Origin of the sequence: Marinobacterium sp. YM272, assembly GCF_050908845.1 — a bacterium.
Taxonomy (GTDB): domain Bacteria; phylum Pseudomonadota; class Gammaproteobacteria; order Pseudomonadales; family Balneatricaceae; genus Marinobacterium_D.
The window spans coordinates 1,732,402-1,963,087 of the sequence record NZ_CP194171.1 but is presented as its reverse complement, the minus strand read 5'-3'; the positions used below and the strand labels follow the sequence as shown (position 1 = coordinate 1,963,087).

The window sequence follows — 230,686 nt, the reverse complement described above, 5'->3', positions numbered from 1 at the left end:
GGCCGCCCCTGATAAAGCTAACTCGTTGATTTTGCTTTCTTAACCGATCGGTCAGTTATGGTCAAAAAAAGGTCACTCGCACCAAAAAAGAGCATGGACATCTTTATGAAACAGTTGTTGCAGAGCCGGGCTGTCCAATAATCAATGACTTAGCGTTTTGGCACCATAGTTGCAAAACACTTATCACTGAATCATTTGTTTCCTCAAAAAAAGGGTCGCTGATCATGAATATGTTAAGAAAATTAAGCCTGGCCTTCGCCGGCTCCCTGCTCATCTCTTTCGGTGCTGTTTCAACCGCCTCCGCCGACAAACTCGACGATATCACTGAAGCCGGTGTCCTGAAGGTTGCCGTACCTCAGGACTTTCCTCCCTTTGGTTCCGTGGGCGCAGACCTGCAGCCCCAGGGTTATGATATCGATATGGCCGGTTACCTGGCCGACGAGCTCGGCGTAAAGCTGGAACTGATACCGGTCACCAGCGCTAACCGTATCCCCTACCTGCAGACCCAGAAAGTGGACTTGGTGATCTCCAGCCTGGGTAAAAACCCTGAGCGTGAAAAAGCGATCGACTTCACCAAGCCCTATGCGCCGTTCTTCCTGGGTGTATTCGGCCTGAACGATATCGAAGTCGGTTCAGCTGCAGACCTGGATGGCAAAACCGTGGGTGTCACCCGTGGCGCCGTTGAAGATATCGAGCTGAGCAAGCTGATTTCTGATGAGGTCAGCATCAAGCGCTTTGAAGATAACAACACCACCCTGTCCGCCTTCCTGTCCGGTCAGGTCGACCTGATCGCCACCGGTAACCTGGTGGTCACCGAGATTGCCAACCGCAGCCCCTCCCGCGTGCCGGAAACCAAGTTCATGCTGAAAAACTCCCCGTGCTACGTGGGCGTCATGAAAGGCGAAACCCGTCTGGCCAGCAAGGTCAACGAACTGATCAGCAAGGCCTACACCGAGGGTGTACTTGAGTCCCTGTCACAGAAGTGGCTGAAAGCTCCCTTCCCCGCTGACCTCGCTTCAATGTAACTCGATTCGCCGGAGCAGCGCTGCTGCTCCACCTTTTTAGACCCCACACTGGACTAAAAAATGGCATATGAACTGAATTTCGGCGCTCTGCTGGAGTACCAGGACGTGCTGCTGGACGGCCTATGGATGACGGTGAAACTCACTGTCGTCTCGACGGTACTGGGTATATTGCTTGGTATCCTTGGCGCGGCAGCCAGACGTCATCGCAACGCGGCACTGCGCCACATATCCAAAGTTTACGTAGAACTGATACGTAACACGCCCTTTATCGTGCAGCTGTTCTTTATCTTCTTTGGTCTGCCCGCCATCGGCATCAAGATGACCGAAGTGGAAGCCGGCATTCTTGCGCTGGTCATTAACCTGGGTGCTTACCTCACGGAGATCATCCGTGCCGGTATCGACGGCACCCCCAAAGGCCAGGTAGAGGCAGCACGTACCCTGGGCCTGAGCAGCCGACAGATTTTTATCCGTATTATTCTGCCGCCGGCTTTCCAACGTGTTTACAGCTCGGTTGTCAGCCAATGCATCATCGTTATGCTGGGCTCGGCGGTAATATCGCAGATTTCGGTGCAGGAGCTGACCTTCGCGGCCAACTTTATTCAGTCGCGTAACTTCCTGAGCTTCGAGTCCTACCTGGTTGCAGCAATGCTTTACCTGATGCTCGCCTTCCTGATGCGCATGATTTTCAACTTTATCGGCGCCCGGGCATTTTCCAGAGAGGAGAAGACAGCATGACCCAATTCACCGACTGGGATATCCTGCGCAACCTGCTCCTCGCGGCCCGCTGGACTATCCTGCTTTCCCTGATCGCATTTGCCGGCGGCTCCATCGTCGGTCTGCTGCTGACCTTTATGCGGATCAGCCGCCGCAAGCCGCTGATCTGGATCACCCGCATCTACATCGAGCTGTTCCAGGGTACGCCGCTTCTGATGCAGCTGTTTATCGCGTTTTTCGGCCTCGGCCTGCTGGGCATTGATGTTTCTGCCTGGACCGCCGCCGCACTGGCACTGACACTGTTCTCCAGCGCCTTCCTGAGCGATATCTGGCGCGGCTGCGTTGAATCCCTGCCCAAAGGGCAATGGGAAGCCGCGCGCTGCCTGGGTCTTAACTACCTGCAGACCATGCGGTACATCATCCTGCCCCAGGCAATGCGCATCGCGATTCCGCCCACCGTTGGTTTTTCGGTTCAGATCGTCAAGGGTACCGCCCTGGCATCGATCATCGGCTTCGTGGAACTGACCAAAGCCGGCACCATGCTCAACAACGCTACCTTCGAGCCGTTCAAGGTGTTCGCCATGGTCGCACTTATCTATTTCCTGCTGTGCTATCCGCTGTCGCGAGCCAGCCAATATCTTGAGGAGAAGCTTAATGTCTCTCGTAAACGTGCGTGACGTTCATAAGTATTTCGGGGATCTGCATGTCCTCAAAGGTATCGATCTTGATATCCAGGCAGGCGAAGTAGTATCGATCATCGGCCGCAGTGGCTCCGGCAAGAGTACCCTGCTGCGCTGCATGAACGGGCTGGAAAGTTACGACCAGGGCGCGATCATCCTTGATGGCATGGAGGTCAGCACCGACGAGTTTCAGGTGCGCAAGCTGAGCCAGAGCGTTGGCATGGTGTTCCAGAGCTTTAACCTGTTTCCCCACCTGACCGTGGGCGAAAACATCATGCTGGCGCCGACACTGATCAAGAAGGTTGGCAAGACAGAGGCCAAAATCCTGGCTGAGGAAGTCCTGGAGAAAGTCGGCCTGGGTGACAAGTTCGGTCAGTATCCGGAAAAGCTTTCCGGTGGCCAGCAGCAGCGCGTTGCCATCGCGCGCTCCCTGGCGATGAAACCCAAGGTGCTGCTCTGCGACGAGATCACCTCGGCGCTCGACCCGGAACTGGTGGGCGATGTCCTCAAGGTCCTGGAACAACTGGCCGCCGAGGGGATGACCCTGATCCTGGTAACCCACGAAATGAACTTTGCCCGCGATGTAGGCGACCGCGTCGTCTTCATGCACCAGGGCAAGGTCCATGAAACCGGCGATGCCAAGACCGTACTGGCCGACCCGCAGACACCGGAACTGCGTCAGTTTATCGGCGCGGTGCTATAACTCGCGCTCTAACCTTGTCCCGATGGCACCCACCTGCTCGACCAGAAAATCGAGCAGCAGCTGGGTGCGGGGCATCAGCAGGTTGCGACTGTTCCAGACCACATAGAGCCGCCGGTTTTCTCCCTCCCAGTCCGGCATAACCCTTACCAGGCGCCCGCTCGCCAGCTGCTCCCGAATCAGCAGATAGGGGCAGTGCATAAAGCCCCCATTGCTCTCCAGGGTGGCAATCGCCACATCCAGATCATTACAGTGAAAATGGGGCTCGATCGGCAGATTGCTGCGGGCACCGGTCAGCCGGTTTTGCAGCACCAGATAGCGCTCCTCCAGCGCCGCAATACAGGGAAACGCCAGCAGCGCCTGCAGCTCCGATTGCCCCTCTAGCGCCAGCGCCACCTCCGGTGTTGCCACAAGCACCGAGGGAAACTCACCGACAAATTTCTGCCGCAACCCGGAATCTGCCTGCTTGCCGAATCTTAGCGCCAGGTCTGCCTGCCGCTCCGCCAGGCTTTCAGCCTGGTTGCTGAGCAACACACTGAGCTGAATGCCCGGATTTTCGGACAGAAAGGTCTGCAGCAGCGGCTGCACTATATGGTGGGTCAGGTTAATCGGCGCGATCAGACGGATACGGCCGCGGTGGCCAAGCGTATCTGTATGCAGACGCCCCACTTCGTTCTGCAGGGATTCAACCTGCACCACCGTCGATTCATACAGCCGCTCCCCGATCGGCGTCAGTGAAATCCCCCGGGCCGAGCGGTTAAGCAGCTGGCAGTTAAAGCGGGCCTCCAGGTTCTGGATGCGTCGGGTCAGAGTAGCAGTAGATAGATCCTCGGCACGGGCAGCAGCGAGAAAGCTTCCCTCCTGCACGACACGGACAAATAGCGACAGGTCATCAAGCATGATTTCATTTTTGAAATTTAAGATCACGAATTTCAGTCTACTCGACATAACTGAAACTCACTACACTCTGTTGCTTATTCCCCGTACTGAAACATTCGTACTGAAGCAAAGGACCAAACCCATGCAGCGCCTAAAGGCCCGTTTACTTCAAAGCGGCATGATGTCGTTCATACTCTGCACTCTGATGACCTGCTGGGTGACCTTTATCAACCTCGGTCTTACCGATGCATTCGTTGGCAACTGGTTGAACGCCTTTTTGCTGGCCTGGCCCATCGCCTACCTGATTGCCTTCCTTGCCGGCCCCTTTGTGGCGAGCCTGACAAATCGACTGCTGGCCGGCTCTCAGCAGAACTGACACCGACCTACGCTAATCAGGGCGTTTCAGGGCGTCGGGTTGGTGCCATCAGCCTCTCGAGACGATCCGCCAGAGCAGACGCCATCCGCCGCCTCCATCCCGGACTTAGTTTATTTGCGAGCACCTCATTTTCATGGCCGAGCGCGGCCAGCACGGCGCTGTAACCGAGCCAGCGAAACGGCTCCGGCTCCCAGTGCCTGAGCCCCTGCGACAGGCTGTCGCTGCGCACCACCCAGGGTGCCCGGGCCGAGTCGCTGTCCCTGCCCAGTATCAGATCCGCCAGCGTACGCCCGCATAGAAAACTCGCACCAACACCCTCGCCACCGTAGCCGCCTGCCAGAGCGATGCCCTGATGCAGATCCCAGTACACGTGGGGCAGAAAACGTCGGGAGACACCCAGATTACCGCCCCAGCCATGAGTAATCCGCGCCGTTTCCAGTTGCGGGAAGAACGACAGCATCAATGACCTGTGTCCGGCCACCTCATCCCGGGAGAGGGTAAAATCCTCGCGCAAACGACCGCCGAACCGATAGCCACCACGAGCCCCGAACACCAGCCGGTCATCCCTGGTACGGTGAAAATAGGTCACCATCCGACTGGCATCACCAACCGCCTGGCCAAGGCCCATACCCAGCTGATCCCAGAGCGCCGGCGATAGCGGCTCGGTGGCGATCTGCAGGCTCTGTACGGCGATCTGGTATTTGCCCAGGGGTGCGCATTGGGCAGCGTAGCCCTCCACGCAGGGCGCAACCACGCGGGCATTAACCCTGTGGCCCGACACCCTCAGCTGCTTTGGCTGCCACTCCTCCACCCTGCTGGACTCGTAGATAGAGACACCGAGCTTTTCCACCACCCGGGCCAGCCCCAGCGCCAGCTTTGCCGGGTGAACAGTGGCGCAGTGCGGCGAATACAGTGCACCGTAGCTACCGGCGATGTTCACCTGCTGTGCGAGCTCATCCGGCTCCAGCCAGCACAGATCGGAGACCTCGTATCCGCGGGCATAGCATTCGGTAAGCTCCGCCCTGAGCCAGGCCTCCTGCTCCGGGTAACGGGCGGCACAGATCAGCATCCCGCCCTTGCGGTAACCGCACTCGATCCCTTCGCGCGCAAACACCTCGGCCGCCTCATCCGGAATGGCATGAATCATTTCCCGATAACGGCGCTGCTCTTCGACAGGCAGTCCTGCCAGCAGCTCATCCTGCCCCGCCAACTCGCCGATCAGCCAGCCACCATTGCGCCCCGAGGCACCAAAGCCCACATGCTCGGCTTCAAAGATTGCGATGTTCAGATCCGGCTGCTGACGCTTCAGATGGTAAGCGGTCCAGAGACCAGTATAGCCGGCACCGATAATGGCGATATCCACATCAACATCGCCAGCCAAAGGTGCGCGCGGTTCAACCTCATCGGCCACCTGTTCCATCCAAAGGCTGATTCGGTCTAAAGACATGACTGATCCTTACATCCAGAAAGTTTGATTCATCGTTGCGCCCTGAGAGCGACGCCATAGGCCTGGTTGCCCCACTGCCTCATCAGCTCGACAGACTCCAGGACCTCGTCCGGCACCTGGTAGTAGGAGAGTGAACAGGGCTTGCCCCGGCGCAGGTAGGTAAAGGGCCCAAGGCCCCGCTCAATAAACGCCTCACGGCTTTGCGCATCCGCCTTGAGGTAGAGAAGGTCATCAAAGACGATGGCAAACATCAGGCCATCGATAAACAGTCCGTAACCGCCGAACATGCGTCGTGCGACCACCGGACCGACCAGCTGCAGCTGATCGACGACCCAGTTAACAAACCCGCTCGCCATCTCGGACAATCAACCCACATTGGCCGACAGCGTCTGGAACTCGTCCAGCGCGAACTGGTCGGTCATGCCACTGATCATATCCTGCAGCAGACGGCAGCGGCAGTAGCGCTCCCAGACCTCCAGCGGCAGGCCCGGCGCGTTTAACAGCTCCGGTGGTTCTGCCAGCAGCGACAGGTAGGCTTTGACATGTTTTTTCGGCAGGCGGTGGAACAGCCTGCTCTCGATCAGCAGGCCGCGACTGCCGCCTTCGCACAGACGCTGAAAATCCTGCATCGGCAGCATCAACAGCGGACGGTAATGCTCCAGCAGACCGGTGATAATACGGAACCCCTGGAGCTCCAGGGTTTCCACCTCGGCTACGGAAAACACCTGCTCTATCGCCACCCGTTTCAAGGTTTCGATGATGGCGTGGCAGGGGGAATTATCCTCAAGCAGCGCCCGGTTCAGACTGCCGTTGTTAATCGCCTCGGCATGATCAAGAAAAACAGTGGCGGCATGCTCCACCAGCGGATGGATCAACCCTACACGCAGATTCACGAAAAACTCGTGCTCCTTGTTGATCTCCTCCTGCTGCCAGCGGCCGAGCGCCGCATTCACCAGGTCGTCGAAACATTTGCCGTTAAAACCCGGCTCATCGGCATCGCCGTAGGGCTCGCGCAGCGCGTTGTACTGGCTTTTCAGCAGCTCAGCCAGACGCTTGCAGTCGAGAATTCCCTTGTCGACACCATCTTCCAGGTCAGCGAGGCAGTAGGCGATATCGTCCGCCGCCTCCATCAGGTAGGTCAGTGGGAAGCGGTGACCGGGCGCCATCTCCAGCGCATGCTGCATGCGGGCAACAAACTCACGCTCGGAAAAATAGTAACCGGGCTTTTTCCGCAGGTAAGCCAGCGGCGCCTCCCTGGACGGCTTCTCCTCGGTGGCGCAGCGGGTATATTTAAAGACACAGGCGGTCTGGGTGTAGGTAAGATTGAGTTTCTGCAGCTGGCTGATCAGGCGGATCGCCTGGGCATTGCCCTCGAAACTGGCAAGCTCCCTGAGCAGCGCTTCTCTGAGCTGTTCCGCCGGTCGATCCAGATCGTGAACAAAGGGCGGCAATAGCGGCAGGACCTGTGCAAACCAGCGCGAGATCGCCGCCTCGCCAAAGTGGCCAAACGGCGGATTACCGATATCGTGCATCAGGCAGGCCATCTCCACCAGGCTTTCCATCGCCCGCTCCAGCCCGTTTAGGCCGAGAATACCGGCACCGCTGCCGAGCTGATCGAAGATGGTACGTACAATGTAACGACCGGTCTGCTGTACCTCCAGCGAGTGGGTCAGCCGGCTACGCACCGCCGCATTGTGTTCCAGCGGAAAGACCTGGGTTTTCTGCTGCAACCGGCGCACAGCGGCCGAGTTGATGATCCGGCCACGGTCGCTCTCCAGTTGCCGCTCCAGGGTGGTTACACCACAGCTCGCAACTCGGTAGCGGTCGCTGTGCTCGTCATGCGGCTGATAGGGGCGCTGAATGGAGAAACGGGACGAAAAATCGGGCATATCCCTGACCTGCTGTCGCTGATGGTTGTCCCAGACTATAACGAGGGCGCACCCGCGATCCAAGCGCCCCGCACGAGCGCCGCTCAGATCAGTGATTTTTCCATTTTCCAGTTGTACAGCTCCACACCAAGGCGCTGTACGCTGCAGGACGCGACAACCCGGAATCCCTGACGCAAAAAGAAAGGTCTGGCCAGATGGGAGGCATGCACCTGCAGTCTGTTCAGCCCCTGATGTCGGGCCTGCTGTTCCAGGCGAGCGTAAAGTGCGCTGGCCACACCAAGCCGCTGGAAGTCACTGTGCACATAGAGCCAGTCGATATAGCCATCGGCCTCCATGGCGGTAAAGCCGACCAGGTTGCCATCGGCTTCTGCCACCTGCACCTGGCGCGTATTCAGGCGCCGTGCCCACTGGGCGTAATCGACCGGCAGTGGCGCCCAGGCATTAATCTCCTGCAGCGAATAATAACGCCCTTCAATGGCATGCACGCTGTTATAGAAGATATCGGTGACGCGCCAGGCGTCTACCGGTCGATAGGGCCGTATGACAATGCTCGGTGCTGTCGCGGGGGTGAGGCATTCTCGAACGTTATTCACTGCGGCGCTTCCTGCTTCTGGTTATTATCCGGTCCCGAAAACAGCGCCGGTTACCGGCGCATTCGCGAACCAAGGGGCCATCCTGACTGCCTGCCGTAGCATTATAGGCTGCCTTTTACCGCCCTGCGCAGCATCAGAGCAGTCAACGACAGCCAGGGCATCGAGCCCCGCGCCAAACTCGGTGACGCCAAGACCCACTCAGCACTTTCGAGATTCTGGGTCGAGCTGATTAGTTCAGGCGCTCAACACCGGACTAAAGAGCACTGACCTGCCCTATTCGGCTAGTCTTAACCTGAGATGGGTTCACAGCAGTGTAGAGAGCGGCAATGCCCGAATCAGATAACAAAATTACCGTTTATTATGATGGTGCCTGTCCCAGGTGCAGACGGGACCGTGAGAACTATGAACGCCTCGACCCCAATGCGGACGACGAGGTGGAGTGGTTTGACATTACCGGTCGCGACGAGAGGCTGAAAGCGCTGGGTATCGACCCGCGCAAAGCACTGACCGAGCTGCACATCCGCACGGCTGATGGCCGCATCCTCTCTGAGCTGGATGCTTATCGCGTGTTGATGGCCCGCATCCCCCGCTACCGATGGCTCGGCTGGTTTATCGGCTTGCCTGTGGTCAGGCCGCTGGCCCGTTATCTTTACCACTGGTCGGTAACCCGGCGCCTCCAGCGGGAGGGGCGCCTGTAAGAGTACAGTTACAATCCGGCGCGTTTTAGACTCAAGCAACCGAGGCCTGTAAGCTGAAGCCCGGCAGGGGACGAACTTTCTGAAAATTCATCGCCCTGCCCTGTGGGGCCTCCCATCATCGGGCCGCCATCCATCATTTCCATGCCATACCCCATCATCGGGCCATAGCCCTGCATAACGGGCAGCGCAGATCCCCCGATCGAAACGCTGCCAATAGACCCGACAACTTTAGTGACACTCACCTGCAACAGACGCTGGTTTAATACGCCTCGCGATGACCAGCACAGAGCCCGGATCCGGTTCTACGCCGGACTCAATGCCTTTCTCCCCGACGGTCGGCGTCAGCCTGAACACACCTCACCAATCGCCTGATCCACCACCGCAATAATACGGTCGATCTGCTCAGACGAGGCAGTGAGTGCCGGGCTGAAGTTGAGGATATTGTTGAAGCCACTCAGGCTGCGATTGGTGCGCCCGATAATGACGCCCAGACTCTTGCAGGCGCCAGCAACGGCGATCGCCACGGACTCGTGCACCGGCTCTTTGGTCTCGCGATCCGCCACCAGTTCGATACCGGCGAACAGCCCCTTACCACGCACATCACCAATGACGCTGTGTTTCTCTTTCAGCGCATTAAACCCGGCCAGTAAACGTTCACCCTGAATGCGCGAGTTCTCGATCAGGTTTTCGCGTTCCATGATCTCGATGTTCGCCAGTGCTGCGGCCGGTCCCGCCAGGCAGCCGCCGAAGGTGGAGATATCCCGGAAGTAACCGAGGTGATCGCCCTCTTCCTCCTGCAACAGCGCAAACACACGCTCGGTGGTCACAGTGCAGGAGATCGCCGCGTAGCCGGAAGCCACCCCCTTCGCCATGGTGACGATATCGGGCTGAATACCGTAGTGCTGGTAGCCGAACCATTGCCCGGTTCGACCCAGGCCGCAGACGACCTCGTCGATGATCAGCAGCACCTCGTACTTGTCGCAGATCTCACGCACCTTCGGCCAGTAACCTTCAGGTGGCAGGATGATCCCGCCGCCAGCGGTAATGGGTTCCAGGATAATGGCCCCGACTGTGTCAGCGCCCTCCCGCAGGATCACCTCCTCGATCGCCTCTGCCGCCTGCACACCGTAGTTATCGCTGTCACCGTACTGGCTACGGTATTCGCAACAGTGAGGAACCTCGATGAAACCGGGTACAAAAGGCCCGAACTGGTCACGTCGTTCCGCCTGCCCGGTGGCACTCAGTGCGGCCAGCGTGGTGCCGTGGTAGTCACGCTCGCGGTAAAGAATCTTGTGCTTTTTGCCGGCAAAATGTTTATGCGCGATCTGGCGGACCATCTTGAACGCCTTCTCGTTGGCTTCCGAGCCCGAGTTTGAATAGTAAACCCGATCCATACCCGGCATCTTGTCCAGCAGTTTTTTGGCAAAGGCCGCCGCCGGCTTGTTGCCCATGGAGCCGGCAAAGAAGTTGAGCTCCGCCAGCTGCTCACGAACCGCATCGGCAATTTCTGTGCGACCATAGCCCACGTTGGTCACCCAGACACCGCCGGCGGACGCATCCAGGTACTCCACCCCTTCGCTGTCCCAGAGGCGCAGCCCCTCGCCGCGTACAAACATCGGCAAGCCGTTACGCGCCGCTGCGCCGGGTGTCAGGTGGTGCCAGACATGATCGCGGTCCAGCGATTTCAGAACATCGATATCGTTCATCTTGGTAGTCATAATTGGTCCTGTCTTGAGTCCTGCCTGCGATGCATCAGGCATGGCGATGTACAGAGAACGGAGACCAGGCCTGACTGACCGGCATGACCTCCAGCTGGTTAATGTTCAGGTGGGACGGCAGCGTCGCAATCCAGTACACGGTCTCCGCGATATCTTCCGGCTGAATCGGATCGGTCCCCTGGTACAGCTGATCATGTGCCGCCTGGTTGCCACCGGTGCGAACCAGCGTGAACTCGCTTTCGGACAAACCGGGCGCCAGATTGGTCACCCGCACACCGGTACCGGAGAGGTCACAGCGCAGGCCGTAGGAGAACTGCTCTACAAACGCCTTGGTGCCGCAGTAAACGTTGCCACCCGGATAGGGCCAGTGACCGGCGATGGAACCCAGGTTGATGATGCTGGCGCCCTTGCCCTGCTCGATCAGGGTTGGCAGCAGCGCATGGGTTACCGTGGTCAGACCGCTGATATTGGTATCGATCATCTGCTTCCATTCGGTCAGGTCGCACTCCTGCGCCGGCGCTGTCCCCAGTGCCAGGCCCGCGTTATTGAGTAACAGACTTACCTGCCGGAACTCCTGCGGAAGCGCGGCGATAGTGCTTTTCACCGCGTCTGCATCGCAGACATCCAGTGTCAGCGTCAGCACCTTGCACAGGGATGAAAGCTCATCGCAAATTGCGTCCAAGCGCTCGGCGCGGCGCCCGGTGAGCACCAGGTTCCAGCCCTCGGCGGCAAATCGACGGGCACAGGCCAGACCAAAGCCGGAAGTGGCGCCGGTGATAAAAGCAGTTTTAGACATTGGAGTTGCTCCTCAAAATAATTTGTACACACCCATACCCAGACCGCTGACCGACAGCAGCGTCAGGATCGGCAGGGCCACAGGGTGAAAAGACTGGGGACGGCGCCGATGAAAAGCCCACTGACCCACCTGGACGCCAAGAATCGTCGGGATAAGCAGTACCAGTACCGGGGCGATCAGGCTGGTATCGAAAACACCACTTATATAAAGCAGTAGCAGGGCAACCAAATCCGTTGCGGCCAGGAAGATCACCATCGACGCGCGCTGCACCGCAGTACTCAGGGGGACAGTCAGCAGGTAGCAGACCACCGGCAGCCCCCCCACTGAAGCGGCCGCGGTAAAGGCACCCGACACACCACCAATAGTCCGTGTCAGCCAGTGGTGTTCGCGGCTGGAGACCTGCGGTCGGCGCATTAACAGCAGCGACATCAGCAAGACGCCGATACTGATGCCTAACTTCAGGTGGGTTTCAGGCACCTGGATCAACAGCGTCAATCCAAGCGGGATGCCGATCAGAGCACCCAGGCTGAACCGGCCGATAAGCCCTTTATCCGCCGCGGGCCAGGCCGCTCCGAGCAGCCCCAGCGTGCCGATCAGATCCAGCAGCAGGATCACAGGGACACTCAGTTGCGGCGGCCATACCAGGTTCAACCCGGTAATTGCGATGGCCGCGAACCCGAAGCCTGTGTAGCCACGCACCAGTGCCGCCAGGCTGACCAGGAGCAGCGCCAGTTCAAGGTGGGGTATACCGGGATTGGAAAGGAAATCAGCCAACGCACATACCATCTGCAATGCGACGACCGGTGTGCCGTCGCGTTGCATTCACGGTAGGGGCTGGCTAGTTACGAGCGATAGATCCAGTTACCGGAGTTTGTGGGTCCAGCAGCCCCATCACTGTGCCAGGAAACGCTCCAGCGTGCGGCTCAGTTGCTCGATACCGGGATCGATCTTATGGCTTGGGATCGCCGAAAAACCCAACCGCATGTAATTGGACGGTGGTTCCTCGCCTAGAAAATGCACCGAACCCGGCTCGATCAGCACCCCGTCCCGGGCTGCCATCCAGGAGAGCGCCTCGGTATCCACGTGGTCAGGCGCCCGCAGCCAGAACGAGGATGCCCCGGCACTGGCCGACACTGTCTTCATCCCCGGCAAATGACGATCGATCGCCGTGCGCATACGTTGCAGCTTGCTGGAGTAGAGCTCGCGGATCTTGCGCAGGTAGGTGTCGTAGTAGCCCTGAGACAGGAACAACGCAGTCTGGCGCTGGTTATTGGTCGCCGGATGACGGTACATCAAACGCCGCAGCGCCCGCATTTCGGCGATCAGACTTTCATCCGCCACCATAAAGCCGATCCTCAACCCGGGGGAGATTGATTTGGACAGGCTGCCCACGTAGATCACGCGGTTGTCCGGGTCCTGGGACTTCAGTGCCGGCACCGGGTTGAGCTGCATATTGATCTCGGCATCGTAGTCGTCCTCGATCAGGATACTGTCGTGTTTACGGGCCAGCGCCATCAGTGCCTGACGCCGGTGCGGTGTTAGCTCGGCACCGGTGGGCACCTGATGGCTGGGTGTCAGGTAGATGTAGTCGCAGCCGTGCAACCGCTGGTCCACCACGATGCCCGCCTCGTCCACCGGCTGCAGGTGCAGCTGGGCATCGAAGGACTTGAAGATATTACGCGCATCGCGAAAGCCGGGGTCCTCCAGACCGACCACAGTGTCCGGGCCCAACAGCAGGTTGGCCAGCAGATAGAGGGAGTTCTGCGTGCCGATGGTGATCAGAATCTCGCTCGGTTCGGCATAAATGCCCCGCTTCGGCAGCAGCCGGGTGCGCACCTGCTCCACCAGGTAGGGATCGTCCGAATCCACGCTGTCGTGGATCCAGTCACGGGAGCCAGGGCCGGTAAGCGTCCTGCGGGCGCAGTCACGCCAGTGTTCGATGGGGAAAAACTCGTGCTGTACCTGGCCGTAGATAAAGGGGTACTCGAACGAGCGCCAGTTATTGGGTTTTACAATGTTGGGTTCTTCACTGGGCCTGCGCTTGAACCTGTGGGTCCAGAGCGCCTTAGCCTCAGGATGATATTGCCCTAAATCGGTGCAAAGCTGTTCCGGTTCGTGGTACGCCGGGGCGATAAAATAACCGCGCCGGCTCTTTGATTCCAGATAGCCTGCATCAACCAGAGCTTCGTAAATTAACACGATAGTATTGCGTGAAACGCCCAGCTGCTCTGCGAGACGCCGGGATGAGGGCAGCGCTTCGTCAACCGGCAGATGGCCCGAGAGGATCTTATCGACCAGGTGCTCACGAATCTGCTCCTGCAATGTGCGCCCGGGCTCAAAATTAATATTCAGATAGTGTTCGTTCATTATTTGCTCGAGGCTGGTACCGCGTTATGCGCCAGAATACAGCAATGCCTGTGCCACGGTTTCAAACTCAATGAGTCCCTCAATAGTCTTGGCACCGCGCAAAAGATACGCTGCAATAATTCCTCAGGCCATACCCCAGCTATACTCGCCATAGAGGTAGATTTATGGCCAAAGGCACCGCGAGAATCCGTTTCTATGCCGAGCTGAACGACTTCCTGCCCCTGCGCAACCAGATGCGTGAACTGCCCTGTCAGTTTGTTGCGCCCACCCCGGTGCGTCACCTGATCGAGTTGTGTGGAGTGCCGCACACCGAGGTTGAGCTTATTCTCGTCGATGGTGCATCCGTCGATCTGGAGTGGCGTATTTATGGTGGAGAACGGATCAGCGTTTATCCCTGCTTTGAGCACCTGGATATCACTCCGCTATTGCGGGTCCGGCCCTGCCCTCTGCGGCAGATCCGTTTTATTGCCGATGCCCATCTGGGCCGGCTGGTGCGGGATCTGCGCATGCTGGGGTTCGATACGCTGTTTAACCCTGACTGGGATGATGCCGAACTGGCGCGCATCAGCGCCGATCAGCACCGCATCCTGCTCACCCGTGACAAGGCACTGCTGATGCGGCGGGCGGTAACGCACGGCTGCTACCTGCGCCATCGCCCTCCCTTCGCCTTGCTGGCCGACCTGATGGATCGGCTGGACCTGTGTCGCCTGATTAACCCGTTCACCCGCTGTATCCGCTGCAATGCGCTGGTCTCACCGACAAGCACTGAGGATGCACAGCCCGACCTGCCCAGGGACCGGGGCGGAATCGAGCCGCCCTTCTACCGCTGCACCGGCTGCCGACAGGTGTACTGGAAAGGCAGCCATTATCGCGCCATGCTGAAAAAAATCGCCCGGCTCTGCCCCGTTTCGACTATCGGAACCGACCCTGACACTGAGGTATAATTCCGCCCCGTTTTATTTCAGCCGGAGCTCTCATGTCTGTATCCCAAGCGATCATCCACCGCCTGACCCGCGAGAGCGGTGACAAGTCCTACAGCCTCAGCGACAAGCCACTGGACCTGACAGACACCGAGAGCCGCCTGCTCAGCGAGATCAAACCGCTGTTTGTGCGCCGCGCCAGCAAGCGCTACGGCTGCTTTTCCAACGAAGCCGATGTGTTCAAGGGACTGGTGGTGAACTGGCTCGGCGATACGCTGAACCTGGTCTCTTTCAGCCAGAAAACCATCGAGTACCTGGCGATCGCACTGGAAGAGCAGGATGTGGAGTCCGACGGCTACTGGCTGTTTGCAGTGGATGAACAGGAAGCTGGCCGCATCCTCTGGCTGGCCCAGCTGCGCCAGCGCGAGGGGATCTTCATCAATGGCGATAACAAGCCGGACGCCTGCGAGTATATCGACTTCAGCAAGCTGGGCTTCTGCGCCACGCTGAACCTGGACCAGGTACACCAGCCCGGCGAGCATAAATTCCTTACCATCAGCTTTGGCTTTGGCGAGCGGCCGATGCAGAAACTGATGATGGACTTCCTCAGTTTCACCGACACCGTGGACACCACCGCAGACACCGAGCGATTCATGTCGCTGGTTGAAGATTACAGCCGCGATATGCCGGAAGACACCGGCAAGCGCTACCAGAAAGAGGTGGCGGAATACTGCATAGAACAGGTCAAAAACGGCGAGGCGGTGAACTACCGCGAACTCTCGGGTGAGATCGAGAGCCAGGCGCCTACGGGCCTGGACCGTTACATCGAAGAGCGCGACCCGGAACTGAAGGAAGCCTTCATTCCGGATCGTTCCAGCCTGAAAAAGTATATCCGTTACAGCGGCCGCAGCCGGGATGTATCGATCAGTTTCAGTAACGAATCCCTGGGCAAGAACATCACCTTCGACCCGAATGCGGGCACCCTCACCCTGAGCGAGCTGCCTGCCGCACTGGTCAAGCAGCTCAAGGGCGAGTAACCGGTTCAGGCGCTCTGACTGGCTGGCTGGTCCTTAAGCCTGGGATATCCGATAGCGATAGACAGCAGCGCCACCAGTCCCAGCAGCCAGCAGTAATAAATATTGCCGATCAGCGCCAGCGGCGAGAGCTTGGCGGTGGACGCCGCCAGCAGCACCTGGGCACCGTAGGGGATCAGCCCCTGCACCACGCAGGAGAAGATATCGATCAGGCTGGCACTACGGCGCGGATCCACATCGTGCCGCTCGGCGATATCTTTTGCCAGGGAACCAGCCAGCAGGATCGCCACGGTGTTGTTGGCGGTGCAGACGTTGGTCACTGCCACGGCGGCACTGATACTCAGCTCACCGCTGCGCTTGCCCGGCTCACCACGCCCGAGACGACTGATGCGGTCGATCGCCCCGGAAACCCAGGCCAGGCCGCCCTGGGATTTCATCATCGCGCCAAGGCCACCGATCAGCAGTGACAGGATCAGGATCTCCTGCATACCGGTGTAACCGGCGTAAATATCCTTGGACCACTGCGCCAGACTGTAGTCCGGCGTCATCGACAGACCGACCCCGCCCGCCAGCAGAATACCGACAAACAGTACCAGCATCACGTTGACACCCAGCACCGCCAGCACCAGCACCAGCACAACAAGGTACGGCAGCACGCGAATCAGATCGTAATCCCCCGGAGCCTCCACGGTGGCGGAACTGCTCTGCAGCCAGAGCCAGACCAGGGTCAGCAGCGCCGCCGGCAGCGCAATCCTGAAGTTCAGTTTGAACTTGTCGCGCATGGCGCAGCCCTGGGTCCGGGTCGCGGCGATGGTGGTATCGGAGATTATCGACAGGTTATCGCCAAACATGGCACCGCCCACCACCGTCGCCACGGTCAGCGGCAGCGACAGTTCAGTGGCTTCCGCGACGCCAACCGCAATCGGCGCGATGGCGGCGATGGTCCCCATGGATGTGCCCATGGAGGTGGCCACAAACGCCGCGATCACGAACAGTCCCGGCAGTACCAGTTGTGGCGGAATCACGCTGAGACCGAAGTTCACCGTGGCATCCACGCCGCCGACCGCCTTGGCCACACTGGCAAAAGCACCGGCGAGCAGGTAGATCAGCACCATGGTGATAATGGTGTTATCGCCCACGCCCTCGATAAAGGTATTGATCCGCTCGTTCAGCGGGCCGCGCGCCAGGAAGACCGCCAGCACGATCGCCGGCAGAATCGCCACCGGTGCGGAGATCTGATAGAAGGCAAACTCAACGCCCTGGGATTGATACCAGAGGCCGCTACCAACGAAAAAAAGCAGGAACAGCGCCAGCGGCGTCAACGCCAGCGGAGAAGGTTTATCCATGATGAGATTGTCACCCTGTATGCTCTGCCCGGCCTGATAAGACCAGGTGAAATAGATAGGTTTTCCGGGATCCACCGGAATTTAGGGTGGTTAATTATACAGTGATCAAAAAATATCACTAATACCTTATCGTAATACTCAGGTTTAGCCCGGTCATATCAGGTAGCCAACAAGACGCCGCCTGGAGGATTGTCTATAATCTGCAGCCACTTCCAAACGCGAAATCCACCCTGGCATCGAGAGACCAAACATGACTGAACGCCTTACGCTGACCCGCCCCGACGACTGGCACCTGCACCTTCGCGATGGTGACGTGCTGCAACATGTAGTACCGGCCACGGCGCGTCAGATGGGTCGGGCGATTGTCATGCCGAACCTCAAGCCGCCGGTCACCGATGCCGAGATGGCGCTGGCCTACCGCGAGCGGATCCTGGCGCAGGTACCTGAGGATGTCGATTTCGAACCGCTGATGACGCTTTACCTGACCGACAACACCACCCCGGAGATGATCGCCGCGGCAGCGGCCACCGGTAAGATCGCTGCGGTTAAACTTTACCCGGCCGGCGCTACCACTAACTCGGCGTCTGGCGTGACCGACCTGGGCAAGCTCGATGCCGTTTGCGATGCACTGGCAGAAGCCAAGATGCCACTGCTGGTTCATGGCGAGGTCACCCACCAGGACGTCGATATCTTCGACCGGGAAAAACGCTTCCTCGATGAGATCCTGACCCCGCTGGCGGTCAAGCACGACAACATGAAGCTGGTGGTGGAACATATCACCACCCGTGACGCTGCAGAGTTCGTCACCAGTCATGGCGATAACGTAGCTGCGACGATCACCGTGCAGCATCTGGCCTACAACCGTAACCACATGCTGGTGGGCGGTATCCGCCCGCACCTGTTCTGCCTGCCGATTCTCAAGCGCAATATCCATCAGGATGCACTCCAGGCGGCAGCGATCAGCGGCAGCCCCAAGTTTTTCCTCGGCACCGACTCCGCTCCTCACGCCAAGGGCGCCAAGGAATCCGCCTGTGGCTGCGCCGGCTGCTACAGCGCTTACGCCGCAATTGAGCTCTACGCGGAAATCTTCGAAGACCTGGGCGCACTGGATAAACTGGAAGGATTCGCCAGCCACTTCGGGGCCGACTTCTACGGACGCGAGCGCAACAGCGACACCATTACGCTGGTGAAATCACCCTGGGAAGTGCCGGCTGAGATGCCGTTCGGCAGCGATATCATCGTACCGCTGCGCGCCGGCGAAACCCTGCGCTGGAAACTGGAAGACTAACAAAGCAGAAATGACGGGCGGCTTATTCGCCGCCCTGTTTGGTTGGGGCGTCCACACTAGTGGAAGTCTCGCCCAGCTTGTGCAGTGCATCCAGCACCTCGGACAGCGGAGTGGACCGTCCGCCGCCCATGTTTTCCTCCTCGGCGACTTCGCTCTCCCGGGCATCAAACTCCCAACACCTGAGCACCTTGATCTTCTCTTCGCGACTCAGGCGCGTATCGTTGAGCAGATCCGCGGGTGTATCGTAGCACTTGGCTGGATCAAGCATCGCCTGTTCGAAGCTCATTGATAACCTCCTCAATCATTGCTGGCAGAGGAACAGGCTCGTCATCAACATCAGAGATGCGAGGCCCAGAGCGCCAAACGGTGGCGCATGGTTTTCTGCGAGACCTGTTCTTCAGGCATCGGCTGAATCACCTTATCGTGTACCAGCAGTCGGTAGATGTATTCGATCTTGAGATCCGCCGAGTCACCCGGTTCAAACTCCACGGCACCGCGTTCCTCGCCGTACTTAACGCCCTCTTCTATCGCCTTGCGCACCAGTTCCTTCTCGTTTTTCAGTTTTTTCATCGCGTCACTCCAAGACTCACACAGACTCTGATGTTCAGGATAGACGCTAACAGCAGCTTCAGTCTTCTACCTCCGCCAAAACCGGCACCAGCTTGTGCTGGCGATAGGCGATAACGAACACCGCGAAACCGGTCAGTGCCGTGGCTGCACCGACAAGACCGGTGCTGCTCCAGCCCAGCCCGGCCGAAACCGCCATGCCGCCCAACCAGGGGCCCAGTGCGTTGGCGACGTTGAAGGCGGAATGATTGGAAGCTGCCGCCAGGGTCTGGGCTTCGGCGGCGACATCCATCAGATGCGTCTGCAACGCCGGGGACAGCGAGACCATGGAGCCCACCGCAAAGGCGGCAAGCAGCATGGTGACGATATTCTGCGTCGCCAGCGGGAACAGCAGCAGAATGCCGGTGCTCCAGAGCAGCAGCCAGCCCACCGCCTTGAACTGAAGCCGATCGAACAGCCAGCCGCCGGCGATGTTACCGGCAATACCACCGGCGCCGAACGCGGCCAGCGCCACCGGTATCCAGGCCTTGGAAACCCCGGTCACTTCGAGCAGCGTCGGCGCCAGGTAGCTGAAGACACAGAACATACCGGCGAAGCCCACCGAGCTGATCGCCAGCGCCAGCCACACCTTGGGCTGGTTAAATGCACGTAACTCGCGCACCGGATTACTGCGCTGTTCACTGCGATTGAGCGGCAGGTAGAGACTTACCAGCAGCACGGTCAGCAGCGCAATTCCCCCCACGAGTCCGAACGCGTAGCGCCAGTCCATCACCTGCCCCAGCCAGGTGGCCAGCGGGTTACCCAGCAGCATGGCGATGGTAAGTCCCATCAACACCCGGCTGACCGCTTTGGCACGCTGGTTAGGCGGTACCAGCGACGCGGCTACCAGGCAGGCAACGCCAAAGTAGGCACCGTGCGGCAGACCGGCCAGAAAACGGTACAGCAGCAGGCTGTGGTAGTCAGGGGCCATGGCGCTGGCGAAATTGCCCAGCGCGAACACAATCATCAGCAGGATCAGCAGGTGGCGCCGGAACAAAAGCGCACCTACCACCGCCAGCAGTGGCGCGCCCACCACCACACCCAGGGCATAGGCGCTGATCACATGTCCTACCTGCTGCTCGGAGATCGCCAGCCCCTCGGCCACATTGGGCATCAGACCCATGATCGCGAACTCTCCGGTGCCGATGCCGAAGCCTCCCATCGCCAGCGCAATTTGAATCAGTAGCACCGCCCGGCTAGAGTAAGCGGGCGAATTATCGGCGCCTTCGATCGGCTTCATCGTCATCTCCTTGGCAACAGAAAAGCCGACCATTATGGTAAAGAATTAGGGTCTCTTAAAGTGATTAAGGCGCACGGATCCTTGATCACCTGACCTCGCAAGGCGTTGAATTCTGCAGAAAACCGGACAAGCAGCGGATTGATCGGTACTATTTGCCCTCGACCACCCACAAACGCAAAACAGAGTTGCTGTTTATGAAACTGAACGACCCCTTTGGTCGCATGGCGCGTCGCCGCGAACGAGAATATGAATCGCTGAAACAGGCACTGCTCAAGGCGGGCATGACCGACGAACAGAAGGCGCGGGAGCTGATCGAGAATCTCGCCAAGCGCAGCAAGACCGGCATGATGGTGCTGATTCCGCTCGTGGTGATCCTTGCGCTCCTGTTCCGCGAATACGCCATTTTCGTCCTGGCATTCGGTGCACTCATCCTGCTCTGGCTGTTCAATACCACTCGCCGTGGCCAGGACTATATCGGCCGCTACATAGAAGACGTATGCAGACAACCCGGTGAGACCCAGGCGGACGACGAGCCTGCGGAACAGGCGCTGGTACAGCAGCATGATCCCCGACAGCAGGACGATAGCGGCCCCGAGCAGCCGCCCAAAGCCTGATTCAGGGCCCTAAGGCCCAGCGGCGGGCGAACAGCCCGCCACACTCCCCGCTCCGCTGTATTGATCCATGTCAACAAAACAACATTTGTCGCACCCGCTCTGAAGCTTTCGCAACATCGGCCCCGGGCCAGCCTTGCGCGCTTTTCCGCACCATCCCGCCACCGCCCGCATAATTTATTGATTTTGATCAATAAAACAGACCGCTCCTAACGGGTGCCATATTGACAGCCAGGCTGGTACGCGACTTGCGATAGAGAAAACAACATGACAGCGCTGCACGACAGGCGAATTCCCCCTCGCCACATCGAACAGAGCGGGGTTGGAGTGGCGGGCTCCACACCCCAGTCATGCCCCGGCGGATGCCGGGACGATCCACCATTGAATAATTAATCAGCAATTAGCGAACAGTCAGGAGTAAAGGTTATGGCCAAGTACTATCTGCACCTTGAAGCCAAGGAAAGCGCGGGCAACCAGATCCATGAATCCCAGTGTTCCCACATGCCGGAGAAGGCGGAGCTGCGCTATATCGGATCCTACTCAAACCCGAAAGCGGCCGAGTACGATGTAAAGATGTTCTACCCCCAGGTTAGTTACTGCCCGGACTGTATCGGGCAGTAATCCGGTTTCGCGCCGCCAGGTTCAGCTTCGACTCTCTTCAGGCCTGGCGGTGCGTCCCTTACTGGGCGCTGACGACGTATTCAAGCACCTCGATCACCTGCTGCGGCGTCTGCGCCCAGGCCATTGCAGCCGCATCCACCTCCTTGAGCGGGTGCACAATATCGGCACCGTGCAGGGTGATATAGGGTTTGCCCAGCGCGGCACAGAAGCCGGCATCAAAGGCGGCGTTCCACTGCTTGTACTTGTCACCAAAGCGGACGATGGCAAGATCGCACTTCTCGATCTGGGTCTTGGTACGCATCGCATTCACCTTGGCGGACTTGTGATCGCGCCAGAAACCGCTGCTCTCTTCACCAAGCACATCACCGGCGGCATCGCTGGCGTCGTGGTTGGTAACGGCTGAGGTAAAGCTGATCGGCAGGTTCTTCGCCTTGCAACCCTCGATAATCTGTTCACGCCAGTCGGTGTGGATTTCGCCCGAAAGATATACGTTCCAGCTCATTGTTCTCTCCTCGTTTGTTATTGCCAGGTCAGGCACTAGAGCGCGCCTTCCTGTTGCAGGTGTTGATGGATCAGCTCCGCCAGACGGCGGTAGCCCTCGGCATTGAAATGAACCTGGTCCGATTTGTAGGCCGGTTCACGCAGCAGATCGGCAACCGCACCATCAAGATAGGCAACGCCATACTGCTCTGCGAGTTCGCCATACAGAGGCGCGGCGCTGGAAAACAGGCTTTTCTGCGGCACCCCGATCAACAGCACATCGACATCCTCGTTCTGCGCCTGCTCGATCATCTGCGCAAGATTCGCCTTGGTACGTGAAAGGTCACGGTTGCGCAGAATATCGTTACCGCCCTCGAACAGGATCAGCAGCGCCGGACGTTCCCGCTCAAGCAGCTGTCCCAGGCGGTGCACGCCTTCGGAAGTTTCCTCACCGGAGATACCGGCGTTGATCACCTCTCGCCCGCTGATATTAGCGAGCACACTGGGGTAGCTTTGTGCTTTGTTCACGCCGTAACCGGCGGTCAGGCTGTCGCCAAACGCGAGAATGCGGGCGTAATCACTTAGCGGGCTGAGCTTGTCATCGCCACACCCCGCCAGCGCAAGAAAAAGCAGCCCCAGTACCAGAGCACGAGCCATCGATAACACGGGCACTCCTGATCACTTATGAATAGATAATTAACTTACGCGCGACACCAGCCAGCGGAACAGGGCAAACTGGGACGGCAGGTAAAACAGATACTCCGGGTGCCACTGCACACCGATGATCGGCTGGCCATCGGTATGCTCCACCGCCTGGGTGATCAGATCCAGATCCCTGCCGACCACTCTGAGCCCTTCGCCGGTGTCCCGGATCGCCTGATGGTGCAGGCTGTTAACGCGCAGGTGCAGTTTACCGCAGAGCCCCGCCAGTACCGACCCTGACGCCACATGCACCTGTTTGGTGGGCAGCAGGCCAGGACGGTTATAGGTCCGCTTGCGCAGCGGGCGAATATCCTGGTGCAGATTGCCACCCAGCACCACGTTGATCAGCTGTGCGCCGCGACAGATACCAAGCAGCGGGATACCGGCGTTCATCGCCCGGTTGATCCACTCGATCTCGAGCTGGTCGCGCTCCGGATCCAGTTTAACCTTGGCATCGATATCACCTTCGTAGTGCTCCGGGCCGATATCGTTGCCACCGCCGATCACCAACGCATCCAGGTGCTGGCCACTGGGCGGATGGCGCACGCTGATCCGCTCAGGGATCGCCCCCGCAAGTCGCAGCGCCAACGCCGAACACCACCAGCTCGGCGCCCAGCGGCGCCCGTTACCCGTTACACCAACCCGTGGTCTTTCAACCATGCGTCGACAAACTCCACCCAGCTTCTACGGTTAACGCCGATTAACGGTATACGTGCATCCAGAAAGGCCTGGCCCAACTCATCCAGCGCTTCTGGCTGGTCTGCCAGTGCTTCCACCACACACCAGAGATTCCATGAGTCCGCCAGCGACCATTCCGGGCGCTCTATCTGGCAGTTGGGGAGCCGGTAGTGGAAGGTGGGACGGGCCTTGACCTTGGCATCGCCCACGGCACGCTGCACCCGCTGTTCATCCAGTTCTGCCAGTAGCGGCAACAGATCCAGGGCGCGGTTGCGGGTTGGGTTGTGCTCAAGATAAGCGGCGAACAGCGCATCCATATCCGGCTGATCCTGCTCGATCAGCTCAACCACGTAGGCTTCGGGATAAAGGCCGATGTAGGGGCTGATCTTGCGGGCTGTGTTGACCTCGTGCGCCTCCACCAGCCACCACTGCAACAGGCTGAACGCCTTGAGATAGGGGTACAGACAGCTGGCATCCAGCGTCGGAATTTCGGGGTTGATATGCACGCCATAAGCGGCGATCAGGGACTCTTCAGTGCCCTGGGCACCGAGCTTGCGCAGAATATCGATCAGCGGATCCAGCCGCTCCAACTGGTCCATCGCCACCGGCGGACAGACTACCTCCACCGGCACCAGAAGACTGGCCGCCTGACTCAGGGGCTTGAGCCACTCTTCCGGCTGCCCACTCTTTTCGCTCTCCGCCGCCTTGCGCTTGAGGAAGGCCCAGTCCAGCTCCACGGTCAACTTACCGATGGAGGGTATTTCAAGCACCAGCTCCGCTTCTGTCTGGTAAACCACTCTGCCGTTCAACTGCTGATTCAGCGCATCGGCTGTTTCATCCAGGGTAACGCCGGAAAACTCCAGCTCAAAACCGACCTGCCGGGTTTCACCATCCTCCCGTTCAAGCCGGGGCGGTTGTCTGTAGGTTGCGTGGCTGCTCATAATTAAACTCCGCAGACTGCCGGATCAGGCAAACTCCTCCGGCTCGTCGGTGTAGATGCAAACGTTCCAGTCTTCGGCCAGTCCATCCTCGGCTTCACAATAACGGCTGAAGAACTCGGCGATTTCCGCACGCTGACAGTGCTGCTCAAAGCTCGCTAAGTCACGCCAGACTTCATGGAACACAATCGGGAAGCTGCTGCCCTCCGCAAACGGACTCTGGATATGGCGGGTGACCCGATACTGCACACAGCCATCCTCGCGCAGCGTGTTGGGCTCCAGCGACTGCAGTACCGCGAACAGCTCTTTCTCCTTGCCCGGGCGCGGCTTGAACTGAGCCGTGCAGTAAACCAATGATGACATCTGAGCTCCCCCTGTGTAATCCATTGAAAGTTAAGCTTTACATAGCCAGAGTGACATTTCACCCCATAGACCTCAGGGGATCACGACTGGCGCTTTCGCATCGTGGTTTCAAGCGCCCCTATGCTCCCGCACCAACGCGCTTACCCTGCCCTGAAGCTCGGGCAGGAGTTCGGTCTCAAACCAGGGGTTACGCCTCAGCCAGAGATTATTACGCGGACTGGGGTGTGGCAGTGCTGCCAGTTCCGGCCAGGTCGCCGGCCAATCCCTCACGCGCTCCGTCAGCGTGCGTTTATCCCGGCCAAAGTGATACTGCTGGGCGTACTGCCCGAGCAGGAGGGTCAACCGGATATCAGGCAGTTGTGCCATCAACCTGTCCCGCCAGGCGGGCGCGCACTCGGGCCTTGGCGGCAGGTCGCCGGACTTTCCGGTACCCGGATAGCAGAACCCCATCGGCAGAATCGCCAGCAAGGTCGGATCGTAGAACTGTGCGCGGCTCAAGCCGAGCCACTCTCTGAGGCGATCGCCACTGGCATCGTCAAACGGCAGGCCGGATTCATGGGCGCGGCGGCCAGGAGCCTGCCCGACGATCAGAATACGGGCGAAGGGTGCTGCCTGAAGTACCGGCCCGGGCTCCAGGGGTAGATGCTCTTCACACAGGCGGCAGGCATCTACCTGCTTAATCAGGTCGTCGAAACTCATAACTAACGGCTCGATCGCGTTGGCAAATCCACACGCATGGCAACACCCGCCAAACAAGGAAATATATTCATGTGAGCAATCCGATAAACCACACCTCCTATAATTTAGCTTGAAGGCCGCCCCTTAACCCGGAAGTGGAGGTAAGTCATGTACAAAATAAAAAAGCACTCAGGCCATCCGGCCTGACAAGCACCCTGCTGATAGCGACCCTGATATCGGCTCCGGCAGCTCTTGCAGAGGGGTGGTTTGACCTCTCGGTTACCGGTGATACCGGTCTGGAGCGATCACTAACAGCGATGAACGAACACCTGCAGCTGCAATATGCCGAAGATGACCGGATGGCCGCACTGGTTGAACCACACCCCTACGACTTCGCCACCGTAGCGGTCGCATCCAGCGATGTACCCTCTATGCCCGATATTTTTCATGACTCGGACAGCCGGGCTTTCGGTCCGCCTGTCTCCGATGGTAGCTCCCTGGAGGCGAACCTCGATCTGTTGAACTACGCGATGGCAACACGCGGCGACGATCTGTTTCTGCAGATAGCGGCAGATGCCTCAGGTAATCAACATACTTTCGCAACCGTTGCGCTCTCGATAGATACAAACAATGCGGTCGAACAATATCAGTATGCGCTACTCGATGGAGGCAAGGATTTTGGAAATACCGTACAGGACGATGCCTCCCTGGAACGCAGCATCACTCAGCTGAACCAGTTCCTGAACGAAACCGACCTGCGTAATCAGATACTTGCCGGCGCCGTTCCCGAAGTCACTGGGGCCAGCATGGACAGGTATCTGGCATCGGCCCACCTGTTGTACTGATTATAAAAACGGATATCCCCCGATCCCGGCGCCTGACAGTGTCGGGATCTTTTTGTCAGGAATCAGACAGCAGTCGCGTCAGCTCGGCAGCGGGAATCTCGCGGCACTGGCTGGCGTTCTGACCCGCCCAGAGTGGAGAGAAGTCGCCTGAGCCCTGCTTTTCAGCAACGCTACGTAAGGGTGTGATTGCTGTGGACGCCAGAGGAAATGCCGGAGCATCGGTGCAGATTGGTCCAAGCTCATGAATCGCCCGGTTAACTATGCCCCGTGCCGGTCTGCCACTGAAGATATTGGTCAGCGCCGTGTGACGGGCAGCCTCACTCTGCAGCGCAGCACGATGGATCGCCGAAATTTTAGTCTCGGGGCAGCAGAGATAGGCGGTACCGAGCTGCACGGCTTGCGCGCCCAGAGACAGAGCCGCCGCAACGCCCTGCGCATCGGCTATACCGCCCGCCGCGATAACCGGGCAGGAAACCGCCTGCACAATCTGCGGCAGCAGTGCGAAGGTACCCACCTGGGTGGTCAGGTCATCACTCAGGAACATGCCGCGATGACCGCCGGCTTCCAGCCCCTGGGCGATGATCGCATCAGCGCCATGCTGTTCAAGCCAGAGCGCCTCCTCCACCGTGGTCGCTGAAGAGAACACCAGCGTACCCCAGCCTTTAATCCGCTCTACCAGCTCAGGCGCAGGCAAACCGAAGTGAAAGCTGATAACCGGCGGACGATAGGGTTCGATGAGATCGGCAAGCTCTGCGCTAAAGGGAGCGCGCCCTGCACCCGTCTGGATCGCCCGGGCGTCGATACCGTATTCGGCGTAGTAGGCGCCCAAACGATCACGCCACGCCTGCTCCCTTGCCTCGTCCGGCTGAGGCTGTTGGTGACAGAAAAAGTTGAGGTTATAGGGTTTATCCGTGCTACCACGAATCTCCTTCAGCTCGGCTGCAAGCGCTTCAGCACTCAGCATAGCGCAGGGCAAGGAGCCGAGGCCCCCCGCATTGGACACCGCGATCGTAAGCATGCTGCCCTGCGCACCGGCCATGGGAGCCTGGATGATCGGTAACTCGATCCCTAAACGCTCGCAAAGCTTCATGATCATTCCTTGTGCAGATCAAAAGTCAGGTAAAAAGTAAGCCGAAAGCCTATCACCCGATCTCGAATGAGGTCACGCCGTAGAGCCTGTCCAACGGTAGCTCCGGCGTATCGCCGGTATACATACGCGCGGTTTCAAACACCGGCTCCATGCCGGCAGCTTGCGCCAGCCCCACCGCTTCAAGGTTGGTATCAGGGAGGTCCAGATAGATCTGTGCCCCAACTGGCACCGTCTGCTGGAGGTCGTTGAATAGCACCTCAGCCAGTTGCGGAGAATCCGCATAAAGCGGTCCTATTTTAAATCCCTCACGACAGGGCCTTATCACGCCATATCCAGCCAAGCGTCCCTGTTTCCGCACACCAAGCGCTGTGGCACCGGGTTGATCGATCCAGCTGGCCAAAAACTCTGGGCGCGCAACAGGGAAAAACGGCTTGTCGTAGTCAAGCAGCTCAGCCAGGTCAGTAACAGACAGAGGAAAACTGGCCGCTGCCGACTCACACTGGGCATGACGAGCCTGACCGGCATAACGCACATTATTCCAGGCAAACCGGAAGCCTGAGCGGGCATAGTTCGACTGCTGGGCAACGACACCGTCCAGCGCAATATTGCAGCCTGCCAGATAATCCATACCGGCCTTCCAGATCTGCATACCCAGCCCACGCCCACGATATTCGGGCTTCACGATATAAAAACCGAGAAACCCGAATTCATCGCTATAGCGCACCCCGGACAGGGTAGCGACTGGCTCCCCGTCCAGAAGCGCCAGCAGGAATCCCTTGGGGTCCGCCGAGAAATAGCAGTCGCCGTCGTGGAGCCCCGGGTTCCATCCCTCCTCGGCCGCCCAGTCCATCATCAGGCCGAGTTCATGCTTTTGCATCGGCCGAATGACCAGGCCGGTGTTCTTCATGCGCGCCTCCCTCAGTGTGCGTTTCGCCCCAACAGCGGATTCACCACGCGCTCGATCACCAGAAAAACCAGACCACCGGCGGCGATACCCAGGGCGGCATTAATCAACGACGGCAGCACGCCGTTCACTATCGCGGCGATTGAAGGTAAGCCGGACGCCGTTTCCTCGATAGTGTGCAACAGCTCATGAGAGCCGGGAATACCGTGAACCAGGATACCGCCGCCCACCAGAAACATGGCCGCGGTACCGATCACCGAAAGCGACTTCATCAGCCAGGGCGCGAGTCTCAGCAGTCCACGGCCAAATGTTGCACCGATACCGCTTTTGCCCTCTGCCGACAAAAACAAGCCGGCATCGTCCAGCTTCACAATCCCCGCAACGAGCGCATACACACCGACGGTCATCGCCAAAGCAATAGAAGACACCACGGCGACCTGCACACCAAAGCTTGCGCTCTGCACCGTCCCCAGGGCGATAACGACAATCTCCGCGGAGAGGATAAAGTCGGTGCGGATCGCACCCTTGATTTTGTTTTTCTCGAAATCGCGCATATCCACGCTATGGTCGGCAATAGCCTTTAGCTCCTTGGCATGGGCAGCTTTGTCCGGCTTGAAGCTGTGCAGCACCTTTTCAAAACCTTCAAAGCAAAGGTAGGCACCACCGATCATCAACAGTGGTGTGATCAGCCAGGGCGCTATCACAGAAATCAGCAGCGCTGCCGGCACCAGGATCAGCTTGTTGATGATGGAACCTTTGAAGACCGACCACACCACCGGCAGTTCTCGGTCCGCCTTGACGCCCGAGACCTGCTCGGCATTCAGCGCCAGGTCATCACCGAGCACACCGGCGGTCTTTTTGGCCGCCACCTTGGACATCAACGCGATATCATCCAGCAGCGTGGCGATATCATCGATCAGCGCGAGCAGACTGGTTCCTGCCAAGAGGTCTCTCCTTCCCTGTAAACGTCATTAAGGCTTATTTGCGCGATACGCACTCTACCGACTCAGCACCGAAGGTAGAATACTGGGCTCGATCCCCCTTACTCCAGAAGCTGATATTCCTCCCCTCGTAACGGGCGCCACTGGCAGATAAAGCGTGATACAGCAGGTGCTGCTCGGTACCGTCACCCAAAATCAGCGCCGGCATCAGTGTTTCGTTATAGAAGTACGCAGTCAGCAGACGCCCATCCTCGCAACTGTAAATGGCCGGCGCCGGGACCATGGTGCTCCCGGTCTTGATCTCCAGTTCGGTGATACGCCGTTCATACGCTTCACGGGCACAGTCGCCGATATTTTCAGACTTCCAGCACTCATCACGACCTTTGATCCAACCCCGCTGCGTCGCTTTCAGCGTTGGGATCTCCTCTTGCGGAAAACTGTCCAGCGCCTTGCGGTACAACTGATCAAGACGACGATCCAGCCCTGCCAACTCTGCATCGCTGCAGATCAGCTCCTGCACGCTACCCTCGGCACGGCCGCAGTCAAAACTCGGTGACACAGCGCTGGCAAATTTGAGGATGGACCCATCGGCCATTGTCGCCAGGTAAAGGTTAGTATCGCGAAGCACATAGGAGCGCACATAACTCAGATCGGTGAGATACCGATTGTCGATACTGCCATCACCGCAATACATTTTGGTCACCGCCACCGGCCCCATGCTGATTCCCGAGGGTGGCGTATGCTCCCAGCTACCGAAACCGCGGTTACAGTCAGCCAGCACCTGTACCTGCCCGTCTTCCTTGAACTCCAGCGTATAGCTGTGGCCTTCACGGGGCGTGTACAGGCTGTCATCCATGGACTGGATCTCCACCAGCGTCCAGGTTTTACCGGTCAGGGCCTCTATACCTGCGCCCTGTCCGTTCCCAACCTGGACCGCGGGTTGAGTGGCGTGATCAGCAGTCTGCGTCGCCGCACAACCGACCAGCAACGCGCCCAGCGCAAGGACAGATAACGGCTGAATCCTTTTCATCATCGCTCTCCGATCAAAGAACTGAATAGCTTGAAACCGGGCTGAATTATGGCTCATTTAGTCGCACCCCGCCTCCCTGGCCAGCTGGTACAGCGCTTGCTATCAACCCTGACAAGCCAGCAAAACTCCACCAACCCGCCACAAATGCGCTCGGTTATTTACCATAGAGAGCGACTTTGTCGGTTTTACGACAGGATAACCGCATGAACAAAATCGGCATTTTTTTCGGCACAGAAACCGGCACCACCCGCCTGATCGCCAAGAAAATCTACAAACTGCTCGGCAGCGAGATCGCCGACAAGCCGCTCAACGTCAACCGCATCACGCCGGAGGATATGCTCAAGTACGACGCCCTGATTCTCGGCACGCCCAGCTATGGCGAAGGCGATATTCCAGGCAAAGGTGTATCCGGCTGCTTCGAACCCAACTGGGGGGAGTTTCTGGCGCAGTTTGGCTCGCCCGATCTCAGCGGCAAGCGCATCGCCATGTTTGGCCTGGGCGCCCAGGAGCGCTACTCCGAGCGCTTCGCCAGCTCGCTGATGGCGCTTTACCAGAGATTCGCCATTCAGGGCGCAACGATGGTCGGCGAGTGGAGTACCGGCGGTTACACCTTTGAGTATTCGGCGGCTGCCATCGTCGACAGGTTCGTTGGCCTGGTGATCGATCAACGCACCCAGGGGATGCTGACCGACGCGCGGCTCGAACAGTGGGTCGAGCAGATCAAGCCGCAGTTGCTGGAAATGCTCGACTCTGCAGCTTAAGTCCAGCTGTCACTGGGAATACATGCGTCTCATCGGTGGCTCGCGCCAATCGAAAAAGCGAACATCCTCAAGGTTATTTGGCCGTGCATCGAACTCGAGTACGGCTCTCAGGCCATCCGTGTAATAAGGATCACCTGTAAGGTTAACCCCAGGCTGACTCATGGTTTTTTTGCCGACGCCTCTCACAAATCCAAGTCGTGATAGCCCCCGCGAAAACAGCATATCCTCGATAAATGCCGTGCGTGTTTCATCAATATCGGAATCGATTTTATGCGTGGTAAAGGTGGGTGTATGGGTCGTAAAGCGCACGCCGATATCGCGACTGATCTGCCCCACCCAGACCTCTTTTCCATTAAAACGAAGATCTGTGAGCCAGAGCCTCAGGTGGTTACGCTGATGGATAGTACCGCGCGCTTTCTGCAGCGCTATATCCTGCTTGCGGCCGTCGTAATAAAGATTGCTGACCGGTGAGTAACGGTAGTGCTTGCCAAACAAAAACGAGTTCACCGTTTTCCAGATAGACTTCAGATAACTGTCTTCAGCGTAATGCCATCCGCGCCTTACAAAGGGTGGAAACAGATGTTTCGAGTCACCGATAAGGACAAGGTTAATCGGGTCTCCGTTGACCCGCCCATCTTCGCTGGTGGTACAACAGGGAAGCTTTCGGAGAGTCTCTCGCAGCTGCGCCTCGTTCAAGTCTCTGATTTCTGACTTCTCAGACTGCTGCTCTATCTGCTTGAGAGAGCGGGCCTTAAGGCCTGTCAGCTCAAAGTAAAAATCGAAAAACAGCGTTTCGTCTTTGCTGATGAGATCCACATCCAGTTCTTTCTCATCCTCATCCAGGTTCACGTAAAAGAAGCCGCTGCGCGTAGTCTGCGGAAAAATCGGATTAAAAAAACTGTGGCGGGTGAAGTAGAGATCAACCTCTTCGTTATATCCGCGCTGCAGCCACCGATGTAAGCTGTAAGCCACCTCGTGCGGTGAGAAGTACTCCGGATCAAGCCCGGACGCAATCATCCAATAAGGGTGCGAGTCATTATTCCGAATGCGGATCCAGACCGGCTGTATCTGCCTGCTGAAAAGATCAACGCCGAACAGACTTTGGCTCTCCTCCCTGCTTAACACGGCCGCTTCAACGGTGACATTGTTTTTTTTCTGAAGCTTCGCACGGTCCCGAAACGAGCTAACGCTGGGGTCTGGAGAAAAACTCGCACACCCTCCCAACGTCAAGGTGAACAGCAGCAGTAAAACAGACATCCACCGCACACAAATGCACCGAGACAACCGGTGAAAAATACTCGTATCGATAACTTGTGCTGCTCGCATTATGAGGCCTCAGAAACACACAAGGATGAAGAAACCGCCACCACATCTTTTAAGGGTAGTCCGCCACTAAGGCAATTAAACCAAAGCAGAGAAACCATCTACTCGGTTACGAAAAATCGGGTTTTGGAAAACTTGCAACGCCAACCACTGAACACGCTGTTTTACCTCAAGATGTCATCAAAACCAGCGAATCTTTAAAATCGGTTCATAAACAACACCTCACGCTGTTCTCCAACCGCTATTATTCTATGGTTGATCTACCTCTGCACGCTGACTTTGGAGCCGTAATATGACGAGACCGGGGCCATTAAGCTCACTAACAGCTTCGCTTTCTCGCCTCATGGTTTTAGCGCTGACCGGTTACCTGCTTAGCAGCTGCGCCATCATTGAAGATACTCCGAAACGTCCCGATCCCGGTTCGCAGCTCAGCGCGCAAAGCGAAGATGGCTCGGTAGAGTCGGACATGGATATGCTGGGTCTGCAGGCACTGGTGATGTCGATGGCTGACGAATATGTTTCATCCGTCTCCGAAGTTGCCTTCCTGCACCTGCGCCCCAAGGCACAAACCAGCAATGAGCGCGTGCTGATCCAGTCATTCATGCGCAACAGCTTTGGCGCCGCCACCGAGATCGCCGCGGGTCGAAACCCAGATATCGCTCTGCTGGATATGCTGGTACTGGTGACTCTGCAGCGCCAAACCTTCGAAAACTACTGGATTCCTAAAATCTGGGGGGAAGATCGCGGTCGCGATGCCCTCGCCCAGCTGAAAAACACGGAACGGGGTCTCTGGCAGCGTTCATCAAGGCTACTGTCCCCAGATCAGCAGGCTACCCTGCGCAGCCTTATCGATGCCTGGCTTGAAGAAAACCCCGACCGCCTTGTCGTTGAATTGATTCGCTTCGATGAGTTTGCTGATGCCCGTGGCATGCCTCAGAAACAACAACGGGATGCCGCCGTGGGTCTGCTGGAAGAGATCAACGATGCCGTATCAGCCATCGACGAAGCCCTGCTCTTTGCAGAGCGCGCCATGTGGTACACGGGCCGGTTAACCTACATCGTCGGAGAACAAGCCGAACTCTCGGCTTACCGTATACTGGCAACGCCGGAAGTTCAGGAAACCCTGGCGCAGTTTGACGAACTGCAACAAACACTCAACGCCTTTCAGGTCACACTGGCGTCCTACCCCGATCACCTCGCCCAGGTTGAGCGTAACCTGTTCGAAAACCTGAGTGCCGAACGCAAGCGTGCTATCGACTATCTATTTGAGAGGATTGCTCAGGAAAGGGCCCAGATATTCACCTCTATCTCTGACAGCAGCGGCCAGGCTAAAGAGATACTGCCCTCCTCCCTGGAGCTGATCAAAGCCTCTGCGGACCTCGCCATGATGACCAATGAGGCCGCGGTCAATATTGATAAATTGATGGCGCGTTTTGACGAGGAGTCGACTGGAACAGCACCTACGGAACAGGAATCTGACTTTTCAACCAGCGCCCTCGAGCTGGTAACGGCATCCAATCAGCTGGCCAGCCAGCTACAGATACTGCTACCACAGTTACAACTGGATCTCGCGACGGCAGAGAGCTTTTCGGAAAACCTGGTGAATCACATGTTCTGGCGACTGGTAGCGTTGATCGTCCTGATCTTCGCGGGCATCGCGGTTTTGCGCCTGCTGCCCAGGCGCAAAACCTGACGGCCTTCAGCCGCCGTTCACCAGTGCTTCAGGAACGCTAAACCGCGCCCCATCATCGAACTCAACGTTGTAGGTGCCGTTGGCGCCCTGGTTGACTGTCCAGGCCGATGAGGTGTCAGTGGATTCAAGAGCACCGTCGATAAACAGCAGGCGGCGGCGTCCATCATTTTCCCAGCCAATATCAACCGTGGCCGTTCCCGGCGGCGACCGACGAACGACACCTGCACTGCAGGTTTGCGCCTCGATATAGGGTGGCTGGCATTGAATCTCGGACTGCGCGTGATATCTAGTGCCCGCCACCAGTGCGTCCTCCGCCGCGGGTAAAGGCTTAAGCGGCTTTCCGGTGATCTGTACCTGCAACGAAAAATCAGTTTTCTCTTCGCGCCGGGCAGCAGCACGCATCAGGTAGACACGCAACGTGTAGACACCATCATCCGGCAGAATAGCGTTAAACGCCTCATCGCCACCGCTGACAAACATCGCGGCGGCAGACGAGCCTGGAGGCAGTACATTGAACTGGTTGGCAAGGTTCGTGCCCTGCATTTGCGCCGTTATACGCTGACCGGCAGCGGCTCTCAGGCGGTAATCCACCGACTCGTACCCGGTCAAAGAACCTTCGATAACCGCCGAATTCGCGCCGGGTGCAAACTGCACCTGTTCAACCCGGGGAGCGTTATCATCGGCCTGCAAAGAGGTTGCGGCCAGCATAAGAATAACCGTCGACAAAGTCGTCCGTTTCATAACGTCTCCCCGCACTCGGGCCTTGTTTATTTGATGATGGCATCCATTACGCGAACATCTTCCTCGGTCAGCGTGCCAGCGGCGGCCTCAAGCCGCAGCTGTGCCAGCAAGGTTTCCACTTTCACCCGGTTCAGATCCCGTTCGGCCGTGAACACCTGGCTCTGCGCGTTCAGCACGTCGATATTCAGCCTGACACCCAGGTCAAAAGCATCCTTGTTGGATACCACCGCATTGCGCGCAGACTCCAGCCCCTGCTCCGATGCCTGAATCTGAGCCAAGCCATTCACCACCCCAAGGTAAGATTGGGACGCCAACAACCCCGCGCTGCGACGCGCATAATCCAGCGCCGACTGGGCACTGACCAGGTTTGAAGACGCCTCGCGTGTGCGGGAAGAAACAGCGCCACCCTGGTAAAGCGGCAGGTTAAACTGCAAAGCAATACGGCTGTCATCGGTGTTCTCACGATCACCGCTGTCGAGGGTCGAGTTGTAGCCGGTTGAAAGCACAAGATCCACAGTGGGGTGATGACCGGCACGCTGTCGCTCCACATCGCGTCGCGCGATCTCCGCGGCAATACTCTGCTGCTGCACCGCGTTATTAGCAGTCATCGCACGCTGCACCCACTGATCCAGGTCCAACGGTTCCGGCGCACTGAGCTGAGCACCGTCTAGGCGACCCTCGCTCTCTGCGGCCCCAACGCCTGTGATAACAGCCAACGCCTGCTGCTGCACCTGCAGCGCGGTTTGTGCCGCAATCAGCTGGGTGGTGGCATTGGCGTAACGCGTTTCAGCATCGTGTACATCGGTTTTGATACCGGTACCGATATCGAACGCCTCACGCGCAATGTTGAGCTGTGAGGCGACCGCCGACTGGTAGCCTTCGGCGGCTTCCACATCCGCACGGGCCTGCAGCACACCAAAATAGGCTTCCGCCAGGCGCAGAATCAGGTTCTGCTCCGCTTCTGCAAAGGCCGCCTCGGCCTGGCTGACCTGGAGCTTGGACTGGTCATACTCAATCCAGTTTTGACGTCGGTAGAGCGGCTGGGTCAGCGATAGCGTCGCGCCATAGCTGCTGTAATCCCAATCAGTGGTGGTATTGGCGTCTTCGTTTTCCTGTTCTTCCCAGTTATAGGTGTAATTGCCGGACAGGGATACCGACGGCAGCAACCCGGAGCGCCCCTGCGGCAGCCTTTCACCAGCCGCCTCAAAATCGGCACGGGCCTGCGCATACTGCGCATCATTGGCCTTCGCCGCCTCGTAGGCCGACATCAGATCGGCGGCCTGCAGAGAGGAAGAAGCCATTGCGATGGTAAGAGCTAGCGCTGTTTTTTTCATAGGTTACTAATTCTCAAATTCCGTGGTGTTGCGGATCATCCTGTTGCGTATCGATATCGGATGAGTCAGCCGGCACAACGCTATCCGGCATCTCATCCACAGCAGGCTCCGGAGCACTGTCCGGCTGCTCGTCAGCAGCAGTGCCGAGATCCATCAGCACCTCCGTCGGAGTAGCATCGTCTCCGCCAGAGGTAAGGCTGTCAGAAGTAACGCCTGCCGCGCTGAGATAGTCATCTACCGCTGAAGTATCGCTAGTAGTGCTGCTTGCGCCCTGGTCTGTGCCACTGGCTGCAAACTGCATGTAATCACTGATCGCTGATTCGGGTTCATCTGAGCTTATTAGTGCAGCCTCTTCAACAAGCGTGCCTGCTGACTCATCGGATGCTGGTGGCGCTGGATTAGCCTGCACGCCCTCATCCGTTCCCTCCACAGTAATCTTGATATCGTGAGTATTGCCGTCAGTATCGGTCACCGTAAAGGTTTCAACAAAGCTTTCACCGGTGTTCAATGCCTGAACTTCTGGTGAATCATTATCAATGCGCGCTTGCCACACGCCTCCAAGCTGGGTCATCAGCAATGAGCCGCCGTGATCGCCAGTGACTGTTTGACCAGCAAAAGAAATAGCTTGGCCATCTGCATCAGTAGACACAACACCCGCAGCACCGAGGAAATGACCGCCATGTTCATCAATAACAGTTTGGTCTTCGACAACCGACTGTGAGGCAACAGTATCATTCGAGCTGACTGACGCAGTCGTTGATGGCGCTACAATATCTAGCGACGCCAGACCTGGCGATACGCCTCCTAGAGGATCCTGTATATCGAAAAACAGCTGTATTTCACCCGTATAGCCACTTTGTGGCGTTATCGTGAAGGTACCATCGCCGTTGTCATTGACCGTAGAATAACCTGCATGGAGGTTATGGACAGTCAGTTCTTCACCGGCTTGCAGGTCAACATCATGAGCATTAGCCAACAATGCCGCTTCACTAATGGTAAACGGCGTGCCACTGGTTTCATCGGGTAAATGTACCGAAGCGCCGGCTATTGGCGCCTGATTGGTGCCCGTAATGGTCACGGTAATCACCTGAGGGGTGCCGTCACTGCTGTGAACAGTAACGCTATCAGTCACCACTTTACCCTCGGGTAATTCCATAGTGCGATCGTAAAGGGTGTACTCCCAGTTACCATCTGGATCAATCTTTAACGACCCCCAACCATTTGAACCTGCGTAAGTTTCTTCTCCTGTGTAAGAGTGAACTGCAAGACGATCGTCAGAATCAATATCATGAACCGTTAGCTTTCCGGATATCGTCGCAAGGGCGTCCTTATCGTCAGTCATGCTGCCGGTTTTATCACCAGTGAACGTGGCCGCGTCATTAACGTTGATGACATCCAATTCCATGACGGATTCAGCAGAATCGAGCTGACCGTCATTAACGGTGAACCCCAAAGAAAGGTGACCTTGAAAATCCTTTGCTGGCTGGAAAACCAGTTGTGGAATATCAGCCGCGTCAATCTGTTGCCCGGCTGTTACAGCCTGACCGTTCAATAACAAAGCACCAGAGGCAGGGAGTTGGGTCAGTGTCACATGGTGTAGTGAATCTGCAGAATCTACATCATGAAATCCGAAATCATCCTGCTTGAAAGTATAAGACGTATCTTCGTTAAACACTGGATTTGACGTTAAACGAATATCAGGCGCGTCTTCTAAAGGATTAACATCAACAGACATCTGAACTGTCAGACTGCCAGTAACGCCTCCTTCATCGGTAGCAACACCCTTTACATCAAGCGTTAAGCTGGTTTCATAGTCTTTTGGCAGTGCCAGCGATAAATTTGGCAGTTCCTGAGGTGTGAGTACCCAAACGCCATCCGCTCTTAGAGTTCCCGCACTCAAAGAACTGCCAACAGGGATACCCGAAATTTCTATACTTTGGCTTTCGTGGGCATCAAAATGCCCACCCAGTTGAATATCCAGGTCGAAGGTAGAATCTTCGTCATTCCTCACTGCATTCACTGTGACCGTAGGCACATCGGCCACAGGCGCCACAGTCACGCTAAGAGTAGAGGTTTGTTCAGCTTCTTGGGTGCCATCTGACGTTTTAGCAACAATTTGAAGGTCTATATCCCCCCGCCAATCCTGAGCCGGTGTCAGTGTTAAACCTGCCAAATCTGCTGGTGCTAATGTCCAGGAGCCATCTGCGTTATGACTACCTGCTGACAGAGTGGCGCCATCAGGTATGCCCATAATCACAATACTTGCCAACTGGTCATCGGCAACTGACGCTTGCACATCAATATCAAGCAATATGGGCGCGTCTTCAGGCGAGGCAAACACGTCGATATCTCGCATTTCCATAACCGTGCCATGCCGATCGATATGCAAGGTTCCAGCTTCACTCGTTAGCCCGCCTGTCGCATCCTCTGACCAGCCACTACCATTACCCGTCCAATCATAAGTAATTTTGATATCGAGCTCCGCAGGCGCATTATCGGCAAATTGGAAAGTAATATCCTGTGCATTCACGAAAGCATCAATATCAAGATTAGGAAAGACCACTGTATCCTGTTTGTCGATGTTCCATAGCCCGCAGTAAACAGGATCACCACTCACTAATTGACCATCAATCAACAAGCCGGTTATGCAGTGATTATCAACCCCGACTGGAACGGTAAAAGCGACTGCATTACCGGGTGTTCCAGGTGCGATGTAAGCCGCATCAAGATACAATAAGTCCAACGGCGTATCCGTGGTGCCAGTCGCGGTTTCGACCAGTGATTGCACCGCAGTCTCAACCTGACGAGTGATGGTCGATACCCCAGTGACCGAAGCGCTAATAATCGCTGCATCAGTGACTGAGCTAATATCGATGACGGCTTGCGCTGTGGTTGCAAGCCTTCCATCACTCACCTGAATGCTGATAGCGACATCATCGCCATGGTAATTGGCTTCAGGCGTAAACTCCCACTCACCGCTGGCAAGCTTGGTAAAGGTGCCATGAGGTGAGGTGATGTCACTGATACTAAGCGTATCCGTTGCATCAGAGTCATGAGCACCCACCTTAGAAAGAAGATCGGCCTCAGTGAAGGTCATGGTTGTATCTTCAGCGGTATTACCCAAATCAACGGCATGAGCACTGTCTGTCGCTGTAACGGTTGGAGCCAAGTCGTTATTAAATATTGTCAGGTCGGCAGAGGCAGGCGTGGTGCCATGCTGCTCGTCCGCTACCTGGTAACTGAAATGGACATTGCCTGTGTACCCCGATTCCGGAGTGTAGGTCCAGGTGCCATCATTGTGGTTAGTGATGCTACCGTGATCGACAGTGACCCCACTAACGCTCAGCGACTCGCTAGCAGTGAGGTCGATGTCGGAAGTGTGTGAAAGTAACTGTGCCTCGGTTATCGTAACCGGTGATTCATCGCCGAGATTCGGTAGATGCACGCTGCCGGATACGGTAGGCGCGTCATTTGTACCGGTCACGGTCACTGTAATCTCATGACTCTTGCCATCGGCGGTCGTTACTGTGAAGGTATCCGGCTGCTGTTCGCCATCTTTCAATGCGCGGGTCGCATCCAACGATGGATCGAGGGTGTAGTGCCACTGGCCCTGTGCATTGACCTCAAAGCTACCGTACTGCCCCTGAACACCTGTCTGCGCCACGAAACTGGTTGTAGATACAAACTGCGGATCATCGGGATCAGTCACCGCCAGTGAGCCCTGCGCCTGACCAGTGGTGTCATCCGCCACTGCGCTGGTGGTGCCGGTGATCTCGGGTAAGTCATCCGCACCGGTAACGGTTACCACTACATCATGGGTCAGACCGTCAGAGGTGGTCACCGTGAAGGTATCGGTTTGTTGTTCGCCTGCTGCCAGTGCGCGGGTAGCCGGGTTGTCTGGATCCAGTGTGTAGGTCCAGTCGCCGTTAATATCGACGCTGAAACTACCAAAGGTTCCAGCCGTACTGCTCTGCACAACAAAATCAGTCGGCGGTACAGCACTATCAGGGTCAGTGACCGCCAGCGTGCCCTGTGCGCTCTGGCTGGTGGCGGTGTCGAGTAGGCTGCTGGTCGTCCCGGAAATTCTTACCAGGTCGTCTGTGCCGGTGACCGTGATAACCGCGGTCTGGTCAACCTGCTCAGCGGTGCCGCCTACTGTTTCAGTAAGCTGGTAGCGAACGTAGACCTTCTGCTCATCACCCGGTGCCAGGTGGTCAAACGCTGAACTGTTGGGATCTACATGCAGTGTATGGCCATCTGCATCCAGGCTCACACCTGCCGGTAGCTGACTGCTAAAGTGCGTGCCGTCAGTGGAATAGAGAACCTGTGCGACATTGATCTGGTCTGCTCCGTCGAGCAGGTCCAGACTGCCAGCAGCACCATTCTCACTGAGCGTCTGGCTGAGACCATCGGTATTAATAATCTCAGTTGTGGCGTGAAGCGCGGTGCCGAACAGATCGGCTGTGCTGGCATTAACCTGCCAGTCGTGATCGCCCACCTGATCTACCCTGGTGTGATCGATGGTTACCGACCACTGGCCGCCGCTGACAGTGCCTTGCAGATCAAAACTGTTTTGTGGATTAAGGCGATCCTCCAGATGCACGGTAATTGGGCTGCCATCTGCAACCCCCACGGCACTGCCGTGTATCGTTACATCACCTGAAGTCGTCTCAAACGCATTGGTCTGCCATTTGTCGCTCTGGCCTGGATGATTCTGCCCATGAACCTGATGTCCACCCCTTGTATCGACGGATACTTCCAGAGAATTGTCAATCGAGTCGATCGATACTGACGAGGCAAACTGGCTGACAGATGAGGTCGCAACCGTGGAGGTGTTACCCGCCTGGTCGGTAAAACTGACTGCCAGTTGCTGGCCCGGTGTTACATCATGTTGGACTACGCCGGTCGAGATGTCCTGCGAGGTTAGCGTGTAGTCCGTACCATCAATGGTTAACGTATCGCCCGCTACCGCATCTGACGGTAACTGGATTTCTGCAGTTAATGTCCCGTTAGCGCTTAGCTCATCAGGAGAGTACTGGTTATCGCTGCCCGCATCGGGCAGATTGACAGCCAGATTGCCAACCTGTGTATCCAGAGTGAACGCAAAGTCAGTTGCGCCTGACACGTTGCCGTGGGCATCGATTTGACGCACCTGGAACTGGTTGTGCCCTTCCTGTGGCGCAAACGTAGGCTCCCAGGTTTGCCCTCCATCGGTAGAGAATTCGAGACGACCACCGACTTCCTCTCCGATGAAATTGAGTGCACCATTACTGGTTAGATGATCCGTTGGATTGCCTGTGTCATCGACCAATTCAACGGTGATTCCTCCAGCCTCTCTTATGTCTACACCATACCGAAGGGTTTCGCTGAACGTGCCACCACCCTGTGCCGGGCTGATGGACGCCTCCAGTTCATTATCTGCTGCAAGCGCTGCTGCGGGTACTTCAACGGCAAATACACCCGATGCATCGACCTGTCCTGTAAAGCTGATGTTATCGACATTAATGGTTACTGTGTCACCATTTTCGAAGTTGCCACTGACCGTGCCGGTTACAGTGACTAATCCTTTGTATTCACTGTGTTCCAGAATGTTGTCCTGCGTAACAGGATCAATATTTATCGATGTTGCTTGCGCATTAGTGTCCACTGACAAGGTCAATGATACATCGCTGGCGAGAGTAACTGCGGCTCCGCTGGAACTTGCCTGTGGCATCGGTTTTGTTGGATCGAGCACCACACCTGCATAACTATTGGCTGACTCTACCTGCCCATCTGGCCCGGTGGTGGTAACGCTCGCATCGACCAGTATGTTGTCCGTATAACTCGCGGGTAATTGTGCGGTTAGACTGGAAAGCGTCCACCCTTGAACCTCAACTGGATGGGTTGGATCAGTGATGGTGACTGAGTGTCCATGACCGTCACTGATGACCGTACCCGCGGGCAGTCCAACCAGAGATTGGGCCGTCACCTGATCATCTGTGTCGGCTGGCGCTCCTGCTGAAAGCTTGATTGACAGCAGTGCGCCCGGGTTGGGCGGCGCGATACTGGTATCCACTTCAACGGTGGACACGTGCACGCTACCTACCGTGTGGTACTGGTAGTTGCCAGTCTGGTCAACAAAACGGCCGTTCTGAACATGGATCACTGTAAGCAGGTCGGAATCACCCTGTAGCAGTGAACCCACCTGTGCCGTCTGCAATTGAGCCGTGTCGACAGCGGTTTTTGCAATACCGACGTTGAAGATTTTGCCGGTAAAGGCATCATTAGCACTGAATCCACCACCGAAGCTGTCCTGATCGTTACCGAGTGCGAATTTTCCGCCATCTTCGATCGTCGCGCCTTGGCCAACTCCCGTCATCTGCTTGACCACCTGGCCATCCACTAATACATCGAGGGTGCCGGCGTTACCATCCCAGGAGAAGGTATATCGATGGTCATGACCATCGTTACGCATCTCAACACCCGTCGCGTACTCCTGGCCACCTACACGGAATGTGAGATCTTTACCCGGCACATCGTTCCAGATGTACATATGGTTGTAGTCGGATGATGTGCCATAGGAGATCAGCGTCGCTCCGTGCCCACCAGATGAGGAAACCTGATCACCGCCCAGAATGGTCATATCGATAGTGATGCCATGCATGGTACCACCTGCATTGACGGTACCTGTATTGACCACACCACTGGCTGAACCGGCGGCAAATTCCATGACCTCCTGCTCGGCCGTTACCGTGACAGAAGGGGTTGGAACATCGGTGACTGAGGTGACATCGATGGTGCCGTGCGCAGTGACGTCAGTATGACCGTCATTGATTGTCAGGCTTACCTGAACATCATCACCGTGATAATTCGCTGCCGGGGTAAAGGTCCAGTCGCCACTGGTCGCATCTTGCGTAAAAGTACCATGCGGGCTGGTGACAGCCGTCACATGCAAGGTATCGCCGGAATCAGCATCACTTGCCCCTACCAGTTGCAGTAGGTCCGCCTCGGTGAAAGTTTTGGAGGTATCTTCACTGGTTGTACCCAGGTCAGCGGCATTTGCTGCGTCATGGGCTGTTACGGTCGGTGCGTCATTTGTTCCCGTAACGGTCACTGTAATATCCTGGGTAACCGTTTCTCCATCAACCGTTGTCGCTGTCACTGTAAATGTATCAGGCTGAGAATGTCCGTCTAAAAGTGCCTGAGTGGCGGGTAAACTGTTATCCAGTGAGTAAGTCCAGTGGCCAGTGGCATCTATACTGAGCTTGCCATAGGTACCCTGCAGGTCTGTCAATGACTGGAAAGTCGGATTGTCACCGAGGTCTGCATCCGTCGCAGTCAGGTCACCAGTGATAGTCGCCGTTGCAGCATCTTCGGTAACCGCACCGGTATGGCTACCGGCAATAACAGGGCTATCTTCACTGCCGGTGACATTAATTGTGATGACGCGTTTGATACTGCTACCGTCGGTGGAGGTAGCTGTAACCTCTATGGTATCTGGTTCTGTCTGGCCAGCATTTAAACCCTGTGTAGCCCGGAGACTGTTGTCAACCTGATAGGTCCAGTGACCATTGGCATCTACAGTTAACGATCCGTAGTTACCTCTGACTGTTTCTGCGGTGAAACTAACCGCATCGGTTGTATCAACGTCACTGATAAGAAGCTTACCGGAAATACTGGCTGTAGAATCTTCTGCCGTATTCCCCACATGGTCACCAGTAATGATCGGGGCATCGTTGGTGCCGGTGATATCGACGTCAATCACGCGGGAAATTTGTTGTCCGTTGGCATCGACCGCGTTAATCGTCGCATGATCAGTTAGCTGCTCCCCACCGGCCAGCGCTTGCACAGCCGGGTCTGCATTGTTAAGGGTGTAATGCCAATGCCCCTGTGCATCAATCGTGAAAGTACCATGAGAGCCTGAATGGGAGGCATCGACTGCCCAACCGGTAACGCCGGTTTGCTTGACACCATTGGCATCAACCACATTAAGCACACCGTCAGCTTCCAATGTGGCATCTTCTACTACCGCAGCACGCAATGTGCCACGTAAAGTGGGATTGCCGGCATCCCCGGTAATGTTGACAACGATATCGGCAACACGGGATTCACCGTGGTTGTCTGTAAGGACAATATAAAAGCGTTCTTGCTGGCTGCCACCTGTGTGAAGCAATGAATTGAGCTGGTCCCGCTCTGGCCCCCCTTTATCGAGCATATATTCCCAGTTACCATTTGGTCTGATGGTAAGCTGACCCACCGCAGTATCAATCTTTGCGGTTCCCGCAGATAAATCCACCTGCTGACCGTTTATCGTTAGCGATAACGTATCGTGAGTGTCAACGTCATTGATCACGACTTGTCCGGTGGTGGACATATGGGTTGTGGCAGTAGTCTGAACAGAACGCTCAGCAGATAAGCCCCCGGTTATTGTTGGAGCATCATTGGTGCCAGCAATATCAAAATCAACCTGAGCCAGTTTATGACTCCCATCGGCCAGCGTGATCGGAATCAGGAAATGATCACTTACTGATTCGCCCTGACCCAACGTTTGCACTTCAGGCGCATTATTGTTCAGTTGATAATGATATTGACCTGAGGCATCGACGATCAGGCTACCAAAATTACCATCCAAGCGGGTTGGTGTATCTACTGTACCTGCGCCGTTTAATTGGAATACCTGCCCAGCGTGAGTAACGGTAATATCTTCCTGAACCTGCCCACTGGAATGCAATGTATCGGGTGACGCGCTTACGATAAGGTGATGTTGGGCTTGCGCCGGTGTACCGGCAGTCGTTTCTACATGGGCTTGAACCAGCAGGTTCTGATCCTGCAAGGCACTTGCATCCGCTGTTGGAATCGTGACGCTCCAAGTGTCACCATGTACGCTTCCTGTATAGGTTTTTCCAGCAATTTCAATGGTAACAGTATTACCGTCGTCGACGTGCGTAACACTACCTGTTATCACCATGGGTGAGCCCTGATCGGTAGAATCAAACACATCATCCTGACTGACAGGGTCAATGGTTATGGTAGGAGTTCCCGTGTCGATGACCAATGGCTGCTCAACACTGCCATTGGTGCCATCCGGGTTTTTGCCCAATAACATGATGTGATGGGTTCCATCACGCAGTGCGGTACCGGTGTAATCGAAAGACCAATGTCCCGTGGCATCCACAGTGGTTGATCCAAGACTAGAAAAAGGCCCGTCCATGATTCTGATGGTATCGCCGGGTGAGCCGCTGCCGGAAAGTACCAGAGTATTATCAGCGGTTATGAAGTCGGTCGCATCTGTTCCTGTGTCGGAAGTAATACCGGTTAGCGCCAGAGGCGGCGGAGGCGTCACATCCAATGCTGCCTGAGCCGTTACGGGGGTGGTACCGTCGGTAACGGTTATTTGTACGGCGGCATTGGTAGCGCTGGCGCCAGCAGCTGGTGTAAATACCCAGTCACCACTGGTTACATCTTTTGCAAACGAACCGACGGTGGGATCAATTGCAACAGTTGAAATGGACAAGTGATCAGCGCTGTCGACGTCGGCAGCGCCGACAAGACGTAATAAATCCGATTCACCAAAGTGCACAGGCTGTCCAAGGTCTGAACTACCCAAATCAGCTGCATTTGCCGCGTTATCGGCAGTGACGGTTGGTGTATCGTTGGTGCCTTCAATAGTGACGCTAAGGGTGTGCTCGGTACCATCCAGTGACCGTACAATAATGCTGTCAGTCAGCGGCTGAGCGCCCTGAGCCAACGACTGAATCGCCTGCTGACTGTTATCGGCAGAGTAGGTCCAGTGCCCTTGGGCATCGAGGGTAAAGGTGCCATAGCTGCCTGCTCCTGCAGCGCCTGTTACCGGTGTGAACGCCGCTTGAGCGTCTACCGAATCATTGACCGTCAGAGCCCCGGAAGTCGTCAGCATGCCGCTGCTATCGACAGACTGATCCTCCTGCAAGTTGCCGCCGGCACCGGTGATGATAGCGTCGGGTGTTGGTACCAGAACGTTCAGTGTGATCGTTCTGCTAACAAATGCCGTACTTGAGCCGTCACTAGTCTCTGCCCGTACCTCAAAGTCTTGCGTGCCCGTGTAAGTCAGCGGTGCGGTAACCTCAACCTGATCAAGCGCCCAGCCGGACACATCCAGCGGTGTGCTGGGATCCGAGACAATAATCTGGTGTATACCATCGCTAATCATAAACCCGGCAGGTAACCCAAGGATTTCCGTCGCGAGTGTTTCCGAGCCATCAACGTCTGTGGCTGCGGCTGAGATATCCAGGTTAAACGTCGCACCACCCTCCAGCGAGACGCTGGACGCATCCTGCACCGAAACCCGGACTGTGGCGGAAGTCTCGTTGACGCCATCCGTTACCGTGTAGGTAAAGCTATCCATCCCGGTGAAATTGGCCGGTGGCGTATAGCTGAATGTACCATCGCCATTGTCGATGACCGCTCCACCGTGGGCAGAGGTGGTGTCGACGGTGGCCAAAGTGACTTCCTGACCTTCCGGGTCGACCGCAGCCGCTACAAGATCGGTGGTCGTCAGCGAGCCGTCGCGGGTATCCATGGTTAGATCTGGACTTTCTGCCACAGGAGCCCAGTCTGAGGGCTGCATCGACAACCTGAAGTCAGTGTGCGCATGATCGGCCGCGACCCCTATGCGGCCATCATTTAAAGGCTCATGAAAATCATGAGAGACTTTCAATACACCACCGGACCATAACTCAGCTACAGAGCCATTAACCCGAAGCTCAACAACATGCTCAACATCCTTGGTCGCCAGGGTCGGCTCATGAAGAAACTCAACCTGTGAAGCCTGGCCGTTTGATACTTGTTCTATTGACCAACCTCCAGCACCGGCTCGAAGCATCACGACTTTGTAATTATTTTCGTCCTGGTAATCGAAAACGATGCCGCCGTTCTGCCAGGTCGAACCTGCCTGGTGCGCATTGACGGATGCTGACAGGACGAAGTTTTCACTGATAGAACCGGCATAGCCCACAAGAGCAACCTGGAAGCTGCCACTATCAGTGGCCTGTAGCTCAGTACCGGTGATCGTCCAGTTGCCCCCTGTGGTCTCCATCTTATGCGGATTACCATCGGTCGCCGAAGTATCAAACCCAAAATCACTGATATCGGCATAATGGATGGTTGCATCCCCCCCCGGCAGATGAACGGTTGCCAGGTGGTGAACAGTATCAATGGACACTTGATCGGCTTTGAAATTTGAGAGATCCAGACGGTTCGTGCCCTGTCCGCCGACGACGGTAAATGCGTCACCCGGTTTCAGATCGGTAAAGCGGAAAATGTCATCACCACTTCCCCCTGTTACCTGGCTTACCTGGTAATAACCGGATGCTTCACCCTGTCCTGGGCTCTGGTAACCGGAGGTAGTTGGATCAAAAACAATCTGCGAGGAGGCGGTGCTGAAGTCTGCACAGGTAATCGTCGAATGAGCCGCCGAGTTCATCGCAGTAACACTGAGGCTGGCCTGGTCGGCAACCGGGGTGACAGCAATAGCGCCGTGAGCCGTGACGTCATCGGTACCATCGGTAACGGTTAACGAGATGGGAACATCCCCACTGAAGTCCCCCGCTGGTGAGAACTTCCACGAACCATCTGTTTGCTGAGTAAAGCGGCCATATTGGGGATCGATAGTCACTGCACTGATAGAAAGAGTATCGCTGGCGTCCACATCCTGGGCGCCAACTAATTGCAGCAGTTCGGTTTCGGTAAATGTTTTGCCTGTATCCTCGTCGACCGAGCCAAAATCAGCCGCCGTCGCAGCGCTATCCGCTGTCAGGGTAGGCACATCATTGGTGCCAGTGATGCTTATGGTGATGGTATATGGGGTTCCATCTACACTGTGCACCACGAAGGGATCGGTGAGCGGCGTATCTCCGGTACCCAGTTGCTGGATATCGGGCTGGTTATTGTTGGCCTCATAATCCCAGTTGCCGTTATCAAAGATGGTCAGGCTTCCGTAACGCCCATGCAGCGTGGTATCGGAACCAAACCCAAGCGGAGCGCGGTGCTCTTCAAATTCAGCTTCACCCGCATCCGGATCCTGGATGGTCAGCGTTCCGGATGCTCTGAGTGCATAGGCACTGCTGCCACTGCCCGTTAAACGATCTTCCTGAACCGTTCCGGTATTGTCGCCAGCTATCACCGCCGCATCCTGCACTGCCGCCAGCGTCATGCTCGTCGACGTGCTGACCACTGCTCCCTGCGGATCCTGCACATCGTAGGTAAAACTGACAGGGCCGTTGTAATTCGCGTCCGGGTGGAAAGTAAAAGTACCATCCCGATTATCCGTAACGGTGCCGTGATCAGCCTGCAGGTTCTGCACGCTTAACTGTGCGGTCTCACCCTGATCGAGATCAGTGGCATTAGCCAGTAACTGCGTCAGGCTCAAAGTGACATCGGTATCTTCGGTTCCCGCCGCGAGCGAGATAGGCTGGGATACAACCGGCGCATCGTTGGTACCAACAACGTTGACCTGTACCGTTTGAGTCTGCGTCTCTCCGCTGTTGGTGGTGACTTCAACGACGAAGGTTTCATGGGCTGAATGCCCATCTGCCAGGGACTGCGTAGCCGCACGGCTGTTATCCAGCTCATAATGCCAATTACCGTCGCTATCGATGGAGAAAGTGCCGTAACGCCCTGAAGTGCCGGCCTGCTCAGTAAAGACAGGGTTATCGCCCGTATCCGCATCGGTCACATGCATTTGACCGGACAGGCTTTGCTCGGCGGCATTATCTTCGGTAGTACTCCCCAGGACAGGAGTGGCTTCGTTTACGTCAACCTGATCACCCGCGACTGAGAGAGTCACAGGATCGGTGGATACGCCTCCGACAACGGTATGAATAGCATGGTCACCATCGGCGAGCTTCGATGTGCCCAGTTGCCAGATGCCTTGACTGTCAGCTGTGGCAGTACCCAGGTGCTGGCTGCCCTCGTAAACTTCGACTTGCTCTCCAGCCGCAGCCCGTCCCGAGATAACAGTGACGCCGATATTGGCATCGACATGCTCTACACGCTTGAAGTAGATGTAGTCGTGCTCAGATGCGTTATGGCCATCACAGACTTTAACCAGTCGCACCACTGAGCCGTCTTCAAATACCGCGATACCGCCATCCCAGTTGTTACGCACCGATGGCGCCACCGCCTGCGAATCCACCTCGGGTACGTTTTGGCCGAACCAGCCGTTACTATCCAGGTAGACATAGCCTGATCCTGCCGCCTGTCGGTAGGCATCGTGAATCGTCGGCAAACTTGTCGGGTCGATACCGTCGAGCTTGTTTTCATCATCGCCGGGCATATATAGCGCCACCAGCTTCTGCCCGACAGATACGCCCTGAACCAGCTCGGAGAACATACTGAGGTCAGTACTACCGGTCACATCGGAGATCTGTGTAGCGCCTTCAACCTGTGCCAGGGGATGACTGTCGATGGCCTGGATCTGGGGTTGGTCATGGGTGCCGGTAACACGGATAACTACATCCTGTGTGGTGCCATCCGGCATCGTGATGTGGAAATTTTCCTCAACGACCTCATTGGCTTTAAGGCCCTGGACACCGGCATCCTGATTGTTGAGGTTATAGATCCAGTGCCCCTGATCTCGCAGGTCCAGCGAGCCGTAGGTTCCCTGCAATACATGGTCACCGAAGTGGGCGGTTTCGACCCTGCCCGAATCGGTGAGTTGCAGGTCACCGGAGATAGTCGTGGCCGTATCTTCAACGGCGCTACCTGTTGTATCTCCCCCCAGCTCGTATTCGGAAGAGCCGGTTACCGTGATCGTTACGGAATGCTCGGTACCATCTGCGGAGGTGACTTTGAACACCTCCTGCCCGGTCTGCCCCTTATCGATCGCATCCGCGCGATCATCCGGTGTATAGGTCCAGTGCCCGTCCGCACTGATGCTGAACGTGCCATACTGGCCGTCGGTATCTGTCTGGGCGGTAAAGTGCGCTTCCCCCGCGTCGACATCGCTAATCGAGAGTGTGCCAGAGATCGCAGTGTCATCATCGGGGGTTGTCGTGCTACTGGTACTGGTGATGACCGGCAGATCGTTGCTGCCCTGAACGGTGACGGTAATAACCTGGGTCGCTGACGCTCCCTGCTCGTCAGTAACGACTACCGTGAAGCGTTCGGTTTCAACCTGCCCTTCGGTCAGCCCCTGGGTAGCCGCGCGGCTGTTATCCAGGGTGTAGGTCCACTGGCCTGTTGCCGGGTCTATGGCGAGTGAGCCATAGATGCCCTGATCAGCGCCCTGGACCGCCCAACCAAGCTGATGGCCAGTATCGATGTCCTGAGCAGTCAGCGTATCGGACACGGTATTACCGGCCTGGTCTTCGTCGATAACGCCACTGGACGTACCCACAATTGTCGGCACATCGTTGGTGCCGATAATATTGACGACCAGCTGGAGAGGCGTGCCGTCGATGCTGCCCACCAGAATGTTTTCAGTCAGCATCTGGCTTTCGGCAAGCGCCTGCACATCCGGATGTTGCGAGTTAATCGTATAAACCCAGTCGCCGGATGCAGTCATCGTGATATGGCCGTGGGCGGTGTCCCGATCGACGGGCACCATTTCCGCTTCGCCAACGTTGGGATCATTAACCACGAGATGGCCAGAGAACCGGTCCAGCCCATCCTCCTTGAGCATCCCGCTGGTCACACCACCGAAGATGGCTGGCGCATTGGAACCCTTGATCCTTACCGCTATATCGTGCTGAGTGCCGTCAGCCGTGCGGACAGTAAACGTATCATCCACGTGCTGCTGACCCTGCAGCGAATTCAAACCGCTTTGATGCGTATCTGCGGTATAGCTCCAGCGCCCATCAGGATCTATAGCCAGGGTGCCATAGCTGCCGTTGATCAGCTGCGGGGTAAAACTGGATTCTCCGGCGTCAATATCGTGAACCATCAACGCCCCATCGATATGTAAACGGCCGCCCTGAGCGCCCTGTACCGTCCCCATGGCATGGTCAACACCACCGACAAGAGGCAGGTCGTTAGTGCCCGTAATCCGGATATGCAGCGGCCCTCTCGCGGACTCGCCATGGCTATCGGTCACGGTAATCGGGACAATCAGGTCCTTCACTTCACCGGCCGCCAAGGACTGATAATCAGGATGGCTGGCATCAAAGGTGTAACTGCCATCAGGGTTAATAGTCAGGCCTGGCTGCTGTATCGGTGTGCTGAAAACGAGGGTATCGCCGTCATCAACATCGGTGGCCAGTAAACGCCCCTGTACAAGGCTATCTTCGGTTGCCCGCTGCATCGGGGTATTGGCCAGTATCGGCGCATCGTCGGTACCGTTAATGGTGATTTCAAGAATCTGTCCGTCGGTGCCGCCATGCCCGTCGCGCACCTCTACAGGTATACGCAGGATCTGATGATCGCCGGGTGCAAGATGGTCATAGGCGAGGTCGGTGGGATCAAAGCTGTAGTGGCCATCCGGGTCGAGAGAAAAGCCAGGGATCGGCTGAGTCAGCGCGAAGGTCAACTGGTCGGTCGTATCAATATCGGTCGCGGTAAGCTGGCCGGTCACCACACCCGCACCCTCTGACACACTGAAGTCCGGCACGGTCACCAGAACCGGCCGGTCATTGGTACCGGTTACACGGATTAATAACTCTTCGCTGTCGGTTGCGCCTTGGCTATCGGTGACGATAACCGGCACTTTCACCTCATGCACTTCGCCTTCGGCCAGTGACTGGTAAGCCGGATTTGAAGGATCAAAGTCGTAGCTGCCGTCCGGATACATGACAAAACCGGGTACATCAACCGCGGTGCTGTACTGAGCGGTATCAACCCGATCCAGATCACTGGACAAGACCCGGCCATGAAGTACTACATCATCTTCGGCCACGTTTTGGGGCGGTGTACCCAGTAATGCGGGGCCATCGTTGGTGCCGACCAACTGGATAACAAGGCTTCCGCTATCAGTCTGTCCCTGGCTGTCGGTGACCTGAACAGGGATGGTAATCAGCTGGCGCTCGCCCTCGGCCAGCGACTGGTAAGCCGCGTGAGACGGATCGAAGGTGTAGTGACCATCGGACTGCAGGGTGAAGCCTGCAACAGGCTGGGTCTGGCTGTAGGCTAGTGTGTCGCCGTTGTCCGCATCGGTGGCCAGCAGCTGACCCTGTACAACCTTGTCACCCTCATGCACAACCAGCCCCGGGACCTGCTGCAGCACCGGCTTATCATCGGTGCCGGTCAGGGTGATCACCAGGTTCTGGGTATCACTGCTGCCGTGCTCATCGGTCACGGTCACCGGTACGGTCAGCGTCTGAACCTCACCGGCGGCCAGCTGCTGATAAACCGCGTTGGACGGATCAAAGCTATAGCTGCCATCGCTTAGCAGGGTCAGCCCCTGCACTGGTGCGTTCAGACTAAAGCTGAGCGACGCACCACTGTCCGGGTCAGAGGCCTGCAACTGACCCTGGTAGACTGCACCGTCTTCATCGACCTGAACGAAAGGCATCTGCCCCATCACCGGCGTGTCGTTGGTACCGGTTAACGTAATAACCAGATCCTGAGTATCGCTCGCACCCTGGCTGTCGGTTACCGTCACGGGGACTTTCAGGGTTAATACCTGGCCTTCATCAAGGTGCTGGTAATCGGGGTGGGACGGATCGAAGGTGTAGTGACCATCCGGCTGCAGGGTGAAGCCTGCAACAGGCTGGGTCTGGCTATAGGCGAGTGTATCGCCGCTGTCCGCATCGGTGGCCAGCAGCTGACCCTGTACAACCTTGTCATCCTCATGCACAACCAGCCCCGGGACCTGCTGCAGCACCGGCTTATCATCGGTGCCGGTCAGGGTGATCACCAGGTTCTGGGTATCACTGCTGCCGTGCTCATCGGTCACGGTCACCGGTACGGTGAGCGTCTGAACCTCACCGGCGGCCAGCTGCTGATAGACCGCGTTGGACGGATCAAAGCTATAGCTGCCATCGCTTAGCAGGGTCAGCCCCTGCACCGGTGCGTTCAGGCTAAAGCTGAGCGACGCGCCACTGTCCGGGTCAGTGGCCTGCAACCGGCCCTGGTATACCGCCTCTCCCTCATCGACCTGAACGAAAGGCATCTGCCCCATCACCGGCGTGTCGTTGGTACCGGTTAACGTGATAACCAGATCCTGAGTGTCGCTTGCTCCCTGGCTGTCGGTTACGGTCACGGGGACCTTCAGGGTTAATACCTGGCCTTCATCCAGGTGCTGGTAATCGGGGTGGGACGGATCGAAGGTGTAATGCCCGGCGTCGTCTATGCTGAAGCCCGCGACTGGGGATGACAGAGAAAAACTGAGCCTGTCCAGCGTATCCACGTCCCCAGCGACCAATGTACCAGTGATGCTGTGGGAATCTTCGCGAACATTAAGCTGTGGCGGCTTGGTCAGGACCGGGGCGTCATTAGTGCCGGTCAATGTGAGAACGAAGTCACGACTGTCCTGAGCACCCAGGCGATCTGTCACGGTAACTGGCAGGGTTAACTGCAGCTGCTGTCCGCTGGCAAGATACTGGTAGTCAGGGTGAGAAGGATCAAACCGATAACTGCCGTCTGCGTTGAAAGTCAGCCCCGCCACAGCATGACCCAGACTGAAGGTCAGCTGATCACCGCTGTCCACATCCTGAGCCTGCACCCTGCCCAGGACAACGCCCGCATCCTCATCGGTACTGAAGGTCGCGGCCTGCAGCTCCGGTGCATCATTAGTACCCTGAATCGCGATTGTGACTGTCTGCTGTACGCCGTTGGCGGTACTGACAGTGAAACGCTCGACCAGCTGCTGACCCGCATTTAACTGCTGAATCGCGGTTTGAGCGTTATCAGCGCTGTAACTCCAGCGACCGGCACCATCGATACTGAATGCGCCATAATGGCCAGGAGTTGCCTGCTGTACGATAAAATGAGCGCCACCGGATTGAGCATCAGCAATATCCAGAGCTCCGGAAGTTTGCAGCTGACCTGCAGAGGCAGCCTGGTCTTCCACCAGTTGTCCGGTAAAGTCACCCTCGATACTAACGCCCCCGCCGGCCGAGCCACTTGCGGCACTGGCGGCCTGCCCTGAAGCCGCCTGTCCCACGCCGCCACTTACTGGGGCTTGCTGTAGCACATCGGCCTTACCAGGATCGATCTGTCGTGCATCAGGCTCATCAACCCTGGCATAGGGCACCCCTTCGGTAAGCGGTGGCGTTTCGGCTGCCGGATGATGGTCGGCGCCTAGACCAGGCTCTGAGCTAGACTGTTCAGACCGGTCTTGAGGCACTGGTGCAGTATCGCCGCGTTGCCCCGCTGGGGATTCCGTGCCACTGCTTCCAACTGAGTTTTCGCTGTGCGCTGCGCTCTGCCCGGCACGGCCAGGTCCCTTGGGGGTTGATTCATCGGGTGTTGCATCGGATGCTTCCCAACCAATGGGTGCCTCTTCCTCGGCGTTTTTCTCGTCATTCAATCGACCAAGCTGCTTTTCCTTAGCTTTCAGGTAAGCCGCTTTTTCCTCATCGGTCATGGACTCAAAGGGTTTATTGTCCATCTCGGGGCACCTCTAAACTCAATTTTTTAAAGTCGGGATCAACGCTCGTGGAACGCAGTATCTGAAGCCAGGAATATCGGCTTCAGCAGATACTGGATCACGCTTTTCCGACCTGTGGCGATATCAGCCTCGCCGGTCATACCCGGCATCAAACGATGGTTAGCGCCACCGACATACGGACTGCTTAGGGCCACCTCGACCTTGTAGTATGGCATGCCGTTCTCCTCCAACTTGGAAGAGGTTGGCGCTACGCGCTGGACCCGTCCTTCAACCGAACCAAAACGCGCGGAATCGAAACTATCAACCTTCACTACTGCCCGCTGTCCCTCTTTGACAAAACCTATATCGCGCGGCATGACCATCACTTCCATCACGACGTCCTGCCCAGTGGGGACAACCTCGGCGACAATCCCACCCGGCGGAATCACCGCGCCCTCAGCTGTCTGCGGTAACGCAGTCACAATACCGTCTACCGGAGCCTCCAGCTGAATGCGCCCTTCGGTTTCTTCCAGCGCACGACGCTCCGCGAGGAGTTCACTGTACTGCTCTGTTATTGCGCTCAATTCATTACTGAGCTGCTCGTTGTAATCCGCGCGCTGACGAGCCATCTCCGCATCAACACCGCCGATAGAGCTGCGCATTCCCTGCGCTCTTGCCGTCGCTTCAGAAAGTCTCTCTTGCAGGGCGGTAAGCTGCTGACGAGCATCACTTAACGCCAGCTGTGTTATAACCCCACGGCGCGCGCCCTCTTCCAACCGTGCCAACCTATCTCGCGCCTCACGAATCTCCTGCGCAATCAGCTGGCGTTCCCGTTCGGCACCCTGAAGCATTGCGCCTTGCTGAGCGCCCTGACTGCTTGTAGCTTCCAGTGCCTTGTCACGAGCAGTGATTTGATCGTGGTAGGTTCTCAGCCCCTGCTCGACCAGCATGGGAAATCGGTCCGAATATCCGCCGAAGTTAGGCAAGCGATTCTCAAGTACGGCCTGCATTCTTTCGCGGTCGATTGCCAGGGCTGCAAGTTTGACATCCGTCTGAGCACGCATCTTGTCAATATCGGTGGTCGCAAAGTCTGCAATCATTTGACCTGCGGTAACTCTGTCACCCTCGTTTACATGCAACGCGATAATGGTGCCACCCGTCTCGCTTTGCAGCACTTGAACATGGCCACCAGGCTGCATCTCGCCTCTTGCCCTGGCCAGTTCGTCTACCTGAGCAACGGAGGCCCAGACGAGCGCGACAACGGTCAGTAAAATGATCCCTGCCAGCGTTCTGCGCAATGTTTTTGACTGCCCACGGTCATCAAGCAGCGAATCGATGTCCACTGCCGGACGAGTATCACCCGCAGTAACCGCGACGATGGCGGGTGCAGATTTAGATGTATTTGTCATGAAGCCAATTCCTCGGATGGGCTGCCTTCCGGCGCGGAAACGGGGCCAAAATGAGCCAGCGCACCATTATCGATAACAGCAATAAAATCGGAGCTTTGAATCAGGTCTGGACGATGTGTCGCAATAATCACGGTGGTCTTGCCATGCAGTTCATCAAGCAGGCGCGTGAAATGTGCATCCAGCACGGGATCGCGGTCCCCTAGCGGGTCGTCAAGCAGCACCAGCGGCGGGTTATCGATAATTGACGCCGCCATACGCACGATGTAGCGCCCTCTGACCGCCGCCTTATCCTGACGCCAGGGCGTGATTCTGATATGCAGCGCCTCATCGGCGGACTCCACGTCAAAGTAGGTCCACCAGGTGGGGCCTGCGACCCGCGCCAGCGCTGCTTTTATCTCCTCATCACTGGCAGTGGGGTGACGCAGCCTCATCGACTGAGGCAGCGAAATGGGAAGCCCCGGCATCATCTGTGGCAGATATCCATGCCAGGCCCGGTAATCGCCCGGGTCGAACTGTCGGTAGTCCCGGTTATCGATCAATACACGACCGTTCTGAGGCATTCTCGCGCCTGCGATAAGTTCCAGCAGCGTAGTTTTACCTGCGCCGTTGGGACCAACAACGGCCAGCCGGGCTCCAGCTTCAAGCTCGAAACTGATGCCAGCCAGTGCCGGTTCACGGTCAGCACTGTAGCGGTAATAAAGACGATCGATCTGCACGGAAGGCTTCAATTCAGCCACTGGCGATATGATCTGCGGGTTGGAAGCCTCACCGGTGCTGAGCAGCAAGCGCTGCAGCTGATGTCCAGCACCCACCAGCTGTTTAACCCGAACGAGGTTGGAGAACATCTGTTGCGCAGGTGTGGTCACCCGCCAGATCAACATCATGGTAGCGATAAGCCCACCGGTGGACATGTCGCCCGCCAGCACCAGCGTGATACCCACCGCCATGGTTCCAAGTACGGTCAGCGTACTGAGCGACTGGGCGAGCGTTCGGGTCAGTGAGTTGATCATCGCATAATCACGATTAGCCACCACCGACTGGGCGACAAGGTCCGCCAGGTAACGATTCCATAGCGCCGAACCGCGCACCCCGCGCAGGGCCCTGAGGCGACTGGTTACCACTGTCGTCATTTCCGTCAATTTCCGGGAAACGCTGCTCGCGCGCCCAGACCGGGCTTCAGTCGCCCGCGCCAAAGGCCAGGAGACCAACGCAAACAGCACCAGTCCGGTCAACGGGACAACTACAATCCAGCCGCCCAGCATTGCAATTACCACCAGGAATATGATGACAAAGGGGTAATCCGCACTGATTACGCCACCCGCGCCACCAAACCACTGCCGCAGCCCTTCCATAGCGCGTAGACGGGTCAGGTTGTTTTCAACGCCAAGGCGTGCAGACAGCTCCAGAGGCAACCCAAGTGTTTTACCCATGGCCACATCACTGATTCGGGAGCCCCCCCACCCGGTCAACCGCGATACCAGGGTGACCCGCGCCAGGCGCAGCGCCCAGGCACCCAGAATCGCGATACCCGCACCTGCGGAAACCGCCCAAAGCGTGGTGGTCGCGCCACTGGGAATAACCGTGTTATAGACAAACATGGTGAACAGAGAGATAACCAGAGTGAGCAGGTTAATCACAAAGCTCACGAACATGATGCCCGATATTTCGCGGCGGGCCGCCAACATCAGCTTCTGGAACCAGCCGCGCTGGGGCGAGTCCAGTGTTTGAAATTCGGCATCTTCCTCTACGTACAGCAGCTGATCGCGGGACTGAGGCTGCAGCCCGGAAAGACTGTTCTCGCCATCGTGCCACCAGTCCTCGCCATCCAGGCGACCAAGGTAAACATAGGCCCCGTTGTCAGACACCAGCACACTGCCCACGGCCAGCGAATCGAGGACGTTGTTTCCATGGCGGGTCCATTCCGACCAGGAACGTGAGCGAACCCGGAAGCCCTGCTCGGTCAACATCCGTGCCACATCACCCGCATCAATCGGCTTTTCCGGATCCGGCAGACTGATCAACAGGGATCGCGGTGCACCGAACCAGTCCAGCGCAACCATCAGCGGAGCGATACACCGTGCCAGCACCGAATTTTCAAGCCTTTGTGTACCCAATGCTTTGTTAATCGCTTCGAGCCGATCAGACTCGCTCGCGTAAACGCTTTGTTCGTGTTTAACGGCCGTACTCATTCCGCTGCCCCCTTGTCACCCAGCACGAGAGAACGTGAGCAGGCTTCGATCAACGTTTCCTTGTATGTGGATACAAGCACCGTGGTATTGCCCTGCAGCGAATTCAGCATGGCCGCCAGCCGCTTGATTCCATCCAGATCCAGGCCGGTGGCTGCATGATCCAACAGGAGAATTTTTGGCTTGCGCAACAACGCACGGATGATGGCGATACGCTGGTAAACCCCTTCATCAAGGTGCTCAGCGGTACCCGGACCGACCTCGGTCAACACACCGTTTTTGAGTTTATCCACGTGGGACTGCAACCCCAGCGCCTCGCTGTAGTTTCTGACTTCAGCGTTGTAACGCGGATCGTAGAGTGTCAGGTTATTCAAGATAGAACCGGGCACCAGCGCCAGATGCCGGGAAACCAACATCACATCATCACGATATTCTCTGCGACCGAACTCGCTGAGTTCCTTGCCATCGATTTTGATCTTGATGCCTGGGTCATCGGTCATACCCGAGATAGCTGTCATCAGGCGGGAGGCGTGGGGCGCATTGAGAGACCTGAGGTGAACCACCTCACCGGCTGCGATGGTGACAGGTGCGTTAAGCAATTCCGGCGCTTCGATAGTGATTTCACCGCGCATCTCCTGCTTTGCTTGCGAATCGGAACTACCACCAAAGGCCGTGTTGAGCGGCAGGTTAGTCAGGTCATCTACCTTTTTCTGCGCCTCACTGATGCGTGCCAGCTGGGACCAATATCCCAGACTCGCCATGGCAGGCCCGATAGAGCGGCCGGCAAGCATGGTGCAGGCGGCAAGCGCACCGGTGGTCAACTGGCCGTTGATAACCTCTATGGCACCGAAGGTAACTATCAGCATCGTCGATAACTGACCGATGCCCGTGGCGTTCTCACGAACCCAACCGAGACGCGTTTCCAGGACGGCACTTTGCTGCACCTGACGCTTATTGAGCCTGCGCCAGAGCGCACCCAGGCTGCGCTCGGAACCCACGGCTTTCAGATAGCCCAGTGCATTGAACAGTGACCAGGCAAAATCATGGCGCTGACGCTCTACCTTTTCAAGCTCGCTGGCAGCGGTCTCTATCCTCGGGTTCCAGAACAACGCGAAGCTTAGGGCCAAGATGAAAAGCGCCAGCGGAATCAGTGCCAGCCAACCGCCGATGTAGGCGATCAGACCGATATAAACAGCGACGAAAGGCAGCTCGTAAAGCGCAGCACCGGCCTGGCCGGACCAGAAATCCCGTACCTGACCTATGGCGCGCAGTGCATCGGAAATCGCGGCTGTACCCCGCTTTTCCACTTCACTGATATCGGCGTGTTGCAATCGATCCAGAGCCGCCATAGTGGTATGTGCCTCGTACCGCGATCCTATACCCACAAAAATTGCCTGACGGCCATAACGCAGCACCGACTCCAACAGGATGGCAATACCAACGCCGATCACCAGGAAAGCAGCGGTACCGTAGGATTGTGATGGAAGAATCCGGTCATAGATCTGAAGCAGCGCAAGGGGAAGCGCCAACGCAAGAATATGCGTGACCAGGGAGACGACAAGGATGTCTGGACGTACCAGCACTTTTTTCCCCGTCGAAGGTGGAGCGTTAACACTAGAAGAAACAGCCATGAATGAACCCAATTCCGGTTTGGACACTTGTAGACGTCATCGTGTTACTCGCGGACCATACGTCTATGGCCCCTCATTTTTTGCCCCTGAGGTTTCAATCTCAGGTTATCTGCTCACTCCTCTTTGAACTGCTCTTACTGAATTACGATGCTCAACCGTGAGCGGATCCAACCAAACGACCATAAGCATCTCCTGATGCAAATATATAACGCATGCAATTTGTCTCCAACCATCGAAGGACAAAAGTAAGGCACTTTTATAAGAAACTCGCTCTACCGATAAAAACTCAGTCAATTCAATCAGCTGGAACATCTAGCGCACACTCCGCCTCTTCCACCAAAGTCTAATGCCGCGAGCGTTGAGCCCCTTTCTAAAGATGCTGTGTGGAAAATACTTTTTGCGTCAATTTTTATATTAACTCCACAAAAGCCGAGAAACCCTTTACCTAAGTACAAAAATAGCCAAAAGCCGAAAAATTATTATGTATTCATTCGGTGACAATTATTCCTTAGACACGATTCTTACTGCCTACCAGATCAGAATGTCAAACATGGGAATTCGCTGCGTTAGCACGAAAAAGGCCAAACCCCGAACAGCGCTCAGACAATAAAAGTGTTATTTTATAACATTACATATTAATTGAGATTTAAGAGATTCAGGATGAACAGCCTCAACATCACTCCAATCCCGCTTCCGGATATCGCCACTTCCACGAGCTCAGGTATCAGCACCCGTCTTGACTGGGTGGGCATGGCCGGCCTGGCCCTGCAGTTCCGTATTCAGGAGAGCCAGCGCGGCGTGCTGTCGATGCAGGGCAAGGCAGACATTCATGTCGATATCGTCCGCCCCGAGGTCAAAGGCATCCATATGTCGCGGCTCTATCTACTGCTGGAACAGCTGGCTGAATCCACTCCTCTTTCGCCTTCAAGCCTCAGCGACTTTCTCTGGCTGCAGCTGGAGACTCATCAGGAGATCAGCCAGGCCGCCGGGGTGTCGATTCAGTTCCCTTACCTGTCGCGTCGTCCGGCTCTGAAAACCGATCATAGCGGCTGGAAGGAGTACCCGGCGGCGATCCACGCCACCTTTCAGGATGATCTTCGGATCGAGCTTGAGCTTGCTATCCCCTACTCCAGCACCTGCCCCTGCTCCGCCTCTTTGTCACGCCAATTACTGGTAGAGGCGCTGGATCATGCCTTTGCCGGACGCGCGCGACTTGGCGTTGATGAGATCCGCCACTGGCTGCTGGAGAATGGCTCCCTGGCCACGCCACACAGCCAGCGTTCCTGGGCGAAGCTTAAGTTGGAACTGTCGGAATCAGCCGAAGCCTTTGAGTTCGAATCGATTATAGAAACGGTGGAACAAGCACTGGGCACCCCGGTGCAGACCGCCGTTAAGCGTGAGGATGAGCAGGCATTCGCCCGCTTGAACGGCGACAACCTGATGTTCTGCGAGGACGCTGCCCGGCGGGTGAGCCAGTGCCTGGCCCAACGGGGCGACCTGCGCGATTTCTGGATACGGATCGAGCATCAGGAAAGCCTGCACGCCCACGATGCTGTGGCGGTGGTCACCGCCGGAGTAGCCGGCGGCTACCAGCCACTGTTACGGCGCTAGTTAATAGCCCTTGGCAGACGAGGTACTGCGACGCGGATCGGCACCGCCATAGAAGACACCGTCCTCGCCGACCATGATCGACTGGATCGCCCCCATGGCGGATTTCTGCACTACGCTATGCCCCATGCCCTCCAGCAGGCGGATGGTATCGGGGCTGATCCCCTGCTCGATACGGATCTCGTCCGGCAACCACTGGTGGTGGATGCGCGGCGCGTTCACCGCCGCCTGAATATTCAGGTTATGGTCGATCACATTCATCAACACCTGCAGTGTGGTGGTAATAATGCGTGAGCCACCGGGACTGCCGGTGACGATATAGTTTTTGCCATCCTTCTTGACGATGGTGGGTGACATGGAGCTGAGCATCCGCTTATTCGGCTCGATCTTGTTTGCCTCGCCGCCGATCAGACCATAGGCGTTGGGGACACCGGGCTTGGCGCTGAAGTCGTCCATCTCGTTATTGAGTAGAAAGCCGGCACCATCGACAACGATGTGGGAGCCGTAGCTGAAGTTGATGGTGTAGGTGTTGGAGACCGCATTGCCATACCTGTCGACGATGGAGAAATGGGTGGTCTCGTTACTCTCGTAGGGTGCCGGGTTGCCGGGTTTGATCTCCACGCTGGGCGTAGCCTGCTCCGGGTCGATCTGCTCGCGTAGGCTGGCGGCGTATTCCTTGGAGGTCAGACCTGTCAGCGGCACATCGACAAAGTCGGTATCTCCCAGGTATTCGGACCGGTCAGCGTAGGCACGCTTCATCGCCTCCGACATCAGGTGAATGGTCTGCGCCGAATTGAGCCCACTATCGGCGATGGGGTAACCCTCAAGAATATTCAGGATCTCGACAATATGCGCACCGCCAGAGCTGGGAGGGCTCATGGAGTAGATATCGTAACCGCGGTAGTTGCCGTGCACCGGCTTGCGGATCGCAGGCTGGTAGTTCTTCAGATCCTCGTGGGTGATCAGGCCGCCGCCGCGCTGCATCTCGGCGACGATCAGATCGGCGGTTTCACCCTCGTAGAAGCCTTGGACACCCTGCTCGGCGATACGCCTCAGAGTGGCTGCCAGATCCTTCTGCACAAAACGTTCGCCGGGCTGGTAAAGACTGCCATCGGCTTTGAAAAACACCTTGCGGCTGGATTCAAACTGCTTCAGCCGTTCCGCCTGGGACTCTATTCCCTGGGCGAAGCGAGGCGGAATGACAAAGCCCTCTTCCGCCAGCTTGATCGCCGGAGCCAGCGCCTGTGCCAGCGTAATGGAGCCGTACTTTTCCAGCGCCAGCGCCAGGCCCGCCACTGTTCCCGGCACGCCCGCTGCCTTGTGGCTGAAGCGGCTACGCTCCTTTACAACTTCGCCGTTTTCATCGAGGTACATATCCCGGCTTGCCGCCGCTGGAGCCTTTTCGCGATAGTCGATCGCGGTCACATCGCCGCGCTCTTCGGAAGAGACCAGCATAAAACCGCCACCGCCGATATTGCCGGAGCGGGGCTGGGTCACCGCCAGCGCAAAGGCTGCCGTCACCGCCGCATCGATGGCGTTACCACCCGCTTCCAGTACCCTTAGCGCCTCATCGGTGGCCAGATAATGACTCGTCACTACCATACCTTTGCGCGCCTCCACCGGCACACTGCGATCGCCTTCCAGTATCGCTTCCGCCGCACCGGCGGTTAGCGTACAACTCCAGACCGCGACCAGACCGGCCGCCGCGATGACCCGTTTTATCGCTATCGACATCATTGTCTCCACCCTCCTTTTCGGCTCAGGCTATCACCTGAGTATCATGACAGTGCACTATCTAAACTAGCAGGTCTCTAAAATAGCCACTCTCTAAAATAGCAGCAGGGGCCACTCTGGGCCCCTGCTTTAGTGTAGAAAGGCTAAGCGCCTGGCCACTACCTGTTACCAAAGTTATTGCTGTTTTGGTTACCCGGTTTGACTGCGACGAGCGTTGTTGCACTGGCCCTGTCGGCCGCTTCGGTTTCGCCATCGAGACGGACTTCTGCAGTCCAGGACACATCCCCGGCTTCTTCAGCAGTCCATTTGGTGGAGAACCTGATTTTTCTTTTGGGCTCCAGCGCCTCGAACGGCTGTTCCATGATGACGACGCCGTTAGCCACGATGGTCGCTGTCCCACTGACAGCGGTTTCGGAGGCTTTAGCGTTGGTAACCGTCATGCTGACTTTACCGCTTTGTCCTACAAAGAGGCTGTCAGGTACCGCGAAGTCACTGACGGAAACCTCAGTGAAGAGCACTGGTTCTTGCGGTTCCACTGCGGTGGTTGAGACATCGTCGGCACCGTTGTAGCTGACTGTTACTGTAGTGCCAACGGCAACGTTGCTGTATTCATCCGGCAGGATTGCCGCGAACGCGCCGCGATCTTCACCGAGTTCATCAAGGAACAGAGTTTGGCTCAACCCGGTACTGGTGCTGATGGTTACTTCGACCTGATCTATTTCCTCTACAGCCCCATTCGCAGCCGCATCGCCGACACGGGCTGTCAGTACGGATCCGATCTCAAACTCAGGTGCCGGAGAGATCATCAACGCTACCGGACCGTTATAACTCAGGTTAGGTGTAGATGCGTTTGCTACATAGCCCGGTACAGTGGCGGATACGGATTCAACCGGAGTGATCCGAAGAGTGAACTGGTCAGAATCAGCGGTGAGCTGACCGACGGTGACGATGTAGTTAAGGCCGACGTTAACCAGGTCATCAATTACGCCCTGGGTGTATAAAAGGTCGTTACTCCAAGCGTCGATGACTGAATCATCAAGAGGGGCAAATCCAGGTTCATCAGGTTCCTCACTGGCCCCTTCCATCCATGTGTATCCGGCTTCGACAGGATTGTAACCAAACCAGGCAACCAGCTCCGCGTCGGTATTCGGATTGCCGTCATCATCAAAGAATATCCCCTGGGGCAACCAGATGTTGGGCAGCCAGGCACCAAACTGGCCATCAGCGCCTCCCCCGTCGGGCACATTGCTATAGTCACTGCCCAACGTTGCACCAGAGTTCAGAGTGTCGGTCTGCCCGGAGAGTTCTGCCAAGCCCTCATACTCGGCAAAGACGAACCCTGCTCGGGTAGTGGCGTCAAAAAAGCCTGCGGGGCGGTCGTGTTTGATGTCTGGAGGGCCAAACAAACCCTCGGAAAAGTTGGCCAGCTGGTCAGGATCCCAGATACTAGTGGGCGCAGACAGGCTAAGGTTTTCGACACCGACACCCCCGTCAGCAGCGGCCGCTATGAAGTTGCTGCCAACACCTGTGCCAACCTGGATCTTGAAGCCGGCCAGGCGGCTGTTCGTCCAGTTATTGATCTTCTGAAATACCTGATAATCACGGGAGCCGATCTCTGGTTCAACGTTAAATACCAGGTCGATACCACCGTTAGCCAATGCGGCTGGCAACATGGCGAGCTTGTAGCGTTTGTGAGTCTGGAAAGGAGAGCTGCAGAGCACCTGCCGGGGGTCGGTGGAATCCAGATAATGCTCTTCCAGGTATGAGGTGGCCATAATGCAGTTTGCCGGTTTGGGCTCTTTAACGCCCCCATCGTCCTGGATCACCTTGATACCCGGAGGTTCTCCGATCGGCCAGTCTTTAGCCAGCACATATCCCATTTCTGTTCCGGTACCATCCTCCCCTACTTCATTGCTGACTGCCCCGAGATAGGTGTAATCCGAATCCGGGCTGAAGTAATACTCACCGCTGATTTCGTCGAACCAGCTGCCATCTCCGTTTAGAACCACATTGATGTTATCCAGGTTGAAGCCGCCAAAACCTTCCGCGACATACTCTGGCGCTGCGGGCGCTACGGCCCCGCTGGGTCCTGAAGTGATGCGATCTGCCAGAGCCATCGGGGCAACGAGCGGACCGGCCACTAAAAGTACCAACACTGAATTGAGTGGAGCAGAGTGTCTGATCCACTGCTGCATTAGAGAGCACATGACAATACCCCTTCCTTATTATTTTTTATATCCAACTAGGGTATAGCCAAGCCCTGCATAACCGGCCAGCAGGTATTCCCGAGCAAAACAGTCTGGCTTAAGCACCCTATTTCACGGGAATTTTGGCGTATTTTCTTCGACTAACATAAACAATATCTAATATAAGTAATTGATATACATTCGTTCTCAGCCAAGACTTTTTTCCGTTCAGGCAAGGCCCACCTGCCGTATCCCCCAAGGACAAAATGAATTTGTTGACCCTTGCCGACAAAGTACCCGCAACGACCACGCACATTAGATGTTACGCATGTTCTTGATGCGTATTTGGAAAATCCTGAACCCCCGGGGTCCTGCCCGGCAGACCCAAGCGAAAAAATTTCACGCAGTTTTTTTCGACGATTTGACACTAAAAGCTCCCTGGCCCGCAGAAATCCGGGGGCACAACGGCCCATCCCGGGATTCAGCTCAACGCCACCGGACGAAACATGCGCCGGTACTCGCTGGGCGCCATACCCGTTGTGCGTTTAAACAGGCGCCGGAAAAAGGACGCGTCTTCGTAGCCTACTTCGGCACTGATTTCATCGATTGCCAGATCAGAGCTTTCCAGCAGATGTTTGGCCGCCTCAACCCGCAGGTTCTGCAGGTACTCGATTAATGAGCAGCCAGTGGCATTCCGGAAACGGCGCTTGAGAGTCCTCTCGGCCACGGCGTTCTGACTGACCAACAGGGCAATCGCACCCTCCTGACGGTAGTGCTCACCAAGCCAGTCTTCTGCCCGGCGTACCACGGCATCGGCATGGGGCTGGCGCCTGACCAGCGGCGCGAACGGCAGCTGGCCTTCGCCATGCCACTTCAGCAGGTAGACCTTGGCAATACGCAGCGCTTCACCGGGATCGGCATAACGGGCGATTATATGCAGCGCCAGGTCATGCCAGGAGGTGGTGCCACCGGCCGTGACGATATGCCCGGCGGGATCCGCAAACACCAGGTTGGGCTCGGGCGTGAACTCCACCTGCGGGTAATCGCGCTGGAACAGCGCCTGATAGCCCCAGTGCGAGGTCGCCCGGCAACCATCCAGCAAGCCGCTCTCGGCCAGCATCAGCGCCCCGGAACAGGCCGAGTAGATGGCACAGCCGCGGCGGTGGCGCTCCCGCAACCAGTTCATGATGTGGGGGTACATTCCCCGGAACGAGGCATCGGGGGCAAACCAGAGCTCGGGCAGGATAATGATATCGGCGCTGGGGGCTTGCCCGATCGAACACTCCGGCGTAACCGGAATCCCGTTACCGCAGCTGAACGGCTGGACTCTGTCCGAGATGACTCGCACGCGAAATGGCCGCCGGGATTCAGCCTGTCCGGTGAGTGTCTGCCACAGGTTTCCAGCCGCACTGAGCACATCGACCATGCCATAAAGTGCCGATCCGGCGGTTTCAGGTACCGCCAGAATCAGAACATCGGTGGTGCTGCTATGCCCTTTTTTCATTTCTCGCCTCGCCCCGGGACAGAAACGAAAGCGGCGCTGACGATAGTTACGCCGACGATGCTTTTGCTGACGATGCCTCTGCTGACGATAGTGGCACGAATGAACCGCTGTTGACCTGAATGCTGCTGATCAGCAGAGACGCCAGGCCCTAATCTGACCCTGCAGTGATTATAGAAACAGCGACGATAAAAAGAGGTACATCATGAACACTATCGACACCCGTAACGGCCTGAACCTGCAGCAGATGACCGATACCGTCAACGCACTGAGTGCTGATCCCGACCTGGCGCAGTTCCGTTTCCGCGCCCGTAACGGCTGGATCAATGGCGGAGAGAACCGTTCCATGATTCAGGGTTTCTACGGCGCGGGAAAAGAGGACCGCTCACGTACCAGGCCCTTCGTATTTACCAACGGTGAGCCACCGGTACTGCTCGGCGACAATGAAGGTGCGAACCCGGTGGAGTTTCTGCTACACGCGCTGGCAGGCTGTGTCACCACCACCACGGTGCTGCATGCAACGGCACGTGGCATCAACATCGAATCGATCGCCACAGAGCTTGAGGGGGATATAGATCTGCAGGGGCTGCTGGATCTGGACCCGGAGGTCTACGCCGGCTATCGCAATATCCGCATCCGCATGGATATCAAGGCGGATTGCAGTGATGCGGAGCTGGATGACCTGCTGGCCTTCGCGCGGGAACACTCACCGGTCTGCAACACGGTCTGCCGCCCGGTGACTGTTATGCTGGAACGCGGCAGTGTCGCCCAGGCGTCCGCCGCCTGATCTGACAGGGCTGGCGGCCGGAGGTCGTCAGCCCGTTGTTAAGGCTAACTCACCAGGCCATTACGCTGATGCCACTGGGCCAGGCTTTCCTCGGGGTACTCTTCAAAACACTGATCGTCCTCGTCAGCATTAACCGGTACCCAGGAGGCCTTGCTTCCCAGCATCAGGTGGGTACGTTGCGGAGGTACCGGCAGCTCGGAATCGATGGCGGAGGCAAAGGGATGGATCAGCTCCGGCCAGCGGCTGTCATAGACCCAGAGTGCGCTGCCGCAGGTCGCACAGAAGTGGCGTTCGCCATTGCTCTTCTCACCGTCGATGCGGGCGTGGTAGATGCTGAGGTTTTCCGAGCCCTCTACTTCCAGCGACTCGGCCAGTGCGCCCAGATTGATGGCAAAACCACCGCCCCCCGCCGTCTTGCGGCAGATCGAGCAGTAGCAAAGATTATAGGGGTAAGGGTGAGGTGACTCGACACTGAAGTGAACGGCACCGCAGTGGCAGGAACCTTTGAGTAGCATGGCGTCTCTCTCTTGTTTTTGGACACCTGTAACTCTAGACGCGAATAACGGCTCCTGCCTCCCGCTTTATGCCATGTCAGAATTTGATGCTGGAAGAATCGATGGTATTGATCGAGGATCGCTCCAGGACTTCATCTTCAGGGCGGGCCATATCCGGCATTTTATTACCCTGCGCCTGAGACTTGGGTTTGGTTGCCTTGGCTGTTTTATTGGCGCGCAGCGAGGCAAGTTCAGCGCGGATCCGCGCGCCCTCTTCCTGGCCCGCCAGCCAGCCTTCACGGTAACGCTCATCCGCTTGGTAGCGCGTGAGGTCCTTGATCAGAGAGGTCGACAGGTCGGTTGCGCCGTTCAATCCACTGTGACGGCCATCATGGAAGCCGATCTCATAGCCATTGGCGCCGGCGCTGTTATCCATCATCAGGCCGTTGGTTACACAGGCCGATAGCGTAAACGGCAGGGTAATTACCAGCACCGTGCGGATAAAGCGACGCAGAAACAGGGACATAGAACCAACACTCCGAGGCAAAACCAACTCTGGATACATAAATGCCCGGCGAACCGGGCATAAGCAATAATTTTGCCATGTTGAAGCGAAGTTTTGTAGTCACCGCGATTAAACCGCCGCGCTGGCGACGATATACAGACAGGTAAACAGCCCGCCGCAGTAGACAATACTGCGCAGGGTGGCCAGATTCGTCAGGTAAAAAACGGCATGCAGCAGGCGGAACACCAGGTAGAGCAGCGCAGGCAGGGTCAGGTCGTCCAGGGGGACGCCCGCGGCGAAAGCGATAAAGACCGAGGTGACGAAGACGATCGCCGCCTCCCAGGCGTTTTGCTGCGCTGCCATGGCCCGGGCGCCGACACCTTCAAGCTGACTTTGCTGAGCTCGCGGATGGTTATTATCGATCTTGCCAAACTGCTTTAGCCGGCAGCGTACTGCCACACCGGCCAGAAATACAGGCGCAATCGCGAGCAGAATAAGGACATAAAGGACAACAGCCATAGTGCACACTCCTTCGGCACAGAGAGGATAAATGTATCCACCTATACGCCGCTGCGTGAGCCTCGGTTCTGCGCTGGCCTCTAAAACCCGGTCTATTCCGGCTTCAACCAGCCCCGCTCCACCGCGTTATCGATCTGCGCCAGCATCCAGTCATGGATCTGCGGGAACTCCTCGGCGATAAAGGCGTGCGCGGCAAGCACCTGGGACCGGCTGATGCCAAGCTCGACCCAGGTGCGGCCTTCGCTTTTTACATTGAGCAGAAAAGGCAGCAGACGATCGACAACTTTAAGCAGCCGGGTTTCGATACTGCGGCCGGTCTCCTGCTCCTCCCAGAGATCGGCAAGCTCGGGAATGCTGTTGCCAGCATGGGCTGTCAGCCGCGCCAGGCAGCGCCGCTCCGCCTGATGGGCGTTGCTGCGCTCCCTGGCGTAAAGAAAGGTATCGCCCGCATCGATCTCACCGAGATCATGCACCAGCGCCAGCTTGATCAGTTTCTCCTCCGACACCTCAAGATTGAAGCGGCGCGAGATCGACCAGCAGGCCAGCGCCAGCTGCCAGGAGTGTTCGGCGGAGTTTTCCCGGCGACCGCCACCACCGATATAGGAGCGCCGCTCAACCCGCTTCAGGGCGTCGATCTCCATCAGGAAATCGGTCAGATCGGTTAAGTCATTCTGTTCATGCCGGCTCATTCATCACCCCTTCAAAGTGGAAGTGGAACACTGTTTTTACAGAGCACAGAGTCTGGACGAAAACTCACGCCTGCTCCAACCCTCCCCCGCTCGATCAATGTGCGCATTTTTGGGCTGAAGGTGATCCGTTTGCAACGGACTTCGTAACTTCCCTCAACAGGACTCAATTACTCTCGAATGGAACCGGACCCGCCCTATGTCCTCACCTGAGTCATCCCCTCCACTGACACAATTGCTTGAACGGACGGCTAACAAAGATCGCCAGGCATTTGCGGCACTCTACACGGCAACCTCGGCGAAACTTTATGCTACCGTCCTGCGTATATTGAAAAATGAGCACTGGAGCGAAGAGGTTCTGCAGGAAGCTTACATCAAGGTCTGGCAGAAGGCGGGCAGTTTCGATGCGAGTATGGCCTCCCCGATTACCTGGATGGCGACCCTGGCGCGTAATACTGCTATCGACCAGCTACGCCGGGCACCTGCCGCGAGCGCAGACGCAGAGGAACCACCGGACCAGTTGCCAGGCTCCTTTCCCGATGGTGTTTCGGCTCTGTCCCAAACCCGTGAGCAGGAGAAGCTGAATCACTGCCTGAGTCTGCTGGAGAGTGGGCGTGCTGACCTGGTTCGCCTGGCTTACCTTGACGGGTATTCCCGCGCCGATCTTGCGGCGCGCTTTGAGCAACCGGTGAATACGATAAAAACCTGGCTGCATCGCGCACTGAAACAGTTAAAGGGGTGCATGAACTGATGACTGACCGCGACGACCTGGACATGCTGGCGGCGGAGTTCGTGCTGGGTACGCTGGAAGCGGATGAGCGTGACACCGTCGTACAACGCCGTCGCCGGGAGCCGGAGTTGGAGCAGCTAATCCAGTACTGGGAGCAGCGTCTGGCTCCACTGGGCAATGAAATCGGCGACATCAAGCCCAGTCCGGATCTGTTTGCCCGGATCGAACAGCGCCTGGATGAACTGGAAGCCGCTCAGCACTGGCCTGGTGAAACCGGCGGCGACCTGACACAGCTGCGTGCGCTGAAAACCAGGGTGCGGCGTTGGCAATGGAGTACCGGCATAGCGACCGCCGCCTCACTGCTTCTCTGTGTTCTGCTGCTGACCCGACCAGACCCCAAGCCTGCACCCGAGTCATTTGTGGCCGTATTCCAGCACGATGACCAGCAGCCCGCCTTTATGCTCAGAGTCGATCTGCAAAACCGCAGTCTGACAGTCAGCCCGGTGACCGCTGAAGCCAAGCCCGGCAAGTCTTACCAGTTATGGATCAAGGCTGATCCCCTGGGCCCAACGCCGCGCTCGGTCGGTGTTCTGAACGCCAATATGGAACTGGAGTCAGCCAGCCTCAGGGAGTATGAACCCGCTCTTTTGAAACAGGCCACGTTCGGTATCAGTGTTGAACCCGAGGGAGGTTCACCCACAGGCCAACCCACGGGACCTGCGATTCACGGTTACCTCTACCCTGCCATCCCCTCTGACAGTAAACAGTCACTTTAACCGGGAAACCACCGATAGCCCCAGACACTCCTGCCGCAACCCGGTGGGAGCCTCCACCGATTCGGCTCAGATTTCAGCGCCATTTTTTAAAGCAGCCTCCGCAACACCCCCACCGACAACACTTTTTAATAGTTTCTGAAACCTTTTCCAGAACGCTGCGTAGCTAAAGACAACCCGAAACAGATCCAGAGCCACTGACCCGGCTCAGGCTGTTAACCGGGTCTCTTGAGACAGGCCTGAACCGCGAAGGTGATGGGCTACCCCAATCGCAAAGGAGCAAAAAGTATGAACAAGCAGATGCTAAACAGCGCAGTGCTGGCCACCACTCTCATCGCAGGTAGTGCGTTTGCGCATGATCACATGAAGCTCGGTGTCTGGGCGGAAGATCAGGACCTGTCGGGCGGAACAGTGACCGCGGAAAAACTGGTTGCAGAGAGTAATGGCTGGCTGGTGGTTCATCGTACCGATGACAGCAACAAACCGGGTCCGGTGGTCGGCCATGCACCGCTCAAAAAGGGCGAGAACGAGCAGGTTGCCGCTATTCTTACCGAAGAGGTTCAACCCGGAGAGAAACTCATGCTGATGCTTCATGGCGAAGCTGGCGGCATGAAAACCGGTATATTCGAATACACCCTGGGCGCCAAGGAGGACGGCCCGGTCAAAGTGGATGGCAAGCTGGTGATGGATATTATCACCGCGCAGTAATCTCCCCGGCAGGGCGGAGCCTGGGGCTTCGCCCACCTATCAGGGTACAAGCACAGCGGCACCACTTAGCCGCCCTTCCCTTAAGTCCGACAACGCCCGATTAGCGTCACTCAGATCATACCGGGTGATACTGGTTTCTATCGAAATCTCTTGCGCCAACGCCATGAATGCCTCGCCATCGGCACGGGTCAGATTGGCAACGGAGCGCACCTGACGCTCCTCCCAGAGAATACTGTAGGGAAAGGCGGGAATATCTGACATATGGATACCGGCGCAGACCACCGTTGCGCCCTTGCGTACCGCTTTCAAGGCCTGGGGTACCAGTGCGCCCACCGGGGCAAAGATGATTGCCGCATCCAGAGGTTGGGGCGGCGGGGTCTCGGAATCGCCGACCCAGTAGGCACCCAAATCACGGGCAAATGCCTGCGCCTGGGTATCACCCGATCGCGTAAAGGCGTAGACCTCTATGCCCCTGGCGATCGCCACCTGGGCAATGATATGAGCGGCGGCTCCGAAGCCATATAGCCCCAGGTGTCTGGCATCGCTGACCATCGCCCAGGAGCGGTAGCCGATCAGCCCCGCGCACAATAGAGGGGCGGCATGCAGATCGTCGTAACCGTCAGGGAGTGAAAACACGTAATGCGCATCGGCGACACAATACTCTGCATAGCCGCCGTGGATCGTGTAGCCGGTAAAGCCCGGTGCGTCGCAAAGGTTTTCCTGCCCGTTGCTGCAATAGGGACAGACGCCGCAGGTATGGCCGAGCCAGGGTATACCGACCCTGTCGCCGATTGAAAAACCGGTTACGCCTTCACCAGGCTGATCGATATAACCAACCACCTCGTGACCCGGTACGATGCCCGCTGGAATATCTTTCAAGTCCCCATCCACCACGTGCAGATCGGTCCGGCAGACGCCACAGGCACTGACCCGAACCCGCACCTGGCCCGGGCCCGGCTCGGGTATCGGAAGCTGTTTTTCCTGTAACGGCTGGCCCGGCGCATCCAGCACCATCGCCCGCATACCTCCTTTGCCCGCTCCCAGGCTGCTATTGACCATGACCGCACCCTCCGTCTTTGCCTGTTACTGTCTCCAGCTTAGTTGCTGCCGGCAGAGCGTGAGTTGCCCGGGCGCAGGCTATTGCCGGATTTGAGCAGAGCGATCAGTGCCGGTTGAAAAAGGCGAGCATGTCCTCCAGCACCGACCGTCGGTTCTGGTAAAACCAGGTCAGGCTGGCCACGATCCCCACATGGTCCATCCCCGGGTAGATCTGTGTCTCCACCCGGCCGCCCCGTTCACGGATCTGCTGCGCCAGCAGATCCAGGTTACGCCGCCAGACCGTGGTATCGGAGTCGCCCCACAACAGCAGCATCGGTGGTTCGTCCCCGTCGATAAAGGTGGTGACCTGCATCTGCGGATAGTTCTCCGGCGGGCCGAACATATCCTTCAGGTCTGCCGCATCGGGCTCAAAATCGTAGGGACCGGCGAGGCCCGCAAAGGCGCGGATCACGCCGTTATCTATCCCTGCCGCCCGGGTATAACGCTCATCCGCTGCCAGCAGCGCGCCTATATGGGCACCTGAGGAGTGCCCGGACAGGTAGATTCTCTGGCGGTCACCACCGTAGTCTTCGATATGCCGGTACACCCAGGCCAGCGCCGCGGCGCCATCCTCAACAAAGGCGGGAAAGCGCACTTTGGGGTATTTGCTGTAGTCCGCGATCACGGTGACATAGCCTTTGCTGGCAAAGGTTTCACCGATGAAGGGATACATCTGTCGCGAACCATCGGTCCAACGACCGCCGTAGAAAAACAGCAGTACCGGCAGGGCCCTATCCGCTTCCAGCTCCGGCACATAGATATCAAGCTTATGGGCATCGCCCCCGCCGTAAGCTATCGCCTTGAAGGTTTGGGTATCACTCAATCTGGCCGGCAGATTGGCGAGCTGAAGACCAGCCTGGGTGCATCCTTCCAGTAGCCCTACCAGCAGCAGAGAGCCAAAGGCCATGAGGTGTTTTTTCATAAAGCGCGTCGTTGTTCCCCCCAGGTAGTGAAAGAGTTGCTGAGCTAGTTGTTGAAATAGCTGCTGGAATAGAGAAACCAGCCTTTCGCGTTCAGGATCTGCCAGTCGCTATCTGCCGGCCTGGGTTCCTACGCAGGCTCCACTCCACCGGACCACAACAGAGGAGCCAGATGAAAGTGTGTAAACAGCGCTTCAGGATGATTTATCAAGCTGGGCGAACAGTTCGGCGCCGGTCAGTTCTGCCGTCCTTTGACTGAAGGCGTAAAAGCCGGGCTTCTCATCGATGAACACCTGGGCATGCAGTGTCCAGCCATCCGCGCTATCGAGCAGCCCAACCGGCAGCGCATAGAATCCACCCTCTTTAAGGCGGTAGAACAGATGGGTACCACACTCCTTACAGAAGCCCCGTTGTGCCCAGTCCGAGGAGTCGAACACCCCGATATGGCTCTCGCCGCTGAACGCCGGCTCACCGTCGCAGGCCACCGCCAGCATCGGACCACCACTCCAGCGGCGGCATATCTCGCAGTGACAGGCATCCACATTATGATTTTTCAGCGTCGCTGTAACACTGACCTTGCCGCACAGGCAGTGTCCGGTCTGTGTATTGTCCCCGGCCATAAGCGTCTCCTCTACTCTAAGTGTCCGTTCCACAAACTGGCTGCTGTTCACAACCAGGTGCGCATGAAACGACCCGTTTCAAGGCACAGAGATATAAAACCACTTCACGTTGAGCAGCATTTTTACAAATTCGACGGGGGCGCTGAGACTGACAAAATGCAGATAAGACTTAACGGCAAACTTCTGCGGTGCAAACGCCATATAGATCTCGCTGATCTCATCGCCCGGCGCCCAGGCCTCAACATCCGCCCGGGCAATGATCTGCCGGCGCCGCTCGGCAGAGAGCACCGCAAGCTGAGTCACATAGGCGAGATACTCCTGCGCCGCGTTGGAAAGCTGGGCATCCGGGCCATTCTGATGAAACAGCGCGTGGGCAATCTCATGGGCCACCAGCCCCCGGTAATGTTCCTCATCCAGGACCTGATCAAACATCCTGGCCTGAGTTATCAGAGCCTGGATCGATTCCACCGACATCAGCCTGATATGCCCTGTGCGCTGGTCAAAACTGCCAAACGCCTTGCTGCCATAATGCTCCAGTGACTGTTCAACCATCTCGATGGTAATCACTGCGTTTGGCTTTACTCCCGCTTTTGCCAGAAAAGCCAGGGCGTCGGCAGAGGCCGTGCAGATAGACTCGGCGTCAAGCTGTGATACTGCCTGTATCTCCACCTGCTGGTCGGGACAGTGGACCACCCGCTGTTCAGCAGAGGCTGTACCTACCAGCAGCATCAGCGACAGAACCAGCAGTGCGGCTCCAGGCAAGGGCATGACGGAACTCCGGAGTTCGAGTTAATCGGCAGGTAATAGAGGTCCAGCCCGCTGCAGTATAGGTCAGCCTCATTGAGCTGAGCTCTGGCGCTCACCTCGCAGTGTTCCAGAGCTGCGGCCTTTCCAGCCAGAACATCGGTGTGGTTTTGAAGAATACGCAGCGTTTCAGTGCCTTATCGGCACAGGTGGGGCGCTGACTGAGGACAGGACAGCAGCGCCCCAGCCAGCCACCCTGTTTCCGTGCGAACTGGAAATGTACTGGCCAGCCCTAGCTGTGCGTTGCGAACCCGAACAGGGCGGCGGCATTCTTCCAGAAATATTTCTCGCGCTGACCCGCGTCGGGAAACTGCTGCTCTGCCAGCGCCAGCATCAGGCCGTAGTCCATGCGTTGGCGTGGTTTCAGGAAAGGCCAGTCGGAGCCCCAGATCAGCCGATCCTCACCGTAGGCCTGCTGAATCGCATCGACATAGGCGCTAGTATCCACATAGGGGAAGGCTTGCCGGGAGAACTTGTCGAAACCGGACACCTTGATCCAGGTGCGCCCGGTATCGGCCAGTGCCAGCACTGCCTGAAATCCCAGGCTATCGATGCCGGCATCCAGATCTGGCCTTCCGCAGTGATCCACCAACAGGCGCGCGCCACTGTCGGTAAACATCTGCGCCAATGGCAACAACTGGTCCCCTTCTACCTGGAACTGGGCGATCATATCCAGTTGCGCCAGGCGGTCGAGCAGCGCCGCAGAATGGCGGAAGTGATCGACACCGTAAAAGGCGATATTGAAAGTCACACCCACTACACCCTGCTGTTTCAGCGCCTGCAACTGCTCCAGGGAACACTGCTGATCGACAACGGCCATCCCCTTGAACCGCCCTTTAGAGCGCTGAATCGCATCCAGCAGCGCCCGGTTATCGTTCTCGCCATAACCGGAATTCGGCCCGACCAATAGTGCCTGGGAAACCCCGTACGCATCGAGCAACTGCAGGAACTGATCCGCCGTGGCTATCTCATGGCCGCTGGGGTGGTAGGAGGCGTTCGGATTATAGGGAAAACCGGCAGGATCAAAGATATGGTTATGGCAGTCGATCTTGCGCTCGCTGAAAACGGACATGCGGCAACCTTCAGAAAAAGGAATCAGCTTACCGAGCGCGTCACTCCACGACCAATTGATTCGGATAAAGTCCTATCCACTTATTGAATAGGAGGTGACATCCATAGCGGGAATAACAAGCGATGAACGAAACCGGAGGTAAGCCGTGATAGAACGGGTGACACCAGAAACCCGGTCAGGGAAACCGGGTCGCCTCGTCTAGCACCTCCTTGTCATACGACACTGACGTCCGGAAGTCTTGGCTTAGCCGGGTGTCATTGGTCTCACGTCGGCCAGAAAGTAGAGCCCCAGCCAGGAGCGAATGTTACGGGTATAGGCAGAGGGAGCCACAATCTTCAGTTTGTCGGTGTCCCTGGCTTTCTTGATAGACAGATCACCCAGCCATACTTCGGTCATCGTACGCAGATCCGTGGTGATATTGACGTCCACATCAACACCGGGGTTGTCGATACACAGGTCTACATCCTGACCATCCACCTTGATCCACCAGTGGTTAAAGCGATTAAGGTCGGTGTAATGGAAATGGATAATCGTTCTGCCTCCGGGCAGCTTTTCCGGATCGATCCGTGACTGGACATTGTTCATCAGCAGCTCGACATCCAGCTCATCGTCAGACATCTGGCCCCGTGCCCAGCGCATGCCCCATTCCGCAACCTGCATGATGATCGGGTAGAGTTCGCGTCCCGCCTCGGTGAGCTGGTATTCGTTGCTGCGCTGATCGGGAACATTACGCCGAATGACAAGGCCGGCATCCTGCAGGGTCTGGAGCCGCTTGTTCAATATCGTCGGGGATATCCTGCTCAAGCCTTTCTGCAACTGACTGAACCGCGTGGCACCGAGCAGCAGCTCCCGCAGGATAAGCAGCGTCCACTTTTCTCCGAGTATTTCCGTGGCCTTGGCGACCGGGCAAAACTGGCCATATTTCAGCATCTGATTACCTCGCCAAGCTGTTACTACAGAATGTGTAGTTGATTGCTACACATTACGCACTATCAGCCATCGCGGCCCCTTCCTAACCTCTACACATAGCCTCAAGCGGGGCTAAACGAAGCCAACTAATTCGTCTTAAGTGTGGAGTTCAGACCATGACTATTCAAGCAGAGCACATTACGGATACTCGGGGCTGCCAAGCGATTGATGTTCTCAAGGCTAAACAGAAGGCAACCTGGGAGGATGGTGACTATGTGCGCTTCGCCAGCTTTATGGAAAAAGGCGCCATCGATATCGTAACCGACTGGCAACTGACGCCGGGGCAGCGCCTTCTTGACGTGGCCTGCGGCACAGGTCAGTCGGCACTGCCGGCCTCCCGGCGAGGCCTCAGAGTCACCGGGGTAGATCTTGCGCAGAACCTGGTCGACTTCGCCAACAGCCGAGCTCGTGCAGAAGGATTGGATGCACGCTTCGATCAGGGGGATGCCGAGGCTCTGCCATACAAGGACGCCGACTATGATGTGGTCGTCAGCATGATCGGCGCCATGTTCGCGCCACGACCGGACCGGGTCAGCAGCGAATTTGGGCGGGTTCTGCGTTCCGGCGGCACGCTTTACATGTGCAACTGGACACCCGATAGCATGCCCGCACAGCTCTTCAAAGCCGTCGCCAAGCGCGTGCCGCCGCCTCCGGGCTCCCTATCCCCCGTACTTTGGGGCGATGAGAACACCGCCACCGAGCGCTTGAGCGAGCACTTCACCGATATTCGACTGCAACGCAAGCTCTACCCGAAATGGCACTACCCCTTCTCAACCAACGATCTGGTGAGGCTGTTCCGAACCACCTTCGGTCCAGTGAAGAAGGCGTTCGACGCGATCGACGGTGACGAACAGCAGACCCTGTTTACGGAACTAAACAACATTTACAGAAATTTCAGCCTGCCGGATGGCAAAGGCGGCATCACGATTCAGGGCGAGTACCTGGAAGTGATCGCTAAAAGACGCTGAAACTAACAATAATAATGAGGTGACCATCATGGCACTCTTACCTAAAAAACTGCGCTTCTGGCTATTCGATAACCTGTCCCTGAAGACCATGCGTTATGTGGGCGCTGTCCCGCGAAGCAAGGCGACCGGACTGGTAGCCGAGGTGTACGACATGATAGACGAAGACTTTTTCATCAACGGCTCTCTCACCAGCCGCTCCAAAGTACCAGAACTGCTGGCAGCGATATGGAGTGGCGGGCGCGAGACCGCGCTGGTGGATGATCGCATCGACCGCACAACAAAAGAGGCGATGACGGCGACGCTGTCGAGTATCAACGACTGCCCCTACTGCGGCGACATGCTGGTGAGTCTGGTACATGCGGGTGGCCGGCATGAGGATGCGGTCCAGATCCTGGATGAAAAGGAGCAGCTGATTATCGATCCGACGTTAAGGGAACGACTGCTGTGGGTCCGGGCTGTTGCCACGCCCGGGGCCGAACCACCAAAAAGCGTACCCTTTACCGAGGAACAGCTACCTGAGGCTATAGGCGCTTTAATGGCGTTGAGCGATATAAATCGCTTCAGCCATATCGTCATGGACGGCTCGCCGGTTAAAGCGCCATTCGGTCTGGAAGCGGTAAAAGCGGCTGCATTGTGGCTTTTCGGCGGCGAGCTGAGAAGCACGCATACCGACCCGCTTAAACCGGGGCGCAGCCTGTATCTGTTACCAATGGCAGAACTGCCAACCGACATGCGCTGGGCCGCATCTCATCCTCGTATCGCCCGCACACTGGCTCAGTGGACCGCCACCGTGGAGCGCCAGGCTCAAAGCGTCGTACCCGAGGCGGCACAGCGCCTGGTGCATTCACAGTTGCAGCGTTGGCAGAATGAGAAAATGCCGATCAGCCGTCAATGGGTTGAGGATGAGACCGAAGGACTGGACGGTGAGGCACGTGACATAGCCCGTTTTGCGCTGCTGATCGCCAAGGCCTCGTACCAGATAGACGACAGGATCGTCGAAGCGGTACTTGGGCCCGAGCGTGATGAACAACGTTTTATCCGCATCCTGGCCTGGTCCACCTTTACGGCAGCGCGTTACTTCGCCAACCATGTTGCCCGTCTCTCACTGAGCCCGTATCAGATTAAGCACGCTGCCTAAACCTGAAAAGCAGATGGTGAATCTGGCCGCCGTCATCTTAACCGGTTGAACATTGAAAAAACGTACATCAGTACCCTGAGTACAAGAAGACCCGCTAACTGATAGCGGGCCTTCTTGCCGGTTACAGGTCAGCAATTGGGAATGCACCCCTTACTACTTCCTCGTCGGCGGCACGGAAACCGCGTGGCGGGATGCGGTTATCTTTCGAGCGGCCATACGCCAGCACGACGTTGCCCACCCCCAATTGATTCAGCTAACGTTCTATCCCGTTATGGATCAAGCCTGGACGGTGGAGCTTTCAATGCTGATACCGACTAGAGCCTCTCCTTGAACTGGCGCACAGCATCAACCACCTGTCTTGCCCCAGACCGAATCGCCGTTACGACAGCCCCCGCTTCATTGGAGTAACCCAGGGCAGCTTGAGCCTCCTGTTGGCTCTGTTCGATCTGAGACACCGCTTTTTCGGTCAAAGCCCTGTTTTGTGCAACAACCTCGATGATCTGTTCAGTCGCGCTACTCGTCCTGAATGCCAGCTGACGAACTTCGTCTGCGACGACGGCAAAACCGCGTCCGTTATCCCCCGCCCGGGCGGCCTCAATGGCCGCGTTCAGCGCCAGCAGATTGGTTTGATCGGCGATGCCACGGATGCTCTGCACCAGCTCTGCCACCTTCGATGATTGTTCACTCAGCTCCAGAATACCGTTGCTGGCCTCTTCCATTTTCGCCGACAAGCGCCCCACTGAGTCGATGGTGGTACTGATAACGTCCATCCCCTTGGAGGCGCCGGCGTCTGTTTGCCTGGATATTTCATAGGCGATATCAGAGGTTTCAGTAATCGCTGCTTCCCTCTCGACCTGCTCCGTGATCACCGACGCCAGCTTTGCCACTTTATAGAGTGTTCCGGCCTCATCGTGGATCGGGTTGTACGTAGCCTCCAGCCAGACTGCATTGCCATAACGATCAAAGCGCTGAAAGCGACCGGAGAAAAACTCCCCTGCTCCCAACCTGTCCCAGAACAGCTGGTAGTCGTCAGATTCTGAATCCGCCTCGGAGCAAAACATTCTGTGGTGTTTGCCGACGACCTGGTCTCGCGAATAGCCCATCGCCTGCAAAAAATTGTCATTCGCGGCAAGCACGATGCCGTCGAGTGAAAACTCGATAATCGCCGACGAGCGGTGCAAGGCAGCCAGCATGTCCTCATTGGCTCTGGAGCGGCTAATCGTGCGGGTGAGCTCAGCGCAATAAGCGAACAGCGTCGATGCGCCGCCATCGCGTCCCTTGACCGGATGGATCAGGGTGCGCAGCCAGACCTCTCCCCCCTGCCGGGTCTGCAGTTGCAGCGCGCCATGCCAGTGGCTGCCTGTGCTTATGGCCTCAAGCAGTCTCACGCTATGCGCTTTCTGCCGCGAATCTTCGACGAGAATTGATTTCAGCTTTAGTGAAGCCAGATCCTGCTGCGAGTAGCCGGTTGCTTCCGTGAACTTTCTATTCGCCGCTATAAATTCCCCGTTCAGGTTCAGACGGAAGCAGACCATTTCAGCTTCCAGGTCAGCCTGAATCTCGCGGTAGATGTTCAGCTCATCGGCTTGAGATTGGAGTTCTTGTCTCAGTTTCTTTCCAGCGAAGATCATTATGTGTGCCCAAATAGTTTTTATATAGCGCTGCCTACTCCCTATAAATTTCCCAGTTTCCCTTACCGAGCATTCAACCGAGTCGACTACGAGGCCGCGCCGTTAACAGATCACAATACGTCGTCTAATTCTGACGCTTTTTTCATTTTTCGATCAGATCAACACCTGCCAAGGCAGATCGTTTAGCAAGAAACATGATGTAATAATTGTTACACTTTCGCGTTTATCTCCCCCATTTGATTTCGAGCGACCAAGGCGTCCTATGGCATCTCCGTCCCTGTTGCAACACAAACCCTTTATGCGCTTCTGGATCGGCCAGATGGCGGCATCCTTTGCCTTTCAGATGCTGCTGGTGGGGATGGGGTGGCAGATTTATAACCTGACCGACAGCGCGTTGAGTCTGGGCCTGGTCGGTCTGGCCCGTTACCTGCCGCAGCTGGTGCTGTCCCTGTACGGCGGCCATGTGGCGGACAACCTGAACCGGCACACAATCACACTGATCAGCCGCAGTCTGATCGCGGTTACCATTGCGGTGCTGGCCCTGACCAGCGTGTTCGAGGTCATTACCCCGGCGATTATCTACGCCTGCTGCGCCGTCATGGGTGCCGCCCGCGCCTTCGAGATGCCGGCCACCCAGGCCATGGTGCCCAAGCTGGTGGGGCCGGAGCTACTGGCCCAGGCGATGACCTGGACCGCCTCCGGCCGCGAGGCAACCACAATCATCGGCCCGGCACTGGGCGGACTGATCTATATCCTGGGCGCCGGCGCGCTCTACGGCACAAGCACCGCCTGCGCCCTGCTCTCGGCGATCATTCTTTTTGGTCTGCACTATGAACATGACCAACGCGAAAAACGCCCAGTCACCCTGGATTCCCTGTTTGGCGGCCTGAAATTCACCTGGAGCAACAAGGTGGTGTTTGGCTCCATATCACTGGACATGTTCGCGGTACTTATCGGCGGTGTGACCGCGCTGCTGCCGATCGTCGCCAGAGACATACTGAACGCCGGCCCGGAAGCGCTCGGCCTGCTGCGCAGCGCACCCGCCGTGGGTGCCGTGGCAATGTCGCTGTGGCTGGCCTGGCGCCCCGTCGAGAGAAAGGTGGGCGTGAAAATGTTCGCCGCGGTGGGCGTATTTGGCGCGATGACGGTTCTGTTTGGGCTATCGGAAACGCTCTGGCTCTCTGTCGCGGCACTGGTCGTTTTGGGTGCGGCCGACATGGTCAGCGTGGTAATCCGTTCCACGCTGGTCCAGCTGGAAACCCCGGACGAGATGCGCGGCCGCGTCAGCGCCGTCAACTCGATCTTTATCAGCACCTCCAACCAGATGGGCGAGTTCCGCGCCGGCGTCGTCGCATCGCTGATCGGCACCGTGCCTGCCATCGTCATCGGCGGCGCAGGCACCCTGGCGGTTACCGCACTGTGGATGCTCTGGTTTCCGCGCCTTACAAAAAGGGACCGGCTTGATGAGCGGGTTGCCGACAGCGCGCTAAAATAGCACTTATTTACATAGCTAGCAGAGGCGCTTTCAGGTAAGCTTCGCCCTCTTCCGAGAGCGCCCCTGCACCGGCTGAAAAGCCCCTTCCAGCTTCTCGTCACACCTTATACAGAGAGTACTTAATGAGTTTTGCCAGTCTCGGCCTGTCCGATCCTATTCTTAAAGCCGTTGCCGAACAGGGCTACGACACTCCATCCCCGATTCAGCAGCAGGCGATTCCCGCCGTGCTGGAAGGTAAGGATGTGATGGCGGCGGCCCAGACCGGCACCGGCAAGACTGCAGGTTTCACCCTGCCGATTCTGGAACGACTGCTCCCGGGCGAGCGCGCCAAGGCGAACCAGGCCCGCGTGCTGATCCTGACCCCGACCCGCGAACTGGCCGCCCAGGTGGGCGAAAGCGTGGCCACCTACGGCAAGTATCTGCAGCTGCGCTCGACCATCGTCTTCGGTGGCGTCAAGATCAACCCGCAGATGATGGCGCTGCGCAAGGGCGCCGATGTACTGATCGCCACGCCGGGCCGCCTGCTCGACCTGTACAAGCAGAACGCCGTGCGCTTCGACAACCTGGAAGTGCTGGTACTGGACGAAGCGGACCGTATGCTCGACATGGGCTTCATTCACGACATCAAACGTATCCTGGCGCTGCTGCCGGCCAAACGTCAGAACCTGCTGTTCTCCGCCACCTTCTCCAGCGAGATCCGCAATCTGGCCAAGGGGCTGGTGCATGATCCGGTCGAAGTCTCCGTCACCCCGCGCAACTCCACCGCCGACACCGTCAAGCAGTGGATCGCACCGGTAGACAAGAAACAGAAATCGCCGCTGCTGATCAAGCTGATCAAGGACAACAGCTGGCACCAGGTGCTGGTGTTCACCCGTACCAAGCATGGTGCCAACAAGCTCAGCACCCAGCTGGAAAAGGCCGGTATCAAGGCTGCTGCGATCCACGGCAACAAGAGCCAGAACGCCCGTACCAAGGCACTGAAAGAGTTCAAGGACAACAGCCTGCAGGTGCTGGTCGCAACCGATATTGCCGCCCGCGGCCTGGATATCGATCAGCTGCCCCAGGTGGTCAACTATGACCTGCCCAACGTGGCCGAGGATTACGTCCACCGTATCGGCCGCACCGGCCGTGCCGGTGCCACCGGCCAGGCGGTCTCTCTGGTCTGTGCCGACGAGCTTGACCAGCTGCGCGCCATCGAGCGACTGACCAGCAAGCTGCTGGAGCGTGAGATCATCGAAGGTTTCGATCCGACCCACGCGCTGCCGGAAACCACGCTCGACAAGCGTCCGCCGCGCCGTCGCCGCCCGAAGAAGCCCAAGACGCAGCACCGCGACGGCCAGCGTTCCGGTGATACCCACCGTGGCCATCAGCCGCGCAGCAAGGGCAACAGCAACACGCCGCGCAGCCCGAAACAGCGTTAATGCACTGACTGATGGCTGGAGCGCCCGCTTCAGCCATCACCCAGCGCGAACCGCGCTAACTGCAATTTCCTTCCTCAGATCCCGCATCTCTGCCTTTCAGCTTCTATCCTGCTAAGCATCAAAGTCTGATCGACGGCTATTCTGTTTGCCGTTCTTGTATTAGTTTATTCTTAACTAATAGCATCAGGGCTTAGCATCAGGGCTTAGCATCAGGACTTAGAAGGGAGGGATAACAGGTGCGCAGGACTCAAGTCGCGGTTATCGGTGCGGGAAGCGCCGGACTCAACGCCTTTCGACAGGCACGTAAACATACCGACTCCGTATTGCTGATCGACCCCGGTCCGCTGGGCACAACCTGCGCCCGGGTCGGCTGTATGCCGAGCAAACTGCTGATCGCCGCCGCCGATGCGGCCTGGAGCGCCCGTCACGCCGATGCCCTGGGGGTGCAGGTTGGCGATATCCGGATCGACGGCCCGGCCGTGATGAAACGGGTACGCGGGATGCGCGATAAGTTTGTCAGCAAGGTGCTTAACGGTATGTCCGGCATCCCCGAAGAGGCCCAGCTCCACCAAAGCGTGCGCTTTATTGCCGATCAGCTGCTCGAAACCGCTGATGGCGAAAAGATCGAAGCAGAACGCGTCGTGATCGCCACCGGTTCACGTCCTGCCATCCCCAGATTTCTCTACAACGCCGACGACCGGCTGCTGGTAAACGATGACCTGTTTGAGCTGACCGACCTGCCGCAGTCAGTGGTGGTGTTTGGCCCTGGCGTTATCGGCCTGGAGCTGGGCCAGGCCCTGCACCGTCTCGGCGTACGCGTGCGCATGTTCGGTGTCGGTGGCGCCATCGGGCCGCTGGGTGATGCGGAGCTTCTGGCCTGCGCCGCCGAGACCTTTGGCGCTGAATACCCGCTGGACGCCGATGCCGAGGCCACAAAGGTCGAGCGCACCGCTGCAGGTGTCTGTGTGACCTTTAGCGATCACCAGGGTCAGCAGCAAACCGAGAACTTCGATTATCTGCTCGCCGCCACAGGACGGCGCCCCAACGTGGATAACCTGGGGCTGGAGAACACCTCGCTGGAGCTGGACGAACACGGCATACCACTGTTCGACACCGAAACCCTGCAGTGCAGTAACACCCCGGTATTTATCGCCGGCGATGCCAATAACCACCTGCCGCTGCTGCACGAAGCCTCCGACGAGGGCCATATCGCCGGCGACAATGCCGGTCGCTACCCGGATGTACGCCCGGGGCACCGCACCGTGCCACTGGCGGTGGTATTCAGCGATCCGCAGATCGCTACTGTTGGCATGACCGCCACAAAGATCGCCCAGTATGACGCCAGACTGGTCGCCACGGCCTCGCTCTCCTTTAGCAACGTGGCGCGGGCGAAAGTGCTGAACAGAACCGAGGGCGTGATGAAGGTCTGGGCCGACCGCAAAACCGGCAAACTGCTTGGCGCCGAGCTGCTCGGACCCGATGTGGAACATCTGGCCCACCTGCTCGCCTGGGCAATGGAGCGGGGCCAAACCCTCGACGAAATGCTCGCCATGCCCTACTACCACCCGGTGCTTGAAGAGGGTATACGCTCGCTGCTGCGCGAACTTAAGACCGCAATGCAGGAGTGAAAGCCCCTGCCTCAGACAGCAGCCGAACCTCACACTCCATACCGCGAGCACCTGCCACCACCCAGCCCCGGATCACTGCGCGCCTCCAGCTCATGCATGGATAACGCAGTTTTCCGGCAAAGCTATATATTCTTTTTAATTATTACCTTATATAATATCGTTATATTCTAATATTCATCCCGGCTATCCAGGGGGTTCACCTGATGCAGATCCTTCCCTTCTTCGATGAGGCGACCTTCACCTACAGCTATCTGGTCATCTGCGCAGAGACCCGTCGCTGCGCGCTGATCGATTCCGTGCTGGATTACGATCCCGCCTCGGGACGCACCTCAACCCAGGGTGCTGACCGGCTTGTGGCCTATGTCAAAGAGAACGGGCTGGAGGTGGAATGGATTCTGGAAACCCATGTGCATGCGGATCATCTGAGCGCCGCGCCCTATCTGAAACAGAAGCTCGGCGGCAAACTGGGTATCGGTGAACAGATCCGTACCGTGCAGAACACCTTCGGCAAGCTGTTCAACGCAGGCACCGAGTTCGCCACCGATGGCAGCCAGTTCGACCACCTGTTCAGCGATGGCGAGACTTTTTCCGTGGGTAACCTGTTCGCCCGCGCCCTGCATACGCCGGGACATACCCCCGCCTGCATGACCTACCTGATCGAAGATGCCGGCTTTGTCGGCGATACGCTGTTTATGCCGGATTACGGCACCGCCCGCTGTGACTTTCCCGGTGGCGACGCGCGTACGCTTTACCGCTCCATACGCACCCTCCTGGCGCTGCCGGACGATGTACGTCTGTTCATGTGCCACGACTATAAGGCGGAAGGACGCGACGAATTCCGCTGTGAGACCACGGTGGGCGAAGAGCGCACCCGCAATATCCATGTGCGCGATGGCATCAGTGAAGAGGATTTCGTCAATATGCGTACCGAACGCGATGCCAGGCTGGGCATGCCAACCCTGATCCTGCCGTCGGTACAGGTGAACATGCGCGCCGGGGAATTGCCGCCCGCGGAAGATAACGGCACCCGCTACCTGAAGATCCCGCTGAACCAGCTTTGAGGCTTGGCATGACCCGATTTTCAAAGATCCGCCCCCGCCACATCCAGGCTTCCCGCATTCTGCCCTGCCTGTTCTGGGCACGGGAATACAACCGGGATATGGCACTGAAGGATGGCCTGGCCGCGGTGATCGTCACCCTGATGCTGATTCCGCAAAGTCTCGCCTATGCCATGCTGGCCGGGCTGCCGCCCGTTATCGGGCTGTACGCCAGTATTCTGCCGCTGATCGCCTACGCCCTGTTCGGCACCAGCCGGGCACTGGCGGTGGGCCCGGTGGCCGTGGTTTCGCTGATGACCGGCGCAATCCTTATGCCGCTGTTTCCGGCCGGCAGCGCCGAGTATGTACAGGCGGCCATGCTGATGGCGATGCTATCGGGTGTGATCCTGATCGGCATGTCGCTGCTGCGCCTCGGCTTTCTGGTCAACTTTCTCAGCCACCCGGTGGTCTCAGGCTTTGTCACCGCCTCCGGCATTCTGATTACCCTGGGCCAGCTGCGTCATATCCTCGGTATCAAGGCCGGTGGCGATACCGCCTTTGAGCTGCTGACATCCACGCTGGCAGGTCTCGGCGACACCAATCTACCAACGCTGCTGATCGGCCTTGGCAGCATCGCCTTCCTTTATCTGGCGCGGAAACAGGGCAAAAACTTCCTGATGGCGATCGGCCTTTCAAACGGCGCAGCCGCCAACCTGAGTCGCGCCGCGCCGGTACTGGCGCTGGTGGTGACCGCCGCGCTGGTGGCCGGATTGAACCTGTCTGAAGCAGGCGTCCCCGTGGTCGGCGCAGTCCCCACCGGACTGCCATCGCTGCAGTTACCAAACTTCGATCTGGCGCTGATCTACCAGTTGCTGCCCGGTGCCGTGCTGATCAGTCTGGTGGGCTTTATGGAGTCGGTGTCCGTGGCCCAGACCTTTGCCGCGCGAAGGCGCCAGCGTATCCATCCCAACCAGGAACTCAGCGCCCTGGGCAGCGCCAACATCGCCTCGGCACTGAGCGGTGGCATGCCGGTCACCGGCGGTTTTTCGCGCTCCGTGGTCAGCTTTGAGGCCGGCGCCCAGACACCGCTGGCCGGAGCTCTCTCCGCCCTCGGCATCGGCGTCACGGTAATGTTCTTTACCCCGCTATTCGAGAGCCTGCCAAGGGCGGTGCTGGCGGCCACCATCATCGTCGCCGTGCTGACCCTGGTGGACCTGCGCGCCATCGCCCGCACCTGGAAGTATTCGCGTCAGGACGGTCTCGCCCTGATCGCCACGCTGGTGAGTGTGCTTGTTGTCGGCGTGGAAACCGGCATCATCCTCGGGCTCGCGCTGTCGCTGCTGCTGTTTCTATGGCGCACCAGCAAACCGCATATGGCGGTGGTGGGCCAGCTGCCCGGCAGCCAGCACTTTCGTAACGAGGAGCGCTTTCATGTGATTCAAAGCCCCCATGTACTGACGGTGCGGGTGGACGAAAGCCTTTATTTCCCCAACGCGCGCTACCTGGAAGATCGCATCGCCGCGCTGGTGGAGTCTCACCCTGGCATCGATGCCCTGGTGCTGATGTGCCCCGGCGTCAATCTGATCGACGCCAGCGCCCTGGAAAGCCTCGAGGCGATCAATGAGCGCCTCGGCATCGCCGGTATCAGCCTGCACCTCTCGGAGGTGAAAGGCCCGGTCATGGACCAGCTGCGCAACAGCCATCTGCTGCAGCAGCTTACCGGCAACGTGTATCTGAGCCAGTACGAAGCGATGGCGGCATTGGACCCGGAAACCACGAAACGCACCCTGGCAGCCCAACCCGAAGCCTGCCCGACTCAACACACAATGGAGGAACAGCGATCATGAAAACAGCCATGGATCTTGTAGGCGCCGCCAAGGCGCAGATTCAGGAAGTCGACCTGAATGCAGCCGAAGCTGAAATACTGTCGGCCGATGCGATCATCGATGTACGCGAGCCCGAGGAGTACAACAACGGCCACCTGCCCGGCGCTGTGAATATTCCCCGCGGGCTGCTGGAGTTCAAGCTCTCATCCGATGAAGCCCTGTCGGCACGGGATCTGAACCTGATGATCTACTGCAAGACCAGCGGCCGCGCTGCGCTGAGCGCACTGGCGATGAAAGAGATGGGCTACCTGCATGTCAGCTCGATCAGCGGCGGCTTCGATGCCTGGCAGGCGGCGGGCAAGAAGGTGGTCAAACCGACCCTGCCCCGCTTCGATTAAGCGTTACAAAACACAGGTCCGACGGGAGTCGCCTTCCGGCTCCCGTGCCTCCCCCCCAAATTTCGCCTTAAATTCAAAACTTTCGTTGCAAATCGGCCTGTCCAAAAGTGAACTTTGGTCAATACTGACTATCGGACCCTGTGCTACACCAACCCACTAGGCCTGAGAAACTGAAAAGGCCGGATAGATTAAGGCCAAGGAGAAACCATGAAGTCTCACCCGACACGTTCCCGCTTTATTGCCTGGATTCTGATGGCGCTGTTTACCTTCGCCGGCGTTCAGGTTCCTGCATCCGCAGCCATCGTCACCACCGATCAGATCGCGGCCGAATCCACGCTTGAGGATCGTCGCTCCGAGATCAAGGAGATGCTGATGCGCGATGATGTGAAACAGCAGCTCGTGGACCTGGGCGTGGATGTAGAGCACGTTCAGGACCGCGTCGACAGCCTCACCGCCAGCGAACTGGCGCAGCTCGACAGCAAGATGGATGACCTGCCGGCCGGCGGTATCCTCGGTGCTATTCTGGCTGTCATCCTGATTCTGGTTCTTCTGGATCTGCTCGGCGCCACCGATGTCTTCCCCAATATTTAACCGCCCAGCCGCGCCCGGAGTCTCCGGGCGCACACTTTTCCGTCCGTTACTCGCCCTGTTCACCAGCTTGCTGGTACTGGCCGGCTGCAGTGCGACACCACAAACCAACGCACTGCTCAACAGCCCGCTGCCACAGCAGTCGCCCGCGCGGGCAGAGCTGACGAAGGTGCCGTTTAATCCCCAGGAACAATACCAGTGCGGCCCTGCTGCCCTGGCCACTATCCTTGATTACAGCGGTCAGCCGGTTACGCCCGAAGCGTTAAAGCCCAGGGTTTTCGTGCCAGAGCGTGAGGGTAGCTTTCAGGTGGAGATGCTGGCGACCACGCGCCAGTATCAGCGTATCGCCTACACCATCGAACCGGAACTGGAGGCACTGATCGATGCCATCGACGCAGGTTACCCGGTACTGGTACTGCAGAACCTGGCGATGGAGTGGTACCCGCGCTGGCACTACGCCGTGGCGATCGGCTACGACCTGGAGGATGAGACTATCATCCTGCGCACAGGGATTACCGAGCGCTACGCCGCCGATATGAAGGTGTTTGAACGCACCTGGAAGCGCGGTGACTATTGGGGCATGGTCGCGGTGAAGCCCGGCGATCTGCCACCGGATGCGGATCCTGGGAAGTACTTTCGTGCGACGGCCGCTTTTGACCGTCACGCACCTGCCGATTTATCGGCAGCCGCCTGGCAGGCTGGTCTCGACCAATGGCCCGGCAACCGGGACCTTCTGATGGGGTACGGCAACTACCTTTACAGCGCAGGCAGGACGGACGATGCAGGCCGCCAGTACCTTCAGGTCACTGAGCTTTATCCCGGGTACGCGCCTGCCTTGAATAACCTGGCGCAAACCCTGATTGATCGAGGCCTGGCCAGAGAAGCCGTCGATTACGCTGAAAGAGCCGTGGCGCTCAGTAACGAGCACTACAAGGCTAGCTTCGAGGAAACGCTGCAACATGCGATAGACGCGCTGCCTGATCAGTAAAGCACAGCGGGGTTTATTGTTAACAAAAGGCCGAACCTCGGGGTTCGGCCTTTTCCATGGTTTATATCCTCAATACCGTCCAAGGCTATGAACGAGAACCTAAGACGATGACGCCCGGATAACAGGTTATTTGAGAAACCTGACTAGCCGCCTCTGTATCCCATAATCACCCTGGGTATGTCGCTCAGGTTTACTTCCTGATCGACCGCACCGAGCTTGTATGCCTCTTTCGGCATGCCGTAAACGACGCAGCTCGCCTCATTCTGCCCCAGGGTTCTGGCACCGGTGCGATGCAGCTCCAACATGCCGCGCGCGCCGTCATCGCCCATCCCGGTCATGATAATACCGAGCGCATTTTTTCCGGCCGCCGACGCTACCGAGCGGAACAGCACATCGACAGAGGGGCGGTGACGACTGACAAGCGGACCATCTTTCACTTCAACCCGGTACTGTGCGCCACTGCGCCGGAGCAGCATATGCTTGCCACCGGGCGCGATCAGCACCTGGCCCTCGATCACGCGGTCGTTATTTTCCGCTTCCTTGACGTGCACCTTGCACAGGCTGTCGAGACGCTGTGCAAAGGCCCGGGTAAACTGAGCCGGCATATGCTGGACCACAACAATCCCCGGTGCACTGGAAGGCAATTGCGTCAGCACCGACTCCAGCGCCTGGGTGCCGCCGGTGGAGGTCCCGATTGCGACGATGCGGTCAGTGGTTTCGATCACCTTGCCGCTGGACGGCGGCAGCACCGTATCGGCACTGAGCTTTTGTTGCACCACACCGGGGGCAGCACGTCCATTCCCCCTGCCCACCCGGGACATGCGCGCAGCAGCGGCTCCGCGAACAGCCCCAAGCAGCATGGTTTTCGACTCTTCCAGGAAGCCTTTCAAACCCGCCTTGGGCTTGGTAATGATATCGACCGCGCCTGCCGCCATCGCCTGCATGGTCACCTCGGCACCTTTTTCCGTCAGCGTCGAGCAGATCACCACCGCCGTTGGATGTTCGGCCATCAGTTTCTTCAGGAAAGTGATCCCATCCATGCGCGGCATCTCGATATCCAGCACGATCACGTCCGGCCACTCTTTTTCCATCTTCTTCATGGCGAAAATGGGGTCAGAGGCCGCACCGATCACCTCGATATCGGCTGCGGTCGACAGCAGCGACACCAGCACCTGGCGCACCACGGCGGAGTCATCGACGATGAGCACTTTAATCGGCATGTTGGCGCCCATCAGAGGAAAGTGACATTGTTCTCATCTCCCAATCGTTCCTGTTCGTGAATCGCCTTATCCAGATAATGGCGCTCCCGACTGATAACCTGATGCGCATTTTCCTGGCCGAGCAGTTTAACGAAGACACTGAAATCAGCGCCTTGAAAGTGGATCTGGCGGCCACGCGCACCGCCCAGATCCGACGCGACGACCGGAATCTTTTCGTTTTGAAGGTAGGACGTAATAAAGCGGGCATTTACATCACCGATGGCAAATACGCCGCCCGACAAGCTCGATAGCACGTTGGCGCCCCCGAAAACCTTCGCTTTCAGCTGAGACCTGATGGCCCCCATGGCCAGCATATCGTTGATCAGCAGCTCCATGGCGTTGATACCATAGCGCCCGCTTTGGCTTTCAAACGAAAACGCAGCACCGGTGTAACTCTTGGCCGCCAACAGAAAGTGGTTCATCCCAAAAACCCCGTTGACCGGGTCGTACAGGCAGGCGGAAACGCACGATCCCAGCAGCGTGGATAGCGTAATGGCGGGGTCCGATGAGACGTGCAGGTCACCGGGATGTAGGGTGATGCGTTTCACGTACGGGGTTAACTCTTTTTCTGATACACCGAGGGCCTGATCATGCGGATATCCGGGTTTATGCCGTGCAGTGTTTCGGAGTGGCTGGTAATGATATAGCCACCGGGACGAAGCGCTTTCAAAACGCTGGCAACGACATTCACCTTCGTCGGCTGATCAAAGTAGATCATAACATTGCGGATGAAGATAAAGTCGAACGTGCCGATCGACGGCAATCTGTCAGTCAGGTTGATCTGGCGAAACTCGATCCCCTCGCGCAGGCGCCGGTCCAGCGTGAAGCAGCCTTCATAGCGGCCCACGCCCTTCAGGCAAAAATGCTTCAGGTAATACTCCGGGATTGAGCTGTTGCCGTCTTCTGGGTAGATGCCACGCTGCGCACGTTCAAGAATGCGGGTGCTGATATCCGACCCAAGCACCTGCCAGCGCCCGGAACCAAGCACGTCCTGCAGGATCATCGCCAAGGTATACACCTCTTCACCGGATGAGGAGGCGGCACACCAGATCCGGCAACGGTCAAAACCTTCCTCTCGCAGGGTGTTGGCTAGAAAACGGAAATGCTCCGCTTCGCGGAAAAAGTGGGTTTCGTTGGTGGTCAGGTGATCGATCATCACCTGCAGCTCTTCCGGTGCTTCGCCGGAGGTCACCAGGCGAAAATACTGGGAGTAGCGGTCAAAGCCAAAATGATTCAGTCGACGCTCCAAACGCGTCGACAGCATCACCTTTTTCTTGTCCGTCAGATGGATGCCCGCACGATCCTGTAACAGCTTGGCGAACTTTCTGAATTCATCGTCTGTTATCGGGTGCATCGACATCCGTCAATGTAAGTAAGAGAGGATCGAAGCGGCAGAGGATTAAGCATCCTGCGCCTCCACCGCTTCGGCATGTCCTGCCTGGCTTTGCGAGAGCTCGTCTGTATTAAGCACTCGCGGCAGGTTCAACATGATGATGAATTCATCGTCCACACGGGCCATGCGGTCGATAAATTCACGGCGAATACCGGCGCCAAACTCGGGTGCCGACTGGATATTCTCTGCGTTGATCTCGACGATCTCATTGACCTCGTTGGCCAGCATGCCGAGGATTTGAGTCTCGCTTTCGATCTCCAGCTCAACGACCAGAATGATCGTCCGGCGGTCGGTCTGCAGCGGCTTGTTTTGCAGGCGGTGAGCCAGATCCACCACCGGCGCTACATTACCGCGCAGGTTCATCACCCCTCTGACCGACGCATGTGCCTTGGGCACACGCGTCATCATGGTCACTTCGATGATCTCCTTAACGTCGAGAATATCGATGGCGTAACGGTTGTTGAGGACACGGAAGGTCAGGTACTGACCCTGTGCGTCATTCCCCCGGGACGCCTCGCTATCCATGACTTCTGCTTCTTCCATAACCTGAGTTCTCAGTAGCGTTTGAAGTCACTGTCGTTAAAGTCATCGTTGTGCTGTTTGGCAACCTTTTTCTCCGCCGCCTTGTAGGCGTTGGAGCGACCGGCATCCGCCGCTGCGGCTTTGCGCTTCTGCCCGCGCTCAGCCTGCAACTGGAAGAAGGCTACCGCATCCAACAGTGCCTCTGCCTGGCTGCTCAGCTCTTCCGCCGTTGCGGCCAGCTCCTCAGAGGAGGAAGCATTCTGCTGAGTCACGCTATCGAGCTGGGACATGGCACCGTTGATCTGATCGATACCGGATGCCTGTTCCACGGACGCTGCCGTGATCTCCTGCACCAGATCCGCTGTTTTGGAGATACTCGGCACCATCGCCTCGAGCAGGCGCCCGGCATCTTCAGCGATCGATACGCTGTTGGTGGCCAGCTCGTTGATCTCCTGGGCAGTAACCCGGCTGTTTTCTGCCAGCTTGCGCACTTCTGCAGCAACCACGGTGAAGCCTTTACCATGCTCACCGGCACGAGCGGCCTCGATGGCGGCGTTCAGCGAGAGCAGGTTGGTCTTGTAGGCGATATCTTCGATCAGGCTGATCTTGTTGGCGATCTCTTTCATCGCCGACACGGTGCGTTTGACCGCTTCACCGCCCTTTTGCGCCTCGGTAGCCGCTTCGGTGGCCATCTGGTCGGTGACACGGGCGTTCTCGGTATTCTGCTGCACAGACGCGTGCAGCTGCTCCACCGAAGAGGTGGTCTCTTCCACACTGGCCGCCTGTTCGGTAGCCGCCTGGCTGATGGTCTGGGCAGAAGCGTTCAGCTCATTGGACGCGCTGGCAAGGCCATCGGCGCCACTGCGCACCTGCTGAATAGTCGATGTCAGCTGCTCGACCATGTGCATCATCGCCTTGTAGACACCGGTCGCGCTTTCGCGGTTGGTGAATTCAACCTGCAGATCCCCTTCAGCGATACGGTTGGCGATCGCTTCCATTTCACGCGGCTCTCCACCCAGCGGCTTCTTGACGATGCGCACCAGAATCCAGGACAGGCCAATCGCAACCAGGATGGACGCCAGGGAGACCCAGATTACAACACTGATGGTTCTCTCATTGTCTGCTTCGACGCGCGGGCCCAGTTCATCCTGATCCCGCTGAACAGACAGTTTGACCTCTTCGGTGGCATCCGCGATCACAGGTCCAATGCGATCCATCTCTTCTACCGCCGCATCACGGCTATGAATCGCGTCACTGATATCATCCAGCCCCTGGGCGTAGGTCTCCATACCGGCGCTGAACTCACGCAGCATGGCGCGACGCTCCGGGTTATCCAGCGCACGATCCAGGCGCTTCACCGCATCGTCCAGATTAACGTCGAGCTCGTGATGAGCACGTTTCAGATCATCTTCGTTATCTGAGGAGAGGTATTTCACCACATACAGGCGGGCCAGTAGCAGGGACTCCTGGGCACGGCCAGCCAGGTAGGTGGCTTGCGTATCGCCCGCTGCATTGACGGATTCGATGAGGTTGGTCATCTGCTGGCGCATGCTCAGCCCGACCTTGTTGAGTATGTCATCAAGAATCTCGTTGCGGCGTGTTATATGCTTGACCGCTTCCTCAAACGCCTGCTCGTAGCTGGAAAGCTCACTGTCTACCAGACGAACTTTCTCGGCACGCTCAGGCTTCTGGATCTCTACCAGCGCCTCATCTGTCAGTTCGCGCAGCAGTGCAAAGCGCTCTTCAAACCGCTCGATATCTTCCTCGTTGTTGGTGACGAGATAATCCTTGGCCATCAAGCGGACCGTCAGCATATTGGCTTGCACACGACCGGCCAGGTTGGTGTCCCTCGCCAGACCACGGTATTCACGAAAACCTTCCACCGCACTGGTCAGGCCGAAGTACGCCGTAATGGATACGATCAGCAGTAACACGATCACTGCGGCGTAACCGAGGCTGATCTGAGCACTGAGCTTAAGATTCTTGAACATTGTTCTGCCCTGCTTCCTTGAAACGTTTAATTTCTAAGATCCGATAAACGCTGACTGACAATCCTGACTGCCTGGTTGGCATCGCAGGGCACTCAATCTGCTTCCAATTCATTTTCTGCTAGCTTTCCCGCCTGAGAGACCTCGTGTTCCGTCAACACCTGATCCGGGTTCAGCAGGACGATGAAACTTTCTCCAACCTGAGCCATGGCCCGGATAAAACCGGTATCCGCCGCATCGCCCAGTTCAGGGGGTGGTTTGATGTCATCCGGCTGAACGCCGACTATCTCCCTGACCTCATCCACCATCAGCCCCAAAATCTGTTGGCCCTGGTCAGAAAAGACACTGACCAGCACCACACAGCTGCGCTTGGACAGTTCGCTGGGCTGACCACTGAGTTTGGCGCCCAGATCAATGACCGGCACCACGCCGCCGCGCAGGTTGATGACCCCCCGGATAAACACAGGCGCCTTCGGCACATGGGTCATCTGGGTAACTTCGATAATCTCTTTCACGCAGATTATCTCGACGGCGAACAACTCCTGTCCCGACATAAAGGTGAGAAACTGTCCGTTCTCCGCCTGCCCACTCGGTGAGGACGAGGCTGTGTTTTTTCCTGTTGTCACGTTTGACTCCGTCAACGCTCTGCCTCCGTGGCTCAGTGAACGACCATCTGCGCCATTGCGGTCTGAATCAGACCCTGCACATCCAGGATCAGCGCCACTTCACCGCTACCCAGCACCGTTGAACCGCTGATGCCTTTAAAGCCCTGGAATATCTTGCCCAGTGGCTTGATCACGGTCTGCAGCTCGCCAAACAGCTCGTCGACAACGAAGCCCGCCTTGTTATTGCCGATCCTGACCACCACCAGGCTCTCGCGGCTGGCGCGGTCATCACTGGCGGGAATGTTGAGAAAGTCAGCCAGACGCAGGTAGGGCAGCACCTCGCCGCGCAGGTTAACGTAGCGGCGCTGCTCATCGACCTCCCACTCGCCGCTATCCATCTCGACGCACTCTTCCACCATCGACAGCGGTATCACGTAGCGCTCATTCTGAGCACCAACCATGAAACCATCGATGATCGCCAGGGTAAGCGGCAGGTGAATGGTGACGGTGGTACCTTCGCCCAGCTCGGTGTCGATATCGATCAGGCCGCGCAGCTCTTCGATGTTGCGCCGTACCACGTCCATCCCGACACCGCGCCCGGAGAGGTTGTTTGCCTTCTCCTTGGTACTGAGCCCGGGGGCGAAAATCAGCTGATAGATCTCCTTATCGGAGAGCACCTGGTCCGGCTTGATCATGCCGATCGCTTCCGCCTTGGCGCGAATCTTCTCCTTGTCGAGCCCGGCACCGTCATCCTTGATCTGGATGACGATATGGCCGGAGTCGTGATAGGCGTTCAGCGCCATGGAGCCCTTGGCGGGTTTACCTTTGCTCAGGCGCTCCTTCGGGCTTTCGATGCCGTGATCGAGCGCGTTTCGCACCAGGTGAGTGAGCGGATCGTTGATCTTTTCGACCACGGTCTTGTCCAGCTCTGTTTCCCCGCCGCTGATCACCAGTTCGATATCTTTTTCCAGGTCTTTGCTGACATCACGTACCAGACGACGGAAACGGGAGAAGGTCTCGCCGATCTGCACCATGCGCAGCTGCAGGGCGTTATCGCGGATCTCTTCAATCAGGTGCTCGGCGGACGCCAGCACTTCGTTCATGTCGTGAAGGTTATGCTTTTCCGCCATCAATTTGACGGCCGCATTGGAGATAACAAGCTCACCCACCAGGTTGATCAAGCGACCCAGCTTGTCCGAATTGACCCGAATCAGCCGCGATTCCTGAACCGCCTTCTGCCGCTCCTGCGCCTGCCGGCCCAGTGCCTTGTTGACTACGGCCTCACTGACCGCCTTGCGCTCCACCAGGATCTCTCCGACAGGGGGAGTAACGGCCTCGGCTTCAGCCTCCTGAACGCTATCTTTGGCGATCTGCTCATGCAGACTTTCACTGAGCTCGTGCTTTGTGATCGCACCGACTTCCAGCAGCATCTCGCCCAGGCGGCGCGTGTGATCCTCCGGCAGCTCATCGACCATCTCGAGAAAGTGTTTTTCGATATCGTCAGGCGGCAGAATTCGAATGTCACAGTCATCCTCTGCAAACTCGAAAACCGCAGCGATATCGTTCTTGGATACATCCCCTCTAAACACTATATCGAAGCCGAGATAGCAGCTTTCAGGGTCAGCCTCATCCGCAGGCGGCAGCCGATCATCGTGCACCACCAGATCAACCACCTCGCCCATGTTGCCGAGGTAATTGATAAAGGAGATCGGATCAATACCGTTACGAAAAGCGTTTTCCTTGAACGCCAGCGAAACCAGCCAGTTTTCGCTGCCAGGCTCGGCTTCGGCCTCCGCTTGCGGCTGTGCAGCTTCATCCCTGACCGGAGCCTGGGACTCGCCGGTCAGGCGCTGCAAAATGTCAGCCCCTACCTGCTCGGTGTCACTTTCAAGGCCACCGGCGGTGACTTCCGCAACCAGGCGGGCGGTATGGTCCTTACACTCCAGCAACAGGGCGGACAGCTCGGCATCGACCTCACGCGCACCACTGCGCACCAGATCCATCACGGTTTCCACCGGGTGGGTAAAGCTGACGATGGGATCAAAGCCGAAAATGCCGGCCGCGCCCTTGATGGTGTGCATCGCCCGGAACACGCTGTTGATCAGCTCGTCATTGCCGGGATCGCTCTCAAGCGCCAGCAGCGCATCTTCCATCTGAACGAGAAGCTCATCCGCTTCCTGAATAAATGTCTGCGTTGCATCATCCATTACGCGGTTCCTCATTCGCAGACTGAGACAGGCTGAAACGGTCCGTCAGCCGGAGCAAAGAGAGCACACGCGATGTGGTTTCGCTGAGGTTGGCGAGTTCCAGCCTGGTATGCTGGCGCTCAGCCTCGGCATTCAGGGTCAGTAACAGCTGGACGCCGGCGCCATCGAGCTCCGGCACATTCGACATATCCAGCACCAGATGGCGAAACTCACGTATCCAGGGAAGCAGTTTTTCCTTGTGAAGCAACGCCGTGTAGATGGTCATTTCATCGTCGACCGCCACATAGCCGGCGTTGTCATTCGTTGTCAGTTCGAGGCTCACCGCACGTTCCTTGTCAGGGGCTGCTTACATGATCAGTTTGGACACGGCATCCAGCATCTGTGGGGGTTGGAAGGGTTTGACGACCCAGGCTTTTGCGCCTGCCGCTTTACCTTCAGCCATTTTGTCCTTGCCGGCCTCGGTGGTCAGCATGATCACGGGCGTGAATTTGTAGCGCGGATTTTGCTTGAGCTCTTTTACAAAGGTGATGCCATCCATGTTCGGCATGTTCACATCACTGATAATCAGGTGAATCTTGTCACCGGTCAGTTTCGAAAGCGCGTCGCGCCCGTCACAGGCTTCAATGACATCATAACCTGCACCTCGAAGTGCGATGCCGACAACCTGTCTGATAGAGGCTGAGTCGTCTACGACCATGATGGTTTTATTCATACAATCCGGGGCCCGCTTCTCGTTTAATACTCAGATTCAGAAAAAACTCACCGAACCGCTCTCTGCGGTATCGTCCTGTGCCGATTGAGCAGCGCTATCATGCTTTCGATGCTGCTCCACGGTGGTGTAATTGGATTTCATCTTGGCGAGTAACGCTTCGATATCGATAGCTGACGGTTGGCCGCCCGCCTCAAATGTACTTTTACGCTCAGATACAATCGCACCGACCTCTTCCATGCTGGATGAGACCTGCTCGAGAATCTGGCTCACCCGGTCCTGGAACTGAAGCTCGACCAACACCTGTTCAACTTCCAGTCGCACCTCGTTATTGAGCTCGATCAGGCGCTCACCATCGGCGACGAGAGCGGCAGCGCGTTCCTCAAGATGCGCGACAACCTCATTGATGAACGACTCACCCTCATCGATGGTTTTATCTTCCTGCTCACGCGTTGTTGAGGAGTAATGGATGATCTCGCTCATGGAGCCTTTCACAAGGTTGAGCTTCTCGGAGATTTTTTCACCGGTACCGCGCGACTGATCCGACAACGTACGCACCTCGTCGGCAACCACAGCGAAACCACGTCCGGCATCACCTGCCCGCGCCGCTTCGATCGCCGCGTTGAGCGCCAGCATATTGGTCTGCTCTGCGATTTTCCCCACTGACGAGGCCATCTCATCCAGGTCTGTGGCCAGTGAATCCAGATGTTCGATCTTGTCGAACAGCTTGTCGGTCACCGCGTCATAGGATTTCAGCTTTTCAAACAGGTTTGTCAGTCGGGCCTTGTCATCATCGACTGAGGCTCTGCCGGCTTCGTCGATACTGCTGTCTTGACGGGTGGACTCGATCAGGCTGACCAGCTCACCAAAGCGCTGGGAGAGGCCGTTCACATTCTCATTGCCCAGCTCCCGGCAGGTATCGATATGCCTATTCCAGACCGGCACCACACGCGCCCATAACTGGTGCATCTCGGACAGGGTGCTTTCGGCCCGCGCCATCGTTGCGCCATCGTTCTTGAGCGAGGCTTGCAGAGCGGCGACCTGCTCGTCCGATTGTTTGAGTATTCTGAAAAGCAGAGCGGACAGACCGAGGGACAGGATGATCAGAACCGCCGAGATGAGGTAGACGGAAGTGGCCGAGCTACCAACAGCTATCACGCCGATAGCCGCCAACACACCCAGAGCGAGCGGCAAAGCACTCATTACCAACACGGTCCTGCGCATCAATGATATCTCCGTATGAAATCCCACTCATTAGGGGTGGTTAATACTATGTCAAAAAACAAATTCAGAACCAACAAGTTCGGCCAGGAATGTCACATTAAAAATACAGTTTTTGATCTTCGTCCCTATCTGTGACGAATGTACTGTTAACCCTGCTTATCAAAACCTGCCGATGAGCACCCACCAGAGGTAATCCAGCGGCATCAGAACCAGCAGCGTGATCAGCGTCAGCGGGACAGTAATCTTCAACAGATGGGACAGCGGTTCCTTGGCCAGTTGCATGCTGACCAGCAAAGGTCCCGACTGGTAGGGAAAGAGTATCGTCGAGTAACCCAGCACCTGGGTCATCAGCACGGTTTCCACACTCCAGCCGGTCTGTGCGGCAAGGTCACTGGCCATCGGTGTGAGCACCGCCGGGACACCGGCGATAGTGACGCCCAGGGCCGTCACCACCGACAACAGGCTCAACGAGACGAAGTTGATAAAATCTGCGCCCTGCTGCAGCGGCAACCAAAGCTCAAGCTGCCCGGCAAGTGTGCTGCCCAGCCCGGAGCCTGCCACCAGGCGCCCTATACCCAGCACCCCGACGATAAACAGCAGCAGTGTGATATCCATCCCGCTGGAGAAGCGCTGGCCGTCAACCAGCCCCACCCGTGGCAGCAGCAGAAAACAGGCCGCCGCCAGTCCCACCCAGGCGGGGCTGATACCGTGCAGCGCATCGGTCATCCAGAACCCCAGGGTGATCAACAACACCAGGCCCAGCTTGATCTGGTCGGCGTTGTATTCCTGCACCGGCGCGCTGCCCGGCAGATCGGTACTGCTCTTGATGCCCGGCTTATCGGGGAACAAACGCAGTATCATCAGTGCAATCAGCACCACTTTGAGGGCACCGAGCACCGGGAAATGCAGCAGCAGGTAATCGGTATAACTGAAGTGCAGACCGTAAATGGTTTCCGCCGCGCCGATCATCACCATATTGGGGATGTTCGCCGGCAGAACCGCAAAGGTCGGAATATGACAGCCGAACGCCACCGCCAGGATAATGCCGGTACGCCCCTTGGACCCCGGCTCAAAGCCACAGCGATCGGCCAGCGCCAGACCGATCGGGATCATCATCAGGGCGCGCCCCATGGAGGATGGCATCAAAAAGCCAAGTAGCGTGCCGACCAGCATCAGGCCCCAGATCAGGCTGGCGTAGCTATGCTCCAGGTGTCGCCCCAGCAAAGCCGCGAGGCGATCCCCCAGACCTGTCGACTTGATCGCCATGCCGATCACCATACCGGAAATAATCAGCCAGAAAGCGGCTGAGTAGAAGCCGGAAAAGATCTCCTCGGGCGGCGCCACATCCAGCAGCACGGCGGATAGAAAGAACAGCAACGCGGTCATGTAGCCGGGCAGCGCGCCGGTAACCAGCAGGCCCAGCGTCAGGATGACAATCGCCAGTACCTGACTTTGCTGCGCACTGATTCCACCTGGCACCGCCATCAGCACCCAGGCTGATAACAGCACCAGTGACAGCATGAAGAGGTTTGCGGGTTGGCGCACCCAGTTACCGGGACGGAATCCTTTCGCGCTGTTCATGTCACTCCTTAACCGGCGGAATGGGTAGCACCGGCAGCGGGCAGATTAGGGTCGAAAAAATGCTTTCAGGGCGCTGATAACGGCATCCGGTGCTTCTTCAGGCAGGAAGTGGCCACAGGCTAATACCGATCCGCTCAGGTCATCGGCATAGTCTCGCCAGATATCCAACAGATCGTAACGGCGATGAATGAATCCCTGATTACCCCAGAGTACCAGCAAAGGCGACTCGATTCTGCGACTCCGGTCTGCCCGGTCATGCTCCAGATCGATACTCGCCGCGGCGCGATAATCCTCACAACTGGCATGGATGGCGTCGGCGGTGCCGAAACAGCGGCTGTACTCGGCAACGGCCCTCGGTGAGAACGTCGCCCCGGGGCCGGACCAGCGCTTAAGCTTCTCACCAAGGTAATAATCCGGGTCCAGCCCGATCATATGCTCCGGCAGTCCATCGGGCTGAATCAGGAAAAACCAGTGGTAGTAACCGGTGGCAAAGGCCTGATCGGTGTGATCGAACATGTGCAGGGTTGGCGCTATATCCATGACACAGATGCGCTCGACACGCCCGGGATGATCCAGCGCCAGGCGATGCGCCACGCGGCCACCGCGATCATGGCCCGCCACAGCAAAGCGCTGGTATCCGAGCTGCGCCATCAGCTCCACCATATCCTGCGCCATGGCACGCTTGGAATAGTTGGCATGATCCGGCTCACCGGGCGGTTTACTGCTATCGCCGTAGCCGCGCAGGTCGGGACAGATGACATGAAAGTCTGAGCTCAGCGCCGGCGCTACCGCGTGCCAGATCATATGGGTCTGCGGGTAGCCGTGCAGCAGCAGGAGCGGCAGCCCGCTGCCACCATGCACGCAGTGAATCTCGGCACCTTTTGTGGTGATGCGTTCTTCGGTGAAGATATGGCTGTCCATCGTTTGCCCCGGCCCTCTGCAACCTATTCGTCTGTTACTCTAGCCCAGCTCAGCGGGTTTCGAGCCTGCCGGCGACCTGCAATTCATCCCCGCGGGTATCAAGCAGCACCAGTTCTCCTGAACTCGGATAAACACCGGTTAACGCCGTGATATTGACCTGATGGGTCACCAGCACAACTGGTTGTGCAAGGGACTGATCGCGAATCCAGTCTTTCAGCGCCCGGGTTTGTCCGTCTGCACGACCAGGGTTGCGAAAAAACGAATTCAGAACCGGTAAGGCCTGTACCTGCCCGAGACCGAGCAGTTCAGCCGTATCCATGCATCGGCACCATTGACTGGAATACACCTGTGCCGAGTCGATACCGGCATCACGCATCAAGGCGCCGATGTCGCGAGACTGCTGACGTCCGGTTTCATTAAGATTCCTCTGAGTGGTGCAATCATCGACGCTGAAGTGCGCCGGGTCCCCGGTGCCGGGAGCGAGCGCATGGCGCAGCAACACAACGTGCCCACCCTGCTTCAGCGTTTTCCAAAAGGCGGTATTGTCCTCCGCCTGAGCAGTCGGGGATCCACTCAGCCCCGCCAGCAGAAGCAGCGCAAAGAACAGCGCTGCCATCACCGCTTTGAAGTCGATCACTCGGGTAAGCATTGTTCTGCCCTGTCTGGTTGGGTTACATCCTTTACGCAAAGGTCCAGCAACCGGTTTGGCAGGTCAGTCGATCACCAGAGAGCCATCCTCGTTGAATTGCCAGAACTCGGCCCAGGCCACCTCCCAGAGGTAGCCATCGGGATCGGCAAAATAACCGCTGTACCCGCCCCAGAACACATCCTGCGCGGGCTTGATAATCTCGCCGCCGGCCTGTTCAGCGCGCTTGAGAATGGCGTCTACTTGCGCTTTCTCGCGGGTGTTGTGGGCCAGGGTGATACCGGGAAAGCCGCGATCCTTGCCCACCAGGCGCGGCGACACATCCTCGGCGAGTTTTTCGCGGGGATAGAGCGCCAGCCGGGTACCAGCGGTGCTGAAAAAGACAATATCCTCGCCGTCGGTGCGATGGGCGGGAAAGCCCAGGCCCTCGGCGTAGAAACGGTAGGAACGCTCGAGGTCATCGACCCCGAGCGTAATAAGGCTGATACGGGGTTCCATCATTTACCTCCTTGAACCCCGCACCGGGCGGGGTCAGGCTGATTCGCTGAGGCGGTCCAGCACAAAGTTAAGTACACCGCCCGCCTGGAAGTATTTCACCTCGACCAGGGTATCCAGCCGGGATTGCAGTTCTATCTCCCGGGTTTTGCCATCGCCGTAATGGATCACCGCTTTGAACGTCTGCTTGGGTTTCAGCTCGCCATCGAGCCCCAGAATATCGATCTGCTCATCGCCGGTGAGCCCCAGCGATTTGCGATCTTCGCCCTCACTGAACTGCAGCGGCAGCACACCCATGCCCACCAGGTTGGAGCGGTGGATACGCTCGAAGCTCTCGACGATTACCGCCTTTACACCCAGCAGCAGCGTGCCCTTGGCCGCCCAGTCGCGGCTGGAACCGGTACCGTATTCCTTGCCGCCGATCACTACGCTGGGGGTGTTCTCCGCCTGGTACTCCATCGCCACGTCATAGATGAATTTCGCTTCACTTTCCCCGCGCTTGCGGGTATAGCCGCCCTCGATCTGCGGCACCATCTCGTTACGGATACGGATATTGCCGAAGGTACCCCGCATCATGATCTCGTGGTTACCGCGACGGGAGCCGTAGGAGTTGAAGTCTTTCTCCTCAACCCCCTTGTCACGCAGGAACTGCGCCGCCGGGCTGTCCTTGGGAATGGCACCGGCCGGGGAGATATGGTCGGTGGTGACGGAATCGCCCAGCATCGCCAGGATCGCAGCGCCCTTGATATCACCGACCTTGCCGGCATATTCAGGCTCGAAGAACGGCGGTTCCTGAATGTAGGTGGATTGCGGCGGGAAGTCGTAGGTGGCACCGACCCTGGTATCGATAGCGCGCCAGTTTTCGTCCCCCTCGAACACGGAGTCATACTCGCGGCGGAACATCTCGTTATCGATGGTCTGCACCAGTTCGTCGATCTCGGCGTTGGTCGGCCAGATATCCTTCAGGTACACAGGCTCGCCGTCTGCCCCTGTTCCCAGCGGCTCGCTGGACAGGTCAATCCGCGTGGTACCGGCGATACCGTAAGCCACCACCAGGGGCGGTGACGCCAGCCAGTTGGCCCGTACCAGCGGATGAATGCGCCCCTCGAAGTTGCGGTTACCGGAGAGCACCGAGGAGACAATCAGGTCGTTATCACGGATCGTCTGCTCCACTTCATCCGGCAAAGGACCTGAGTTACCGATGCAGGTGGTACAGCCGTAGCCGACCAGGTTAAAGCCGAGCGCATCCAGATCCTTCTGCACACCGGACTGGGTCAGGTATTCGGTGACCACACGGGAGCCCGGTGCCAGAGAGGTTTTCACCCAGGGTTTCACGCTCAGCCCCTTCGCCACCGCCTTGCGCGCCACCAAACCGGCACCCAGCATCACCGCCGGGTTGGAGGTGTTGGTGCAGGAGGTGATCGCCGCGATCACCACATCGCCGTGGTGCATCGGCTCATCGGAGCCCTTCAACTCTGCGCCGGTATCGATCTGATCTTTCTTGCCGGCCAGCTCGATAAAGGAATCGATAGACTCCTTCAGGTTCTTCACCGGCACCCGATCCTGCGGGCGTTTAGGTCCGGCCAGGTTGGGCTCAACGCTGGAGATATCCAGCGACAGCGTGGCGGCAAAATCCGGTGTCTGGTAGTGCTCGTCACGCCACATACCCTGGGCTTTGCAGTACGCCTCCACCAGCGCCAGCTGCTGCTCGTCACGCCCGCTCAGACGCAGATAATTGATGGTCTGTGCATCGATCGGGAAGAAACCGCAGGTGGCGCCATACTCCGGCGCCATGTTGGCGATGGTGGCACGATCCGCAATCGGCAGGTGCGCCAGGCCCTCGCCATAGAATTCAACAAACTTGCCGACCACGCCGTGCTCACGCAGCATCTGCACCACTCGCAGCACCAGGTCGGTGGCAGTAATCCCCTCCTGCAGCTCGCCGGTCAGCTCGAAACCGACCACATCGGGAATCAGCATGGAGATCGGCTGTCCCAGCATCGCCGCTTCCGCCTCGATACCGCCGACACCCCAGCCCAGCACGCCGAGTGCGTTGATCATGGTCGTGTGGCTGTCGGTGCCGACCAGAGTATCGGGATAGGCCAGCGGTTCTCCCTCCTCGCTCTCGGTCCAGACCGACTTGGCCAGATACTCCAGGTTCACCTGGTGACAGATACCGGTACCCGGCGGTACCACGCTAAAGTTGTTGAACGCACCCTGACCCCATTTCAGAAACTGGTAGCGCTCCAGGTTGCGGCCCATCTCGATCGCCACATTGTCCTTGAACGCAGAAGCGTCGCCGAACTTGTCGATGGTCACCGAGTGGTCGATCACCAGGTCCACCGGCGACAGCGGGTTGATCTTCTGCGGGTCGGCGCCGCGCTTGACCAGCGCGTTGCGCATGGCGGCCAGGTCGACCACGCCGGGGACACCGGTAAAATCCTGCATCAGAACCCGGGCCGGATGGTAGGAAAACTCATGCTCCGCGGCCTTGCCCGCGCTGCCGGCCAGCGCCAGGATATCGTCCCGTGTGCAGGTTTCTCCATCTTCATGCCGCAGCAGGTTCTCGAGCAGAACCTTGACGGAAACCGGCAGACGCGCTGCCTCACTCAGCTTACCCATTTCGCCGGCGTTCAGCGCAAAATAGCTGTAAGTCTGACCGTTAACTTCCAGGGTACTCCGGGTTTTGAACGAATCGTTCGATCGCAACATCGACTATCTCCTTGACCATAATCAGCATCTATTACCCCTGCCTGGGCCGGGTAAGTACATGAAGCTTCGAGGGACTTGAGGTTTCTGGATACAGCGCAGCGCGAAGAGTCGGATAAGTGTTGTTATTGTCACACTTCGGCGTCTGTCCTCTCGGACAAGCCGCTCAACTGTACAGTTCAAAGTAGACCATTAGGGTCGGTTATTCAGGTTTCAAGAGGGTAACAACAGCGTTGCAGAAGAGGTGAAAGCCAGCCGGACAAACCCGCATAGGCTGCGGCCGCACCCCGGCACCCCCTTACTTACGCAGGCCCGGAGCCCAGCTGAATCCCGTTCATCTGGCCCTCGTGGGTATCCTGGGATAGGATGAGCGCTCAATAGCCCCCTGAGCGGCGGCGTCGCCAAAATGCAGCAACAAAGATTTCGTGCAGGGCACAACGCAGCATGGACGGCGAGTTTTAACCAGAACTGCCAGATTAAGACGCTGCCCGGGAAAGTCATTTGCGAATCTTTATAAACCGCAAGATCCTCTTCATCTCGCTAACCTCGCTACTGTTGATAGCCGACACCCTGTTCGTGTTGATCAATTACCGTAGCGATCGCAGCAATCTGGAAGCGATGCTGGCCCAGGAGGGGCAGGAGCTGCACAACGCCTACCAGGTCGCTTACTCCATGACGCTCACCAACATGCAGCAACTGGCCACCTTCGTTGCCGGCGATCCCCGTATCCAGCGGACCTTTGCCGAAGCGACGCAAGCAGTCGAAGCGGAAGGCGGTGGTGCCGGGGGCCAAAGAACGGCTGAACTGCGGCAAAAACTGTATGAGATTATCGGCCCCGGCTGGCAGCGAATGACCCGGGAATACCAGGTCCGTCAGCTACATTTCCATCTTGCTCCCGGTTCAACCAGCTTCCTGCGCGTCCACAAGCCGGAAAAATTCGGCGACAACATGGACAACCTGCGCCACATGGTTGTTGATGTAAACAGCGACCAACAACCGCGTTCGGGGCTGGAGCTCGGCCGGGTCTATTCCGGCATTCGCAGTATTGTGCCCGTCTATGATCTGGCCGATAGCCCCCGGCATATCGGCGCACTGGAGGTTGGCACATCCTTCAGCCTGATGATCCGCTCACTGACCGAATCGATCGGCGCCGATGTTGCCGTGCTACTGGCCGAGCAGAGAGTTGAAGACGCCACCTGGAATCGCCCCAAAGAGGCAATGACCACCGACTGCGGCTGTTTTATTGAAGCCTCCTCCTCCGCTGAGCTGATTGATCTGCTGAAGGCTGAGGGCTACCGGAGCCCGGAGCTTGCCATCTCTTCACCGGATCAAAATCAGCTGATCTCCATTGGCGACAAACACTACGCGATCACAGAGTTCCCGCTCCAGGATTATGTCGGCCTGCGCGATGGCAGCGAGAAACCGGTGGGGCGGATCATTATCTGGCGCCCTGCCGATAACGAAATCACCGGGCTGCGCCAGGATACCCTGAAAAACATTATCTACTCGATTGTCGGTTTCCTGCTGATTGAGCTGCTGCTTTACCTCGGCATCCGGATCACGCTGAGACACCAGGAGGCGGAGGTAGACCGGCGCACCCGTGAGGTCAGACTGTTAAACACAAAACTGGAAGAGATCGCCCACCAGGACTACCTCACCGGCGTTCACTCAAGACGTTATTTCATCGAGCGTTTGACAAAGGAGTGCAGCCGCGCGGATCGGGAGAAGACAGCTGTATCGCTGTTGATGATCGACGTGGATTATTTCAAACGCATCAACGATACCTGGGGACACCCCGCCGGTGACGAAGTACTGGCATCGCTGGGTACACTGCTTCAGGAAAGCTGCCGTAACTACGACCTGGTCGGGCGCTATGGCGGCGAGGAGTTCTGCATGATGATGCCCGGGATGCAGGCGGAGGATGCGGTGAAAAGAGCTGAAAAACTACGCCTGAAGGTCAGCGAAACCATCAGGGTGCCCGGCGATAACGCCCCCCACCCCACCGTTAGCATCGGCGTTTCTACCCATATCCAGGGGCAGGATCATAAAAAGCTGATAGCGGCTGCCGATGAGGCTCTCTACGAAGCCAAGGGCCAGGGACGCAACCGGGTGATCCTTGCGGACAGCACAGATCCGCTAGCCAAGACCCGCTCCTGCTGACTGATTACCCCTGGCACTAAAACAAACCAATTGGAAACGCACACCTGCGATCAATGCACCGTACAGACCAGTTTGTCGGAGTGCTGATCGCAGGTTTCACGGCTAGACCGACGGCGCCGGAGCTCCAGGTTGACTGGCCTTAATTCGCCGGCAGACGCAACCTGATTCAACTAAAGCAGCGCTATATCAGGTTATCACCGGTGACAGGGATGATCTTAAAGCCAGCGTGCTTAAGCACTCTCCCGCAAAAGCCGGTGATTAACCGCCCGCGGATCAACCAGCAACTGACCGTCTTCCAGCCGGGTATTCCAGGTATCCAGCACCACCTCCGGGTTATCCAGGCACTCACCCGTTTCCAGGCAGTAGCGCTCCTTGTACAGCGGCGATGCGAGGAACAATCGTTCGTCGGTGCTGCCCACCAGACCACGGGAGAGCACGTTGGCGCGCCCTACCGGATCAAAGTTATCGATGGCGTAGACCCGTTCCCGGTCCGGGAAATAGAACAGGGCGACCTGGCGGCCGTTTATCAGGGCACAGACGCCGGATTCGGCGATCAGGTCATCAACAGTGCAGACCGGGATGCCACTCGTTTCAAAAGAGTTAGGTTCTACAGACATGCTTCTCTCCTCCGGCTTAGGCCATGACGATGGGCTGGGCTTCAATGTTTTTCTCTTCCGGGCGGGCCGGGCGGATCTGACCACGCTCCTGCACGAACACCAGGTTGCTATCTGACTTGTCGCTGTTAACGAACTGGCGGAAGCGCTTGACCGCCTGCTCATCGTTGACAGTTTTCTTCCACTCGCACTCGTAGGTTTCCACCACGTGCTGCATCTGCGCTTCCAACTCGTCACCGAGGCCAAGGCTGTCGTTGATCACCACCTCGCGCAGGTAATCCAGCCCCCCTTCCAGGTTGTCCATCCAGACGGAGGTGCGCTGCAGGCGGTCCGCGGTGCGGATATAGAACATCAGCACCCGGTCGATGTATTTGATCAGGGTTTCTTTATCCAGGTCTGTGGCGAACAGGTCGCCATGACGCGGCTTCATACCGCCATTGCCGCAGACATAGAGGTTCCAGCCGTTTTCGGTGGCGATCACGCCGATATCCTTGGACTGGGCCTCGGCACACTCACGGGTGCAGCCAGAGACGGCGAACTTGATCTTGTGCGGTGCGCGCAGGCCTTTGTAACGGTCCTCGATCTCAATGGCGAGACCGACACTGTCATCGACACCGAAACGGCACCAGGTGCTGCCGACGCAGGATTTCACGGTACGCACCGACTTGCCGTAGGCCTGCCCGGTCTCGAAACCGGCATCGATCAGGCGGGACCAGATCTCCGGCAGCTGCTCAAGCCGGGCGCCGAACAGGTCGACCCGCTGACCGCCGGTGATCTTGGTATAGAGGTTGTAGTCCCGCGCCACTTCGCCGAGCACAATCAGCTTGTCGGGCGTGATCTCACCGCCGGCGATACGCGGCACCACCGAATAGGTGCCGTCCTTCTGCATGTTGGCCAGAAAGGTATCGTTGGTATCCTGCAGGATCACATGCTTGGGATCGAGCACGTAGTTGTTCCAGCATGACGCCAGGATGGAACCCACTGCCGGCTTGCAGATATGACAGCCCTTGCCGCCCTTGCCGTGTTTGGCCATCAGCTCATCGAAGCTGTGAATCCCGCCAACGCGGATCAGGTTGTAGAGATCCTGGCGGGTGTAGGCGAAGTGTTCACAAAGGTCGTGGCTGACCTCCACACCCAGCTCTTCGAGCTCATGATTGACCAGGCTGGTCAGCAGCGGCACACAACCACCGCAACCGGTGCCCGCCTTGGTGGCGCCTTTGACGTCGCCGAGGGAGCAGCAGCCGCCGGCAACCGCACCCTGAATATCGCCCTTGCTGACATCGTGGCAGGAGCAGATCTGCGCGCTTTCCGGCAGTGCGGCGACGCCAAGACCCGCAGAGGGCGCGCCATCGAGGCTCGGCAGAATCATCGACTCAGGATTAGCCGGCAGATCGATCTCGTTGAGCATGTACTGCAGCAGCGAGCCGTAGCTCTCTGCATCGCCAACCAGGATGGCGCCGAGCAGTTTCTTGTTATCGCTGCTGACCACCAGTTTCTTGTAGGTACCTTCCGCCTCGTTAAGCCAGGTGTAGTTCTTCGCGCCGGTTGTGCGGCTCTGGGCATCACCGATGGAGCAGACATCCACCCCCATCAGCTTGAGCTTGGTGCTCATATCGGCACCGGCAAACTCGATTTCACCGCCGGTGAGCTGGGAAACGGCCGCCTTGGCCATGGCATAGCCCGGTGCCACCAGGCCGAAGATCCTGCCATCCCAGAGAGCGCATTCGCCAATGGCGTAGATGTTTTCATCGGAGGTCTGGCACTGGTTGTTGATTACAAGACCGCCGCGCTCGCCCACCGCCAGCCCGGATTCCCGCGCCAGCTGATCGCGGGGACGAATACCGGCGGAGAACAGGATCAGGTCGGTCTCCAGCACCTCACCGTCGGCAAACTCCATGCGGTGTACGCAGGTTTCGCCATCGACGATCTGCTGAGTGTTCTTGCCGGTGTGAACCTGCACGCCCAGCGCTTCGATCTTGGAGCGCAGCAGACCACCACCCATCTCATCCAGCTGCACCGCCATCAGCCGCGGAGCAAACTCGACCACGTGGGTTTCCAGCCCCAGGTCGCGCAGCGCCTTGGCCGCTTCCAGACCCAGCAGGCCGCCACCGACGACGACGCCAACCCTACCCTGCGCCGCGCTGGCCTTGATCGCTTCCAGATCCTCAATGGTGCGATAGACCAGGCAGTGCTCACGATCATGTCCGGGCACCGGCGGCACAAAGGGGTAGGAGCCTGTAGCCATCACCAGCTTGTCGTAACTCAGTGTGGTGCCCTTGTCGGACACGACCAGTCGATCTTCCTTGTTGATCTCAACCACCTTCTCACCGATCAGTACATTCAGGCCCCACTCCCGGTACTGATCGATCTGCCCCATGGCGAGATCTTCCGCCGTGCTGCCTGTGAAGTAAGAGCTAAGATAGACACGGTCATAGGCCAGACGCGGCTCCTCACAGAACACGCTCACCTCGAACTCACTCAGACGACCGGAATCTGCCAGGCTCTGAAGAAACTGGTGACCCACCATACCGTTACCGACGACGACCAGGGCGGTTTTGCTCATTGTGCTGCTCCTGCTTATCTGTTTCGGGCCTGCGTGCTGCGCTTTGCAAACCCCAGAAACGAAAAAAGGCGCTCACCGATCAGCGCCCTGAAAAGGAGGCTGATCGATGAACGCCTTTGTTCATCAAATAGGTTGTCCGGGATATGCCCGGCTGTTGGGAGTTCTTAAAGCAGAAGCCGTGCCAACAGAGCAGTAACCTTTAATAACAGGCAGTTAGTCGTTAACGGCTGGCAGTTACAGAACTAACGCCGCACCAGAATGGTGAGCCGGCACCGAATTAACGCTCGTTTTGGCGCACCATCCACGCCCTGTTTTAAACCTCTTCTCACCCACATCGACATACGAACATTAATTACATTCAACTCATTCTGATATTAAATCAATTTTATTCATATTAAATCGTTCGCATAATGAATCTCATGCATACGCACCCAGGGTTTAAACCCTGGACAGAACCCAGGCAAAAGTACCGATAGAGGACATCATGACAGGACTTCACATACCCGGCTTTTCACGCATCGGCGCCAACCGCGAGCTCAAGTTCGCGTTGGAGCGCTACTGGCGCGGCGAAGCCGACGCAACGGAACTGCAGCAAACTGCCCGCGATCTGCGCCAGCGCCACTGGCAGCATCAGCAGGACGCCGGGCTCGATTTTGTATCGGTGAACGACTTCTCGTTCTACGACCATATTCTCGACCATATCTGCCTGTTCGGCTTTGCGCCGTCACGCTTTGAGGCCGGACGCTCAGAGTCCGACCTGGACAACTACTTCCGCATGGCCCGTGGCCGCGCGCCCAGCGGCGAGTCCACCCATGCGCTGGAGATGACCAAGTGGTTCGACACCAACTACCACTACCTGGCCCCGGAGGTGTCTGCCGATACCCGTTTCTCCCTGCACCCGGAGAAACTACTGGCGGAGATCGATGAAGCGCTCGCCCTGGGCCACGCACCCAAGCCGGTGCTGGTTGGCCCTGTCACCCTGCTCTGGCTGAGCCGCGGCGAAAACCGCCTGTCGCTGCTGCCCGCCCTGCTGGAACAGTACGCAGCACTGCTTAAACAGCTGGAGCAGAAACCGATCAGCTGGCTGCAGATCGACGAGCCGATTCTGGCACTGGATCTTCCCAGCGACTGGCAGCAGGCGCTGCGCACCGCTTATGCCGCACTGTCTGCTGGCGAACTCAAGCTGCTGCTGACCACCTACTTTGGCGATCTGCGCGATAACCTGGAGCTGGCCCTGAGCCTGCCGGTGGCCGGCCTGCACCTGGATGCGGTACGTGGTGGCGAAGAGTTCCGCCAGGCCGCCGAGCGCCTCGGCAGCCACCAGATTCTCTCGGTGGGGATTATCGATGGCCGCAATATCTGGAAGAGCGACCTGAACACCGCGCTGGAGTCCCTGAAACCGGTGCAACAACAGCTGGGCTCTCGTCTCTGGCTCTCCAGCTCCTGTTCGCTGCTGCACGTGCCTGTGGACCTGGACCGGGAAAGCACCCTGGATGCGGATCAGCGCTCCTGGTTCGCCTTTGCGGTACAGAAGCTCTCCGAGCTGCGCGTACTCCAGCAGGGTCTTGCCGGTGAGGGCCAGGAAGCGCTGGCCGCGAATGCCGAAGCGGTCGGCGCCCGCCGTGCTTCAAAACGGATTCACAAGCCGCAGGTCGCTGCCCGCCTCAACGCTGTGACCGCGGAGGACAGCCGTCGCGCTACGCCTTATCAGGAGCGCGCCAAGGCGCAGCAGCAGCGCCTTAACCTGGGACTACTGCCGACTACGACTATCGGCTCCTTCCCGCAGACGGCGGAGATACGTGCCAGCCGCGCCGCCTTCCGCCGTGGCGAGCTGGATTTCGCCAGCTACGAAGACCGGATGCAGAGCCACATCGCCGACTGCGTTAAACGTCAGGAAGCGCTGGGAATCGATCTGCTGGTGCACGGCGAAGCGGAACGTAACGACATGGTGGAATACTTCGGCGAGCAGCTCGACGGCTACCTGACCACCGCCAACGGCTGGGTGCAGTCCTACGGCTCCCGCTGTGTCAAACCGCCGGTAATCTTCGGTGATGTGGAACGCCCCAGCGCCATGACGGTAAGCTGGTCCCGCTACGCCCAGTCACTGACCGAGAAGCCGATGAAAGGGATGCTCACCGGCCCGATCACCCTGTTGCAGTGGGCCTTTGTTCGCGACGACCAGCCGCGCTCCGACACCTGCCGCCAGATCGCCCTGGCGCTGCGTGACGAGGTGTGCGATCTGGAGCAGGCGGGCATCGCCGCGATCCAGATCGATGAACCGGCGCTACGTGAAGGCCTGCCGCTAAGGCGCGGCGACTGGAAGACCTACCTGGACTGGGCCACCGAGTCGTTCCGTCTGAGCGCTTCCGGCGTCGCGGATGACTGCCAGATCCACACCCATATGTGCTACTCCGAGTTCAACGACATTATCGAAGCGGTAGCAGCGCTGGATGCGGATGTGATCACCATCGAGACCAGCCGTTCGCAGATGCAGCTGCTCGATGCCTTCGAGGCGTTCGAGTACCCCAACGAGATCGGCCCGGGCGTTTACGACATCCACAGCCCCAATGTGCCGGAGGTCGAGGAGATGGTCGACCTGATCGAGAAAGCCGCGGCGCGGATTCCGGCACAGCGGCTCTGGGTCAACCCGGACTGCGGCCTGAAAACCCGTCAGTGGGAAGAGGTGACTCCGGCGCTGGAACGGATGGTAAAAGCCGCAGCGATACTGCGCGACAGGCTTTCGCTTTCAGAGCCGTCCTGATCGCTAGAACCCGCTCCAATCGATCTCACCGCGGCCGTGGGCGATAAACCAGGGGTTCAGCAGCTCCGAGGTATCGCCATAGCTAAGCGCTGAGCCATCGAAACGGATCACCGCCCCACCCGCCTCGGTCAACACGGCGTGGGCGGCGGCGGTGTCCCACAGGGAGGTGGGGCCGAGACGTGGATAGATATCGGCTGTGCCCTCGGCGATACGGCAGAACTTCAGCGAGCTGCCCACCGATTCCAGCTGTACCTCATCATGCTGTTCCAGCCTGTCGATCCAGGCCTGCATATCCGGGCTGGGATGGGAGCGACTGCGCAGCAGATGCCAGGGCTGACCCGGCTGGTGCTCTCGCACCTGCAGGCGTTTCTCGCCGTCTGCATCGATCCGCATGGCACCGAGTCCACGGGCCGCCATCCAGAGCACCTCATTCACCGGCGCGTAAACCACTCCCAACACCGGCTCACCCTGCTCGATCAGCGCGATATTGACGCTGAAATCACCGTTGCGCTTGATGAACTCCTTGGTGCCATCCAAAGGGTCTACCAGCCAGTAGCGCCCCTGGTCATCGGCGCCCTCAAAGCTCTCTATATCCTCTTCGGACAGGATCGGCAGCTGTGGTATCAGCCCAGCAAGCCCAGCCGCTATGATCCTGTGCGCCGCCTGGTCGGCCTCGGTCAACGGCGAGTCATCCTGTTTCAGGCTGACCTCAAAGTCCCGCGCATACACCTGCATGATCGCGTCCCCGGCTTTACGCGCCAGAGCGGCGACCGCATCGAGCAGTGCCCTATCGATCCAGTTGTTCATCACTTCCTTTTCCCTACTTCTTTTGTGGGATCCACAACCACATTATTTATGCGTTAGAGTATGGTCCCAAAAAATCGGAGATGGCCATGATAACAAGTAAACGCCTCACCTCCCTGGAGGGAAACAGCCAGATGCTCGATGGCGGTGCCATGTTTGGCAACGCGCCGAAAGCGATGTGGCAACGCTGGTGTGAACCGGACGACCTGAATCGCATCCGCCTGGGCTGCCGCGCACTGCTGGTGCAGGAGTACGCCGGTGTGCAGCGTATGCGCAACATCCTGATCGAAGCGGGTGTAGGTGCCTTCTTCAGCCCCGAGATGAAACAGCGCTTTGGGGTCCAGGAGTCTCATCACCGGCTGCTGGAAAGTCTCGCCGACCAGGGGCTGGGCCATGAGGATATCGATGTGGTCGTGCTGACTCACCTGCACTTCGATCATGCCGGTGGCCTGCTCTCCGCCTGGCAGAACGGACAGGATCCACGCCTGCTGTTCCCCAACGCCACATTCGTGGTCGGTGAAACCCAGTGGCACCGTGCCAACGACCCCCATGCCCGCGACCGCGCCTCCTATATCCCGACACTCAACCAGGCCCTGGCCGAATCGGGCCGCCTGGAGCTGGTTCCCGAAGGTGAACAGTCCCCCACCCTGGGCGCAGACTACAGTTTTCACCTGAGCTCCGGCCATACGCCGGGCCAGATCCTGCCCGAAATCGATATGCCTGAGGGTCCGCTCCTCTTTGCCGGCGATCTGATCCCCGGTGCGCCCTGGGTACACCTGCCGATCACCATGGGCTACGACCGTTTCCCGGAACAGCTGATCGACGAGAAGCGCAGCGTGCTGGCCCAGCTGGGCAAACGAAACGGCCGCCTGGTGTTTACCCATGATCCGGATGTAGCCCTGGGCCGCATCGATCAGGATGAACGCGGCCGCTACCGGGTGGTGGACACCCAGGCCAGTTTTGCGGAGCTCGCCGCCTGAACGGATCCGGCGAAACGGGTCGGTTCAGGTAAGACGGTTCAGGTAAGACGATAGTCCTTGCAGGGCTCGGGTTCCGGTAAATGCTGTTCGCCCAGCGCCTGCAGGCATTCTCGCTCGAACGTGCGGGTCATCGAATCCAGCGCCAGGCCGTTGTCGGTCTGGCCAAAGGGACGTTCCAGCTCCTGGCTGAGTTCATCGAGACCAAAAAACGCGTAAGCGACAATGGCGGTTAACAACGGCGTCGCCAGACCGGTGCCTGCCACCAGCCCAACCGGCAGCAGGAAGCAGTATAAATAGCAGATACGGTGCACCAGGAGCGTGTAGGCGAAAGGCAGAGGCGTATTACCGAGCCGCTCACAGCCGGCCACCACCTCGCTCAACGACACCAGGCGCTGCTCGAAGTTACGCACGGTGACCGGGTCCAGGCCACCGCTGTCCACCTCCGTTGCCAGCTGCTCGCCGATCAGGCCGAGCAGCGCCTCGGGCCGGTTAACCGAGGACTCGACCCGGCTCAGTTCATCAAAACGCAACCAGTTGGCCAGCCCCGGCATGGGATCCTGGTCACGCACCTGGTCGCGCAGACACTGGGTAAAGGCGATCAGGCGCCGCACCATGCGCTGGTGCCGTTCGCTGTCGACACCGCGGTAACTGAGGCTCAGACGCAGCAGGCTGCGCCCCTCCACCAGCAACTGCCCCCAGAGCCTGCGACCTTCCCACCAGCGTTCATAGCAGGCGTTGTTACGAAAGCCCAGGTACAACGACAGGGCCACGCCGAGAAACGCGAACGAGGAGGTGGTCAGTACCGGAAACAGATCGGGAAAGTGCGCATGCAGCACCACCATCAACGCGGACAGCAGCGCCACCAGAATGATCTGCGGCATCACCCGTGGTGCAATCGATCCCTGATATACGAAGAACAGCGCCAGAAACCCCGGCTTTTCACGCACTATCACTCAATAAACCCCGCCAAAACAGTTCCTTGCAGCATAACTCAGCACCCGGTTTTTCTATAGCCCCGCGCGAAGGCAGGTGAATCCCGGGAATATCCCGCCGAAAGTAGTAGCCGATTTACGCCCTTTGACCCTTAGCCCGCCAGGCTGGCATCTGCGACCCTTGATCGGATAAGAACAAGAACCGGGGGATAATCATGAGACGCGTTGTGCCACGCTACTGCCTGGCCCTGCTGATCTGGCTGCCACTGCTGGCATTCCAGGCCCGTGCTGATACCCCGGACAGGGATATTCCGTCACAGATTCAGGCACTTTTTCCGGAAGCCACAGAGATTGGCGAAAAGCAGACCGATCCGCGGGTCTGGCCGGTTTACCAGGTGACCGAGCTGATCGGCTACGCCTTCCTGTCCGGCGACTATATCGAACTGCCCGGCTTTTCCGGCGCACCCTACCAGCTGCTGGTAGGTATCGACCGTGACGGCATCTACCGCGGCGTCAAAGTGCTGGAGCACCACGAGCCGATCTTTCTGCACGGCCTGGGTCCCGAGCCGATGCACCGCTTCACCGAGCAGTATCCGGGCCTGGATCTGCGCAATACGATCAAGATCACCAGCGCCTCGGTGCGCAACAAGAGCGCCGGCAGCAACGTCTATATCGACGGCATCACCAAGGCTACCGCCTCGGCGATCGTATTGAATGAAACGGTAATGATCTCCGCCATCCAGGTGGCACAGCAAACCGGCCTTATCCCCCATCGCGAGCCACCTGCCAGGGTTCGCACCGAGGTCCAGGAGCCGGCGGATTGGCAGACACTGGTCGCCAACCACTGGGCCGAACCGCTCAGGCTGAGTAACACGGAGGTGGAAAACGCGTTTTCGCCCGGCACAGGCAGCGGCGCCAGCGGCGATTTCGCCGATCTCTACGTCACCTATCTGAACACCCCAACCACCGGCCGCTACCTGCTCGGGGACAGCCACTACGAGCGGCTGATGCAGGAGAAACTGGAGCCCGGCGCTCACGCCATCGCCGTGCTCAACCGGGGCCCCTACTCGATCATGGGCGAGGAGTTTGTACGTGGCACGGCACCGGACCGTCTGGCACTGGAGCAGAACGGCATCCAGATCGAACTGCGCGATATGGACTTTTATAACGCCATCGATCCCGAACTGCCCAGCGATCTGCCCGCTTTCCAGGAGTTCCGCCTGTTCAGTATCCCCAGCGGGGCCGGTTTCGACCCCGCCTCGCCCTGGTTTCTGAGCCTGGTGGTCAGCCGGGCGCAAGGCTATCTGAGACCTGACGAGCTCCGCTCGTTCAACACCCGCTATCAGATGCCTGAACGCTTCTTCGAAAGAGTGCAGCCCGAGGCCAGAGACACCCGGCCGTTATGGATGCAGATCTGGGAGCAGCGCGCCGGTTTGATCGCCGGACTGCTGGCCGGTCTTACCCTGTTGACCGCGATTATCCTCTGGCACCGCAAGGTGACGGAAAACGCCCGCCTGTTCCGCATCATCCGCTGGAGCTTCCTGCTCTATACCCTGATCTTTATCGGCTATGTCACCCAGGGACAGCTGTCGATCACCAACGTGTTTACCATTTTGCAGGTGGTGACCGGCGCGGCGGATAGCTCCATCCTGCTTATCGACCCGGTGATCTTTATACTCTGGTGCTATGTAATTCTGACCCTGGTGCTCTGGGGGCGAGGTTACTTCTGCGGCTGGCTCTGCCCGTTCGGCGTACTCCAGGAGATGGCCGGTGCTATCGCCACCAAGCTGAAGATCAAGCAGAAAAAGATCCCTTGGCCGCTGCATCAGAAACTCTGGGGGCTGAAATACCTGATTCTGGCCGGGCTGGTGGCGGTTAGTTTCTACTCGCTCGGCGCGGCAGAACGCGGTGCCGAGGTGGAACCGTTCAAGACGGCGATCACCCTGGGCTTTGTGCGCGAATGGCCGTTCGTTATCTATGCCATCCTGCTGCTGGTGGCTGGCCTGTTCATACACAAGTTTTTCTGCCGCTACCTGTGCCCCCTGGGCGCCTTCTTTGCCGTGATGGGGCACTTCCATCTGCTACGCTGGCTGCCCAGGCGCCGCGAATGCGGCAGCCCCTGCCAGCTGTGCAGCCACCGCTGCGGCATCCGCGCCATCGAGCCGTCCGGCAGGATCAACTACCGCGAGTGTATCCAGTGTTACGACTGCGAGGTGATCTATCGTGACGATCACCAGTGCGTACCGCTGATCAATGAGCGCAAGGGCAAGAAGCGCCCTGCACAGGTGATCGCCAAAGCGTCCTGAGCAAAACCATCAGGCGCCGGGACGGACGTAGGTGGCGGTGACATGCGCCACCGGGTCTGCCTCGTCGCCGCAACTCAGGTAGGCCTCTCCCACTGCCAGGCGTTTACCCACCTTGAGCATCCGGGCATGGCAGAGCAGATCCCTGTCCGCCGCCGGCTTGCTGAGAAAATTGATATTCAGGCTACTGGTGACCGCCATCGTCTCGATGCCGGTGCGGGTCTGCAGCGCGAAAAATATCGCCACATCCGCCAGCCCCATCATCACGGGGCCAGATACGGTGCCACCGGGGCGAAGATGCTGATCCGATACGGTCAGACGCATCACCGCCTCCCCGTCAGCCACCGATTCCAGCTCGCCGTACTGGGAACCCTGTGGAAAATGATCGCCCAGTGAAGCACGCAACGCTTCGACGGAAATCACCGACATAAAACTCTCCCGGTTACAGGTTGGTATTTTGCGGATTAAAGCGTCTCACTGTAACGTTGCGCAAGCTCCAGCGGGATTCAAACTTGGCTGCAATTTCAAAAACTCTGTTCCTCATCTTGCATATCGAATACTCACGATATACATTTCGAAAAAAAGCGATATAGATATGACCGACTCATCCGACATCGATGCCGTGATAAAGGCGCTGGCCCACCCGGTGCGCCGGCAGATTCTGACCTGGCTCAAGGAGCCGGAGCACTGGTTTGCCGACCAGGCCCATCCCCTGGAATACGGCGTCTGCGCCGGCATGATCGACAAGCATACCGGTCTGTCGCAATCGACCACCTCGGCGCACCTCTCCACCCTGCAGAAAGCGGGATTGGTGGAAACCCAGAGGATCGGTCAGTGGATCTATTACAAACGCAACGAAGCCAATATCCAGGCGTTTCTGGAAGCGATCGGGGAGAGTCTGTAATACGCCCGGCGCCTGCAGATGCGAAAACCTGCAAACCAAGGAGGCAATCCTCGCTATGAGCACACTACATCAGCCGCTGAAAGCCGGTGCACTGGAGCTGCGTAACCGCATCATCATGGCGCCGTTGACACGCTGCCGCTCCGAAGAGGGCCGGGTTCCCGGCGCACTGATGCTGGAGTACTACCGCCAGCGTGCCGGTGCAGGCCTGATTATCAGCGAAGCCACCGCCGTTACGCCCCAGGGCGTGGGGTACCCGGACACCCCGGGGATCTGGAGCGACGAGCAGGTAGCCGGCTGGCGCAAAATCACCGATGCGGTGCACGCCGAAGGCGGCAAGATGGTGCTGCAGCTCTGGCACGTGGGCCGTATCTCCGACCCGATCTACCTCGATGGCGAACTGCCGGTGGCACCCAGCGCTATTAAGCCTGCGGGCCATGTCAGCCTGGTACGCCCGCAAAAGAATTATGTAACACCCCGAGCTCTGGAAACCGACGAGATCCCCGGCATTATCGAGGCCTACCGCCAGGGTGCCGCCAACGCCAAGGCTGCAGGTTTTGACGGCGTAGAAATTCACGGCGCCAACGGCTACCTGCTGGAGCAGTTTCTGCTCGATGGCACCAACAAGCGCACCGATGCCTACGGAGGGTCCCTGGAAAACCGCGCCCGTCTGCTGCTTGAAGTAACCGATGCGGCGATAGATGTCTGGGGGGCGGACCGTGTGGGCGTGCATCTGTCACCACGCGCAGATGCCCATGACATGTCCGACTCGGATCACAAGACCACTTACGCTTACGTGGCCAGCGAGCTGGGCAAGCGCGGCATCGCCTTTATCTGCGCCCGCGAAAAGGTCGCTGAAGACAGCATCGGGCCGGAGCTGAAGCGGTTGTTTGGCGGTACCTACATCGCCAACGAAGGCTTCAGCTTCGAAACTGCCAACGCCTGGATCGAGGCCGGCAATGCCGATGCGGTGGCCTTTGGTGTGCCCTACATCGCCAACCCGGACCTGGAAACCCGCTTTGCCGAGGGCGCCGGGTTGAACACGCCGGACCCGAGCACTTTCTACGCATCTTCGCCTGAAGGCTACACCAGCTACCCGGCACTGGCCTGAGGTCAGCGATCCAGGCTGGAATGTCCGGCCTCCGGCGCCGCGTAGAACAGGCAGTCGCTCAGGGCGATATCCTGACGATGGGTCACCATGAAGAGCTTTAGCGGCTGCGTGGTCAGCAGCCGCTTCTCTTCGACGCGGAACCATTCATCGAACCGGTCGACACCGGTACCATTGCGGGCGGTAAGGCGTTCGCGACTCTGCTCGCCACCGAGCCAGCCGATAAAGGTTCCCACCGGTGCGGTACCGAAATTAAACCGCTCCAGATCAGGTGGCACGGTGAGATCGACACCGGCCACGGCACGGGTTGCAAACGCCAGACTGGCACCGGGCGCCAGCTCAAGCCTTGCCGGGCTGTGGTACAGTTCCAGATGACTTCCCTTGCGCAGGTCCAGCACCCTTTCCCGGCTGGCATACTGCACCAGTCCTTCATAGGCTACCTGATTCGCTCTCGGATCGCCGGCGCCACCACACTCGATAGTCACAATGGGACAGCTCGGCTGACTGAGCTCCATCAGCGCACCCAGTTTCAGATCGGTGACCACCAGATGTTTGGTGAATAGACAGACCAGTGCTTCATGCTGACTGTCCTCATGGGAAACCACACCAAACGCAGGGCCGGCGCCGGACGTGTTGTGAATATCGATGACACACTCGGGATGGTGCTGCGCCAATAACTGCAGCAGTCGTTCCGCCACCTGCCCCGGCACATCCTCAAACGGCGGTCGAAAGCAACGATTCATATCACGGACGCCCGGCAAATGCCGATAGCGGAAAAGCTGTTCGTGCTGAGCCGTTTCGACTGCACCAACGAAACAGACAAGATCGACCGCCGGCACCTGGCCGCTCTTAAGATAGCGGTGCAGCGCGATGGTGCCTGAGGGCTCGTTGCCGTGCAGCAGCGTACAGAGCGCACGGGTACGCCTCCTGTCCTTGCCCGGTATCAATATCATGCTGCTGCCACCGAGAAACTGGAGAAAGGCTTCCACGCTCTCCCCCCAGTCACAACTGGCAGACGCTTCAAGCACTCTGATCGGATCACTTGCCATTTTCAGTCGACATCCTTCCACTGTGCCACCGGCAGGTTCTGCCGGCTGTTTTCCATATAGTGCTGCATCATCCGACTCAACGCGATATGGCGTCGGTTGGATTTGTGCAAGCGCTGGAACTGCCGTAACTGCCAGGAGGCGCCGGTCACATTGGCGGCTATACGCTCTTCAATGAGGCCGAGATAGTAATCGCTGTCCGCGCTGTCGACTCCGGCCTTGGCCAGGCCCTTTGCCGCCTGTGGCAGCAACCGGCTGACCAGCTCGGTCGGCGCCAGTTCGTCAAAGCCCCAGCCGCGCTCACTGGGCCAGAGCAGTTTCGCCCCCATGCCGTCCTGGGCCGCGCGGTAAAAATTGTAGACCAGGGTCTGGTAAGGCATGGCCGTGACATAGCGGTCAATATCGGCGCTCAGCCCCTCCGCCAGACCGAGCAGCAAGGCGGCATTGGCCATCATGTCGCAGGCGCTTGGCCCGGCAGGTAGCGCCCTCAGTTCTATCCGCAGGTGGCCACCGTCAGCCGGGTCGTAGATGGCACGGTTCCAGGGCCAGACCGTGCCCTGGTGGAGCTGAAGCTGAAACAGCTCCGGCGTCTCCCCGGCATCGAACACGGCCTGGGGGTTCTCTTTGCTGCAGATCGGCAACAGCGGTGGATGCAGATAGACGTTCTCGGCAAACAGCTCGTGCACGCCCTCGCGTACCCAGCCGTTGCCGAGATCGACCCGGGAAGGCAGATGGGCGTCGCGAAGATCACGGGTATAACCGTCGATGGCATGCTTGAACAGCGGCACCCGGGTTTCATGCCAGAGCCGCCGGCCCACCATAAAGGGGGAGTTACAGGCGATCGCCAGGGCGATCGGCGTCACCAGCTGTACCGCATTAAAGGTACGCGCATAGGCCTTGGGCTCGACGCGATAATGCAGTTGCAACGAGGTGTTTGCGCCCTCGAGTGTCAGATCACGGGAGCGCAGCTCCACCGGCTCTTCACCGTTGATCTTGACCGAAAACAGCTTGCCACGAAGGTCAGCCAGGCGCTGGGTAAGGCAGTGGTAGCGCTTGAGATCGGTCATATTGTGCGGCCCGAAATCGCGCCGTTTCAGCGTGGGCAGAATGCCGATCGGCACGATATGCGCATCGAACTGCGCGGCCTCCCGGTCGAGCTTGTCCAGCGCTTCGCGGATCTGTTTCTCCATCACGGAGAAAGGCTGTCCGCGCACTTTTGTCGGCGCCAGGTTGTACTCCAGGTTGTAGCGGTTCAGCTCCAGCGTTACCAGCGGATCATCAACCTGCTTCTGTAGCTCCGCATTGCAGCCCACGGGCCGCCCCTGGCTGTTGACGATGTAGAGCTCCAGCTCGGCACCGAAGCTGCGGGCTCCCTGGCCAAACCGGGGCCGCGCCAGCACCTGGGCGAGCACGTCGAGGTCGGTCTGAAGTCGTTTCTGAAACCGCTGGATTGAGCGGTCCGAGTAGTCGGCGCTGCTTATCGCACGTCCCATGGGCAGGCCTCAACAGTCGGTCGGTATCGACGGGAAGAGAAGGCTCCGGGAGTCCGTATAAGCCGGTTGCGGGATTGTTCGGATTTGCCACATTGCTCGCATAACAGCCCCCTGAACTTTTAAATTCAGAATGGCACATCCCAGCGAGTTCTCAACCTGGCGGTGAGACGCCGGCGGGTAGAACACCCGCCGGATGGATCAGACTTTTGCCAGCTGAAAGAAGGGTGTCAGCACCCGGGAGAGCGCCTCGGCATCGCTGCTGCCGGCCAGTTCGCGGATCGAGTGCATCGCAAACTGGGGCACACCGATATCCAGCGTCGGCACACCGAGTTCCGCCGCCGTAATCGGTCCGATGGTGCTGCCACAGCCCATATCGGAGCGCACCACGAAGCTCTGTACCGGCACGCCCTGCTCTTCGGCCAGGTGACGGAAGATCGCGCTGGTTTCGCTGTTGCTGGCATAACGCTGGTTGGAGTTGATCTTGATCACCGGGCCGGCATTAAGCAGCGGGCCGTGGTTATCATCGTGCTTATCGGCAAAGTTCGGATGCACGCCGTGGGCGTTGTCGGCAGAGATCATCATCGATACCGACAGGGCACGGTTGCGCTGATCCGCATCAGGCATCAGCCGCTCGAGCCACTGTTTCAGCATCGGCCCCTGGGCGCCCGCGGCACTCATGCTGCCCACCTCTTCATGGTCGTTGCAGACCAGCACCTGCCCCACTCCCGGCTGCGCCGCAAGCAGCGACTTGAGACCGATAAAGCAGCTCAGCAGGTTATCCAGCCGCGCCGAGGCGATAAACTCAGCGTCAAGGCCAACCTCAGCGGCTCCCTGGATGTCGTAAAAGCAGAGTTCGTAATCGAGCACTTTGGCCACGCCCGATTCGCCTTCGGCGGTCAGACGCTGCGCCAGCAACTGACGGAAATCGGGTTTTTCCTCGGCCTGCCCCAGCAGCGCCGGCAGATAGGTCTGGGCATTGATTGCACGGCTGGAGTTGGCTTCCCGGTCCAGGTGGATCGCAAGGCTTGGAATGGTCGCCACCGGGCGCTCAAAGTTGATCAGAGAGCTGTGCAGCTCGCCGGACTCATCGCGCCAGACCACCCGTCCCGCGATCGACAGGTCTCGGTCAAACCAGGGGTTCAGCAGGGCGCCGCCGTACACCTCCACACCGAGCTGGAAATAGCCCTTGCGACTCAGCTCCGGTTGCGGTTTGACGCGCAGACAGGGGGAGTCGGTATGCGCACCGACCATGCGCCAGCCGGTTCTGGCCGGATCCACATCCTGAGGCTGGCGCCAGGCGATGATCGAAGAACCATTCCGGCAGATAAAATAGCCCGCACCGGGTTCCAGCGACCAGCTGTCCTGCTCACTGAGTTCGCTAAAACCTGCCCGGGTCAGGCGCTCTGCCATGGCGCTGACCGCATGCCAGGGGCTGGGCGAAGCATCGAGGAATTCGATCAGTTCACTGTTGAACGGGGTTGTTGGCATGTCACTCTCCTGTGGCAGGCTGTGCTGCACCTGAATGCTCGATATCCAGTAGTTCGACCTTGAAGATCAGCGCCGAATTGGCCGGGATCCCCGGCGATGGGCTGCGGGCACCGTAAGCGAGGTCGGCGGGCAGATAAAGGATCCGCTCGCCACCGACACGCATATCCATCAGACCTTCTGCCCAGCCCCTGATCACCTGGTTCAACGGGAAACGGGCCGGCTTGCCACGCGCGTAGGAGCTATCAAAGATCTCGCCATCGATGCGCTTGCCCTCGTAGTTGACCACTACGATATCCTGCGCCGTCGGCTTGGCGCCGTCCCCCTCGCGCAGCACCTTAAATTGCAGCCCGGAGGGTTTCACCTGAATACCGGGCTTTTCAGCATTCTCGGCCAGAAACGCATCACCGGCGCGGCGTGTGTCGTCGTTCAGGGCTTTGTCGATCAGTTCCTGACGGAAGCGCTCCTCTTCCGGATCTTCGCCGCATCCATTCAACATCAGCACGGCGCCGAGCAGGCAGATCGCCATTCCACCCCTGTGCCAATACCTTGAATCGTTCATCAAAAGCCCCAAACCTGTGAAAAGAGGCTAATTTTACATTAGAACCCTGCCTGACTACACTCGAAGGTCCGGCCAGCGGAACTCGGCGCTTAGAGCGTGTGTCTGAGTTAACAACGAACAATCTGGAGCCCCCCTTCCTGATGATTAAGCATTTGAAGGCAGCCACGCTTATTCCGGCGCTTGTTGGCGCCCTGACAATAAGCCTGCCGGTGGAGGCTCGACTGAGCCCGGAACCGATCTACAACCAGACCCTCACCGAGGTGGTTGCGACCCTGCAACAGGGCCATTACAACCAGATCAACATCAACGATGAACTCTCCAGCGACCTGCTGGATCGTTACCTCGGTCGTCTCGACCCGAGCCGCAGTTACTTCTACGCCTCTGACATCCAGGAATTCGAAAGCCTGCGCACCGAGCTGGATGACCAGATCCTGGCTGGCGACCTCTCCGCCGCCTACAACATATTTAACCGCTTTGAAAAGCGTCAGCTCGAGCGCCTCGATTACATCATCGAGCGACTGGAAAATGATGCGGTGAACTACGACTTCACCATCGACGAGTCGATCGATCTGGAGCGGGAAAACGCCCCCTGGCTCGATTCCGAAGAGGCGATGAACGATTTCTGGCGCCGCCGTCTCAAAAACGCCCTGCTGAGCCTGAAGTTCGCCGACAAAAACCTCGAAGAAGCCCGCGAAGTGCTGCTGAAACGTTACCGTTCGCAGCAACAGCGCGCCGAGCAGGCAAAAACCGAGGACGTATTTCAGACCTACGTAAACTCGCTGACCGCCGAGTTCGACCCGCATACCCAGTACTTTTCGCCGATCAACGCCGAAAGCTTCAAGATCAACATGAGCCTGTCACTGGAAGGGATAGGTGCGGTACTTTCCAGCGAGGACGAGATGACCAAGATCGTCAGTCTGGTGCCCGCCGGCCCCGCCGAGAAGAGCGGTCAGCTGAAACCGGCGGACAAGATCGTCGGTGTCGCCCAGGGTGACGATGGCGAGTTCGAGGATATCGTTGGCATGCGTCTGGATGATGTTGTCCAGCTGATCCGCGGCCCGAAAGAGACCATTGTGCGCCTGCAGATCATCCCCTCGGATGCGGTCGACCAGTCGATCCGCAAGACCGTGCGCCTGGTCCGTTCCAAGGTAAAACTGGAGGAGCAGGCAGCGAAAAGCCGCGTACTGGAAGTGGAACACAACGGCGCTACGCGCAAGCTGGGTGTCATCAGCATCCCGGCGTTTTACATCGACTTTGCCGCCCTGCAAAGCGGCGATCCGAATTACAAGAGCACCACCCGGGATGTGCGCAAGCTGATCGAAGAGCTCAAGCAGGAGGAGATCGAGGGCCTGATCATCGACCTGCGCGACAACGGCGGTGGTTCGCTGCGCGAAGCCAATGAGCTGGTCGGCCTGTTCATCAGCCGCGGCCCCACGGTGCAGATCCGCGATCCCGAAGGCCGGGTCGACATTCTCGGCGACTTCGATCCTGACGTGGCCTGGAACGGCCCCATGACCGTGGTGATCAACCGCCTCAGTGCGTCGGCCTCCGAAATTTTTGCCGGTGCGATCCAGGATTATCACCGCGGCCTGATCGTCGGCAGCCGCAGTTTTGGCAAGGGCACGGTTCAGGTGGTACAGCCGATCGATCATGGCCAGATCAAGCTGACCCATTCCAAGTTCTACCGCATCTCCGGCGAGAGCACCCAGGACAAGGGGGTTATGCCGGACATCGCCCTGCCAACGCTGTATGACGAGAACGAGATCGGCGAAAGCGCGCTCGAAGCCGCCCTGCCCTGGGACAGGGTCAAGCCGGTTCGCTATGGCCGCTTCCCGTCGCTGGAGAACCTGCTGCCAGAACTTGAAAAACGTCATGAAAAACGCATCGAGGTCGATCCGGATTTCACCTTCATGGCCAAGCAGATCGCTCACCTGCAGGAGAAGAAAAACGAAAGCCGGATAACGCTCAACGAAGAAAAGCTCAAACAGGAGCGTGATGCTGCCGAATCCTGGCTGCTGACGGCCGAAAACATGCGTCGTAGCGCCAAGGGACAGGAGCCGGTGGAGAGCCTGACCGAGCTTGATGAAGAGCTGCCCAAGGATGATCAGGGCCGTCCGATCAATCAGGAGGCGGAAGCGATCCTCGAAGAGAGCGCCGAGATCACGCTGGACCTGATCGACCTGTCCGGCCGCCTTGCCACCGCACAGACACCACCGGCCCTTCTCAAGAGAGCTGAATGAAGCCTGGCAAGACACAGCTTGCAATTATCATCGCGGCCCCCCTGCTCATCGCATCTCTGGGGGCCGCGGTTTATTTTTTCTGGGATTCACTGCAGGCACGGCAGGACGAAAATGCCGAGATCCTGCACAAGTTCGGTTTCCAGATAGTCCCCAACAATCCCTACACCGAATCGGTTGGCGAACTCGGCACCAAGCAGGTGCCTGCCACCTTTGCCGAGGAAGAACTCTCCCCGGTCGAGAAAGTGATTCACGGCCTGCTACAGGACAAAGAGAGCCTGCTGGAGGAAAACGCCGAACTGCAAAGCCAGATCAAAACACTCCAGGAGCGTATCGATGCGCTGGAGCACTACAAGTCGACCAACGAGCAGTTCGTTCCCGAAACGCTGGACCAGGAGATGGCGCGCACCCGCAATGAGCTCCAACGCCAGTTGACATCACTACCCGAAGCGGAGCGCTTCAGCGCGTTCTGGATCGGCATGATGACCGATGCCGCCATATACGAATACCGCCGTTTTATCGAAGCCAACCGGCTGATGCTCGATGACAGCCACCGGCAAGAAATGATTTCAACTGACCTGGTCAATTACGGCTTCTGCATCGGCAACGCGGTGGAGCTGGCCGCCAACACCAGTGACGAAGCCCGCAGCGTGGCCCGCTGGCTCGAAAAACCGGAAACTTCCAGCCTGAGCAAGGCGTTACAGGAAGACCTGGATATCGTCATACCCCCCTGCCGCATCCCCCTGCGCAGCAAGCTGGACACCTACCTGACCAGCCGTATCGGTGAATAATTTTCCTTTACGGGCGCTGTTCATCGCGGGATCAGCTCTGTATAATTTTGCAACTTTATCATCTACCCCTCGCCTACGTCAGCGCGGCGGGAGAGCAGATGACTATCGATAACCGACCCTGTATAGCTGACGATACAGGCTGGCAAGCTGCGAAACGGTTCAACCATAAACCGGGAAACAGCGCAAAATAGGACATTTTCATGAGCGAAAGCTTTGCTGAACTGTTTGAAGAATCCCTCCAGAACGTACAGATGACTCCGGGCACCCTGGTCATGGGTGAAGTTGTCGATATCGACAGCGACTGGGTTACCGTGAACGCTGGCCTCAAGTCTGAAGCCGTTATCCCGCGCTCACAGTTCATCAACGATGCCAACGAACTCGAAATCTCTGTCGGCGACACCGTTAAGGTAGCGCTGGAAGCGGTTGAAGATGGCTTCGGTGAAACCCGTCTGTCCCGCGAGAAAGCCAAGCGTGCTGAGGCATGGGAAGTTCTTCAGACCAAGTTCGAAGCAGAAGAAACTGTCAAAGGTTTCATCTCCGGCAAGGTCAAGGGCGGCTTCACTGTTAGCATCAACAACATCCAGGGCTTCCTGCCGGGCTCTCTGGTTGACGTTCGTCCGATCCGTGACATTGACCACCTGGAAGGCAAAGAGCTGGAATTCAAGCTGATCAAGCTGGATCCCAAGCGTAACAACATCGTTGTTTCCCGCCGTGCCGTTCTCCAGGAAGCCAACAGCGCTCAGCGCGAAGAGCTGCTCGCTACTCTGGAAGAAGGTCAGATCGCTAAGGGTTACGTCAAGAACCTGACCAACTACGGTGCGTTCATCGACCTGGGTGGTGTTGACGGTCTGCTGCACATCACCGACATGGCTTGGAAGCGTATCTCTCACCCGAGCGAAATGCTGACTCCGGGCGACGAGATCACTGTCAAGATCATCAAGTTCGACAAGGAAAGCGGCCGTATTTCTCTGGGTCTCAAGCAGCTGTCTGCTGATCCGTGGGATGACATCAAGGCTCGCTACCCGGCTGGCTCCAAGGTTGCTGCACGTGTTACCAACCTGACCGACTACGGCTGCTTCGCTTCTATCGAAGACGGCGTTGAAGGTCTGGTACACGTTTCCGAAATGTCCTGGACCAACAAGAACATCCACCCGTCCAAGATTGTAAACATCGGCGACGAAGTGGAAGTGATGATCCTGGACGTCGACGAAGAGCGTCGTCGTATCTCCCTGGGTATCAAGCAGTGCACTGCTAATCCTTGGGTATCCTTCTCCGAGCAGTTCGCTGCCGGCGATCGTGTCAGCGGCACTATCAAGACCATCACCGATTTCGGTATCTTCGTTGGTCTGGATAACGACCTGGACGGCCTGGTGCACATGTCCGACATCTCTTGGGATGCGGATCCGGAAACTGCTCTGCGCCAGTTCAAGAAAGGCGACGAAGTTGACGCGGTTATCCTGTCTATCGACGCTGAGAAAGAGCGCATCTCACTGGGCGTTAAGCAGCTGGCCAGCGATCCGTTCAGCGAATACCTGGCAGCTCACCAGAAGGGCACCATCGTAACTGCACCGGTTAAGAGCGTTGACGCAAAAGCTGCGATCATCGATCTGGCTGAAGGCATCGAAGGTATCCTGAAAGTCTCCGAGATCTCTTCTGAGCGTATCGAAGACGCCAGCACTGCCCTGTCTGTAGGCGAGATGGTTGAAGCGAAGATCACCGGTGTTGACCGTCGCAACCGCGCGATCAACCTGTCTATCCGCGCTAAAGACCAGGCTGAAGAGAAAGAAGCTCTGAACGCCGTTCGCAACCAGGAAGTTGAAGTGGCCGGTCCGACCACTATCGGTGACCTGATCAAGCAGCAGATCGCTAACCAGAAAGACTGATAGCATCCGCGCTTAAAAAATGGCCCGCCTAGCGGGCCATTTTTGTTTCTACGCTCCAAAACTCCCAGCAATCACACCTTCGCACAGCCCTCCCCGAGACAAACCAATCAGCCAACAGACCGGCTTCAGCTTACGCCGCCTCGCCCCTGATAGCGGCCAGTGCAGCGCACCCCAACAGGATGACAACTTGCCGCTGACATCCAGCGGTCGTTGTACATGGGAAAAAGTTGAATCTATCTTTATCTATAGCCCTGCGCCGCATACTGCCCGGGGCGTGAAACGAGCCAAGGCCCGATCACTCGATACACAATAACAAGACAGCAAGGCTCCTGCGGTCTCCTCAGTTAACAGCGAACCGCTTACGTAGCCGCCGACCACGTAGAGAGAGGTGTCCTATGATCAATCACGTCTGGGGGTTGATGACCCATCCGGAAAAAGAGTGGAAGCGAATGAGCAGTGAGAGGGAGTCTGTACCTCACTTCTACCTGCACCACGTTCTATTGATGGCCTTGGTGCCGGTTGTCAGTAGCTATATCGGAACAACCCAGACCGGCTGGGATTTCGGAGGCAGTCATACCATCAAACTGGACACCGGAAGCGCAGTAATCCTCGGCCTGGTCTTTTATCTGTTGATCCTCGCCGCAGTAGCGGTGATGGGGCGAGTGCTGCACAGCCTGGCAAAGCGCCTGGTCCACAAACCCTGCCGTACCCGCTGCACGGTGTTTGCCGGTTACATCGCAACGCCCATGTTCCTCGCCGGCCTGGTCAGCCTTTATCCCATCGTCTGGGTATGCGTGTTGGCCGGTGCTATCGGGCTCTGTTACACCGCCTACCTGCTCTATCGCGGCATTCCCACCTTCCTGGGAATTCCGGAAAAAGAGGGTTTCATTATCTCCACCTCAACCCTGGCTATAGGCGGCCTGGTGCTTGAAGCGCTGCTGATCGCCGTTGTACTGCTGTGGAGTTACGGACCCAGTCTTGTATAGCTCCCACTGCGAACTCGGGTAATAGAGAAGCATCCGGTCACAGCGACCCACCCAGACAAAGAAGCCCGCCTTGATGGCGGGCTTCTTTCCTGTCTTTAACGACTCATTCGTCCGGTTCGATCACGTAGTCCAGTAGATCATCATCATCGATACCTTCATCGGTAATATCGTAGATATCGATTACCGATGCTCCGGCAGTAATTGGACTGCGACGCTCGCCGGTCACCAGCGGATGCCACTCCGGCAGCTCCTTGCCCTCATTCAGGAGACGATAGGCACAGGTGGGCGGCAGCCAGCCGAGCTGCTCCACATCGTTCGGCGTCATGCGGATACAGGTTGGCACCAGCTCAGTGCGCCTGTCGTACTCGGTACAGCGGCACTCTTTGGTATCCAGCAAATGACAGACCACAGAGGTATAGAAGATCTCATTGGTATCTTCATCCTCGATCTTGTGCAGACAGCAGATCGCACAGCCATCACAGAGTGACTCCCACTCTTCGCGGGTCATCTCGCGCAGTGTCTTGCGGCGCCAGAACACTTCTTGAGCAACCACGCTCAACGCACTCCGGTTACGGGACGGTTGGCGTGCAGATCCAGAAGATACTCATCCTTGGGCGGCGGCAGCTGCAGGTAGAACCCCTTATCGTCGATCTCTTTGAGCACCTTGTCAGCATCAACACGGGCGAGCTTGCGATCCGCCTTCATCGGCATATCCATCACGTGCATCGGCTGGCCGAACATCTCCAGCAACGCTTCCGGCACCCGTGCCAGGGCATCCCGCTTGTCCACGTACAGGTACATTTCGTCCTTACGCGGACTCTTATAAATACTGCAGATTTTCATCTTATTTCTCTTGCTCGAATTTTTGCAGCTGCGCCAGCAACGCATCCCCCACCAGCGGCTTGCGCCACCCCTGAAGGGACGGCGGCAGCGTGTATTCACCGGCCGGGGTTCGCGACTGGATCAATGCGTCAATATCACGTTTGCGCAGCAGAATCTCCACCGCCAGCCCCTGATCCGCCGCGGTGGAGCGACCAATCGTTTTAAGCACCTTGATCCGCTTGTTCCAGGCGTAATGCAAAGGTCGCTGTATCGGCGCCGGCGGCAGTTTTTCAGCAGACTCCTGCGCATTGCGCAGGCAGTCCAGTATCGCCTCGCCATCCTCACGAACCACCTTGCGGCGCAGCTCCGGTACCCGCGACAGCGCTTCCGGAGTCAGCGGCCAGCGTTCGATAATCGCCAGCAGATGCTGGTTGCGCAGCAGCCGGTTGCGCGGAATATCCCGGGCACGGCAGGCCTGCTCACGCCAGGCGGTCAAGTCACGAAGCCCCGCACGCTTCACATCGGAGATGTTCCATACCTGGCTGAAGCGCTGATAATAGCTCACCCCATGCGGGTCGGTATCGATCACCGCACCCCGCTGCTCGGCACACTCCTCCATCACCCACTCCAGGCGACCCTGCTGCTTCAGCTGCGCCTGCAGTTCCAGGGCGATCGCCGGCAGATAAGCCACGTCCAGCGCCGCGTAGTGCACCTGTTCGGGAGTCAGCGGTCGCTGCATCCAGTCGGAGGTGGTCTCCCCCTTCCCCAGCTGCACACCCAGCGCATGGTCCACCAACCGCTGCAATCCCATGCTGAAACCCCAGCCGGCAAAGGCAGCTGCTATCTGGGTATCGAACAGCGGCTCGGGCAGGACGCCGTAGCTATTCAGCAGCAGTTCCAGGTCTTCGCTGCCGGCGTGAACGATCTTGAGTACCGAATCGTCAGCCATCAACTCGACGAATGCGGAAAAGTCCTCGATACAGAGCGGATCAATCAGGTAACACTGATACTCATCCGCAAGCTGGATCAGGCCGGGCCGCGGATAGAACGTATCAACCCGCATGAACTCCGTATCCAGTGCCACCATCGGCAGCTGGCGCCAGCGCGCGCAGTGCTCGGCCAGTGTATCGCTGTCCGTTATCCAGCAAGGCTTCTCGGCCGACTGTTCCAGCTGGCGCCAATCCCAGGCTTTGGACTTTTCCGTCATGTCAGGTCCTTAACGCAGTGAGCGACGGCCCGCCAGCGCATGCGCCAAGGTACCGCCATCGACATACTCAAGTTCCCCACCAACGGGGACACCATGAGCGATACGACTGATCTTCACGGGGTGATCGTTGAGCTGCTCGGCAATATAGTGAGACGTCGCCTCACCCTCTACGGTGGGGTTGGTGGCCAGTATCAGCTCCTGAACACCGCCGTCTATCACCTTGCTCAACAGCTTGTCGATTCCAAGCGCATCCGGCCCGATACCGTCGATCGGAGACAAGCGTCCCTTGAGCACGAAATAAAGGCCGTTGTATCCGCCGGTCTGCTCGATCGCCATCATATCGACTGGCGACTCGAGAACACAAAGCAGTGAGCGGTCGCGCGACTCGCTGCGACAGATCTCACACACCGACTCTTCGGACAGGGTACGGCATTCGCTGCACTCTCCGATCTTCTCCACCGCTTCAACGAGGGCTTCGGACAGATTCAGTGCAGCCTCACGCTCCCGCTCCAGCAGGTGCAGCGCCATGCGCTGGGCCGACTTCGGCCCAACGCCTGGCAGCACCCGCAGGGCGGTGACCAGATTTTGCAGCAGAGGACTGAATGCCATGATCAGAACGGCATCTTAAAGCCCGGCGGCATTCCCATGCCGGAGGTCACCTGGGACATTTTTTCCTGGGTGCTCTGCTCGATCTTGCGAACCGCATCGTTTACCGCCGCGGCGATCAGGTCTTCGAGGATCTCTTTGTCTTCCTCAAGCAGACTGTCATCGATGCTGACTTTCTTCACATCATGACGTCCGTTCATAACGATGCTGACCAAGCCTGCGCCGGACTCACCGGTGCATTCTGCATTAGCGACTTCTTCCTGCGCCTTCTGCATCTCTTCTTGCATCTTCTGGGCCTGCTTCATCAGGTTGCCCATGCCACCTTTCATCATCTCGGTTACCTCTATTTTCTTAAGACGGGTCTACTGGTGTGACAGATTCTTCATCAATATGTGCCCCGAACTGGTCGAGGATCTGCTGGACTACCGGGTCTGCCTTCAGCGCCTCGATAGCCTCAGCCTTGCGTTCGGCCCGGCGCCGCTCGGCGAACTGCGCCGGGGTTTCCCGCGTTTGCGCCGCCTCACGGTACTCCACCGTCAGCGCTTGTCCGAAGCGCGCTTTCAGTGCATCAGCGATGCGGCTTCGCTGAGTCTCGTTGAGCAGGGCGTCCTGCTCTGCATTGTAATGGAAACACAGTGCCTGGCCGTCGACCTGCTCCAGAGAAAGGCTGCGCGCAAGACTGTCGGTCATACCGGTCAAGCCGAGTTCTGCGGACAAAGCGACCCAGTGCTCCGGTGTCAGCTGCACCAGCTCCGCCGGCGGCGGCTGGAGACCAGCCAGCAATACGGCAATGGACTGGGAAACACCAGCACTCCGGGCCACGTTCGCACCACCGACCGGTTCAGGTTGCGCCGCGGGCTCCGGCGCAGGGGCCGGTTCAGGCTTTTTTAGCGGTGGCTCCTCGTACTCCATCGGCGGAACATCATACTCATCCCAGGGCGGCGGCTCATCCATCGGCGGTGGAGCCTCCTGCACAGGCGCCGGTGCAGGAACGGGTGCCACAGGCTCGGGACGGGGCTCAGGTTCTGGCGCAGGCTGAGGTTGCGCGGGCTGAGACGGCACCGCTTGCCGCGCCACGGGGCGCTCCTCCCGGGATGGCGATGCCACCATCGGGGGCGCAACCTCGGCTTGAGGCGCCGGCGTTTCAGCGCGCGGAGTCGGACTCACCGGAGCAGCCTGGGGCGGCTCCACCGATGGCGGATTTACAGACTCGGGCTTGGCCGGAGCCGGAGCGGCGGGCGACTGCTGTGCCGTCGCCGGCGGTTCGGTCGCACCCACAGCGGCACCGGCCGGACGGAATGCCAGCATTCGCAGCAGTACCATCTCCAGCCCTTCCCGGGCATGCGGCACAAACGGCAGATCCTTACGTCCCATCACGGCAATCTGGTAGTACAGCTGGACATCTTCGGCACGCATTCGTGCCGCCAGTGCCTTCACCTGTTCCAGGTCGCCCAGACTGTTATCCACGGCGCTCGGCACCGCCTGAGCCAAAGCAATACGATGCAGCAGGCTGATCAGCTCGCCCAGCACACTGGAGTAATCGGGAGAGAAGTCGGCAAGTTCTGCGCTGGCCGCCAGCACCTCTGCGCCATCATGGCTGGCCACCGCTTCGAGAATCCGATACACCAGCCTCTGGTCAATCGTACCGAGCATGGCGCGCACGTCCGGCTCGGTAACGCTGCCGGCACCGAAGGCGATCGCCTGGTCGGTCAGGCTCAATGCATCACGCATGGAGCCATCAGCGGAACGCGCCAGCAGCCAGAGCGCCGGGTCTTCAAAGCTGATGTTTTCGACCTCTAGGACGTGGGTCAGATGACTGACAATGCGCTCAGGAATCAGGTTCTTGAGGTTGAACTGCAGGCAGCGTGACAGAATAGTCACCGGCAGTTTCTGCGGATCGGTGGTCGCCAGCAGGAACTTCACATGGGGAGGCGGCTCTTCCAGCGTCTTCAACAGCGCGTTGAAAGAGTGACTGGAGAGCATGTGCACCTCGTCTATCAGGTACACCTTGAAGCGCCCATGGGTCGGCGCGTACTGCACGTTTTCCAGCAGCTCGCGGGTATCTTCCACCTTGGTACGCGAGGCCGCATCGACCTCGATCAGGTCGACAAACCGGCCCTCGGCGATCTCACGACAGGCGGTACACTGCCCACAGGGTTCCGAAGAGACCCCCTGCTCGCAGTTTAGGGACTTCGCGAACAGCCGGGCGATAGAGGTTTTACCCACCCCCCGGGTACCGGTGAACAGATAGGCGTGATGGAGGCGATCGTCATCCAGCGCGTTAACCAGCGCCTTGAGAACGTGCTCCTGCCCCACCATCTCCTGAAAACGGCGGGGCCGCCATTTCCGTGCCAGAACCTGATAGCTCATTGTGCCTCGTACAGCCTACGTCGGTAACTTTTGCAAGCGCCGATATTAGCATGACGGGACTGCAGAGTCGTTAGCGAACCACCGGCAACAGGGTCTAAACCTGGTCGTCCTCCAGCTCGGCCCTGTCGAAGTCGAGACGGTTTCCCTGTAGCGGACCATCAATAGAACAGGCCTGGAAAACGCGCTGCGAGCAGAAGGCACCGACATAAAGATCAGCGGATATTGGACCGCTCATCAAAGTGTGAGATTTCCGCCGGCTTTCCAAACAGGTAACCCTGGAAGAAGCGGCAGCCTTTTTCTACCAGCAGATCCATCTGTTCGACGGTTTCGACTCCCTCCGCCACTACTCGCAGTTCAAGAGTCTGTGCCAGCGCCAGAATAGTACTGACAATCGCGGTGTCGTTGGGATCATCGAGGACGCCGTCGACAAAGGATTTATCGATCTTCAGCACATCCAGGGGCAGCCGCTTCAGGTAGCTGAGGGAGGAGTAGCCGGTACCAAAATCATCCAGGGAGAAATGAACACCCAACTCGCGTATCAGGGTCATTTTCTGCACCGTAGCCTCGAGATTATCCTGCAGCATGCTCTCGGTGATCTCCAGCCGCAACCGGTCCGCCGGCGCACCACTATTGCTGAGCGCTGCTGCCACCTGGTCGACGAAATCCTCCTGGTTGAGCTGACGCGCACTGACGTTCACCGCAAGCGCCCAATGCGCGCGCTGCGGATTCTGCGACCATTCAGCCAGCTGCCGACAGGCGGTGTTCAGCACCCAGAGACCGATCGGCAGGATCAGTCCGCTCTGTTCGGCCAGCGGAATAAACTCTCCCGGCGAAATCAGCCCCTTGGTGGAATGCTTCCAGCGGATCAGCGCCTCCATGGCAATCACCTGACGCTCCTCACCCACTATGGGTTGATAGAACAGGCACAGCTCGTCCCTCTCCTGCGCGTAACGCAGCTCACGAATAAGCAACGAGCGCCGCACCGCTTCCTCCTGCAGCGAAGGATCGAAGAAACAGAGCCGGTTACGGCCAGCGGCCTTGGCCTTGTACAGGGCGATATCCGCCTGCTTGATCAACTCCTCGTAGTCGTCATCGGCACGGTTGAACAACACGGCACCGATGCTCGGAGTGATATTCACCTGGGAATTGGCCAGTTTGAACGAGCGCGCCAACGCGGACTCGATCTTGCCGCCGGCGACACTCACATTGGTCATCGCCTGCTCGCGCGTTTGCCCCACCCCGCTGAGCAGCACCACAAACTCGTCCCCACCCAGCCGGGTGACCGTATCGCCCTCCCGCACGGTATCAGCCAGGCGCTGCGCCACCTGGTAAAGCAGCTCATCACCCTGGTTATGCCCGAAGGTATCGTTGACCTCCTTGAAGTTATCCAGATCCAGCAGCAATACCGCGCCATGGGAACCGGCCCGCGCTTCGGTCTGAATAGACTGAATCAGTCGCTCTTTCATCAGCCGACGGTTGGGCAGGCCTGTCAGGGCATCATGCAGGGCCAGGTGCTGGGCTTCGGCCTCAGCCTGTTTGCGCTTGGTCACATCTGCCCGGATAGCGATGTATCTTTCCGGCAGACCATTCGGTCCGCTCAGGGGTACGATCGTGGTATGCACCCAATACAGAGATCCATCCTTGGCCCGGTTACAGATCTCGCCGTTCCAGATATCGCCGCGACTGATCACCTGCCACAACTCTTTAAAGAACTCCGGCGGGTGAACACCCGAGTTGATGACACTGTGAGTACGCCCAATCAGCTCGTCACGCGGATACTTGGAGATCAGGCAGAAGCGGTCATTGACCGAGGTGATAACACCCTCGGCATCAGTGAAGGCCACAATCGCGTGGGCATCCAGCGCCATTCTGATCTCGTTGTTTTCCTGCAATGACTGCTCCATGCGGCGGCGGCTACGCTCCTGCTCCGTGGTATCGGCAAAGATCGTCAAGACACCCCGCCCGCCCCCTGCGAGCCATTCAGGAAGGACAACCACTTTACTGAAACGCGAGCTTCCTGACTCACGCTCATACTCCACGTCACACTCGCTCCGCTGCCCCTTGAGCGCATCACGCAACGGGCCCTGTAACTGCCCGGCAACCTCGGCAGCGACGACCTGATCGAGGTGATGGCCGGGAGGCAGTACCGGCTGAGCCAGCAGGTTCATGGAAAAGCCGGGGCTCATGTAACGCAAGCGCAAATCCGGGTCAAAACGCGCGATATCGAGGGGCAAGCTGCTCAACAGGGTTCGCAGCTCTCGGTCCTGGGTACGTATACGACGCTCGCTATCCTGCAGCCGGAAGTAAGGCTCGTTAACCGCACTGTAAAAAGTCGCGCGGTAAATAAAAAGGTAGGCAGCCACCTTGTACAGGTGCCCCACCACAAGCGCAAACTCCGAGGGATCCAGGTAATGCACAAAGGCAAGCTCCCCCACCCCCATAATGAAACAGGAGGTTGCGAACCAGAGCGTTTGCGCATGCTTTTCACGCGCCGCCTGCCAATACAGCCAGGCCGCCAGCATCAGGTTTGACGCCGAGATGAGGTACTCACAGAACTCTTTGAAAGGGGTCACGCCTTCGCCGGGCACAAAAAGCACCGGTATGAAGCTTCCCCCGGATATCCCTACGGCCCAAAGCACCGCAAACGCCGCCACTCCCAGCACAAACCAGGACTGAGGCGAACCTCCAAGACGGATGCGGCAGGCAAACAGCAGCAACATGATGACTTCGGTAAAGCGCCCGGCAAGCCAGAAAAAAATGGCTGTCGACGTACTTCCATCCACCAGCAGTGATGGCATACCGTCATAGACAAGCGCATGAAGCATGTCACTGCAGGCAATAACCGTAAAACCGACGATCAGCAGGTTGGCATTGTTCTGAAGACTGGGCGCCAGCGACTTCCAGGCGATGGAGATCACCATCACGGACACGATCACCGAACACAGCTCCAGCAACAGATGTACGGAGAGATAATCCTCCGGCCGCTGCGCAAAGATTGAAAATGGCGGCAGATAGAGCGCCGGCACGATCAGCAAGGCGGCCGTTACACAGGCAAACAGCGCAAAACGCTTATGCGCCTGCCAATTCAAGCGATCTTCCATGAGATAATTTTGCTCTAAACGTTAATCGGACAAAGGGAATGACTGCTGGTAGCGGCTGGTCGGTTCATGCGGCCAGGATAAATATCGATGCCTGTAGAGGGGCTTTTTGCGGCCGCAACCAGGAAGGCTCTCAAAGACGGGAATAACCTGAAGGTTGCCCCTCAGTCTGATGAGGCGCGCGCACTCAACAACTGCATCGGCACGGACTTCACAACCGGGAACGGGGCCATTATTTTTCATACAGTCTTGTATTAAGTCAGATTGTTCGTGACACAACCGCCCGGATTCCTTTCCAGTCCGCTAATCAACCGATGCTGTTCTTAAAACGCTTAAACCCCGCTCCGCCGGCATTTACCATCAAGTAGACAAGTGTTTAAGCGATCTGCATCAAGCCAGAGTCTGTTTCATAAGCAGCGAGATAACTGCTGTAACTCAAGGGATGAACCACCACGGAGATCACGTGTCATCACCCGAATTAATACCCGCCTATTATATGCCTACTGCCTAATATCATTCCAGACACCTGACGCCAGAAAGTAACAGTTATTTCAAAAGCCGGGTACAACAGCCACTTTCGCGATCATGTTGTCGAACAGCTAAAACAACGGATACCGGCACTTCAGGCCGAAGGCAGCAGGATGCCGATGTTGTCGACCGCGAAATCGCCCTCGGCGTTACCGAACGCTCTTCAGGGCTGATTTACCTGGGCAAATCCGGCACCCTGAACCAAGCCTGGTCAGATACCCTGAGCACCAGGGTCGATAAAGCGACGGGTGCTACGGGTCAAGATCTCAGGCTTATCGGAGAAGAAGATGAATTGAGAGCTGCCGGGAGGTTCCGGCAACCCTCAACTTATGCAGGTTTGATCAAAGACGTTGAATGGATATCACCTTGCCCCTGCCACAACAACTGATAAGCCGTGACAGGAGCCCCACTGCGCTCAGTGTTTGTGCGCCGCAGTGACGAGTTCAGCTTCCGCCTCCTCATCAATATGCATATCCGCCGGGGTAATAAGCCCCGCATCGGGATCGTTGAACACAGACATGTCGATCTGCCCTTCGCCCTTGGCAACAATACTGGTTACCACGGCATCGCCAGTGATATTCACCGCCGTACGGATCATATCCATGAGACGGTCAACGCCCAGAATCAGCGCGATCCCTTCGATCGGTAGCCCCACCTGTCCGAGCACCATGGTCAACATTACCAACCCGACCCCGGGCACACCGGCCGTACCGATGGAGGCCAGAACCGCCATGGCAATGACAGTAAGGTAGCCGGTAAGGCCCAGATCAATACCATAGACATTGGCCAGAAATACGGTCGCTACCCCCTGCATGATCGCCGTACCATCCATGTTAATGGTGGCGCCAAAAGGGACACAGAACGAGGCCACGGAGTTATCAACCCCCACACGCTCCGTTACCGAGCGCAGGGTGACAGGGATGGTGGCATTAGACGAAGCGGTCGAAAAGGCAAAAATTTGCGCCGGCCGCATCTTAGCCATGAACGTGAAGGGATTAAGGCCTGAAAATAGCTTCAGGATGATCATCAGCGTCACGAACAGATGCAGGAACAACGCCCCCACCAACGTGAACACATAGGCCAAAACCGGTGCAAACAGCTCAACGCCCTGCTCAGTGAAAGTCTTGGCGATCAGGGCAAACACCCCAATTGGCGCAACGCTCATGACGATGGTGACAATCTTCATCATCACCTCGTTCATATACTCGCAGCCCTCCACAAAGGCTTTCGAGCGGTGACCCAGCATCATCACCGCGACGCCAAGCACAATGGTGTAGAAGATGATCTGCAGCATCTCACCATTGGCAAAGGCAGCCACCGGATTGGTCGGTACGATGGCAGCAAAGACGTTCCAAACGGTCGGTGCCGCCTTGCCCTCTATGCCGCCGGTATCAACACCGACCATATCGAAGTTATTGCCGGGCCCCACCACCACTGCGATCGTAATGGCAACAGCAATGGCAAGAGCCGTGGTCATCAGATAGAGCGCGAAGCTCTTGCCACCTACACGGCCCAGCAGCCGGATATCACCTATCCCGGTGACCCCGGTGATCAGTGAGAAAAATACCAGTGGTACCACCAGCATCTTGAGCGCATTCACAAACATCTTGCCGATCATCGCGAAGAGACCGCCAACAATGTGCGTATTAATGAAGTTACTGTCGATGATGTTGAAAATCACGCCTAAAATAACGCCGGCGATCATCCCGATCAGAATCTTGGAAGTTAGCGAAAGCTTTCCACTGCGTTTAACCCTTTCTGATTCAGCCATCCGAATCCCCTGTGCTATCTAGTATTCACAACTGCTTCCCGCACATTTCAGGATAATCCAAATTTTTAGAAAATCTGTAAGCACTGAATCGGTTTGATGTAATGAGGTGTTATTGAGGAAGCCCCTGGGGGATAACACACATGCAGCTGTCGCAATGACAAAGGAGCAAATACAGCTGAAAGCAGCAAACGGAATGTCGAGAGGATTCGATCAGACTATTGCTCGGGAGATGTGTCTCACCTTGTGTTCCACCAAGGCGACAAGAGCAAAAAAGACAGGGAAATAACCCAGTTGGGGAAACTGGGGGTGGCCCCACCAGCCAACATCCCGGCACACGAATCCACCGCTGTGGCTGCTCCCTTCCGGGCCTGACCAGGTTCACGGCTTCTCGTTGCGAGAGGACCAGCGGAGCCACCATAACGTGGCTTACGCCCTGCTCCGACAGGAGATCTGGCGACCTCTGAATCGAAACAGGCGCGCAGTATAAGCAGCGCGTTCGGTGAATGCAAACCCTGATTTATCAAACAGGTGCAACTACTTCGATCCACCCAGGCGCTGGACTATCCCCTTGGCCACAGCATCAAACAGACCTGTCTCATCACGCTCCAGCGGCAGGGGACGGCAGAGTCGCAGCGCCTGCAGCCCGGTCCGCGCGGTAAATAGCCCGGCCCCAAGCCCCTGCCCCGCCCTGGCAGACAGGGTTGAGGTCAATGAACTCCCAAACGCGGCTGCGCCGGCATCCATGGCCATCTCACTGGCGCCAGCGAACGCCAGCCCCTGCAACACACTCTTGAGCAATGACCACTGTGCTGCGGCACCGGGGGCAATGCCATAGATCGAAGCGATCTCGCGCAGCATTCGCAGGTTACGCCAGCCCACCAGCAGCATATCGAAGGTGGCCCAGGGGCTCAGCGCTACCATGGCACCGGACTCCACGCTGTAGCGCTGCACACAGCGACGGGCGGCGGCATCCTGTTCCTGCAACGCGTGTCGTGACAGGAAACTGACCACCTCACGATCACTGTAGGCGGAATCCAGCTCCCGTATCGCATCGATGACACTGGCGTGACTCGGCTGCCCCTGGTAGCGCTGCTCCAGCGCTCGCAGCAGCGAGGCTGCCCGTCCCTGCCCCGAGTGATCCATCAGCGCCCGGGCCTTTTCATGCAGACGCTCGGTATCACGCAACTGACGCAGCCCCTTGAGACTTTTCCAGAGCTGAACACTCCCACTGATCGCCAACAGGGACAGCAGCACACTGAAGCCGACGCCCACGCCCGGGTGAGTGGTATAAGCCCAGTCCAGCAGGCGGTAAAGTTCAATCCCCACACCGGTAACCAGCACCGCACCGAGGGAAAGGCCGAACAGGCGCTTCCAACCCCTGCGTTTGCGACGCGCTGTTTGGACCGTCGCGGCAACCTTGGCGGGCTCCTCGTCAGCATCCACCACCCGATCGAGCGGCAACTCCTGAACCGGCTGATGAACCTCGGGCTCAGGCTGGTCGCTCAGATCAACCTGCTCCGGCTTGAGCAGCACGGCATTGCGCCACGGCTTGGTATCGCTCATCGAAACAGATCCCCCGTCATGTATTCAAGCACCTGGTCCAGGCGGATATGGTGTTTAGCCTGGAGCTCATTCAGCGGCAGCCGTCGCGGCGCAAAATCGATAAAGCGGAAACGTTCGTCACTCCAGTCATTGGGGCCGGGAAGCTCGGTAGGCACCTCCCCCGGGAACAGCGCCACCTCCTCCCCCGTATCCTTGCGCAGGCCGCGCAGGCAGGAGAGTTGCTGCCCATCCACTGTCGCCTGCGCCGCCTGTGTGGAGCGTACCGACGACAGCGCCAGCGAGCGGGTTTCGATACCGTCAAATCGGATATTACGCTGCGATTCTTCGACTATAAGCTCGAGAAAGCGGTCCAGGTTGTGGTGCTGGTTCGCGGTCACATGATCCCCCTTGGTCGATGCAAAGAGCACGCGATCGATGCGTGGACTGAACAGCCGGCGCAGAAACCCGGAGCGCCCATAATTGAAGCTCTGCAGGATAGCGCTGAGCGCCTCTTTCATATCCTCGAAGCAGGCTTCGCCGCGGTTCAGGGTTTTCAGGCAGTCCACCAGCACCACCTGCCGGTCGAAACGGGAGAAATGGCGTGTATAGAAGGGCTTTACGATCTGTTCGCAGTACTGGTCGTAGCGCCGCTGCAATAGATCCAGGTAGCTGTTTTCGGGCACTTCGCCGGCGGGCCAGTGATCCAGCACCAGGGGAAAGAGCACCAGCAGCTCACTGCCGGCATGTTCTCCCGGCAGTACGCAGCGCCCCGGCTGCAACAGACTGAGCCCATCCGGCCCACTGCGCAGCTGCTGCAGGATCTCGGTAAACGCGTTGCTCAAACGCTGCAACACCGCCGCATCTGCCGGTGCCAGCCAGTCGATCTGCTGCAGCTGCGCCAGCCACCCGTCTGCCACCGACGCTCTGGGCGCCTGGGCGAACAGGCGCTTCTGCTGCTCGCACCACTGCTCGAAACTGAGCTCCATCAGCGGCAGATCAAGCAGCCATTCGCCGGGATAATCGACGATATCGAGATAAAGCGTACCTGTTTCCCCCAGCAACCGGCGCAGGCCCGGTGGACGCCGGTAGCGTATTGCCAGGCGCACCTCCGACAGGCCGGTGGTTGATTGCGGCCATCTGGGCGGATCCTGAGACAGACCGGCCAACGCCTGGTTGAAGGGGAAGGGGTGGGCGGAGGTGGCACTCAGATCACGACTGCTGATAATGCGCCCGCTGGCCGCCACCTCGAAAAACGGCAGAGAACCGCTGCGATGCGCATGCAGCAGATGATGCACCAGCGAGGTGATAAAGATCGTCTTACCACTCTGACTCAGCCCGGTCACCGCCAGGCGCAGGTGCCGTTCCAGGCTCTGCTCGGCAATATCTCCCAGGCGCTCACGGGCAATCTCGACCCGTTCCTCACCGATCCAGCGTTTCAGCTTGCTCCCGACGCTCATACTGCTCCCACTTTTTAAAGTCTCCGTCCTGAGACAGTGATTTCAGTGATCCGTGCCCAACACGCCAGAATTTCCGGGTTACAGCGTTACCACCCTGACCGCCAGTCCGACCAGCAGCGCCCCGGTGGCCCTTTCCACCAGCGTTGCCCGCCGCCTTAATGCCTCCAGCAGGCGTCGCTGGGATAGCAGCAGCGCCACCAGCGTATACCAGGCAGCGTCCACCAATGTTGCCGTGAGAATCATCACCCACTGGGCGAAAACGCTCTGCTCGGCACTGACGAATTGGGAAAACAGCGCCATGAAAAACAGCGCAAGCTTAGGGTTAAGCAGTGAAATCAGCACTCCTGCACGGGCGGCACTGAACAGGGAGTGCCGGGGCACGTCGCCTATCTGCAGCACCCGCGACTCCCCCGCATGGCGCCAGGCCTGGATACCCATATAGGCCAGATAGCCGGCGCCCGCCCAACTCAGCGCCAGATACACGCCCTGATGCTCGGCGACCAGCAGCGCCAGACCATGAACAGTCAGAAACGCCCAAAGACCGACACCCAGGGCGTGGGAGATCCCCGCCACAACGCCATGAGAACGGCTGTTGCGCACCGTTTCGCGCAATACCACCGCGAGACTGGGCCCCGGCGACATCGCGCCCATGACGCACACCAGCAACAACGAACCCCAGAGCATCAGAGACATGATGTATCCTTGAAATAACTGAAACCAAGGCCATTATCTTACGCCAAGAGAAAGCTGTCACACGAACCCGGCAGGCAGCGACCATTCATCACCAATGGGGTATAGTCGCCCCATCAGATTTTTTCGGAGTTTTGGGATGGCAATTTCACTTCAGGACCAGTTACTCAAGGCTGGCGTTGCCAACAAGCAGCAGGCCAAAAAAGCCAAACAGGCAAAAAAGAAGCAGAAAAAGAGCCCGGCTCCAGAAAACAGTGGTCAACAGCAGGCCGACCTTGATGCAGCCCGCAAGGCCAAGGCTGAAAAAGATCGCGAGCTGAACCGCCAGCGCCAGGCCGAACAGGCACAGAAAGCCGCGGCGGCGGAGGTGCGCCAGCTGATAAACCAGCACCGCGTTGCGCTACCGGAGAAAGCGGAAACCCGTTACAACTTCGTACACGGCAAAACGATCAAGTCGCTGTGGGTCAACGACGGCATGCTCAACCAGCTGGCCCGCGGGCAGCTGCGCATCGCGGTTCTGGAGGAGAGCTACACGCTGATACCGGCTGACATTGTCGAGCGTATCGAGCAGCGTATGCCCGGTATCGTCCTGCCCGCTCCCGAGACGGAAACGCCGGCCGAAGACGATCCCTATGCCGATTACCAGATCCCTGATGATCTGATGTGGTGATCACGCGGCCGGGGAGAGGTATACTACTGGAAACTTTGTTTCTTTTAATAGCCAGACATTTCCTCATCGGAGCGTTTGATGCCTGACCAGCCCCACTTTCTTCAGCACGATAAACAGGCCCTGCAGGTGGAGCGCGCGGAGACCGACGCCCGCGTCGAGCCCCTGCAGCTGGGCCAGCGGGTACGCGAGATCCGCCTGAGCCAGGGCCTGACACTGGAAGAAGCCAGCAAATTGACAGGTCTGGCCCGCTCCACCCTGTCAAAGATCGAGAACGATCAGATCTCCCCCACCTTCAGTGCGGTCACCAAGCTGGTCAACGGTCTGGGTATCGATATGCCGCAGCTGTTTACCCAGCCCAACCTGGAGCGCGGCGGCAGTGGCCGGCGGGATATCACCCGCTACAGCGAGGGACGCCCCCACCCCACCCCCACCTACGAGCACGAACTGCTGGCCACCAGTCTGACCCGCAAAAAGATGATCCCCTATCGCACGGTCGTGCGGGCCCGCGACTTCAAAGACTATAAAGAGTGGGTAAGGCACGACGGCGAGGAGTTCCTCTACGTACTGGAAGGCCAGGTGATGCTCTATACGGAGTTCTATGAACCGACCCTGCTGAACCAGGGGGACAGCGCCTATTACGACTGCGAAATGGGACACGCACTGGTATCCGTGTCGGAGCAGGACGCGATGGTGATCTGGGTCACTGCCTGACCGGTTTGAGGTAGCGTTGAGCGGTGGCTGAGGTTATGTTTGTGTTCACAATCGGACACAGTAACCAGGTTATACAGAATGAGCCGCCTCAACACGGATGATCTGCATATTCTCCTGATCGAGCCCTCTGCCATGCAGCGCAAGATCATCATGCAGCAGTTGGCACAGGAACAGGTCACGGAGGTCGACGCCGTCGCGACACAGGCCGAGGCACTCGCCCTCCTCGACCGGCACCACCCGGACCTGGTTATCAGCGCGCTTTACTACGATGACGGCTCCGCCGACCAGCTCCTGAAGGCGCTGCGTAGCAGCGAAACCCAGAACGACATCCCGTTCATGCTGATCTCCAGTGAGCGCCGCAGAAGCCAGCTGGAGTTTTTCAAACAGTCTGGCGCCATCGCCATCCTGCCCAAACCCTTTTCCCACACTCACCTTGTTGCCGCGCTCAACGCCACGCTGGATCTGCTGGATCAGAACGAGCTCGACCTGACCAGCCTCGATATCGACAGCGTGCGGACACTGGTGGTCGATGACAGCCGGCTGGCCCGACGCCATATCATGCGGGTACTGGAAAATCTCGGGATACGCCACCTCATCGAAGCGGAGGATGGCAGAGAGGCGATCGCCGCACTGCAGCGGGAAACTGTTGACCTGGTCGTGACCGATTACAACATGCCGGAAGTCAATGGCGCTGAACTGGCGGAATTCATCCGCCAGTCACCACTTTACTCCCACCTGCCGATCATGATGGTCACCTCTGAAGCTCAGGATGCTCATCTGCAGGCGATCAGTCAGTCGGGTGTGGATGCCCTGGCGGACAAGCCGTTCGAACCGGAAACGGTCAAGCAACTGCTAATTCAACTGCTCAACCGCTCCTGATCAGATTGCAGCGCAATTATTCGCTGTAATAGCGCGGCACTCGCGGCGTCAGGCAGGTCACCATGGTGTAGGGGATGGTGTCACACCAGACCGCTACTTCCGACACCGGCAACTGCTTACCGAACAGTTCGACGCGATCACCGATTTCGACGCCCGGAATATCGGTCACATCGATGGTCATCATATCCATCGACACCCGCCCGGCGACGGCGGCGCGCTGACCGTGAATCACCACCGGCGTGCCGTTTTTGGCGTGACGCGGGTAACCGTCACCATAGCCCATGGCGATCGTTGCGATGCGGGTGGGCCGCTCGCAGACAAAGGTGCCGCCATAGCCAACCGCTTCGCCCGGCTCCACATCACGCAGCGCGATCACTTCCGTGGTCAGCGTCATCGCCGGCTGCAGCTGATCAGCTACCGCGTTGGGCTCCAGGAACGGCGTGGCGCCGTACAGCATCATACCGGGGCGCAGCCAGTTACGGTGCGCATCGGGCCAGGCCATTACGGCCGCGGAGTTGGACAGGCAGGCCGCCAGCCCCTCGGCGCCGGTGATGGACGCAAAGGCCTCCAGCTGATGCCGGGTGGCGCCCTCCTGGGGCTCATCTGAGCGCGCGAAGTGCGTCATCAGAATCACTTCAGCGACGCAGGATAACGCCTGCAGACGGGCCACAACCGAGGCCACCTCTGCCGGCTGAAAACCGAGGCGATGCATGCCGGAATCGATTTTCAGAAACACCGGAAAGCGATTTTTAAACGTTGCGCTTTCCAGTGCCTGTAACTGGTGTTCACTGTGTACCGCGGGCCAGAAGTTCAGGCTGTCCACCTGCTCCAGCTCATCCGCGTCGAAGCAGCCCTCGAGCAGCATGATCGGTTTCTCGATACCGGCATCACGCAGCTCAAGCGCCTCTTCGATACAGGCGACCCCGAATGCCGGGACATCCGGCTCCAGGGCGCTGGCAACCTGAACAGCACCGTGTCCATAGCCGTTCGCTTTGACTATCGCTGCTGCCTGGGCCGCCGGCGCCTGCCGACGGGCCAGATCATAGTTGTACCGGATCGCAGCCAGATCCACCTCGGCACGTACTTTTCGACTCATAGATCCTCCTCCGCCAGGACTGATTACTCGCCGGTAACCAGTACGCCTTCGATTTCGACATCAACTCCTTTGGGGAGCTGCTTCACCGCGTAGGCGGCGCGGGCCGGGTAAGGCTCGCTGAAGTAGCGCTCCATCACCTCATTGACCTTGCCGAAGTGATCCATGTCGGACAGCAGGATGGTCAGTTTGACGATATCGCCCAGAGAACCACCGGCAGCGGTCGCGACCGCTGACAGGTTCTCGAATACCTGTACCGCCTGAGCTTCGAAAGACTCGGTGACGACTTCCATGGTCTCAGGCACCAGCGGGATCTGGCCGGACATGTACACAGTGTTGCCAACCTTCACGGCCTGGGAGTAAGGACCGATCGCAGCCGGGGCCTTGTCGGTAGAAATGATGCTCTTGTTGGACATAATCTATCCTTTAACTAACGCTTAGATATGGGTTCAGGATGCGGCGGAGGACCTGAGGCAGGTATCTTCGCTCAAGCCCCCCTGCCCTGTCAGCCCATATACGCGACGTGTCGCACAGCCAAACACGCCATAACAGCAGAAGATGCACGTAACCGGGTGATCTTGTAGCATTCACGGGATCGTTTTCACGGTAAACGCGGCGCCACGCAGAAAAATTATTCTAAGCCATGTCGAAGAACTTTTTTTTGTGAATTTAAAGATTACTCGCTAAAATAACCCAACAATTAGAATTATTTCAGAGAATCAATCTAAAAAATGGCCCAAACACAAAAAGCAAGAAAGCTCGACAGAATCGATCGCAACATCCTCACGATTCTGCAGCAGGAAGGACGTATCTCCTATACTGAGCTGGCCGACCGCGTGGGTCTCTCTACCACCCCTTGCATGGAAAGGGTCAAACGCCTGGAGCGCGATGGCGTCATCACCGGTTATCACGCCCGCCTCAACCCGGATATGCTCGACTACAATCTGCTGGTGTTTGTCGAGATTGCACTCTCTTACCAGTCGCCCGACGCATTCGAGAAATTCAACCGCGCCGTGGAAAGCCTGCCCTACATCCTGGAATGCCACCTGGTTTCCGGCGACGCCGACTACCTGCTTAAAGCCCGGCTGCACGACATGTCGCAGTACCGCGAACTGCTCGGCCAGATGCTGCTGACCCTCCCCGGCGTGAAAAACTCGAAAAGCTATATCGTCATGGAAGAGGTCAAGGAGCAGTCTGTACTGCCAACCGACATCACCCCCCAGGGAGACTGAACCCGGTCTCCCGCACCCTTCTCCTTACCTAACCGCGTTATTTAGCCAGTTTCCCTCTTCTTTCCGCGATTTCCTCTCTCTTCTCCCAGTCTAAACTATACTTTATGCCTGTCCGTGGTAGACATGGCAGTTATTAATTCTATAGGATGGCCGGCTATCGACGTCTTATCGCTACTTATTTTTTAATCGGCAGCGATATAAACCATAAAAATAACCGAACTATCAGATTTCGTCGGCTGATAACAAAATTTTGTGGAGATTTATCCATGGCAGCACTGGAATCGCTAATCTCAAGCATCAACGGTATCGTCTGGGGTCCGTTGATGCTAATCCTTATCCTGGGCGTAGGTTTTTTCCTCTCCCTTGGCCTGAAACTTATGCCTATCCTGAAGATAGGTACCGGCTTCAAACTTCTCTGGAGTGGACGTAAAGCGTCCGCTGGCGACGAATCCCAGGGGGAAATACCTCCGTTCCAGGCGCTGATGACAGCCCTGTCGGCTACCGTCGGTACCGGTAATATCGCCGGTGTTGCCACGGCCATCTTTCTGGGCGGCCCGGGCGCGCTGTTCTGGATGTGGATCACGGCCCTGATCGGCCTGGCCACCAAGTACTCGGAAGCGGTTCTGGCGGTGAAATACCGCGAAACCGACGAGCGTGGCAAGCACGTCGGCGGCCCGATGTACTACATCCGTAACGGCCTGGGTAAGAAGTGGGCCTGGATGGGTGTGGTCTTTGCCATCTTCGGCGCCTGCGCCGGCTTCGGTATCGGCAACACCGTACAGGCCAACTCCGTGGCATCGGTACTGGAAACCAACTTTGCCATCCCGACCTGGGCCAGCGGCGTTGTGATCATGGTGCTGGTAGGTGCTGTACTGCTCGGTGGTATCCAGCGCATCGGTCACGTAGCCGGCGCCCTGGTACCGTTTATGGCGATCTCCTACATCGTCGCAGGTCTTATTGTTCTGGCTATCAATGCCGCTGAGCTGCCCAACGCAATTAGCCTGATCTTTACCCATGCGTTTTCTCCGATTGCTGCACAGGGTGGCTTTGCCGGCGCTGCTGTCTGGGCCGCAATTCGCTTCGGTGTGGCACGGGGCATCTTCTCAAATGAAGCAGGCCTCGGCTCTGCCCCTATCGCCCACGCTGCGGCTCAGACTCACGATCCGGTGCGTCAGGGCCTGGTGGCCATGCTGGGTACCTTTATCGATACCCTGATCGTTTGCTCTATTACCGGTCTGGTTATCGTCAGCTCTGGTGTCTGGACCGGCGGAGAGCAAGGCGCAGCCCTGACCAGCGCCGCCTTTGCCCATGCACTGCCGTCATTTGGCAACTACCTGGTGGCGATCTCACTTGCGATCTTTGCCTTTACGACCATCATCGGCTGGTCGTTCTATGGCGAGCGCTGTGTCGAATTCCTGTTCGGCGTGAAGGCGATCGTGCCCTACCGTGTGCTGTGGATTATCGCAATTCCGGTGGGTGCCACACTGAGCCTGGACTTCGTCTGGCTGGTGGCCGATACGCTGAATGCGATGATGGCGATTCCTAACCTGATCGCCCTGGCCCTGTTGAGCCCGGTGGTCTTCAAGCTGACCCGCGAATACTTCGCGAAACACTAAGCCGGTCACCTCAGGCTGCGCGAGCGACCCGACCGGGTCGCTCGCATACTCCTCCCCCCGCAAACCCGCTATACTTGCCCGCTTTCGACAATTCGGATCAAACGATGCAACGCCTGGATATACTGCTGGTGGAACGAGGCCTGGTGGCCAGTCGCGCCCGCGCGCAACGGCTGATCAAGGAAGGACGGGTAAAAGTCGACAGCGGAGGCTGGCAGGTCGCGCAGAAACCGGGGCTGAAGCTGCCGGCGGAAACAGCGATCGAGATCGAGACTGACGAAAGCGACCTGTACGTTTCCCGCGGGGCGCTTAAGCTGCTGCCGTCGCTGAAAACCTTCGCGCCAGACCTGACCTCCCTGACCGCCCTCGATGTGGGTCAATCCACCGGCGGCTTCACCGACTGTCTGCTGCAGCACGGCATCGCCCGGGTGGTCGGCATCGAAGTGGGGCATGACCAACTCGCCGAAGCCTTGCGCGAAGATCCGCGCGTTATCTGTATCGAAGGCTATAACGCCCGCAACCTGGGCGGGGATATACTGCCCCATAACGACGGACAGGCGTTCGATCTGGCAGTGATGGATGTCTCTTTTATCTCCCAGACGCTGATACTGGATGGACTGGCCGCTCTGCTCAAACCCGGGGGACTGCTGTTCACCCTGGTCAAGCCTCAGTTTGAGGTGGGGCCCGAACATATCGGCAAGGGCGGGATAGTACGTGACGCCTCACTCTACCCCGAGGTTCGTCATAAAATTGAAAGCCAACTGACCTCCCTTGGATTTACTATCCTCGATTACACCGACAGCCCTGTTCTGGGCGGCGACGGTAATCGTGAATTTGTGCTGGTGGCACGTAAACAGGAAGCCTGAGTTCGATGAAACTGACACTGGAGCGCACCATCGACGCTCAGAACAGCGGCCGTAAAGCGGTCGACTACCTGGCCGAAGGCTCGGGACTGCCCAAGCAGCGGATCAAGGATGCCATGACCAAGGGCGCCGTGTGGCTGCGACGCGGGCGCAACCGCAAGCGACTGCGCAAGGCCACCGAGGTACTCAAAAAAGATGACCAGCTGGTGCTGTTCTATGATGCCGAACTGCTGTCGCGCACCGCTGACGCACCTATCTGCCTGCACGATGCTCGCGCCTATTCGGTCTGGTTCAAGCCCGCCGGTATTCTCTCCCAGGGCAACGATTACGGCGATCATCTGTCGCTGCTGCGAATCGCGGAACAGCAGCTTGAGCCCAAACGCGCCGCTTTTCCGGTTCACCGGCTGGACCGGGAAACCGCCGGCCTGGTACTTATAGCTCACAAGGCGGGGATTGCCGCCCAGCTCTCTGCGCTGTTTCGTGACAATCAGGTGGATAAAATCTACCGCACCCGGGTATTGGGATACACGCCGGACGCAGGCAGCGTGGACGCGCGACTGGATGGCAAACGGGCACACACCCGCTATCGCCGTCTGGCGTTCGATGCCGTTGCTAACATGTCGGAACTGGAGGTGCAGATCGATACGGGACGAACCCATCAGATCCGCCGCCACCTGGCAGGAATAGACCACCCGGTCATTGGTGATCCCAGGTACGGTCAGGGCAACAAACACCCGGCGGGACTGCAGCTCTGGGCCCTGGGCCTGAGTTTCACCTGCCCCTTAAGCCGACAGAAAGCCAGTTTCGAGCTGTCGGAGGCGTTCCTGCAGCAGCATGGCCAGTACATAGAACTGGCGGGCCTGCGTCCGGGAAGTGACGCCTGCCAAATTGAAGAAACGAAAAAACCCGCCTGATAAATGCAGAAATCAGGCGGGAAACCTGGACGGTCCGAAGACCGCTTCAGTTAGGCTAAGGGTTCAGACTCAGTCGGCCTGGCGTCGCAGAAACGCCGGGATATCCAGAAAGTCCATATCGTCGGTACCGGTACGTTTCATCTCCACCTGAGGTTCCTGCTCCGCTTTCTTCACGGTGCGCTCTTCGTTCTGGCGGTTACGCATCACGGTAGGAAGCTCCATCTGCGCGAAGTCGGTGGTGGTAGAGGCGCTTGCGCGACTGCGGGCAGTGGTGGCAGTTGTGTCACCGTTGGCTACGCGTACCGCAGCGCTTTCCGCCTTGGCAAGGCCGGTGGCAACCACGGTCACTTTCAACTCTTCGGCCATATCCGGATCGATAACGGTACCCACTACAATAGTGGCGTTATCGGACGCATACTCTTCAACCAGGTCACCGATTTCAGAGAATTCGCCCAGCCCCAGATCCATGCCGGCGGTAATGTTGACCAGAATGCCGCTGGCACCCTTCAGGTCCACATCTTCCAGCAGCGGGCTGTTGATGGCAGCCAATGTCGCTTCCTCGGCACGGCTATCACCGCGCGCGGTTCCTGTACCCATCATCGCCATGCCCATTTCGGACATCACGGTGCGTACGTCGGCAAAGTCCACGTTGATCATGCCCGGACGGATAATCAGGTCGGCAATCCCCTGAACAGCACCTTTCAGCACATCATTGGCGGTGCCAAATGCCTGTATCAGGCTACAATTCTTGCCCAGTACCGGCAGCAGTTTTTCATTCGGGATGATGATCAGGGAATCAACGCTTTCCTGCAGCTCACGTATGCCCTGATCGGCAATCTTCATGCGCTTGCGCCCTTCGAACGGGAACGGACGGGTGACCACGGCAACGGTCAGGATCCCCATCTCACGCGCAACCTCGGCAACAATAGGTGCAGCACCGGTGCCGGTACCACCGCCCATGCCGGCGGTGATAAACACCATATCGGCACCGGAGAGTGACTCAGCGATGCGGTCGCGGTCTTCCATGGCGGCAGAACGACCCACCTCAGGGTTGGCGCCAGCGCCGAGTCCCTTGGTCAGTTCACCGCCGATATGAAGCACGGTGCGCGCGGCCAGCTTGCTTAGCGCCTGGGCGTCGGTGTTTGCACAGATGAACTCCACCCCTTCAACTTCTGAAGTCACCATGTGATCGACAGCATTACCACCGCCACCACCGACGCCCACCACCTTGATAACTGCACTCTGCGGTACGCTATCAACCAGTTCAAACATGTCTGCATCTCCTTCCAGGTTTTTTAACTTCCCGATTCTGCGTCGGGTTACTGCACTTAATTAAAAATAAAAGCCTTTCCCTTTTTCAGCACTGCTGTCGGTAGCTGCTTAAAAATTGCCCTGCAACCAAGCCTTCATGCGGCCGAACATATCGGGAAACTGAAAACGGCTGGCGGAATCCAACTCTTCCGGTGTTCTCGCCGCCAAGGGCGCGGATTCCACCGCACCCATGGATTCTTTTGCGTAGTGCAACAGGCCGATCGATGTTGCATAAATCGGGTTGCGCAGCAGTTCTTCCATGCCACGTACCCCCTGGGGCCGCGACAACCGCACCGGCATATGGAAAATCTCCTCGGCCAGTTCGACCGCCCCCTCCATCTTCGCGGTACCGCCGGTCAGCACGATGCCGCCGGCGATCAGATCCTCGAAACCGGAACGGCGCAGTTCCGCCTGCACCAGCTTGAACAGCTCCTCGTAACGCGGCTCAACCACCTCGGCCAGCGCCTGGCGTGAAAGATCGCGCGCAGGCCGGTCGCCGACACTGGGGACCTTGATCACCTCGTCCGGCCGGGTCAGCTGGGCCAGAGCGCAGGCGTACTTGATCTTCAGCTGTTCCGCATTGAGGGTGGGCGTACGCAGCGCCATGGCGATATCGTTGCTGACCTGGTCGCCGGCGATGGGAATCACCGCCGTGTGGCGAATCGCACCATGGGTATAGACGGCGATATCGGTGGTACCACCGCCGATATCCACCATGCAGACGCCGAGATCCATCTCATCATCGGTGAGCACCGCCTGGCTCGATGCCAGCTGCTCCAGCACAACCGCGTCCACTTCAAGGCCGCAGCGACGGATACACTTTTCAACGTTCTGAATAGCGTTGATGGAACCGGTCACCAGGTGCACCTTGGCTTCCAGTCGCACCCCGGACATACCCAGCGGCTCCCGGATGCCCTCCTGATTATCGATCAGGTATTCCTGCGGCAATATATGCAGGATCTTCTGGTCCGCCGGCACAGCTACCGCGCGGGCGGCATCAATTACCCGCTCCAGGTCATAGTCATTAACCTCGCGATCGCGCACCGCGACGATACCGTGGGAATTCATACTGCTGATATGGCTGCCGGCAATACCGACACTGACCGAGTGGATCTTACAGCCCGCCATCAGCTCCGCTTCTTCCACGGCGCGCTGAATCGACTCGACCGTGGATTCGATATTAACGACGACGCCACGCTTCAATCCCCTTGATGGCTGGGAGCTGAAACCAACAATTTCGATATCGCCGCCCGGTGTGATTTCACCAACCAGGCACACCACTTTCGATGTACCGATATCGAGCGCCACTATCATGTTATTTGCGTTCGTCATATTCGTCCGTGTCCGGATATCTGAAATGATCCTTGGGGATCTGTATCCCGAGAGTTTCAAGCAATTTACAGGCCAGCGCTAAAAAACGATTCCCGAAAACTTGTTAGAGGCAAGTATTGCGCAGTGCTGATTAAAAAATCAACAAAGGCATATTCCTTACTATCGGCAGGATTTTGCCGTTCTAAAGGGCAAAATCTTTGTATTTCAAAACTATAGATTTGCCTAATGTGAAAACTTTTGCCGCTTACCAATTAGCGAGTCAAAAAACTTTCATGTCTTTTCCAAACTAAAAAATCAATATTTAATTTTGAATAACAACCGATTAATCAAATTTTAATTTTGATGTTTTAAGAAATATTCAATATTTAATTTTGATTTTTCACTAGAAATTCAAAACCTGATTTTGATTTTAAACATGGATTTTCCTGCCCGGTATCTGGCTTTCACGTTCCGCTCACACAGACTTCTCTACTCTTTGTCTCACCATCGTTATCAATCTCAGGTTTCGAAGATGACCCGATTCAGGCTTCCCGCCCTACCTGCGCTGAGCCCACTGACCTACTCGGCGCTGCTGACCTTGACTCTGGCCCTGCTGTACAACGGTCCGCTGTGGCAACTTATTCTCGATCAGAGTTATCCCAGCGATCTGAAACGCTGGGGATTTACCCTGGCGTTTTTCAGCTTTATTTATGCCGTGCTACAGCTGTTTATGGGCATGCTGAGCTGGCGCCTGCTAATCAAGCCGCTGGCGATCTTTCTTATTCTGAGCTCCAGCTCGATCAGTTATTTCATGCAGAGTTACGGTATCGTCATCGACAAGGGGATGGTGCAGAACCTGTTTCAGACCGATATGGCCGAGGCCGGTGAACTGCTCAGCTCCGGGTTGATCCTGCACCTGCTGCTGACCGGCGTGCTGCCGGCTCTGATCTTCGTGCTGATTCCGATCAAAAAGGTCGCGCCGGTGCGTATGCTGGCACTGCAGTCCGCCAACCTGTTCGCCTGCCTGGCGCTGATCGGTCTGAACGCGGGGCTTTTATATAAGGACTACTCCTCCCTGTTCCGCAACCACCGCGAGGTGCGCAATCTGGCGGTGCCCTCCAACTTTCTTTATTACGGCGGCCGCTACCTGGCCGGTGCCTACGACCCGGTAGATCGCAGCTTCGAGGTGCTTGGCGCCGATGCGCGCCACATCCCCAGCCCCTTGCGTCAGGTCACTGGCACAGCGAAACCCGATCTGATGGTGGTGGTGGTTGGCGAAACCGCCCGAGCGGACCACTTTTCGCTCAACGGCTATGATCGCGATACCAACCCGGAGCTGGAGCAGCGCAACGTGATCAGCTTCAGCCAGGTGGAATCCTGCGGCACCGCCACCGCCGTTTCCCTGCCCTGCATGTTCTCCTTCCTGGGGCGGGACAAGTTCGACGACACCAAGGCGCTGTTTCAGAGCAATGTGCTCGATGTAATGAATACCGCCAATGTCGATCTGCTCTGGCGTGATAACAACTCGGGCTGCAAAGGCGTGTGTGAACGCATTCCCAGTGAAGCGCCGAAGCAGTTTGTGACTGCTGCCGACTGCAAGGGTGATGAGTGCTTCGATCAGGCGATGCTGAACAGACTGGACCAGTTCCTGGCCAGCGATAACGGCCCGAAACTGCTGGTGCTGCACCAGAAAGGCAGCCACGGCCCGGCCTATTACAAGCGCGTACCGGACAGTTTCCAGAGATTTACGCCGGTGTGTGAAAGCAGCGAACTGCAGACCTGCAGCTCAGGCGATATCGTTAACGCCTATGACAACACGATTCTCTACACCGACCACTTTCTCGCCAGCGTGATCGATTACCTGAAAGCCAAGCAGGCGAACTACAACACCGCCATGCTTTACCTGTCCGATCACGGCGAATCCCTGGGCGAAAGCAATGTCTATCTGCACGGCATGCCCTGGCTGCTGGCGCCGGATGCGCAGAAACATGTACCGATGGTGTTCTGGTCATCCGAGAGTTTCCGCAACAGCCGCGGTATCGATCAGGCCTGTCTGCAGGGTCTTAAAGACAGGGCGCTGAGCCAGGATAACCTGCCCCACTCACTGCTGGGCCTGATGCAGGTTTCCACCGACGTCTACCAGCCGCAGCTGGATATGTTCGCCGGCTGCCGCCAGAGCGACAAACAGCTGGCGCTGCGACCGCTCTCCAGCGATCAGGCCAGTTAGGCGACCCTTCTAGCTATCCAGAAACAGGCGGGCACGGTAGATACCGGCGTCCGCCTGACGCTCACAGCGACAGCCCGCCTTTTCACACAACAGATCCACAATCTGCAGACCGTAACCAAAATGACTGCCTTCTGCCGGCTCCTGCTCAGCGATCTGATTTGATATCTCGACGCCAGCGCTGCTAAGCGCCAGCTCGATGTCGCCCTCACCGTGGTCCAGCGCATTGCGCAGCAGGTTATCGAGGATCACCGACAGCACAAAGGGGTCTACAGGCCAACAGGGGGTATCGCTGCCACTGACCTGAAGCCGCTCATCCAGCCCCGGCGTCAGATTGCGCAGCTGCTCGATCAGCTCGTTAAATTCTGCCTCGTCCAGGTTCTGCTGCTCATCCCGCTTTTCTCGGCTGAGCCAGAGAAAGGCATCAAGAAGCTTTAACATCCGCTGCAACGCCACATCGATGCGCGCCACCGCCCGCTGCTGCAGGCGATTGCCGGCAGCCGTTTCACGCAGCAGGTCGGCAGAGCTGCTGATCGCCGTCAGCGGCGACCTCAATTCATGGCTGGCAAAACGGGTGAAGTTGCGTTCCCGGTCGATAAAACCGGAGATGCGCTTGAGCAGCTCGGCGATTTTCTGTGACATCTGCCCCAGGTCATCATCACGCAGCAGGGGTTCCAGTTCCGGCCGGGCCGGATCGACGGCGGCCACGGCACGGGTCAGCTGCCGTACCGGCCGGGTCTGATACCAGATCAGGCTCAGTGTCAGCCCCATGGTGCCAAACGTAAACAGCAGGATTCCGCCGATGACCAGAGCCGCCTCGGCAAACTCCGAATCATCCGCCGCCAGCAGTCCGGTCACATCATGCAGGTAGACGAAATAGGTCTGCCCGGTGGCCGACGCCTGGCGCACAAGCAGCATTTCACTGGCAGGCAGTTCGAAGTTTCCTAACTGCACCGGATCGGCGTAGGGTTTTAGTTCGGCCGGCAGTTCATCGACACTTACATACAGCGTCGCCAGATCCTCAAAGCCCGCAGTCTCATGGGGTAAAGTACCATCCGCCACCGGCTCATAATGATCGGCGAGATAATCCAGCACCCGGGCCTCGTGGTTTCCTTCCAGGCCCTCCACGTAATGCCAGCCGATCAGAAAGTACAGGCCGGTCAGCACCAGCGTCGAGATGCCAATGGTCCAGATAAGACGGGCAGTGAAATTGAGTTTCAAGGCTGTGGCTCCGGTTCGAGCAGGCAGACGCCCTGCCCCCTGCGGGTCTGCAACATGGCGTGTGCAAACGGCTTGTCGAGTTTCTGTCGCAGCTGATAGAGCAGCGAGCGCAGTGCATCGCTCTCCGGCGGCTCTTCGCCCCAGAGCGCCTGTTCCAGCTCGGTGCGGGAGATCACCCGCGGAGACTGCGCCACCAGGTAATGCAGCAGCTGGAACATCTGCGGTGTCAGCGCCAGCTCACGCCCCTCACGGGTGGCCAGCTGACTGTCCAGATCGAGCTCCAGCGCGCCCACCGACAGGCGTCGCACCTGCTGGCGGGATACCCGCTGACTCAGGGCGCGGATGCGATAGAGCAGCTCCGCCATGGCGAAAGGTTTGACCAGGTAATCATCGGCGCCGGCCTCGAAACCGAGGATCTTGTCCTCCAGGGTATCCAGGGCGGTCAGGAAGAGCACTGGTGTGGCGCTGCCCTCGCGGCGCAGATGCTCGCACAGGGAGCGACCATCCATGCGCGGCATCATCACATCCAGTACCAGCACATCGTATCGATTGCTGTGGCAGAGGTTCAGCGCCTGCTCGCCGGTGCGGGCGCAATCCACGAGAATGCCGTGGTATTCGAGGTAATCTACGAGTCCTTCCAGAATCTGGGGGTCATCGTCGGCCACCAGGATTTTTATCTGCTTCGACAAAGCTGAGTCCGCTCAGGTTGTTCATCCGGGGTTCCACCGGGCTGCGCTGCTTCACCAGCATCAACCGGGCAATGACTGCCGCCGTGCACCAGCACAGCGTCAGACTCCAGAGATCATGCGACAGGAAGTGCGCTCCGCGCAATTGCTGACACACCCCGAACACCAGCCCCAACGCCAGCGCCATGGCCAGCAGGCGCCACTTCAACCGGGGACAGGCCACCGCGGCAGCGAAATAGACCGCCACCCAGGCGTAGCCGGCACTGGCGTGTCCCGCCGGGAAACAGGCGCCCTCACCGGAACCGTTTACTAGCGCGGACAGCAGCGGCAGATAGGGAAGATCGCCGCCATAGGGCGCCAGATCCCAAGGGCAGTCGATACCGGATACCTGCTTCAGACTGGACACCAGCAGCGTCGCACTGGCCGGTGCCAGCACCAGGTACCCCAGCACCCGTTTATAGGGCTTCAGCCATGAAACGAAAAAGCTGGCAATCAGCGCCGCAAACACCAGCAGCAACAGCAGAATACTGAACCGGCGCCCGCCGCTATGTAGCAGATCGGAAAAAAACCAGTGATCCTTGAACAGCCACTGCTGGCCCTCCAGCGAATACAGCAGATCGGCAAGGGCGCGGTCGAGCTGGAAAGCGCTGATCAGCAGCTGTACACAGAGCGCCGCCAGCAGCGGCAGAAGAACCGGCGCACGCAGAGGCTGGCGGTGCCGGGGAACATCGACTATCAACATGGCATAAACACCTGGACTGGTTCAGTCCGGAGTTTATTTCCGGCTTTGTGAGCCCTGCGTGAATGCCCGGCCTTCGCGCAGCGATGACGGAATCAGGTCGCTACGCTCCACCAGATAGTCGCGGATCGAGGTCTGCCCATCGGCCAGGAAACTGGTATCGAGGAAGTTCTCCAGCACCTCATCGCCATGGGAGGCGGCCGAGACCAGGCAGAATTTCAGGTAGCGGGGAAAGGGCAGAATATCATCGCGCCAGATCCGGCCCTGGTAATGGCGCCCGACACGGTCGTGATACTCCTCCTCGGTGATGCACTTGTTCAGCCGGTAGTCCAGATCGCTATAGCCGGTGCACATACGCGCTGCCGGCTGCGGGCTGCCATCCAGCCCCACCGGGTAAACCTCGACCCAGCGGTAGCGGTGCTCCCGCTCGTAGAGTTCACTGAACTGATCCACCGGGCAATCAAACTGGGCCACGACGATTGATGTGCGATCGCAGGGTTCGGTGGAACAGGAGGACACTTCAAGGCTTTCCGCCGACTGGCCGTGGCCTGCAATAAACAGGATACCTACCTTGTTAAAGATGCGCCGGTATCCCTCCACGCGCACAAGCCGGTAATTTTTCAGACCCGGCACCGTATCCCGAGCCGAGCGCTCCGATAGCAACGAGCCGAACCCTACAACGGAAATCATCCTGCCTCCTTTGCCTTACCAGTAATAGTACAGCGATACCGCGGCAACGATCACCAGCGGCATCATCAGCAGCATGCTTTTAAGATCACCCAGCAGACGCTGAATCAAAAGGATATGCACGACAGGAAAGGTGACAAACATGCAGGAGAGCGGAATCCACCAGTGCAGTTTCAAAAAGCCGAAGGCCATGGCACCAAGCAACGTAATCGCGCCCAGGTTACCGGCCATCACTACGGCAACCTGGCCATTGGGTTTCTGCATAAAAGCCGGCTTCTGCTCCGGCGCCAGCTTGTTCAGCGCGCCGGCGCTCAACGCCGCCGACATGGATACTATTCCAGCAAAAAGAAAGATGTAGAGTGGTTCGACCATAACGCCTCCTCGTCCAGTGAGGGGCAATTGTAGCGGCAGATTGGTCAGGATGATATTTCGACTTTCCGCCGGTAGCGGACGGAAAAGTGTTAAACTCGCGCTTTCTCATTCAACAGCTTTATCGAAACCCTCTATGCCTGAATTTCTCGTTGACGAAGCGATCGAAGATTATGCCTTTTTGCAGACCAGCGCCGAGCCGCCGCTACTGCAGGAACTGATCGATCAGACCAACATCAATATGGGCTGGCCGCAGAAACTCTCGGGTCGCCTGGTCGGACGCACACTGAAACTCCTCGCCGCGATGGTCCAGCCCAAGCAGGCACTGGAGATCGGCATGTTTACCGGCTACTCGGCGCTATCCATCGCCGAGGGGATGCCGAAGGATGGCCGCCTGGTCTGCTGCGAAACCAACCCCCGGGCTATCGAGTTTGCCCAGGGCTTTTTCGACCGCAGCGAACATGGCCACAAGATCGAGGTGATCTTCGGCCGGGCGATGGAAACCATCGAGCAGCTCGATATGCAGCTCGACTTCACCTTTATCGACGCCGACAAACGCAACTACCTGAATTACTATGAGCGGGTGAAGGAGATGACCCGCCCCGGCGGCCTGATCGTGCTCGATAACGTGCTCTGGTCCGGCAAGGTGCTGCAGCCGGAATCGGAGATCGACGATATCCTCGTCGAAACCAACCGGCGCATCGCCTGTGATCCGGACGTGGAAAACGTATTTCTCACCGTACGCGACGGACTTAACGTGGTACGGAAAAAGGACTGACCGACCCAGGCGGGAGGATTGATGCGCAAGCGCAAACTGCTCTGGATACTGCTCCCCCTCCCGCTCCTGCTGCTGGCCGCCTATCTCGCCCTGCCCTACCTGGCGCGCAACCTGATTGAAGACTGGCTGGCCGGACAGGGGTTCGACCAGCCCCGCATTGAACTGACCCATCCCGGCTGGCAGCGGCTGGACGTTCCCCATCTGTCGCTGATACAGCGCAGTGGCGAGCGCAGTATCAGCCTGCAGAGCGATAACATCTCCATCTATTTCGACCCGGTCGATCTGCTGCTGCGCCAGCGCATCGATGAGATCCGTATTCCCGAACTGACGATCACTATCCGCGCCGAGCGCAGCCTCGAGCGACGCATTGAAAGTGCGGGGATCGAAACCTTTAATCTGAACGACTATCCTGCGGCGCTGATTTTCCATTACGCCCCCTCAAGGCGACTGGTGATCGGCCAGTTTCATGTCGACTACCAGGCACCAGACCAGCCGCAAGTGCGCGCCGCCGGTAACCTGGACCTGACACCCAGCGCACTACTGAGCTGGGCAAGGCTCGAACTGCTCGATGACGCCGAAAACTCCCTGGCGGCTCCGCTCTACCTGGACCTGCGTTTCAATCCGCAGCAACAGATAGAACTTAACCTGGTCAGCAACAACCAGCCTTTGCTGACCAGTAGCGGCGAGCTGATCAGCAACGCCGACGACTGGGGCCTGAACCTGGAGAGCCGGCTCAACCTCAAGCCCTTGCTCGACTTTCTGCACCCGCTTGTTCCGCCCCTGCCGCTCTCCGGGGAGGATTTCAGCGGCCAGCTGGACACCCGGTTGAGCAGCCGCTGGCCCGCGCAGATGCCGTTAGACGCCCAAACACTGGTGCAACAGACCCGGGCAGACCTGAACCTCAACCTGCAGGCGCAAGGCCGGCAACTCGTTCTGCCGCAACAGGTCGAGATCGATACGGCCGAGGTCAACGCCGCCGCCGAGATCAGCCTGCAGGAAAACCAGCTACAGCTGCGGATCACGCCGCAGACGCGGATGCAGCTGACCCGTGTGTCGCAACAGCAGCTGCGCCTGGACACTGCAGAGCTGTCGCTGCGCCAGGCGGTCGAGCTGTTGCAGCCACTTCCTGTTGCCGACAACCACAGCGGCGTCCGGCTCAGCCCACTGGAGCTGCGCCTGACACCGACCGGTATTTCCCTGCCGGGCCTCGACAGCCTGGAAACCTCTCCGGTCGAGCTGAGCCTGGGCTATAACCCCGCATCCACAGACCTCAGCTATCACCTTCGCAGCGAGCGCATAAGCGCGGCGTTGTCGGGCCGACAACTGCCTGCCTTCAGTGCTGAACTGACCGGCGGTACGGCAGCGGATGGCCAGCGCGGCAGACTGATCCTGGCCAGCCCCCGCCCGGCGCTATCCTTGAGCGCTGACTGGCTGCTGGCGGCACAGGATTTCAGGGCCGACTGGCGCACACGCAGCGTCAACCTGCCGCCGCTGCTACCGGAGTTGCGACGCTGGATCGACGCCTGGCCTGTGGACCTGGCGTTCACTCACGGCACCCTTGATGCCAAGGGTTATCTGCAGGGCCCCTCGCCCGCGGATGCAAGCCTGTATGCCGACCTCTCGCTCCGTAACCTGGCCTTTGCCTGGGATACCTATGTTGAAACCGACAATGTCAGCGCCGACCTGCAACTGAGGCGCAGTCGCAACGGCAGCCTGACCTCGGCAGGCGAAATCCGCAGCGACCTGCTGCGCACCGGCATCGACCTGCATGACACCGCTGTCAGCTACCGTTACACCCAGCCGGTCAACGCAGAGCCCAGACTTGAGCTGGCCCCGATTAACCAGGCGGTATTTGGCGGCACCGTCAGCCTGCCTGCCTTTGCCTTCAATCCGCTGGATCCGGATTTCAGCGTCAGCGCACAACTTACTGGGATCGAGCTCAGCGAAATTCTGACGCTCTATCAGCAGCCGGGACTGGCCGGCGACACAGCGTTAAACGGCACCCTGCCGATCCGCGTGAAAGGCAGTGAAATCAGCGTCAGCGGCGGCCAGGTCCACAGTGCATCCCCCGGCTGGCTGCGCTATCAGCCCAGTTCGGCACTGAGCAGCACGGCGCAAAACAACCCAGCCCTGCAGCTAGCACTCTCTGCACTGGAGGATCTGCAGATAGAGGCACTGGACCTGGGCGTCAACTATGCACCCGACGGCAGCCTGGAACTGAACAGCCGACTCCGGGGTCACAACCCGGACTGGCAGCAGGGCCGCCCCATCGACCTGTCGCTCAACGTGGAAGAAAATCTTCTGGCACTGTTTAAATCCCTGCAACTCTCGGAGAAGATCGGCGAGTCGCTGCGCAAGAACCTGGAAAACCAGAGTGGATCCGCGCAGTAAGACCCGGTTCAGCTGAACGGCTTTATCTTTATGACAAGAAGATCGGGATTAAAGGAAGCAAGAATCAAAGAACCAACCGGAGGTGTTCTGACAATGCTGATAAAAACTGCGCACTGGCTAGGCCTGCCGGTGGCAATGCTGGCTCTGGCGGCCTGTACGCCCACGGTTCAACTGGCAGCGCCATCGGATCCCATCACCATCAACCTGAACGTGAAGGTAGAGCATGAAGTGCTGGTCAAAGTGGACCGCCAGATCGATACCCTTCTGGAAGAGAACAGCGACCTATTCTGACGGAGGCCAGAACATGAACCTTATGAAACCACGCACACTGATTGCAGCACTGATGCTGTCCCTGTCGCTGCCAGCCTTCGCCCTGTCTCTGGACGAAGCGAAAAGCAAGGGACTGGTGGGTGAACAGAGCACCGGTTACCTGGGAGTGGTCAGCAACAGCCCGAGTGCCGAGGTAAAGTCGCTGGTGCAGGATATCAATACTCAGCGCAAGGCGCTCTATATCGAGAAGGCCAAAAAGGCAGGTGTCGAGCCGCAGATCATGGAGCTTCGTACCGGCGAACGCCTGCTCGACCGGGCGGCGCCCGGCGAGTACGTGCGCACACCCGACGGCCGCTGGGTGCGTAAATAACCATGTGCCCCCGGATGCGGCGTGCGACGCTGCCTTTACTGCTGAGCCTGTCAGCCAGCCCGGCGCTGGTTCAGGCGCTCGAGCTGGAGCCCGCGGAAAAGCCCCGCGACGCCTGGACCCTGAATCTCTACCTGGAAAACGACCTCTTCGCCGATACGGACCAGCAGTACACCAACGGCGTGCGCGCCTCCTGGGTATCGCCGGAGATCAGTAACTTCATCGACGATCCGCGGATCCCCCACTGGGTGCGCAGCGCCAACCGGCGTTTGACCCAGCTCGACCCGGAACCTGAGCCCTTTGAAGAGGACCCCAGACACCACCTGGTAGTCACACTGGGACAGCAGATGTATACCCCGGAAGACCGGGAGCGCACCACACTGGATCCGGATGACCGCCCCTACGCCGGCTGGCTCTACCTGGGTTTCGGGTACCACACCCAGACCCGGCACAAGCTGAAGTCATTCGAAGTGAACCTGGGTGTCATCGGACCCTGGTCCCTGGCTGAAGAGAGCCAGAATTTTATCCATGACCTGCGCGGCTTCGAGCGTTTTAACGGCTGGGATAATCAGCTTCACAACGAACCCGGTATCCAGCTGATCTACGAGCGCAAGCAGCGGCTGTTTCATGGCGGTATTATCGACAATATCCAGCACGACTTTATCGGTCACGCCGGCGGCAGCCTCGGCAACGTAGCGACCTACCTGAACACCGGTGCCGAGTACCGCATCGGTTACCAGCTGCCCCAGGATTTCGGCACCTCGGCACTGCGCCCCGGCGGCGACAACAGCACCCCGGGCAGCGGCGACCCGCGCTTCCACGATCAATGGGGCATCCACGCCTTCGTATCCATCGACGGCCGCTGGGTACTGCGCGATATATTCCTCGACGGTAACACCTTCCGCGACAGTCACTCGGTGGACAAGGAGCATTTAGTGGCGGATGCCGCCTGGGGTGTCGCGGCCACTTACGACCGCTGGAAGCTCTCCCTGGCCCGCTATTACCGCACCCAACAGTTCGAAAAGCAGGACGGGGGCCACAAGTTCGGCTCCATCGCCCTCTCCTACTCTTTCTAGCTTTAACTCAGAACCGGGCGCTCATCCTCACCCAGAGATTGCGACCCGGTTCACTGACCTGCACGCTGTTGCCCAGCAGATCTTCCCGGTTCAGGTGATCGGAGTAACGCTTGTCGAACAGGTTATCGATGCCGGCATCAACACTTAGATTCGCCGTAATATCGTAGCCCGCGTTCAGGTTCACCACGCCGTAACCCGGCGTTTGCTGCAGATCCTGACCGCCACAGTCGCTGCCCGCCAGACACACATCGGACTGCTGTGACACCAGCAGCCAGTCACCACCGGCATGGAAGGCGTCACGCTGGTAATCCAGCGCCAGCGTCGCCGTCAGCGGCGGTATCTGGGACAGATTGGTGTCATCATCGCGGTTGGTGCCTCGGACCCAGGAAACCCCGTTACTCAGACGCCAGTTGGCGTCCAGCTGCCAGGCGAGCTCAAGATCGATGCCATACAGCTGCGCCCCCACATTGGAATAGCGGTTGTTCTTACGCAGGATAAAATCGTCGACACGGTCCAGGTAACCGGAAACCGACCCGCTGAAACGGCCAGCATCGGCGCTGAGCATCAACTCCATCTGCTGGTGAATCTCCGGATCCAGATCCGGGTTACCCTGCCAGCTACCGGCATCGATATAACGCTCGGTGGCATCGGCGGTTCTGACGCTGCGTGACAGCGTTGATTGCAGGCTGAAGCGGTCGTCCAGGCGTTGGTTCCAGGTCAGAAATCCGCTCAGGTTGTTCTCGCTGGCATCGTCATCCGCCGGCGTACGTTTGGCATCCGCGGTCACATGGTCCAGGCGTCCCCCCGCCTTCAGCCAGCTATCGGCCAAGAGGTAATGTTTAACCTCAGCGAACAGACCGGTCTGCTCAATCGTCACGTCCGGCCAGAGATCGCTGACATCCATCCGCATGCCGGAGGGCATAACCATCTGCCGCACGCCTTTGCGGTTGTTCTGCTGATGGTCGACGCCCCACTGCAACTGGTGCCCCCCGATATAACTGTCTATCAGCAGTCGCCCACCGAGGGTATCGGATGAGGTGGGTGCCGCCATCCTCATCATGCCGGCTGGGCGCAGCGAGTAATTATCCATCAGGTGGTCAATATCGGCGCGATAGACCTCCGCACGGATACGCTGGATGGAGGAACCCTGTGGCTGGTGGTCCAGTTTCAGGCGCCAGGTGTCCGCATCACTGTAAGGTGAATCCATACCGGCACCGGGAAAGAGCACATCCTCCTCCCGCACCTGTTCGTAACTTCCCTCCAGCCAGGTGCGATCGGCAACCCGGGCGCCCAACATCAGCGCGTTGGATTCAGTTTCGTAGGAGGAGCGGACCTCATCGCCGGCACCATCTTCATAGTTGCCCGCATCCGCCTTGTCACCGATAAAACGGACGTATCCCCGGTCGCTGCCAGCGGCCAGGTCTGCAACAAGCGTGGATGATTCCCCGTTACCGGCATACCCCGCCGACACTTTACCGCGATAGCCCTTGGCATCGAACTGCGGACGCTCTCGCTCAAACAGCACCGTACCGCCGCTGCCACCCGGGCCGTAAATCACGCTGTGATTTCCTTTCAGGACAACCACGCGGTCATAGCTCTCGGCGGCTGAATAGGTGGTGGGCGGGTCCATACGATTAGGGCAGGCACCGTAGATATAGGCGCCGTCCAGGATCACATTGAGACGGTTCTGCTGCTGCCCCCTGATGACGGGGTCGATACCACGACCACCCATGCGCGAGCCGGAGACACCGGTCAGATCCCGCAACACTTCGCCACCATCGGCGGCGGGCGCCAGCGGCTGGTTCAGATTGAGCTCGCTCTCTGCGGCACTGACCGGCAACGGCTTGATCACCTCGATCAACATCGGCTGATCATCGGCCCAGAGTGGTGTGTTAATCACTCCATACACCGCCAGTATCCAGAACCCACGCCTTGCACTTCGCATCTCGCTTATCCCCTGTTCAACCTGAAAGCTGGAGGGAACTTAAGAGATTCAGGCCTGTCTTGGAATGTGACACAGTGACGCATCACTGCAGCAGAGCCTGTGAAATTTTGGTCGATCGCCAGCGTTAACCGGCGATAACGCCGGTATCTCCTTGGCAAAGACAAACACTGCTGCCGATGCTGGAATGAACATCACTGCCGTATGCACAGGCGCACGGAAGCAAAAGGCACAACGGCGATGATCTGACGTACCTGTCCCTGCGGGTACAGAATGAACGGAGTTAACGTGAAAAAATCGACTATCGCAATTGCAGTAATGGCTTTCTTGCCCGCGGTTTCCATGGCGGGTGATCTGACACTGGACTCCGCCATTGGCGGTGCTATCGGCGGCGCCCTGGGCAGCGCTGTCGGTGCCGAACTGGGTGGCCGGGATGGCGCTATCGCAGGCTCAGGGATTGGCGCCGCCGTCGGCACGGCCGTGAACACCCGGGATTACCGCGACGATCGTCGCTACGACGACCGCTACTCTCGTGATCGCCATGAGTATCGCGATCGCCGTGAGTACCGCGAAGCGCATCACTACTACCACGGCGACCATCGCAATCGCGCCAGCTTCTGCCCGCCGGGACAGGCCAAAAAGGGCCGCTGCTGATCTGTTGCTCCGGATGCTGAGCTAAGGCTCCGGCACCCGACTAGACAAAAAAACCGGCTGAGTGATCAGCCGTTTTTTTTCTGTATGGCGGTGTATCTTAGCTATCCGGCGCGGTGCCGGGCTCGGCGTCCGGCGCTTCCACCGGCGCTACCGCATCGAGCAGCGTGCGCAGGTTGTCAGCGTAGCGCTCCTGTTCTTCAGCCGGCGCTTCGATATAGCGGCTGTCCTGGTTCACCAGTGCTTCGAACAGATCGCGTCCCAGCTGCCCCGGTGCCAACAGATTACCCAGTGAGGGTGCGCCAAAGCTCTGCGCCACCTCTTTCATCAGGTGTCCGAGACGGCGCCCCGGTTTGTCAGCCGTCTGCTCCAGCTGGCTGACCTGCTCATAGCTGGAAATACTGGCGTACTGGCGGGTGTAACTCATATCGAGCTGCATGGAGGCCAGCTCCGCGGCATCGAAATTCAGTGTCCCGCTCTGTTCAAACGCCTTCTGCACATCACCGTTGAAAAACTCGTCAGCGAGGCCGGAGACATCCTTGACCAGGTTCTGCAACGCCTCGATCTCCCCCTCATCCAGGCTGCCTGAAACCGTAAAACTGTATTCACTGTACTCCGACCGGCTCAGGCTGAAGACCGCTGCCGAATTACCCTGCCCATCGGTGGCCGCCGCATAGCCGCTCTGGTAATTCTGGTCGCGGCCGAAGTTGATAGTTACCTCGTCGCCATCCTGGGTGAAGATGGTCAACTGCATCTCCTCGGCATTCTGGAACCGCTCAATGATACTCATGCGGGTACCCATGCCCGAGCTGATGCCGTCTGTGCCGGGCGCCAGCGCGTTGAGCGCTTCAAACGTCAGGCTTTCGGTCTCGTCGACCTGCTCGGCTATCTGCCCATCGAGAAGCTGGAGATTCTCAAGTACTTCACGCGCGTCATCAAAGCCCTTCTGGACGCCGCTGAGTGCCGCATCATACATAGACTGCAGCTTCTCGTCGCTGGCCCCACGTGACCGGGCTGCCTCCAGTCCTGCCGCAACGAAATCGCTGATCCGTGTTGCGACCTTTTCCGGGCTGAAATCCTCGGCATTCAGGGATCGCAGCTCTTCGGCGCCCATGCCCGGGATGTTCTCAGCCAGCTTGGATAGCAGCGCATCTGTGGATCTGTCGCCCACACTGGCAGTATTGCCGCTGGTACTACTGTTGAGTGTCGTACCGATGGGCTGACCATAGACTGATGAGGGATAGATACTGACCACAATCCACTCCGGGGATTAAATTAATCGGCTTCGCGCCTTGGGCGCAGGAACAAAGAATAAAGATAGAGTATCGGCAATTCGGGTCACAAGTTTAGCAGGATTAGTACAGCAATTAGCCAACTGTTGATTTCGCTCCTTGCCAGCAACAGAACGGATCTGTAACTTAACCAGCCGGTCAGATTTCCGGAGAATGCCATGCCCACGCCCCGCCATATAGAGATAATCGAAGCCGACCTAGGACTTCCCGAACAGGCCGCTGCGTTTCGCACGATGATGCAGGCGTACGCCTGTGATCCCTTGGGCGGTGGCAAGCCACTGGCCGCAGCAACCCTCGAACGCCTGCCGATGGCCCTGGCGCTGCGGCAGGACAGCCTTACGCTGCTGGCGTTCTGTAACGGCGAACCCGCCGGACTACTGAACGCATTCGAAGGCTTCTCCACCTTCAAGTGTGCCCCTCTGCTGAATATCCACGACGTTATCGTTGCCAGTGAGTTTCGCGGCCGGGGTCTGGCGGACCAGCTGCTCGACGCCGCTGAAGCGGTCGCCCGTCGTAACGGCTGCTGCAAGCTGACGCTGGAGGTTCTGGAGGGCAATGGCCGGGCCCAGGCGGTTTACCGGCGTAAGGGTTACGCCGGCTACGAGCTGGATCCCGCAACCGGTAAAGCGATGTTCTGGGAAAAACCCTTACACGACTGACACGGGCCGGGGTCTCACCTCGGCGCTGCCGGCCTCACCGGTGAACCAGAGCTCCCCGTCCTGGATTGTGCACTGCAGGCGCATCTGCCGCTCGGCCAGGGCGGTCAGCGTATCGCAGGCGCTGTCATCGATGCGGTAAATATCCAGGTTATCGAGCCGCATCAGCGTCTTGCGTACACCCTGGAACCAGGGGTCGAACTGCTGATCGCTGCCGTATGCCAGCAGCACCACCCGCTTGGCCCGGGAACAGGCCTTGCGCAACCGCTTATCGCTGGGTAATCCCACCTCGATCCAAAGATCAATTTCGCCGCTTGGCGCGTGCTGCCAGAGGTCCGGCTCATCATCCACGCAGAGACCGCGGGTAAAGCTGAGCGCCTCATCTGCAAACATGGCAAAGGCGAGCAGGCGGATCATCATCCGGGTTTCCGTCTCCGAAGGGTGCAGCGCCAGCGTCAGCGGGTACTCGGCGTAATGCTGACGATCCAGGTCGGAGATATTCAGGGTCGCTTTGTAAATAGTTGATTTAAGGGCCATTAACTCTTGATCCACTGAGCCGTCGCGGCGACTATTATTAGGGTACGCTGTAAGCCGCTGAAGGATAGCGCCGTGTTTCGTCTCTGGATACTGATATTTTCACTTGTCTTGACCTGGTCGGCCATTTCGCCGTACGACCGTCTGACCTGGTGGCTGGAGATCGCCCCGGCCCTGGCGGGGGCGGGACTGGTGATCTGGAGCCGCGAGCGCTTCCCACTGACCAGCCTCTGCCTGTGGCTGATCCTGGCCCACTGCATCATTCTGATGGTGGGCGGTCACTACACCTACGCACGGGTACCGCTGTTTGACTGGATCGCCGACTGGCTCGGTCAGACGCGCAACAACTACGACAAGCTTGGTCACCTGGCACAGGGATTTGTCCCGGCAATCATCGCACGGGAGCTGCTGCTAAGGCTCAAGGTGGTTAACGGCCGGGGCTGGTGTGCCTTTTTTGTGGTCTGCTTCTGCCTGGCACTGAGCGCTTTCTACGAATTGATCGAGTGGTGGGTCGCCCTGCTCAGTGGTGCCGGCGCCGAGGCTTTTCTCGGTACCCAGGGATACGTCTGGGACACCCAGTCCGATATGTTCATGGCACTGGTCGGCGCGCTGCTCGCACTTGCCACACTGCACCGCTATCATGACGCGCAGATGGCCCGACTATCTGTTTATTCCACCTCCAGAGACGCCGGCGGCTGATAATGAGCGAAGAGATTACCCAGCGCATTGAACAACTGATTCGTAGCGATGAAGAGGTCGGTGCCCAGCTGTACGCCGAGGTCGCGGAGGATCTGGAACCGGACCAGGTCGCGCTGCTGCTGGAATCCCTGCCGCGTGAAGAGCGTCTGGAGTGCTGGGAACAGGTCCCGGCGGAACAGCGGGTCGATGTCCTGGTCGATATGCGTGCGGAAGCGCGTATCGCTCTGGTGCGGGAGCTCGACACCCAGTCGCTGGATCAACTGATCTCCGACCTGGATGCGGAAACACTGATCGAGCTGGGCGAATCCCTGCCGGACGATGTGGTGGATATTGCGCTTGCACGCATGGACGAGCGCCAGCGTGCCCATTACGAGCGCTCCGCCCAGTTCGATGAAAACGCCATCGGTCGCTACGTGGATCATGATCTGCTGATTCTGCCGCAGAACAGCCGGGTGCGTGACGCCGAGCGCCTGTTGCGCCGCGAAGTGCCCGAGTTCACGACCCACCTCTGGTTGGTAGACCGAACCGGCCGCTATGCCGGTGCGGTACTGACCACACGCCTGTTCGGCCAGCCCGACCACCGCCCGCTCACCGAACTGCTCGACGAAGAGATCGAGCCCCTGGCAGCCCAGCGTTCGCTGAAAGAGGCGAATGAGGCGTTCGAGCATGCCGAAGTGTCCGCCCTGCCGGTGGTCGATGATAGCGGCCTGTTGCTCGGCAGAATGAGCGTGCGGCTCGCGTTCGAACTGCTGCACGAACAGTACGAAGCCCAGTTGATGGCCAGCGCCGGTCTCGACGAGGAGGAGGACCTGTTTGCGCCGGTGCTGCGCAGTTCACGCCGTCGCGCTACCTGGCTCGGGATCAACCTGCTGACCGCCTTCCTTGCCTCCTGGGCGATCGGCCTGTTCGAGGGCACCCTGCAACAGGTGGTGGCGCTGGCGGTGCTGATGCCGGTGGTGGCCTCCATGGGCGGCATTGCCGGCAGCCAGACCCTGACCCTGATTATTCGCGGCCTGGCCCTGGGCCAGATCACCACTGCCAGCGTGATGCCGCTGCTGCGCAAGGAGCTCAGTGTCGGTGGTCTGAACGGGGTGCTCTGGGCCATCGTGATCGGCATTGTCGCGTCCTGGTGGTTCTCCAGCCCCGCTATCGGCCTGGTTATCGCGCTTGCGATTGTCGTCAATATCGCCGCCGCCGCGCTATCCGGCGTGTTGATACCGGTCCTGCTGCACAAACTGAAGATCGACCCGGCCCTGTCCGGCTCGGTTATCCTGACTACCGTTACCGATGTAGTCGGCTTCGTGGTCTTCCTCGGACTAGGCTCGCTATTCCTGCTTTAAGGTCTATCCTCCCGTTGTAGCAGCTGTCTGCATTAACGGCCTTCATACGCCAAAGGGCAGAAAGCCTCTCAAGCATCGCGCTAAAACTCCTTACAAATCAAAATACTAAAGGGTTATTCAGGGCGTTATGAGGCCGATTCACATCAACTACAGAACATTTCATCATATAACTAAACGTACTGAATCATTTTCACGTTTATAATGCTCGCCTGCTATCAACGAGACATTGGATAACCACCATGCACCTGACTCTGCGCGAAAAATTTGCTGACCCTACACGTGGCGTGTACTTCATCGGTACCACCCCTCCTCGTGAGAGCACCAGTGACGAGCAGATGCAGGAGATCGCCGAGAAGCTTCTGGGACGTCTTGCCGCGCTTGAATACGATGGCCTGATCATTTATGACATCCAGGACGAAAGCGAGCGTATCGATACCCCCCGCCCGTTTCCTTTCAAGCGTACCCGCGACCCGCGTGAGTATTCACGCCTGATCGCCGATCTCTCCGACCGCGAGACGATCACCTACAAGAGTGTTGCCCAGCGTAACCGGGCCGATTTCGAGCAGTGGCTGGAGGAAGCCTGGAACGACTTCAACCTGCGCAACGTGGTTCTGGTGGGCAGCCCCTCCTCAGAGGGCGATATCCGCCTGACTCTGCCGGAAGCTTACAAGGCGATCGGCGAGCACCAGCACCCCTTCCACCTGGGCGGCGTCACCATTGCCGAGCGCCACGCACAGAAAGGCAATGAACATGAACGCCTGCTGGGTAAACAGGAAAACGGCGTAGAGTTCTTCGTCTCCCAGGCGGTGTACAACCCCCAGGCCACCATCGATCTGCTCGCCAGCTATGCGCGCACCTGCCGCGAACAGGGTATCGAGCCCAGACGGATCGTGCTGACGTTCACGCCCTGCGGCAGTGCCAAGACGCTGGAGTTTATGGAGTGGCTGGGTATTTCAGTGCCGCCGGCGACCCGCTGGCGCATCCTGGATGCGGAAAACCCGCTGGCGGAGTCGATCCGGATCTGCCAGAACAGTCTCGACCAGATCATCGAGGCCTGCCTGCCGCTGGGCCTGCCGCTGGGGCTGAATATCGAGAGCCTGACCAACCGCAAGGAGGAGATCGATGCGTCGATCCAGCTCTACCGTCTGCTCAAGGCCACGCTGGACCTGAAACTGGCCGAACAGCAGCTGGAGGGTTAATCCTCAGACTCTTTGGACGCTGACAGGGATTCAATCAGCTCATCAGCGTCCATATCTTGTTTCTTTTTCAACTCAGCACGCTGCTCCGTCAGCTCCCGGTAGCGGTCTGGCATCCAGATAATCTGTTCCGCATCGTAATCCACGCGGTAATCAACCTGACGCAGAAAATCCATACCGAGCAGGCCGTCGTGGCCCGCTCCCGAGACCGGATCGATGATCATGGCGCGGGTGGAGCGGATCTTGAACGGGCCTATCTCTATGCGGTCCAGGTTGATGCCGTGCACATCGATCATCTCGCCACTGGCCACGCGCGCCTGACCGGCCCGATAAGTGGCGCCATTAAGCGGTTCCAGCGCGTCCTGATGGAATACCGTGCCTGAGGCACCGGTATCAAGCAGCATCTGAGTGTCCGCCCGGCGATTACCGTACACAGCCCTGACCGGCACAATAACCTGGTTACCGGCCACCTTAACCGGTGTCACCAGCTCGGCCAGGGCTTCATCCAGTTTTTTCAGGCTGCTGGTTATCTCGCGCTTTAAATTCGCCAGTTGCGGATCGGGCCGGGCCGGCGAGCTGCCATCGATCTCCCTGCGGCTCTCTACCCGGTCCCGGTACTGGTGGGGTATCTGGCTTTCGCTGTTGACGTAAACCTTGCGGCCCTTATCGTCGACGTAGTGGAAAATCTCCGCCGATGCAGAACAAGCAAACAGCACCAGGAAACCCAGTAACAATTTACGCATGAGCCTTCTCCCGCCAACGACCTTTCCCTGTTATCCGCCGGCCAGTTTGACCTTGAAGCCCTCGGCCTCAAGTACCTGCTTGATCGTATCGCGATGATCACCCTGAATCTCGAGAACACCCTCTTTCAGCGCACCACCGGTACCACAGCGTTGCTTGAGCTTTTTCAGCAGCGCCTTCATCTCTTTTTCAGCCAGGGGTACACCGCTGATGGTGATCACCCCCTTGCCCTTGCGCCCTGCCGTTTCACGACGAATACGCACAATGCCGTCCAGCGAGGCCAGGCGCTCTTTTTCCGCCAGCTCATCGCAGATGCAGGCGCTCAGCTCTTCGCCGCAGCCGGGGCAAAGCCGCCCCTTCTCTGTAGAATAAACCAACTTGCCGAGCTGATCCTGAAGTGAAGCCATAAATCTCTATCCTGTATCTAAGTTCTGTAGGCATCAAAGCCCGATGCCACCGCCGATCTGGCGCGCCAAATAGGTTGCATAGGTATCGGTCATGCCGCCGATGAAATCCAGCGCGCGCATATAGCGTTGATACAGCGGCATCTCCGCTACCGGCGCATGGATCCCCATCAGATTAAGTATCTTCTGACTGCGATAGCCAAGCTCATCCCGGCCACGGCTATGCAGCTCCCACACCGCTTCAATAAAGGCGTCGAGCAGAACGCCCAGGGTGGTGTAGGCGCCCACCTCCAGCTCCGCCTTGCGGGTATCGGGGAAGACCCGCTCGCTGGCGATCCGCTTGGCGCGCAGGATACCGTCCCGCACCATGGGATCGCCATCGATCACCAGTTCGCCCTGGTATTCACCACTGAGGATAGCCGCCTCGTTAGCCATGAAGGCACTGACCACGGAGTTGACCATATTCTCCATCGCCTTGCCGCGCAGGGCCGAAATCTTGCGCCGCGCCGAGGCCTGGGTGGAGAAGATCTCATCATCAAACTCCAGATCACCGCAGAGCTCCAGCAGGATCGGTTTGACCTCGTCGAAGCTCAGCAGATGCAGCTCGATGGCGTCTTCCAGGTCCAGGATCGCGTAGCAGATATCATCCGCCGCCTCCATCAGATACGCCAGCGGATGACGGCTCCAGCGGTTCTCGCCCTGGCGGATCATGCCGAGCTCACGCCCCAGAGCATTGAGCACCTCGGCTTCGGTCTGAAAGGCGCTGAACTTGCCTTTTTTGCCGCCGTATTCTGCGGTCCAGGGGTATTTCAGCAGGGTGCCCAGGGTCGGGTAGGTCAGGCGCAGGCCGCCATCAAACAGGTTGTTTTCGATCCGCGTTACCACGCGAAAACCCTGGGCATTCCCCTCAAAGGTCTGCAGATCAAGCCGTTCCGCATCGCTTAACTCGGCAAAACGGGCGTCGTCCGCGCGGCGGCGAAACCAGTCGCGAATCGCGTATTCGCCAGCGTGGCCGAAGGGGGGATTGCCGATATCGTGGGCCAGGCAGGCGGACTGCACAATGACGCCGATATCATGGGCCGTTACCCAGGGCGGCAGCTGATCGGCGATCAACTCGCCGACGCGTATGCCGAGACTGCGGCCAAGACTGCCCACCTCCATGGAGTGGGTCAGCCGGGTATGGATATGATCGTTCAGCGCCATCGGGTGCACCTGGGTCTTGCGACCGAGGCGACGAAAAGCACTGGAGAAGATGATGCGGTCGTGATCCTTGTGGAAATGGCTGCGTCCCACCTCCTCATCGATCACCCGTTCATGGCCATAGCGCTTGGTGGTCAGTAGATCGGCCCACTGCATCCGCATGCTTGTCTCCCTAGACATCAAAAATCCGCCCTAAAGCTCCACCTTGTAGCTGACACCCAGATGGCCCCGCTCGTCCAGCGCCGCCGTCAGATCATCCAGGTTACGCTGTGGCAGCTGCAGGTTGAGACTGACATCAGCGCCATAGTCACTGCCACCGACGCTGGCCTCGAACCGGCCGATCAGAGAATCGATGATCCCCTGCTGATCGTATGGAAAGCGCAGCACGAGCGCTGCCATCGGCTCCCTCGCTTCCAGCGGCCACTCGGCAAGCAGCTCTTTCACCGCGGCGCCATAGGCCCGGACCAGACCACCGGCACCGAGCTTGATACCGCCAAAAAAGCGGGTCACGACCACGCAGACATCGCCGACCTCCTGCCCCATCAGCACATTGAGCATCGGTTTGCCGGCGGTGCCTGAGGGTTCGCCATCGTCATCGCTGCCGGCGGCCCGCGGCTTGGCCGGCGCGCCGATCACGTAGGCGGAACAGTGGTGATTGGCGGAGGGAAAGCGGCGCCGCTGAGAATCGATAAAGGCGCGCATTTCAGGTTCTGATGCCACCGGTACGCCGGTGGCGATAAACCGGCTTTTCTTGACCTCGGTTTCAACCTCGAACTCGCCCACTGGCACCCGGTACTGCCCTTCCACACACTTCTCCCGCCTGGTTTCAGGCGCTCTATGGTAAGGAATCGGCTTCAGGACTGGTAGTCATCCAGGCTCGCAGCGCGCGCCTTTTTGTAGTCGATCACCGGTTCCGGTCGCCCGATGGATGCACCGGCACCGGGTTGCTGGCGCGCCTTGCCCGCTTTCACCGCCCTGAGTTCCGGTAACCAGTGCGCCACGAACTCGCCATCCTGGTCGAACTTCTCTCCCTGGGCCCGGGGGTTGAAGATACGAAAATAGGGCGCCGCATCGGCCCCCACCGAGCTGCTCCACTGCCAACCGCCCAGGTTTGAGGCGAAATCCGCATCGATCAGGTGGCGCATGAAAAAGTCGGCACCCAGGCGCCAGTCCACACGTAGCAGCTTGGTCAGAAACGAAGCCACCACCATGCGCAGGCGGTTGTGCATCCAGCCGGTTTCCAGCAGCTGCTTCATTGCCGCATCGACGATGGGAAAACCGGTCTCGCCCCGACACCAGGCATCAAAGGCCTGATCGTTCTGCAGCCAGCTGATCTTCTGCTCTACGTCAGGCCGGAACGGCTCCAGCCGCGACAGCTCAGGAAAGGCCACCAGCAGATGGCGATAGAACTCACGCCAGATAATTTCATTCAGCCAGCTCGACTCCAGCCAGTCGCGCGCCCCCGCCGCTGCCCGCAGCGCTGCCATGCACTGGCGCGGCGATAGCGCGCCGATAGTCAGGTAGGGCGAAAGTGACGAGGTAGCCTGCAGAGCGGGGAAGTCCCGCTTTTCGGCATAATCGGGTTCGCGCTCATCGATAAAGCGGTTGAGACGTTCACTGACCGCAGTTTCACCCGCCGGCCAGAGGTCGTTGCGATAGCTCAGCGGCTTGTAATCCAGGTCATCGGGTAAGGGGTCGGACGCAATCGCCGTGGGCTTTTGCGCTGAAGGTGCCTGGAGTACCGGGCGGTCAAAATCGGCCAGTCGCCTGCGCCAGGCGCGGCTGAACGGTGTGTAGACCTTGAACGGCCCGCCCTGCCCCGTCAGCACCTGCCCTGGCGGGATAATCAGTTCGCCGTGAAAGCCGCGCACCGATACCCCGTCCGCTTCAAGCTGCTCACAGACGGCCTGGTCGCGGTTACGCTCATTCAGGGGGTACTCGTAGTTAAACGCCAGCGCGTCTGCTCCCAGCTCTTTTGCCAGCCCGGCAAGTGCTGTGGCACAGCCCTCGAACGAGCCGGGGCTGAGAACCTTGAGAGGAATATTGAGCGCTGCAAGCTCTTTGGCCACCGACGCGAGCTGGTCACGCCATAACCCCATCCTTGCCGCAGACTCACCATGAGCCTCCCAGCTTTGCGGTGTCAGCGTCACCACCGCCAGGGTTTTATCCGCCTGGTTACAGGCCCAGGCCAGGGCCGGATTATCGGTCAGTCGAAGATCGTTGCGCAACCAGACCAATGAAAGCTCAGACATGTATCAGCATTCCAGTATTCGAAAAGGGCTCAGATGTAGTTGCGAAGCCCCAGCTGATGGGGATAGGGGTTCAGATAGGTCTGTTCGCAGATATAGTCGCCGCCATAACGTTTCAGGTAATGCTTGAGAATCACCAGCGGCGCCACCAGCGGCACCTGGCCAAGACGGTACTCCTCGATACTGTCGATCAGCTCCTGCTTGACCTCCGTATCCAGCGACTTTTTCATGTAACCGAGCATATGCATCAGCACGTTGGTGTGGGTCTTGCGCGTGGCTCTGTGGCTCATGTGACGCATAAAGGCGAGGATGTACTCGTGCATCGCCTGTTCCAGTGGCAGCTCGTGGGCCTCGGCCAGATAGCGCCCCAGCTCCCGGTAACCCTGGTAGTGATGCGCCATCAGCAGGTACTTCTGCCGGCTGTGGAACTGGATCAGGTTATGGTAGCTGGGATCGCTCTCGACACTGGTGATCCAGTCGTCATAGGCGAATACCCGGGCGATAAAGTTATCCCGCAGCACCGCGTCGTTAAGCCGTGCTTCTTCCTCGAGCGGCAGCGCCGGATTGGCCTCGCGCAGGGCACGTACAAAGATGCCGGAATCGGAGGTATTGGGCATACCGTTGGGATGGTAGACCTTGACCCTTTCCATACCGCAGCTGGGCGACCCCTTCATCAGCACATAGCCGCGCAGATGGGAGCGCTCGGCGGCAATATCCCTGCCCGCCTTCAGCAGCGGCTCGGTCACATCGATGCTGGCATCGACAGTGCCGAGCGCCCGGGGTGTTTCGTCGGCTTCGCCCACCAGACGGATCGGCTCACGCGGGACGCCCAGGCCGATCGCCATCTCCGGACAGAAGGGCTCAAACTCGAAACAGTCCGAGAGCACATCGATGCAGTAACGGGAACGCTTGTGGCCACCGTTGTAACGTACCTCCTGCCCCAGCAGGCAGCTGCTGATGCCCACCGGTATTTTGCGCTCCATCTCTATCTTGCTGTTGGGCATGACCGCTTCCTTAAAGGCCGATAAACGGCTGCGCCAGTCGACCCATCAGGCCGGTGAAACGCAGCGGCGCATCGGTGGCGATAAAACAGATACACTCCTGGTCGGTGTCGACGATCGGCTGATGGTTCACCTCGGTGTCCACGTCGGCCACATCGCCGACGCAAAAGCGACCCAGCTCGTCACTGTAGGAGCCCCGCAGTATCAGCGTCAGTTCATTTCCCTTGTGGCTGTGGTGCGGCACGGAGACACCTGGGGCGATCCGCAGCAGGCGCGTGGCGCCCGGCCCCTCAAGCTTGAGATCGTACTGCTGGACGCCGTAACCGATACGGCGCCACTCCAGCGCATCCAAGGGTTTGCCCAGGATCGATGCCAGCGGCGCCGGCAGTCCAGAGTCAGGGTTCGCGTCCGCCACTGCCACCTGTTTACTGACCTCGGGCTCGGCATCGTCAAGCCGCGCCATCAGTGTCTCCAGAGTACCCACTTCCAGCTCCGCCGGCTCGATCTCCTCCAGCAGTTCACCGCCGACACAATCGGCCTGGCGCGCCCGTCCCCGGCACTCCTCGCACCAGCACAGGTGAGAGCCGACCAGCAGCGACATGCCCCGGGGCAGAGATCCGCTGCTGTAGGCAAGCAAGGTGGCGTCATCAAAGTGGTGACGAATGTTCATTAATGCGCCTCCCAATGTTGTTTCAGTTTATCGAAGGCGAGCCTGAGTCTCGATTTGACGCTGCCCAGCGGAATACCCAGCTGTTCCGCAATCTCGGAATGGCTCTTGCCCTCGTAATAGGAGAGGAACAGCACCTGGGCCTGGGCTTCCGGCAAGGTGGCGATGGCCGCTTTCATCCGCTTTTCCAGCACCGCGTGCTCACCCTGGTGGCGGTTATCGGGATCGGCCTCGTCCTCGGGGAGCTCGTACTCCACCGCCTTTTCACGCCGCATCCGGTCGATACAGAGGTTTCGCGCCAGCGTGTAAATCCAGGTACTGGCGCTGGCTTTACTGGCATTAAACATGTGTGCCTTGCGCCAGACCGAGAGCATCGCCTCCTGGGTCAGCTCCTCGGCACTGGCAACCGGCATGCCCAGGCGAATAATGTACGCCTTGATGCGCGGTCCAAAATGACTGAACAATTCGGCGAAAAGTCGCTTGTCCCGGCTCTCGGCCAGGGCCGCCAGGGTGCGGGTCCAGTTTTCACGTTCCCGCGTCTGTTGGTCACGGGTCAGATCAGCTGCTGCGGTCACTTTCTTTCCCTCAGGCTCGTCTTCCAGCATTCAAGCTCCTTACGTGCGTACCCGGTGGGTGGATCAGTCATTGAACCTGTTTTCGCGGTGATCCATCTTAATCGATCCCGGCGTATCAGCCAGAAATTACGCTTCCCCTCAGGGAAATCGACTTATGAACGTCAGAATTATGCGCCCACTCAATATCGCTGTTATCGGCTCCGGCATCTCCGGAATGGCCTGCGCCTGGCTGCTCAACCAGCACCACCGCGTCACCCTGTTCGAGAAAGATGATCGCACCGGCGGCCATTCCAACACCGCGACGCTGGAACTTGATGACGGCAAGGTGCCTGTGGACACGGGGTTCATCGTATATAACCCGGTGAATTACCCCAACCTGGTGAAACTGTTCGACCATCTGGGAGTAGCCACCAGCGATACCGACATGTCGTTTGCGGTTTCCAGCCAGGGGGGTCGCCTTGAGTATAGTGGTTGTGGACTGGGCGGTTTTTTCGCCCAGCGCTCCAATCTGCTGCGGCCCGGGCACTGGGGCCTGCTGCGCGAAGTGCTGAGGTTTTACAAGGAAGCACCGATGCTGGCGGAGCAGGCGTTAACCGGCGCCGAAACGCTCGGTCAGATGCTTCAGCGTCGCGGCTACAGCCGCCCCTTCATTGAAGATCACCTGATTCCCATGGGGGCTGCCATCTGGTCCACCCCGGCGGATCAGATGCTCAACTACCCGGCACTGACCTTCCTGCGCTTCTGTCAGAACCACGGCCTCGTGCAACTGAAGGATCGCCCCCAGTGGCGCACCGTTCAGGGTGGCAGCCGTGAATATATCAAACGTCTGCTGGCACCGCTGTCGCACAACATCCGTCTCAACAGTCGCATCCACCGCATCCATCGGGAAGGCGGCCGGGTCGTGGTCGAACACCTGCATGGGCAGAAAGAAAGTTTCGACCATGTGGTACTTGCCTGCCATGCGGACCAGGCGCTGGAGCTGCTCGCGGCACCTACCGCTGAGGAGAAGCGCCTGCTGAGCTGCTTCCCCTACCAGCGCAATCGCGCGATCCTGCACAGCGATGCATCTCTGATGCCGAGGCACCGCCGTGCCTGGGCCAGCTGGAACTACCTGTCAGCCCCGGGCCATGACAATAACGCCTTGTCGGTGACCTACTGGATGAACCAGTTGCAACCGCTCAACACCCGGCACAACCTGTTCGTGACACTGAACCCGCTGAAGGAACCTGCCACCGATAGGATCCATCGCAGCTACCTCTATGACCATCCGCAGTTTTCCCAGGCGTCGATCGAGGCCCAGGGGCAGCTCTGGGGGCTGCAGGGTCAGCAGAATACCTGGTTCTGCGGTGCCTGGTTCGGTTACGGCTTCCACGAGGATGGGCTGCAGTCCGGGCTGGCGGTTGCCGAGGCTCTTGGCGGCGTCAAACGCCCCTGGACCCTGGACGAACCCAATAACCGGATCCAGGTGCACGAGAAGATTCGTCCGGGCAAAGCCGTGGCAGAGGCGGTGGCATGAATCTCACCAGCTGCCTTTACAGCGGGCATGTGATGCATCACCGCTTCCGCCCAAAACGGCACAGATTTATCTACCGGGTGGTTTCCTGGCTGATCAATCTGGACGAGCTGGACGAGCTGGACCGCTCGCTGACGCTGTTTTCCCTGGGCCGTTTTAACCTGTTTTCCTTTCGCGAAAGCGACCACGGCGATGGCTCGGGCCGTCCTCTGAAAGCGCAGGTAAAACAGTTGCTCCAGCGTAACGGCATCGACACCGGCGATGGCCCTGTGCGTCTGCTCTGTTACCCACGCATCCTCGGTTACGTATTCAATCCACTCAGCGTCTACTTCTGTTACGACCCCGACGAGCAGCTGCGAGCGGTACTCTACGAGGTCAGTAACACCTTCGGGCAGCGCCACAGCTACCTGATCGAAACAGACGAGGACAGCGATCCGACAGCAATCCGCCAGTCATGCGATAAAGACTTTTACGTATCCCCGTTCATGCCGATGCAGGCAGGCTACCAGTTCCGCCTGCACGCACCGGATAACCGGGTTGCCGTCTGTATCCGCCAAAGCGATGCCGGCGGCAGCCTGCTACACGCCACGTTTACCGGCGAACGACAGGCACTCAGCAATGGCGCACTGGTAAGTACTTTTCTGCGCTTTCCGCTGATGACGCTGAAAGTGATCGCCGGCATCCATTGGGAAGCGTTCCGCCTGTGGCGCAAGAGAGTCCCGCTGCAACCACGCCCGCAACCGCCAGGCGACGCCGTTACGTTGATAAGAACCAGGAGGCTGGAACATGAAACCCGCTGAGTATTCACAGATGAACCCTGCAGCTCTGGCCCCCAAAGCAGGCTGGTTTAACCAGCGCTGCCTGGAAACCATCCTGAAACATATGCCGCGTCTCGAACGGGGGATGCTCGACCTCTACCTGCCAGATGGCCAGCGGCTGACCTTCGGCCAGGCCAGCCCGGCAGAACCCCACGCTGAGCTGAGACTGCACAGCTACCGCCCGCTGCGCCGTATTCTGCGCGGTGGCCTGATCGGTTGGGCTGAAGGGTATATGGAGGGGGAATGGGATTCTCCAGACCTCAGCGCGCTGATTCGCTGGGCCGTGCACAACGAAAGCGCCATGGCCGAGTTTCTCGACGGGCACCGGCTGATGAAACTGATCAACCGTCTGTTTCATCTCAGCCGCAATAACTCCCGCCGCGGCAGCCGCCGCAATATCGCCTACCACTACGACCTGGGCAACGACTTCTACCGCCTCTGGCTCGACCCGAGCATGACCTACTCGGCAGCGCTGTTCGAGGAGCATGAATCTTTGCAAGCCGCGCAGCTGAACAAATACCGTCGCATCTGCCGCATGCTGAAGCTTCAACCGGGCCAGCAGGTGCTCGAGATCGGATGCGGCTGGGGCGGCTTCGCCGAGGTGGCGGCTGCGGAATTTGGCGTGCGGGTTCACGGTATTACCCTGTCGCGGGAACAGCTGGAGTTCGCCCGGGAGCGTGCACGCGAAGCGGGTCTCGAAACCCTGTGCAGCTTCAGCCTCACCGATTACCGAGACCTGAGCGAGCGCTATGATCATATTGTCTCTATCGAGATGTTCGAAGCGGTGGGAGAAGCCCACTGGGCGGGTTATTTCGACACCCTCAAGCGCTGCCTGAAACCCGGCGGCGAGGCGGTCCTCCAGGTCATCAGCATCGCCGAAGATCGTTTCGAGAGTTACCGCCGCGGCGCCGATTTCATCCAGCGCTACATTTTCCCCGGCGGCATGCTGCCAAGCCCCTCGGTGATGAAGTCCTGCCTGAGGCAGCAGGGTCTGAGCCTGGAAGAAGAGCTGCTGTTCGGTGCGGACTATGCCCGCACCCTCGCCTGCTGGCACCGCGCCTTCGATGAGCACTGGCCTGCGGTCCGCGATCAGGGCTTCGACGAGCGCTTCCGCCGTATGTGGAAATATTATCTTTCCTACTGCGAAGGTGGATTCCTCGAGGGCACCATCGATGTGGGCCTGTATCGGTTGAAACCCCGCTAAGCCGGGTCGGCTAGAAATAGCCGGATACAAACCCAGCCAGAATTCAGGATAAATCTGGAGAGCGGCATTTTTCTGGCGTGGGGACAGTGAGAAAGACCAACCTGTCCCCGATATCTGATCACACCCCGGGTGATAGAGACGCCCCCGTTAAGAGATCATAAATTCATCAAAAAACGCACTCAATTCAGCCTGGGCATTGAGGGGCAGGATGTTAGCAATATGCTGATCGGGTCGAACCACAAGCATACAACCAGCGGATCGATCTATGCCGCGCTGCTCAAAAATATCCATTCCCTCTTCGGTCTGGAATACCTTTTCATAATCTCTCAACCCGTATTTGCCTTTGGCTGGCCACAGATAATCCGGCAATTGCTCGATGGAAAGATTCCGTTGCTGGAAGACGGCATAGACGTCAATAACCGAGTCGATATCCGCCCCTTCAGGCGTATATTTTCGTACTGGCGAAGCACTGTCATTTTCAAGAAACCTGATCAGCTTATAGGCATCCGACGCGGTATCCACGGGGCTGTGTTTATCGCCAAAAATAAACACACGCCAGCGCCCATCGGCCTTTACCAGCTGTCCTAAATGTTGCGGCCTACCATCCGCCAGACGTGCCGCTTCGGCCGAATGGAAGCGTTGGCCAACCCTGAAGCCGGTGGCCAGGTGCTGGTTATCAGCACCGGTACAGATATATGACAAATCGTAGCCGATGGATGTACCCGCTATAAAACCATTCTGTCTGGCGATAAATTTCTCTATATCCGCCGTACAGGTCTTGGCCTGGCCGGCGTTATTCCCGGCACTGGGACGAGTGGCAACCAGCGCTGACATTTCCCGGTCGGCGTTAATCAGCATCTGCGCCACTTTGCGCCGCTCTGACGCATAGGTCTGCAACAGTTTCGGCTGCGACCTGCCTTGCAGCACCGCGGCCAGTTTCCAGCCCAGGTTAAAGGTGTCCGGCAGTGATGTATTCAAGCCCCAGCCTCCCTTGGGGCTGTGGGTATGGCAGGCATCTCCGGCAACAAATGCACGCGGGATAAGTCCCTCCGGATTACCAACGGGGGTGTCATCAAAGCGCTCGGCGACACGCTGCCCCACCTCATAGATTGACCACCAGGCCACTTCCTTAACATCCAGCTGATAAGGATTCATGATCAGCTTCGCCCTGGCGATGATGTCGTCGACACAGAGATCAAGTTGCGAGGCACGCTGCCCCCTGTCCAGTAGACCGAGCTCGACATAAAGCCGCACCAGGTAACCGCCTTCGCGGGGTATCAGCATAACCGCACCGTTTTCCCTGGACTGGATAAAGCTTTTGACCCGGATGTCGGGAAAGTCGGTGACCAATAGAACATCCATTACACCCCAGGCCTTATTGGCCGAGTCGCCCTGCAGGGCTATGGATAGATTTTTGCGCACCGCACTGCGTGCACCATCACAACCCACCACATAGCGCGCTTTGACCGTTTCCACCTGGGTCGATTGTGCAGGGTAGTCTCGCTCGAAGGTTGCCGTCACCGGGTAGGCATCAAGATCCTGGCTGCGATCGGGATCCACATTCAGTTCAAGCAGTCGACAGCTGTAATGTGGAACAAGGTGAGTGACAGAGTTCTCCATGCCCTCGAGCAGGATATCGTGCAGTCGTGCCTGGTTAACAACCCCATGGATAAACTCCGAAAGACCAAGCCGTGCATCAGGCACTTTGTGTGTACGCTTTATATTTTCAGGCTGTTCGCTATCAGGCTCCCAGAATGCATTCTGGTGTAGCTGATAGGTTTCTTTAACCAGCATTTCACTGCTGTTGAATGCTTCCATGATTTCCATTGTGCGGCAGGAGATACCGTCAGCCTGTCCAAACAACATGGGGCCGGGTTTCTGTTCAACGATACAGGTCTTTATATCGGCGAAATCCGCAAGCTGCCTTGCCAGCGCCAGGCCTGCAGGTCCACAGCCGACAATAAGCACATCCACCTCACTGGGCAGCGCCATCATGGGTGGCGCAGTGGCTGGCTCTCGAGCTGAATCGGGGATCTGATAATTACCAGGCTTAAAACCGTTGAGATGGTACTGCATCACGTACTCCTGGGGCGGAAAGCCCATAGTCGCTGAGGGTCCGGTTGGATTTATCTGCCCTCATGTTTTTATGTGTGACGCCAGTGTAAGATCCCTTTACCCTCACCATGCCCCCATAAAATAGGGACAAAAAGTTAAGCTATGAACGACTCAACGTCATACAGTTCATTCATCGCAGATACCGCACTTTGCGTTGACCGCCTGGGCACTGCTGAGTTTTATCCCCGTTTTTTTCAATTGATGAAAGCAATCGTCTCGGTTGATCAGTACATGGTGTTTGAATTCTCACCTTCTGGAGACCAGGTCGCCTGCAGGCTGGCACATAACCCTGACGATCCGGATCTGGGTTTGAAACTCGCGGAGCAGTATGTAGGAGGAGGTTTTCTGGAGGACTCGCTTTTACAAACCCTGAAACGGGAAATTATTGATGACCCGGACAGATCCGCCATCGTCTTTATGCAGAAGCGCTCATTACCGCCGGTCTATCGAAGAGACTTCTTTAATATCCCCGCGTTCGACGCCAAGTTTTCCTTTGTCGTTGTCGACCGGGACACTCACCATCTGTTTTACGTAAACTTTTACAGTCGGGAGAGCAGTTCACTTGATACAGATGCTCAGGCACGGCTGCAACAGGTGGCGCCGTTAATTAAAAGTTTGCTACTAAAACATTTCAGAGAGGAGAGAACGCTGCGTGGAGCGAAAAACTCGCTGAGAATTGCAGGACTTTCTGATCGCGAAGCACAGATCTGCGAAATGATCATGAAGGGTCATACCGCTAAAACGATAGCCTTAGCCCTTGAGCTGAGTGAGTCGACAATCGTCACCTATAAAAAACGCGCCTTTGAAAAGCTTCGTATAAGCCGAAAATCCGAGCTGATCGCCTTCGTTTGAATAAACCGGCGTTTATCGCTTTCCGCCCCTCCCAGCTGGACCTTACCCTTCTCGCCTCTTCTGCCAAGGGGCAGATCGACAAACGGCAACGGGCTGTCATCTGCTTTCTCACCAAGTTGCCAGACCCCAGGTCGAACGCCGATGACCATCTTCGGATAAAACAACCCAATAGAGGGAGGGTCACGGCAGTACTGCTCCAAAAACCTTTGAGCCGGCCTCAATGTCGACTTGAAACCTGTATCCCTTGGGTAAGAAGCCTGCATTTCCAACCCGGCCGAAATTAGTTAATATATTAACTTAATATAGGAGTGCGTCATGTCTTTCAAGCTGTCTGTTGTCGATCAGTCCCCGGTCCACGGTTCTCACGCCAAGCGGGAAGCCCCCTCCCTTTCCGTAGAACTTGCACAGTTGTGCGATGCGCTGGGCTATCACCGCTACTGGGTAGCGGAACACCATAACAGCGTCCACTTCGCCAATCCCTGCCCGGAGATTCTGGTGTCCCATATCGCTAGCGTCACTCAGCGTATCCGCGTCGGCAGTGGCGGCGTCATGCTCTCCCATTACAGCCCGCTGAAAGTGGCCGAATGTTTCACCATGCTGGCCACCCTGTTCCCGGACCGTATCGACCTTGGCGTGGGGCGTGCGCCGGGCGGCGACACACTGAGCTCCAGCGCACTCGCCCTGCCCGCCAAACCCAATCACGGCGAGATGTATGCTCAGCAGGCGCAGCTGCTGGAAGGTTTTCTGCACCAGACACTGCCGGACGCTAACCCCTACAGCCAACTCAAGGTGATGCCGGACAGCAGCCCGACACCAGAACTCTGGATGCTCGGCTCCAGCGGTGGCAGTGCAGGGCTGGCAGGGCATCTCGGTTATAACATCGCCCTGGCACGCTTTATCGCCCCCGACAACTGCCAACCTTCCATCTTCGACACCTACCGGGAGGAATGGGACAAGGCCGGCCATGAGCGGACGCCCAACATGATGCTGGCGATAAGCTGCATCTGCGCGGATACCGAGGAAGAAGCCAAACTCCGTGCCGGCACTGCAGTGTACCGTAAGTTTGCTTCTCAGTTGGGTCAGCGCGAGGACTTCCTCTCCCCCGAGGAAGTACGGGCCCGCTACCTCAGCATGCCTGCATCACACCAGGCGCAGTTTGACCATATTCTCAACGGCTATACCGTCGGCACACCGGAGCAGTGCTGGCAGGAGATTGAACAGCTATCAGATAGCTTTGGCTGTGACGAGATCTCCGTAGTCGCCGTCACCTACAGTCAGGAAGAGCGACTGGACAGCTACCGTTTACTGGGTCAAAACCTGTAACTGGATCAACCCAGCGGCGAGCCGACCGGTTCGCCCTCACAGTGGGCTGAAGCGGTAATCGTTGCGGATGCCGGTACTGCAGGGCAGACGGTTTATCACGCCGCTATACGCCGGTAGACCCGGCGTAACAACCCGCCAATCACCGGCAAGCGCAGGTAGATCGGCCCACTGTCCCAGTAGTCGAGATGTTCACTGATCAACCCCTGGTGATCAAACGCCAGGCGACTCACCCCTTCGGCGCTAAACTCACCAAGCACCGGGAGGCGGGCTTCAAACACCCAGCGGATATAAGCCTGTTTACCGTGCAGAACCTGCTCGCTGACCCGAAACCGCGGTTCCCCGCACTGCTCGAACATATCCTCCAGCACATGCCGCATGGCTGGCCAACCCGTGACGTCGTTGAAGGGATCACGGAAGTGAATATCTGCAGTTACCAACGGCTGCAGCTCGTCGAGCCGGTCCGGAGCCAGATGATCAATCAGCTCGCAGTAACGTTCCAGGGTTTGCTCCATCTTGCTCATAGACCGGTCTTTCTCTTTATCAGGCTGAAATAGAGTCGATAAGGCAGCAGCCGCATCAGTTTCACCAGCATAACAAAGCGGGTTGGGAAGGCGATCTCGAACCCTGTGCCTTTCAACCCTTTGATAATCGCCTGCGCTGCCTCTTCCGGCTCTATCAGGCAGGGCATCTCAAAATCGTTGCGATCGGTCAGTGGGGTACGCACAAAACCGGGGTTGACCAGGCGCAGGTCGATATCGCTACCGCTCAGTTCACAGGCCAGGGACTCTGCCAGGTTGATCATCGCCGCCTTGCTGCCACCGTAGGCAGCTGCCGTGGGCAAGCCGCGGTAACCGGCCACCGATGCCACCAGCGCCAGTGTGCCACTGCCGCGCCGGTGCATGGCGGGCAATAGGAGCTCGAGCAGGTTGGTGATACCGAAGTAGTTAACCTCCATCAGCTTGCGGCAGGTATCGGCGGAGAACTGATCCGCCGGCATCGGCTGATGGTTACCGGCACTGAGGATCACCAGATCGGGCAGCCCTTCACGCCGCAACAACTCCTGGAAAGCGTTATCGGCTGCCGCCCTGTCGGTCACATCGAAGGGCAACGAGATGATCGGACCTTGCTCTGACCTCTGTCCGGCATCAGCGCTCACCTGGTGAAGTTTTTCTGCATTTCGCCCGCTGATCACCACTCTATGGCCCAGTGCCGCCAGTGCCAGCGCGGTGGCGCGGCCGATACCGCTGCCACCTCCCGTAATCCAGACCAGCTGGCAGGTATCGTCAAGCATGGTGTACCTCCTTGTCTGCAGATACGTTGGCGGAGGACTCGCGGTTCATCCTAACCTAAGCCAGTATTGCCCCGGCTCTCGGCGCTAAAGGTCAAGCGGCGCGCATAAAATGCGGTCGCATCGCACAGACCCCTTGTCGGGAGACGCAAGCGAGGTCATCCTTTGCAGAAATTCAACGCAAGGAGATACGCAATGAAGCGGCGTTTTGGACTACTGGCTCTTCTGCCCCTGATGCTGGCCCCGCTGGCCCAGGCGGATGAGCGGGTACAGCTTGAGACCTCCATGGGGGCCATACAGATCGAGCTGTACGCGGATAAAGCCCCGAAAACCGTTGCCAACTTCCTGGAGTACGTGAACAGCGGCTATTACGACGGACTGATCTTTCACCGCGTCATTCCCGGTTTCATGATCCAGGGCGGGGGTATGGATGCATCCATGCAGCCGCGTGCCAACCGGGCACCGATTGAAAATGAATCTGACAACGGTCTGAGCAACCAGCGCGGCACACTGGCGATGGCCCGCACCCGTAATCCGGACAGCGCCAACAGCCAGTTTTTCATCAACACGGTGAACAACCAGCGCCTGGACGGTATGCCTGGCAAGCCCGGCTACACGGTGTTTGGCAGGGTGGTTTCAGGCATGCAGGTGGTCGACAGTATCGGCAATGTGGAAACCACCACCCGCGGGCCTTTCCGTGACGTGCCGGTAACACCGGTTGTGATCGAAAAGGCGACGCTGATCTCCATGCCCCAGGCTAGCGAATCCCCTTAATCGTAAACCTGTCAGGCCGGCGGCGGGCGTTGCTGACCAGGGTTAGCGATGACGCCGCCACGGCGTTATCGCTTGATCGCGACGTATCGCCCCTGCATGGAACAAGCGGCCTGACCGTCGCAGATTACGTCGATCTGCAGATCCAGGCGACCACGCCCACGCTCGGCGATACGGTTAAGAAGATGGTCGCGGTCCGCCTGAGACGGCAAACTTACTCGGGCCGAAAAGGCATCCTTGATCGGCGCCTTGTAACTTTGATGGGCATCGGCGATCACCACGTCGCAGTCCAGCCCCTGGTCGCGCAGGTAAAGTGTGGTCAGACACCAGCCGGCCAGCGTAGCCAGGGCGGAGATGGAACCGCCAAAGCCGGTGCCCTTGTCATTAACGTTAGGCGCCAGCGGCACATGCAGCTCAAGCGTACGGCCATCAAAGTCGAGACGCTCGATCTGCATCGATGTGGTCAGCGGGATGCTGCGGTAGAGCCAGTCCAGAAATTGAACCGGATCCGTAGTGAGATCAGCCATGGGCAGGCCAGTCGGCAATCAGCGCCGCGGTATCTGCAGCGGGCACCGGTTTTTCTTTTACCACGCTGCCGAGGTACACAAAGCCGATGATCTCTTCGTGATCAGCCAGCCCCAGCCCCTGCGCCACGCGCGGATTAAACGCCAGTGCACCCGAGCGCCACATGGCCCCGACGCCCTGGGCACTGGCGGCCTGGATAACCGCCTGGGCGGCACAGCCAGCGGTGATAAGCTGCTCACTCTTTGGCACTTTGGGATGCTCCTGGGTCACGGCAATGGCGACCAGGATCATCGGTGCGCGCTTCGGCATATTGCGCAGCTTGGTGATCTGCGCCTCGGGAAGATCAGGGTCATCCGCCAGCGACGCCTGGATGAAGAGCTCACCCAGGGCATGCAGCCCCTCCCCTTCCACTTTAAGAAAACGGTAGGGCTTGAGCGATCCATGATCCGGTGCCCGGGCAGCAGCCCTGAGCATCAGCTCCAGCTGTTCCGCTGAGGGCGCCGGCGCCTCCAGCATCGGGCTGGAGGTGCGGCTGATCAGCAGTTCCAGTGCATCCATAAGGTACTCCTTTTACTGACGCGACAGACGGGTGTTGAGCGGCTCGTCCTGGATACTGGTGCGGTAGGGATTGATATCCAACCCGCCACGGCGCACATAACGTGCATAGACACTCAGCTTCTGCGGCCGGCAACGGCGCCAGATATCCATGAAGATATTCTCCACGCACTGCTCGTGAAAATCACCGTGCTCACGGTAAGAGACGATGTAGGCCAGCAGCCCCTTGCGATCGATCTGCCCACCCTTGTAGCGAATCTGCACACTGCCCCAGTCCGGCTGACCGGTAACCGGGCAGTTGGACTTCAGCAGATGACTGACCAGGGATTCAGTCACGGTTTCGCCGCTGCAGGTCAGCAGCGAAGGCGCCGGTGTGTAGTGCTCCACATCGATATCCAGTTCATCGATGCAGCGTCCCTCCAGCGGCCCCACTCTCACCGGTGCATCAACACGGGTGATCCGCACAATCACAGGTGCACCCGCGGCCTGTGACAGATCCTGTTGCAGGTGTGACTGCACCTCCTCTTCACTGCCAAAGCGGGTGAGGTTGTAGGAGTTCAGATAGAGCTTGAACGACTTCGACTCGATAATATTCGCGGAGTTTGCAGGGATGCGGAACTCGGCCAGGCGCACCACCGGCTTGCCCCGGCTGTCCAGCCAGGAAAGCTCGTAGGCGTTCCAGATATCCACGCCACGGAACGGCAGCGTAGAGCGGTCAACGCCCTGAGCCTGCCAGTTGATATTGCGGGCGATGGGATAAAGCAGTGACGGGTCGTAGCGGTTAACGTAGCGCGTCCCCTGGCCCAGCGGTGACTGCTTTACCGATTCATGTTCACTCATCAGTTGCGGATGCCTTTACCTATATTGAGAAGGTGCAGCGAAAAGCCGGCCAGAACAACGATAAATACCAGGATCATCGTGAACGCAAAACCGACATTGATATCACTCACCCCGAGTATGCCGTAACGAAAGGTGTTTACCATATACAGGATAGGATTCAACTGAGAAACCCCCTGCCAGAATGACGGCAGCAGCTCGATGCTGTAGAACACCCCGCCCAGGTAGGTCAGCGGTGTCAGCACGAAGGTCGGGATGATCGAGATATCATCGAAGGTGGTGGCAAACACGGCGTTGATGAAACCGCCGAGGGCAAACACGATCGAGGTCAGCAGTACGATACCGATGGTCACACCCAGGTGATGGATCTGCAGATCGGTAAAGAACAGCGACAGGATGGTGACGATCAGGCCCACCGCCAGGCCGCGCGCCATACCGCCGATCACGTAACCGGTCAGGATGACCCAGTTCGGCACCGGCGCCACCAGCAGCTCCTCGATATTGTGCTGGAACTTGGTACCAAAGAAGGAGGACACCACGTTACCGTAGGAGTTGGTGATGACCGACATCATGATCAGACCGGGGACGATGTACTCCATGTAATCGAAGCCACCCATCTCACCGATGCGCGAACCGATCAGGTTACCGAAGATAATGAAATAGAGCGTCATGGTGATCGCCGGCGGCAGCAGGGTCTGTGGCCAGATCCGGGTAAAACGACGCACCTCCTTGACCACAATGGTCCAGAAGGCGGTAAACAGCAGTTGGCTGTGCATAGATATTCCTTACAGATTCTTGTCGACGAGCGAAACGAACAGCTCTTCCAGGCGGTTGGCCTTGTTGCGCATACTGGCCACGGAGACGCCCTGCTGGGACAGCTGGGTAAACAGGGTATTCAGTCCCTGGGATTTCTGTACATCCACTTCCAGCGTATGAGCGTCGGTCAGGACAACCTTGTAGCCTTCGATCTGCGGCACCGCCTCCAGGTCCCCATCCAGATCGAGGATGAAGGTTTCCATGTTCAGCTTTGCCAGCAGCGCTTTCATCGAGCTGTTCTGTATGATCTCGCCGTGATCGATAATCGCGATGTTACGGCAGAGGCTCTCCGCCTCTTCCAGGTAGTGGGTGGTCAGTATGATCGTCGTGCCGGCGGCGTTGATCTCCCGCAGGAACTCCCACATGGAACGGCGCAGCTCGATATCCACCCCGGCGGTGGGCTCGTCGAGAATCAGCACGCGCGGATCGTGCACCAGAGCGCGGGCGATCATCAGGCGGCGCTTCATACCGCCGGAGAGCATGCGGGCCCGCTCGTTGCGCTTGTCCCACAGGCCAAGCTTCTGCAGATAGAACTCCGCTCGTTCCTGGGCGCGCTTGGCGGGAATACCGTAGTAACCGGCCTGGGTCACGACAATATCAACCACTTTCTCAAACGGGTTGAAATTGAACTCCTGGGGCACAACACCCAGGCTGAGTTTGGCCTTGGTCAGCTCCTTGTCGATGCTGTGCCCGAATACGGAAACCGAACCTTCGCTCTTGTTAACCAGTGATGAGACAATACCCAGCGTGGTGGATTTACCCGCCCCATTAGGGCCGAGCAGGGCAAAAAAATCGCCCTCTTCCACTTCAAGGGAGATACCTTTAAGTGCCTCGAATCCATTACCATAAGTCTTGCGCAGATTTTCAATCTTCAGCGCTGAAGTCATAAACCGCCTTCTTTAAACTATATTTTTGCATTACATATCGGACCACTAATGTGGGGCCGTTACCGGAAAAATCAACGCCTCCCCCTTGTGTTCGGCCGCTGCCGGCTCCATCCACCAAGGGGCAAACCTACTCTGTAAGACCTGGAGCACGCGTGACCGACTTTCACACCTACCATCTCAACCTGATGAAGCTGGCGTACAACAATCTGATCAAGCAGCCGCCGTTCAACGATCCAGCCATCAAGGCAGACGATGCCGAGTTTCTCGAGCAGTTTGAGGCCCTGGCAAAGGGGTTCGAGAAAAACGAAACCTGGGCCTTTGAAGAGGGACAGCAGATCCTGTCCCGCCTTGTACGCGCCTACCCCCACCTGGTTCACCTGGTGGCGAGAGACCTGTTCTGGCTATTCGGTGGAGAGTGCCTGCACCACATGGCCGATGAAGAGCTGGAACGATTCGCCGAACTGGATGAAGCCCGTGCCGAGGCAGAGCGCAAGGGAGAACCGTTCGACTACCTGAGCGAGCGTACGCGCCTGTTCAACTAAGCAGCAGTAACAACCTTCCGGGGTCAGCCGCGCGCCGGCCTCGCAGCAAAAAAGCGGGACCGCTCAAGCCTGCGCCCGAGCGGTCCCGCTTTTGAGCAGTCACTTAGAGTGAGCGGGCGTCTTTGCCCGACTCTTCCGCACGCTGGGACAGCATCAGGCCATCACCCGGCTGAGCCTCATCCATCCGCGCCAGGTATTTCGCCAGCAGACCGTCGAACTCTTTGCGGCTTTTGCCTTCCAGACGTTTGGCGATGGGGATCGCTGCCTTCATTGCATTTACCGGACGCCCGGCAATGCGGAATTCATAATGCAGGTGCGGACCGGTGACGCGGCCACTGGACCCGGACAGGGCAATTTTCTGTCCCTGGCCAACCCGCTGCCCCTTTTTAACCAGCGCCTTGCTCAGATGCAGATAACGGGTGGTATAGCGATCGCTGTGCTTCACCTCGACATAGAGCCCAGCATACTTGTGGTTGACCACACGGGTCACGACGCCGTCGCCAGCCGACAGAATCGGTGTCCCTGAACGCATCGCGAAATCGGTACCGTTGTGCGGACGTGACAGGCCGGTCACCGGGTGATGCCGGTTGGGATTAAAGTTGGAAGATACTCGGTGCTTGCCGTTGAACGGGTAACGCAGGAACGCCTTGCTCAGGCTACGGCCGTTCTCATCGTAATAGCTGCCGTCGTAATAGAAGATCGATACCGGCGAGCGATTAGCCATCATCCGCACCGCTTCAACCTTGGATTCTCCGGTGGCCTGGCCATCAACATACTGGCGCGACACCAGCACCTCGAAGGAATCTCCCTTGCGAATATCGCGGCTGAAATTGATTTTCTCTTTCAGCAGGCGGCTAATCTGATAAACGTCCCGAACATCAAGCCCCTCCGACTCTGCATCGACAGAGAAGCTGCGGCCGATTTCACCGGTGATCGCAACCTGCTTCCACTCACCCGGCAGGCGCGTTTCTTCGAACTCGAAGCCGGCATCCTGTTTACGCTTGTAGGTCACCTTGTGGGCGATGGAGAACTTCAGCTCAAGTCGCTGCAACTGCTCTTCGTTCACATCAATCAGAAGCTCCACGCCCGGTTTGATATTGTCGAGCGCGAGCACGTTTTCGTCCGCCTCAACCACCTGATAAAGATCGGCCAGCGGCAGATTCAGCTTCTCGAAGATGCCGGTAAGGGTATCGCCGGGCTGAATCTCATACGCCCACATGCGGGATTCATCGACACTGTCACTGGCCTCTTTGGCGGCCTCATCAGCCGCGTTCACAACCGGCTCATCCGGCACAGCCGCCGGTGCGCTCAGCTTGGGCACTTCCAGCGGCACCAGGACACGATCGCCCTCGATCATCGCATCACCGGCAACCATGTTTGCCTGCGGTTCTTCACCGGGAAACACCAGCAGCACAATGAGCGACAGAGAGAGAACGGAAAGCACCGCACGATAGGCGATGGGAAGTTGTTTAAAAAAACCGATACTGGAGCGCGAAAAAGAAGATAATTTTTTCAAAATAAACCACCTGGAATCAGACACAGGTAAAACGGAATACCACTGGTCACCCAGTATCCGTTAATTCGAGCAACATTTCGAGTAGTATATTAAATAAACAGCAACAGGCAACGGGATAGACTGCTTCGCACGCTTTTCAGCTGCATATCTGGCCAAACGATGAGCCCCATATCCTACACGCCCTCCCTTCAGTTGTATTAATGCAAAGGAGCGATATCTGCTATCAGATTTCACCTGTTAATCGCGCGACCCGGTTTATTTAAAATAGTTCACTTAATAACCTAGCTGCTGGCTTAACGCCCGCGCTCATCACTCTGCGCCAGCGACCTGCAAAACCGGTAAACCCGCACAGCGCAACAAGCCCCCGAATAAACGATACGCGCAGTCAACGCCAGGTTAATCGATCCGGCTGCGACAACATTTACTTTGAGAAGGCCCTTGCCACTGCGCCTGTATCCCGCATCAAGCCCGGGTGCACCCGGCCTTTTTTTGACAGCCCGTGAAGAGAAAGATGACAACAGAGACCCGCACTGAAGACTCCAGGGCAACGCTGTTTGCACTGGCCGCCGGCACTTTCAGCATAGGAACCACCGAGTTCGCACCTATGGGACTATTGCCGATTATCGCCGATGGCGTTGATGTTTCGATCCCCACCGCCGGCACCCTGGTCACCGCCTATGCCGTTGGCGTGATGATCAGTGGACCGATTATCACCCTGCTACTGAGCCAGATCAGTAAACGTGCCGCACTGCTGGCCCTGATGTCCGTCTTTATTATCGGCAACCTGATTTCCGCCATCGCACCGGATTATCTCTGGCTGATGGTCGGGCGTGTTATCACCAGCCTGTGCCAGGGCGGCTTCTTCGGTTTTGGCGCCGTTGTCGCCACCCAGGTTGTCGTAAAGGAAAAACAGGCCAGTGCCGTCGCCACCATGTTTATGGGCGCAAGTATCGCTAATATAGGCGGCGTCCCCCTGGCCAGCTGGATCGGTCAGGAGTATGGCTGGCGCATGGTCTTTATCTGTACGGCTATGCTCGGCGCATTTGCCATGCTAACGCTCTTCAGGGCATTACCCCGCGGTGAAAAGGGCTATAAACCGGATATGCTGTCGGAGCTTAAATCGCTCATGCATCGGGAGATGCTGACCGCGGTATCCCTCACCGTGCTTTTTGCCAGCGCCTTTTTCGCACTCTATACCTATGTCGCGCCACTGCTGCAGCAGATCACCGGCGCCTCCGGCAACTTTATTACCGGGATGCTGCTGCTTATCGGTCTGAGCCTGACCGCCGGCAACTGGCTGGGCGGAAAACTGGCCGACTGGTCACTGGATGGCGCCACCGCCATCGGCAAGGCGCTGCTTTGCGCCTCATTACTGCTGGCACCACTGTTTATGACAAGCCATACCGGTGCGGCACTGACTCTGTCGGTATGGGCCGTGGCCGCCTTTATTATCGTTCCACCGCTGCAGCTCAGGGCGATGCACGCCACCGCCGAGGCACCGAGCCTCGGTTCGGCGCTGAATATGTCCGCCTTTAACTTCGGCAACGCCATCGGCGCCATTGTGGGCGGCAGTGCACTGCAACTGGGGTACGGTTACAACGCCATCCCCCTGGCCGGAGGAGTGATCGCAGCTGCCGGCCTGGTGCTGCTCTGGCTCGCCCGACGCTCACGCCCTGCGGCGGCCGCCTGAGACAAAAAAATCCCCGCCGTGCAGCGGGGACTTTTTTCGGCCGATAGGGTTTTCAGGATATGGCCTTCACCCGCTCGACTTTACGTCCGCTGACCGATATCAGAATCACACAGCAGGCCAGCGCCGCCATCGCCCCGTATGCACTGAGCACCTGAACCAGGCTGTAACTTTCCGAGAAGCGACCGGCTATCAGTGTAGGAATCGCCGCGCCGGTATAGGACGTTGCATAGATAAGACCCAAGACGTTGGCCCGCTCTTCGAGCGTCACTTTGGATACGATCGAGTTAATACTGCTGCTAAGCAGCGCCCCCTGAGCGATACCCGCACAGACACTGGCGATCAGGAAAGGCACCAGCAACCCCTTGTGCAGCGTCAGAATCAAGGCGCCGATAAACAGGGTAAAAGCCACGATGCCTATGCGCTGCGCATTGGCCACGGACACCCGCCCCGCCAGAGATGCACCTATGGGGCTGGGCGCCATGATTGATGCAAACACCAGAGCCGCAGCCAGCGCGCTGGCTGAATGCAACTGTTCCATCGCCATGGCCGGTCCGAATGCCTGGAAAAAGCCACCCAGCGCCCAGGTCGGGACAAAGACAAACACCCCGATTCTGAATGCCTGACGGGACGGTACCGGTAGCCCGAGCTGAGGCTTCAACGATGATAGAACCCCTGGTTTGCGGGTCATGGTTTCCATGCTGTTGAAACATAGCAGCAGACAGAGCGCGAGAACGCCGAGAATAACGATATAGGGCAGCACACGCGGATCACTGCCGTAATCGACCAGCGTTCCCGAAACGATTCCGCCCAACGTCAGCCCCGTCATGGGACCACAACTGAGCACCGCAGGTGCCAGCCAGGCAGGCCTCTCCGGTGCCGTATCCACGACCCAGGCGGCCAGCGCGGTGGACGCCAGTCCGCAGGAAACGCCCTGCAGAAAACGGCCAACCAGCAGTGGCAGCGCACTATGCACATTCAGAAAAGAGACCGCAGCCACCGCCATCAGCAGCAGGGTTAAAAACGCCGAAATCCTGCGGCCAAAATGGTTCGACAGGCGCCCAAAAAACAGCAGCGACGAAACCGCCCCAACGAAGTAAACCACAGCACTCAGGGACAGGTCGGTGTAACTCAGACCATCCTGTGTCCGATAAAGCCCGTACAGAGGTATTGGCGTTGCAGACGCTGCATAGGTGGCAATCAGCGACACACTGGCCGCAGCAAAAGCCCCTTTTCTACCAAAACGCTTCAATTCGACAACTCCTTATAATCGACTCCAGCCCCATCGCCCCGCTGAAGGCAGAGATGAAATCACGGACAGCATCCGCATAACCAGCATCAAATCGGCAACAAGCACATGCGGACAACAGAAAAGTATGTAAAGGAAGAGCGGCACAGAACCGGAAAGCGACAGCACCGCTTAAACAGCCCGCTCACGCCCGGGAATATCCAGGCCGGCAACAGCAGGTGTATTGGCTAACCAGTCTGCTGTAAAAGGCATCAATTGATAACTCCCTCAAATCCGCAATAAGCCATGAACAGGGCTCATAAGCGGCAGATCACCGCAACAGCCAGCCCGCGCGCCGCACATATAGCTTTACGGAGTTCCAGGGAAGAAGAAACGGGAAACCTGACTCATCCCTGCCGGCGCTCGAGTCCCGAACCAAACGCACAAACAAAGGGGCACATATCTACGAAGCGCAGAAATCAGAATTTAAGATGAGATTAAAATTTGGAGCGGGAAACTGAACCGGCCGGCGCTCCGATCGCGAGCCCAACGAATAACAAGCGGAGTCGCCCATCTACGTTAGCGTACGATTAGAGTTTACTGAGGATATAAAATCTGGAGCGGGAAACGAGACTCGAACTCGCGACCCCAACCTTGGCAAGGTTGTGCTCTACCAACTGAGCTATTCCCGCTTGTAGATCCAAACGCCAGAGAGCGTTTGAAATGGCGTCCCATAGGGGGTTCGAACCCCTGTTACCGCCGTGAAAGGGCGGTGTCCTAGGCCACTAGACGAATGGGACGCAGCCTGGAAAACGATACCGGTCAAATTTTGGAGCGGGAAACGAGACTCGAACTCGCGACCCCGACCTTGGCAAGGTCGTGCTCTACCAACTGAGCTATTCCCGCAATGGCGTCCCATAGGGGGTTCGAACCCCTGTTACCGCCGTGAAAGGGCGGTGTCCTAGGCCACTAGACGAATGGGACGTGACCGTTACGCTTTCGCGTTCCTCGTTGAGGAGGCGCAAATAATACGTAGACCCCCGCCCCTCGTCAACACCCGATTCACATTTTTTTCATTTATTTCGTATCAACCACTCCAGGCTAAGCTCTTGATCTAAAACTGATTAAATTTCAACCAGCGCACTCACCCCCTGAGAGATTCACAACAAAACCCTGAGCAAATATGACACAGACAAGCTTCAGCCTGGCCACACCGGCGGCGACAGGTTACGGGACTTACAAACCAACGCAGCGATGAATCCCCCACCGCTCGCAAGAAGCCGAACCAACCCAGCCAGCAAAGCTCGACCCGGAAAATGCTTACACAGTTCAAAAACCAAAGAGGAAAACCTGGCCGGGCAGACGGCACAGCGGTTAGGTGACCAACACGAAACTATCGATCGATTACTGCTGGAACTGATGCACTATGGATTTACAAAGATAATACCTGGCCGCGGGAAGCGTGATTCATCCGGCCGGCGCTCCGGCGGCAGGCGCTCCCGTGGCCGACACTCCGGTGGTTGGCGTTCCAGTCGCGGGCCCAACCTATAAAAGGGGGTCGTCTTCCTACAAAACAATGATAATCAAAATTCTGAAGAAATATGTTTGGAGCAGGAAATGTGACTCATCCGGCCGGCGCTCCGGTGGCCGGCATCCCGGCGGCTGGCGCACCAGCCGCGATCGCAACATATAAGAAAGCGGAGTCGCCCATCTACGTTAGCGCACGATTAGAGTTTACTGAGGATATAAAATCTGGAGCGGGAAACGTGACTCAACCGGCTGGCGCCCCAGTCGCGAACCCAATATATAAAAAGCGGGTCGCCTATCTACGTTAGCGCAGCATTTGAGTTTACTAGGAAAGAAAATCTGGAGCGGGAAATGTGACTGAACCGGTCGGCGCTCCGATCGCGAGCCCAACGAATAACAAGCGGGGTCGCCTATCTACGGAGTATTGTGATTGAAGCTAACTAAGAAAAGAATTTTGGAGCGGGAAACGAGACTCGAACTCGCGACCCCAACCTTGGCAAGGTTGTGCTCTACCAACTGAGCTATTCCCGCTTGTAGATCCAAACGCCAGAGAGCGTTTGAAATGGCGTCCCATAGGGGGTTCGAACCCCTGTTACCGCCGTGAAAGGGCGGTGTCCTAGGCCACTAGACGAATGGGACGCTTAGGACGTTTCCCGCATCAGCGGGAAGCGGCGTGAATATTAATGACGTGACCGGGGTGGGTCAAGGCTTTTTTCATCTTTTTACTATAGAATCAGTTACTTCAGTGAGCAGTAACCCAGAGGCGACAGCATGAGCCCGACACAGATAGGCATTCTTATACTCGGTGGCATCGTTGTTCTCGCCGTCACTGCCTATATCGTGCAGACCATCGAAACCCAGCGCCGGGAACGTCGTCTAAAGTTACTTGCGCTGCGCGATCAGATCCGCCGTGCCGACCATCTGCTCACTAGCCTGCCGGCTTTCTATATTTCTCCGGATATCCGTACCGTACTGATCAAGTATATGGAGCGGCGCTGGCATCAGATGCTGGAGCTCGAACGCAACGCCGCCTACCAGCAGGAGTTGCAGAGACTCACCCAGAGAGCTTCTGAGCCGTTTGAACCGGGACAGTACCCGTCCGGATCACTGACCCACTCCCCCGACCGGAACATGGCCAGAAGCACCCGGGCACTGCTCAGGGAACTGGCCCAGTTCCTGACCGAGCTGCAAAAGCAGAACCTGTTTTCGAAAGGCGCGTTGCAGCAGATGGTTAGACATATCAAGCAGAGCTATACCCGTCTCACCATCGAGCTGGAGATCATGGATGCCCAGCAGACCGAGCAGGTTGCCGGCCCCCAGGTGGCACTGCATGCCTATCGCAGCGCTCTGACCAGGCTGCAGAACTTCAACGACGCCTACCAGATCGACGTGCAGATCTTCGCCCTGACACGCAAGGTCGAGGAGTGTCAGCAGGTGGCGGACGAGTATCGGGAGAAAGAGGAAGAGGAACGGCGCCGGATCGACGCCGCCGAGAAGGAGCGGGAGCAGCGCGAACGCTATCGCTGAGCCGCCCCTTCCACCATCAGATATTCAGGCCACCCGATCAGGACGGGGCAAGCAGCTTCATTTTCAGCGTAACGTTGTTGCGGGAGTCAGCGTTGTGCAGCACCTCCTCTTCCGAAATCTTGCCGGCGCTGTATAGCTCCAGCAGGTTTTCGTCAAAGCTATGGGTGTGCGGATCGCTGCTCTGCTCCATCGCTTCGCGGATCTCCTTGAAGTCTCCGCGTCCTATCAGCTCCGAGATGTAAGGCGTATTGATCAGCACCTCGGTGGCGGGAAGAAACTTTTTGTTCACATCACGGACCAGACGCTGGGACACGATCGCCTTCAGGTTCTGTGACAGGTCCTGAGCGATCTTCTTGAGCTCGCTATCAAGGAAGAAGTTGGCGATATGCTCAATGGCCTGAACGGAGTTATTGGCATGCAGCGTCGACAGGCAGAGGTGGCCCGTTTCCGAGTAACGGATCGCCTGCTCCATGGTCTGACGATCACGGATCTCACCAATCAGTATCACATCCGGCGCTTCTCGCAGCCCGTTCATCAGGGCGTTTTCATAGCACAGCGTATCGACCCCGACCTCGCGCTGGTTGATCAGCGAGCGCTTGTTGGTGTGCATGAATTCTATCGGGTCTTCTATGGTCAGAATGTGACCGGTGGCGCGCTGGTTACGGTATTCGATCATCGACGCCAGCGAGGTGGACTTACCCGCACCGGTGGCACCGACAATCAGTACCAGGCCGCTGCGCAGCATCACCAGATCCTGCAGAGACTCCGGCAGGTTCAGTTCCTGCAGTGAAGGAATTTTGTTGCGTACGTAACGGATTACCATCGCCACGTCACCGCGCTGGCGGTAGATATTAACGCGGAAACGTCCCATATCCTTGAGGTTATGGGAGAAGTTCATCTCCATAACCTCGTCAAAGATCTCGCGCTGCTTGTCGGTCATCATCGATTCAGCAAGCTCACGCGTAACGCCGGGCTCGAGGGGCTTGTCCCCTATGGGCCTGAGGACGCCTTCGATCTTGATCTGTACCGGTGAATCGGTACTGAAAAACAGGTCTGACGCCTGTTTTTCGACCATTAGCCGAAGATACTTATTCAGATCGAGCATTCTCCCCTCCTGGTGTAGCCCTGGCATCAATACCTGTTGTTATTGCTGCTCGTTATCCCATAGCGAACGTTTTACATCAAGCGCATGGTCACAGGACTTGGTAGAAAAAGCAGCAATAACGACGATTATCACCAACACAATAATGCGACCCACTCTTCTCCTCCTTAAATCCGGCCTCCAGCGTTCAAGCAATGAGTATACGGCAGGCGGGCGCACAAACCACACCCGCTATGGCGATAAACTGTCCGGTATCAATCGACCAGCCGTCCGTCACGGTAATCCCGCAACGCCTGCTCTATCTCGGCGGAGGTGTTCATCACAAAGGGGCCGTACTGCACGACCGGTTCGCCGATCGGCCTGGCCGCGACCAGCAGCAGCCGAGCGCCCTCGGGGCCTGCCGTGAGACTTACCCGGTCCCCTTCGCCCAGCTCGGTCGCCGCGTTCAGCTCCAGGGCATCGTTGCCCAGTGCAGCCTCGCCTTCAAACAGGTAGATGAACGCGTTGAGATCGGCAGCAACCGGTAGCTCCAGCGCTGCACCGGCAGCCAGGGCAAGATCCACGAACAGCGGCTGGCGGCTGATGCCGGCCACCGGCCCTTCGAGCGTTTTGCCGTCAAACGGGAGACTGCCTGCCACCAGGCGTACCCGGTTGCCCGCAGCGTCCGCTGCCGTCACCACCTCTTCCGGCTCAATGTTCTGGTAGGCCGCCGGCTTCATTTTTTCAGCGGCAGGCAGGTTCACCCAGAGCTGAAATCCGCGCATCAGCCCCTCTTCCTGCTGCGGCATCTCTTCGTGGATTACACCTCGGCCGGCGGTCATCCACTGCACGCCACCGGAGCGCAGCAAACCTTCATTCCCCATGTGGTCACGGTGCAGCATGCGGCCATCGAGCATGTAGGTCACTGTCTCGAATCCACGATGAGGGTGCGCCGGGAAGCCGGCGATATAGTCATCGGCCCTGTCGCTGGAGAAGTTATCCAGCATCAGGAAAGGATCGATCCTCAGGTTCTGATGCTGGCCGATGCTGCGCTTGAGACGCACACCGGCGCCGTCTGAACTGTCCATGCCAGGTATAACGCTGCGTATACTGCGGTTAGTCATGATCCAGCACCTCCCGATGATGGGGCGCATCCAGGTCGAATTCAGGTCCGGTGGGGATAATTCCCGTCGGGTTGATGCCCGGATGACTGCGATAGTAATGGTTACGAATATGCTCGAAGTGGGTGGTCGAGCGGAACGCCGGTCGCTGATAAAGATCGCGCAGGTAGTTGGACAGAGCGGGATAGTCAGCAATTCTGCGCTTGTCACATTTAAAGTGGCTGACGTAGACCGGATCAAAGCGCACCAGCGTGGTGTACAGCCGGATATCGGCTTCGGTCAGCCGCCCGCCAACAAGAAAACGGTGCTGCTGCAGATGAGCTTCCAGGGTATCCAGCGCCTCGAACAGCGCCGCCACCGACTCATCGTAGGCGGCCTGTGAGGTAGCAAACCCGGCCTTGTAGACACCGTTGTTCACGCGATCGTAGATCAGCGCGTTCCAGCGATCGATCTCCTCGCGCAGTGCGACAGGATAGTAATCCCCCGCCTCAGCCCCCTGAGCATCGAATGCGCTGTTCAGCATACGGATGATCTCGGCGGACTCATTGCTGACAATCTGCTCGCCCTGCTTGTCCCAGAGTACCGGGACGGTCACACGGCCACTGGCATCCGGCTTGCTGCGGGTATAGATCTGGTGCATGTACTCGCTGCCATAGAGCTGGTCACCGGTAGCAGCGGGAAAGTCGCTGTCGAATGTCCAGCCGTTTTCCAGCATCAGCGGATGTACAACACTGATATCGATCATCGGCTCCAGCCCCTTGAGCGCGCGCATGATCAACGTGCGATGCGCCCAGGGACAGGCCAGAGACACATATAGATGATAACGGCCAGGCTCGGCGACAAAGCCGCCCTTCCCTGAGGGACCGGCCTCGCCATCGGAGGTAACCCAGTTGCGGAATTTAGCGGTGTCGCGTTCGAAGCGCCCGCCACTGGACTCGGTGTCGTACCACTTGTCTTGCCAACGCCCTTCAATCAGCAGTCCCATGATTACCTCCCGATCTGATCTGTTCGATTTACTGTAACTGCTCGCCCAGCGACTGCTTGGCAGCACTCAGTGCCTGCTGCGCCAGCTCTTCACCCATGGCCAGGCCTTCGGCATAGATAACGCGGGTGTCATTCAGACCGATAAAGCTGAGGAACTGGGTAACGAACGGAATCTGGAAGTCCGCTCCGACATCCTTGTACTGACCGCCACGGGTCGCAAGCAGCAGCACCGGCTTGTCTTCCAGCAGGCCCACGGAGCCCGCTTCGGTGTATTTGAACGTCACACCGGCACGGGCCAGGTGGTCAATCCACGCCTTCATCTGGGACGGAACACCGAAGTTGTACATCGGCACACCGATCACCAGCATGTCGGCCTGGCGAACTTCGTCGATCAGCTGATCGGAAAAATCCACGATCGCCTGCTGCTCGCTGCTGCGCTCGTCCGGCGAGCTGATTAACGCGCCAAAACGCTTGGCATCAAGATGCGGGATCTCATCGGCAAACAGGTCACGGGTTAGCACTTCACCCTGGGGGTTCTTCGCTTTCCAGTCTGCAATCAGCTGCTCTGCCAGCTGGCTGGACTGCCCATGGTCACCGGAAATACTGCTTTTAACGTAAAGAAGCGTTGCCATCTGTACTCTCCTGTCTGTGTTTGTATGAGGCTATTTTCATATCCATATGACTAATTAAAAAGAGGACAAAACTGCTTCTTTTAATCTAATATTTAGATCAATCACTACAGGGGACAGGAATGCAGATTACGCTTGAGCAGTGGCAGACACTGGTGGCGGTCGTCGATGCAGGCGGTTATGCCAAAGCCGCAGAAAAGATGGGCAAGAGCCAGTCGGCGGTCAGTTACGCGATCCAGCGCCTGGAAGAGCGTCTCGGCATCGCCGTGTTCAGAATCGAAGGCCGCAGAGCCGCGCTCACCGAGGCCGGCAGCGCGCTTTACCGCCAGGCCCAGTCACTGCTTGAAAGCGCCCGACTTACCGAAGAGCTGGCCCAGCATTACAGCAGCGGATCAGAAGCACTGATCAGACTGGCTATCGACCTGATTTTTCCCGAACAGCTCACACTCTGCGCCCTGGCCAGGTATGCGGAGGTTTCGCCCTTTGTACGCATAGAACTGCTGGAAACCGCGCTTAGCGGCACGGACGAGGCACTGATCCGTGGCGATGCGGAGATGGTCATCAGCAGCCGGATCCCCCCCGGATTTGTCGGCGACTTTCTGATGCGCATCCGGTTTGTACCGGTGGCCCACCCCGAGCACCCGCTGCACCAGCTGGACCGCACCCTGACCCACGATGACCTGCGTCATTACCGCCAGCTGGTGGTGCGCGACTCCGGCAGCCGCAGTCTGGACGCCGGCTGGCTCGGCGCCGGCCAGCGCTGGACCGTGAGTCATATGAGCACATCGATCCTCTGTGCCTGCTCCGGGCTTGGCTTCTCCTGGTATCCGGAGATCAAGATCGCCAAAGAGCTTGAAAAGGGCCTGCTCAAACCCCTGCCGATGGAAAACGGCAGCGAGCGTTTTGCCGACCTGTTCCTGATCAAGCGGGACGCGCACCTCTCCAGCCCCGGCGTCAAACACCTGGCAGATCTGATCCATACTGCGGTGAAGGAGTTCGAAGCCCGGGGTGGCAACCCCCTGACGCTCTGATTTGCTGCCCGCTGCCTGCGCTCTTGCCTGCGGCTCAGTGCCACTCCTCAGGCAGATTGACGGCCGAGCGTTGAATCAGCGCATCACTGAGCGCGACGATGCGGTCATGCTGATACAGACCGCTGCGCCAGTGCTGAGGAATGGCTTCATAGCCATAAAACGCACCGGCGATCTGGCCGTAGATCGCCCCGGTGGTATCCGCGTCGTCACCCAGGTTGACTGCCATTAATGCGCCTTCGGCGAAGCTGCTGCTCTGGGCAAAGGCCCAGAGGGCGGCCTCCAGCGACTTCACCACATAGCCACTGCCCCGGATAAGCGGCGGCTGTAACTGCAGGAACGAACCCCGCGCCAGCAGCATCATCTCAGCGTCGGTAAAACGGTCGGCACGCGCCTGGACAGCGTCAAACAACGCCTCTTTGTCCATGCCGCGGCTCAGGTGCCAGAGCATCCAGACCAGCAGCTCATTGGCTTCAAGGCAGCGGATATCCGCGTGGGTCAAACGGGAGTGCTCCCGGGCGATTTCCAGCGCCGATTCGAGCTCCTGGTGGTAATACAGTGCCACCGGCGCCAGCCGCATCAGTGCACCGTTACCGGCGGAGTCGAACGACTCCTCGCCGGCAAAGGCCTCACCGGTGCGCTCAAAGCGCGTCAGTGCGGCGCGGGTACGATTCCCGATATCAAAACAGCGCCCCGTGGATGACAGGTAACCCTGCCTGAACCAGCGGGTGAAGCGCTCCATCTGATCCCTCGGATCAAAGCCGTTTTGCAGACAGAGACTGACACCGGAGCAGAGCGCCATGCTGGTATCGTCGGTCCAGTAGCCCGCCGGCAGGTTGTGCGGCCCACCGGTGCGGTAATCACTGACCGGCTCAAACGCCCCCGGCATCATGAACTCCACCGGCGCACCCAGGGCATCGCCCACGGCCAGCCCCACAAGCATGCCTCTGAGGTTGGTGTATAAAGAATCCATCTATCCTCCCTGACAGGGTTTAAGGCTATACCGGCCTGTTTTAATCCGGTTTGCTCTGATCCGGCCTGGCTGACTGGGCCGCCGGCACTGCCCCGTCGGGCTGCTTGGCAGGCGCCGCGTACCAGTCTTCCGGCCGAACCAGCTTGGGTTCATCCGGATCCGCACGGTAAGAAGGCGTCATGATCGCCACGCCGTACTCGTTGAAGACATCCAGAATATTGCGATGCAACTCGGCATAGCGGTGCGGCAGGTGCGAAGGCGCCGCCACATAGACATTGAGCTGATAATCGATGCCGTAGTCCCCCAGGTTCTGCACGAGCACAAAGGGTGCCGGCGTGGTTTTGATACTGCGGGTTCGGCTGGCCGCCTCCTTCAGCATCGCTTCGACCTGCCGCCAGGGGGTTTCGTAGCCGATCCCCACCTTGGTGTGAATCAACAAACCATCTTCCTGGGCGGGACGGCTCAGGTTGATCACCGAACTGTTAAGCAGTTGCGAATTCGGCAGGATCACCTCCTCATTATGAAAGGTCCGCAGATGGGTCACCAGCAGCCGCATATCTTCAACCACGCCGGTATGCTCCCCCACCTTGATCATATCGCCAATCTTGAACGCCCGGCGGTAGGTGATGGCATAGCCAGCCACCACACTCGCTACCGCCGAGGACGCGCCCAGGGACACCATCACCCCCAGAAAGATCGACAACCCCTGGAAGGCAGCACTGCCGGACCCCGGAATATAGGGGTAGGCCAGCACGGCGGCGAGAACAATCACGAAGAAGCGGACCAGCTTGAAGGTGGACGGGGCCCACTCAGGTTCAAACCCCTGCAGCACGACCCGCTTTTTCTCGACGCCGATAAAGAACAGGTGCATCAGTTTTATCGAGTAACGGGTCAGCGTGATCAGAATAATCAGAAACACCAGGGACGGCAGATACTCCAGAATCGACAGGAAGATCTGCCGTAACGGTTCGATCAGCCAGTCCAGCAGCACATTGGACGCCGCCCGGGTCCAGGGAAACTGGGCGAGGACAAACTCCAGCCCGGCATAGACGATCACGAACACCAGGACCCAGCTAAGCAGCTTGTTGCTGCGCGTCAGCACCTGCCAGATATTCTCGGCTCGAAGGATCTCGAAACTTTCGATCCTGAGCCCCTGCAAGCGTTCCTTGAAACGCGCTTCCAGGTACAGGTGCCACTTGCGAAACACCCAGACCGACAGCCAGATACTCAGCACACATAAAACCAGCACAGCGGCAGATTTCAGCGTCGCCAGCAACAGGTAGTCACTGCTGCGCTGCATCTGGTACTGCTGCAGCGCGGTTTTTAATCGGCCAACGACAATCTCTGCCAGTTCAAAGGGGGCAACACCTTCAGCTGAGGCATCGACGGGATAGAGCGCCACTATGCGCCTGTCTCCCACGTAGATATCGAGGTGTTCGTCCACCTCGCGGAGGATGACCGTTTCGGCTTCCAGATCGACGGCCGCGGCAGCCGCCCTGATTCGCTCGGCGATGAGAGCCGCGCGCTCCTGAGCAGGATAGGAGGCCGTACCGGCAACGTTAAACAAGGGTTCACCGTCAACAACCACAGCCACACTATGGACCCGGCTTATCTCATCCGGAGCCGTTTCAGCGTACAGGGAGCCGCTGCCAAACAGCGACAACAGAATCCAAACCAGAGCGAGAGCCCTGATGTTCACGAAACCAGGTGTTGCTTGCCGTTTGCGCATGGCCATTTTCCCCTTCCGAGAGGCACGCCAGTTGGACAATTCCTTATATCACTTGCGAGTAGAGTCGGTATAGAAATCATCCGGCGCGCTTCGGGCGGCCCTACACCACTGCCCCTCTCTGCCACCCCGGCACACGCTCGCCAACAACCCGGTACGCAATTAATTTAAAACAGGTTAAGATCGAAGCGCATTGCCCGATCAGAGTATCCTATGCAGCAGATCAAAAGCTTTAGACGGGTTCGCAGAGCCACCTTCGTACTGTTGGTTGTCTGTGCGATGACAATTACCGGATTGCTCGGCTACAGCTTCGTACATGAACAGGAAACGGCGCGAAAGTATCAGGATATTTCTGCATCCATCGTGACCACCGTTGTCGATCAACAGCTGCGTGAAACCGCCGCGGCACTGGCGACGCTAGAGGGCCTCGACCGCAACCGGGACAACCTCTCCCAAACCGAACTCCAGGCCCAGATCGCCAGTACCAAAAGTCTGGTATCAGGCATCGACAACCTGCTTCTGTTTGACGCAAACGGCACGGTTACCGGTGCCACTGTCGATAAACTCGTCGGCGGAAACTTCGCTTTTCGTGACTACTTTCAGGCCGCCATTGAAGCCCCGAAAGGCCAGCTGATTCTGTCACCGCCGTTTCAATCCAGTTTGGATAACAACTGGAAATTCACCCTCTCCCGTGCCCTGTATGCCGCCAATGGCGAGCTCAGTGGTGTGGCTGCAGCCTCTTTCGACACATCGCTACTGACCAGGCTGATCGGGCTGCAGCTCGGCGATGAAAGCAACCACGGCGCCAGCGTTATCCTGATACACGCCGGGGGGATGCCGATACTGAGAGTTCCGCTGAATACAGGCTTTACCAGAGAAAACCTCATCCTGCCCGACTCGCCATTGTCCGCTCATATCGCCTCGGGGCAGCTTCAAAGTCTCACTGAGGGCCGTATCAGCAGCCAGGGTTCTGAAGCACTACTCGATCTGCGCACCGTCGCCCCCACGGGGCTTTACCTGAATGCTCCACTGATCGTCGTCTCCGCTTATGCCAAGAACGCCGCCTATAGCGAATGGCAACTACTGTCTCTGCTGGTTATCGGCGCTTACCTGCTGCTTGCCCTGGGGATCATTTTTCTGCTGCGCAACGAAGAGAGCCACCTGATCCACGAACGCGATATACGTCAGAAGCTGGAAACCCAGAGTCGCCGGCTAAGCAGCATTATCGAGGGTACCAACGTGGGTACCTGGGAGTGGAATGTGCAGACCGGCGAGGTCGTATTCAATGAACGCTGGGCGGAGATTATTGGCTACCGCCTCGACGATCTGGGGCCGCTGAGCATCGAAACCTGGATGAGCTACGCCCATCCTGAGGATCTCGACAAGTCAGGCCAGCTGCTTGAGCGCCACTTCAGGGGCGAACTGCCCTACTACGAATGCGAAGCACGTATGCGGCACAAGAATGGACAGTGGATCTGGGTACTGGACCGCGGCAAAGTCGCCGTCTGGACGGAAGATGGAAAACCGCTCTGGATGTACGGTACCCACCAGGAGATCACCGAACGCAAACTGGCCGAAGAGCACACCAGCCAGCTGGCCTATTTCGACAGTCTCACCGAGCTGCCCAACCGTCGCTTGCTGCATGAGCGCCTGGACCAGGCGCTGATTCAGGCCCGCCGCAACGAGCGTACGCTGGCATTGATGTTCCTGGACCTGGATAACTTCAAGCCGGTCAACGATAACTACGGCCACCAGATGGGGGATCGGCTGCTGGTTGAGGTCGCCGCACGGCTGAGAGGATGCGTGCGAGCCAGCGATACCGTCGGCCGCACCGGTGGCGACGAGTTTGTTATTCTGCTGCCGGAAATAGCAGACGCGGAAGATGCCGAGAAAGTGGCGCAGAAGATCCTGGCCACCCTGCAGCAGCCGATCGCATTGAGCGAGACGATTAATGTGCAAACACCGCCGAGTATCGGCATTTCAATCTGCATCAATGGCGCTAACGACGGCCCAAGCCTGATGGAGCAGGCGGATCAGGCGATGTACGCGGCCAAACGCGCGGGCCGCAACTGTTATCGCCTTTATCAGCCGGTCGAGGCAACGTCATCCCTGACAGGAAAAACGTTGCCCGGCCGACTGGCCTGATCAGAGCCGCTCGAAAATAACAGCGATACCCTGCCCGCCACCGATGCACATGGTCACCAGCGCATAGCGCCCCTCGATGCGGTGTAGCTCATAGATCGCCTTGGTGGCGATAAACGCCCCGGAACAACCGATCGGGTGACCCAGCGCGATGGCCCCGCCATTGGGATTGGTTTTTTCCATATCCAGCCCCAGCCCCTTGGCCACGGCCAGCGCCTGGGCGGCAAACGCCTCGTTGGACTCGATCACATCCATCTGATCCAGGGTCAGCCCGGCCTTCTCCAGCGCCTTTTTCGACGCCGGAATCGGCCCCTCACCCATGATATGGTTGGCCACGCCCGCAACCGCATAGGACACCAGCCGCGCCACCGGGGTCTGACCGGCCGCACCCGCCTGTTCAGCCGATGCCAGCACCATGAAGGCGGCGCCATCGTTGATACCCGAGGCGTTGCCAGCCGTGACGGTGCCCTCTTTCTTGAACGCTGGCTTCATCTTCGCCAGGCTTTCCGCCGTGGTGCCCGGTTTAACATGCTCATCGGTATCGACAACTATTGCGCCCTTGCGGGTCTGCAGGGTGACCGGCACGATCTGGGATTTGAAGCGCCCCTCCTCGATGGCGAGCGCCGCACGGCGGTGTGACTCAGCGGCCAGCGCGTCCTGCTCCTCACGGGTGATCGACCACTTTTCCGCCAGGTTCTCGGCGGTGATCCCCATGTGTCCGGCGCCAAAGGGATCGCTCAGGGTGGCGACCATCATATCGATCAGGGTGGTATCCCCCATCCGCGCGCCGCTGCGCATGGCCGGTGACAGGTAGCCGGCCCGTGACATCACCTCAACGCCGCCGCCGATACCGTAATCGCAGTCACCGAGCATGATGTTCTGTGCCGTGGAAACGATCGCCTGCAACCCGGAGCTGCACAGACGGTTTACCGCCATGGCGACGGAGTCCATCGGCAACCCGGCCTGAATGGAAGCCACCCGCGCCACATAGGCAAAACGCGAATCGGTCGGGATACAGTGCCCGACAGTCACATAATTGATCAGCTCTGGGTCCACACTGGAGCGCGTCACCGCCTCCTGCATCACCTGTCCAGCCAGTTCAGCCGGTTCGATTCCGCTCAAGCCGCCACCAAAGCTACCCACTGCCGAGCGCACCGCGCTCAAAACCACTACATCTCTAGCCATCGCGCCCAATCCCCTGTTTATTATTTATTCAAGTCTTCGAGCATAGCACCCGCATACAAAGTCGGGGGATTAGCCGTTAGTCCTGTCTCCCATGCGGCTCAGCTTCTGATACAGCGATGCCCGGGAAATGCCCAGCAGACGTGCTGCTTCAGAACGGTTGCCCCCCGTCTGCAGCAGTGCGTCCTGGATCGCTTCCCGCTCGGCGATTCTCAGGCGATCTCTGAGACTCAGAGAGCCCCCGCTTTCAGCAACCAGCGCCTGTACTGGCACAGGCGCTGGCCCGGGCGTTTTCCTGGCCGCTGATACCGCCGGCAGCAGCGTTAACAGCGCGCCCTCGTCAAGATAACTGGCGTTTTCGTTCAGTATGCAGGCGCGCTCCAGCACGTTATAAAGTTCGCGCACGTTACCCGGCCAGTCATAACCGCTGAGCAAGGCGATGGCTCCGGGCGTCAGCGTTTTGGTGACCATGCCCAGGCGCACGCTGCATTCGTCGAGAATGCGCTCACTGAGCGCCTCCAGGTCATCTAGGCGCTCGCGCAGTGCCGGCAGGTGGATCGGCATGGCACTGATGCGGTAGTAAAGGTCGGCACGAAACTCCCCTGTTTCCACCATCTCCTGCAGGTCACGGCTGGTAGCCGCGACGATACGCACATCGGTATGCTGCACCTGGTTGGAGCCGACCCGCTCATATTCCCGCTCCTGCAGCACGCGCAGCAGTTTGGACTGGAGCGCCAGCGGCATGTCCCCGATCTCATCGAGAAACAGGGTGCCATCCTCGGCGATCTCCAGTTTGCCGGCGCGCCCCTCTTTCTTCGCACCGGTAAACGCTCCCGGCGCCACACCGAAAAACTCCGCCTCAATCAGGGTTTCCGGAATAGCGGCCACATTGATCGAGACAAAGGGCTTGTCAGCGCGCAGGGAAAGACCGTGCAAGGCATGGGCGAACAGCTCTTTGCCGGTGCCTGTCTCCCCGGTCAACAACACCGACACATCGAAGCGGGCGGTCTGGCGGATCTGCTCTTTGACCTGTCGCATGGCGCTGCTCTGACCGGCGATCTGGGATAACTGGTAGCGTGCACTGCGACTGTCTCTGAAGCGACCGGCATTGCGTACCTCCCGCTGCAGCAGGTTGTACTTCTCCAGCAGCGGTTTCATGCCGGAGCGGCTATCCGTCGCCACAAAGCCGAACGCCCCCTCGATCTCCCCCGCTTCGTTATGCAGCGGAATAACACTGACCAGCACCCACTGGTTACGGATCGACAGCATATCCAGCATCACCGGCTCCCCGGTGGCGAGCACCTGGGGCATGTAGCTACCGGGAATCACATCGGTGATGTGTTTGCCCAGCGGCGACTCGGTGAGGCCGAGAAACTGGTAATAGTCGTCGCTGATCCAGTTGACGATGCCATGGCGGTCCACGGCGATGGTGTCCTGATAGAAGGTCTCGAAGGAGCGCTGCAGAAAAGAGAGAAAGCGTTCGCGTACCGCTTCCGATGCAAAGCGAGTCGTCGACATGGTCTGTGGCTCAATTTTGTTATTAGGCAGTTGTACTGATTTATAGACAGGTACCGTCCATAAAACTAGACACACTGTCTAAAAATCTAAACATCAAAATCCAGCCTCTTTCCTTATTAAAATTATTATCATTTAAAAACAATGTATTAGAAAACTTGGCAAACCTCCTGCTTTGAATGAGCTATACATAAAGCCAAATGATCACCCACAAAAATAATTACGGGATCAACATGGAACAGCCTCTCTGGACGCCTTCAGATACACGCGTAACCTCTACCCGACTCTGGGATTTCATCCAGAGCGTCAATCACGACTATCAGCTCTCTATTAACAGCTATGAAGAACTCTGGCAGTGGAGCATCGACCATGCCGAGCTGTTTTGGAGCCAGGTCTGGAGCTACACCGGTATCGTTTCCAGCTGGCAGAGCGACGTCACCCTGGCCGATGGCGACCGCATGCCTGGGGCCCGCTGGTTTCCTGAAGCCCGCCTCAACTTCGCAGAGAACCTGCTGCGCTGGCACGATGATCATCCCGCTATCGTTTTCTGCGGCGAAGATGGTCGTCGCAGCGAACTGAGCCACGCCGAACTCTATCAGCGCGTCGCCGCCCTGGCCGTGAGCCTCAGGCGCCAGGGCATCAAGGCCGGCGATACCTGCGCCGGCTTTATGCCCAACGTACCGGAAACGATCATCGCCATGCTGGCCACCACCTCCATCGGCGCTATCTGGAGCTCCTGCTCACCGGATTTTGGCATCAACGGCGTGGTCGACCGCTTCGGCCAGGTGAAGCCGAAGGTGCTGTTCACCACCGATGGTTATATCTACAACGGCAAACGCCTGGACTCCCTGGCGAAGGTCGCCGGCATCGTCCGCGAGATCGACTCCATCGAGCAACTGGTGGTGATCCCCTTCCTCGATGAAGAGCCGGATATCTCTGCAATAGACGGCGCGGAACTGCTCGATAACTACTCGGACCCCAGCGTCACCGAGATCGACTTCGAGCAGCTGCCGTTTGATCACCCGCTTTACGTAATGTACTCCTCCGGCACCACCGGGGTGCCCAAGTGCATCGTCCACAGCGCCGGCGGTACGCTGATCCAGCATCTGAAAGAGCAGGTGCTGCACACCGATATCGGCCGCGACGACCGCTTCTTCTACTACACCACCTGTGGCTGGATGATGTGGAACTGGATGGTCTCCGGCCTTGCCACCGGCTGCACCCTGGTGCTGTTCGACGGCTCCCCTTTTGCGCCAAAACCCGCCGTGCTCTGGGATATGGCGGAGCAGGAAAAGATCAGTGTCTTCGGCACCAGCGCCAAGTACCTGGCCGCCTTGGAGAAAGCCGACGTCAAGCCGCGCGACAGTCACGACCTTACTGCGCTTAAGGCGGTGCTCTCCACCGGCTCGCCGCTGTCCCACGAAAGCTTCGAGTACGTCTACCGCGATATCAAGGCGGACCTGCAGCTGTCATCTATTTCCGGCGGTACCGATATCGTCTCCTGCTTTGCCCTGGGCTGTCCGATCCTGCCGGTCTGGGCCGGCGAGCTGCAGTGCCGGGGACTCGGCATGGCGGTGGATATCTTCGACGACGAGGGCCGCCCCCTGCGTGAAGAGAAGGGCGAACTGGTCTGCACCCGACCCTTCCCGAGCATGCCGATCCGGTTCTGGAACGACCCGGACGGCCAGCGTTTCCACGATGCCTACTTCGCCCAGTTCGACAACATCTGGGCCCACGGTGACTACGGCGAGATCACCCAACACGGCGGGGTGATTATTCATGGCCGTTCAGACGCCGTGCTTAACCCCGGCGGCGTGCGCATCGGCACCGCCGAGATCTACCGTCAGGTGGAAAAGGTCGAGGAGGTCCTCGAAAGCCTCTGCATCGGTCAGCCCTGGCAGGACGATGTGCGGGTGGTGCTGTTCGTGCGTCTGCGCGAGGGGATCACGCTGGACGAGGCGCTGATCAAGCAGATCAAAACCACCATCCGCGCCAATACCACGCCTAGACATGTACCCGCGGTGATCGTCCAGGTGGCCGATATTCCACGCACCATCAGCGGCAAGATCGTTGAGCTGGCCGTGCGCCAGGTGGTGATGGGCCAGAGCGTCAAGAACAAGGATGCCCTGGCCAACCCAGAGGCACTGGAACTTTATAAAGACCTGCCCGAGCTGCAGGCCTGAAAACGATAAAAATAACGAGGTGTTAACAATGAGTGTGCGCAAACTGGCACTGGTTACCGGCTCCACCAGCGGCATCGGCCTGGCGATCGCGGAGGTCTTCGCCCGCAACGGGATTGAAGTCATCCTGCACGGGCTGGAATCCCTCAAGGAGGGCGAGGCGATCGCCGCGCGTTTCGATAGTGAATTTGGTCACCGCCCTTACTATTTTCAGTGCGACATCAGCCAGCCGGAAGCGATCGAAAGCCTGATGGAGCGGATCAACCGAGAGGTGGGCCAGCCCACCGTGATCGTCAACAATGCCGGGATCCAGTTCACCGCGCCGGTGCAGGATTTCCCGCCGGAAAAATGGGACCAGATCATCGCCATCAACCTGAGCGCCGCCTTCCATATCACCCGTCTGGCGCTGCCGGGAATGCTGGAGCAGGGCTGGGGACGGATTATCAATATCTCCTCCGTTCATGGCCTGGTGGCCTCACCGAACAAGGCCGCCTACTGTGCCGCCAAGCACGGCCTGGTAGGTTTCACCCGCGTCACCGCCATGGAAACCGCTGACAAGGGCATCACCGCCAACTGCATCTGCCCCGGCTGGGCCGACACGCCACTGCTGGTGGATCAGGTCAAGGGGTTCGCAGAAGAGAACAACACCAGCTTTGAAGAAGCTAAAAAGGGCCTGATCAACGCCAAGGCACCCTACCCCGAATTTGTGGCGCCCTCGGAGATCGGCGAACTGGCGCTGTTTCTCTGCTCCGATGCAGCGCGGGCGATCACCGGCACCGCCATGCCGATCGACGGCGGCTGGACCGCACACTGAACCCCAAAGGTCGGCGGGAAAGCCGGCCATTTAACAGCAGTAACCTCAAACCAAGCGATAAAAATAAAAGGGTTAAACCAGATGAAGAAGACACTACAGGCAAGCGTACTGGGACTTTCAATCGCCGCATCCGGCACCGCCATGGCCGAGTTCGACAAGATCCGCTGGCAGGTACCGATGGGCTTCCCCTCCACGCTGATAGCCCTCGGCGACACCATGCCGGCTGTCTCCGAAATGCTCAAGGAGATGTCGGGCGGGCGTGTCACCCTGCAGACGTTCGAGCCGGGCAAGCTGATTCCTGCCCTGGGCGTATTCGAAAACGTCAGTAACGGCAACATTCCGGCCGGCTACTCCTGGATGGGTTACGAATGGGGCCAGGTGCCGGCAGCGGCGCTGTTCGGCGCTACCCCCTTTGGCCTGGAGTCCCAGGAGTTTCTCGCCTGGATGTATCACCAGGGCGGTGACGAGCTGCTGAAAGAGGTGTTCCAGCCCTACAATGTCTACCCCATTCTGTGCGGCACCATCTCACCGGAAGCAGCTGGCTGGTTCCGTCAGGAGATGGACAGCCTGGATAAGTTCAAGGGCCTGAAATTCCGTGCCGCCGGTGTCGGCGGTGAGATCATGTCCGAGTTCGGCATGTCCGTGACCCTGCTGCCGGGCGGCGAGCTCTACCAGGCACTGGAAACCGGCGTACTGGATGCCACCGAGTTCTCCCTGCCGGTGGTGGACGAGCAGCTCGGCTTCTACCAGGTGGCCAAACACTACTACCTGCCCGGCTGGCACCAGCCCTCCACCAACCAGTACCTCTATATCAACCTGGATGAGTGGAATGGCCTGAACGGCCAGACCCAGGCGCTGATCGAGAACACCTGTAAGGCGGCCAATACCGTGGCGCTGGCCAAGGCGGAAGCGCTGCAGGGCGCGGTACTGAAGAAGTTCGAGGATCAGGGCGTACAGCTGCACCAGTACAGCCCGGAGATTCTCAATGCCTTCAAGGAAGCCACCGACCGTGTCATGGCGCGTCGTTCCGAGTCTGACGAGATGTTCGGCAAGGTGTACTCCTCCATGAAAGCGTTCCAGAAAGAACACGGCGTATGGAAGAAGTACGGCTACCTGCCGCGTGATTTCGGTATGGAAGAGTAAATAAAACCCCAGGATTGACGGATATTCGCTATGGCTGAATATGACGTGGATCTGGATCGCATCGAGGAGAGCGTCCCCCACGGGGTGACGCTCTCCTACCCCCGCACTGCGATCTCCGATCTGTTGGAAGGCATTGTCGGCTTCTTTGGCCGCTACAGCGCGGGCATCTGGGTCATCCTGATGCTGCTGATCGTCGGCAATGTGATCATGCGCTACGCCCTGGGCACGAACTTCGTGGCTCTGGAAGAGCTGCAGTGGCACCTGTTCGCTGTCGGCTTCATGGTGGCACTGTCCTACTGCTTTACCCAGGACGACCACGTTCGCGTGGATGTGGCCGCCGAGCTGCTCGGCCCACGCAAACGCGCCGTGATCGAGCTGTTTGGCATCGCCGTTTTCTTTATCCCGTTTTGCGGTTTCATCCTCTACTACGCCTGGCCGTTCGTGGAACGCTCCTGGCAGATGGGAGAGGTCTCGGCTGCACCCGGCGGGCTACCGATGCGCTGGCTGATCAAGTCGGTGATTCTGCTCGCGTTCACACTGATGATTCTGGCCGCTGTGGGCCGTTTCTTCAGAGTCCTCTCTTTCCTCTGCGGCTGGCCCAAGCCCCGCGGCGATAACAACAAACAATAAACGCAATGACCTGCTGCCAAGAGGAGCCTTGAGTGTTTGCTACCAATGAACTGATCGTGATCGCCATGCTGGTCACGTTCATCCTGTTGATCTTTACCGGTTACCCGGTGGCCTGGATCCTGGCCGGCGTATCCGTGGTGTTCAGCGTCGGCTCGATCATCGCCTACGAGTACTTCGACGTGGATACCTATTTCCTCACCGACTGGCGCATTTTCGGCGTCATGGTACAGCGCGTCTACGCACAGATGTCGAACTGGGTGCTGGTGGCCCTGCCCATGTTCATATTCATGGGGCTGATGCTGGACCGCTCCGGTGTAGCGGAAAAGCTGATGCGTAACTTCGTCAACCTGTTCGGTCGCTTCCGCGGCGGACTGGGCGTGGCGGTGGTGCTGATCGGTATTCTGCTGGCGGCGTCCACCGGTATCGTCGGTGCCTCCGTGGTACTGCTGGCGATGCTGTCACTGCCGGTGATGCTGCAGCAGAAATACTCCAAGGCGTTCGCCTGCGGCATCGTCGCCTCATCCGGCACCCTGGGGATACTGATTCCGCCCAGCATCATGCTGATCATCATGGCGGACCAGCTGTCGCTGGCTGTCGGTGACCTGTTCATGGGCGCACTGATCCCCGGCGTGATGCTCGGCGTGATGTACATGGTCTATGTGGTGGCGATCTCTTTCCTGATGCCCTCGATCACCAGCGCCAATGAAGATCTGCCGCCGGTCAACGCGAAGATGATTATCGATACCCTGAAAGCGGTGGTCCCCTCGCTGGGCCTGATCCTCGCTGTGCTCGGCTCGATCTTCTTCGGTATCGCAACACCGACGGAAGCCGCCGGCGTCGGCGCGCTGGGCGCCACCCTGCTGGCATGGATGAACGGCAATCTGAGTATGGCGGTACTCAAGGATGTGAGTATCAAAACCAGCCTGACCACCGCCTTCGTATTCGGTATTTTCCTCGGCGCCACCGCCTTTGCCGTAGTGCTGCGCTCGCTGGGCGGCGATGAGTTTATCGCCGGCCTGCTGAACGCGATCCCCCTGTCTCCGGGCGGAATTGTCGCGGTGATCCTGCTGATCGCCTTTATCGCCGGCTTCTTCCTCGACTGGCTGGAGATCAGCCTGATCCTGCTGCCGCTGGTAGGTCCGGTCGTTGCAGGGCTCGGCTTTGACCTGACCTGGTTCGTGGTGCTGTTCGCGCTGGCGTTACAGACCTCCTTCCTGACACCACCGGTGGGCTTCTCGCTGTTCTACCTCAAGGGTGTAGCACCGCCGGAGATAACCACTATGGATATCTACAAGGGCGTGATCCCGTTTATCCTGATCCAGCTCACCGCGGTGTTGATGGTGTTCTGGTGGCAGGATCTGGTGCTCTGGCTGCCGGAGGTTCGCTATGGGACTGGATAAGTCCACCTTTTAACGCAACGTCTTTACTGCTCACTCGCGGGCGTCTCCATTCTGGAGGCGCCCGTTTTTTGCTTTTTCCATTTCGCTGCGAAACCCGGCAAAGGCGCGCTTAAGATCAAACTGGCTAAACGCACCCCGGATCCCCTTCTGCGCAGCCGAGCATCGCAGACTGAAAGAGAGACAAGGGAAAGGCTGTTTGCGCGACGCAGGAGCGACTGATTTTTTAAAAGAAAGCCTTTCCCGCTCTTTCAGACGAGAAGCACAGGGAAGTCGGCATAGCCGACCTAGCCAAGGGGCTGCTTGGGATTGTTAAGGTACTTGTCCGCACAAATACCTTAACTCGCCTGCAGGCGAAACCTGCATGGAGCAGTGCTCAATATTGATGGTATGGGCTTTAGCACGATCAAAACCGGTAAAATCCATTCCTCATTGCACGATCCTCCCAATAGACCACACTCTAAAGACCGGGCACACTGACAATGCCCATCAGCAGAGGATAACCCGCCAGCATGAAGCAGGGATCGGCATCAACCTGGACCGGTATCTCGGCCACCCGCTACTATCTCGCCCGGCTCAGGGAAGCGCTCTGGTTCCGACCGCTGGTCAGCTGCCTGCTGTCGATCGCCGCGGCCTTTATCGCCAACCTGGCCGAACATATCCCGCTGACCCAATCCCTGCCGGATATCAGCGCCGAGTCGGTCGAAAAACTGCTTACCACCATCGCCAGCAGCATGCTGGCCATCGCCGTATTCGCCGTCGGCTCCATGCTGTCGGCCTATGCCTCGGCCAGCAGCGCCGCCACGCCGCGCTCTTTCGCTTTAGTGGTCAGTGACGACGTATCCCAGAATGCGCTATCCACCTTTATCGGCGCCTTTATCTTCAGCATCGTCGCCCTGGTGGCACTGCTGAACGACTTCTACACCCAGGGCGGGCGCTTTCTGCTGTTTCTGCTGACGCTGTTTGTGTTCGCCCTGGTGATTCTCAGTTTTGTGCGCTGGGTCGACCGTATCGCCCGTTTGGGCCGGCTCGGGAACACCGTGGAAAAGGTGGAAAACGCCACCGAAACCGCCATGAAACGGCATATCTATTTCTGCCGCAAAAGCACCACCCGCCCCGAGGACAAGGGCGAGGCGGTCCTCTCCAACCGCGTGGGATACGTACAGCATATCGATTTTACCAAGCTGCAGTGCCTGGCCGAGGAAATGGAGCTTCGCATCAGTATCGATATGCTGCCCGGCTCGCTTGGCACGCCGGACCGGCCGCTGGTGTTTATCAACGGTGATTGTGAGAAGAACAGGGAAACCATTCAGAAACGGGTCGAAGCCGCCTTTGTGATCGCCCGGCAGCGCACCTTTGAATCGGACCCGCGCTTCGGCCTGATCGTGCTCTCGCAGATCGCCAGCCGCGCCCTTTCACCGGCCGTTAATGACGAAGGTACCGCGATCGATATTATCTCCACCTTCCTGCGCCTGTTCGCCCACTATCAGCGTGCCAGGGATGAAGATGGCAGCCCCAACGTGGAGTACGACCGGCTGTCGATTCCCGCGCTATCGATCGACGAGATGTTCGACGATGCCTTCAACTCCCTCGCCCGCGATGGCGCCTATTCAATCACCGTGGCGCTGCGCCACCAGAAAGCACTCTGCTCGCTGGCATCACTCGGGGACCAGGCGATGGCCGAAGCCGCGAAAAGACACGCCGGCCTGGCGCTGGAGCACGCCAGAAAGCAGCTGAAGCTGGACTCAGAGGTCAACTCAGTGGAGGCGCTGTACGCAGATAATTTTGGCGGGAAATAGAAGGAGTTATTTAGCTTCCGGCGCATAGCCGTCATCCCCCCCTACCGGACCGAGACCGCTTCGCGCACAAAGCGGAAGTTCGTAACTACAAAGGATGGTTGATTCTAGAGCCTTTAGCCGTCTAAAAAGCACTGGGCGATTCACAGACCCATAACGCCAATGGGGCCGAAACCTGGATCTGAGCAGCTAAGTCGAGCATGCTGCCCGCGTTATCACCGACTAAAACACCGGTGACGGGCAACTTATGAGGTGCATGTGCCGCCGCTGCGTGGATAAAAGCGAAGTTGTTGTGGGCTCAGCCGCATGGGTTAAGAAAATGTGTAGCAAGGGCGATGTTAGATAGTAAGCTGGCGATCCTAGTCGGCACATGATTGAACGTTTCCAGCTTCCTGCTCAGAAGTCAGTCGTGGAGCTGCTCGACACGCACGGTCTGTGCTGTGGCGAAAGAGGCTGGGCCAAATTGATTGAAGACAGCGACATCAGCGGCATCACGTCCATAACCAAGCGCCACATATCCGCCTCTTAACTCGGACTGCGTGGCATCAAAGGTATACCAACGGCCACCCACGTAGGCCTCGAACCAGGCGTGGAGATCTATCGGTTCCAAGTGATGTAGATAACCCACCACCATGCGCGCGGGAATGCTGAGACTGCGGCACAAAGTGATGCCAAGATGTGCTAAATCACGACAGACAGCGACTTGCCTGCTGTTCACCTCTTTGGCGGACAAGGTCGCGCTGGTGCTGCCCGGCACATAACTGAACGTGCTACGTAACCAGGCTTCGATCGCCGCAACCTGATCGTATCCCAACAGTTGCCCCGAAGTGATCTCAGCCGCCATTTCGTTGAAATGATCAGACTCACAGTAACGACTCGGCAGCAGATAGCACAGCACGCTATCCGGCAGATATTCCACATTTACAAAGGGTGCGCCGGGAGCCCTGTCGACATCATCCGCGACCATCATTTCAGCCACTGTTTTGACCGAAAACGTTCCTTTAGGAGCGACCAACCGTTGGCAAAGGTTGCCGTAGCCATCAGTGAATTCGAAAACCGGTACGATGGGCGCGATGTTGTATTCCTCACGCGCAACCCATTGATTGGCGCCACTGCGAGGCCGCAGCATAAAAATAAACGGGGTCGGCACTGTGATATCGAACGTCAAATCACAACTGGCACGTAACCACATTTGGTTCCTCCTTGGAGTCCCGGCATTGGTAGACGGATAAGGACTCAAAACAGCAGTTGGCAGATGCTCAGCAGTACTTGGCTGACATCTAGCAGAGGGAAGGTATAGCCACTGGGTAATTAGTCACTAGGCAGGGTATCGCCGGTTCCGCTGAGGGTCTTCCCCAGAGGTAACGAGATTAACGCCGGAGCAGACAACGACCACGCCCCTGCATAAGCCGAAAAGACCGCTAGTGGGTGTTTGTGCGCAGCGGATCTTTCTGCACTTTTTGGTGCAGGTGCGCTTCAAGTAAAACCTCCAGCTTACCGATTCAATATAGCACTTTCAGAGCACCCTCTGGTTCGCAACCAGATATCGCCTGAACAATCCTCAATGCTATCTTCGACAAGTCCACGCTGAAGCTTGCTGAAATTAACGTCTAGACTTTAAGGGCGTGTTGATCATTTCCCAGGTTAATTTCAAGAATGTCCTTGAGATGGCATGAGGTGTCGTCGGTGAGAAAGCGGCCCATAACGATAGGTTGATCAGGCAACAACCACACCAGGACTTTGGGGAAGGCGCTATCTCACTAATCGCGCAATGGGAGAGAAAAGCTAATGTTGTACTTCGCTTTTGTATTTTTTACCGTCGCTGTCATCGCAGGATTTCTGGGCTTTACCGGTGTCGCCGCCGGCGCTGTCGAGATTATCAGAATCCTGTTTGTATTCTTTGTTGTACTGTTTGTCGTGTCGCTGGTCATAGGACTGAAACGCCGCAGATGACCCCTAGCCTGTAAAGCGTCGACACCTGAATCCCTAACCTTACCAAGGAGACATCGGCATTTCGGAAACACCCTTTGGTGGCGGCCAATCGGAACTGGAGATAGGTCGCGCGCCCCTTCCTGACCCGCGACAGAATCACCTGCTCGCAACCCTGTGCAAGATGAATATGCACGCCTCAGTACCTTGTCTGGCAAGAGCTCCACTACTGCGGGTTATGGCTGTGCTCACCGGTCTTGCGAGCGGGCCGCTGGGCCTAAGTTGGAGATTGCTGGCCGACGGCGGGCTATTAGCCGGGATTGGTTTTACGATTGCACTGTTCATAGCCAACTTGGCCTTTGACGCGAGCAAGATTGACAGTGCCAAGTTGGGCATTCTGCTGGTCTCAGTCGCGTCCTCCACTGCGGGCATCGCTCTACTGTTTACGTTTTCCAAGAATGAGCAGCATCCCCTTACAGAGCCCAGCTAAGGCGTTGCCCACTGGCTCGCCGCGCTGCACTTAGTCCAAATATCCAGATCGCCACCACCGCATTGCAGGCCCAATGCGCTGGTCTAAACTGAAAGACGTACCGCAACGACAGAAGCAACAGTACATCGCCTCTGGGCTTTACGGCTTTCCTACTCATTCCCAACAACGGGAACCTTGCCTCCGTACGCGGCATCGACTGAGCCGCTGAATCGCTCAAGGCTGTTCGACCGGGTGTCGAACCAGCCTCCCCTTGGAGGGGACCATGATTCGAAAATGTACATCGCGTCCATCAGAGCTCCCGAGGACCCGATTGGATGACATAGTACAAAGCCTCGGAGATGCCCCAGACCTCGATCACGCCCTGCTGAGTATCGTAAAGAGCGTGCGTAATCTATTCCGGGTAGACATCTGCTTACTCTATCTGTCAGATCCCGCAAGGTTGGATGTGCAGCGACTAATGGCCTGTGAGGGCCTCGGAGATCATGTTGCCCCGCCCGTATTCGCCGACACGCTGGCCAACCTCGTGGCTGAGCGTTCAGAGCCCGTTAACCTCTTTGAAAGCAAACCGTTGCCAGCACACCAGGATGCCACTAGCCACGTGTACCTCGGTGTTCCCATCATGCATCAGGGGGCTCTGTTGGGCGTACTAATTGTGCAGCAAACGGCAAAATCCCGATTCAGCGAATCCGAACAGGCATCGCTGGCTACTTTGGCAGCGCAAATCGCGGGTGGCATCCATCTGGCCAAAGCCCGTGGCAGCATCAGCGCCAGCGTTTCCGGCGACGTGTCTTCAGCCCCTCTGTTCGAGGGCGTCATTGGTGCACCGGGTATCGCCACCGGTACCGGACATGTCATCTACGCCAGGTCGGAGCTCGCCCAGATACCAAATCGTAATGTAGCCGATGTTGAATCCGAGATCGGGCTCTTTCAGGCAGCTGTCAGGCAAGTTGCCGGCGAACTAGACCGGATAGCGGAGGAGCAGGAAGGGAAGCTGACGGCGGAAGACCGTACACTGTTTCGCGCCTACGCCATGATTGCCCGTAGCGATGAACTGGTCGCAAGCACGCTGGCCGGCATCCGCAGTGGCAACTGGGCTCCCGGTGCTTTGCGCGATAGCATCCAGGAGCATGCTCGCTATTTCGACGCAATGGAGGATCCCTATCTCAGGGAAAGAGCCTATGACATTCGCGATATCGGTCGCGCCCTGCTAAACGAACTCCAGACGCTTAAACCACTTGAAGAGCGCTATCCCGCACGTACCATACTCGTCGGTGAGGACCTTAGCCCTCTGGATCTGGCCGCCGTTAAGGGCACGCGTTTGGTGGCGGTGATCTCGGGGCACGGTTCAAGGCTGTCACACCTGGCTATTCTGGCGCGCTCCATGGGTATCCCGGCGATCATGGGCCTTGCCGACACTCTCCCTCTCAACAGTCTTCACGGCAAGTCGCTGATTGTCGATGGCTATAAGGCGCAGCTCTACATCGAACCGGATGTCAGCCTTAAACGGCAATACCGTAGCCTTGCTGCGCGCGAACGCCGACTGGCAAAGAAGCTGAGTCAATTGCGCGACCAATCGGCGCAGACCAAAGATGGCTTCCGAATCCCGCTTTATACCAACGCGGGCTTGCTGTCCGATCTCAGTCCGTCGCTCGCAGCAGGCTCCGAAGGCATCGGCCTGTACCGTACCGAATATCCCTTCATGGTACGCGACAGCTTTCCGACCGAAGAGGAGCAGTACACCCTTTACCGAAAAGTACTCAAAACCTTTCATCCTCGCCCCGTAACGCTGCGGACGCTGGATATTGGCGGAGACAAATCGCTGCCATACTTCCCAGTACAGGAAACGAATCCGTTCCTCGGCTGGCGCGGTATCCGCATTTCATTGGATCATCCCGAGATGTTTCTGGCCCAGATACGGGCAATGCTCAGGGCGAACAGCGGGTTGAACAACCTGAGCCTGTTGCTGCCTATGATCAGCCGGGTCGAAGACCTGGACGAGGCTCTGATACTGATACAACGGGCTCGTCAGCAACTGGAGCAAAAGGGGCTGACTATTACGCCACCTCTTCTTGGAGCAATGATCGAGGTACCATCCGCCGTCTATCAGGTCGAGGCACTGGCTAGGCGGGTGGACTTTCTCTCTGTCGGGACGAATGATCTGATTCAGTACCTGCTTGCGGTAGACCGCAACAATGAGCGCGTCGCTCGCTGGTTCGATGCCCTACATCCAGCCGTGATTCAGGCGTTACTTCGAATAATTCGGGCCGGCAAGCGAAGCGGCAAACCGATCAGTGTCTGTGGTGAAGCGGCTGGCGATCCCGCCGTCGCATTGTTACTGATAGGTATGGGTGTCAGCAGCCTAAGCCTGAGCGCCGGAGACCTACCCCGAATCAAGTGGGCTATCCATTCCTTTAGCCGGCAACAAGCCAGAACCCTACTAAGGCAGTCGCTGAAACTAGAGCAGGCCAGTGCCATCCGCTCCCTGCTGACACAGGCTCTCGTCAACGCAGACCTTGACGCTCTGGTGCATCCGGGCAATCTCAACTAATAAGGCTGCGGACCCAAAGGGCACTTCCTATTCGCATAGCAAAAGACCCGAACCCACCAAGATCAAGATTGACAGCTATCGAACACCCTCTAAAAAGCGCGATCTAAACGCATCGGGGCACTTTGTCTTTAGTATATGGACTCCTCCTGTTAAGCAAGCCAACCCTTTCTCAGATTAGGCCGCATTATAATGGTTCAGTGATCCCAAACACCGATTTAGGTGGCACAGTCGCCACCGGAGTGGTAACCCATGGGGGCTCAGCACAGCAGAGTGCGAAGTGTCTCATGCTGATAGACTTTTTCGTAGGATCCCTAATCAGTTGAAAAGGCTTTGGTTTTTTTATGGCCAAAGCTTTTTATAAAATAAATTAAATAAAGCTATTACCCAGCTAATAATAAGCGTACTATGAGCTGGCTTGAGAGTAACACCTGCATTTATGCACCTTTTCGACGTCCTGCCTAATCGTATGTACCTCGTTCTGTTTTCATAAGTTCCTGTATTATTTAAAGCATTATCCGAACATATTCAGCATTTTAGCTGTAGTGTTCAAAAATTTTCTTTGAACGAGAATATTATTATGTCTACTACTACTGGCACCGTTAAATGGTTCAACGAAACTAAAGGCTTCGGCTTTATCGAACAGAAGAACGGTGGTCCGGACGTTTTCGCCCATTTCAGTGCGATTTCAGGTTCAGGCTTCAAAACCCTTACTGAAGGCCAGGAAGTTCAGTTCTCTGTTACTCAGGGC

The 230,686-nt window shown here is 58.0% G+C and carries 195 protein-coding genes, 6 tRNA genes, 1 other RNA gene and 2 pseudogenes (1 of these 204 cut by a window edge); 78 read left to right on the top strand and 126 right to left on the bottom strand.

The genetic code is table 11. The features are described 5' to 3' along the window. The first annotated feature begins 224 nt into the window (after positions 1–224). Genes ACQUQP_RS08745 through ACQUQP_RS08730 form a run of 4 tightly spaced genes read left to right on the top strand, consistent with a single transcriptional unit; the run spans position 225 to position 3,122 of the window. On the top strand, positions 225–1,025 hold the full coding sequence (locus ACQUQP_RS08745; protein WP_432698413.1) for a transporter substrate-binding domain-containing protein: 801 nt from the start codon (positions 225–227) through the stop codon (positions 1,023–1,025). 60 nt (positions 1,026–1,085) lie between these two features. Further along, a complete protein-coding gene (locus tag ACQUQP_RS08740) occupies positions 1,086–1,760 on the top strand; it encodes an amino acid ABC transporter permease (protein ID WP_432698412.1) in 675 nt (224 codons plus the stop codon). Next, positions 1,757–2,416, top strand: a complete 660-nt coding sequence (locus tag ACQUQP_RS08735) for an amino acid ABC transporter permease (protein ID WP_432698411.1) — start codon at positions 1,757–1,759, stop codon at positions 2,414–2,416. Before ACQUQP_RS08740 ends, ACQUQP_RS08735 begins: the two co-directional genes overlap by 4 nt. Further along, positions 2,394–3,122 (top strand): amino acid ABC transporter ATP-binding protein, encoded by a 729-nt coding sequence (locus ACQUQP_RS08730; RefSeq protein ID WP_432698410.1) that lies wholly within the window; start codon positions 2,394–2,396, stop codon positions 3,120–3,122. Before ACQUQP_RS08735 ends, ACQUQP_RS08730 begins: the two co-directional genes overlap by 23 nt. On the opposite strand, the gene ACQUQP_RS08725 is transcribed toward ACQUQP_RS08730, so the two are convergent. Next, positions 3,117–4,067, bottom strand: a complete 951-nt coding sequence (locus tag ACQUQP_RS08725; RefSeq protein WP_432698409.1) for a LysR family transcriptional regulator — start codon at positions 4,065–4,067, stop codon at positions 3,117–3,119. The genes ACQUQP_RS08730 and ACQUQP_RS08725 overlap by 6 nt on opposite strands. 73 nt (positions 4,068–4,140) lie before the next feature. Here ACQUQP_RS08725 and ACQUQP_RS08720 point away from each other — a divergent pair, with 73 nt between their 5' ends. Beyond that, positions 4,141–4,374 (top strand): DUF2798 domain-containing protein, encoded by a 234-nt coding sequence (locus ACQUQP_RS08720; RefSeq protein ID WP_432698408.1) that lies wholly within the window; start codon positions 4,141–4,143, stop codon positions 4,372–4,374. A 16-nt stretch (positions 4,375–4,390) separates the two neighbouring features. Here ACQUQP_RS08720 and ACQUQP_RS08715 read toward each other — a convergent pair whose 3' ends face one another. The 4 genes from ACQUQP_RS08715 to ACQUQP_RS08700 form a co-directional block, all read right to left on the bottom strand. Next, on the bottom strand, positions 4,391–5,821 hold the full coding sequence (locus ACQUQP_RS08715) for an NAD(P)/FAD-dependent oxidoreductase (protein WP_432698407.1): 1,431 nt from the start codon (positions 5,819–5,821) through the stop codon (positions 4,391–4,393). 29 nt (positions 5,822–5,850) lie between these two features. After that, positions 5,851–6,177 carry a TfoX/Sxy family protein gene (locus ACQUQP_RS08710; RefSeq protein ID WP_432698688.1) on the bottom strand — a complete coding sequence of 109 codons (327 nt, stop codon included), beginning with the start codon at positions 6,175–6,177 and terminating at the stop codon, positions 5,851–5,853. 9 nt (positions 6,178–6,186) lie between these two features. Next, positions 6,187–7,710: a dGTPase gene (gene dgt, locus ACQUQP_RS08705; protein WP_432698406.1), complete on the bottom strand. Its 1,524-nt coding sequence runs from the start codon at positions 7,708–7,710 to the stop codon at positions 6,187–6,189. Between the two features lie 83 nt (positions 7,711–7,793). Beyond that, a complete protein-coding gene (locus ACQUQP_RS08700; protein WP_432698405.1) occupies positions 7,794–8,303 on the bottom strand; it encodes a GNAT family N-acetyltransferase in 510 nt (169 codons plus the stop codon). 326 nt (positions 8,304–8,629) lie between these two features. Between ACQUQP_RS08700 and ACQUQP_RS08695 the strand changes: the two genes are divergently transcribed. Further along, positions 8,630–9,001 (top strand): thiol-disulfide oxidoreductase DCC family protein, encoded by a 372-nt coding sequence (locus ACQUQP_RS08695; RefSeq protein ID WP_432698404.1) that lies wholly within the window; start codon positions 8,630–8,632, stop codon positions 8,999–9,001. A 341-nt stretch (positions 9,002–9,342) separates the two neighbouring features. Here the strand turns inward: ACQUQP_RS08695 and ACQUQP_RS08690 are convergent, their stop codons facing one another. The 4 genes from ACQUQP_RS08690 to ACQUQP_RS08675 form a co-directional block, all read right to left on the bottom strand. Continuing rightward, a complete protein-coding gene (locus ACQUQP_RS08690; protein ID WP_432698403.1) occupies positions 9,343–10,719 on the bottom strand; it encodes an aspartate aminotransferase family protein in 1,377 nt (458 codons plus the stop codon). A 34-nt stretch (positions 10,720–10,753) separates the two neighbouring features. After that, positions 10,754–11,515, bottom strand: coding sequence for an SDR family NAD(P)-dependent oxidoreductase (locus tag ACQUQP_RS08685; RefSeq protein WP_432698402.1), 762 nt, complete (start codon positions 11,513–11,515; stop codon positions 10,754–10,756). Between the two features lie 12 nt (positions 11,516–11,527). After that, the gene (locus ACQUQP_RS08680; protein ID WP_432698401.1) at positions 11,528–12,289 is read right to left on the bottom strand and encodes a sulfite exporter TauE/SafE family protein; all 762 of its coding nucleotides are present in this window, start codon (positions 12,287–12,289) and stop codon (positions 11,528–11,530) included. Positions 12,290–12,406: 117 nt separating this feature from the next. After that, positions 12,407–13,882: a PLP-dependent aminotransferase family protein gene (locus ACQUQP_RS08675; protein ID WP_432698400.1), complete on the bottom strand. Its 1,476-nt coding sequence runs from the start codon at positions 13,880–13,882 to the stop codon at positions 12,407–12,409. 164 nt (positions 13,883–14,046) lie between these two features. Here ACQUQP_RS08675 and ACQUQP_RS08670 point away from each other — a divergent pair, with 164 nt between their 5' ends. Further along, positions 14,047–14,826 (top strand): Mut7-C RNAse domain-containing protein, encoded by a 780-nt coding sequence (locus ACQUQP_RS08670; RefSeq protein ID WP_432698399.1) that lies wholly within the window; start codon positions 14,047–14,049, stop codon positions 14,824–14,826. A 32-nt stretch (positions 14,827–14,858) separates the two neighbouring features. Then, the gene (locus ACQUQP_RS08665; protein WP_432698398.1) at positions 14,859–15,839 is read left to right on the top strand and encodes a nucleoid-associated protein; all 981 of its coding nucleotides are present in this window, start codon (positions 14,859–14,861) and stop codon (positions 15,837–15,839) included. 5 nt (positions 15,840–15,844) lie between these two features. Here ACQUQP_RS08665 and ACQUQP_RS08660 read toward each other — a convergent pair whose 3' ends face one another. Next, the gene (locus ACQUQP_RS08660) at positions 15,845–17,182 is read right to left on the bottom strand and encodes a Na+/H+ antiporter NhaC family protein (RefSeq protein WP_432698397.1); all 1,338 of its coding nucleotides are present in this window, start codon (positions 17,180–17,182) and stop codon (positions 15,845–15,847) included. A gap of 250 nt (positions 17,183–17,432) precedes the next feature. Between ACQUQP_RS08660 and pyrC the strand changes: the two genes are divergently transcribed. Then, positions 17,433–18,470 (top strand): dihydroorotase, encoded by a 1,038-nt coding sequence (pyrC, locus tag ACQUQP_RS08655; RefSeq protein WP_432698396.1) that lies wholly within the window; start codon positions 17,433–17,435, stop codon positions 18,468–18,470. Between the two features lie 22 nt (positions 18,471–18,492). On the opposite strand, the gene ACQUQP_RS08650 is transcribed toward pyrC, so the two are convergent. From ACQUQP_RS08650 to ACQUQP_RS08640, 3 genes are read right to left on the bottom strand one after another with little or no spacing between them, the layout of a single operon-like run. After that, complete coding sequence (locus ACQUQP_RS08650; RefSeq protein ID WP_432698395.1) at positions 18,493–18,756, bottom strand: hypothetical protein; 264 nt, start codon at positions 18,754–18,756, stop codon at positions 18,493–18,495. 50 nt (positions 18,757–18,806) lie between these two features. After that, entirely contained in the window at positions 18,807–19,040 is a 234-nt protein-coding gene (locus tag ACQUQP_RS08645) for a DUF5062 family protein (RefSeq protein ID WP_104002811.1), read from the bottom strand. A 58-nt stretch (positions 19,041–19,098) separates the two neighbouring features. After that, positions 19,099–20,316: an MFS transporter gene (locus tag ACQUQP_RS08640; RefSeq protein WP_432698394.1), complete on the bottom strand. Its 1,218-nt coding sequence runs from the start codon at positions 20,314–20,316 to the stop codon at positions 19,099–19,101. Positions 20,317–20,510: 194 nt separating this feature from the next. Here ACQUQP_RS08640 and ACQUQP_RS08635 point away from each other — a divergent pair, with 194 nt between their 5' ends. Both ACQUQP_RS08635 and ACQUQP_RS08630 read left to right on the top strand, forming a co-directional pair. After that, positions 20,511–20,930 (top strand): hypothetical protein, encoded by a 420-nt coding sequence (locus tag ACQUQP_RS08635; protein WP_432698393.1) that lies wholly within the window; start codon positions 20,511–20,513, stop codon positions 20,928–20,930. 423 nt (positions 20,931–21,353) lie between these two features. Continuing rightward, entirely contained in the window at positions 21,354–21,548 is a 195-nt protein-coding gene (locus ACQUQP_RS08630; protein ID WP_432698392.1) for a hypothetical protein, read from the top strand. A 58-nt stretch (positions 21,549–21,606) separates the two neighbouring features. On the opposite strand, the gene ACQUQP_RS08625 is transcribed toward ACQUQP_RS08630, so the two are convergent. The 6 genes from ACQUQP_RS08625 to ACQUQP_RS08600 form a co-directional block, all read right to left on the bottom strand. Next, a complete protein-coding gene (locus ACQUQP_RS08625; RefSeq protein WP_432698391.1) occupies positions 21,607–22,050 on the bottom strand; it encodes a YtoQ family protein in 444 nt (147 codons plus the stop codon). 35 nt (positions 22,051–22,085) lie between these two features. Then, positions 22,086–22,685 carry an arylesterase gene (locus ACQUQP_RS08620; protein WP_432698390.1) on the bottom strand — a complete coding sequence of 200 codons (600 nt, stop codon included), beginning with the start codon at positions 22,683–22,685 and terminating at the stop codon, positions 22,086–22,088. Between the two features lie 39 nt (positions 22,686–22,724). Continuing rightward, positions 22,725–23,390 (bottom strand): gamma-glutamyl-gamma-aminobutyrate hydrolase family protein, encoded by a 666-nt coding sequence (locus tag ACQUQP_RS08615; RefSeq protein ID WP_432698389.1) that lies wholly within the window; start codon positions 23,388–23,390, stop codon positions 22,725–22,727. After that, positions 23,363–24,349 carry an amidoligase family protein gene (locus ACQUQP_RS08610; RefSeq protein ID WP_432698388.1) on the bottom strand — a complete coding sequence of 329 codons (987 nt, stop codon included), beginning with the start codon at positions 24,347–24,349 and terminating at the stop codon, positions 23,363–23,365. The genes ACQUQP_RS08615 and ACQUQP_RS08610 overlap by 28 nt, the downstream gene beginning before the upstream one ends. Before the next feature lie 24 nt (positions 24,350–24,373). Next, the gene (locus ACQUQP_RS08605; RefSeq protein ID WP_432698387.1) at positions 24,374–24,709 is read right to left on the bottom strand and encodes a putative quinol monooxygenase; all 336 of its coding nucleotides are present in this window, start codon (positions 24,707–24,709) and stop codon (positions 24,374–24,376) included. 108 nt (positions 24,710–24,817) lie between these two features. After that, the gene (locus ACQUQP_RS08600; protein WP_432698386.1) at positions 24,818–25,408 is read right to left on the bottom strand and encodes a uracil-DNA glycosylase family protein; all 591 of its coding nucleotides are present in this window, start codon (positions 25,406–25,408) and stop codon (positions 24,818–24,820) included. A gap of 296 nt (positions 25,409–25,704) precedes the next feature. On the opposite strand from ACQUQP_RS08600, the gene ACQUQP_RS08595 reads away from it, so the two are divergent. Beyond that, a complete protein-coding gene (locus tag ACQUQP_RS08595) occupies positions 25,705–26,232 on the top strand; it encodes a hypothetical protein (RefSeq protein ID WP_432698385.1) in 528 nt (175 codons plus the stop codon). Positions 26,233–26,287: 55 nt separating this feature from the next. On the opposite strand, the gene ACQUQP_RS08590 is transcribed toward ACQUQP_RS08595, so the two are convergent. From ACQUQP_RS08590 to ACQUQP_RS08575, 4 genes are read right to left on the bottom strand one after another with little or no spacing between them, the layout of a single operon-like run. Further along, entirely contained in the window at positions 26,288–27,322 is a 1,035-nt protein-coding gene (locus tag ACQUQP_RS08590) for an NAD(P)H-dependent flavin oxidoreductase (RefSeq protein WP_432698384.1), read from the bottom strand. A 52-nt stretch (positions 27,323–27,374) separates the two neighbouring features. Then, complete coding sequence (locus tag ACQUQP_RS08585) at positions 27,375–28,229, bottom strand: GNAT family N-acetyltransferase (RefSeq protein ID WP_432698383.1); 855 nt, start codon at positions 28,227–28,229, stop codon at positions 27,375–27,377. A gap of 11 nt (positions 28,230–28,240) precedes the next feature. Continuing rightward, on the bottom strand, positions 28,241–29,170 hold the full coding sequence (locus tag ACQUQP_RS08580) for a DUF808 domain-containing protein (protein WP_432698382.1): 930 nt from the start codon (positions 29,168–29,170) through the stop codon (positions 28,241–28,243). Positions 29,171–29,204: 34 nt separating this feature from the next. Then, positions 29,205–30,200: an META domain-containing protein gene (locus tag ACQUQP_RS08575; RefSeq protein ID WP_432698381.1), complete on the bottom strand. Its 996-nt coding sequence runs from the start codon at positions 30,198–30,200 to the stop codon at positions 29,205–29,207. A gap of 200 nt (positions 30,201–30,400) precedes the next feature. On the opposite strand from ACQUQP_RS08575, the gene ACQUQP_RS08570 reads away from it, so the two are divergent. After that, entirely contained in the window at positions 30,401–30,958 is a 558-nt protein-coding gene (locus ACQUQP_RS08570) for a flavodoxin (protein ID WP_432698380.1), read from the top strand. 9 nt (positions 30,959–30,967) lie between these two features. On the opposite strand, the gene ACQUQP_RS08565 is transcribed toward ACQUQP_RS08570, so the two are convergent. Continuing rightward, positions 30,968–32,215, bottom strand: a complete 1,248-nt coding sequence (locus ACQUQP_RS08565) for an LssY C-terminal domain-containing protein (protein WP_432698379.1) — start codon at positions 32,213–32,215, stop codon at positions 30,968–30,970. A 409-nt stretch (positions 32,216–32,624) separates the two neighbouring features. Here ACQUQP_RS08565 and ACQUQP_RS08560 point away from each other — a divergent pair, with 409 nt between their 5' ends. Then, a complete protein-coding gene (locus ACQUQP_RS08560) occupies positions 32,625–33,974 on the top strand; it encodes a hypothetical protein (RefSeq protein ID WP_432698378.1) in 1,350 nt (449 codons plus the stop codon). Between the two features lie 6 nt (positions 33,975–33,980). Here ACQUQP_RS08560 and ACQUQP_RS08555 read toward each other — a convergent pair whose 3' ends face one another. The 6 genes from ACQUQP_RS08555 to ACQUQP_RS08530 all read right to left on the bottom strand — a co-directional run bounded on the left by ACQUQP_RS08555 (position 33,981) and on the right by ACQUQP_RS08530 (position 59,708). After that, positions 33,981–34,715, bottom strand: coding sequence for a hypothetical protein (locus tag ACQUQP_RS08555; protein WP_432698377.1), 735 nt, complete (start codon positions 34,713–34,715; stop codon positions 33,981–33,983). A 26-nt stretch (positions 34,716–34,741) separates the two neighbouring features. Continuing rightward, positions 34,742–36,049 (bottom strand): TolC family outer membrane protein, encoded by a 1,308-nt coding sequence (locus ACQUQP_RS08550; RefSeq protein ID WP_432698376.1) that lies wholly within the window; start codon positions 36,047–36,049, stop codon positions 34,742–34,744. Positions 36,050–36,062: 13 nt separating this feature from the next. Next, a complete protein-coding gene (locus ACQUQP_RS08545) occupies positions 36,063–54,194 on the bottom strand; it encodes a VCBS domain-containing protein (RefSeq protein ID WP_432698375.1) in 18,132 nt (6,043 codons plus the stop codon). A 395-nt stretch (positions 54,195–54,589) separates the two neighbouring features. Continuing rightward, entirely contained in the window at positions 54,590–55,939 is a 1,350-nt protein-coding gene (locus tag ACQUQP_RS08540) for an HlyD family type I secretion periplasmic adaptor subunit (RefSeq protein WP_432698374.1), read from the bottom strand. Next, positions 55,936–58,128 carry a peptidase domain-containing ABC transporter gene (locus ACQUQP_RS08535; protein WP_432698373.1) on the bottom strand — a complete coding sequence of 731 codons (2,193 nt, stop codon included), beginning with the start codon at positions 58,126–58,128 and terminating at the stop codon, positions 55,936–55,938. The genes ACQUQP_RS08540 and ACQUQP_RS08535 overlap by 4 nt, the downstream gene beginning before the upstream one ends. After that, a complete protein-coding gene (locus tag ACQUQP_RS08530; RefSeq protein ID WP_432698372.1) occupies positions 58,125–59,708 on the bottom strand; it encodes an ABC transporter transmembrane domain-containing protein in 1,584 nt (527 codons plus the stop codon). Before ACQUQP_RS08530 ends, ACQUQP_RS08535 begins: the two co-directional genes overlap by 4 nt. 708 nt (positions 59,709–60,416) lie before the next feature. Here ACQUQP_RS08530 and folE2 point away from each other — a divergent pair. Next, complete coding sequence (gene folE2 / locus ACQUQP_RS08525) at positions 60,417–61,367, top strand: GTP cyclohydrolase FolE2 (protein WP_432698371.1); 951 nt, start codon at positions 60,417–60,419, stop codon at positions 61,365–61,367. Here folE2 and ggt read toward each other — a convergent pair whose 3' ends face one another. The 3 genes from ggt to ACQUQP_RS08510 form a co-directional block, all read right to left on the bottom strand. Then, complete coding sequence (gene ggt / locus ACQUQP_RS08520; RefSeq protein WP_432698370.1) at positions 61,368–63,098, bottom strand: gamma-glutamyltransferase; 1,731 nt, start codon at positions 63,096–63,098, stop codon at positions 61,368–61,370. A gap of 158 nt (positions 63,099–63,256) precedes the next feature. Beyond that, positions 63,257–65,215: a choice-of-anchor F family protein gene (locus ACQUQP_RS08515; RefSeq protein ID WP_432698369.1), complete on the bottom strand. Its 1,959-nt coding sequence runs from the start codon at positions 65,213–65,215 to the stop codon at positions 63,257–63,259. A 550-nt stretch (positions 65,216–65,765) separates the two neighbouring features. Further along, a complete protein-coding gene (locus ACQUQP_RS08510) occupies positions 65,766–66,788 on the bottom strand; it encodes a GlxA family transcriptional regulator (RefSeq protein ID WP_432698368.1) in 1,023 nt (340 codons plus the stop codon). A 202-nt stretch (positions 66,789–66,990) separates the two neighbouring features. Between ACQUQP_RS08510 and ACQUQP_RS08505 the strand changes: the two genes are divergently transcribed. Further along, positions 66,991–67,572, top strand: a complete 582-nt coding sequence (locus ACQUQP_RS08505; protein ID WP_432698367.1) for an OsmC family protein — start codon at positions 66,991–66,993, stop codon at positions 67,570–67,572. A gap of 44 nt (positions 67,573–67,616) precedes the next feature. On the opposite strand, the gene ACQUQP_RS08500 is transcribed toward ACQUQP_RS08505, so the two are convergent. From ACQUQP_RS08500 to ACQUQP_RS08485, 4 genes are all read right to left on the bottom strand, one after another. Continuing rightward, positions 67,617–68,087: a GFA family protein gene (locus tag ACQUQP_RS08500; RefSeq protein WP_432698366.1), complete on the bottom strand. Its 471-nt coding sequence runs from the start codon at positions 68,085–68,087 to the stop codon at positions 67,617–67,619. A 76-nt stretch (positions 68,088–68,163) separates the two neighbouring features. Next, positions 68,164–68,592, bottom strand: coding sequence for a hypothetical protein (locus ACQUQP_RS08495; protein WP_432698365.1), 429 nt, complete (start codon positions 68,590–68,592; stop codon positions 68,164–68,166). A gap of 108 nt (positions 68,593–68,700) precedes the next feature. After that, the gene (locus ACQUQP_RS08490) at positions 68,701–69,090 is read right to left on the bottom strand and encodes an MAPEG family protein (RefSeq protein ID WP_432698364.1); all 390 of its coding nucleotides are present in this window, start codon (positions 69,088–69,090) and stop codon (positions 68,701–68,703) included. A 92-nt stretch (positions 69,091–69,182) separates the two neighbouring features. Next, positions 69,183–69,779: an HD domain-containing protein gene (locus tag ACQUQP_RS08485; RefSeq protein WP_432698363.1), complete on the bottom strand. Its 597-nt coding sequence runs from the start codon at positions 69,777–69,779 to the stop codon at positions 69,183–69,185. Positions 69,780–69,975: 196 nt separating this feature from the next. On the opposite strand from ACQUQP_RS08485, the gene ACQUQP_RS08480 reads away from it, so the two are divergent. The 3 genes from ACQUQP_RS08480 (at position 69,976) to ACQUQP_RS08470 (ending at position 71,987) form a co-directional block, all read left to right on the top strand. Further along, entirely contained in the window at positions 69,976–70,527 is a 552-nt protein-coding gene (locus ACQUQP_RS08480; RefSeq protein ID WP_432698362.1) for a sigma-70 family RNA polymerase sigma factor, read from the top strand. Then, complete coding sequence (locus ACQUQP_RS08475; protein ID WP_432698361.1) at positions 70,527–71,282, top strand: anti-sigma factor; 756 nt, start codon at positions 70,527–70,529, stop codon at positions 71,280–71,282. Before ACQUQP_RS08480 ends, ACQUQP_RS08475 begins: the two co-directional genes overlap by 1 nt. 285 nt (positions 71,283–71,567) lie before the next feature. Then, positions 71,568–71,987, top strand: coding sequence for a DUF7282 domain-containing protein (locus ACQUQP_RS08470; protein WP_432698360.1), 420 nt, complete (start codon positions 71,568–71,570; stop codon positions 71,985–71,987). A 39-nt stretch (positions 71,988–72,026) separates the two neighbouring features. Here ACQUQP_RS08470 and ACQUQP_RS08465 read toward each other — a convergent pair whose 3' ends face one another. The 6 genes from ACQUQP_RS08465 to ACQUQP_RS08440 form a co-directional block, all read right to left on the bottom strand. Then, complete coding sequence (locus tag ACQUQP_RS08465; RefSeq protein ID WP_432698359.1) at positions 72,027–73,046, bottom strand: zinc-dependent alcohol dehydrogenase family protein; 1,020 nt, start codon at positions 73,044–73,046, stop codon at positions 72,027–72,029. 103 nt (positions 73,047–73,149) lie between these two features. Further along, positions 73,150–74,007 carry an alpha/beta hydrolase gene (locus ACQUQP_RS08460; RefSeq protein WP_432698358.1) on the bottom strand — a complete coding sequence of 286 codons (858 nt, stop codon included), beginning with the start codon at positions 74,005–74,007 and terminating at the stop codon, positions 73,150–73,152. Positions 74,008–74,199: 192 nt separating this feature from the next. Then, the gene (locus ACQUQP_RS08455; protein ID WP_432698357.1) at positions 74,200–74,625 is read right to left on the bottom strand and encodes a GFA family protein; all 426 of its coding nucleotides are present in this window, start codon (positions 74,623–74,625) and stop codon (positions 74,200–74,202) included. A 78-nt stretch (positions 74,626–74,703) separates the two neighbouring features. Beyond that, positions 74,704–75,393 (bottom strand): DUF6639 family protein, encoded by a 690-nt coding sequence (locus ACQUQP_RS08450; protein ID WP_432698356.1) that lies wholly within the window; start codon positions 75,391–75,393, stop codon positions 74,704–74,706. Positions 75,394–75,661: 268 nt separating this feature from the next. Then, on the bottom strand, positions 75,662–76,501 hold the full coding sequence (locus tag ACQUQP_RS08445; RefSeq protein ID WP_432698355.1) for an amidohydrolase family protein: 840 nt from the start codon (positions 76,499–76,501) through the stop codon (positions 75,662–75,664). A 243-nt stretch (positions 76,502–76,744) separates the two neighbouring features. Then, positions 76,745–77,431: a winged helix-turn-helix transcriptional regulator gene (locus ACQUQP_RS08440; RefSeq protein WP_432698354.1), complete on the bottom strand. Its 687-nt coding sequence runs from the start codon at positions 77,429–77,431 to the stop codon at positions 76,745–76,747. 155 nt (positions 77,432–77,586) lie between these two features. Here ACQUQP_RS08440 and ACQUQP_RS08435 point away from each other — a divergent pair, with 155 nt between their 5' ends. Both ACQUQP_RS08435 and ACQUQP_RS08430 read left to right on the top strand, forming a co-directional pair. Beyond that, on the top strand, positions 77,587–78,438 hold the full coding sequence (locus tag ACQUQP_RS08435; RefSeq protein ID WP_432698353.1) for a class I SAM-dependent methyltransferase: 852 nt from the start codon (positions 77,587–77,589) through the stop codon (positions 78,436–78,438). A 28-nt stretch (positions 78,439–78,466) separates the two neighbouring features. Then, entirely contained in the window at positions 78,467–79,576 is a 1,110-nt protein-coding gene (locus tag ACQUQP_RS08430; RefSeq protein ID WP_432698352.1) for a hypothetical protein, read from the top strand. A gap of 314 nt (positions 79,577–79,890) precedes the next feature. Here the strand turns inward: ACQUQP_RS08430 and ACQUQP_RS08425 are convergent. Together ACQUQP_RS08425 and ACQUQP_RS08420 are read right to left on the bottom strand one after the other, a co-directional pair. Next, a pseudogene (locus tag ACQUQP_RS08425) lies at positions 79,891–80,241 on the bottom strand (methyl-accepting chemotaxis protein); the annotation flags it as partial. Between the two features lie 231 nt (positions 80,242–80,472). Further along, positions 80,473–81,111 (bottom strand): annotated as a pseudogene (locus ACQUQP_RS08420) (PAS domain-containing protein); the annotation flags it as partial. Positions 81,112–81,469: 358 nt separating this feature from the next. On the opposite strand from ACQUQP_RS08420, the gene ACQUQP_RS08415 reads away from it, so the two are divergent. From ACQUQP_RS08415 to ACQUQP_RS08380, 8 genes are all read left to right on the top strand, one after another. After that, positions 81,470–82,702: an MFS transporter gene (locus ACQUQP_RS08415; RefSeq protein ID WP_432698351.1), complete on the top strand. Its 1,233-nt coding sequence runs from the start codon at positions 81,470–81,472 to the stop codon at positions 82,700–82,702. 122 nt (positions 82,703–82,824) lie between these two features. Then, positions 82,825–84,123, top strand: coding sequence for a DEAD/DEAH box helicase (locus tag ACQUQP_RS08410; RefSeq protein ID WP_432698350.1), 1,299 nt, complete (start codon positions 82,825–82,827; stop codon positions 84,121–84,123). 236 nt (positions 84,124–84,359) lie between these two features. After that, a complete protein-coding gene (locus ACQUQP_RS08405; RefSeq protein ID WP_432698349.1) occupies positions 84,360–85,751 on the top strand; it encodes a dihydrolipoyl dehydrogenase in 1,392 nt (463 codons plus the stop codon). 203 nt (positions 85,752–85,954) lie between these two features. After that, positions 85,955–86,812, top strand: coding sequence for an MBL fold metallo-hydrolase (locus ACQUQP_RS08400; RefSeq protein ID WP_432698348.1), 858 nt, complete (start codon positions 85,955–85,957; stop codon positions 86,810–86,812). 8 nt (positions 86,813–86,820) lie between these two features. After that, positions 86,821–88,635 (top strand): SulP family inorganic anion transporter, encoded by a 1,815-nt coding sequence (locus ACQUQP_RS08395; protein ID WP_432698347.1) that lies wholly within the window; start codon positions 86,821–86,823, stop codon positions 88,633–88,635. Continuing rightward, a complete protein-coding gene (locus ACQUQP_RS08390) occupies positions 88,632–89,012 on the top strand; it encodes a rhodanese-like domain-containing protein (protein ID WP_432698346.1) in 381 nt (126 codons plus the stop codon). Before ACQUQP_RS08395 ends, ACQUQP_RS08390 begins: the two co-directional genes overlap by 4 nt. A 207-nt stretch (positions 89,013–89,219) precedes the next feature. Next, positions 89,220–89,603 (top strand): PA2779 family protein, encoded by a 384-nt coding sequence (locus tag ACQUQP_RS08385; protein WP_432698345.1) that lies wholly within the window; start codon positions 89,220–89,222, stop codon positions 89,601–89,603. Beyond that, positions 89,584–90,588: a PA2778 family cysteine peptidase gene (locus ACQUQP_RS08380; RefSeq protein WP_432698344.1), complete on the top strand. Its 1,005-nt coding sequence runs from the start codon at positions 89,584–89,586 to the stop codon at positions 90,586–90,588. The genes ACQUQP_RS08385 and ACQUQP_RS08380 overlap by 20 nt, the downstream gene beginning before the upstream one ends. A 143-nt stretch (positions 90,589–90,731) precedes the next feature. Here the strand turns inward: ACQUQP_RS08380 and ACQUQP_RS08375 are convergent, their stop codons facing one another. The 15 genes from ACQUQP_RS08375 to acnA all read right to left on the bottom strand — a co-directional run bounded on the left by ACQUQP_RS08375 (position 90,732) and on the right by acnA (position 106,850). Continuing rightward, positions 90,732–91,808: a protein-glutamate methylesterase/protein-glutamine glutaminase gene (locus tag ACQUQP_RS08375; RefSeq protein WP_432698343.1), complete on the bottom strand. Its 1,077-nt coding sequence runs from the start codon at positions 91,806–91,808 to the stop codon at positions 90,732–90,734. A gap of 11 nt (positions 91,809–91,819) precedes the next feature. Further along, positions 91,820–92,395: a chemotaxis protein CheD gene (locus ACQUQP_RS08370; RefSeq protein WP_432698342.1), complete on the bottom strand. Its 576-nt coding sequence runs from the start codon at positions 92,393–92,395 to the stop codon at positions 91,820–91,822. Positions 92,396–92,403: 8 nt separating this feature from the next. Continuing rightward, on the bottom strand, positions 92,404–93,201 hold the full coding sequence (locus tag ACQUQP_RS08365) for a CheR family methyltransferase (RefSeq protein WP_432698341.1): 798 nt from the start codon (positions 93,199–93,201) through the stop codon (positions 92,404–92,406). Positions 93,202–93,246: 45 nt separating this feature from the next. After that, on the bottom strand, positions 93,247–93,783 hold the full coding sequence (locus ACQUQP_RS08360) for a chemotaxis protein CheW (RefSeq protein WP_432698340.1): 537 nt from the start codon (positions 93,781–93,783) through the stop codon (positions 93,247–93,249). An 11-nt stretch (positions 93,784–93,794) separates the two neighbouring features. Beyond that, positions 93,795–95,753 (bottom strand): HAMP domain-containing methyl-accepting chemotaxis protein, encoded by a 1,959-nt coding sequence (locus ACQUQP_RS08355; RefSeq protein ID WP_432698339.1) that lies wholly within the window; start codon positions 95,751–95,753, stop codon positions 93,795–93,797. Between the two features lie 92 nt (positions 95,754–95,845). Beyond that, positions 95,846–96,376: a chemotaxis protein CheW gene (locus tag ACQUQP_RS08350; RefSeq protein ID WP_432698338.1), complete on the bottom strand. Its 531-nt coding sequence runs from the start codon at positions 96,374–96,376 to the stop codon at positions 95,846–95,848. Between the two features lie 32 nt (positions 96,377–96,408). Next, positions 96,409–98,562, bottom strand: coding sequence for a chemotaxis protein CheA (locus ACQUQP_RS08345; RefSeq protein ID WP_432698337.1), 2,154 nt, complete (start codon positions 98,560–98,562; stop codon positions 96,409–96,411). Then, the gene (locus ACQUQP_RS08340) at positions 98,555–98,884 is read right to left on the bottom strand and encodes an STAS domain-containing protein (protein WP_432698336.1); all 330 of its coding nucleotides are present in this window, start codon (positions 98,882–98,884) and stop codon (positions 98,555–98,557) included. The genes ACQUQP_RS08345 and ACQUQP_RS08340 overlap by 8 nt, the downstream gene beginning before the upstream one ends. A gap of 24 nt (positions 98,885–98,908) precedes the next feature. After that, positions 98,909–99,274: a response regulator gene (locus ACQUQP_RS08335; RefSeq protein ID WP_432698335.1), complete on the bottom strand. Its 366-nt coding sequence runs from the start codon at positions 99,272–99,274 to the stop codon at positions 98,909–98,911. 36 nt (positions 99,275–99,310) lie between these two features. Continuing rightward, the gene (locus ACQUQP_RS08330; RefSeq protein WP_432698334.1) at positions 99,311–100,474 is read right to left on the bottom strand and encodes a methyl-accepting chemotaxis protein; all 1,164 of its coding nucleotides are present in this window, start codon (positions 100,472–100,474) and stop codon (positions 99,311–99,313) included. Positions 100,475–100,654: 180 nt separating this feature from the next. Further along, positions 100,655–102,076: an SLC13 family permease gene (locus ACQUQP_RS08325; protein ID WP_432698333.1), complete on the bottom strand. Its 1,422-nt coding sequence runs from the start codon at positions 102,074–102,076 to the stop codon at positions 100,655–100,657. A 45-nt stretch (positions 102,077–102,121) separates the two neighbouring features. Continuing rightward, entirely contained in the window at positions 102,122–102,997 is an 876-nt protein-coding gene (locus ACQUQP_RS08320) for an alpha/beta fold hydrolase (RefSeq protein WP_432698332.1), read from the bottom strand. Between the two features lie 49 nt (positions 102,998–103,046). Beyond that, positions 103,047–103,634, bottom strand: a complete 588-nt coding sequence (locus ACQUQP_RS08315; protein ID WP_432698331.1) for a histidine phosphatase family protein — start codon at positions 103,632–103,634, stop codon at positions 103,047–103,049. Between the two features lie 75 nt (positions 103,635–103,709). Next, entirely contained in the window at positions 103,710–104,144 is a 435-nt protein-coding gene (locus ACQUQP_RS08310) for a VOC family protein (RefSeq protein ID WP_432698330.1), read from the bottom strand. A 30-nt stretch (positions 104,145–104,174) separates the two neighbouring features. Beyond that, the gene (acnA, locus tag ACQUQP_RS08305; protein ID WP_432698329.1) at positions 104,175–106,850 is read right to left on the bottom strand and encodes an aconitate hydratase AcnA; all 2,676 of its coding nucleotides are present in this window, start codon (positions 106,848–106,850) and stop codon (positions 104,175–104,177) included. Positions 106,851–107,348: 498 nt separating this feature from the next. Here acnA and ACQUQP_RS08300 point away from each other — a divergent pair, with 498 nt between their 5' ends. After that, on the top strand, positions 107,349–109,007 hold the full coding sequence (locus tag ACQUQP_RS08300; protein WP_432698328.1) for a diguanylate cyclase: 1,659 nt from the start codon (positions 107,349–107,351) through the stop codon (positions 109,005–109,007). Positions 109,008–109,237: 230 nt separating this feature from the next. Here the strand turns inward: ACQUQP_RS08300 and nirD are convergent, their stop codons facing one another. Together nirD and nirB are read right to left on the bottom strand one after the other, a co-directional pair. Then, positions 109,238–109,624 (bottom strand): nitrite reductase small subunit NirD, encoded by a 387-nt coding sequence (gene nirD, locus ACQUQP_RS08295; RefSeq protein WP_432698327.1) that lies wholly within the window; start codon positions 109,622–109,624, stop codon positions 109,238–109,240. A gap of 16 nt (positions 109,625–109,640) precedes the next feature. Continuing rightward, positions 109,641–112,184: a nitrite reductase large subunit NirB gene (gene nirB, locus ACQUQP_RS08290; protein ID WP_432698326.1), complete on the bottom strand. Its 2,544-nt coding sequence runs from the start codon at positions 112,182–112,184 to the stop codon at positions 109,641–109,643. 484 nt (positions 112,185–112,668) lie between these two features. Here nirB and metE point away from each other — a divergent pair, with 484 nt between their 5' ends. After that, positions 112,669–114,945, top strand: a complete 2,277-nt coding sequence (metE, locus tag ACQUQP_RS08285) for a 5-methyltetrahydropteroyltriglutamate--homocysteine S-methyltransferase (protein WP_432698325.1) — start codon at positions 112,669–112,671, stop codon at positions 114,943–114,945. Positions 114,946–114,948: 3 nt separating this feature from the next. Here the strand turns inward: metE and cysQ are convergent, their stop codons facing one another. Continuing rightward, entirely contained in the window at positions 114,949–115,752 is an 804-nt protein-coding gene (gene cysQ / locus ACQUQP_RS08280; protein ID WP_432698324.1) for a 3'(2'),5'-bisphosphate nucleotidase CysQ, read from the bottom strand. Positions 115,753–115,838: 86 nt separating this feature from the next. Here cysQ and ACQUQP_RS08275 point away from each other — a divergent pair, with 86 nt between their 5' ends. Next, entirely contained in the window at positions 115,839–116,729 is an 891-nt protein-coding gene (locus tag ACQUQP_RS08275; protein ID WP_432698323.1) for an MBL fold metallo-hydrolase, read from the top strand. A 38-nt stretch (positions 116,730–116,767) separates the two neighbouring features. On the opposite strand, the gene ACQUQP_RS08270 is transcribed toward ACQUQP_RS08275, so the two are convergent. Then, entirely contained in the window at positions 116,768–117,682 is a 915-nt protein-coding gene (locus tag ACQUQP_RS08270) for a bestrophin family protein (protein WP_432698322.1), read from the bottom strand. A 194-nt stretch (positions 117,683–117,876) separates the two neighbouring features. Here ACQUQP_RS08270 and ACQUQP_RS08265 point away from each other — a divergent pair, with 194 nt between their 5' ends. Further along, a complete protein-coding gene (locus ACQUQP_RS08265) occupies positions 117,877–119,967 on the top strand; it encodes a 4Fe-4S binding protein (protein ID WP_432698321.1) in 2,091 nt (696 codons plus the stop codon). Positions 119,968–119,976: 9 nt separating this feature from the next. On the opposite strand, the gene ACQUQP_RS08260 is transcribed toward ACQUQP_RS08265, so the two are convergent. Next, on the bottom strand, positions 119,977–120,393 hold the full coding sequence (locus ACQUQP_RS08260; protein WP_432698320.1) for a PaaI family thioesterase: 417 nt from the start codon (positions 120,391–120,393) through the stop codon (positions 119,977–119,979). Positions 120,394–120,559: 166 nt separating this feature from the next. Between ACQUQP_RS08260 and ACQUQP_RS08255 the strand changes: the two genes are divergently transcribed. Both ACQUQP_RS08255 and ACQUQP_RS08250 read left to right on the top strand, forming a co-directional pair. Then, positions 120,560–120,868 carry an ArsR/SmtB family transcription factor gene (locus ACQUQP_RS08255; protein WP_432698319.1) on the top strand — a complete coding sequence of 103 codons (309 nt, stop codon included), beginning with the start codon at positions 120,560–120,562 and terminating at the stop codon, positions 120,866–120,868. A 55-nt stretch (positions 120,869–120,923) separates the two neighbouring features. Next, entirely contained in the window at positions 120,924–121,976 is a 1,053-nt protein-coding gene (locus ACQUQP_RS08250) for an alkene reductase (RefSeq protein ID WP_432698318.1), read from the top strand. Positions 121,977–121,978: 2 nt separating this feature from the next. Here ACQUQP_RS08250 and ACQUQP_RS08245 read toward each other — a convergent pair whose 3' ends face one another. The 4 genes from ACQUQP_RS08245 to ACQUQP_RS08230 form a co-directional block, all read right to left on the bottom strand. After that, on the bottom strand, positions 121,979–123,022 hold the full coding sequence (locus ACQUQP_RS08245; protein WP_432698317.1) for a hypothetical protein: 1,044 nt from the start codon (positions 123,020–123,022) through the stop codon (positions 121,979–121,981). 2 nt (positions 123,023–123,024) lie between these two features. Further along, the gene (locus ACQUQP_RS08240; protein WP_432698316.1) at positions 123,025–124,512 is read right to left on the bottom strand and encodes a glutamate--cysteine ligase; all 1,488 of its coding nucleotides are present in this window, start codon (positions 124,510–124,512) and stop codon (positions 123,025–123,027) included. A 198-nt stretch (positions 124,513–124,710) separates the two neighbouring features. Beyond that, a complete protein-coding gene (locus ACQUQP_RS08235; RefSeq protein WP_432698315.1) occupies positions 124,711–126,000 on the bottom strand; it encodes a M18 family aminopeptidase in 1,290 nt (429 codons plus the stop codon). Position 126,001: 1 nt separating this feature from the next. Further along, entirely contained in the window at positions 126,002–126,559 is a 558-nt protein-coding gene (locus tag ACQUQP_RS08230) for an FKBP-type peptidyl-prolyl cis-trans isomerase (RefSeq protein ID WP_432698314.1), read from the bottom strand. 140 nt (positions 126,560–126,699) lie between these two features. Between ACQUQP_RS08230 and ACQUQP_RS08225 the strand changes: the two genes are divergently transcribed. From ACQUQP_RS08225 to ACQUQP_RS08210, 4 genes are all read left to right on the top strand, one after another. Beyond that, the gene (locus ACQUQP_RS08225) at positions 126,700–128,799 is read left to right on the top strand and encodes a carboxy terminal-processing peptidase (protein ID WP_432698313.1); all 2,100 of its coding nucleotides are present in this window, start codon (positions 126,700–126,702) and stop codon (positions 128,797–128,799) included. Further along, positions 128,796–129,587, top strand: a complete 792-nt coding sequence (locus ACQUQP_RS08220) for a hypothetical protein (protein ID WP_432698312.1) — start codon at positions 128,796–128,798, stop codon at positions 129,585–129,587. The genes ACQUQP_RS08225 and ACQUQP_RS08220 overlap by 4 nt, the downstream gene beginning before the upstream one ends. A 200-nt stretch (positions 129,588–129,787) precedes the next feature. Further along, complete coding sequence (gene rpsA, locus ACQUQP_RS08215; RefSeq protein WP_432698311.1) at positions 129,788–131,470, top strand: 30S ribosomal protein S1; 1,683 nt, start codon at positions 129,788–129,790, stop codon at positions 131,468–131,470. A 395-nt stretch (positions 131,471–131,865) separates the two neighbouring features. Then, positions 131,866–132,456, top strand: coding sequence for a Yip1 family protein (locus ACQUQP_RS08210; RefSeq protein WP_432698310.1), 591 nt, complete (start codon positions 131,866–131,868; stop codon positions 132,454–132,456). Between the two features lie 103 nt (positions 132,457–132,559). Here ACQUQP_RS08210 and ACQUQP_RS08205 read toward each other — a convergent pair whose 3' ends face one another. From ACQUQP_RS08205 to ACQUQP_RS08150, 12 genes are all read right to left on the bottom strand, one after another. After that, a complete protein-coding gene (locus tag ACQUQP_RS08205) occupies positions 132,560–133,009 on the bottom strand; it encodes a YcgN family cysteine cluster protein (RefSeq protein WP_432698309.1) in 450 nt (149 codons plus the stop codon). Between the two features lie 2 nt (positions 133,010–133,011). Next, entirely contained in the window at positions 133,012–133,299 is a 288-nt protein-coding gene (locus ACQUQP_RS08200; protein ID WP_432698308.1) for a YcgL domain-containing protein, read from the bottom strand. A 1-nt stretch (position 133,300) separates the two neighbouring features. After that, positions 133,301–134,485 (bottom strand): ribonuclease D, encoded by a 1,185-nt coding sequence (gene rnd / locus ACQUQP_RS08195; protein ID WP_432698307.1) that lies wholly within the window; start codon positions 134,483–134,485, stop codon positions 133,301–133,303. Positions 134,486–134,494: 9 nt separating this feature from the next. Further along, complete coding sequence (gene recR / locus ACQUQP_RS08190) at positions 134,495–135,094, bottom strand: recombination mediator RecR (protein WP_432698306.1); 600 nt, start codon at positions 135,092–135,094, stop codon at positions 134,495–134,497. Positions 135,095–135,096: 2 nt separating this feature from the next. Next, the gene (locus ACQUQP_RS08185; RefSeq protein ID WP_432698305.1) at positions 135,097–135,423 is read right to left on the bottom strand and encodes a YbaB/EbfC family nucleoid-associated protein; all 327 of its coding nucleotides are present in this window, start codon (positions 135,421–135,423) and stop codon (positions 135,097–135,099) included. A gap of 19 nt (positions 135,424–135,442) precedes the next feature. Continuing rightward, the gene (dnaX, locus tag ACQUQP_RS08180) at positions 135,443–137,461 is read right to left on the bottom strand and encodes a DNA polymerase III subunit gamma/tau (protein WP_432698304.1); all 2,019 of its coding nucleotides are present in this window, start codon (positions 137,459–137,461) and stop codon (positions 135,443–135,445) included. A gap of 212 nt (positions 137,462–137,673) precedes the next feature. Then, positions 137,674–140,562, bottom strand: coding sequence for a bifunctional diguanylate cyclase/phosphodiesterase (locus tag ACQUQP_RS08175; RefSeq protein ID WP_432698303.1), 2,889 nt, complete (start codon positions 140,560–140,562; stop codon positions 137,674–137,676). A 940-nt stretch (positions 140,563–141,502) separates the two neighbouring features. After that, positions 141,503–142,858, bottom strand: a complete 1,356-nt coding sequence (locus ACQUQP_RS08170; protein ID WP_432698302.1) for a dicarboxylate/amino acid:cation symporter — start codon at positions 142,856–142,858, stop codon at positions 141,503–141,505. Positions 142,859–143,168: 310 nt separating this feature from the next. Beyond that, positions 143,169–143,266, bottom strand: an RNA gene (gene ffs / locus ACQUQP_RS08165) — signal recognition particle sRNA small type. 126 nt (positions 143,267–143,392) lie between these two features. Continuing rightward, positions 143,393–144,421, bottom strand: coding sequence for a TIGR01620 family protein (locus tag ACQUQP_RS08160; protein ID WP_432698301.1), 1,029 nt, complete (start codon positions 144,419–144,421; stop codon positions 143,393–143,395). Continuing rightward, entirely contained in the window at positions 144,418–145,857 is a 1,440-nt protein-coding gene (locus tag ACQUQP_RS08155; RefSeq protein ID WP_432698300.1) for a YcjX family protein, read from the bottom strand. Before ACQUQP_RS08155 ends, ACQUQP_RS08160 begins: the two co-directional genes overlap by 4 nt. Before the next feature lie 78 nt (positions 145,858–145,935). Beyond that, the gene (locus ACQUQP_RS08150; protein ID WP_432698299.1) at positions 145,936–146,550 is read right to left on the bottom strand and encodes a LysE family translocator; all 615 of its coding nucleotides are present in this window, start codon (positions 146,548–146,550) and stop codon (positions 145,936–145,938) included. A 136-nt stretch (positions 146,551–146,686) separates the two neighbouring features. Here ACQUQP_RS08150 and ACQUQP_RS08145 point away from each other — a divergent pair, with 136 nt between their 5' ends. From ACQUQP_RS08145 to ACQUQP_RS08135, 3 genes are all read left to right on the top strand, one after another. Beyond that, positions 146,687–147,217: a DUF2058 domain-containing protein gene (locus ACQUQP_RS08145; protein ID WP_432698298.1), complete on the top strand. Its 531-nt coding sequence runs from the start codon at positions 146,687–146,689 to the stop codon at positions 147,215–147,217. Between the two features lie 78 nt (positions 147,218–147,295). Continuing rightward, positions 147,296–147,928, top strand: a complete 633-nt coding sequence (locus ACQUQP_RS08140) for a helix-turn-helix domain-containing protein (protein WP_432698297.1) — start codon at positions 147,296–147,298, stop codon at positions 147,926–147,928. Positions 147,929–148,006: 78 nt separating this feature from the next. After that, entirely contained in the window at positions 148,007–148,807 is an 801-nt protein-coding gene (locus ACQUQP_RS08135; protein WP_432698296.1) for a response regulator, read from the top strand. 16 nt (positions 148,808–148,823) lie between these two features. On the opposite strand, the gene alr is transcribed toward ACQUQP_RS08135, so the two are convergent. Together alr and ACQUQP_RS08125 are read right to left on the bottom strand one after the other, a co-directional pair. Next, entirely contained in the window at positions 148,824–149,903 is a 1,080-nt protein-coding gene (alr, locus tag ACQUQP_RS08130; protein WP_432698295.1) for an alanine racemase, read from the bottom strand. 23 nt (positions 149,904–149,926) lie between these two features. Further along, positions 149,927–150,316, bottom strand: coding sequence for a RidA family protein (locus ACQUQP_RS08125; protein ID WP_432698294.1), 390 nt, complete (start codon positions 150,314–150,316; stop codon positions 149,927–149,929). Between the two features lie 315 nt (positions 150,317–150,631). Between ACQUQP_RS08125 and ACQUQP_RS08120 the strand changes: the two genes are divergently transcribed. The 4 genes from ACQUQP_RS08120 to ACQUQP_RS08105 all read left to right on the top strand — a co-directional run bounded on the left by ACQUQP_RS08120 (position 150,632) and on the right by ACQUQP_RS08105 (position 154,522). Beyond that, complete coding sequence (locus tag ACQUQP_RS08120; protein WP_432698293.1) at positions 150,632–151,132, top strand: Lrp/AsnC ligand binding domain-containing protein; 501 nt, start codon at positions 150,632–150,634, stop codon at positions 151,130–151,132. 266 nt (positions 151,133–151,398) lie between these two features. Continuing rightward, on the top strand, positions 151,399–152,748 hold the full coding sequence (locus tag ACQUQP_RS08115) for an alanine/glycine:cation symporter family protein (protein WP_432698292.1): 1,350 nt from the start codon (positions 151,399–151,401) through the stop codon (positions 152,746–152,748). 104 nt (positions 152,749–152,852) lie between these two features. After that, entirely contained in the window at positions 152,853–153,611 is a 759-nt protein-coding gene (locus tag ACQUQP_RS08110; RefSeq protein WP_432698291.1) for a TlyA family RNA methyltransferase, read from the top strand. Positions 153,612–153,616: 5 nt separating this feature from the next. After that, positions 153,617–154,522 (top strand): RluA family pseudouridine synthase, encoded by a 906-nt coding sequence (locus tag ACQUQP_RS08105; RefSeq protein ID WP_432698290.1) that lies wholly within the window; start codon positions 153,617–153,619, stop codon positions 154,520–154,522. A 69-nt stretch (positions 154,523–154,591) separates the two neighbouring features. Here ACQUQP_RS08105 and ftsZ read toward each other — a convergent pair whose 3' ends face one another. Both ftsZ and ftsA read right to left on the bottom strand, forming a co-directional pair. Then, positions 154,592–155,794, bottom strand: a complete 1,203-nt coding sequence (ftsZ, locus tag ACQUQP_RS08100) for a cell division protein FtsZ (protein ID WP_432698289.1) — start codon at positions 155,792–155,794, stop codon at positions 154,592–154,594. Between the two features lie 108 nt (positions 155,795–155,902). Continuing rightward, entirely contained in the window at positions 155,903–157,165 is a 1,263-nt protein-coding gene (gene ftsA, locus ACQUQP_RS08095) for a cell division protein FtsA (RefSeq protein ID WP_432698288.1), read from the bottom strand. 511 nt (positions 157,166–157,676) lie between these two features. On the opposite strand from ftsA, the gene ACQUQP_RS08090 reads away from it, so the two are divergent. Continuing rightward, positions 157,677–159,371 carry a phosphoethanolamine transferase gene (locus tag ACQUQP_RS08090; protein WP_432698287.1) on the top strand — a complete coding sequence of 565 codons (1,695 nt, stop codon included), beginning with the start codon at positions 157,677–157,679 and terminating at the stop codon, positions 159,369–159,371. Between the two features lie 9 nt (positions 159,372–159,380). Here ACQUQP_RS08090 and ACQUQP_RS08085 read toward each other — a convergent pair whose 3' ends face one another. The 5 genes from ACQUQP_RS08085 to ACQUQP_RS08065 are packed head-to-tail and all read right to left on the bottom strand — an operon-like array spanning position 159,381 to position 163,073. After that, positions 159,381–160,589, bottom strand: a complete 1,209-nt coding sequence (locus ACQUQP_RS08085) for a sensor histidine kinase (protein WP_432698286.1) — start codon at positions 160,587–160,589, stop codon at positions 159,381–159,383. Further along, entirely contained in the window at positions 160,586–161,278 is a 693-nt protein-coding gene (locus ACQUQP_RS08080; protein ID WP_432698285.1) for a response regulator transcription factor, read from the bottom strand. Before ACQUQP_RS08080 ends, ACQUQP_RS08085 begins: the two co-directional genes overlap by 4 nt. Further along, positions 161,241–162,017 (bottom strand): phosphatase PAP2 family protein, encoded by a 777-nt coding sequence (locus ACQUQP_RS08075; protein ID WP_432698284.1) that lies wholly within the window; start codon positions 162,015–162,017, stop codon positions 161,241–161,243. The genes ACQUQP_RS08080 and ACQUQP_RS08075 overlap by 38 nt, the downstream gene beginning before the upstream one ends. Before the next feature lie 33 nt (positions 162,018–162,050). Then, on the bottom strand, positions 162,051–162,704 hold the full coding sequence (locus ACQUQP_RS08070; protein WP_432698283.1) for a gamma-glutamylcyclotransferase: 654 nt from the start codon (positions 162,702–162,704) through the stop codon (positions 162,051–162,053). 15 nt (positions 162,705–162,719) lie between these two features. Then, positions 162,720–163,073, bottom strand: a complete 354-nt coding sequence (locus tag ACQUQP_RS08065; protein ID WP_432698282.1) for a hypothetical protein — start codon at positions 163,071–163,073, stop codon at positions 162,720–162,722. A gap of 133 nt (positions 163,074–163,206) precedes the next feature. Here ACQUQP_RS08065 and ACQUQP_RS08060 point away from each other — a divergent pair, with 133 nt between their 5' ends. The 5 genes from ACQUQP_RS08060 to ACQUQP_RS08040 all read left to right on the top strand — a co-directional run bounded on the left by ACQUQP_RS08060 (position 163,207) and on the right by ACQUQP_RS08040 (position 167,952). Beyond that, a complete protein-coding gene (locus ACQUQP_RS08060) occupies positions 163,207–163,848 on the top strand; it encodes an O-methyltransferase (RefSeq protein ID WP_432698281.1) in 642 nt (213 codons plus the stop codon). Between the two features lie 21 nt (positions 163,849–163,869). Further along, entirely contained in the window at positions 163,870–166,239 is a 2,370-nt protein-coding gene (locus ACQUQP_RS08055) for an intermembrane phospholipid transport protein YdbH family protein (protein ID WP_432698280.1), read from the top strand. 93 nt (positions 166,240–166,332) lie between these two features. Further along, positions 166,333–166,530 (top strand): YnbE family lipoprotein, encoded by a 198-nt coding sequence (locus ACQUQP_RS08050; protein WP_432698279.1) that lies wholly within the window; start codon positions 166,333–166,335, stop codon positions 166,528–166,530. Between the two features lie 13 nt (positions 166,531–166,543). Beyond that, the gene (locus tag ACQUQP_RS08045) at positions 166,544–166,879 is read left to right on the top strand and encodes a YdbL family protein (RefSeq protein ID WP_432698278.1); all 336 of its coding nucleotides are present in this window, start codon (positions 166,544–166,546) and stop codon (positions 166,877–166,879) included. Between the two features lie 14 nt (positions 166,880–166,893). After that, positions 166,894–167,952 (top strand): lipid A deacylase LpxR family protein, encoded by a 1,059-nt coding sequence (locus tag ACQUQP_RS08040; protein ID WP_432698277.1) that lies wholly within the window; start codon positions 166,894–166,896, stop codon positions 167,950–167,952. Positions 167,953–167,959: 7 nt separating this feature from the next. On the opposite strand, the gene ACQUQP_RS08035 is transcribed toward ACQUQP_RS08040, so the two are convergent. Then, entirely contained in the window at positions 167,960–169,897 is a 1,938-nt protein-coding gene (locus ACQUQP_RS08035) for a TonB-dependent copper receptor (protein ID WP_432698276.1), read from the bottom strand. Positions 169,898–170,182: 285 nt separating this feature from the next. Between ACQUQP_RS08035 and ACQUQP_RS08030 the strand changes: the two genes are divergently transcribed. Next, positions 170,183–170,548 (top strand): hypothetical protein, encoded by a 366-nt coding sequence (locus ACQUQP_RS08030; RefSeq protein WP_432698275.1) that lies wholly within the window; start codon positions 170,183–170,185, stop codon positions 170,546–170,548. 97 nt (positions 170,549–170,645) lie between these two features. On the opposite strand, the gene ACQUQP_RS08025 is transcribed toward ACQUQP_RS08030, so the two are convergent. Further along, complete coding sequence (locus ACQUQP_RS08025) at positions 170,646–171,800, bottom strand: DUF5610 domain-containing protein (RefSeq protein ID WP_432698274.1); 1,155 nt, start codon at positions 171,798–171,800, stop codon at positions 170,646–170,648. A 195-nt stretch (positions 171,801–171,995) separates the two neighbouring features. On the opposite strand from ACQUQP_RS08025, the gene ACQUQP_RS08020 reads away from it, so the two are divergent. Then, positions 171,996–172,496: a GNAT family N-acetyltransferase gene (locus ACQUQP_RS08020; RefSeq protein ID WP_432698273.1), complete on the top strand. Its 501-nt coding sequence runs from the start codon at positions 171,996–171,998 to the stop codon at positions 172,494–172,496. Here the strand turns inward: ACQUQP_RS08020 and ACQUQP_RS08015 are convergent. Next, positions 172,485–173,030 (bottom strand): YaeQ family protein, encoded by a 546-nt coding sequence (locus ACQUQP_RS08015; RefSeq protein ID WP_432698272.1) that lies wholly within the window; start codon positions 173,028–173,030, stop codon positions 172,485–172,487. The two genes, ACQUQP_RS08020 and ACQUQP_RS08015, sit on opposite strands and share 12 nt — an antisense overlap. Before the next feature lie 72 nt (positions 173,031–173,102). On the opposite strand from ACQUQP_RS08015, the gene ACQUQP_RS08010 reads away from it, so the two are divergent. The 3 genes from ACQUQP_RS08010 (at position 173,103) to ACQUQP_RS08000 (ending at position 176,265) form a co-directional block, all read left to right on the top strand. After that, positions 173,103–173,726, top strand: a complete 624-nt coding sequence (locus ACQUQP_RS08010; protein ID WP_432698271.1) for a DUF2238 domain-containing protein — start codon at positions 173,103–173,105, stop codon at positions 173,724–173,726. Between the two features lie 2 nt (positions 173,727–173,728). Beyond that, positions 173,729–175,066 carry a magnesium transporter gene (locus tag ACQUQP_RS08005; RefSeq protein ID WP_432698270.1) on the top strand — a complete coding sequence of 446 codons (1,338 nt, stop codon included), beginning with the start codon at positions 173,729–173,731 and terminating at the stop codon, positions 175,064–175,066. 239 nt (positions 175,067–175,305) lie between these two features. Beyond that, entirely contained in the window at positions 175,306–176,265 is a 960-nt protein-coding gene (locus tag ACQUQP_RS08000) for a methylenetetrahydrofolate reductase (RefSeq protein ID WP_432698269.1), read from the top strand. On the opposite strand, the gene ACQUQP_RS07995 is transcribed toward ACQUQP_RS08000, so the two are convergent. From ACQUQP_RS07995 to ACQUQP_RS07960, 8 genes are read right to left on the bottom strand one after another with little or no spacing between them, the layout of a single operon-like run. After that, on the bottom strand, positions 176,262–177,005 hold the full coding sequence (locus ACQUQP_RS07995; RefSeq protein WP_432698268.1) for a retropepsin-like aspartic protease family protein: 744 nt from the start codon (positions 177,003–177,005) through the stop codon (positions 176,262–176,264). The two genes, ACQUQP_RS08000 and ACQUQP_RS07995, sit on opposite strands and share 4 nt — an antisense overlap. Positions 177,006–177,035: 30 nt before the next feature. Then, positions 177,036–177,410 (bottom strand): translation initiation factor Sui1, encoded by a 375-nt coding sequence (locus tag ACQUQP_RS07990; protein WP_432698267.1) that lies wholly within the window; start codon positions 177,408–177,410, stop codon positions 177,036–177,038. Positions 177,411–177,443: 33 nt separating this feature from the next. Further along, positions 177,444–178,787: a deoxyguanosinetriphosphate triphosphohydrolase gene (locus ACQUQP_RS07985; RefSeq protein WP_432698266.1), complete on the bottom strand. Its 1,344-nt coding sequence runs from the start codon at positions 178,785–178,787 to the stop codon at positions 177,444–177,446. Between the two features lie 12 nt (positions 178,788–178,799). Continuing rightward, the gene (locus tag ACQUQP_RS07980) at positions 178,800–179,414 is read right to left on the bottom strand and encodes a YigZ family protein (protein ID WP_432698265.1); all 615 of its coding nucleotides are present in this window, start codon (positions 179,412–179,414) and stop codon (positions 178,800–178,802) included. A 47-nt stretch (positions 179,415–179,461) separates the two neighbouring features. Continuing rightward, a complete protein-coding gene (phrB, locus tag ACQUQP_RS07975; RefSeq protein WP_432698264.1) occupies positions 179,462–180,859 on the bottom strand; it encodes a deoxyribodipyrimidine photo-lyase in 1,398 nt (465 codons plus the stop codon). Between the two features lie 29 nt (positions 180,860–180,888). Next, positions 180,889–181,860, bottom strand: a complete 972-nt coding sequence (locus tag ACQUQP_RS07970; protein ID WP_432698263.1) for a DUF1722 domain-containing protein — start codon at positions 181,858–181,860, stop codon at positions 180,889–180,891. Positions 181,861–181,870: 10 nt separating this feature from the next. Next, positions 181,871–182,527, bottom strand: a complete 657-nt coding sequence (locus tag ACQUQP_RS07965) for a ChrR family anti-sigma-E factor (protein WP_432698262.1) — start codon at positions 182,525–182,527, stop codon at positions 181,871–181,873. After that, a complete protein-coding gene (locus ACQUQP_RS07960; RefSeq protein WP_432698261.1) occupies positions 182,527–183,129 on the bottom strand; it encodes a sigma-70 family RNA polymerase sigma factor in 603 nt (200 codons plus the stop codon). The genes ACQUQP_RS07965 and ACQUQP_RS07960 overlap by 1 nt, the downstream gene beginning before the upstream one ends. A 124-nt stretch (positions 183,130–183,253) precedes the next feature. Here ACQUQP_RS07960 and ACQUQP_RS07955 point away from each other — a divergent pair, with 124 nt between their 5' ends. From ACQUQP_RS07955 to ACQUQP_RS07945, 3 genes are read left to right on the top strand one after another with little or no spacing between them, the layout of a single operon-like run. Then, entirely contained in the window at positions 183,254–184,615 is a 1,362-nt protein-coding gene (locus tag ACQUQP_RS07955; protein WP_432698260.1) for an NAD(P)/FAD-dependent oxidoreductase, read from the top strand. After that, positions 184,612–185,412 (top strand): DUF1365 domain-containing protein, encoded by an 801-nt coding sequence (locus ACQUQP_RS07950; protein WP_432698259.1) that lies wholly within the window; start codon positions 184,612–184,614, stop codon positions 185,410–185,412. The genes ACQUQP_RS07955 and ACQUQP_RS07950 overlap by 4 nt, the downstream gene beginning before the upstream one ends. Then, entirely contained in the window at positions 185,399–186,634 is a 1,236-nt protein-coding gene (locus ACQUQP_RS07945; protein ID WP_432698258.1) for a class I SAM-dependent methyltransferase, read from the top strand. Before ACQUQP_RS07950 ends, ACQUQP_RS07945 begins: the two co-directional genes overlap by 14 nt. A 147-nt stretch (positions 186,635–186,781) precedes the next feature. Here the strand turns inward: ACQUQP_RS07945 and ACQUQP_RS07940 are convergent, their stop codons facing one another. Continuing rightward, a complete protein-coding gene (locus tag ACQUQP_RS07940) occupies positions 186,782–188,710 on the bottom strand; it encodes an FAD-dependent monooxygenase (RefSeq protein ID WP_432698257.1) in 1,929 nt (642 codons plus the stop codon). A 141-nt stretch (positions 188,711–188,851) separates the two neighbouring features. Here ACQUQP_RS07940 and ACQUQP_RS07935 point away from each other — a divergent pair, with 141 nt between their 5' ends. Both ACQUQP_RS07935 and ACQUQP_RS07930 read left to right on the top strand, forming a co-directional pair. Further along, positions 188,852–189,601, top strand: a complete 750-nt coding sequence (locus ACQUQP_RS07935; RefSeq protein WP_432698256.1) for a helix-turn-helix transcriptional regulator — start codon at positions 188,852–188,854, stop codon at positions 189,599–189,601. A 315-nt stretch (positions 189,602–189,916) separates the two neighbouring features. Then, positions 189,917–190,924 carry an LLM class flavin-dependent oxidoreductase gene (locus ACQUQP_RS07930; protein ID WP_432698255.1) on the top strand — a complete coding sequence of 336 codons (1,008 nt, stop codon included), beginning with the start codon at positions 189,917–189,919 and terminating at the stop codon, positions 190,922–190,924. 95 nt (positions 190,925–191,019) lie between these two features. Here ACQUQP_RS07930 and ACQUQP_RS07925 read toward each other — a convergent pair whose 3' ends face one another. Beyond that, positions 191,020–191,445: a nuclear transport factor 2 family protein gene (locus ACQUQP_RS07925; protein WP_432698254.1), complete on the bottom strand. Its 426-nt coding sequence runs from the start codon at positions 191,443–191,445 to the stop codon at positions 191,020–191,022. After that, a complete protein-coding gene (locus tag ACQUQP_RS07920; protein ID WP_432698253.1) occupies positions 191,442–192,215 on the bottom strand; it encodes an SDR family NAD(P)-dependent oxidoreductase in 774 nt (257 codons plus the stop codon). Before ACQUQP_RS07920 ends, ACQUQP_RS07925 begins: the two co-directional genes overlap by 4 nt. Before the next feature lie 192 nt (positions 192,216–192,407). Between ACQUQP_RS07920 and ACQUQP_RS07915 the strand changes: the two genes are divergently transcribed. Further along, positions 192,408–192,986, top strand: coding sequence for a peptidylprolyl isomerase (locus ACQUQP_RS07915; protein WP_432698252.1), 579 nt, complete (start codon positions 192,408–192,410; stop codon positions 192,984–192,986). A gap of 65 nt (positions 192,987–193,051) precedes the next feature. On the opposite strand, the gene ACQUQP_RS07910 is transcribed toward ACQUQP_RS07915, so the two are convergent. The 5 genes from ACQUQP_RS07910 to ACQUQP_RS07890 are packed head-to-tail and all read right to left on the bottom strand — an operon-like array spanning position 193,052 to position 196,603. Beyond that, complete coding sequence (locus ACQUQP_RS07910; protein WP_432698251.1) at positions 193,052–193,510, bottom strand: YiiD C-terminal domain-containing protein; 459 nt, start codon at positions 193,508–193,510, stop codon at positions 193,052–193,054. Beyond that, positions 193,503–194,066, bottom strand: coding sequence for a nitroreductase family protein (locus ACQUQP_RS07905; RefSeq protein ID WP_432698250.1), 564 nt, complete (start codon positions 194,064–194,066; stop codon positions 193,503–193,505). Before ACQUQP_RS07905 ends, ACQUQP_RS07910 begins: the two co-directional genes overlap by 8 nt. Before the next feature lie 12 nt (positions 194,067–194,078). After that, on the bottom strand, positions 194,079–194,903 hold the full coding sequence (gene queF / locus ACQUQP_RS07900) for an NADPH-dependent 7-cyano-7-deazaguanine reductase QueF (protein ID WP_432698249.1): 825 nt from the start codon (positions 194,901–194,903) through the stop codon (positions 194,079–194,081). Further along, positions 194,903–195,676, bottom strand: a complete 774-nt coding sequence (locus tag ACQUQP_RS07895; protein WP_432698248.1) for an ABC transporter permease — start codon at positions 195,674–195,676, stop codon at positions 194,903–194,905. The genes queF and ACQUQP_RS07895 overlap by 1 nt, the downstream gene beginning before the upstream one ends. A gap of 9 nt (positions 195,677–195,685) precedes the next feature. After that, the gene (locus tag ACQUQP_RS07890) at positions 195,686–196,603 is read right to left on the bottom strand and encodes an ABC transporter ATP-binding protein (RefSeq protein ID WP_432698247.1); all 918 of its coding nucleotides are present in this window, start codon (positions 196,601–196,603) and stop codon (positions 195,686–195,688) included. Positions 196,604–196,755: 152 nt separating this feature from the next. Between ACQUQP_RS07890 and ACQUQP_RS07885 the strand changes: the two genes are divergently transcribed. Further along, a complete protein-coding gene (locus ACQUQP_RS07885) occupies positions 196,756–197,145 on the top strand; it encodes a PA2817 family protein (protein WP_432698246.1) in 390 nt (129 codons plus the stop codon). Positions 197,146–197,248: 103 nt separating this feature from the next. Here ACQUQP_RS07885 and ACQUQP_RS07880 read toward each other — a convergent pair whose 3' ends face one another. Further along, complete coding sequence (locus ACQUQP_RS07880; RefSeq protein WP_432698245.1) at positions 197,249–198,661, bottom strand: peptidoglycan DD-metalloendopeptidase family protein; 1,413 nt, start codon at positions 198,659–198,661, stop codon at positions 197,249–197,251. A 511-nt stretch (positions 198,662–199,172) separates the two neighbouring features. Here ACQUQP_RS07880 and ACQUQP_RS07875 point away from each other — a divergent pair. Then, a complete protein-coding gene (locus ACQUQP_RS07875; RefSeq protein ID WP_432698244.1) occupies positions 199,173–200,351 on the top strand; it encodes an MFS transporter in 1,179 nt (392 codons plus the stop codon). A gap of 52 nt (positions 200,352–200,403) precedes the next feature. Here ACQUQP_RS07875 and ACQUQP_RS07870 read toward each other — a convergent pair whose 3' ends face one another. The 7 genes from ACQUQP_RS07870 to ACQUQP_RS07840 form a co-directional block, all read right to left on the bottom strand. Then, positions 200,404–201,600 carry an MFS transporter gene (locus ACQUQP_RS07870; RefSeq protein ID WP_432698243.1) on the bottom strand — a complete coding sequence of 399 codons (1,197 nt, stop codon included), beginning with the start codon at positions 201,598–201,600 and terminating at the stop codon, positions 200,404–200,406. Positions 201,601–202,192: 592 nt separating this feature from the next. Then, positions 202,193–202,268, bottom strand: a tRNA-Gly gene (locus tag ACQUQP_RS07865). Between the two features lie 32 nt (positions 202,269–202,300). Next, positions 202,301–202,376: transfer RNA gene (locus ACQUQP_RS07860), tRNA-Glu, on the bottom strand. 30 nt (positions 202,377–202,406) lie between these two features. Then, positions 202,407–202,482: transfer RNA gene (locus tag ACQUQP_RS07855), tRNA-Gly, on the bottom strand. A gap of 2 nt (positions 202,483–202,484) precedes the next feature. Then, positions 202,485–202,560 (bottom strand) — tRNA-Glu (locus ACQUQP_RS07850). A 998-nt stretch (positions 202,561–203,558) separates the two neighbouring features. Beyond that, positions 203,559–203,634, bottom strand: a tRNA-Gly gene (locus tag ACQUQP_RS07845). Positions 203,635–203,666: 32 nt separating this feature from the next. Next, positions 203,667–203,742, bottom strand: a tRNA-Glu gene (locus tag ACQUQP_RS07840). A 132-nt stretch (positions 203,743–203,874) separates the two neighbouring features. On the opposite strand from ACQUQP_RS07840, the gene ACQUQP_RS07835 reads away from it, so the two are divergent. After that, positions 203,875–204,630, top strand: coding sequence for a hypothetical protein (locus tag ACQUQP_RS07835; RefSeq protein ID WP_432698242.1), 756 nt, complete (start codon positions 203,875–203,877; stop codon positions 204,628–204,630). A 37-nt stretch (positions 204,631–204,667) separates the two neighbouring features. Here the strand turns inward: ACQUQP_RS07835 and ACQUQP_RS07830 are convergent, their stop codons facing one another. The 4 genes from ACQUQP_RS07830 to ACQUQP_RS07815 form a co-directional block, all read right to left on the bottom strand. Further along, positions 204,668–205,735: a PilT/PilU family type 4a pilus ATPase gene (locus tag ACQUQP_RS07830; protein ID WP_432698241.1), complete on the bottom strand. Its 1,068-nt coding sequence runs from the start codon at positions 205,733–205,735 to the stop codon at positions 204,668–204,670. Between the two features lie 251 nt (positions 205,736–205,986). Then, positions 205,987–206,835: a pirin family protein gene (locus ACQUQP_RS07825; protein WP_432698240.1), complete on the bottom strand. Its 849-nt coding sequence runs from the start codon at positions 206,833–206,835 to the stop codon at positions 205,987–205,989. After that, complete coding sequence (locus ACQUQP_RS07820) at positions 206,828–207,817, bottom strand: glutathione S-transferase family protein (RefSeq protein ID WP_432698239.1); 990 nt, start codon at positions 207,815–207,817, stop codon at positions 206,828–206,830. Before ACQUQP_RS07820 ends, ACQUQP_RS07825 begins: the two co-directional genes overlap by 8 nt. Before the next feature lie 28 nt (positions 207,818–207,845). Next, a complete protein-coding gene (locus ACQUQP_RS07815; protein ID WP_432698238.1) occupies positions 207,846–208,448 on the bottom strand; it encodes an FMN-dependent NADH-azoreductase in 603 nt (200 codons plus the stop codon). Positions 208,449–208,567: 119 nt separating this feature from the next. Here ACQUQP_RS07815 and ACQUQP_RS07810 point away from each other — a divergent pair, with 119 nt between their 5' ends. Next, positions 208,568–209,476 carry a LysR family transcriptional regulator gene (locus ACQUQP_RS07810; protein ID WP_432698237.1) on the top strand — a complete coding sequence of 303 codons (909 nt, stop codon included), beginning with the start codon at positions 208,568–208,570 and terminating at the stop codon, positions 209,474–209,476. Between the two features lie 34 nt (positions 209,477–209,510). Here ACQUQP_RS07810 and ACQUQP_RS07805 read toward each other — a convergent pair whose 3' ends face one another. Both ACQUQP_RS07805 and ACQUQP_RS07800 read right to left on the bottom strand, forming a co-directional pair. After that, positions 209,511–210,446, bottom strand: coding sequence for an ADP-ribosylglycohydrolase family protein (locus ACQUQP_RS07805; protein ID WP_432698236.1), 936 nt, complete (start codon positions 210,444–210,446; stop codon positions 209,511–209,513). Positions 210,447–210,486: 40 nt separating this feature from the next. Next, entirely contained in the window at positions 210,487–212,175 is a 1,689-nt protein-coding gene (locus ACQUQP_RS07800) for a mechanosensitive ion channel family protein (RefSeq protein WP_432698235.1), read from the bottom strand. A 210-nt stretch (positions 212,176–212,385) separates the two neighbouring features. Here ACQUQP_RS07800 and ACQUQP_RS07795 point away from each other — a divergent pair, with 210 nt between their 5' ends. Then, positions 212,386–214,317 carry a diguanylate cyclase domain-containing protein gene (locus tag ACQUQP_RS07795; RefSeq protein WP_432698234.1) on the top strand — a complete coding sequence of 644 codons (1,932 nt, stop codon included), beginning with the start codon at positions 212,386–212,388 and terminating at the stop codon, positions 214,315–214,317. Here the strand turns inward: ACQUQP_RS07795 and ACQUQP_RS07790 are convergent, their stop codons facing one another. Together ACQUQP_RS07790 and ACQUQP_RS07785 are read right to left on the bottom strand one after the other, a co-directional pair. Beyond that, a complete protein-coding gene (locus ACQUQP_RS07790; protein ID WP_432698233.1) occupies positions 214,318–215,499 on the bottom strand; it encodes an acetyl-CoA C-acyltransferase family protein in 1,182 nt (393 codons plus the stop codon). A gap of 69 nt (positions 215,500–215,568) precedes the next feature. Further along, positions 215,569–217,014, bottom strand: a complete 1,446-nt coding sequence (locus ACQUQP_RS07785; RefSeq protein WP_432698232.1) for a sigma-54 interaction domain-containing protein — start codon at positions 217,012–217,014, stop codon at positions 215,569–215,571. 230 nt (positions 217,015–217,244) lie between these two features. On the opposite strand from ACQUQP_RS07785, the gene ACQUQP_RS07780 reads away from it, so the two are divergent. From ACQUQP_RS07780 to ACQUQP_RS07755, 6 genes are all read left to right on the top strand, one after another. Next, entirely contained in the window at positions 217,245–219,194 is a 1,950-nt protein-coding gene (locus ACQUQP_RS07780) for an acetoacetate--CoA ligase (protein ID WP_432698231.1), read from the top strand. Between the two features lie 28 nt (positions 219,195–219,222). Further along, complete coding sequence (locus tag ACQUQP_RS07775; protein WP_432698230.1) at positions 219,223–220,005, top strand: 3-hydroxybutyrate dehydrogenase; 783 nt, start codon at positions 219,223–219,225, stop codon at positions 220,003–220,005. Positions 220,006–220,086: 81 nt separating this feature from the next. Next, complete coding sequence (locus tag ACQUQP_RS07770; RefSeq protein ID WP_432698229.1) at positions 220,087–221,148, top strand: TRAP transporter substrate-binding protein; 1,062 nt, start codon at positions 220,087–220,089, stop codon at positions 221,146–221,148. Between the two features lie 30 nt (positions 221,149–221,178). Beyond that, entirely contained in the window at positions 221,179–221,778 is a 600-nt protein-coding gene (locus ACQUQP_RS07765; RefSeq protein ID WP_432698228.1) for a TRAP transporter small permease subunit, read from the top strand. Positions 221,779–221,810: 32 nt separating this feature from the next. After that, complete coding sequence (locus ACQUQP_RS07760; RefSeq protein ID WP_432698227.1) at positions 221,811–223,178, top strand: TRAP transporter large permease; 1,368 nt, start codon at positions 221,811–221,813, stop codon at positions 223,176–223,178. 509 nt (positions 223,179–223,687) lie between these two features. Next, positions 223,688–224,974 carry a DUF2254 domain-containing protein gene (locus tag ACQUQP_RS07755; RefSeq protein ID WP_432698226.1) on the top strand — a complete coding sequence of 429 codons (1,287 nt, stop codon included), beginning with the start codon at positions 223,688–223,690 and terminating at the stop codon, positions 224,972–224,974. Positions 224,975–225,374: 400 nt separating this feature from the next. Here the strand turns inward: ACQUQP_RS07755 and ACQUQP_RS07750 are convergent, their stop codons facing one another. After that, a complete protein-coding gene (locus ACQUQP_RS07750) occupies positions 225,375–226,163 on the bottom strand; it encodes a transglutaminase-like domain-containing protein (protein WP_432698225.1) in 789 nt (262 codons plus the stop codon). 596 nt (positions 226,164–226,759) lie between these two features. Here ACQUQP_RS07750 and ACQUQP_RS07745 point away from each other — a divergent pair. The 4 genes from ACQUQP_RS07745 to cspE all read left to right on the top strand — a co-directional run. Then, complete coding sequence (locus tag ACQUQP_RS07745; protein WP_432698224.1) at positions 226,760–226,924, top strand: DUF1328 domain-containing protein; 165 nt, start codon at positions 226,760–226,762, stop codon at positions 226,922–226,924. 160 nt (positions 226,925–227,084) lie between these two features. After that, positions 227,085–227,390: a Na+/H+ antiporter NhaA gene (locus ACQUQP_RS07740; RefSeq protein WP_432698223.1), complete on the top strand. Its 306-nt coding sequence runs from the start codon at positions 227,085–227,087 to the stop codon at positions 227,388–227,390. Between the two features lie 310 nt (positions 227,391–227,700). After that, entirely contained in the window at positions 227,701–229,938 is a 2,238-nt protein-coding gene (gene ptsP / locus ACQUQP_RS07735; protein WP_432698222.1) for a phosphoenolpyruvate--protein phosphotransferase, read from the top strand. 577 nt (positions 229,939–230,515) lie between these two features. Next, positions 230,516–230,686, top strand: the 5' portion of a protein-coding gene (gene cspE / locus ACQUQP_RS07730) for a transcription antiterminator/RNA stability regulator CspE (RefSeq protein ID WP_188745573.1). It continues 39 nt past the right edge of the window; only the first 171 of its 210 coding nucleotides appear in the window; its start codon is at positions 230,516–230,518; the stop codon falls past the right edge of the window.

Bases quoted from the DNA above. Each gene is read 5' to 3' on its own strand.
- phrB (WP_432698264.1), bottom strand. From the start codon at position 180,859: ATGTCTGAGCTTTCATTGGTCTGGTTGCGCAACGATCTTCGACTGACC.
- ACQUQP_RS08210 (WP_432698310.1), top strand. From the start codon at position 131,866: ATGATCAATCACGTCTGGGGGTTGATGACCCATCCGGAAAAAGAGTGG.
- ACQUQP_RS08330 (WP_432698334.1), bottom strand. From the start codon at position 100,474: ATGAGTGCTTTGCCGCTCGCTCTGGGTGTGTTGGCGGCTATCGGCGTG.
- ACQUQP_RS08445 (WP_432698355.1), bottom strand. From the start codon at position 76,501: ATGTCCGTTTTCAGCGAGCGCAAGATCGACTGCCATAACCATATCTTT.
- ACQUQP_RS08635 (WP_432698393.1), top strand. From the start codon at position 20,511: ATGAAACTGAACGACCCCTTTGGTCGCATGGCGCGTCGCCGCGAACGA.
- ACQUQP_RS08640 (WP_432698394.1), bottom strand. From the start codon at position 20,316: ATGAAGCCGATCGAAGGCGCCGATAATTCGCCCGCTTACTCTAGCCGG.
- ACQUQP_RS07915 (WP_432698252.1), top strand. From the start codon at position 192,408: ATGAAGCGGCGTTTTGGACTACTGGCTCTTCTGCCCCTGATGCTGGCC.
- ACQUQP_RS08050 (WP_432698279.1), top strand. From the start codon at position 166,333: ATGCTGATAAAAACTGCGCACTGGCTAGGCCTGCCGGTGGCAATGCTG.
- ACQUQP_RS08120 (WP_432698293.1), top strand. From the start codon at position 150,632: ATGGCCCAAACACAAAAAGCAAGAAAGCTCGACAGAATCGATCGCAAC.
- ACQUQP_RS08055 (WP_432698280.1), top strand. From the start codon at position 163,870: ATGCGCAAGCGCAAACTGCTCTGGATACTGCTCCCCCTCCCGCTCCTG.
- ACQUQP_RS08035 (WP_432698276.1), bottom strand. From the start codon at position 169,897: ATGCGAAGTGCAAGGCGTGGGTTCTGGATACTGGCGGTGTATGGAGTG.
- ACQUQP_RS08615 (WP_432698389.1), bottom strand. From the start codon at position 23,390: ATGGTTGAAAGACCACGGGTTGGTGTAACGGGTAACGGGCGCCGCTGG.
- ACQUQP_RS08325 (WP_432698333.1), bottom strand. From the start codon at position 102,076: ATGAACAGCGCGAAAGGATTCCGTCCCGGTAACTGGGTGCGCCAACCC.
- ACQUQP_RS07985 (WP_432698266.1), bottom strand. From the start codon at position 178,787: ATGTCTAGGGAGACAAGCATGCGGATGCAGTGGGCCGATCTACTGACC.
- ACQUQP_RS08575 (WP_432698381.1), bottom strand. From the start codon at position 30,200: ATGATGAAAAGGATTCAGCCGTTATCTGTCCTTGCGCTGGGCGCGTTG.
- ACQUQP_RS08645 (WP_104002811.1), bottom strand. From the start codon at position 19,040: ATGAAAAAACTGAAAAACGAGAAGGAACTGGTGCGCAAGGCGATAGAA.
- ACQUQP_RS08650 (WP_432698395.1), bottom strand. From the start codon at position 18,756: ATGAGCTTCGAACAGGCGATGCTTGATCCAGCCAAGTGCTACGATACA.
- cysQ (WP_432698324.1), bottom strand. From the start codon at position 115,752: ATGAACAACTGGATCGATAGGGCACTGCTCGATGCGGTCGCCGCTCTG.
- ftsA (WP_432698288.1), bottom strand. From the start codon at position 157,165: ATGACGAACGCAAATAACATGATAGTGGCGCTCGATATCGGTACATCG.
- ACQUQP_RS08560 (WP_432698378.1), top strand. From the start codon at position 32,625: ATGGTTTTAGCGCTGACCGGTTACCTGCTTAGCAGCTGCGCCATCATT.
- ACQUQP_RS08710 (WP_432698688.1), bottom strand. From the start codon at position 6,177: ATGGCGAGCGGGTTTGTTAACTGGGTCGTCGATCAGCTGCAGCTGGTC.
- ACQUQP_RS08730 (WP_432698410.1), top strand. From the start codon at position 2,394: ATGTCTCTCGTAAACGTGCGTGACGTTCATAAGTATTTCGGGGATCTG.
- ACQUQP_RS08690 (WP_432698403.1), bottom strand. From the start codon at position 10,719: ATGACTACCAAGATGAACGATATCGATGTTCTGAAATCGCTGGACCGC.
- ACQUQP_RS08630 (WP_432698392.1), top strand. From the start codon at position 21,354: ATGGCCAAGTACTATCTGCACCTTGAAGCCAAGGAAAGCGCGGGCAAC.
- folE2 (WP_432698371.1), top strand. From the start codon at position 60,417: ATGAACAGCCTCAACATCACTCCAATCCCGCTTCCGGATATCGCCACT.
- ACQUQP_RS08375 (WP_432698343.1), bottom strand. From the start codon at position 91,808: ATGCCGATTAAAGTGCTCATCGTCGATGACTCCGCCGTGGTGCGCCAG.
- ACQUQP_RS07950 (WP_432698259.1), top strand. From the start codon at position 184,612: ATGAATCTCACCAGCTGCCTTTACAGCGGGCATGTGATGCATCACCGC.
- ACQUQP_RS07775 (WP_432698230.1), top strand. From the start codon at position 219,223: ATGAGTGTGCGCAAACTGGCACTGGTTACCGGCTCCACCAGCGGCATC.
- ACQUQP_RS08515 (WP_432698369.1), bottom strand. From the start codon at position 65,215: ATGGCTCTGGCAGATCGCATCACTTCAGGACCCAGCGGGGCCGTAGCG.
- ACQUQP_RS08250 (WP_432698318.1), top strand. From the start codon at position 120,924: ATGAGCACACTACATCAGCCGCTGAAAGCCGGTGCACTGGAGCTGCGT.
- ACQUQP_RS07960 (WP_432698261.1), bottom strand. From the start codon at position 183,129: ATGCTGGAAGACGAGCCTGAGGGAAAGAAAGTGACCGCAGCAGCTGAT.
- ACQUQP_RS08540 (WP_432698374.1), bottom strand. From the start codon at position 55,939: ATGACAAATACATCTAAATCTGCACCCGCCATCGTCGCGGTTACTGCG.
- ggt (WP_432698370.1), bottom strand. From the start codon at position 63,098: ATGTCGATAGCGATAAAACGGGTCATCGCGGCGGCCGGTCTGGTCGCG.
- ACQUQP_RS07780 (WP_432698231.1), top strand. From the start codon at position 217,245: ATGGAACAGCCTCTCTGGACGCCTTCAGATACACGCGTAACCTCTACC.
- nirD (WP_432698327.1), bottom strand. From the start codon at position 109,624: ATGTCTGTAGAACCTAACTCTTTTGAAACGAGTGGCATCCCGGTCTGC.
- ACQUQP_RS08395 (WP_432698347.1), top strand. From the start codon at position 86,821: ATGACCCGATTTTCAAAGATCCGCCCCCGCCACATCCAGGCTTCCCGC.
- ACQUQP_RS08550 (WP_432698376.1), bottom strand. From the start codon at position 36,049: ATGAAAAAAACAGCGCTAGCTCTTACCATCGCAATGGCTTCTTCCTCT.
- ACQUQP_RS08115 (WP_432698292.1), top strand. From the start codon at position 151,399: ATGGCAGCACTGGAATCGCTAATCTCAAGCATCAACGGTATCGTCTGG.
- ACQUQP_RS08385 (WP_432698345.1), top strand. From the start codon at position 89,220: ATGAAGTCTCACCCGACACGTTCCCGCTTTATTGCCTGGATTCTGATG.
- ACQUQP_RS08660 (WP_432698397.1), bottom strand. From the start codon at position 17,182: ATGGATAAACCTTCTCCGCTGGCGTTGACGCCGCTGGCGCTGTTCCTG.
- ACQUQP_RS08745 (WP_432698413.1), top strand. From the start codon at position 225: ATGAATATGTTAAGAAAATTAAGCCTGGCCTTCGCCGGCTCCCTGCTC.
- dnaX (WP_432698304.1), bottom strand. From the start codon at position 137,461: ATGAGCTATCAGGTTCTGGCACGGAAATGGCGGCCCCGCCGTTTTCAG.
- ACQUQP_RS08265 (WP_432698321.1), top strand. From the start codon at position 117,877: ATGAGACGCGTTGTGCCACGCTACTGCCTGGCCCTGCTGATCTGGCTG.
- ACQUQP_RS08675 (WP_432698400.1), bottom strand. From the start codon at position 13,882: ATGAACGAACACTATCTGAATATTAATTTTGAGCCCGGGCGCACATTG.
- ACQUQP_RS07835 (WP_432698242.1), top strand. From the start codon at position 203,875: ATGAGCCCGACACAGATAGGCATTCTTATACTCGGTGGCATCGTTGTT.
- pyrC (WP_432698396.1), top strand. From the start codon at position 17,433: ATGACTGAACGCCTTACGCTGACCCGCCCCGACGACTGGCACCTGCAC.
- ACQUQP_RS08170 (WP_432698302.1), bottom strand. From the start codon at position 142,858: ATGGCTGAATCAGAAAGGGTTAAACGCAGTGGAAAGCTTTCGCTAACT.
- metE (WP_432698325.1), top strand. From the start codon at position 112,669: ATGACAGGACTTCACATACCCGGCTTTTCACGCATCGGCGCCAACCGC.
- ACQUQP_RS08470 (WP_432698360.1), top strand. From the start codon at position 71,568: ATGAACAAGCAGATGCTAAACAGCGCAGTGCTGGCCACCACTCTCATC.
- ACQUQP_RS08625 (WP_432698391.1), bottom strand. From the start codon at position 22,050: ATGAGCTGGAACGTATATCTTTCGGGCGAAATCCACACCGACTGGCGT.
- ACQUQP_RS08140 (WP_432698297.1), top strand. From the start codon at position 147,296: ATGCCTGACCAGCCCCACTTTCTTCAGCACGATAAACAGGCCCTGCAG.
- ACQUQP_RS08610 (WP_432698388.1), bottom strand. From the start codon at position 24,349: ATGAGCAGCCACGCAACCTACAGACAACCGCCCCGGCTTGAACGGGAG.
- ACQUQP_RS07940 (WP_432698257.1), bottom strand. From the start codon at position 188,710: ATGCAGTACCATCTCAACGGTTTTAAGCCTGGTAATTATCAGATCCCC.
- ACQUQP_RS08090 (WP_432698287.1), top strand. From the start codon at position 157,677: ATGACCCGATTCAGGCTTCCCGCCCTACCTGCGCTGAGCCCACTGACC.
- ACQUQP_RS08490 (WP_432698364.1), bottom strand. From the start codon at position 69,090: ATGGCTGTTGTCCTTTATGTCCTTATTCTGCTCGCGATTGCGCCTGTA.
- ACQUQP_RS08435 (WP_432698353.1), top strand. From the start codon at position 77,587: ATGACTATTCAAGCAGAGCACATTACGGATACTCGGGGCTGCCAAGCG.
- ACQUQP_RS07790 (WP_432698233.1), bottom strand. From the start codon at position 215,499: ATGGCTAGAGATGTAGTGGTTTTGAGCGCGGTGCGCTCGGCAGTGGGT.
- ACQUQP_RS07910 (WP_432698251.1), bottom strand. From the start codon at position 193,510: ATGGCTGATCTCACTACGGATCCGGTTCAATTTCTGGACTGGCTCTAC.
- ACQUQP_RS08135 (WP_432698296.1), top strand. From the start codon at position 148,007: ATGAGCCGCCTCAACACGGATGATCTGCATATTCTCCTGATCGAGCCC.
- ACQUQP_RS08220 (WP_432698312.1), top strand. From the start codon at position 128,796: ATGAAGCCTGGCAAGACACAGCTTGCAATTATCATCGCGGCCCCCCTG.
- ACQUQP_RS08620 (WP_432698390.1), bottom strand. From the start codon at position 22,685: ATGGCTCGTGCTCTGGTACTGGGGCTGCTTTTTCTTGCGCTGGCGGGG.
- ACQUQP_RS08510 (WP_432698368.1), bottom strand. From the start codon at position 66,788: ATGAAAAAAGGGCATAGCAGCACCACCGATGTTCTGATTCTGGCGGTA.
- ftsZ (WP_432698289.1), bottom strand. From the start codon at position 155,794: ATGTTTGAACTGGTTGATAGCGTACCGCAGAGTGCAGTTATCAAGGTG.
- ACQUQP_RS08245 (WP_432698317.1), bottom strand. From the start codon at position 123,022: ATGGCAAGTGATCCGATCAGAGTGCTTGAAGCGTCTGCCAGTTGTGAC.
- ACQUQP_RS07745 (WP_432698224.1), top strand. From the start codon at position 226,760: ATGTTGTACTTCGCTTTTGTATTTTTTACCGTCGCTGTCATCGCAGGA.
- ACQUQP_RS08105 (WP_432698290.1), top strand. From the start codon at position 153,617: ATGAAACTGACACTGGAGCGCACCATCGACGCTCAGAACAGCGGCCGT.
- ACQUQP_RS08200 (WP_432698308.1), bottom strand. From the start codon at position 133,299: ATGAAAATCTGCAGTATTTATAAGAGTCCGCGTAAGGACGAAATGTAC.
- ACQUQP_RS07930 (WP_432698255.1), top strand. From the start codon at position 189,917: ATGTCTTTCAAGCTGTCTGTTGTCGATCAGTCCCCGGTCCACGGTTCT.
- ACQUQP_RS08535 (WP_432698373.1), bottom strand. From the start codon at position 58,128: ATGAGTACGGCCGTTAAACACGAACAAAGCGTTTACGCGAGCGAGTCT.
- ACQUQP_RS08570 (WP_432698380.1), top strand. From the start codon at position 30,401: ATGAACAAAATCGGCATTTTTTTCGGCACAGAAACCGGCACCACCCGC.
- ACQUQP_RS08505 (WP_432698367.1), top strand. From the start codon at position 66,991: ATGAACACTATCGACACCCGTAACGGCCTGAACCTGCAGCAGATGACC.
- ACQUQP_RS08555 (WP_432698377.1), bottom strand. From the start codon at position 34,715: ATGAAACGGACGACTTTGTCGACGGTTATTCTTATGCTGGCCGCAACC.
- dgt (WP_432698406.1), bottom strand. From the start codon at position 7,710: ATGCCCGATTTTTCGTCCCGTTTCTCCATTCAGCGCCCCTATCAGCCG.
- ACQUQP_RS08695 (WP_432698404.1), top strand. From the start codon at position 8,630: ATGCCCGAATCAGATAACAAAATTACCGTTTATTATGATGGTGCCTGT.
- ACQUQP_RS08075 (WP_432698284.1), bottom strand. From the start codon at position 162,017: ATGTTGATAGTCGATGTTCCCCGGCACCGCCAGCCTCTGCGTGCGCCG.
- ACQUQP_RS08665 (WP_432698398.1), top strand. From the start codon at position 14,859: ATGTCTGTATCCCAAGCGATCATCCACCGCCTGACCCGCGAGAGCGGT.
- ACQUQP_RS08465 (WP_432698359.1), bottom strand. From the start codon at position 73,046: ATGGTCAATAGCAGCCTGGGAGCGGGCAAAGGAGGTATGCGGGCGATG.
- ACQUQP_RS08175 (WP_432698303.1), bottom strand. From the start codon at position 140,562: ATGGAAGATCGCTTGAATTGGCAGGCGCATAAGCGTTTTGCGCTGTTT.
- ACQUQP_RS08020 (WP_432698273.1), top strand. From the start codon at position 171,996: ATGCCCACGCCCCGCCATATAGAGATAATCGAAGCCGACCTAGGACTT.
- recR (WP_432698306.1), bottom strand. From the start codon at position 135,094: ATGGCATTCAGTCCTCTGCTGCAAAATCTGGTCACCGCCCTGCGGGTG.
- ACQUQP_RS08235 (WP_432698315.1), bottom strand. From the start codon at position 126,000: ATGCCAACAACCCCGTTCAACAGTGAACTGATCGAATTCCTCGATGCT.
- ACQUQP_RS07935 (WP_432698256.1), top strand. From the start codon at position 188,852: ATGAACGACTCAACGTCATACAGTTCATTCATCGCAGATACCGCACTT.
- ACQUQP_RS07965 (WP_432698262.1), bottom strand. From the start codon at position 182,527: ATGAACATTCGTCACCACTTTGATGACGCCACCTTGCTTGCCTACAGC.
- ACQUQP_RS07895 (WP_432698248.1), bottom strand. From the start codon at position 195,676: ATGCACAGCCAACTGCTGTTTACCGCCTTCTGGACCATTGTGGTCAAG.
- alr (WP_432698295.1), bottom strand. From the start codon at position 149,903: ATGAGTCGAAAAGTACGTGCCGAGGTGGATCTGGCTGCGATCCGGTAC.
- ACQUQP_RS08255 (WP_432698319.1), top strand. From the start codon at position 120,560: ATGACCGACTCATCCGACATCGATGCCGTGATAAAGGCGCTGGCCCAC.
- queF (WP_432698249.1), bottom strand. From the start codon at position 194,903: ATGAGTGAACATGAATCGGTAAAGCAGTCACCGCTGGGCCAGGGGACG.
- ACQUQP_RS07770 (WP_432698229.1), top strand. From the start codon at position 220,087: ATGAAGAAGACACTACAGGCAAGCGTACTGGGACTTTCAATCGCCGCA.
- ACQUQP_RS08155 (WP_432698300.1), bottom strand. From the start codon at position 145,857: ATGAGCGTCGGGAGCAAGCTGAAACGCTGGATCGGTGAGGAACGGGTC.
- ACQUQP_RS08360 (WP_432698340.1), bottom strand. From the start codon at position 93,783: ATGGAAGAAGCAGAAGTCATGGATAGCGAGGCGTCCCGGGGGAATGAC.
- ACQUQP_RS08430 (WP_432698352.1), top strand. From the start codon at position 78,467: ATGGCACTCTTACCTAAAAAACTGCGCTTCTGGCTATTCGATAACCTG.
- ACQUQP_RS08365 (WP_432698341.1), bottom strand. From the start codon at position 93,201: ATGCACCCGATAACAGACGATGAATTCAGAAAGTTCGCCAAGCTGTTA.
- ACQUQP_RS08320 (WP_432698332.1), bottom strand. From the start codon at position 102,997: ATGGACAGCCATATCTTCACCGAAGAACGCATCACCACAAAAGGTGCC.
- ACQUQP_RS08605 (WP_432698387.1), bottom strand. From the start codon at position 24,709: ATGTCATCATTGGTTTACTGCACGGCTCAGTTCAAGCCGCGCCCGGGC.
- ACQUQP_RS08715 (WP_432698407.1), bottom strand. From the start codon at position 5,821: ATGTCTTTAGACCGAATCAGCCTTTGGATGGAACAGGTGGCCGATGAG.
- rpsA (WP_432698311.1), top strand. From the start codon at position 129,788: ATGAGCGAAAGCTTTGCTGAACTGTTTGAAGAATCCCTCCAGAACGTA.
- ACQUQP_RS08160 (WP_432698301.1), bottom strand. From the start codon at position 144,421: ATGAGCGATACCAAGCCGTGGCGCAATGCCGTGCTGCTCAAGCCGGAG.
- ACQUQP_RS07925 (WP_432698254.1), bottom strand. From the start codon at position 191,445: ATGAGCAAGATGGAGCAAACCCTGGAACGTTACTGCGAGCTGATTGAT.
- ACQUQP_RS08685 (WP_432698402.1), bottom strand. From the start codon at position 11,515: ATGTCTAAAACTGCTTTTATCACCGGCGCCACTTCCGGCTTTGGTCTG.
- ACQUQP_RS08310 (WP_432698330.1), bottom strand. From the start codon at position 104,144: ATGATGGAACCCCGTATCAGCCTTATTACGCTCGGGGTCGATGACCTC.
- ACQUQP_RS08015 (WP_432698272.1), bottom strand. From the start codon at position 173,030: ATGGCCCTTAAATCAACTATTTACAAAGCGACCCTGAATATCTCCGAC.
- ACQUQP_RS08390 (WP_432698346.1), top strand. From the start codon at position 88,632: ATGAAAACAGCCATGGATCTTGTAGGCGCCGCCAAGGCGCAGATTCAG.
- ACQUQP_RS08740 (WP_432698412.1), top strand. From the start codon at position 1,086: ATGGCATATGAACTGAATTTCGGCGCTCTGCTGGAGTACCAGGACGTG.
- ACQUQP_RS08410 (WP_432698350.1), top strand. From the start codon at position 82,825: ATGAGTTTTGCCAGTCTCGGCCTGTCCGATCCTATTCTTAAAGCCGTT.
- ACQUQP_RS07875 (WP_432698244.1), top strand. From the start codon at position 199,173: ATGACAACAGAGACCCGCACTGAAGACTCCAGGGCAACGCTGTTTGCA.
- ACQUQP_RS07755 (WP_432698226.1), top strand. From the start codon at position 223,688: ATGAAGCAGGGATCGGCATCAACCTGGACCGGTATCTCGGCCACCCGC.
- ACQUQP_RS07815 (WP_432698238.1), bottom strand. From the start codon at position 208,448: ATGGCAACGCTTCTTTACGTTAAAAGCAGTATTTCCGGTGACCATGGG.
- ACQUQP_RS08065 (WP_432698282.1), bottom strand. From the start codon at position 163,073: ATGGTCGAACCACTCTACATCTTTCTTTTTGCTGGAATAGTATCCATG.
- ACQUQP_RS08145 (WP_432698298.1), top strand. From the start codon at position 146,687: ATGGCAATTTCACTTCAGGACCAGTTACTCAAGGCTGGCGTTGCCAAC.
- ACQUQP_RS08595 (WP_432698385.1), top strand. From the start codon at position 25,705: ATGAACGAACACCTGCAGCTGCAATATGCCGAAGATGACCGGATGGCC.
- ACQUQP_RS08230 (WP_432698314.1), bottom strand. From the start codon at position 126,559: ATGAACGATTCAAGGTATTGGCACAGGGGTGGAATGGCGATCTGCCTG.
- ACQUQP_RS08495 (WP_432698365.1), bottom strand. From the start codon at position 68,592: ATGTCCCTGTTTCTGCGTCGCTTTATCCGCACGGTGCTGGTAATTACC.
- ACQUQP_RS08720 (WP_432698408.1), top strand. From the start codon at position 4,141: ATGCAGCGCCTAAAGGCCCGTTTACTTCAAAGCGGCATGATGTCGTTC.
- ACQUQP_RS08005 (WP_432698270.1), top strand. From the start codon at position 173,729: ATGAGCGAAGAGATTACCCAGCGCATTGAACAACTGATTCGTAGCGAT.
- ACQUQP_RS07740 (WP_432698223.1), top strand. From the start codon at position 227,085: ATGAATATGCACGCCTCAGTACCTTGTCTGGCAAGAGCTCCACTACTG.
- ACQUQP_RS08335 (WP_432698335.1), bottom strand. From the start codon at position 99,274: ATGAATAAAACCATCATGGTCGTAGACGACTCAGCCTCTATCAGACAG.
- ACQUQP_RS08590 (WP_432698384.1), bottom strand. From the start codon at position 27,322: ATGAAGCTTTGCGAGCGTTTAGGGATCGAGTTACCGATCATCCAGGCT.
- ACQUQP_RS07825 (WP_432698240.1), bottom strand. From the start codon at position 206,835: ATGACTAACCGCAGTATACGCAGCGTTATACCTGGCATGGACAGTTCA.
- ACQUQP_RS08415 (WP_432698351.1), top strand. From the start codon at position 81,470: ATGGCATCTCCGTCCCTGTTGCAACACAAACCCTTTATGCGCTTCTGG.
- nirB (WP_432698326.1), bottom strand. From the start codon at position 112,184: ATGAGCAAAACCGCCCTGGTCGTCGTCGGTAACGGTATGGTGGGTCAC.
- ACQUQP_RS07785 (WP_432698232.1), bottom strand. From the start codon at position 217,014: ATGTCGACGACTCGCTTTGCATCGGAAGCGGTACGCGAACGCTTTCTC.
- ACQUQP_RS08240 (WP_432698316.1), bottom strand. From the start codon at position 124,512: ATGGGACGTGCGATAAGCAGCGCCGACTACTCGGACCGCTCAATCCAG.
- ACQUQP_RS08475 (WP_432698361.1), top strand. From the start codon at position 70,527: ATGACTGACCGCGACGACCTGGACATGCTGGCGGCGGAGTTCGTGCTG.
- ACQUQP_RS08600 (WP_432698386.1), bottom strand. From the start codon at position 25,408: ATGAGTTTCGACGACCTGATTAAGCAGGTAGATGCCTGCCGCCTGTGT.
- ACQUQP_RS08440 (WP_432698354.1), bottom strand. From the start codon at position 77,431: ATGCTGAAATATGGCCAGTTTTGCCCGGTCGCCAAGGCCACGGAAATA.
- ACQUQP_RS08110 (WP_432698291.1), top strand. From the start codon at position 152,853: ATGCAACGCCTGGATATACTGCTGGTGGAACGAGGCCTGGTGGCCAGT.
- ACQUQP_RS08000 (WP_432698269.1), top strand. From the start codon at position 175,306: ATGCACCTGACTCTGCGCGAAAAATTTGCTGACCCTACACGTGGCGTG.
- ACQUQP_RS08565 (WP_432698379.1), bottom strand. From the start codon at position 32,215: ATGTCTGTTTTACTGCTGCTGTTCACCTTGACGTTGGGAGGGTGTGCG.
- ACQUQP_RS08225 (WP_432698313.1), top strand. From the start codon at position 126,700: ATGATTAAGCATTTGAAGGCAGCCACGCTTATTCCGGCGCTTGTTGGC.
- ACQUQP_RS08060 (WP_432698281.1), top strand. From the start codon at position 163,207: ATGCCTGAATTTCTCGTTGACGAAGCGATCGAAGATTATGCCTTTTTG.
- ACQUQP_RS08260 (WP_432698320.1), bottom strand. From the start codon at position 120,393: ATGTCGGTGATTTCCGTCGAAGCGTTGCGTGCTTCACTGGGCGATCAT.
- ACQUQP_RS08485 (WP_432698363.1), bottom strand. From the start codon at position 69,779: ATGAGCCGGCATGAACAGAATGACTTAACCGATCTGACCGATTTCCTG.
- ACQUQP_RS07805 (WP_432698236.1), bottom strand. From the start codon at position 210,446: ATGGATTCTTTATACACCAACCTCAGAGGCATGCTTGTGGGGCTGGCC.
- ACQUQP_RS07920 (WP_432698253.1), bottom strand. From the start codon at position 192,215: ATGCTTGACGATACCTGCCAGCTGGTCTGGATTACGGGAGGTGGCAGC.
- ACQUQP_RS08460 (WP_432698358.1), bottom strand. From the start codon at position 74,007: ATGAAAAAACACCTCATGGCCTTTGGCTCTCTGCTGCTGGTAGGGCTA.
- ACQUQP_RS07995 (WP_432698268.1), bottom strand. From the start codon at position 177,005: ATGCGTAAATTGTTACTGGGTTTCCTGGTGCTGTTTGCTTGTTCTGCA.
- ACQUQP_RS07820 (WP_432698239.1), bottom strand. From the start codon at position 207,817: ATGGGACTGCTGATTGAAGGGCGTTGGCAAGACAAGTGGTACGACACC.
- ACQUQP_RS08150 (WP_432698299.1), bottom strand. From the start codon at position 146,550: ATGTCTCTGATGCTCTGGGGTTCGTTGTTGCTGGTGTGCGTCATGGGC.
- ACQUQP_RS07890 (WP_432698247.1), bottom strand. From the start codon at position 196,603: ATGACTTCAGCGCTGAAGATTGAAAATCTGCGCAAGACTTATGGTAAT.
- ACQUQP_RS08480 (WP_432698362.1), top strand. From the start codon at position 69,976: ATGTCCTCACCTGAGTCATCCCCTCCACTGACACAATTGCTTGAACGG.
- rnd (WP_432698307.1), bottom strand. From the start codon at position 134,485: ATGACGGAAAAGTCCAAAGCCTGGGATTGGCGCCAGCTGGAACAGTCG.
- ACQUQP_RS08670 (WP_432698399.1), top strand. From the start codon at position 14,047: ATGGCCAAAGGCACCGCGAGAATCCGTTTCTATGCCGAGCTGAACGAC.
- ACQUQP_RS08455 (WP_432698357.1), bottom strand. From the start codon at position 74,625: ATGGCCGGGGACAATACACAGACCGGACACTGCCTGTGCGGCAAGGTC.
- ACQUQP_RS08040 (WP_432698277.1), top strand. From the start codon at position 166,894: ATGCGGCGTGCGACGCTGCCTTTACTGCTGAGCCTGTCAGCCAGCCCG.
- ACQUQP_RS08070 (WP_432698283.1), bottom strand. From the start codon at position 162,704: ATGATTTCCGTTGTAGGGTTCGGCTCGTTGCTATCGGAGCGCTCGGCT.
- ACQUQP_RS08045 (WP_432698278.1), top strand. From the start codon at position 166,544: ATGAACCTTATGAAACCACGCACACTGATTGCAGCACTGATGCTGTCC.
- ACQUQP_RS08275 (WP_432698323.1), top strand. From the start codon at position 115,839: ATGATAACAAGTAAACGCCTCACCTCCCTGGAGGGAAACAGCCAGATG.
- ACQUQP_RS08500 (WP_432698366.1), bottom strand. From the start codon at position 68,087: ATGCTACTCAAAGGTTCCTGCCACTGCGGTGCCGTTCACTTCAGTGTC.
- ACQUQP_RS07945 (WP_432698258.1), top strand. From the start codon at position 185,399: ATGAAACCCGCTGAGTATTCACAGATGAACCCTGCAGCTCTGGCCCCC.
- ACQUQP_RS07795 (WP_432698234.1), top strand. From the start codon at position 212,386: ATGCAGCAGATCAAAAGCTTTAGACGGGTTCGCAGAGCCACCTTCGTA.
- ACQUQP_RS08450 (WP_432698356.1), bottom strand. From the start codon at position 75,393: ATGCCCTTGCCTGGAGCCGCACTGCTGGTTCTGTCGCTGATGCTGCTG.
- ACQUQP_RS08125 (WP_432698294.1), bottom strand. From the start codon at position 150,316: ATGTCCAACAAGAGCATCATTTCTACCGACAAGGCCCCGGCTGCGATC.
- ACQUQP_RS08400 (WP_432698348.1), top strand. From the start codon at position 85,955: ATGCAGATCCTTCCCTTCTTCGATGAGGCGACCTTCACCTACAGCTAT.
- ACQUQP_RS07955 (WP_432698260.1), top strand. From the start codon at position 183,254: ATGAACGTCAGAATTATGCGCCCACTCAATATCGCTGTTATCGGCTCC.
- ACQUQP_RS07830 (WP_432698241.1), bottom strand. From the start codon at position 205,735: ATGCTCGATCTGAATAAGTATCTTCGGCTAATGGTCGAAAAACAGGCG.
- ACQUQP_RS08345 (WP_432698337.1), bottom strand. From the start codon at position 98,562: ATGGATGATGCAACGCAGACATTTATTCAGGAAGCGGATGAGCTTCTC.
- ACQUQP_RS08355 (WP_432698339.1), bottom strand. From the start codon at position 95,753: ATGTTCAAGAATCTTAAGCTCAGTGCTCAGATCAGCCTCGGTTACGCC.
- ACQUQP_RS08185 (WP_432698305.1), bottom strand. From the start codon at position 135,423: ATGATGAAAGGTGGCATGGGCAACCTGATGAAGCAGGCCCAGAAGATG.
- acnA (WP_432698329.1), bottom strand. From the start codon at position 106,850: ATGTTGCGATCGAACGATTCGTTCAAAACCCGGAGTACCCTGGAAGTT.
- ACQUQP_RS08725 (WP_432698409.1), bottom strand. From the start codon at position 4,067: ATGTCGAGTAGACTGAAATTCGTGATCTTAAATTTCAAAAATGAAATC.
- ACQUQP_RS07970 (WP_432698263.1), bottom strand. From the start codon at position 181,860: ATGCCCAACAGCAAGATAGAGATGGAGCGCAAAATACCGGTGGGCATC.
- ACQUQP_RS08585 (WP_432698383.1), bottom strand. From the start codon at position 28,229: ATGAAGAACACCGGCCTGGTCATTCGGCCGATGCAAAAGCATGAACTC.
- ACQUQP_RS08735 (WP_432698411.1), top strand. From the start codon at position 1,757: ATGACCCAATTCACCGACTGGGATATCCTGCGCAACCTGCTCCTCGCG.
- ACQUQP_RS07990 (WP_432698267.1), bottom strand. From the start codon at position 177,410: ATGGCTTCACTTCAGGATCAGCTCGGCAAGTTGGTTTATTCTACAGAG.
- ACQUQP_RS08380 (WP_432698344.1), top strand. From the start codon at position 89,584: ATGTCTTCCCCAATATTTAACCGCCCAGCCGCGCCCGGAGTCTCCGGG.
- ACQUQP_RS07750 (WP_432698225.1), bottom strand. From the start codon at position 226,163: ATGTGGTTACGTGCCAGTTGTGATTTGACGTTCGATATCACAGTGCCG.
- ACQUQP_RS07765 (WP_432698228.1), top strand. From the start codon at position 221,179: ATGGCTGAATATGACGTGGATCTGGATCGCATCGAGGAGAGCGTCCCC.
- ACQUQP_RS07905 (WP_432698250.1), bottom strand. From the start codon at position 194,066: ATGGATGCACTGGAACTGCTGATCAGCCGCACCTCCAGCCCGATGCTG.
- ACQUQP_RS07800 (WP_432698235.1), bottom strand. From the start codon at position 212,175: ATGCGCAAACGGCAAGCAACACCTGGTTTCGTGAACATCAGGGCTCTC.
- ACQUQP_RS07810 (WP_432698237.1), top strand. From the start codon at position 208,568: ATGCAGATTACGCTTGAGCAGTGGCAGACACTGGTGGCGGTCGTCGAT.